Source organism: Pseudomonas sp. 86_A (assembly GCF_017491705.1).
In the GTDB taxonomy this organism is placed as follows: Bacteria; Pseudomonadota; Gammaproteobacteria; order Pseudomonadales; family Pseudomonadaceae; genus Aquipseudomonas; species Aquipseudomonas koreensis.
In genome coordinates this window covers 57672-229338 of sequence record NZ_JAFGYS010000015.1, presented here as the reverse complement: position 1 = coordinate 229338, position 171667 = coordinate 57672, and the positions used below count along the sequence as shown (strand labels likewise).

158 protein-coding genes, 2 tRNA genes and 1 pseudogene (1 of these 161 running past the window's edge) are annotated in these 171667 nt (G+C 60.1%); 70 read left to right on the top strand and 91 right to left on the bottom strand.

What is annotated here, in order from left to right; all coding sequences use genetic code 11:
• Positions 1 to 178: 178 nt before the first annotated feature.
• Together J5M57_RS23130 and J5M57_RS23125 are read left to right on the top strand one after the other, a co-directional pair.
• The gene (locus tag J5M57_RS23130) at positions 179 to 1438 is read left to right on the top strand and encodes an OprD family porin (protein WP_207847038.1); all 1260 of its coding nucleotides are present in this window, start codon (positions 179 to 181) and stop codon (positions 1436 to 1438) included.
• 283 nt (positions 1439 to 1721) lie between these two features.
• The gene (locus J5M57_RS23125; RefSeq protein WP_207847040.1) at positions 1722 to 2528 is read left to right on the top strand and encodes a methyltransferase domain-containing protein; all 807 of its coding nucleotides are present in this window, start codon (positions 1722 to 1724) and stop codon (positions 2526 to 2528) included.
• A gap of 107 nt (positions 2529 to 2635) precedes the next feature.
• Here J5M57_RS23125 and pcaC read toward each other — a convergent pair whose 3' ends face one another.
• The 11 genes from pcaC to pcaR all read right to left on the bottom strand — a co-directional run bounded on the left by pcaC (position 2636) and on the right by pcaR (position 13631).
• Positions 2636 to 3028 (bottom strand): 4-carboxymuconolactone decarboxylase, encoded by a 393-nt coding sequence (gene pcaC / locus J5M57_RS23120; protein WP_003222417.1) that lies wholly within the window; start codon positions 3026 to 3028, stop codon positions 2636 to 2638.
• Between the two features lie 10 nt (positions 3029 to 3038).
• Positions 3039 to 3830, bottom strand: coding sequence for a 3-oxoadipate enol-lactonase (gene pcaD / locus J5M57_RS23115; RefSeq protein ID WP_169841116.1), 792 nt, complete (start codon positions 3828 to 3830; stop codon positions 3039 to 3041).
• A gap of 11 nt (positions 3831 to 3841) precedes the next feature.
• A complete protein-coding gene (locus tag J5M57_RS23110; RefSeq protein ID WP_207847043.1) occupies positions 3842 to 5206 on the bottom strand; it encodes a 3-carboxy-cis,cis-muconate cycloisomerase in 1365 nt (454 codons plus the stop codon).
• Positions 5207 to 5251: 45 nt separating this feature from the next.
• On the bottom strand, positions 5252 to 6547 hold the full coding sequence (locus tag J5M57_RS23105; protein WP_041070509.1) for an MFS family transporter: 1296 nt from the start codon (positions 6545 to 6547) through the stop codon (positions 5252 to 5254).
• A gap of 192 nt (positions 6548 to 6739) precedes the next feature.
• The gene (gene pcaG, locus J5M57_RS23100) at positions 6740 to 7306 is read right to left on the bottom strand and encodes a protocatechuate 3,4-dioxygenase subunit alpha (protein ID WP_207847045.1); all 567 of its coding nucleotides are present in this window, start codon (positions 7304 to 7306) and stop codon (positions 6740 to 6742) included.
• A gap of 1 nt (position 7307) precedes the next feature.
• Positions 7308 to 8012, bottom strand: a complete 705-nt coding sequence (gene pcaH / locus J5M57_RS23095) for a protocatechuate 3,4-dioxygenase subunit beta (RefSeq protein WP_027614394.1) — start codon at positions 8010 to 8012, stop codon at positions 7308 to 7310.
• A 36-nt stretch (positions 8013 to 8048) separates the two neighbouring features.
• Positions 8049 to 9254 carry a 3-oxoadipyl-CoA thiolase gene (pcaF, locus tag J5M57_RS23090; protein ID WP_207847046.1) on the bottom strand — a complete coding sequence of 402 codons (1206 nt, stop codon included), beginning with the start codon at positions 9252 to 9254 and terminating at the stop codon, positions 8049 to 8051.
• Positions 9251 to 10030: a CoA-transferase subunit beta gene (locus tag J5M57_RS23085; RefSeq protein WP_207847047.1), complete on the bottom strand. Its 780-nt coding sequence runs from the start codon at positions 10028 to 10030 to the stop codon at positions 9251 to 9253. The genes pcaF and J5M57_RS23085 overlap by 4 nt, the downstream gene beginning before the upstream one ends.
• Positions 10030 to 10887 carry a CoA transferase subunit A gene (locus tag J5M57_RS23080; protein ID WP_003222404.1) on the bottom strand — a complete coding sequence of 286 codons (858 nt, stop codon included), beginning with the start codon at positions 10885 to 10887 and terminating at the stop codon, positions 10030 to 10032. Before J5M57_RS23080 ends, J5M57_RS23085 begins: the two co-directional genes overlap by 1 nt.
• 262 nt (positions 10888 to 11149) lie before the next feature.
• Entirely contained in the window at positions 11150 to 12496 is a 1347-nt protein-coding gene (locus tag J5M57_RS23075; RefSeq protein WP_096797042.1) for an MFS transporter, read from the bottom strand.
• Between the two features lie 292 nt (positions 12497 to 12788).
• Entirely contained in the window at positions 12789 to 13631 is an 843-nt protein-coding gene (gene pcaR, locus J5M57_RS23070) for a pca regulon transcriptional regulator PcaR (RefSeq protein WP_064586359.1), read from the bottom strand.
• A gap of 649 nt (positions 13632 to 14280) precedes the next feature.
• On the opposite strand from pcaR, the gene J5M57_RS23065 reads away from it, so the two are divergent.
• Complete coding sequence (locus J5M57_RS23065; RefSeq protein ID WP_003222398.1) at positions 14281 to 14481, top strand: hypothetical protein; 201 nt, start codon at positions 14281 to 14283, stop codon at positions 14479 to 14481.
• A gap of 375 nt (positions 14482 to 14856) precedes the next feature.
• Positions 14857 to 16332, top strand: a complete 1476-nt coding sequence (locus J5M57_RS23060; RefSeq protein ID WP_064586358.1) for an inorganic phosphate transporter — start codon at positions 14857 to 14859, stop codon at positions 16330 to 16332.
• 823 nt (positions 16333 to 17155) lie between these two features.
• Here J5M57_RS23060 and ccoM read toward each other — a convergent pair.
• From ccoM to J5M57_RS23050, 3 genes are all read right to left on the bottom strand, one after another.
• Positions 17156 to 17272, bottom strand: coding sequence for a cytochrome c oxidase subunit CcoM (gene ccoM / locus J5M57_RS29095; RefSeq protein ID WP_007959205.1), 117 nt, complete (start codon positions 17270 to 17272; stop codon positions 17156 to 17158).
• A 148-nt stretch (positions 17273 to 17420) separates the two neighbouring features.
• Positions 17421 to 17582 (bottom strand): hypothetical protein, encoded by a 162-nt coding sequence (locus J5M57_RS23055; RefSeq protein ID WP_099093330.1) that lies wholly within the window; start codon positions 17580 to 17582, stop codon positions 17421 to 17423.
• A 110-nt stretch (positions 17583 to 17692) separates the two neighbouring features.
• The gene (locus tag J5M57_RS23050) at positions 17693 to 18034 is read right to left on the bottom strand and encodes a hypothetical protein (protein ID WP_003222394.1); all 342 of its coding nucleotides are present in this window, start codon (positions 18032 to 18034) and stop codon (positions 17693 to 17695) included.
• A 252-nt stretch (positions 18035 to 18286) separates the two neighbouring features.
• On the opposite strand from J5M57_RS23050, the gene rapA reads away from it, so the two are divergent.
• The gene (rapA, locus tag J5M57_RS23045; protein WP_207847048.1) at positions 18287 to 21133 is read left to right on the top strand and encodes an RNA polymerase-associated protein RapA; all 2847 of its coding nucleotides are present in this window, start codon (positions 18287 to 18289) and stop codon (positions 21131 to 21133) included.
• A 163-nt stretch (positions 21134 to 21296) separates the two neighbouring features.
• Here the strand turns inward: rapA and J5M57_RS23040 are convergent, their stop codons facing one another.
• A complete protein-coding gene (locus tag J5M57_RS23040) occupies positions 21297 to 22646 on the bottom strand; it encodes an MFS transporter (protein ID WP_207847050.1) in 1350 nt (449 codons plus the stop codon).
• 300 nt (positions 22647 to 22946) lie between these two features.
• Between J5M57_RS23040 and J5M57_RS23035 the strand changes: the two genes are divergently transcribed.
• Both J5M57_RS23035 and J5M57_RS23030 read left to right on the top strand, forming a co-directional pair.
• A complete protein-coding gene (locus J5M57_RS23035) occupies positions 22947 to 23315 on the top strand; it encodes a YkgJ family cysteine cluster protein (protein ID WP_207847053.1) in 369 nt (122 codons plus the stop codon).
• A 145-nt stretch (positions 23316 to 23460) separates the two neighbouring features.
• Positions 23461 to 25743, top strand: a complete 2283-nt coding sequence (locus J5M57_RS23030; protein WP_207847055.1) for a bifunctional diguanylate cyclase/phosphodiesterase — start codon at positions 23461 to 23463, stop codon at positions 25741 to 25743.
• Here the strand turns inward: J5M57_RS23030 and J5M57_RS23025 are convergent.
• Positions 25634 to 26530: an NAD(P)-dependent oxidoreductase gene (locus tag J5M57_RS23025; RefSeq protein WP_169841124.1), complete on the bottom strand. Its 897-nt coding sequence runs from the start codon at positions 26528 to 26530 to the stop codon at positions 25634 to 25636. The two genes, J5M57_RS23030 and J5M57_RS23025, sit on opposite strands and share 110 nt — an antisense overlap.
• 198 nt (positions 26531 to 26728) lie before the next feature.
• On the opposite strand from J5M57_RS23025, the gene J5M57_RS23020 reads away from it, so the two are divergent.
• A complete protein-coding gene (locus tag J5M57_RS23020; protein WP_064586353.1) occupies positions 26729 to 28927 on the top strand; it encodes a hypothetical protein in 2199 nt (732 codons plus the stop codon).
• A 295-nt stretch (positions 28928 to 29222) separates the two neighbouring features.
• On the opposite strand, the gene J5M57_RS23015 is transcribed toward J5M57_RS23020, so the two are convergent.
• Positions 29223 to 29528, bottom strand: coding sequence for a DUF2288 domain-containing protein (locus tag J5M57_RS23015; RefSeq protein ID WP_064586352.1), 306 nt, complete (start codon positions 29526 to 29528; stop codon positions 29223 to 29225).
• Positions 29529 to 29880: 352 nt separating this feature from the next.
• Here J5M57_RS23015 and J5M57_RS23010 point away from each other — a divergent pair, with 352 nt between their 5' ends.
• The 5 genes from J5M57_RS23010 (at position 29881) to J5M57_RS22990 (ending at position 34881) form a co-directional block, all read left to right on the top strand.
• Complete coding sequence (locus tag J5M57_RS23010; protein ID WP_207847057.1) at positions 29881 to 31008, top strand: branched-chain amino acid ABC transporter substrate-binding protein; 1128 nt, start codon at positions 29881 to 29883, stop codon at positions 31006 to 31008.
• A gap of 230 nt (positions 31009 to 31238) precedes the next feature.
• Complete coding sequence (gene livH, locus J5M57_RS23005; protein ID WP_003222384.1) at positions 31239 to 32162, top strand: high-affinity branched-chain amino acid ABC transporter permease LivH; 924 nt, start codon at positions 31239 to 31241, stop codon at positions 32160 to 32162.
• A complete protein-coding gene (locus J5M57_RS23000) occupies positions 32159 to 33415 on the top strand; it encodes a high-affinity branched-chain amino acid ABC transporter permease LivM (RefSeq protein WP_025110758.1) in 1257 nt (418 codons plus the stop codon). The genes livH and J5M57_RS23000 overlap by 4 nt, the downstream gene beginning before the upstream one ends.
• Positions 33412 to 34179 carry a high-affinity branched-chain amino acid ABC transporter ATP-binding protein LivG gene (gene livG / locus J5M57_RS22995; protein WP_025110759.1) on the top strand — a complete coding sequence of 256 codons (768 nt, stop codon included), beginning with the start codon at positions 33412 to 33414 and terminating at the stop codon, positions 34177 to 34179. Before J5M57_RS23000 ends, livG begins: the two co-directional genes overlap by 4 nt.
• Positions 34180 to 34881, top strand: a complete 702-nt coding sequence (locus J5M57_RS22990; protein ID WP_064586349.1) for an ABC transporter ATP-binding protein — start codon at positions 34180 to 34182, stop codon at positions 34879 to 34881.
• Positions 34882 to 34929: 48 nt separating this feature from the next.
• Here the strand turns inward: J5M57_RS22990 and J5M57_RS22985 are convergent, their stop codons facing one another.
• A complete protein-coding gene (locus tag J5M57_RS22985; protein ID WP_207847059.1) occupies positions 34930 to 35127 on the bottom strand; it encodes a hypothetical protein in 198 nt (65 codons plus the stop codon).
• 21 nt (positions 35128 to 35148) lie between these two features.
• On the opposite strand from J5M57_RS22985, the gene J5M57_RS22980 reads away from it, so the two are divergent.
• The 4 genes from J5M57_RS22980 to J5M57_RS22965 are packed head-to-tail and all read left to right on the top strand — an operon-like array spanning position 35149 to position 37592.
• Entirely contained in the window at positions 35149 to 35454 is a 306-nt protein-coding gene (locus J5M57_RS22980) for a DUF2282 domain-containing protein (RefSeq protein WP_064586348.1), read from the top strand.
• A gap of 25 nt (positions 35455 to 35479) precedes the next feature.
• Positions 35480 to 36367 (top strand): DUF692 domain-containing protein, encoded by an 888-nt coding sequence (locus J5M57_RS22975; protein WP_207847060.1) that lies wholly within the window; start codon positions 35480 to 35482, stop codon positions 36365 to 36367.
• A complete protein-coding gene (locus tag J5M57_RS22970; protein WP_207847062.1) occupies positions 36364 to 37122 on the top strand; it encodes a DNA-binding domain-containing protein in 759 nt (252 codons plus the stop codon). The genes J5M57_RS22975 and J5M57_RS22970 overlap by 4 nt, the downstream gene beginning before the upstream one ends.
• Complete coding sequence (locus J5M57_RS22965; protein ID WP_169841130.1) at positions 37119 to 37592, top strand: DoxX family protein; 474 nt, start codon at positions 37119 to 37121, stop codon at positions 37590 to 37592. Before J5M57_RS22970 ends, J5M57_RS22965 begins: the two co-directional genes overlap by 4 nt.
• Here J5M57_RS22965 and J5M57_RS22960 read toward each other — a convergent pair.
• Positions 37583 to 38497, bottom strand: coding sequence for a LysR family transcriptional regulator (locus J5M57_RS22960; RefSeq protein ID WP_207847072.1), 915 nt, complete (start codon positions 38495 to 38497; stop codon positions 37583 to 37585). The two genes, J5M57_RS22965 and J5M57_RS22960, sit on opposite strands and share 10 nt — an antisense overlap.
• 103 nt (positions 38498 to 38600) lie before the next feature.
• Between J5M57_RS22960 and J5M57_RS22955 the strand changes: the two genes are divergently transcribed.
• A complete protein-coding gene (locus tag J5M57_RS22955) occupies positions 38601 to 39200 on the top strand; it encodes a short chain dehydrogenase (RefSeq protein WP_207847074.1) in 600 nt (199 codons plus the stop codon).
• A 21-nt stretch (positions 39201 to 39221) separates the two neighbouring features.
• Here the strand turns inward: J5M57_RS22955 and J5M57_RS22950 are convergent, their stop codons facing one another.
• Positions 39222 to 40331 carry an acyltransferase gene (locus J5M57_RS22950; protein ID WP_207847076.1) on the bottom strand — a complete coding sequence of 370 codons (1110 nt, stop codon included), beginning with the start codon at positions 40329 to 40331 and terminating at the stop codon, positions 39222 to 39224.
• A 144-nt stretch (positions 40332 to 40475) separates the two neighbouring features.
• On the opposite strand from J5M57_RS22950, the gene J5M57_RS22945 reads away from it, so the two are divergent.
• Entirely contained in the window at positions 40476 to 41129 is a 654-nt protein-coding gene (locus J5M57_RS22945; protein WP_064586342.1) for a hypothetical protein, read from the top strand.
• Positions 41130 to 41226: 97 nt separating this feature from the next.
• Positions 41227 to 42840 (top strand): NAD(P)/FAD-dependent oxidoreductase, encoded by a 1614-nt coding sequence (locus J5M57_RS22940; protein WP_207847077.1) that lies wholly within the window; start codon positions 41227 to 41229, stop codon positions 42838 to 42840.
• Between the two features lie 90 nt (positions 42841 to 42930).
• Here the strand turns inward: J5M57_RS22940 and J5M57_RS22935 are convergent, their stop codons facing one another.
• On the bottom strand, positions 42931 to 44031 hold the full coding sequence (locus J5M57_RS22935) for a PLP-dependent cysteine synthase family protein (protein WP_169841134.1): 1101 nt from the start codon (positions 44029 to 44031) through the stop codon (positions 42931 to 42933).
• Between the two features lie 191 nt (positions 44032 to 44222).
• Between J5M57_RS22935 and nhaA the strand changes: the two genes are divergently transcribed.
• The 3 genes from nhaA (at position 44223) to J5M57_RS22920 (ending at position 47171) form a co-directional block, all read left to right on the top strand.
• Positions 44223 to 45410 carry a Na+/H+ antiporter NhaA gene (gene nhaA / locus J5M57_RS22930; protein ID WP_207847078.1) on the top strand — a complete coding sequence of 396 codons (1188 nt, stop codon included), beginning with the start codon at positions 44223 to 44225 and terminating at the stop codon, positions 45408 to 45410.
• A gap of 304 nt (positions 45411 to 45714) precedes the next feature.
• The gene (locus tag J5M57_RS22925; protein ID WP_207847083.1) at positions 45715 to 46908 is read left to right on the top strand and encodes an S-type pyocin domain-containing protein; all 1194 of its coding nucleotides are present in this window, start codon (positions 45715 to 45717) and stop codon (positions 46906 to 46908) included.
• Between the two features lie 11 nt (positions 46909 to 46919).
• Positions 46920 to 47171: a pyocin S6 family toxin immunity protein gene (locus tag J5M57_RS22920; RefSeq protein WP_064586336.1), complete on the top strand. Its 252-nt coding sequence runs from the start codon at positions 46920 to 46922 to the stop codon at positions 47169 to 47171.
• A 74-nt stretch (positions 47172 to 47245) separates the two neighbouring features.
• On the opposite strand, the gene J5M57_RS22915 is transcribed toward J5M57_RS22920, so the two are convergent.
• On the bottom strand, positions 47246 to 47710 hold the full coding sequence (locus J5M57_RS22915; RefSeq protein WP_007969461.1) for a glycine zipper 2TM domain-containing protein: 465 nt from the start codon (positions 47708 to 47710) through the stop codon (positions 47246 to 47248).
• 167 nt (positions 47711 to 47877) lie between these two features.
• Between J5M57_RS22915 and J5M57_RS22910 the strand changes: the two genes are divergently transcribed.
• Entirely contained in the window at positions 47878 to 48114 is a 237-nt protein-coding gene (locus J5M57_RS22910; protein WP_207847085.1) for a hypothetical protein, read from the top strand.
• 5 nt (positions 48115 to 48119) lie between these two features.
• Here the strand turns inward: J5M57_RS22910 and pdxH are convergent, their stop codons facing one another.
• From pdxH to dinG, 5 genes are all read right to left on the bottom strand, one after another.
• Positions 48120 to 48767: a pyridoxamine 5'-phosphate oxidase gene (gene pdxH / locus J5M57_RS22905; RefSeq protein ID WP_207847095.1), complete on the bottom strand. Its 648-nt coding sequence runs from the start codon at positions 48765 to 48767 to the stop codon at positions 48120 to 48122.
• A gap of 24 nt (positions 48768 to 48791) precedes the next feature.
• A complete protein-coding gene (locus J5M57_RS22900) occupies positions 48792 to 49910 on the bottom strand; it encodes an OmpA family protein (protein WP_207847097.1) in 1119 nt (372 codons plus the stop codon).
• 113 nt (positions 49911 to 50023) lie between these two features.
• A complete protein-coding gene (locus J5M57_RS22895) occupies positions 50024 to 51169 on the bottom strand; it encodes a serine hydrolase domain-containing protein (RefSeq protein WP_207847099.1) in 1146 nt (381 codons plus the stop codon).
• Positions 51170 to 51318: 149 nt separating this feature from the next.
• Complete coding sequence (locus J5M57_RS22890; RefSeq protein ID WP_207847101.1) at positions 51319 to 53673, bottom strand: beta-galactosidase; 2355 nt, start codon at positions 53671 to 53673, stop codon at positions 51319 to 51321.
• 92 nt (positions 53674 to 53765) lie between these two features.
• Positions 53766 to 55910 (bottom strand): ATP-dependent DNA helicase DinG, encoded by a 2145-nt coding sequence (gene dinG / locus J5M57_RS22885; RefSeq protein ID WP_003222341.1) that lies wholly within the window; start codon positions 55908 to 55910, stop codon positions 53766 to 53768.
• A 99-nt stretch (positions 55911 to 56009) separates the two neighbouring features.
• On the opposite strand from dinG, the gene J5M57_RS22880 reads away from it, so the two are divergent.
• Positions 56010 to 56474, top strand: coding sequence for a DUF2269 family protein (locus tag J5M57_RS22880; RefSeq protein ID WP_064586325.1), 465 nt, complete (start codon positions 56010 to 56012; stop codon positions 56472 to 56474).
• 173 nt (positions 56475 to 56647) lie between these two features.
• On the opposite strand, the gene J5M57_RS22875 is transcribed toward J5M57_RS22880, so the two are convergent.
• The 4 genes from J5M57_RS22875 to J5M57_RS22860 form a co-directional block, all read right to left on the bottom strand.
• Entirely contained in the window at positions 56648 to 57406 is a 759-nt protein-coding gene (locus J5M57_RS22875; protein ID WP_207847102.1) for a collagen-like protein, read from the bottom strand.
• On the bottom strand, positions 57399 to 57674 hold the full coding sequence (locus J5M57_RS22870) for a DUF1145 domain-containing protein (RefSeq protein ID WP_207847103.1): 276 nt from the start codon (positions 57672 to 57674) through the stop codon (positions 57399 to 57401). The genes J5M57_RS22875 and J5M57_RS22870 overlap by 8 nt, the downstream gene beginning before the upstream one ends.
• Before the next feature lie 162 nt (positions 57675 to 57836).
• Positions 57837 to 58559, bottom strand: a complete 723-nt coding sequence (locus J5M57_RS22865; protein ID WP_083366814.1) for an OmpA family protein — start codon at positions 58557 to 58559, stop codon at positions 57837 to 57839.
• A gap of 90 nt (positions 58560 to 58649) precedes the next feature.
• Positions 58650 to 59345, bottom strand: coding sequence for an OmpA family protein (locus tag J5M57_RS22860; protein WP_169841143.1), 696 nt, complete (start codon positions 59343 to 59345; stop codon positions 58650 to 58652).
• Between the two features lie 197 nt (positions 59346 to 59542).
• Between J5M57_RS22860 and J5M57_RS22855 the strand changes: the two genes are divergently transcribed.
• From J5M57_RS22855 to J5M57_RS22840, 4 genes are read left to right on the top strand one after another with little or no spacing between them, the layout of a single operon-like run.
• On the top strand, positions 59543 to 60040 hold the full coding sequence (locus tag J5M57_RS22855) for a DUF6231 family protein (protein WP_207847105.1): 498 nt from the start codon (positions 59543 to 59545) through the stop codon (positions 60038 to 60040).
• Between the two features lie 4 nt (positions 60041 to 60044).
• Positions 60045 to 60521 (top strand): YchJ family protein, encoded by a 477-nt coding sequence (locus J5M57_RS22850; RefSeq protein WP_169841145.1) that lies wholly within the window; start codon positions 60045 to 60047, stop codon positions 60519 to 60521.
• A gap of 43 nt (positions 60522 to 60564) precedes the next feature.
• Positions 60565 to 61059, top strand: coding sequence for an LEA type 2 family protein (locus J5M57_RS22845; RefSeq protein ID WP_207847122.1), 495 nt, complete (start codon positions 60565 to 60567; stop codon positions 61057 to 61059).
• Positions 61056 to 61259: an SEC-C metal-binding domain-containing protein gene (locus J5M57_RS22840; RefSeq protein ID WP_003198420.1), complete on the top strand. Its 204-nt coding sequence runs from the start codon at positions 61056 to 61058 to the stop codon at positions 61257 to 61259. The genes J5M57_RS22845 and J5M57_RS22840 overlap by 4 nt, the downstream gene beginning before the upstream one ends.
• Before the next feature lie 179 nt (positions 61260 to 61438).
• On the opposite strand, the gene J5M57_RS22835 is transcribed toward J5M57_RS22840, so the two are convergent.
• Positions 61439 to 61996 (bottom strand): cysteine hydrolase family protein, encoded by a 558-nt coding sequence (locus J5M57_RS22835; RefSeq protein ID WP_169841147.1) that lies wholly within the window; start codon positions 61994 to 61996, stop codon positions 61439 to 61441.
• 430 nt (positions 61997 to 62426) lie between these two features.
• On the opposite strand from J5M57_RS22835, the gene J5M57_RS22830 reads away from it, so the two are divergent.
• The 14 genes from J5M57_RS22830 to J5M57_RS22765 all read left to right on the top strand — a co-directional run bounded on the left by J5M57_RS22830 (position 62427) and on the right by J5M57_RS22765 (position 93306).
• Positions 62427 to 64877 carry a penicillin acylase family protein gene (locus tag J5M57_RS22830; protein ID WP_207847125.1) on the top strand — a complete coding sequence of 817 codons (2451 nt, stop codon included), beginning with the start codon at positions 62427 to 62429 and terminating at the stop codon, positions 64875 to 64877.
• Between the two features lie 190 nt (positions 64878 to 65067).
• Positions 65068 to 66102, top strand: a complete 1035-nt coding sequence (locus J5M57_RS22825) for a ligase-associated DNA damage response exonuclease (protein ID WP_064586302.1) — start codon at positions 65068 to 65070, stop codon at positions 66100 to 66102.
• Entirely contained in the window at positions 66099 to 67787 is a 1689-nt protein-coding gene (locus J5M57_RS22820) for an ATP-dependent DNA ligase (protein WP_207847127.1), read from the top strand. The genes J5M57_RS22825 and J5M57_RS22820 overlap by 4 nt, the downstream gene beginning before the upstream one ends.
• 382 nt (positions 67788 to 68169) lie before the next feature.
• The gene (locus J5M57_RS22815) at positions 68170 to 68952 is read left to right on the top strand and encodes a transporter substrate-binding domain-containing protein (protein WP_003222321.1); all 783 of its coding nucleotides are present in this window, start codon (positions 68170 to 68172) and stop codon (positions 68950 to 68952) included.
• A gap of 57 nt (positions 68953 to 69009) precedes the next feature.
• Complete coding sequence (locus J5M57_RS22810; RefSeq protein WP_003222319.1) at positions 69010 to 69738, top strand: ABC transporter permease; 729 nt, start codon at positions 69010 to 69012, stop codon at positions 69736 to 69738.
• Entirely contained in the window at positions 69735 to 70445 is a 711-nt protein-coding gene (locus J5M57_RS22805) for an ABC transporter permease (RefSeq protein ID WP_083366820.1), read from the top strand. The genes J5M57_RS22810 and J5M57_RS22805 overlap by 4 nt, the downstream gene beginning before the upstream one ends.
• An 11-nt stretch (positions 70446 to 70456) precedes the next feature.
• On the top strand, positions 70457 to 71575 hold the full coding sequence (locus J5M57_RS22800) for a succinylglutamate desuccinylase/aspartoacylase family protein (protein WP_064586295.1): 1119 nt from the start codon (positions 70457 to 70459) through the stop codon (positions 71573 to 71575).
• Between the two features lie 13 nt (positions 71576 to 71588).
• A complete protein-coding gene (locus J5M57_RS22795) occupies positions 71589 to 72353 on the top strand; it encodes an ATP-binding cassette domain-containing protein (protein ID WP_207847136.1) in 765 nt (254 codons plus the stop codon).
• 169 nt (positions 72354 to 72522) lie between these two features.
• On the top strand, positions 72523 to 75009 hold the full coding sequence (locus J5M57_RS22790; RefSeq protein ID WP_207847138.1) for a ligase-associated DNA damage response DEXH box helicase: 2487 nt from the start codon (positions 72523 to 72525) through the stop codon (positions 75007 to 75009).
• Positions 75009 to 75665, top strand: a complete 657-nt coding sequence (gene pdeM, locus J5M57_RS22785; protein WP_207847153.1) for a ligase-associated DNA damage response endonuclease PdeM — start codon at positions 75009 to 75011, stop codon at positions 75663 to 75665. The genes J5M57_RS22790 and pdeM overlap by 1 nt, the downstream gene beginning before the upstream one ends.
• Before the next feature lie 280 nt (positions 75666 to 75945).
• Positions 75946 to 76614 carry a hypothetical protein gene (locus tag J5M57_RS22780; RefSeq protein WP_169841154.1) on the top strand — a complete coding sequence of 223 codons (669 nt, stop codon included), beginning with the start codon at positions 75946 to 75948 and terminating at the stop codon, positions 76612 to 76614.
• A 110-nt stretch (positions 76615 to 76724) separates the two neighbouring features.
• Positions 76725 to 77420, top strand: coding sequence for a hypothetical protein (locus tag J5M57_RS22775; protein ID WP_169841155.1), 696 nt, complete (start codon positions 76725 to 76727; stop codon positions 77418 to 77420).
• 64 nt (positions 77421 to 77484) lie between these two features.
• Positions 77485 to 81033, top strand: a complete 3549-nt coding sequence (locus tag J5M57_RS22770; RefSeq protein ID WP_207847155.1) for a hypothetical protein — start codon at positions 77485 to 77487, stop codon at positions 81031 to 81033.
• 15 nt (positions 81034 to 81048) lie between these two features.
• A complete protein-coding gene (locus J5M57_RS22765; protein WP_207847158.1) occupies positions 81049 to 93306 on the top strand; it encodes a hypothetical protein in 12258 nt (4085 codons plus the stop codon).
• Between the two features lie 62 nt (positions 93307 to 93368).
• Here J5M57_RS22765 and J5M57_RS22760 read toward each other — a convergent pair whose 3' ends face one another.
• Positions 93369 to 93578: a hypothetical protein gene (locus J5M57_RS22760; protein ID WP_064586289.1), complete on the bottom strand. Its 210-nt coding sequence runs from the start codon at positions 93576 to 93578 to the stop codon at positions 93369 to 93371.
• 103 nt (positions 93579 to 93681) lie between these two features.
• Positions 93682 to 94248, bottom strand: coding sequence for a dCTP deaminase (gene dcd, locus J5M57_RS22755; RefSeq protein WP_003222308.1), 567 nt, complete (start codon positions 94246 to 94248; stop codon positions 93682 to 93684).
• Between the two features lie 353 nt (positions 94249 to 94601).
• Between dcd and J5M57_RS22750 the strand changes: the two genes are divergently transcribed.
• Positions 94602 to 94811, top strand: coding sequence for a cold-shock protein (locus tag J5M57_RS22750; protein ID WP_002554837.1), 210 nt, complete (start codon positions 94602 to 94604; stop codon positions 94809 to 94811).
• A gap of 163 nt (positions 94812 to 94974) precedes the next feature.
• Here the strand turns inward: J5M57_RS22750 and J5M57_RS22745 are convergent, their stop codons facing one another.
• Positions 94975 to 95982: a DUF481 domain-containing protein gene (locus J5M57_RS22745; RefSeq protein WP_169841157.1), complete on the bottom strand. Its 1008-nt coding sequence runs from the start codon at positions 95980 to 95982 to the stop codon at positions 94975 to 94977.
• 161 nt (positions 95983 to 96143) lie between these two features.
• Between J5M57_RS22745 and J5M57_RS22740 the strand changes: the two genes are divergently transcribed.
• From J5M57_RS22740 to J5M57_RS22725, 4 genes are all read left to right on the top strand, one after another.
• Positions 96144 to 96497, top strand: coding sequence for an MGMT family protein (locus J5M57_RS22740; RefSeq protein ID WP_169841158.1), 354 nt, complete (start codon positions 96144 to 96146; stop codon positions 96495 to 96497).
• 43 nt (positions 96498 to 96540) lie between these two features.
• Positions 96541 to 98100: an AmpG family muropeptide MFS transporter gene (locus J5M57_RS22735; RefSeq protein WP_169841159.1), complete on the top strand. Its 1560-nt coding sequence runs from the start codon at positions 96541 to 96543 to the stop codon at positions 98098 to 98100.
• A 129-nt stretch (positions 98101 to 98229) separates the two neighbouring features.
• Positions 98230 to 99945, top strand: coding sequence for a proline--tRNA ligase (locus tag J5M57_RS22730; RefSeq protein ID WP_064586282.1), 1716 nt, complete (start codon positions 98230 to 98232; stop codon positions 99943 to 99945).
• Positions 99946 to 99962: 17 nt separating this feature from the next.
• Positions 99963 to 100916, top strand: a complete 954-nt coding sequence (locus J5M57_RS22725; protein ID WP_169841160.1) for a hypothetical protein — start codon at positions 99963 to 99965, stop codon at positions 100914 to 100916.
• A gap of 85 nt (positions 100917 to 101001) precedes the next feature.
• Here the strand turns inward: J5M57_RS22725 and dinB are convergent, their stop codons facing one another.
• Complete coding sequence (dinB, locus tag J5M57_RS22720; RefSeq protein ID WP_083366826.1) at positions 101002 to 102063, bottom strand: DNA polymerase IV; 1062 nt, start codon at positions 102061 to 102063, stop codon at positions 101002 to 101004.
• 280 nt (positions 102064 to 102343) lie between these two features.
• Between dinB and J5M57_RS22715 the strand changes: the two genes are divergently transcribed.
• The 5 genes from J5M57_RS22715 to J5M57_RS22695 all read left to right on the top strand — a co-directional run bounded on the left by J5M57_RS22715 (position 102344) and on the right by J5M57_RS22695 (position 107775).
• Positions 102344 to 102420 (top strand) — tRNA-Met (locus tag J5M57_RS22715).
• Between the two features lie 220 nt (positions 102421 to 102640).
• Positions 102641 to 102717, top strand: a tRNA-Met gene (locus tag J5M57_RS22710).
• A gap of 279 nt (positions 102718 to 102996) precedes the next feature.
• Positions 102997 to 105636 carry a bifunctional lysylphosphatidylglycerol flippase/synthetase MprF gene (gene mprF / locus J5M57_RS22705; protein ID WP_064586277.1) on the top strand — a complete coding sequence of 880 codons (2640 nt, stop codon included), beginning with the start codon at positions 102997 to 102999 and terminating at the stop codon, positions 105634 to 105636.
• The gene (locus tag J5M57_RS22700; protein ID WP_169841161.1) at positions 105636 to 106928 is read left to right on the top strand and encodes a virulence factor family protein; all 1293 of its coding nucleotides are present in this window, start codon (positions 105636 to 105638) and stop codon (positions 106926 to 106928) included. The genes mprF and J5M57_RS22700 overlap by 1 nt, the downstream gene beginning before the upstream one ends.
• 520 nt (positions 106929 to 107448) lie before the next feature.
• Positions 107449 to 107775 carry a DUF3077 domain-containing protein gene (locus J5M57_RS22695; protein ID WP_207847160.1) on the top strand — a complete coding sequence of 109 codons (327 nt, stop codon included), beginning with the start codon at positions 107449 to 107451 and terminating at the stop codon, positions 107773 to 107775.
• A gap of 161 nt (positions 107776 to 107936) precedes the next feature.
• Here J5M57_RS22695 and J5M57_RS22690 read toward each other — a convergent pair whose 3' ends face one another.
• Positions 107937 to 109838 carry a potassium transporter Kup gene (locus J5M57_RS22690; RefSeq protein ID WP_169841163.1) on the bottom strand — a complete coding sequence of 634 codons (1902 nt, stop codon included), beginning with the start codon at positions 109836 to 109838 and terminating at the stop codon, positions 107937 to 107939.
• A 290-nt stretch (positions 109839 to 110128) separates the two neighbouring features.
• Between J5M57_RS22690 and rimO the strand changes: the two genes are divergently transcribed.
• From rimO to tsaA, 5 genes are all read left to right on the top strand, one after another.
• The gene (gene rimO / locus J5M57_RS22685; protein WP_003222282.1) at positions 110129 to 111466 is read left to right on the top strand and encodes a 30S ribosomal protein S12 methylthiotransferase RimO; all 1338 of its coding nucleotides are present in this window, start codon (positions 110129 to 110131) and stop codon (positions 111464 to 111466) included.
• 203 nt (positions 111467 to 111669) lie between these two features.
• Positions 111670 to 112143, top strand: coding sequence for a GNAT family N-acetyltransferase (locus J5M57_RS22680; RefSeq protein WP_207847163.1), 474 nt, complete (start codon positions 111670 to 111672; stop codon positions 112141 to 112143).
• Positions 112144 to 112300: 157 nt separating this feature from the next.
• The gene (locus J5M57_RS22675) at positions 112301 to 113011 is read left to right on the top strand and encodes an rRNA pseudouridine synthase (RefSeq protein ID WP_169841166.1); all 711 of its coding nucleotides are present in this window, start codon (positions 112301 to 112303) and stop codon (positions 113009 to 113011) included.
• A gap of 72 nt (positions 113012 to 113083) precedes the next feature.
• Positions 113084 to 113551: a DUF1456 family protein gene (locus J5M57_RS22670; RefSeq protein WP_064586259.1), complete on the top strand. Its 468-nt coding sequence runs from the start codon at positions 113084 to 113086 to the stop codon at positions 113549 to 113551.
• A gap of 9 nt (positions 113552 to 113560) precedes the next feature.
• The gene (tsaA, locus tag J5M57_RS22665; RefSeq protein WP_207847180.1) at positions 113561 to 114259 is read left to right on the top strand and encodes a tRNA (N6-threonylcarbamoyladenosine(37)-N6)-methyltransferase TrmO; all 699 of its coding nucleotides are present in this window, start codon (positions 113561 to 113563) and stop codon (positions 114257 to 114259) included.
• Positions 114260 to 114428: 169 nt separating this feature from the next.
• On the opposite strand, the gene fpr is transcribed toward tsaA, so the two are convergent.
• Positions 114429 to 115208 (bottom strand): ferredoxin-NADP reductase, encoded by a 780-nt coding sequence (gene fpr, locus J5M57_RS22660; protein WP_003222277.1) that lies wholly within the window; start codon positions 115206 to 115208, stop codon positions 114429 to 114431.
• Between the two features lie 133 nt (positions 115209 to 115341).
• Here fpr and J5M57_RS22655 point away from each other — a divergent pair, with 133 nt between their 5' ends.
• A complete protein-coding gene (locus tag J5M57_RS22655) occupies positions 115342 to 116268 on the top strand; it encodes a LysR family transcriptional regulator (protein WP_207847183.1) in 927 nt (308 codons plus the stop codon).
• Here the strand turns inward: J5M57_RS22655 and J5M57_RS22650 are convergent.
• The 3 genes from J5M57_RS22650 to J5M57_RS22640 form a co-directional block, all read right to left on the bottom strand.
• A complete protein-coding gene (locus J5M57_RS22650) occupies positions 116265 to 116627 on the bottom strand; it encodes a diacylglycerol kinase (protein ID WP_003222276.1) in 363 nt (120 codons plus the stop codon). The genes J5M57_RS22655 and J5M57_RS22650 overlap by 4 nt on opposite strands.
• Positions 116628 to 116701: 74 nt before the next feature.
• The gene (gene erdR, locus J5M57_RS22645; protein WP_207847186.1) at positions 116702 to 117352 is read right to left on the bottom strand and encodes a response regulator transcription factor ErdR; all 651 of its coding nucleotides are present in this window, start codon (positions 117350 to 117352) and stop codon (positions 116702 to 116704) included.
• Positions 117353 to 117575: 223 nt separating this feature from the next.
• On the bottom strand, positions 117576 to 118325 hold the full coding sequence (locus J5M57_RS22640; protein ID WP_207847189.1) for a tRNA-uridine aminocarboxypropyltransferase: 750 nt from the start codon (positions 118323 to 118325) through the stop codon (positions 117576 to 117578).
• A 186-nt stretch (positions 118326 to 118511) separates the two neighbouring features.
• Here J5M57_RS22640 and J5M57_RS22635 point away from each other — a divergent pair, with 186 nt between their 5' ends.
• Positions 118512 to 118937, top strand: coding sequence for a PA3611 family quorum-sensing-regulated virulence factor (locus J5M57_RS22635; RefSeq protein WP_064586249.1), 426 nt, complete (start codon positions 118512 to 118514; stop codon positions 118935 to 118937).
• Here J5M57_RS22635 and J5M57_RS22630 read toward each other — a convergent pair whose 3' ends face one another.
• Complete coding sequence (locus J5M57_RS22630) at positions 118938 to 119132, bottom strand: hypothetical protein (RefSeq protein WP_007964369.1); 195 nt, start codon at positions 119130 to 119132, stop codon at positions 118938 to 118940.
• 360 nt (positions 119133 to 119492) lie between these two features.
• Here J5M57_RS22630 and J5M57_RS22625 point away from each other — a divergent pair, with 360 nt between their 5' ends.
• Complete coding sequence (locus tag J5M57_RS22625; protein ID WP_064586247.1) at positions 119493 to 120611, top strand: TIGR00730 family Rossman fold protein; 1119 nt, start codon at positions 119493 to 119495, stop codon at positions 120609 to 120611.
• Positions 120612 to 120667: 56 nt separating this feature from the next.
• Here J5M57_RS22625 and recX read toward each other — a convergent pair whose 3' ends face one another.
• The 48 genes and pseudogenes from recX to J5M57_RS22385 form a co-directional block, all read right to left on the bottom strand.
• The gene (gene recX, locus J5M57_RS22620; RefSeq protein ID WP_169841168.1) at positions 120668 to 121135 is read right to left on the bottom strand and encodes a recombination regulator RecX; all 468 of its coding nucleotides are present in this window, start codon (positions 121133 to 121135) and stop codon (positions 120668 to 120670) included.
• Between the two features lie 9 nt (positions 121136 to 121144).
• Positions 121145 to 122203 (bottom strand): recombinase RecA, encoded by a 1059-nt coding sequence (gene recA, locus J5M57_RS22615; protein WP_064586244.1) that lies wholly within the window; start codon positions 122201 to 122203, stop codon positions 121145 to 121147.
• An 83-nt stretch (positions 122204 to 122286) separates the two neighbouring features.
• Entirely contained in the window at positions 122287 to 122787 is a 501-nt protein-coding gene (locus J5M57_RS22610) for a CinA family protein (protein WP_169841169.1), read from the bottom strand.
• Positions 122788 to 122854: 67 nt separating this feature from the next.
• Positions 122855 to 123373, bottom strand: coding sequence for a lysis system i-spanin subunit Rz (locus J5M57_RS22605; protein ID WP_083366835.1), 519 nt, complete (start codon positions 123371 to 123373; stop codon positions 122855 to 122857).
• The gene (locus J5M57_RS22600; RefSeq protein ID WP_207847192.1) at positions 123352 to 123918 is read right to left on the bottom strand and encodes a glycoside hydrolase family 19 protein; all 567 of its coding nucleotides are present in this window, start codon (positions 123916 to 123918) and stop codon (positions 123352 to 123354) included. The genes J5M57_RS22605 and J5M57_RS22600 overlap by 22 nt, the downstream gene beginning before the upstream one ends.
• A gap of 33 nt (positions 123919 to 123951) precedes the next feature.
• Positions 123952 to 124206 (bottom strand): hypothetical protein, encoded by a 255-nt coding sequence (locus tag J5M57_RS22595; RefSeq protein ID WP_207847195.1) that lies wholly within the window; start codon positions 124204 to 124206, stop codon positions 123952 to 123954.
• A 135-nt stretch (positions 124207 to 124341) separates the two neighbouring features.
• Positions 124342 to 125409 (bottom strand): hypothetical protein, encoded by a 1068-nt coding sequence (locus J5M57_RS22590; RefSeq protein WP_243435045.1) that lies wholly within the window; start codon positions 125407 to 125409, stop codon positions 124342 to 124344.
• 18 nt (positions 125410 to 125427) lie between these two features.
• A complete protein-coding gene (locus J5M57_RS22585) occupies positions 125428 to 125874 on the bottom strand; it encodes a phage tail assembly chaperone (protein WP_207847197.1) in 447 nt (148 codons plus the stop codon).
• Complete coding sequence (locus J5M57_RS22580; protein ID WP_207847200.1) at positions 125875 to 126771, bottom strand: phage tail protein; 897 nt, start codon at positions 126769 to 126771, stop codon at positions 125875 to 125877.
• A gap of 41 nt (positions 126772 to 126812) precedes the next feature.
• Complete coding sequence (locus J5M57_RS22575; RefSeq protein WP_207847202.1) at positions 126813 to 127280, bottom strand: phage tail assembly chaperone; 468 nt, start codon at positions 127278 to 127280, stop codon at positions 126813 to 126815.
• A complete protein-coding gene (locus J5M57_RS22570) occupies positions 127280 to 128206 on the bottom strand; it encodes a hypothetical protein (RefSeq protein WP_169841176.1) in 927 nt (308 codons plus the stop codon). Before J5M57_RS22570 ends, J5M57_RS22575 begins: the two co-directional genes overlap by 1 nt.
• Before the next feature lie 21 nt (positions 128207 to 128227).
• Positions 128228 to 128794, bottom strand: a complete 567-nt coding sequence (locus J5M57_RS22565) for a tail fiber assembly protein (protein WP_207847213.1) — start codon at positions 128792 to 128794, stop codon at positions 128228 to 128230.
• Positions 128795 to 128801: 7 nt separating this feature from the next.
• A complete protein-coding gene (locus tag J5M57_RS22560) occupies positions 128802 to 129896 on the bottom strand; it encodes a phage tail protein (protein ID WP_207847215.1) in 1095 nt (364 codons plus the stop codon).
• A gap of 194 nt (positions 129897 to 130090) precedes the next feature.
• Positions 130091 to 130552, bottom strand: coding sequence for a phage tail assembly chaperone (locus J5M57_RS22555; protein ID WP_207847217.1), 462 nt, complete (start codon positions 130550 to 130552; stop codon positions 130091 to 130093).
• Positions 130553 to 130982: 430 nt separating this feature from the next.
• Positions 130983 to 131180, bottom strand: a pseudogene (locus J5M57_RS29150) (phage tail protein); the annotation flags it as partial.
• A 14-nt stretch (positions 131181 to 131194) separates the two neighbouring features.
• Complete coding sequence (locus J5M57_RS22545) at positions 131195 to 131794, bottom strand: putative phage tail protein (RefSeq protein ID WP_207847219.1); 600 nt, start codon at positions 131792 to 131794, stop codon at positions 131195 to 131197.
• Positions 131782 to 132828, bottom strand: coding sequence for a baseplate J/gp47 family protein (locus J5M57_RS22540; protein ID WP_083366842.1), 1047 nt, complete (start codon positions 132826 to 132828; stop codon positions 131782 to 131784). The genes J5M57_RS22545 and J5M57_RS22540 overlap by 13 nt, the downstream gene beginning before the upstream one ends.
• On the bottom strand, positions 132818 to 133216 hold the full coding sequence (locus J5M57_RS22535; protein ID WP_102355692.1) for a phage GP46 family protein: 399 nt from the start codon (positions 133214 to 133216) through the stop codon (positions 132818 to 132820). The genes J5M57_RS22540 and J5M57_RS22535 overlap by 11 nt, the downstream gene beginning before the upstream one ends.
• Positions 133216 to 133725, bottom strand: a complete 510-nt coding sequence (locus J5M57_RS22530) for a phage baseplate assembly protein V (protein ID WP_083366843.1) — start codon at positions 133723 to 133725, stop codon at positions 133216 to 133218. Before J5M57_RS22530 ends, J5M57_RS22535 begins: the two co-directional genes overlap by 1 nt.
• 136 nt (positions 133726 to 133861) lie before the next feature.
• Positions 133862 to 134911 (bottom strand): phage baseplate assembly protein, encoded by a 1050-nt coding sequence (locus J5M57_RS22525; RefSeq protein WP_169841182.1) that lies wholly within the window; start codon positions 134909 to 134911, stop codon positions 133862 to 133864.
• Positions 134912 to 134913: 2 nt separating this feature from the next.
• Complete coding sequence (locus J5M57_RS22520; RefSeq protein WP_207847221.1) at positions 134914 to 136152, bottom strand: DNA circularization N-terminal domain-containing protein; 1239 nt, start codon at positions 136150 to 136152, stop codon at positions 134914 to 134916.
• Positions 136139 to 138259: a hypothetical protein gene (locus tag J5M57_RS22515; RefSeq protein ID WP_207847230.1), complete on the bottom strand. Its 2121-nt coding sequence runs from the start codon at positions 138257 to 138259 to the stop codon at positions 136139 to 136141. The genes J5M57_RS22520 and J5M57_RS22515 overlap by 14 nt, the downstream gene beginning before the upstream one ends.
• Positions 138260 to 138389: 130 nt before the next feature.
• Positions 138390 to 138686 carry a phage tail assembly protein gene (locus J5M57_RS22510; RefSeq protein WP_003222226.1) on the bottom strand — a complete coding sequence of 99 codons (297 nt, stop codon included), beginning with the start codon at positions 138684 to 138686 and terminating at the stop codon, positions 138390 to 138392.
• Complete coding sequence (locus J5M57_RS22505; protein WP_007964335.1) at positions 138683 to 139030, bottom strand: phage tail tube protein; 348 nt, start codon at positions 139028 to 139030, stop codon at positions 138683 to 138685. The genes J5M57_RS22510 and J5M57_RS22505 overlap by 4 nt, the downstream gene beginning before the upstream one ends.
• A 67-nt stretch (positions 139031 to 139097) precedes the next feature.
• Positions 139098 to 140594 carry a phage tail sheath subtilisin-like domain-containing protein gene (locus J5M57_RS22500; RefSeq protein WP_207847239.1) on the bottom strand — a complete coding sequence of 499 codons (1497 nt, stop codon included), beginning with the start codon at positions 140592 to 140594 and terminating at the stop codon, positions 139098 to 139100.
• Complete coding sequence (locus tag J5M57_RS22495; protein WP_041072263.1) at positions 140594 to 140776, bottom strand: DUF2635 domain-containing protein; 183 nt, start codon at positions 140774 to 140776, stop codon at positions 140594 to 140596. The genes J5M57_RS22500 and J5M57_RS22495 overlap by 1 nt, the downstream gene beginning before the upstream one ends.
• Complete coding sequence (locus tag J5M57_RS22490) at positions 140773 to 141357, bottom strand: hypothetical protein (protein ID WP_207847241.1); 585 nt, start codon at positions 141355 to 141357, stop codon at positions 140773 to 140775. The genes J5M57_RS22495 and J5M57_RS22490 overlap by 4 nt, the downstream gene beginning before the upstream one ends.
• A gap of 159 nt (positions 141358 to 141516) precedes the next feature.
• A complete protein-coding gene (locus J5M57_RS22485) occupies positions 141517 to 142545 on the bottom strand; it encodes a phage late control D family protein (protein WP_207847243.1) in 1029 nt (342 codons plus the stop codon).
• A gap of 9 nt (positions 142546 to 142554) precedes the next feature.
• The gene (locus J5M57_RS22480) at positions 142555 to 142767 is read right to left on the bottom strand and encodes a tail protein X (protein ID WP_201135671.1); all 213 of its coding nucleotides are present in this window, start codon (positions 142765 to 142767) and stop codon (positions 142555 to 142557) included.
• Positions 142760 to 143143, bottom strand: a complete 384-nt coding sequence (locus J5M57_RS22475) for a phage tail protein (RefSeq protein ID WP_064586214.1) — start codon at positions 143141 to 143143, stop codon at positions 142760 to 142762. Before J5M57_RS22475 ends, J5M57_RS22480 begins: the two co-directional genes overlap by 8 nt.
• On the bottom strand, positions 143143 to 145134 hold the full coding sequence (locus tag J5M57_RS22470) for a phage tail tape measure protein (protein WP_207847245.1): 1992 nt from the start codon (positions 145132 to 145134) through the stop codon (positions 143143 to 143145). The genes J5M57_RS22475 and J5M57_RS22470 overlap by 1 nt, the downstream gene beginning before the upstream one ends.
• Before the next feature lie 269 nt (positions 145135 to 145403).
• A complete protein-coding gene (locus J5M57_RS22465; RefSeq protein WP_169841190.1) occupies positions 145404 to 145985 on the bottom strand; it encodes a phage tail assembly protein in 582 nt (193 codons plus the stop codon).
• A 154-nt stretch (positions 145986 to 146139) separates the two neighbouring features.
• The gene (locus J5M57_RS22460; protein WP_064586211.1) at positions 146140 to 146646 is read right to left on the bottom strand and encodes a phage major tail tube protein; all 507 of its coding nucleotides are present in this window, start codon (positions 146644 to 146646) and stop codon (positions 146140 to 146142) included.
• Positions 146646 to 147812 (bottom strand): phage tail protein, encoded by a 1167-nt coding sequence (locus J5M57_RS22455; protein ID WP_095695851.1) that lies wholly within the window; start codon positions 147810 to 147812, stop codon positions 146646 to 146648. Before J5M57_RS22455 ends, J5M57_RS22460 begins: the two co-directional genes overlap by 1 nt.
• 2 nt (positions 147813 to 147814) lie before the next feature.
• Positions 147815 to 148000 (bottom strand): hypothetical protein, encoded by a 186-nt coding sequence (locus J5M57_RS22450; RefSeq protein WP_047291936.1) that lies wholly within the window; start codon positions 147998 to 148000, stop codon positions 147815 to 147817.
• Positions 148001 to 148101: 101 nt separating this feature from the next.
• On the bottom strand, positions 148102 to 148539 hold the full coding sequence (locus J5M57_RS22445; RefSeq protein ID WP_243435047.1) for a phage tail protein: 438 nt from the start codon (positions 148537 to 148539) through the stop codon (positions 148102 to 148104).
• A 2-nt stretch (positions 148540 to 148541) separates the two neighbouring features.
• Complete coding sequence (locus J5M57_RS22440) at positions 148542 to 151067, bottom strand: phage tail protein (RefSeq protein ID WP_243435048.1); 2526 nt, start codon at positions 151065 to 151067, stop codon at positions 148542 to 148544.
• Entirely contained in the window at positions 151068 to 151703 is a 636-nt protein-coding gene (locus tag J5M57_RS22435) for a phage tail protein I (protein WP_207847247.1), read from the bottom strand.
• Positions 151700 to 152695 (bottom strand): baseplate J/gp47 family protein, encoded by a 996-nt coding sequence (locus tag J5M57_RS22430; protein WP_207847249.1) that lies wholly within the window; start codon positions 152693 to 152695, stop codon positions 151700 to 151702. Before J5M57_RS22430 ends, J5M57_RS22435 begins: the two co-directional genes overlap by 4 nt.
• Positions 152692 to 153024, bottom strand: coding sequence for a phage baseplate protein (locus tag J5M57_RS22425; RefSeq protein ID WP_003222189.1), 333 nt, complete (start codon positions 153022 to 153024; stop codon positions 152692 to 152694). Before J5M57_RS22425 ends, J5M57_RS22430 begins: the two co-directional genes overlap by 4 nt.
• A gap of 14 nt (positions 153025 to 153038) precedes the next feature.
• Entirely contained in the window at positions 153039 to 153647 is a 609-nt protein-coding gene (locus tag J5M57_RS22420) for a phage baseplate assembly protein V (protein ID WP_064586204.1), read from the bottom strand.
• Between the two features lies 1 nt (position 153648).
• Positions 153649 to 154170, bottom strand: a complete 522-nt coding sequence (locus J5M57_RS22415) for a hypothetical protein (RefSeq protein ID WP_207847251.1) — start codon at positions 154168 to 154170, stop codon at positions 153649 to 153651.
• 73 nt (positions 154171 to 154243) lie between these two features.
• Positions 154244 to 154585, bottom strand: coding sequence for a phage holin family protein (locus tag J5M57_RS22410; RefSeq protein WP_003222183.1), 342 nt, complete (start codon positions 154583 to 154585; stop codon positions 154244 to 154246).
• 144 nt (positions 154586 to 154729) lie between these two features.
• Positions 154730 to 155161, bottom strand: coding sequence for a tail fiber assembly protein (locus J5M57_RS22405; protein ID WP_169841199.1), 432 nt, complete (start codon positions 155159 to 155161; stop codon positions 154730 to 154732).
• Positions 155162 to 155332: 171 nt separating this feature from the next.
• Positions 155333 to 155776, bottom strand: a complete 444-nt coding sequence (locus tag J5M57_RS22400) for a tail fiber assembly protein (protein WP_207847260.1) — start codon at positions 155774 to 155776, stop codon at positions 155333 to 155335.
• An 80-nt stretch (positions 155777 to 155856) separates the two neighbouring features.
• Complete coding sequence (locus J5M57_RS22395; protein WP_169841201.1) at positions 155857 to 156261, bottom strand: tail fiber assembly protein; 405 nt, start codon at positions 156259 to 156261, stop codon at positions 155857 to 155859.
• 511 nt (positions 156262 to 156772) lie between these two features.
• Positions 156773 to 157507, bottom strand: coding sequence for an XRE family transcriptional regulator (locus J5M57_RS22390; RefSeq protein WP_207847819.1), 735 nt, complete (start codon positions 157505 to 157507; stop codon positions 156773 to 156775).
• A 269-nt stretch (positions 157508 to 157776) separates the two neighbouring features.
• Positions 157777 to 159774: a tetratricopeptide repeat protein gene (locus J5M57_RS22385; protein WP_207847263.1), complete on the bottom strand. Its 1998-nt coding sequence runs from the start codon at positions 159772 to 159774 to the stop codon at positions 157777 to 157779.
• 421 nt (positions 159775 to 160195) lie between these two features.
• Between J5M57_RS22385 and J5M57_RS22380 the strand changes: the two genes are divergently transcribed.
• From J5M57_RS22380 to fdxA, 9 genes are all read left to right on the top strand, one after another.
• Entirely contained in the window at positions 160196 to 161911 is a 1716-nt protein-coding gene (locus J5M57_RS22380; protein WP_207872002.1) for a sugar phosphate nucleotidyltransferase, read from the top strand.
• Positions 161908 to 162312, top strand: coding sequence for a GtrA family protein (locus J5M57_RS22375; RefSeq protein ID WP_207847267.1), 405 nt, complete (start codon positions 161908 to 161910; stop codon positions 162310 to 162312). The genes J5M57_RS22380 and J5M57_RS22375 overlap by 4 nt, the downstream gene beginning before the upstream one ends.
• Complete coding sequence (locus J5M57_RS22370) at positions 162309 to 163007, top strand: glycosyltransferase family 2 protein (RefSeq protein ID WP_207847269.1); 699 nt, start codon at positions 162309 to 162311, stop codon at positions 163005 to 163007. Before J5M57_RS22375 ends, J5M57_RS22370 begins: the two co-directional genes overlap by 4 nt.
• Entirely contained in the window at positions 163004 to 163609 is a 606-nt protein-coding gene (locus J5M57_RS22365; protein ID WP_207847271.1) for a phosphatidylinositol-specific phospholipase C/glycerophosphodiester phosphodiesterase family protein, read from the top strand. The genes J5M57_RS22370 and J5M57_RS22365 overlap by 4 nt, the downstream gene beginning before the upstream one ends.
• Positions 163582 to 165660, top strand: a complete 2079-nt coding sequence (locus J5M57_RS29145; protein ID WP_207847273.1) for a hypothetical protein — start codon at positions 163582 to 163584, stop codon at positions 165658 to 165660. The genes J5M57_RS22365 and J5M57_RS29145 overlap by 28 nt, the downstream gene beginning before the upstream one ends.
• On the top strand, positions 165660 to 166418 hold the full coding sequence (locus tag J5M57_RS22355; protein ID WP_207847275.1) for an HAD family hydrolase: 759 nt from the start codon (positions 165660 to 165662) through the stop codon (positions 166416 to 166418). Before J5M57_RS29145 ends, J5M57_RS22355 begins: the two co-directional genes overlap by 1 nt.
• On the top strand, positions 166405 to 167415 hold the full coding sequence (locus J5M57_RS22350) for a class II aldolase/adducin family protein (RefSeq protein ID WP_207847277.1): 1011 nt from the start codon (positions 166405 to 166407) through the stop codon (positions 167413 to 167415). Before J5M57_RS22355 ends, J5M57_RS22350 begins: the two co-directional genes overlap by 14 nt.
• Before the next feature lie 248 nt (positions 167416 to 167663).
• On the top strand, positions 167664 to 170234 hold the full coding sequence (mutS, locus tag J5M57_RS22345; protein ID WP_207847820.1) for a DNA mismatch repair protein MutS: 2571 nt from the start codon (positions 167664 to 167666) through the stop codon (positions 170232 to 170234).
• Positions 170235 to 170397: 163 nt separating this feature from the next.
• A complete protein-coding gene (gene fdxA, locus J5M57_RS22340) occupies positions 170398 to 170721 on the top strand; it encodes a ferredoxin FdxA (protein WP_003222178.1) in 324 nt (107 codons plus the stop codon).
• 621 nt (positions 170722 to 171342) lie between these two features.
• On the opposite strand, the gene rpoS is transcribed toward fdxA, so the two are convergent.
• Positions 171343 to 171667: the final stretch of an RNA polymerase sigma factor RpoS gene (rpoS, locus tag J5M57_RS22335; RefSeq protein ID WP_169841205.1), read on the bottom strand. The gene runs 686 nt beyond the window's last position; 325 of the gene's 1011 nt are visible here — the last part of the coding sequence; its start codon lies off the right edge, out of view; its stop codon occupies positions 171343 to 171345.

The window sequence follows — 171667 nt, the reverse complement described above, 5'->3', positions numbered from 1 at the left end:
CCCCCCGCACCATTCGATCCACAAAACCAATAACAACAGGTTCGACACCATGTTCCCGCGCCCTGTCCCGTCCGGCTGATCGCCGCCGCTTCATCACAGATTCTGCAAGCTCTTGCCTGCCCCGAAAATGGCGGCAACGGCCCCGTTCGACCCCAAAAAAATAACAAGAGACCCTGCGATGACTCATCCAATTGCGCCGTACGCATTTCCCGGCCTGATCGCCTTGGCCCTGACCGGCGTCGCCCTGCCCGCCGCCGCCGAAGAAGCCGGTTTCCTCGAAGGGGCGAAGGCCAACCTGAACCTGCGCAACTTCTACATCAACCGCAACTTCACCAACCCGACCAAGGCGCAGGGCAAGGCTGAAGAGTGGACGCAGAGCTTCATCCTCGACGCCAAATCCGGTTTCACTCAAGGCACCGTCGGCTTCGGCATGGACGTGCTCGGTCTGTATTCGGTCAAACTCGATGGCGGCAAAGGCACCGGCGGCACCCAACTGCTGCCGCTGGATCACGACGGGCGCCCGGCGGACACGTTCGGCCGCACCAACGTGGCGTTCAAGGCCAAGTTGTCGCAGACCGAAATCAAGGTCGGCGAATGGATGCCGGTGCTGCCGATCCTGCGTTCGGATGACGGGCGTTCGCTGCCGCAAACCTTCCGTGGCGGCCAGATCACCTCCAGGGAGATCGACGGCCTGACGCTTTACGGCGGGCAGTTCCGCGCCAACAGCCCGCGCGACGACAGCAGCATGAGCGACATGTCGATGTTCGGTAAACCGGCGTTCACCTCCGATCGCTTCAACTTTCAGGGTGCTGAATACCAGTTCAACGAAAAGCGCACGCAGATCGGCCTATGGAACGCCGAGCTCAAGGACATCTACAGCCAGCAATACGTCAACCTGATCCACAGCCAGCCACTGGGCGACTGGACCCTGGGCGCCAACCTCGGCTTCTTCTATGGCAAGGACGACGGCAGCGCCCGCGCCGGCGTACTCGACAACAAAACCTGGTCGGGAATGTTCTCCGCCCGGTACGGCGGCAACACCTTCTACGTCGGCCTGCAAAAACTCACTGGCGACAGCGCCTGGATGCGCGTCAACGGCACCAGCGGCGGCACCCTGGCCAACGACAGCTACAACGCCAGCTATGACAACGCGCAAGAGCGTTCATGGCAGGTGCGCCACGACTACAACTTCGCCGCCATGGGCATCCCCGGCCTGACCCTGATGAACCGCTACATCAGCGGCGACAACGTGCACACCGGGACCATCACCGACGGCAAGGAATGGGGGCGCGAATCGGAACTGGGCTACACCGTGCAGAGCGGCACCTTGCGCGACCTGAACGTGCGCTGGCGCAACTCGACCATGCGGCGTGACTTCAGCAACAACGAGTTCGACGAGAACCGTCTGATCATCAGTTATCCGATCAGCTTGCTCTGATTCGAGAATGGCCCCGGATTATCTGTAGGCGCTGCCGCAGGCTACGGTCTTGTGCTTTTTAAAAGCAAAAGATCGCAGCCTGCGGCAGCACCTACAGGTAAGGGAATATCAGAGAGCCATCCGTCAGGATCTGTGGCACTTCGCCGGGCCTCGGATAGAGTAGAAATTACCTGAAGGACTCAGGCGCCACACCTTCCCCGCTTCCGTTATCTGTAGTTGTTGGTCCTCAAGCTTTGGCCAGATTGTCATCGGAAGACACTGCTGATCATCGGAGGACCACCTCATGATCAATCTACTCAAGGCTGCACCCGACTGGGACGCCAAGGCGTACCAGCAGTTTTCCCGTCAACGCCAGCGCCCGGTCAATGAATTGCTCGACCGCGTCGAACTGGACTTCCCCAAACGCATTTACGACCTGGGTTGCGGCACCGGCATCGCCACGCAACTGCTGGCCGAGCGCTGGCCGCGTGCGCAGTTGCATGGGGTCGACAGCTCCGCACAGATGCTCGACGAGGCTCGTTGCCTGCCGATCAACGCGTTATGGAAAGAATGCGACCTGCTCGACTGGAAACCCGAACAACCCGCCGACCTGCTGCTCGCGGCGGCGGTGCTGCATTTCATTGGCGATCATCAACGACTGCTGCCGCGCCTGCTGGGGCATCTAAACCCCGGCGGCTGTCTGGCGGCGCACATGCCGGACTGGCGCGATGCGCGGTGGTATCGACTGATGCTCGAGACCCTCGACGAGCCCGGCCGTGGACACCCCCCTCTCGGCACACCAGAACTGCGCCAGCGCATGGCGGCGCGGCCGTTGTTGGCATTGGAGGATTACTACCGCTTGCTGGCGCCGCTGACCACGTCGCTGGACATCTGGGAAACCGAGCAATTGCAGGTGGTCGGCGGCAAGTCACCGATCTATGACTGGGTGAAAGTCTCGGCGCTGCGGCCGGTGATGCAGGCGCTGACGTTGCAGGAGCAGGCGCGGTTTATCTACCACTTCCTAATGCGCGTGCATGAGCATTATCCGCCGGAGAAAAACGGGCAGACGCTGTTTCCGTTCAAGCGGATTTTCATTGTCGCCAGCGTTTGAAGATCAAAAGATCGCAGCCTGCGGCAGCTCCTACAGGGAAACGCATTCCAAATGCAGAAGCTGCCACAGGCCCGAGCCGCGATCGGACGATCCGTTGAATCTAATGTTCACTCCCGGGATTCGACACCCAGCTCATCCCACACCGATTCGGCCAGATGAAACGTCGCATTCGCCGCCGGAATCCCGCAATAGATCGCACTCTGCATGATCACTTCCTTGATCTCGCCCCGGCTCACGCCGTTGTTCGCCGCGGCGCGCAAATGCAGTTTCAGCTCGGCCTCGCGGTTCATCCCGATCAGCATGGCGATGGTGATCAGGCTACGGGTGTGTCGCGGCAGGCCCGGGCGGGTCCAGATGTCGCCCCAGGCGTGGCGGGTGATCATCTCCTGGAACTCCGAGTTGAACTCGGTCAGCGCATTCAGGCTGCGATCGACGTGGGCATCGCCCAATACCGCGCGGCGGACTTGCAGGCCTTCGTCGTAACGTTGTTTCTCGTCCACAGACTTTCCCTCACTGAGCGTTCAAAAACGCCAACACACGATCGCTGAAATCGGCACCGGCCTGCACGTTGGACAGGTGCGCGGCGTAGAACTCGGCGTACTCGGCGCCGCGCACATGCTCCTGAATGAAATGCCCGCCGGACGGTGGCGTCACCGCGTCTTCAGTGCCGGCGATCACCAGTAGCGGCAGGTTGATCGAGGCCAGTTGCTCACGGAAATCGGCATCACGCACCGCCGCGCAATTGGCCGCATAACCTTCAGGCGAAGTCGCCGCGAGCATGTCGGTAATCTTCTTCGCAGCGGCCGGATTGGCCGCCGAAAAGTCCGGGGTGAACCAGCGGGCAATCGACGCATCGCGCAGCGCGAGCATCGCCGCCGGGCCGTCGCGCAACACGGTTTCGATGCGCGGATTCCACACCGACGGGTCGCCGATCTTCGCGGCGGTGTTGCACACGATCAGTTTGTGCAGACGGTGACCGGCATTGATCCCCAGCCACTGACCGATCAGGCCGCCCATCGACAATCCGCAGAAATGCGCGCGTTCGATGTGCAACGCATCGAGCAAGCCGAGCACATCCCGGCCCAGTTGCTCGATGCTGTACGGGCCTGGTGTCACCAACGACTGGCCGTGACCGCGGGTGTCGAAACGCAGCACCCGGAATTGTTCGGTGAACGCCGGCATCTGCGCGTCCCACATGTGCAGATCGGTGCCCAGCGAGTTGGACAGCACCAGCACCGGCGCCTCGGCCGGCCCATCCAATTGATAGTGCAGTTCGCCATCGGCGAGTTGAACGAAAGCCACAGCCCTCTCCTTCAGACAGTCAAAGCGTTGTGTTCGGCCACTGCGCGCTCGACCCAGACGTGCGCCTGGCCGAGGTAATGCGCGGGGTCGAGCAGATGATCCAGTTCAGCGCTGCTCAGTTCGGCAGTCACTTGCGGCTCGTCGCCGAGTACCCCGCGCAGATGGCGTTGCTCGGCCACCGCGCGTTTGCAGCATTGTTCGAGCAAGTGATGCGCGGTGTCGCGCCCGACCCGCTGGGCGAGGACGATGCTCACCGCTTCGGCCAGCACCAGCCCTTGGGTCAACTCGAGATTGCGCGCCATGCGTTCGGCATCGACTTCCAGACCATCGGCCAGCAGGCGCGCCTGTTGCAGCGCACCGGACACCAGGCAGCAGATTTCCGGCAGGGTTTCCCATTCGGCATGCCACAAGCCAAGGCTGCGTTCGTGCTCCTGAGGCATGGCGCTGAACAGCGTCGAGACCAGCCCCGGGACCCGGGTCGCCGCGCCGATCAACACCGCCGCGCCCACCGGATTGCGCTTGTGCGGCATGGTCGACGAACCGCCCTTGCCCGGCGCCGACGGCTCGAACACTTCCGCCGCTTCGGTCTGCATCAACAGACTGACGTCGCGCCCCAATTTGCCGAGGCTGCCGGCGATCAACCCGAGGACGGCGCCGAACTCGACGATGCGATCACGCTGGGTGTGCCACGGTTGCTCGGGCAGCGTCAGTTGCAGTTCTTCGGCCAGGGCCTGGGCAATCGGCAAGGCTTGCTCGCCGAGCGCCGCCAGCGTGCCGGACGCACCGCCAAACTGCAGCACCAGCAGCCGTGGCTTGAGTTCACGCAAACGCTGACGGCTGCGGGTCACCGCGCCGAGCCAACCGGCGATTTTCATCCCGAGGGTCACCGGTGTCGCGTGTTGCAGCCAAGTGCGTCCGGCCAGTGGCGTCGCCGCATGACGTTTGGCTTGAGTGGCGAGCGAATCGGCGAGGTCTGCCAGATCGCGCTCGATCAACGCCAGGGCCTGACGCAATTGCAGGACCAGCCCGGAATCCATCACGTCCTGACTGGTGGCGCCCAGGTGCACATAACGCTCGGCCTCGGCGTCGGTCGCAGCAATCTGCTTGCCGAGCGCCTTGACCAGTGGAATCGCCGAATTGCCCGCCGTGGCAATGGCTTCACCGAGCGCCGCGAAGTCATACAGGCTGGCGTCGCATGCGCCGGCTATCGGGGCAACGGCGGACGCCGGAATCACCCCGACCCGCGCCTCGGCCCGGGCCAGCGCCGCTTCGAAGTCGAGCATCGCCTGCACCCGGCCCTGATCGCAGAACACCTGGCGCATATCGCGGGCAGTGAAGTAGGCATCGAACAATTGATTGCCCGGTCGCTGAGTCATAAACAGTCCTTGCCGGCGCGGGCCAACGCGGCCCGCGCACAGGGTTTACAGATCGTGATGCAAGTACGCCGCCTGTTTCGGCAGGCGCAGGCTGAACAGGAACGCCACCGCCATCATCACCGTCACGTACCAGTAGAAAGCGTTTTCCATGCCCCCGGCCTTCAGGCTCAGGGCCACGTATTCGGCCGAACCGCCGAAGATCGCGTTGGCCACCGCGTAAGCCAGACCGACGCCGAGGGCGCGGACTTCCGGCGGGAACATTTCGGCTTTCACCAGGCCGCTGATCGAGGTGTAGAAACTGACAATCGCCAGCGCCACGGTGATCAGCACAAAAGCCAGGATCGGGCTGCTGATGCTTTTCAGGCTCAACAGGATCGGCACCGTGAACAACGTGCCAAGCGCACCGAACCAGAGCATCGAATTACGTCGGCCGATCTTGTCGGCGAGCATGCCGAACAGCGGCTGCATGCACATATACAGGAACAGCGCGCCGGTCATGATGTAGCTGGCGGTCTTGGCGTGCATGCCGGCGGTGTTCACCAGGTATTTCTGCATGTAGGTGGTAAAGGTGTAGAAAATCAGCGAGCCGCCGGCGGTGTAACCGAGCACGGTGATAAACGCCGCCTTGTGATCGCGGAACAGCGCACGGATGCTGCCGGCGTCCTTGTTCTCGCGCATTTCCTTGCTGGTGGTTTCTTTCAACGAACGGCGCAGGAACAGCGAAATCACCGCCGCCACCGCACCGACCACAAACGGAATCCGCCAGCCGTAAGCGCGCAGTTCGTCTTCGCTGAGGAACTGCTGCAGGATCACCACCAGCGACACCGCCAGCAGTTGCCCGCCGATCAGGGTCACGTACTGGAACGAGGCGAAGAACCCGCGCTGCCCCTTGAGCGCGACTTCACTCATGTAGGTCGCTGTGGTGCCGTACTCGCCACCTACCGACAAGCCTTGCAGCAGACGCGCGAACAGCAACAGCAGCGGCGCCCAGACACCGATGCTGGCATACGTCGGCAAACAGGCGATGAGCAGCGAGCCGAAGCACATCATCAGCACCGAAATCATCATCGAAGTCTTGCGGCCCTTCTTGTCCGCCAGCCGCCCGAAAATCCAGCCGCCAATCGGGCGCATCAGGAACCCGGCGGCGAACACCCCGGCCGTGTTGACCAGTTGCACCGTGGGGTTGTCGGAAGGGAAAAACGCCGGGGCGAAATAGATCGCGCAAAAGGCGTAGACATAGAAGTCGAACCATTCGACCAGGTTGCCGGACGAGGCACCGACAATGGCGAAGATGCGCTTGCTGCGCTCCTCGCCGGTGTAATGAGCGGTGGTAGTTGTCATTGTTTTTTACTCTGAAGGGACAGGTGAGAGTCTAGACACACTTCGCAACAGTCCCGTTCCACATTGGATCAGCAACACCGTTCTCTTGTAGGAGTGAGCCTGCTCGCGATGGCGGTGTGTCATTCGGACCATTTAAATCTGACACACCGCGATCGCGAGCAGGCTCACTCCTACAGGGATTGGCGGTGTTCCTCAGTAATCGAAGAACACGGTCTCGGCATCAGTACCCTGCAAAATCACATTCCACTGATAAACACCCGACGCATCCGGCTTCGCCAGCAACGTCCCGCGACGCTCGGCTGGTACGCATTCCAGCAGCGGATCATTCACATTCGCCGGCTCGCCTTCAAAGTAGATGCGCGTCAGCAAGTGCTTGACCAGGCCACGGGCAAACACCAGCACCACCAGGTGCGGCGCCTGGGTCGAGCCCTTCAGGCCTTCGACCGTGCCCGGCTTGATCGTGGTGAAACGGAAACGCCCTTCAGCGTCCACCGGCACCCGGCCGAAACCTTCGAAATGCGGGTCCAGCGGTTTTTCCTGCTCGTCTTCCGGGTGCGCGTACTTGCCGGCGGCGTTGGCCTGCCAGACTTCGAGCATGGCGTCGTTGACCACATCGCCGTTGCCGTCAACGACTTGGCCGGTGATCGCCACGCGCTCGCCGAGGGTTTGTTCGACCGCGAGGTTTTCGCGGTTCAGCCAGGTCAGGCCGATGTGGTAGTACGGCCCGACGGTGTGGGACGTGGTGGCAGTCAGCGTCATCTTATTTCTCCATCGGCGTGGCGTCGCGGCCGCGCAAGACGATGTCCCAGCGATAGCCGAGGGCGTAGGACGGAATGGTTTTTTCCAGATCGAAAGCGGCGATCAGACGTTCCTTGGCGGAGGTGTCCGGCACGCAGTTGTAGATCGGGTCGTAGGCCAGCAGCGGATCGCCGGGGAAGTACATCTGTGTCACCAGACGGGTGAGGATGCTCGGCCCGAACAGCGAAAAATGGATGTGCGCCGGGCGCCACGCGTTGTGGTGGTTGCCCCACGGATAGGCGCCGGGCTTGATGGTCTGGAACTGATACCAGCCGTCGGCGTCGGTCACGGTGCGGCCGGTGCCGGTGAAGTTCGGGTCCAGCGGCGCGTCATGCAGGTCACGCTTGTGGTTATAGCGGCCGGCGGCGTTGGCCTGCCAGATCTCCACCAGAATCCCCGGCACCGGCAGACCGTTTTCGTCGAGCACACGGCCGTGAATGATGATCCGCTCGCCCAACGGTTCGCCGTCGTGCTGGGCGGTCAGGTCATTGTCTTTCTCGGCGACGCGTTCGGCACCGATGGTCGGGCCGGTGATCTCCGACAACGAATGCGGCAGAAACACCAACGGCTTGGACGGCGAGCGCAGGTTGGTGGATTGATACGTCGGGTGCAGGTACTCAGGCTGGGTGCCTTCCTGCGGACGACGGTAGCCAGGCTTGTCAGTCATTTCGCTTTCCTCTGTTCTTAGTCGTCACGGCTTGCGTCAGACGCGTTCGATGGCCAGGGCCAGACCTTGGCCGACACCGACGCACATGGTCGCCAGACCTTTCTTGCCGCCGGTCTTTTCCAGCTGATGCAGCGCGGTCAGCACCAGACGCGCGCCGCTCATGCCCAACGGGTGCCCCAGAGCAATCGCGCCACCGTTCGGATTGACCTGCGCCGCGTCGTCGGCCAGACCCAATTCACGCAGCACCGCCAGGCCTTGGCTGGCGAAGGCTTCGTTGAGTTCGATCACATCGAAATCGCTGACCGCCACGCCGAGGCGTTCGATGAGCTTGCGCACCGCTGGCACCGGGCCGATGCCCATCACGCGTGGCGCAACCCCGGCGCTGGCCATGCCGAGCACTTTGGCGCGGGCGGTCAGGCCGTGTTTTTTCACCGCTTCAGCCGAAGCGAGAATCAGCGCCGCAGCACCGTCGTTGACCCCCGAGGCATTGCCGGCGGTGACGGTCTTGTCCGCGCCGTTGACCGGTTTCAATTTGCTCAGTGCTTCAATCGTGGTGTCGGCACGTGGATGTTCGTCCTGGCTGACCACGGTTTCGCCCTTCTTGTGGGCGATGCGCACTTCGACGATTTCCTCGGCGAAGTAGCCAACGGCCTGCGCGGCGGCAGTGCGTTGCTGGCTGCGCAGGGCAAACGCGTCCTGATCGGCGCGCGACACTTTATAGTCGTCGGCGACGTTGTCGGCGGTCTGCGGCATCGCGTCGACGCCGTACTGGGCTTTCATCAACGGATTGATAAAGCGCCAGCCGATGGTGGTGTCTTCCAGTTTCATGTTGCGCGAAAACGCGGCATCCGCCTTGCCCATCACGAACGGCGCGCGGGACATCGACTCGACGCCGCCGGCAATCGCCAGCTCCATCTCGCCGCTGGCAATCGCACGGAATGCCGTACCGATCGCGTCCATGCCCGAAGCGCAGAGACGGTTGAGGGTCACGCCCGGGACGGTTTCCGGCAGGCCGGCCAGCAGCAGCGCCATGCGTGCCACGTTGCGGTTGTCTTCGCCGGCCTGGTTGGCGCAGCCGAGGAACACTTCGTCAATCGCGTTCCAGTCCACCGAGGGATTGCGTTCCATCAGTGCCTTGATCGGCACAGCGGCCAGGTCGTCGGCGCGCACGGCGGACAAACCACCGCCGAACCGGCCGATGGGGGTACGAATCGCGTCGCAGATATACACGTCACGCATCATGCTTCTCCCGGTGCCTGGCCGTGGGCCGCGGCAGTGCGCGCTTCGAGGTCGCGCAGCGCAGTCAGTTCGACCGCGGTCGGTGCGGCAGTGGTTTCAACAGTGTCGGCAAAACGAATGGCCCAACCGGTGGCCGCGACCACTTGTTCACGGGTCACGCCCGGGTGCAGCGCGGTGACCACGAATTCATGGGTGTCCGCTTCCGGTTCCATGATGCACAGGTCAGTGATGATCCCGACCGGACCGGCGCCCGGCAGGCCCAGACGTTTGCGCGAATCGCCGCCCTCGCCGTGACCGACCGAGGTAATGAAGTCGAGCTTGTCGACGAACGACCGCGCCGACTGTTTGAGGATGATCAGCACGCTTTTCGCCGAACCGGCGATTTCCGGCGCGCCACCGGCACCCGGCAGACGCACTTTCGGCGCGTGATAGTCGCCGACCACGGTGGTGTTGATGTTGCCGAAACGGTCGACCTGCGCGGCGCCGAGAAAACCGACGTCGATGCGTCCGCCCTGCAGCCAATAACGAAAAATCTCACCGGTGGGGACGACCGTGTCAGCGGTTTCCGCCAGTTCGCCGTCACCGATCGACAGCGGCAGCACGCTTGGCTTGGCGCCAATCGGGCCGGATTCGTATATCAGCACCACGTCCGGCGATGAAGTCAGGCGCGCGAGGTTGGCGGCTTTCGACGGCAGGCCGATGCCAACGAAGCACACCGAGCCGTTCTTCAGGCGACGGGCCGCCGCGACGGTCATCATTTCATTGGTGGTGTAAGTCATTACTTGGCCTCCGAAGCAGCGGCCAACTTGGCCTGGAACTCGCTGAAGTCAGCGCAGCCATGGATGTATTCGTTGATCCACGCGGTAAACGTCTCACGGTCGCGAGCGATCGGATCCCACGCCTGATAGAAGCGATTGTCGCGCTCGGTGTAACCGTGGGCGTAGGACGGGTGCGCGCCGCCGGGTACGTGGCAGACCGCGCTCAAGGCCCAGGTCGGCAGCACGCAGGCGTTCATCGGTGCGTTGAGGTTATCGACGATTTCCTCGACGGTGACGATGCAGCGCTTGGCGGCCAGCGCCGCTTCTTTCTGCACCCCGAGAATGCCCCACAGCAGCACGTTGCCCTGACGGTCGGCTTTCTGCGCATGGATCACGGTGACGTCCGGACGCACCGACGGCACCGCCGCCAGCACTTCACCGGTGAACGGGCAGGTGACCGATTTGATCAGCGGATTGACCTTCGGCAGGTCGGAGCCGGCGTAGGCCCGCAGCACAGCGAACGGCAGGCCGGACGCGCCGGCGACGTAGGCATTGGCCAGGTCGGCGTGGCTGTGTTCTTCGATCTCCAGCGCATGCGGCCATTGTTTCTCGACTGCATCGCGCAGACGGTGCAGCGAACCCACACCCGGATTGCCGCCCCAGGAAAAGATCAGCTTGCGTGCACAACCGGCACCGATCAGTTGGTCGTAGATCAGGTCAGGCGTCATCCGCACCAGGGTCAGATCTTTCTTGCCCTGACGAATGATTTCATGACCCGCCGCCGTAGGGATCAGGTGAGTGAAGCCTTCGAGCGCGACGGTGTCGCCGTCGTTGACGAATTGCTTCACCGCGTCGTGCAGCGAAAGGATCTCAGCCATGGAGCAGGCTCCCGTTTTTGTAGTGAATCGCCAGTGATAAAAAGGCGCGAGGTTCAGCGCCGGAGTCACTGCAGATTAAGCCGCTGAAAATCGCCAAACAATCCGATAATCGACTGAGCGTTCGTTTATCGAACAGATTGTTGTCTACCTATCGGTTCGTGTTGCCTGCAAAAGATCGCAGCCTTCGGCAGCTCCTACAGGGTTACGCGTTCACATGTAGGAGCTGCCGAAGGCTGCGATCTTTTCGCTTTACATCGAAATATCAGGTGGCATCCGCATGACTGACCATGCCTTTGATCACCACCGCCGTGGTCGCCAACGCCGCCGGAATCACCAGCGCCGTCAGCACCTGCTCGAAATTCCAGCCCAGGCCCAACAACGTCGCGCCCATCCACGCCCCGAGAATCGCGCCGAAGCGGCCGATCCCGAGCATCCACGAAACACCGGTCGCCCGGCCCTGAGTCGGATAAAAACGCGCCGCCAGCGACGGCATCGCCGATTGCGCGCCGTTGACGCACATACCGGCCACCAGCACCAGGGTCGCGAGCAAGGTGATGTTGCCCAGGCTCTGCCCCACTGCGTAGGCAAACACCCCGGCCAGCAGGTAGAACGTGCCGATGACCTTGTGCGGATTGAAGCGGTCCATCGCCCAGCCCACCGCAACCGCGCTCAACACCCCGCCGAACTGGAACAGCGCACCTATGAACGCCGCCTGCTCCATGCTCGCGCCGCTGTCACGCATCAGGGTCGGCAGCCAACTGGTCAGCAGATACACGATGACCAGGCCCATGAAGTAAGTCAGCCACAGCAACAAGGTGCCGGCGCTGTAGGTGCCGGAGAAGATCACCGCGAACACGTTACGCGCCTTGACGGTTTTCTGCTCCGGCACGCTGAAGCTCGAGGCCTGGGCCACGGCAACCGGATCGATCGGCGACAAGGTCTTGCGGACTTTGTCGGTGCCGCGATTGCGCACCACCAGATAGCGCGCCGATTCCGGCAGCCAGAACAGCAGCACCACCGCGAGGATCAGCGGCAGAATCCCGCCGATCAGCAGCAGACTGTGCCAGCCGAACGCCGGGATCAGCTTCGCCGAAATGAAGCCGCCACCGGCCATGCCGAGGTTGAAGCCGCAGAACATACTGGTCACCAGCAACGACTTCTTGCGCTCCGGGGTGTATTCCGAAAGCAGCGTGGTGGCGTTGGGCATGCCCGCGCCCAGCCCGAGACCGGTGAGGAAACGCAGCACCAGCAGTTGCTCGACGTTGGTGCTGTACGCCGAGGCCAGGCTGAAGGCGCCAAACAACAGGACGGCGCCGACCAGTACGACTTTGCGCCCGAAGCGGTCAGCCAGAGGGCCGGAGCCGAGTGCGCCAAAGACCATGCCGATCAGCGCGGCACTCATCACCGGGCCAAGGCTGGCGCGGTCGATGCCCCAGTCTTGGGACAAGGCCGGGGCGATAAAGCCCATCGCGGCGGTGTCGAGGCCGTCGAGAAACACAATCAGGAAACACAGGATCACCACCCGCCATTGATAGCGCGAGATCGGTTGGGCATTGATGAAGGTCTGCACGTCGAGGCAGTTACCTACAGCGGACTGAGGCTGGTTCATTATTTTTATTCCACGCAAAAAACGCAGTCGAACGGCGGCCGGCCAAAGCGCGGCACGGTCACAAGAATAGAAGATCGGGATCAGGCGTTGCGGTGAATCCGGCAACAGGGGATGGGGCTGAGACAGTCGGGGAGCATGCGCATGGTGAGTTGCCTCTTGTCATTATTATGGGAGTCGACAATCCGGCAGGCTCATTCACATGCGCCGGATGACGCTGCCGCGACATTAAAGAGCGAAGGGTTTTAGCGTCAATTCGATAAACGCAACACTGTGCGTTTATCGAACAGCTTCATCAGGCGAACAACTGCGCGCTGAGGTCGCGGCTGGCGCTCAGCAGGCCCGGCAGGAAGCGCTGCTCCAGCTCGGTGCGGCTGACGCGACCGGCGTGGGTGCTGACGTTGAGCGCCGCGACCACCTGGCCCGACGCATCGTAGACCGGCACCGCAATCGAACGCAGGCCTTGTTCGAGTTCCTGATCGACGATGCACCAGCCCTGCTGCCGCACTTCCTGCAGGCACTCGAGCAACGCTTGCGGGGTGTGCAGGGTGCGGCTGGTCTTGGCCACCAGTTCGGCATGGTCGAGGTATTCGCCCAGCGAAGTGTCGTCCAGCGCCGCCAGCAGGATGCGGCCCATCGATGTGCAATAGGCCGGCAAACGCCCGCCCACCGACAGGTCCACCGAAATCAGCCGCTGCGTGGTCGCCGAACGGGCGATATAAAGAATGTCGTCGCCTTCAAGCGTCGCCATGTTGCAGGCCTCGTGCAACTGCTCGCTCATCCGGTCGAGGTACGGCTGGGCCGAAACCGCCAGAGGCGTCGAAGACAGATACGCGTGGCCGAGGGTCAGCACTTTGGGCAGCAACGAATAGGTGCGGCCATCGGTGGTGGCGTAACCCAGTTTGATCAAGGTGTGCAGGCACCGGCGCACGGCGGCGCGAGGGATTTCCGTGCGGTGACTGATCTGGGCGATGGTCAAATGCCGTTTGCGCTCTTGAAACGCTTGCACCACCGCGAGACCACGGGCCAGCGAGGTCATGAAATCCGGATCGCCCGTCAGCGCCTGAATGCGCTTGGCCGGCGAAGCGACGATCGGCGGCGCCACGGAGGTGAAGGAGTTGCGCATTTGATCGTTCATTTCTTGTCCTTTTTTCCGGCACGGATCAATGGCTATACAAACGGCTCGCCGGCCGATGCACAAGGGCCGGGATGCCAAGATTGGGCGATTATCGAACCGTCGACCGATTATCGCAATCGCCCTCGTCGGCTCTATCCGGCCTGCAGGGAATGTTTTTTCAACTTGTCGAGCCGCTGGATCGATCGCTTAGTTGTTCGACTTAATGACGCCAGAAACTCAACACCGGGCCAATAACGGTTTGAGACGACTGCAACTACCGATAAAAATTGTCAGTCATAAAACAATCACACATCCGGAACCGTTTTTAACTTGGCAAAGATAGTCATTCCCGAATCGACCGCTATAATGCATTTCAGTGGCGCCCGGTTTTATTCGCCGTGACCGCCACCCGCCGAAGCGATGCCAATCGCCCACAGCCCCGGCCAGCGCTGACGCGAATGACTCATGCAACGCCAGCACTCGCTGAAACAGGAAACTGATGCTGCGTCAGTTTTAATCTGGTGCCGTAGCCGCCTGCAACATGGAAGTCTTGATCGCCCTGCCGATAACACCAATGCCCGTCCGGGTATTGCCTGTCGGTGGACCCGCTCAATCGATTCATTGCAGTGCGTTTCACCAGACATTTATCTCAACTCAAACAGGTAGCACTGTGACGAAAGACGAACTGCGCGCGGAACTTGAGCGCCAGGAACAACGTTACAAGGAAGTTTACGGCGGGGAAGTCACCACCTACGCCGCTCAACCCGAACCGGAACGCAAGGCATGGCGTAAACGCCCGACTGTCCAGGATCAGGTTTTCCAGCAAGAACTGAAAAAAATGGAAGAAGAACTCAAAACCGAAGAGCCATGAACGGACAATTCTGAGTTTTTCGAGGGTTTGCGTCGGCACCGGTTACAAGCGCGGTGATGCGACGATGCCTTGCGCGCCCGCTACCCGCGGGCAGCGGCCACCTCCCCCGTCCTGCACGGTAATGGAGCGTGTCGTACAGGTCTCAGAGATATTTCACACAAGCGTTTGAGCCGTCTCCGAACCCGGCAAAACCCTTGCCTGCGCGGTATTTTTTCAGGCTAATCAAGCAGTTGTAAAACCCTGCAAAATACTCGGCCATTGCACCTTGCAACAATTTAATTCGTTGAAGTGGGCAACCGATGAGCAGGTAGGGGATCGATTTCCAGTCTTTTCTGGCATAATCGCGCCCCCTTATGACCGGGTCAGAAAACCTTCATGATCGATTTATTCAGCGGACTGGATGCTTGGGTGCTTGTGAGCCTCTTGCTCGCCCTGACGTTTGTCCTCGCCTTCGAGTTCATCAATGGATTTCATGACACCGCTAACGCGGTAGCCACTGTTATCTACACCAAAGCCATGCCGCCTCACCTGGCGGTGTTCTTCTCCGGTGTGTTCAATTTCCTCGGCGTGTTGCTGGGCGGCGTTGGCGTGGCGTATGCCATTGTTCACCTGCTGCCGGTGGAACTGCTGATCAATGTGAACACCGGCCATGGCCTGGCGATGGTGTTCTCGTTGCTCGCCGCAGCCATCGCCTGGAACCTGGGCACCTGGTACTTCGGTATCCCGGCGTCGAGTTCGCACACCCTGATCGGCTCGATCCTCGGTGTTGGCCTGGCCAACGCCCTGATCAACGACATTCCGTTGGGCGACGGCGTGAACTGGCAGAAAGCGATCGACATCGGCGCCTCGCTGGTGTTCTCGCCAATGGCCGGTTTCCTGGTCGCAGCCCTGGTGCTGATCGGCCTGAAATGGTGGCGCCCGCTGTCGAAGATGCACAAGACGCCGGAACAGCGCCGCAAGATCGACGACAAGAAGCACCCGCCGTTCTGGAATCGCCTGGTGCTGGTGATGTCGGCCATGGCCATGAGCTTCGTGCACGGTTCCAACGATGGTCAGAAAGGCATCGGCCTGATCATGCTGGTGCTGATAGGTATCGTGCCGGCGCAGTTCGTCCTCGACCTGAACAGCACCACCTACCAGATCGAACGCACCCGCGATGCGACCCTGCACCTGAGCCAGTTCTACCAGCGCAACTCCGCGACCCTCGGCGAGTTCCTGGCCCTGGGCAAGAGCGTAGAAGGCGACCTGCCGGAGAAATTCCGCTGCAACCCGCAGCAGACCGAACCGACCATTTCCGCCCTGCTGCACACGCTCAAAGGGGTCTCGGACTACCACTCGCTGCCGGCTGAAAGCCGCATCGAAGTGCGTCGCTACCTGCTATGCCTGGACGACACCGCGAAGAAAGTCGCCAAGCTGCCGGGCGTTGAAGCCCGCGAAAAGGCTGACCTGGACAAACTGCGCAAAGACCTGACCACCACCACCGAATACGCCCCGTTCTGGGTGATTCTGGCAGTGGCACTGGCGCTGGGCCTGGGCACCATGATCGGCTGGAAACGCGTTGTGCTGACCATCGGCGAGAAGATCGGCAAGCAAGGCATGACCTATGCCCAAGGCATGTCGGCCCAGATCACCGCCGCGAGCATGATCGGCCTGGCCAACATCTTCAGCCTGCCAGTGTCCACCACCCACGTCCTGTCCTCGGGCGTGGCCGGTACCATGGTTGCGAACAAGAGCGGCCTGCAAGGTGGCACCGTGCGTACCATTCTGCTGGCCTGGGTCCTGACCCTGCCGGCGACGGTGGCGCTGTCGGCTGGTTTGTTCTGGCTGGCGTCGAAGGCGTTGGGTAGTTGATAGACTGCTTCAAGCTGTGATGAAGAAAGGCGCGATTCGAGAGAATCGCGCTTTTTTTTGCGTTTGGGATTTGGGGGCATATCCGTTGCTGCGGGGGTTGCTGCTGGCGGTTTCGTTCTTACAGCGAGTCACTTTTTCCAAACGCCGGAATGCCGGCCCAGCGAAAAAATAACCCAAAAGGCTTTGCCCCGGCGTACGGCCTGCCGAAGGGGCTGAAGGTCAAAAACCACATCAAAAGCCAAAGCCAAAGCCAAAGCCAAAGCCAAAGCAGATCAAAAGATCGCAGCCTTCGGCAGCTCCTACATGGGATTGGGTGTATTCAGTTAGAGATTGGTCGGCTGTCAGGCCGCCATCGCTGGCAAGTCAGCTCCCACAGAAATCAACAGCAGACCGCAGCCGCTTCTCACCACTCAACAGGATGAGCGTTAGCTCGGCTGCAGCTCTTGATCTGAAAGGCCCCTTCGGCAGGCTGAGTGGAGGGGTTTATCCGGGGGTGGGAGCGCAGCGACCGTTTGGCGAAGCCAAACACATCGAGAGGAGGTGCAGCGAAGCAAACCGGAGGCGATGCGCCCGGATGAACCCCGTAACGAAGGAACCCGAGCCACGGCGAGGGCCGAACGCCGGGGCCCAGCGTTTTGGTTACTTTTTGGCGTTTGAAAAAGTGACCCGCTGTAAGAGCGGAACCGCCAGCGGCAACACCCAAAAAAACGGATATTCACAAAGAACACCCAAAGCATGGTCGGCCCAAAGGCCGCCAAGACACAAAAAAAAGGGCAACCGAAGTTGCCCAAAATGCCTTGCGTGCTCATCAAACCCAGAAGGACTAAGGCTTCTTGCGCTTATTCGCATCCTTCCAGATAAAAAATCCAAACCCTGCAAAAAACAGAACCATGAGCCCAACGGTCAGAACCCCGGCAAACACCACGTTATCGAAAAACATGACTGTGGCCTCCTGGCCCCTGCTTTGCTGCGATGGAGCTAAGTTAACCAATCACGCAGGCGCAGAAATTGACCAGGATCAAGTCCGGTCAACACAGACGGCAAAGGCGGGAAAATAACTGACCTGCATCAAAGGATGCAGCGGGAGATCAACGCTTTTTCGGTTTCTTTTTCGACTTTTTCTGAGCTTTTCCCAACGGCATGGCCTGCTCGAAGGCCTTGCGCACTTCGTTCAGGCGTTTCTCGTTGAGGTCATGCACACGCTTGGCGCGTTCAGTGCTGAGGTCGATCAGTTTGTCGTCTTGGCTCATGGCGTTCGGTGCATCGCTTGAAGAATTCACAACTGCCGAATCACCGACAGGACTGCGCCAATCATGCAGCCTGACGCCCGCGCTCGACAACAATAGATGAATGACCGGATTCAGATCTCGATATCGACCCACAAGCCCTGACGCGGCTGATCTTCCATCAGCGGCACCACCGGCACGGTGTTGTCGGCATTGAGCTCGGTGCCCGGCACGGCGAGGTGTTCCTCCGGGTCTTCGTCGGCTTCGCGGCGGCGGCGATCACGTTCCTGCTGGCGGCGCTGTTCTTCGCGCGCCAGCAGTCGATCCTCTTCCGGGTCGCGTTTCTGCAGATCGATCGTGCTTTCGTTGGAGCTTTCCTGCACCGGCACCACCGGGGGAATGTCCGGCCGCTGGCGAATCGGATCCTGCTGGGAAGTGATCGGCACAGCGCTCAGGGGGAGCATCGGTGGCAGCATATAAAGGTCTCCTGTCAGCAAGCTATCGGCTGCGGCAAAGGCGCCTTGAGCCATCCGTCGCAAATCTGTGACGCACTTGGCACCTGTAGGAGCTGCCGCAGGCTGCGATCTTTTAATCGGACACTACAAATCTCAAGTGTTTCCAAAGATCAAAGGATCGCAGCCTGCGGCAGCTCCTACCCAGTAATCTTTGGCCCTGAAGCCTGCATTCCGTTAAGATAGCCCGCTTTTTCAAGGTGGGAGTCAGGCAGCATGGCGCAGCAGTATCAACCGGGGCAACGCTGGATCAGTGACAGCGAAGCAGAGCTTGGTTTAGGCACCGTTCTGGCACAGGACGGCCGCTTGTTGACCGTGCTTTACCCGGCCACTGGCGAAACCCGCCAGTACGCGCTACGGAATGCGCCCCTCACTCGCGTACGGTTCTCGCCGGGTGACAGCATTACTCACTTCGAAGGCTGGAAGATGACCGTGCAGCAAGTCGACGACGTCGACGGGCTGATGGTCTATCACGGCCTCAACGGGCAGAACGAAGCGGTCACCCTGCCGGAAACCCAGCTGTCGAACTTCATCCAGTTCCGGCTGGCCAGCGACCGCCTGTTCGCCGGGCAGATCGACCCGCTGTCGTGGTTCTCCCTGCGCTACAACACCCTGGAACACACCAGCCGCCAGTTGCAGTCTTCGCTCTGGGGCCTGGGCGGCGTGCGTGCGCAACCGATCGCGCACCAGTTGCACATTGCCCGTGAGGTCGCTGACCGTATCGCGCCGCGCGTATTGCTGGCGGACGAAGTGGGCCTGGGTAAAACCATCGAAGCCGGCTTGGTGATCCATCGCCAACTGCTGTCGGGCCGCGCCAATCGCGTGCTGATCCTGGTGCCGGAAAACCTCCAGCACCAGTGGCTGGTGGAAATGCGCCGCCGCTTCAACCTGCAGGTCGCGCTGTTCGACGAAGAGCGCTTCATCGAGAGCGATGCCACCAACCCGTTCGAAGACACCCAACTGGCGCTGGTGGCGCTGGAGTGGCTGGTCGACGACGAGAAAGCCCAGGACGCACTGTTCGCCGCCGGTTGGGACCTGTTGGTAGTCGACGAAGCGCACCACCTGGTGTGGCACGAAGAGAAAGCCAGCCCCGAGTATTCGCTGGTCGAACAACTGGCTGAAGTGATTCCTGGCGTGTTGCTGCTCACCGCCACCCCGGAACAACTCGGTCAGGACAGCCACTTCGCCCGCCTGCGCCTGCTCGACCCGAACCGTTTCCATGACCTGGCCGCCTTCCGCGCCGAGAGCGACAACTATCGCCCGGTGGCCGAAGCCGTTCAGGAACTGCTCGACAAAGGGCGCCTGTCGCCCGCAGCGCACAAGACCATTCACGGCTTCCTCGGCAACGAGGGCGAAGCCCTGCTGACCGCGGTCAACGATGGCGACACCGAAGCCAGCGCCCGCTTGGTGCGTGAACTGCTCGACCGTCACGGCACCGGCCGCGTGCTGTTCCGTAACACCCGCGCCGCCGTGCAGGGTTTCCCGGAACGCAAGCTGCACCCGTACCCGCTGCCGTGCCCGGATGAATACCTCGAACTGCCGCTGGGCGATCACGCCGAGCTGTACCCGGAAGTCAGCTTCCAGGCTCAGCCGGACGCCAGCGAAGAAGAGCGCTGGTGGAAATTCGACCCACGCGTCGAGTGGCTGATCGATCAGCTGAAAATGCTCAAGCGCACCAAAGTGCTGGTGATCTGCGCCCACGCCGAAACCGCGATGGACCTGGAAGACGCCCTGCGCGTGCGCTCCGGCATCCCGGCCACGGTGTTCCATGAAGGCATGAACATCCTTGAACGTGACCGCGCCGCCGCCTACTTCGCCGACGAAGAGTTTGGCGCCCAGGTACTGATCTGCTCGGAAATCGGCAGTGAAGGTCGCAACTTCCAGTTCGCGCACCATCTGGTGCTGTTCGATCTGCCGTCGCACCCGGACCTGCTCGAGCAGCGTATCGGGCGTCTCGACCGGATCGGCCAGAAGCACATCATCGAACTGCACGTGCCGTACCTGGAAACCAGCCCGCAAGAGCGCCTGTTCCAGTGGTACCACGAAGCGCTGAACGCGTTCCTCAATACCTGCCCGACCGGCAACGCCTTGCAGCACCAGTTCGGCCCACGCCTGCTGCCGCTGCTCGAAGAAGCCGACGACAGCGAGTGGCAAGCGCTGATCGACGAGGCGCGCACCGAACGCGAGCGTCTGGAACAAGAGCTGCACACCGGTCGCGACCGCCTGCTGGAACTCAACTCCGGTGGCGCTGGCGAAGGTGACGCGCTGGTCGAGGCGATCCATGAGCAGGACGACCAGTTCGCCCTGCCGATCTACATGGAAACCCTGTTCGACGCCTTCGGCATCGACAGCGAAGACCACTCGGAAAACGCCCTGATCCTCAAGCCGAGCGAGAAGATGCTCGACGCCAGCTTCCCGCTGGGTGACGACGAAGGTGTGACCATCACCTACGACCGCAATCAGGCGCTGTCGCGCGAAGACATGCAGTTCATCACCTGGGAACACCCGATGGTGCAGGGCGGCATGGACCTGGTGCTGTCCGGTTCGATGGGCAACACCGCCGTCGCGCTGATCAAGAACAAGGCGCTGAAACCGGGCACCGTGCTGCTGGAATTGCTCTACGTCAGCGAAGTGGTTGCCCCGCGTTCGCTGCAACTGGGCCGCTACCTGCCACCGGCTGCCCTGCGCTGCCTGCTCGACGCCAATGGCAACGACCTGTCGCCACGGGTCTCGTTCGAAACCCTGAACGATCAACTGGAAAGCGTGCCACGCGCCAGCGCCAACAAGTTCATCCAGGCCCAGCGCGATCAGCTGACGCCACGGATCAACGCCGGTGAAGACAAGATCGCCCCGCGTCACGCTGAGCGCGTGGCCGACGCCCGTCGCCGTCTGGCGGCCGACACCGACGAAGAACTGGCGCGCCTGACCGCGTTGCAAGCGGTCAACCCGACCGTGCGTGACAGCGAACTGGATGCGCTGCGCAAGCAACGTGAACAGGGTCTGGCGATGCTGGACAAAGCGGCGCTGCGTCTGGAAGCGATCCGGGTGTTGGTAGCGGGTTAAGCCCTCTGCTCCACCGCTATAAATTAAAAGGCCCGCAGTGATGCGGGTCTTTTTGTTTGTCTGTTATTTATCGGGTGATGCTAATGGCCCTATCGCGAGCAGGCTCACTCCTACAATTGGAATGCGTTTCAAACTGTAGGAGTGAGCCTGCTCGCGATAGCTATCATGCAGTCGCTACAGCAACATCAGGCTCAACCACCGCCACCAAACCCTCCTTCATCCGCTGCGCATCCCGGACAAAACACCGCGCCGCCAGAAACAGAAACACCATGGTCAAGAACAGCGCCACCGGGATCAGGTACATCGCGTCATGCAGCCCCACGGCCTTGAACGCCTCGGTCATCTGTTCAGCCCCTGCTGAAAGCATCGCCGATTGGGCGAAGTGATCCGACAGGCCACCGACCACCACCGGCCCCAAACCACCGCCCAGCAGGTACAACCCGGCAAAGAACAGCGCCATCGCCGTTGCCCGCAGGCGCGGTTCGACCACGTCCTGAATCGCCGTGTACACGCAGGTGTAGAAGTTATAGGCAAACAGCCAGCCGACGCTGAACAGCGCGACGAACACGCCGATCTCGACGCGTCCGGCATGCAGCGCCCACGCCGTGCACAACGCCGAGATGATCAGGCTGAACGCGGCAAACAACAGTCGGCCGTTGGCGACCCGCTGATGGATCTTGTCGGCGATCCAGCCGCCGAGGGTCAGGCCGATCAACCCGGTGATACCGACTATCACGCCGGTGGCCACCGCCGCATCGTGCAACGGCATCAAAAAATATCGCTGCAGCATCGGCACCATGAACGAGTTGCAGGCGTAGGTGGCGAAGTTGAAACACAAACCGGCCATCACCAGCCAGAGGAACGTCGGCACCGCGAGCACCCGGCGGATCGGCTTGTCGACTTTCTCCTGGGACACCTGCACGGTTTCCGCCGCGCCGCGCTTGGGCTCCTTGATGAAGAACATGAACACCGCAAGGATCAGCCCCGGCACCGCCGCAATAAAGAACGGCGCGCGCCAGCTGTCGAACGCCTTGACCATCGCGCCAATGGTGAAGAATGCCAGCAGCAGTCCCAGCGGCAGCCCGAGCATGAAAATACCCATCGCCCGGGCCCGCCGGTGCGCCGGAAACAGGTCGCCAATCAGCGAGTTGGCCGCCGGCGCATAACTGGCTTCGCCAATGCCGATGCCCATGCGCACCAGCAGGAAACTCCAGAAACTGCCGACCAGACCGTTGACCGCAGTCAGCGCGCTCCAGGTCGCCAGCCCCCAGCCCATCAGTTTGCTGCGCGAACCGGTGTCGGCCATCCGCCCCAAGGGCAGGCCAGCAATCGCATACACAAGGGTGAACGCCGTGCCGACAATCCCCAGCTGAAAGTCGCTGAGGTGCCATTCCATGCGGATCGGCTCGATGATGATCGCCGGAATGGTGCGGTCGAAGAAATTGAACAGGTTGGCAAGGAACAACAGGAACAGAATGCGCCAGGCATTCGCCGCTTGGGTCGAGTTCTGCATGGGTCCGTCTCTTTATTGTCATAGGGCTTCACTGCCGTCGCATCCGAGCCCGGAACCTGCAATCTAGACAGGCCTGCCGGGGCTGTCTGTGATCATTCGTCAAGCTGATGACGGGCCATGGCACTGTAACGAAACGTAAGCCCTTGATAACACTGCAATCGCCCATAAACCGGGGGTTTCACGGCAAAACCCGGCTACAAAAAAATACTTTCGCGCCCCCCTTCCCAAGTTCATGGCGAAGCCTAGAATAGCCGCCGGATCCGTCCGGATTCGCCGATCAACCCCTTTGATGCCCTCCTAATGTCCGAAGTCAGTCCGTGTCTAAATTGCGGTGCCTGCTGTTCCCATTTTCGCGTGTCATTTTTCTGGGGTGAATGCGCCTCCTCCGGGGGAACGGTGCCCGATGAACTGGTCACGCAGATCAGCCCCAGTCGGGTGGCGATGAATGGCACTGACTGCAAATCGCCGCGCTGCACGGCACTGATCGGTGAGGTGGGCACCAACGTGCAGTGCTCGATTTATGAGCAACGCTCCAGTCCCTGCCGCGAATTCGAGTCTTCCTGGGAGAACGGCGAACAGAATGTCGATTGCGACAAGGCGCGCGCCCGCTTCGGCCTGCCGCCCCTGCAACCGGACTGGGCTGAAATCCCCTTCGACCGGAGTGCCTGACGCTTAGCGCCAATCGCTATGAGGCTCATGCCGAAATCGTTGACTGCAATATGCCACTACCGCTTGCAGGTTAAAAACCGCCTCTATACTGCTTTCATTCGCTTGCGTTGATGGCGCAGGGACGACTTCAGAGACGGGGCATGCTATGGAGTGGCTTGGTTTGCAGTTTGTTACCGAGCTGCCGGACAGCGGGCAGGTCATCCTCGATTGCACCCACAACCCGCTGCTGGTGCTGGTGGCCTATCTGGTCGCCTGCGCCGCGAGTTTTGCCACTCTCGACATGGCCGAGCGGGTCGCCCATGCGGAAGACCTCGGTTCGCAGCGGGTGTGGCGCTGGATCGGCGCCACCTGCCTGGCTGGCGGTATCTGGGCCATGCACTTCATTGCCATGCTGGCGTTCCAGGCGCCGATCGAAATCCACTACGACCTGGCGGTCACCCTGTTCTCCCTGCTGATCGCACTGCTCGCGGCGTGGCTGGCGATGCACACTTTGAGTCATCCGCAAACCAGCCTGGTGCACTACCTGAAAACCGCCATCGTCATTGGTCTGGGCATCGCCGGCATGCATTACGTCGGCATGGCGGCGCTGCACTCGGTGGCCACAGCCTACTATCAGCCGCTGCTGTTCTGCCTGTCGATCATGATTGCCATTGGCGCCAGCTTCACCGCGTTGTGGGTTGCCGGTTATTTGCGTGAAGGCAGTGGGCGTTTTCATCAATTGCTCAAATACAGCGCCGCGATGATCCTCGGCGCCGGCATCATCAGCATGCACTTCACCGCGATGGCCGCGTTGCACCTGGTGTTGCCCGAAGGCACTGCGCCGACCCTGAGCGGCGAAACCAATCACCTGCAACTGGGCCTGACCGTCGCGCTGATCATCCTGCTGATTCTCGGCAGCGCGATCAGCGCGGCGCTGGCCGACAAGAAACTGCAGAGCAAGGAGCACGACCTGCGTCGGGTCAACGCCCTGCTCAGCCAACTCGATCAGGCGCGGATGTCGCTGCAACAAGTGGCCAACTACGACGCCTTGACCAACCTGATCAACCGCCGCGGCTTCAATCAGATCTTCGCCGAGAAACTCAGCCAGAAAACCAGCGAAGGCGGCATGCTTGCGGTCATGTTTCTCGACATCGACCACTTCAAGCGAATCAACGACAGCCTGGGCCACGACGCCGGCGACGCCCTGCTCAAAGTCATCGCCAATCACATCAAAAATTCGGTGCGCAGCCATGACGACGTGGTTGCGCGCTTCGGTGGCGACGAGTTCTGCATCCTGATCGGCCTGCGTGACCGTGAAGAAGCGCGCAGCATGGCGCAACGGATCATGCTGAAAATGAAGGAGCCGATCGAACTCGCCGGACGCCGTATGGTGATGACCACCAGCATCGGCATCAGCCTGTTCCCCGACGACGGCACCACCTGCGAAGAACTGCTCAAGCACGCCGATCTGGCGTTGTATCAGTCCAAGGGTGCCGGGCGTAACGGCCTGCACTTTTTCAGTTCGAACATGAAGACCCGCGCCAGCCTCGAACTGCAATTGGAAGAAGAACTGCGCCAGGCCCTGCGTGAAGAACACGGGCTGACGCTGTATTACCAACCGATCTTCGAACTGAAAACCGGTCGGGTAACCAAACTCGAAGCGTTGATCCGCTGGCAGCACCCGGTGCATGGCCTGCTGGCCCCGGACCGTTTCATTGCGATTGCCGAAACCAACGGCCTGATCGCCGAACTGGATAACTGGGTGCTGCGCAGGGCCTGCGCGGACCTTGGCGAACTGACACGGCACGGCTGCGAAGAATTGAAAATCGCCTGGAACTGCTCGCCACTCAATCTCGCCCGGGAAGAGCTGGCCGACGAGATCGAAAGCGCACTGCGCAGCGCCGGGGTCGCGCCGGAACGGCTGGAACTGGAAGTCACCGAAAACGCACTGATGGGCAACATCGCCAACACCCTGGTGCTGCTGCGGCAGATCCGCGCCCTCGGCGTGTCGCTGTCGATCGACGACTTCGGCACCGGTTATTCGTCGCTGGCCTACCTCAAGCGCCTGCCGCTGAACACGCTGAAGATCGATCGCTCGTTCATTCTCGACATTCCCACGGCAACCGCCGACATGGAGATCGTCCAGGCGATCATCGTCATGGCCCACACCCTGCATCTGCAGGTGGTGACCGAAGGCGTGGAAAGCCTGGAGCAGTACGAGTTCCTGGAGCGCTCGGGCTGCGACTACATTCAGGGTTACCTGCTCAGCCGTCCGGTGCCGCTGGACGAATTACGCCCGGTGCTGGAAGAAATCAATCAGCGCAAACACTCGCACGCGGTCAATCCGCTGAGTCTGGCGCGCGGTACATTTGAACCAGTGTCGCTGGATCCTGCTGCAAAAAGCCTTGCGCCCCATGCAGGCGCATCAGTTGTGCGGCCAATCCGCTGATGGGCGTGGCCGAACCCTGTTCGCGAGAGAACTTCACCGCGGTATCGAGATCCTTGAGCAGCGTGCGCACGTGCCATTTCACCGGTTCGAAACGGCTCTCGGCCATTTGCGGGGCGAGGATCTGCAACGGTTTCGAATCGGCGAAACCACCGGCCAGCGCTTCGGCGATCAGGCCGGCATCGACTCCGGCCTGTTCGGCCAGCGCCACCACTTCGGCAATCACCAGCGCATTGCAGGCGACGATCATCTGATTGCAGGCCTTGGTCACCTGCCCGGCGCCAATGCCGCCCATGTGGGTAACGCGCTGACCGAGGTTGAGCAGCACCGGGCGCACCCGATCCAGATCCGCCGCTGTCCCACCGACCATGATTGCCAGGCTGCCCGCCTCGGCACCGACCACGCCGCCGGACACCGGGGAATCGAGCCAGCGCATGCCGGTCTGGTCTGCCAGTTCGGCCGCCATCTCACGCGTCGCGGTCGGTTCCAGACTGGAAAAATCCACCAGCAACTGGCCTTCTTTTGCACCTTCAGCGACACCGCCGGCGCCAAACACCACCTCGCGCACCACCGCCGTGTCGGCCAGACAGAGCATCACCACGTCCGCGTGTTCACACAGTTCGGCCGGGGTCGCGACCTGCCGGGCACCGGCTTCGACCAGGGGTGCGCACTTGGCCGGGTTGCGGTTCCACACGGTCAGCGGGTAACCCGCGGCCAGCAGACGCCGGCACATCGGCAAGCCCATCAAGCCGATTCCGGCAAAGCCCAACGAAGGTAGCGTTGACATCATTTCGCCTCTTTTCGATTAAAGATCACCGAATAATGGCCGATTCATGAACGATCAGGAAAGGATTCCCCCGCGCGACGATCAGGCCAAGCCCCTGACGCCCGGGCCAAATACGCGCAGTCAAAGACGCGAGATCCTCTTTTCCGTGAGGCTCGATGACACCGGTCGCCGAGCCAATCCTGTCCAGGTATATGGCGCACAATGACTTCTAAAAACAATCCGGCCACTGCGGTATCCGACCTGACCCTGAGCCCTGCGGCGAACAGCCCGGCGCCGATGAAGCCATTGCCTCCTTCGCGCCCGCTGGGCACTCACCAATATCTGTACTACACCGAGACCAACACCGACCGCATCCTCGATAACCTCGACGGCTTGCGTGACCTGGTGTTCCCGCGTCCGCCGCACCTGGAAGGCGACAACGAACAGCACAACGACCAGGAATTTCCGTCGGTGTGCCTGATCGGCCTCGGTCGCTGCGGCTCGAACATCGCCCTCGACGTCGCCGAACTGGTGTACAACGCGCGCAAGTTCTACCTCAACGAATTCAACAATGAAGACCGCGCGGCGGATCGGCGGCTGGCTGACAAGGGCTACAGCCCGGCCCAGTGGATCAAGCACAACCTGCGGATCGGCCCGAACAAATCCACCAAACCGGTGTTCCTGGTGGAACCGCTGGTGATGCTCGGCGACCTCGACAAGGACATCGCCGGGCGCATCCGTTTCTCGCGCAAGGGCGAAAAAAGCGGCTTCCTGCGCGACTACAGCAAAATGAAGATCATGGACTTGTCCGAAGTCCACGCCGGTGGCGCCGGTAACGCGCCGATCCTCGGCCAGTACCTGGCGAAGATCATCCTCAACAAGGACACCCAGCGTTTCTCCAGCCCCGACTGGAAAATGATCCACTCGTATCTGATCGACAGCTGCGGCATCAAGGCCAACCAGTCGCGCCTGTACTTCTCGATCTTCAGTGCCGGCGGCGGTACCGGCTCGGGCATGGCCTCGGAATTCGGCCTGGCCCAGCAGCACTCGTACATGAACAAGACGTTCGACACCAAGCCGATGGACGAGCACGACGGCAAGAGCGGGCATTCGTTCGTGTTCGAGCCGATCTTCACCAGCGGCATCTGCGTGCTGCCGAACATTTCCGACCACCGCAGTGAAATGTCCGAGGCGCTGCACATCAACGCCGGACGCCTGCTGTGCAAATACCTGTCGGAAGAATGGGATTTCTCGTACAACTTCGCCAATGAAGACAGCAGCGAAGCCAGCGTCATGGGGCGTATCCGCCCATGGAACGCGATGATGCTGATCTCCAACGACATCATGCGTTACGCCGAAGAGAGCGATGACGGCAACATCCAGAACATTGATGTCAATGCGATGGAGAAGCACGCCAACCAGTACATATCGCAGCAGATCTTCAACATTCTGACGGCGCAGGCGGTGACCACCGACTACGACCAGAACTACTTCCGTCGCGCCGGCATCGACATCGGCGAAACCATTCGCCTGGACGCCAACGACCTGTTCATGAGCCTGGCCGGTCCGGTGGCAATCGCCTACGCCGAATCGGTGGTGCCGGAAACCCCGCCGCCGAGCAGCGACAAGTTCAAGGTGTTCGACAAAGAACCGCAGCGCCTGAACATCGACGACCTGTTTTTCCGATCGATCGACCTGCCGCACTTCAACAAGGTCACCCAGGCGATCGAAGGCATCAGCCTGCTGCCGATCGAGTCCAAGCGCTATCGTGCGTCCCTGGAGCAGTACAAGAATTCCGGCTACGACGCCGCCGCCCTGCACGACCTGCACTTCTTCAAGAACTGCTCGTCGGTGGTCTCGATCGTTTCGCTGCCCAAAGACTACAAGCTGTCGTACATGGACCTGAACCGGTTGAAGACCCACCTCAACAGCCTGTTCCCCAACACCACGCTCAAGCGTTATGCACTGGTGATCGGTGCGTCGGCCAACCTGTCGCTGACCACCCTGATCGCCAAGAGCCCGTGCCTGTCGGACGACTTCCTGACGTTGATCGTGGCGTTCATCAAGCGCTGCTTCGCGAAGACCCCATACCGTTTTGATGAGACCCTGGACAACTCGATCCTCGACTTCATCATTAATGAAGACTTCGACGAAGACCGCATCGACGACCTGCTCAACGAGTTCGAGAACCCGGCGAAGATCCTCGACACCAACTGGTACGCGATCAAACCGATGTACGAGAAGAAATACCGCGAACTGATCAACGACAAGGACAAGTTCGTCTCGATCAATGACATTCGCCTGTCGCGCGATTGCGTGAAGAAGTCGATCAAGTACCTGCGCGAGATCTACCGTCACCGGATCGGCAAGACCAAGGTTATTTCCCTGAATAACCATACGGGCAAGACTTACTCGGTCTGATCCGAGACCGAGTCGCCGCCATCGCGAGCAGGCTCACTCCTACAGTTGGAACGCATTCCCCTGTAGGAGTGAGCCTGCTCGCGATGAGGCCATCAAATCCCCTGAAAATCTCAGCTTTTCCAATATCCAGAAACAATTAAGCAGCCGTTAGGCTGCTTACTGAACTGTTCCCGTTACGTTTACGTCACCGTGAGGCCACCCCTGCTTGTGGCATTTCTTCACGGCAACGTGCCATCACGCTACTCGGCTACACACTTTCCTGCAGCCGAGGTGCGCACCACCAAGGTGCGACCGCTCAGGCCGACGCCCTTTCCTGGATCAGAATCCACGGACTTACCACCACCGCCCACAGCGCGGGATCCCGCTCGAAAATATCCAGCGCCCGCGTTTCAGACAGCTTCGCGACCTTGTCTTCGGCCAACCAGGCGGCGACTTTCTCGCCATCATCCGATGCCACGGCCTCGGCAGCGGCGATCAAATCCAGGGCCGGGTCGACCCACAATAGGGCACCCTTGGCGAAGAACGGCTCCAGCTCTTTCCAGGTAATAGATGCGGTTTCACCAAGCAGCTTGGCATAGAGGGTGCTAGGTTCTTGATTCATGGGACTGTCCGGAAAAGAAATCGACGCGAATGATAACGTCGGTGGTCCGGTAGAAAAACCCGGTTGCAAATGGCTTCACCGAACGAAAAGAGCAGGAACGCCAAGGAATGCTGCTGTTTGGGGCATAAGCCCCACGAAAGCCCCGCCGCAATTCTGTCTTTTTCATTCAAAAATGCGACACCCACAAGTTTTGCCCCCTGGCGCCAGCTTCCCAGGCCAACAACCGGCGCTCTACACTGTACCGGTACAGTTGCCGGGGGCATTTCCGGAGGGTATCGCAAAGATATCTGACCCGGTTCTGCTGCTACGGCGCCAGAACTCAAAAAAATTACAACAGTAAGAGTGGAGCACTATGACTAAGGCTACTAAGCAGATTTCCAAACTGTTTGCCGCTATGGTTCTGGCCGGGGTTGCCAGCCATTCGTTCGCAGCTGACACCATCAAGATCGGTATTGCCGGCCCTAAAACCGGCCCCGTTGCCCAATACGGCGACATGCAGTTCAGTGGCGCGAAAATGGCCATCGAGCAGATCAACGCCAAGGGCGGCGTCGACGGCAAGAAACTCGAAGCCGTTGAATACGATGACGCGTGCGATCCGAAACAAGCCGTTGCGGTCGCGAACAAGGTCGTCAACGATGGCGTCAAGTTCGTGGTCGGTCACCTGTGCTCCAGCTCCACTCAGCCTGCTTCGGACATCTACGAAGACGAAGGCGTGATCATGATCACCCCGGCTGCCACCAGCCCGGACATCACCGCTCGTGGTTACAAAATGGTCTTCCGCACCATCGGTCTGGACAGCGCCCAGGGCCCTGCCGCCGGTAACTACATTGCCGACCACGTGAAACCGAAAATCGTTGCTGTACTGCACGACAAGCAGCAATACGGTGAAGGCATCGCCACCGCCGTTAAAGCGACCCTGGAGAAGAAAGGCGTGAAAGTCGCCGTGTTCGAAGGCGTCAACGCCGGCGACAAGGACTTCTCCTCGATGATCGCCAAACTCAAGCAAGCCAACGTCGACTTCGTTTACTACGGCGGCTACCACCCGGAGCTGGGTCTGATCCTGCGTCAATCCCAGGAAAAAGGCCTGAAAGCCAAGTTCATGGGTCCGGAAGGCGTGGGTAACGACTCCATTTCGCAGATCGCCAAAGACGCCTCCGAAGGCCTGCTGGTGACCCTGCCGAAATCCTTCGACCAGGATCCGGCCAACGTCGCCCTGGCAGATGCCTTCAAGGCCAAGAAAGAAGACCCGAGCGGCCCGTTCGTGTTCCCTTCCTACTCGGCGGTTGAAGTGATTGCCCAGGGTATCACCGCAGCCAAATCCGAAGACCCTGCCAAAGTGGCCGAAGCCATTCACGCCGGCACCTTCAAGACCCCGACCGGCGATCTGAGCTTCGACGCCAAAGGTGACCTGAAGGACTTCAAATTTGTGGTTTACGAGTGGCACTTCGGCAAACCAAAAACTGAAGCTTCGCCTCAGTAAGGCGCGCCCTGACTGACTGCCAATAAAGCCCACGGCGTGCCGTGGGCTTTGTTTTACGAATGTATGGGCCGCGCTGGCGTGATCCGCCAGTCTCCCCACCTGAAAATCTCAAAACCGTCATCAGCGGTTCGCTGGCAAAACCCGGATTCGAAGTGGATATAGATCCACGGGGCCGGGCGGGAAAATGACTCCACCAGTGAAATGCGTATCAGGTTTTTAGGAGCGTTGTAATGCCTGACATCTATCACTTCTTCCAACAGCTGGTTAATGGCCTGACCATTGGCAGCACGTATGCCCTGATCGCCATCGGCTATACGATGGTCTACGGCATCATTGGAATGATCAACTTCGCCCACGGCGAGGTGTACATGATCGGTTCCTACGTGGCGTTCATCGCCATTGCCGGGCTGGCCATGATGGGAATCGACAACGTCCCGCTGTTGATGACCGCAGCGTTCATCGCGAGCATCGTCGTCACCAGTTCCTACGGTTACAGCATCGAACGGATCGCCTACCGCCCCCTGCGCGGCAGCAACCGTCTGATCCCGCTGATTTCCGCCATCGGTATGTCGATCTTCCTGCAGAACACGGTTCTGCTGGCGCAAGACTCCAAGGACAAATCCATCCCCAACCTGATCCCTGGAAACATTTCCATCGGGCCAGGTGGCGCACATGAAGTGCTGATTTCCTACATGCAAATCGTGGTGTTCGTGGTGACCCTGGTCGCCATGCTCGGCCTCACGCTGTTCATCTCCCGCTCTCGCCTGGGCCGCGCCTGCCGCGCCTGTGCCGAAGACATCAAGATGGCCAACCTGCTGGGCATCAACACCAACAACATCATCGCCCTGACCTTCGTCATCGGTGCTGCGCTGGCGGCCGTCGCGGCTGTGCTGCTGAGCATGCAGTACGGCGTGATCAACCCGAACGCCGGTTTCCTCGTCGGCCTCAAGGCCTTCACCGCCGCGGTACTGGGCGGCATCGGCAGCATCCCCGGAGCGATGCTCGGCGGGCTGGTGCTTGGGGTGGCGGAAGCGTTCGGTGCCGATATCTTCGGCGACCAGTACAAGGACGTCGTGGCTTTCGGCTTGTTGGTTCTGGTGCTGTTGTTCCGTCCGACCGGCATTCTGGGCCGTCCGGAGGTTGAGAAAGTATGACTAGGAATCTTAAACAGGCGCTGTTCAGCGCTTTGCTGGTGTGGGCCGTGGCCTACCCGGTACTCGGTCTGAAACTGACCATCGTCGGCATCAACCTCGAAGTGCACGGCACCAGCCCGGCCATTCTGGCGACCATCGCCGTGTGCTCGGTGCTGATGTTCCTGCGGGTGCTGTTCAACCAGCAGATCAGCAAGGCGTGGAAATCCTCGCCGGGCCTGCCGTTGATCCCGGCCAAGGCCAGCAACTTCCTGACCCTGCCGACCACCCAGCGCTACATCATCATCGCGCTGATCCTGGGTGCGCTGATCTGGCCGTTCTTCGGCTCCCGGGGCGCGGTGGACATCGCAACGCTGATCCTGATCTACGTGATGCTCGGCCTCGGCCTGAACATCGTCGTGGGTCTGGCCGGTCTGCTCGATCTGGGTTACGTCGGCTTCTACGCCGTCGGCGCCTACAGCTACGCGCTGCTGTCGCACTACTACGGCCTGAGCTTCTGGATCTGCCTGCCGATTGCCGGTCTGATGGCGGCGACGTTCGGCTTCCTGCTGGGCTTCCCGGTGTTGCGTCTGCGCGGTGACTACCTGGCGATCGTGACCCTCGGCTTCGGCGAGATCATCCGTCTGTTCCTGCGTAACCTGACCGACATCACCGGCGGTCCGAACGGCATCAGCAACATCGAGAAACCGACGTTCTTCGGCCTGACCTTCGAACGCAAGGCCGCGGAAGGCATGCAAACCTTCCACGAGTATTTCGGCCTCGAATACAACTCGATCAACAAGGTGATCTTCCTCTACCTGGTGGCCCTGTTGCTGGCGCTGGCGGCGCTGTTCATCATCAACCGCCTGCTGCGCATGCCGATCGGCCGTGCGTGGGAAGCGCTGCGTGAAGATGAAATCGCCTGCCGGGCACTGGGTCTGAATCCGACGATCATCAAGCTGTCGGCGTTCACCCTGGGTGCGAGCTTCGCCGGTTTCGCCGGTAGCTTCTTCGCTGCCCGTCAGGGTCTGGTGACACCGGAATCGTTCACCTTCATCGAGTCGGCGATCATCCTCGCCATCGTCGTGCTGGGTGGCATGGGCTCGCAGCTGGGCGTGATTCTCGCGGCCGTGGTGATGATCCTGTTGCCGGAAATGATGCGTGAGTTCAGCGAATACCGGATGTTGATGTTCGGTGCGCTGATGGTGTTGATGATGATCTGGCGTCCACAAGGTCTGCTGCCGATGCAACGCCCACACATGGAGTTGCGAAAATGAGCCGCGAGATTCTTAAAGTCGAAAACCTGAGCATGCGCTTCGGCGGCTTGCTGGCGGTCAATGGCGTGGCCCTGACCGTGAAGGAAAAACAAGTGGTGGCGCTGATCGGGCCGAACGGCGCGGGCAAGACCACCGTGTTCAACTGCCTGACCGGTTTCTACCAGCCTTCGGGCGGCAGCATCCTGCTGGACGGCGAGCCGATCCAGGGCCTGCCGGGGCACAAGATCGCCCTCAAGGGCGTGGTGCGCACCTTTCAGAACGTGCGATTGTTCAAGGACATGACAGCGGTCGAGAACCTGTTGATCGCCCAGCACCGTCACCTGAACACCAACTTCCTGGCCGGCCTGTTCAAGACCCCGGCGTTCCGCAAGAGCGAACGCGAGGCCATGGAATATGCCGAGTACTGGCTGGAAAAGGTCAACCTGAAAGAGTTCGCCAACCGTACCGCCGGCACCCTGGCCTACGGTCAGCAACGGCGCCTGGAAATCGCCCGCTGCATGATGACCCGCCCACGGATCCTCATGCTCGACGAACCGGCCGCCGGTCTGAACCCGAAGGAAACCGAAGACCTCAAGGCGCTGATCAGCGTGCTGCGTGAAGAGCACAACGTCACCGTGCTGCTGATCGAGCACGACATGAAACTGGTCATGAGCATTTCCGACCACATCGTCGTGATCAACCAGGGCACGCCTCTGGCCGACGGCACGCCGGAACAGATCCGCGACAATCCTGAAGTGATCAAAGCCTACCTGGGGGAAGCGTAAATGCTGCAGTTCGAAAACGTTTCCACCTTCTACGGCAAGATCCAGGCCCTGCACAGCGTCAACGTCGAAGTCCGTCAGGGCGAGATCGTGACGCTGATCGGCGCCAACGGTGCCGGCAAGTCCACGTTGCTGATGACGCTCTGCGGTTCGCCGCAGGCGCACAGCGGCAGCATCCGCTACATGGGTGAGGAACTGGTCGGCCAGGACTCTTCGCAGATCATGCGCAAAAGCATCGCGGTGGTGCCGGAAGGTCGTCGGGTGTTCGCTCGTCTGACCGTCGAAGAGAACCTGTCGATGGGCGGTTTCTTCACCGACAAGGGCGACTATCAAGCGCAAATGGACAAGGTCCTCGGCCTGTTCCCGCGCCTGAAAGAACGCTTCAACCAGCGCGGCGGCACCATGTCCGGCGGCGAACAGCAAATGCTCGCCATCGGCCGTGCGCTGATGAGCAAGCCGAAACTGCTGCTGCTCGACGAGCCGTCGCTGGGCCTGGCGCCGATCATCATCCAGCAGATCTTCGACATCATCGAACAGCTGCGCAAGGACGGTGTGACGGTGTTCCTGGTCGAGCAGAACGCCAACCAGGCGCTGAAAATCGCTGACCGTGCGTACGTTCTGGAGAACGGCCGCGTGGTCATGCAAGGCACCGGTGAAGCCCTGCTGACCGACCCGAAAGTGCGCGAGGCGTACCTCGGCGGTTGATGCTTTTCGTTGAACAAGAAAACGGCCTTCGGGCCGTTTTTTTTTACCTCACACATTCCCCTGCAGGAGCTGCCGCAGGCTGCGATCTTTTGCCATTGCCTTTTCAAGCAAGATCAAAAGATCGCAGCCTGCGGCAGCTCCTACACGGTTTTGCATTTTTTCTGAAAAATTTCGGCTGCGCTGTAACGCATCGTCATGAGCGTTCTCTAGTGGGGTAAGCAAGCGCACTTCGCTTGCAAAACCCAAGCTCAAATCTGGAGAAACATCATGACTGCTACCACCCGCACCCTGTCCGCTACCGCCCTGGTTCTGGCCCTTGGCTCTGCCCTGAGCATGGCCGCCGTGTCGACCGTCCACGCCGCTGATGCCGACATGGAGAAATGCTTTGGCGTGGCCATGAAAGGTCACAACGATTGCGCTGCGGGCGCAGGCACCACGTGTGCCGGCACCGCGAAAACGGACTACCAGCCAAACGCCTGGAAACTCGTGCCAAAAGGCACCTGCGCCACCACCGAGAGCAAGACCTCTCCGACCGGTTTCGGTCAGATGGAAGCGTTCAAAGCCAAGTCCTGATCCACGGCCTGCCTGAGTGACGATCATGTTCACCCTCGACGAACCTGTCCCACCCCGCACTCAGGCAGCCCTCCCCGGGCTCCCGCCCCGTGCCGGGCTGGGGCTCAAGACCGGGCACTTTACTGAAGTGCTCGGTTCACTGCCGGACCTCGGTTTCTTCGAAGTCCACGCCGAAAACTACATGGTGGACGGCGGTCCGTTTCATCAGTTTCTCGGTTTGATCCGCGAGCAGTATCCGCTGTCGCTGCACGGCGTCGGGCTGTCCATCGGGGCCGAAGGGCCACTGGACATTCAGCACCTGCAACGCCTGAAGAACCTGATCGAGCGCTATCAACCACACTCCTTTTCCGAACACCTGGCCTGGTCGAGCCACGGCCCGGTGTTCCTCAATGACTTGCTGCCGCTGGCCTATGACACGCCGACCCTGAACCGGGTCTGCGAACACATCGATCAGGTGCAGACCACCCTGAAACGCCCGATGCTGCTGGAAAATCCGGCGACCTATCTGGGGTTCCAGCGCTCCACCCTCGATGAGCCGGACTTCATCGCCGAAGTGGTGCGGCGCAGCGGCTGCGGCCTGTTGCTGGACGTGAATAACGTCTACGTCTCGTGCATCAATCATCAGCGCGATCCACTGACCTATCTCGACGCCCTGCCACTGCACGCCGTGGGCGAGATTCACCTGGCCGGATTTGCCGAAGACAGTGACAGCCTCGGCGACCGCTTGCTGATCGACGATCACGGTGCGCCGGTCGATCAGGCGGTCTGGACCTTGTACCGGCAAGCGCTGCAGCGCACTGGCGCGGTGGCGACCCTGATCGAGCGCGACAATCAGGTGCCGGCCTTCAACGTGTTGCTGGCCGAGGCGCGGCAGGCCGACGACATACTGCTAGGCGCGGGAGCACGGCCATGAGCACTCAAGCGGCTTTTGCTGCGGCCCTGCTCGACCCACAACGGCCCTGCCCCGAAGGTTTGTGCAGCGCCAATGGCGCCGACCCGGCCAGTCGATTTTCGGTGTACCGCAACAATGTGCAGGGGTCGCTGATCAATGCCTTGGCAGACAGTTACCCGGTGGTGCAGCAATTGGTCGGTGAGGCGTTCTTCCGCGCCATGGCCGCTGTGTTCGTACAACAGCAGCCACCCGACAGCCCGTTGATGAGCCGTTACGGCGACGCCCTGCCAGCCTTCATCGACGCCTTCGAACCGGCGGCGAGCGTGCCGTATCTGGCCGACGTGGCACGTCTGGAACGCCTGCGTACCCGCGCCTACCACGCCGCCGATGCGTTGCCGGTGCGCCCTGAACGGATCACCGAAGCGCTGGCCAATCCCGATGGGCTGAGCCACCTGCGCTTCACGCTTCATCCGTCCCTGCATCTACTGGATTCACACCACGCTGTGGTCGCGATCTGGGCCGCACATCAAGGGGACGCAACGCTGGCCGGCATCGACATCCACCACGGGCAGCACGCCCTGGTGCTGCGCAATGGCCTCGACGTCGAGGTGTTTGCCCTCGAACCCGGCGCCAGCGTGTTTCTGCGCCACCTGCTCGATGACCAGCCGCTGCTGGCGGCCGCCCAAAACAGTCCGCCATTCGACCTCAGCCACACCCTCGCGCTGCTGATTGCGCACAACGCCATCGTTGACCTGAACGACAAGGAATCGCCATGAACAACCTCATCGCCCGCGCCATCACGCTGCTGGAGAAAATCCCCCACAGCCTGATCGCCTTCATCGCACGTTTTTCGATTGCCGCGGTGTTCTGGAAGTCCGGGCAGACCAAGGTCGAAGGCCTGGCCATCGACCTGATCGACGGCACCTTTCAACTCGGCTGGCCACGCCTGGCGGACTCGACCATTCCTCTGTTCAAAAGCGAGTACCACGTGCCGTTGCTGTCACCGGAAATCGCCGCGCACATGGCGGCGTTCGCCGAACACTTCTTCCCGGTGCTGATCCTGATCGGCTTCGCCACACGGTTTTCCGCACTGGCGCTGCTGGGCATGACCCTGACCATTCAACTGTTCGTCTACCCGGATGCGTATCCGACCCACGGCACCTGGGCAGCGGTGCTGTTGTACCTGATGGCGACCGGGCCGGGGAAATTGTCGATCGATCACCTGATCGCCCGACGTTATCGCTGAAGTCGATCCAGCGCCTCGCCGCTGCGCTTGAACCAGCCGATCAGATAATCCGCCAGCACCTGCGTGCGTTTGGGCAAGCCGCCCTGATACGGATGCACCAGGTACATCGGCATGCGCCGGGTCTGAAAGTCGCGCAGCAGCCAGCGCAAACGGCCGTCAGCCAGTTCCGCCTGCAACAAATATGACGGCAGGCGGGCGATGCCGGCGCCGGCCAGGGCGGCTTTCTTCAGCAGGTTGTAGTGGTTGCTGGCGAACGGGCCGCAGACCCGCACCCTGAGCAGTTCGTGCTGTTGGTGATACAGCCACTCTTCGCGACCGCTGTAGTGGCTGTTGAGCAGGCACCGGTGTTCGGCCAGCTCCTGCGGGGTCAGCGGCTCGCCAAACTGTTCAAGATAGGCCGGGCTGGCGCAGGTCATTTCCTGCCACGCCAGCAAGGGTTTGGCCACCAGGCGTTCGTCATTGGCCACCTCGGTGCGAATCGCTAGATCGAAGCCATCCCGAGACAGATCCCGATAGTGGTTGTTCAGCTCCAGCTCGATCTGCACCTTGGGGTATTTTTGTGAAAACTCCAGCAGCAATCCGTCGAAGAAGGTTTCCCCCAGCGACACCGGCACCGTCATCCGTACCGGTCCGGCCATATCATCCTTCAGCCGCGCCAGCGCCTGACGCGCGCGCTCCACCTGCAACACCAGCGCCTGGGCTTGGGGCAACAATGCAGCGCCCGCCGCGGTCAGGCTCAAGCGGCGGGTGGTGCGTTGCAGCAATACCACGGAAAACTGCGCTTCCAACTGGCTGATGCGCTTGGACAACTGGCCCTTGCTGCAGCCCAATTGCTGCGCCGCCAAAGTGAAACTGCCCGCCTCGATCAACACCGCAAACGCCGCCAGATCATCCATTTCACTCATGGATTGTTTCCATTTGAAAACCAAAGGTTGCCTATTAGTGCGCTTATCCGCAGAAAAAACCACTCTAGACTGAAACCTCGTTCAACCCATTGAGGAACAGCCCATGAAGATTCTGTTGATCGGTGCCGCCGGCACCATTGGTTCGGCCGTGGACAAAGAACTGAGCCAGCGCCACGAAGTGATTCGCATCGGTCGCAGCAGCGGCGACTTCCGGGTCGACATCAGCGACAGCGATTCGATTCGCCAGCTGTTCGAGCAAACCGGCAAGTTCGACGCGCTGGTCTGTGCAGCCGGCAACGTGACCTTCGCCCCACTGGGTGAGATGAACGCCGACAGCTTCGCCCTGGGCCTGCAAGACAAGCTGATGGGCCAGGTCAACCTGCTGCTGATCGGCCGCGAATACGCCAACGACGGCGCCTCGTTCACCTTCACCACCGGCGTGCTCAGCCACGATCCGATCCGCTCCGGCGCCTCGGCGGCACTGGTCAACGGCGCACTGGACAGCTTCGTGAAAGCCGCCGCCATCGAACTGCCGCGCGGTCTGCGGGTAAACTCGATCAGCCCGACGGTGCTGCTGGAAGCCATGGGCAGCTACGCCCCGTACTTCCGTGGCTACAAACCGGTTCCGGCGGCGGATGTGGCGCTGGCCTACGCGAAAAGTGTCGAAGGTCTGCAAACAGGGCAGACCTTTCACGTAGGCTGAATGCCTCGTAGGCAGGGGGCATCAACGGGCCATCGCGGCAACCTTGTTGTGTCCCCCTGTACGTCGGCGTATCCAACGTTGCACGGGGCGCTCAAACACGTAGTGACACAACAGGCTGCTACCGATCAGCACCGCAAAAAACAACAGCAGGCTCCACGGCTGATAAAAAACGGCGCGTCCAGGCAGAAATTTATCGGCCAACAGCGCCGCGACAATTTGCAAGGGAAAGTGCAGCAAATAGGCGGCGAAACTGATGTCCCCCAGCCAGGACACACGGCGCGCCAGCGGCTGCAACCATGGGTGGCAAGCGGCGACGGCAACAATGGTCAATGGAAACAGCACGGCAAACCTGACCAACGGTGATTGCGCCGCATCGTCGCCACACCACCACCACCAGCCAGCCCCGCAGGCCAGTACCAGGCCGGCAGCGACCCAGCGCACATCAAAGCGCCGCAACAGCCAGTCCGCAGCGATGTAACCCAGGCCGCCACAGAAAAACCCGAACACCCCGAGACTGATTTTGTACTGCGCCGGAAACACCCACAGGCTCACGGCAATCAACAACGCACTGAGTAGCAGCGGCGCCGGCGAGTAACGCCACAGCAGGAAAAACCCTGCGTACAGCAACACCTCCACCGATATCGACCATGCCGGGCCGTTGAACGACCAGCCTTGCTCCAATCCCCACGCGGGTGCCAGAAACACATTGAGCAGCGCGTGCCAGGCATCATTGAACGGATACACGAACGCATTCCCCGTGTGCGCACTATAGATTTTCTGCAACAGGGCGACCGCCAGGAACGTCACCAGATGCAGTGGATAGATCCGGCTGAAACGCTCCATGAAAAACTGTTTGCCGCTGATCTCCCGTTGCGCCAGTCCTTGGGAAAACAGCCAGAAGAAGATAAACCCCGAAAGACTGAAAAACAGCGAGACCGCATCGCCGCCGTGGCGATAGAACAATGAAAACAGGCTATACAGCGGTTGGTCTTCACGCTGCAAAGGGCCGGGCAGTGCGCCCTGGAAAAAGAAGTGCTGCCAATGCCAGAAAACCACCGCCAACGCCGCAATACCGCGCAGTGCGTCCAGCGCATACAGCCGTTCAGGGAACACCGAAGGGTTTTGTTTCATGCTCAATGAATCCACGCCCACACAGGTGCGCCACTATGCTGGCGGACAACGGGCAACTCAATAGCGCCTCCCGACCTGGCACTCAAGTCTTGTGATCAACGGTCAGCCTGCGTAACGTGGCGGCACTTGTCTGGAGAGCCGAAGATGCGTGTTGCCCGTTCATTGATCGTTGTTGCCCTGCTGCCGTTGTTCGCCGCCTGCCAATTGCTCGATGGCCCGCGGCAAAGTGCTTCCCACGTCGGGCAGAGCCGGATGCAGGGGCAGTTGACGGCGGCTGACGGCAGACTGGTGTTCCAGCCGTGTGGCGAACAGCGTCAGTACGTGGTCAACGACATCGGCGGCACCAGCGTGCTGCAAGAGGCCGCGACCCTTGCCGATCAGCAGGGCAAGCTGTTTGCCGACGTGCGCGGGAAGATCGCCGGCGACCGCCTCGACCTCGCCCAGTTGTACCGCGTCGAGCGCTCCGGCACCGCGTGCGATGACCCGAACTTCAAGCTATTGATCCTGCGTGCCGCCGGCCACGGTCCGGAGTGGAACGTCAAAGTCAGCGGCAAGGGCATGGTCATCGACCGTGAAGGCCAGCCGGCGCTGGCCGTGCCTTATGTCGAAGAACAACTGGGCGATGGTCGCTTCAACCTGAGCAGCGAAGCCAACAACCAGCGCATCGAGTTGTGGGTCGCGCCGCAACGCTGCGTCGACAGCAGCACCGGCAGCGTGCAGCACATGAGCGCCGAGCTGCGCATCGACGGCAAGGTCGAGCGTGGTTGCGGGTATTTCGGCGGATCGCGCAACGACTGAGCGTTTTAGCCTCACCGGATCCGGCCTTTGCGGCTTATAATCGCGGCCTTCAAACGCCCTGGCGCAGTTGTGCGCCCCGCGAATCCGGATCCTCGCCATGTTACGAATCACCGAACTCAAGCTGCCAATCGACCATCCCGAAGAAGACCTGCGTGCTGCCATCGTGCAGCGCCTGGGCATCGCCAGCGATAATCTGCTCGATTTCACCTTGTTCAAGCGCAGCTACGACGCGCGCAAAAAGTCCTCCGAACTGTGCTTCATCTACACCATCGACCTCAACGTACGCGACGAGGCCAAGGTGCTGGGCAAGTTCGCCGACGACCGTAACGTCAACGTGGCGCCGGATGTCAGCTACAAATTCGTCGGTCAGGCGCCGAGCGACCTGAGCCAGCGCCCGATCGTGGTCGGTTTCGGCCCGTGCGGGATTTTCGCCGGCCTGCTGCTGGCACAGATGGGCTTCAAGCCGATCATCCTCGAACGCGGCACCGAAGTGCGTCAGCGCACCAAGGACACCTGGGGCCTGTGGCGTAAAAGCGTGCTCAACCCCGAGTCCAACGTGCAGTTCGGCGAAGGCGGCGCGGGCACGTTCTCCGACGGCAAGCTGTACAGCCAGATCAAGGATCCGAAGTTCCTTGGCCGTAAAGTCCTGCACGAATTCGTCAAGGCCGGCGCGCCGGAAGAAATCCTCTACGTCAGCAAACCGCACATCGGTACGTTCCGTCTGACCGGCATGGTCGAGACCATGCGTGAAGAAATCCGCGCTCTGGGCGGTGAAGTGCGTTTCCAGGAGCGCGTCACTGACGTGCTGATCGACGACGGCCAACTGGTCGGCGTGCAACTGGCGAGCGGCGAAACCCTGCATTCGAAACACGTGGTCCTGGCCCTCGGCCACAGTGCCCGTGACACCTTCCGCATGCTCCACAGCCGTGGCGTGTTCATGGAAGCCAAGCCGTTCTCGGTGGGTTTCCGCATCGAACACCCGCAATCGCTGATCGACCGTGCGCGCCTGGGCAAGTACGCCGGCCACCCCAAGCTGGGCGCCGCCGACTACAAACTGGTGCACCACGCCAAGAACGGCCGTTCGGTCTACAGCTTCTGCATGTGCCCGGGCGGCACCGTGGTGGCGGCGACTTCCGAGCCGAACCGCGTGGTCACCAACGGCATGAGCCAATACTCGCGTAACGAGCGTAACGCCAACTCCGGGATCGTCGTCGGCATCACCCCGGAAGTCGACTACCCGGGCGGCCCGCTGGCCGGCATCGAGTTGCAGGAGCGCCTGGAATCCCACGCGTTCATCCTCGGCGGCAGCGACTACAAGGCCCCGGCACAACTGGTGGGCGACTTCATCAACGACATTCCTTCGACCGAACTGGGCGAAGTCGAGCCGTCGTACAAACCGGGCGTGGCCCTGGGCGACTTGGCCCTGGCGCTGCCGGACTTTGCCATCGAAGCGATTCGTGAAGCATTGCCGGCGTTCGAGAAGCAGATTCGCGGTTACTCGCTGCATGACGCGGTGTTGACCGGGATCGAAACCCGCACCTCGTCACCGCTGCGCATCACGCGTAATGAGTCGCTGCAGAGCATGAACGTCAAAGGCTTGTTCCCGGCCGGCGAAGGCGCGGGTTATGCCGGCGGGATTCTGTCGGCGGGTGTGGACGGGATTCGCATCGCGGAAGCTGTGGCACGCGACATTCTGGGGATTGAGGCTTAATTCTCAAGATCAAAAGATCGCAGCCTGCGGCAGCTCCTACAGGAATGTACTCCCCTGTAGGAGCTGCCGCAGGCTGCGATCTTTTTGCTTTTAGATATTGGCGCGCAACACTGAAGTCGGCAGCGCCTCACCGCGCTCGGCACTCGCCGCCACCGCCGCGATCAACCCCTCCAGCTCATAGCCTTGCGCCTTCAGCCAGGCCTGATCGTAATAAGTGTCGGCATAGCGTTCGCCGCCATCGCACAGAATCGCCACGATCGACCCCGACTCCCCCGCCGCTTGCATCTGCTGCGCCGCCATCAGCGCGCCGATCAGATTGGTGCCGCTCGACCCGCCGACATGCCGCCCCAGGCGCTGCGCCAGGTAATGCATGGCCGCCAGCGACAAGGCGTCCGGCACCTTGACCATCGCATCGATCACTTTGGGCAGGAACGACGCTTCCACCCGTGGCCGGCCAATGCCTTCGATCCGCGAACCGCAGTCCAGACGCAGGCTGGCGTCGCCGGTCTGGTAGTAATCGAAAAACACCGAACGCTCGGCATCGGCGCACAGCACCCGCGTGCAATGCTGGCGATAGCGCACGTAACGGCCGAGGGTCGCGGTGGTGCCGCCGGTGCCCGGGCTGGAAATCAGCCAGCTCGGCTCCGGGTGTTTCTCGAAACGCATCTGCTGGAAGATCGACTCGGCGATGTTGTTGTTCGCCCGCCAGTCGGTGGCCCGCTCGGCGTAGGTGAACTGATCGATGAAGTGGCCGCCATGCTCGCGGGCCAGACGCTCGGATTCGGCGTAAATCTGCGTCGGATCCTTTACCAGATGGCTCTGGCCGCCGTAGAAGGCGATCTGCGCGATCTTCTCTTTGGAGGTGGTTGCCGGCATCACCGCAATGAACGGCAGGCCAAGCATGCGCGCGAAATACGCCTCGGAAATCGCCGTCGAACCGCTGGACGCCTCGATCACCGGCGCACCGGGTTTGAGCCAGCCGTTACACAACGCGTACAGGAACAGCGAGCGCGCCAGGCGATGCTTGAGGCTGCCGGTGGGGTGACTGGACTCGTCCTTGAAGTACAACTCGATGCCCGCAAAACCCGGCAGCGGCAAGGGGATCAGGTGGGTGTCGGCGCTGCGCTGGAAGTCCGCTTCGATGATGCGGATGGCTTCGCGGGCCCACTGTCGGTTGTCGCTCATGGTCATGCTCTCGTTGAATCGGGCAGGAATGGCCTCGTCACAGGCTCGGTCACCCAGCATAGGAAAAAACCTACAAGGCTCACAGATACAGCTGAGGCCCAATATATCCGCCAACTGCTAGGCTCTGTGCAAGTGTTACCCGTTACAGGTGTTGTGCGCGGGTGTCAGTCCTTTGCGAATGTTGATGGAGAGCGACCTTGCCGCTGCGTAGAACCTTCACGCGTTTCTTTCAGCTGGAAGCGGCCAGTGGCCTGCTGTTGATCGCCGCAGCCCTCCTCGCCCTGATCATTAACAACTCACCGCTGTCGTGGCTGTACACCGGGCTGCTCGACACCCCCGTTGTCGCGCAGATCGGGGCGTTGAAGATCGCCAAGCCGCTGCTGTTGTGGATCAACGACGGGCTGATGGCGCTGTTCTTCCTGCTGATCGGCCTGGAGGTGAAGCGCGAAGTGCTCGACGGGCAGCTGTCGAAACCGTCGCAGATCGTCTTGCCGGGCGCCGCAGCGATTGGCGGCATGGTCGTGCCGGCATTGCTTTACTGGTGGCTCAATCGGGACAACCCGCCAGCCCTCGACGGCTGGGCGATTCCCACCGCCACTGACATCGCTTTCGCTCTCGGTGTACTCGCGCTGCTGGGTAACCGGGTGCCGGTGTCGCTGAAACTGTTCCTGATGACCCTGGCGATCATCGACGACCTCGGCGCCATCGTGATCATTGCGGTCTTCTATTCCGGCGAGCTCTCGACCCTGTCGCTGGGGCTGGCGGCGGCGTGCATCGCGGCGCTGGTGGCGATGAACCGGCTCGGGGTGGTCAAGCTTGGGCCCTACATGATCATCGGTTTGATCCTGTGGGTGTGCGTGCTCAAGAGCGGCGTCCACGCGACGCTGGCCGGGGTCACGCTGGCGTTCTGCATTCCGCTGCGCACCCGCAATGCCGAGCCTTCGCCGCTACTGACCCTCGAACACGCGCTGCACCCGTGGGTCGCGTACGGCATCTTGCCGCTGTTCGCCTTCGCCAACGCTGGCCTGTCGCTGAGCGGCGTCACCGTCGAAAGCTTCACCCATCACGTCCCCATGGGCATCGCCGTCGGCCTGCTGCTGGGCAAGACCGTCGGCGTGTTCGGCCTGACCTGGCTGGCGGTGAAAATCGGCATCGCCGCCCTGCCCCAGGGCGCCAATTGGGGTCAGGTGCTGGGCGTGGCGATCCTCTGCGGCATCGGTTTCACCATGAGCCTGTTTGTCGGCTCGCTGGCCTTTGAACCGGGCGTGAGCGACTACGCCGGGATGGACCGGATGGGCATCCTGACCGGTTCGATTCTGGCGGCGTTAATCGGGTATGCGGTGACGGCGGCGGCGAGTCGCCATAACGTACATTCACCTGCATAGGACCTGTGAATGGGCTCGTTGTGGCGAGGGAGCTTGCTCCCGCTGGGCTGCGCAGCAGACCCGGGATATCGGGATCGCTTCGCGCTCCTGCGGGAGCAAGCTCCCTCGCCACAAGTCCAGGCTCGTCTGAAAACCAGCGAACAATCCCGGGGATAAATCCCCTCACCACAAGCCGGCTTATCTGACAGATAGCGACTAATCCCCACCTCAATAGCGACGCGTCCTACAGCCACCATCTGCCTGCTTCGTTAACGTCGCACAGCCCTCTCGAAGGGCTGTCGATGGATGAACGAAAGGACGCTTTGTGGCTCGCAACAAGGACATTCCCCGGGTTCCCAACCCACCGGCGGGCGACGGGCATCACGTCACCTACCGCTATATGACGGCCACTGAACTGGCCAAGCGCGAGGCCAGACAGAACGCTTACGAGGCCATGCTGGCGCGGCAGGAGGCTTTCGAGCGCAGTCGAGAGGTTGCGGCGAAAAAGCCTGATCCCGTACGCGCCGGGTGCGTGTTCGCCAAGTCCTGCAAGTTGCCGGACGCGATCATTGATTATTCGAATCCTTCGGGGATGGTGCCGACCGACAGCCTCAAGGATTACGGCGAGCTGATCCTGCTTGGCGCTCGCGAAAGCGATGAAAACGGCGGCGTTGCCCTGAAGAAAATCGGCGCCACGGCGATTCCCGCCGGGCTGGGCAGTTTCGCATTGGTCGGCGCCGCGTTCGAGGCGCTACCCGCGATTGCCGCCGGAACGGCAACCGCTACCTTGGCAGGACTGGTTGCGCTGCTCATGCCTTCCAGCCTCGGCGACAGCGCCCTCTACAGCGATGAGCAACTGCGCAGCCTCAAACAGGCCCGCACCCGCGTTCGCCTGCGCATCGAACAACAGGCCGACGGCAATCTGCGGGGCTACGGCTTTTACACCGGCAGCAACCGTGATTGGGAAATGGTCGATGTCGTGCAGTTCAGCACGCGCGGTAGTCAGTTCATTGCAGACCTGGGTGAAGGCATCGAACTGATCTGGACGCCCGCCGTGGACGGCTCCGACATCCTCGGCATCCCCGCGCTGGAAGCCGCTCCGCAGGCACCGCACATCTGGGTGTATCCACCGACCAAAGCGGCTGACGGAATTCTGGTGAATCCGGTTTATCCGCCGGAGTATCGGGATTTCATTCTGGTGTTTCCGGCGGATTCAGGGGTTAAGCCGGTTTACATCGTGCTCAGTCGAGCTCGCGACCATGCCTACTACGACCACCCAAAGACGCTACCTGCGTTTCCTGATGCGGTCAGAGTGAAGTCCAAGTCATCGGTTCAGGGTGGAGGAAAGCGGCGAGCACGCTGGGTAGACCGCAAAGGTCGGATCTATGAATGGGATTACAAAAGCAATGCTGTAGAAAAATACGACAAACTGGGAACCACTCATCTGGGTGAGTTCAATCATATTACTGGTGAACAAACCGGGCCCGCCGAGCCGGATAGAAGAACCTCTAGAAATTAAGGGACTAAAACATGCGTTACCTATCAATAACCGGGTTTTACCCTGACGAAATCCAAGACAGCTCGCTACAGTTTGAAATGGATATCAACGGTAGCGAAATGAATGAAAAGGTTGCACAGCTCATTGAATCCAAGCCGCTTAACGAACTGGAGCCTGGAGAGTTGTTATTGAGCCGGGATCAAGTAAGCGCATTGGAAGTCCTTCTGAACGTCAGCTTCCCGAAGGGTCTGGAGTATTTCATGGGCACCTGTGCGCAGCACTGATCAGGCGAAGTGAAACAAACAAAAAACCCCGACCAGTCACCTGATCGGGGTTTTTCTTTACCGCTCGTTGCCGCTTAGTGCGAAACGCGGCTGGTGCCACCGACGGTGGAGATGCGCACGCGCTCACCGACACGGAATACTTCGTTTTCCTGAACCTGTTGCACGTAGGCGCGCATGCTGCCGTCGTCTTCGCGTACGGTGATTTCCACGCCTTGGGTGCGGGTCAGGCCTTCTTCAGTCGCGGAACCGATCAGACCACCGGCCACAGCACCGATGACCGCCGCGACGATGCTGCCCTTGCCGCCACCGATGGCGCTGCCGCCGACACCGCCGACCACTGCGCCTGCAGCGCCGCCGATCGGGGTCTTGGTGCCTTCGATTTTCACCGGACGCAGGGATTCGATGGTGCCCATGCGAATCGTCTGCACACGACGCGCTTCGTCACGGGAGTAGGAGTCACCGGTCAGGCTCGACTGGCAGCCGGTCAGCAACATCGCCATCGTGGAAAAGGAAGCAACCAGCAGAACAGACTTACGCATAGCATCAACTCCAAAAGAACATGTATTCATTAAACCCCGCTGCTTGACGCCTGTCACGACACAGCCTGGATAAACTTGATTTTATTCAGGCCCGGTACAGGCACCTGCAGACCCACCCAACAGTAGCGCCAAATCGCCCAACCTGCCCTGCCGAGCCAAGGATTTTCATGGATTACTTGATCATTTTCGTCACCACCGTCGCCGGTCTGTACTTCCACGGGTGGCTGTACGTGCGGATCAGACGCTGGATGGATCGTGACCTCGCGCTGTCCCTGGCGGGCAAGGATGAGGGCAAGCGCGCCTTCATTCTCGAACAACTGGCTCATGCCCGGGCGCAGAAAATCAAGCGTCGGGACTTGCCGAAGTGGCTTGAGGCCACTGCGGCAGGCTATCACGCTCGGTAGACTGCTTAAGGCGCCAGACGTTCAAGAATCCAGCTCGCGCCCTGCAAACGGTAGTTCAGGCGATCGTGCAGGCGGCTCGGACGGCCTTGCCAGAACTCGATGCGCTCCGGCAGCAAACGATAACCGCCCCAGTGTTCCGGGCAGTCGGGCTGGGTGTCGCTGAAGCGCTGTTCAGTCGCCTTGAGCAGATCCTCCAGCTCGCCACGGCCGTTGATCACCCGGCTCTGCGGTGAGGCCCAGGCCCCGAGCCGGCTGCCCAGCGGACGCACCTGATAATACGCGTCGGACTCTTCAGGCGTGACCTTCTGCACACGCCCTTCGATGCGCACCTGACGTTCCAGGCTCGGCCAGAAGAAGGTCATGGCGGCAAACGGGTTGGCCGCCAGCTGCTGGCCCTTGGCGCTGTCGTAGTTGGTGAAGAAGGTGAAGCCCTGCGCGTCCAGGCCCTTGAGCAGCAGAATGCGGCAATGCGGTCGACCGTCCGCATCGACCGTGGCCAGGGTCATGGCGTTGGCCTCCACCGGCGCCTGTTCGGTTTTCACCGCGTCGGCAAACCATTGGTGGAACAGCGCAAACGGTTCGCCCGGGGCTTGCGCCTCGGTCAGACCGTCCCGGGTGTAATCACGACGCATATCTGCCAGAGCCTGGGTCATGGCGCATTCCTTTTCGTTAGCGGATCACTGCTTGGCAGTATCGGTGGCGGCCACTTTCTTGTCAGCCGTTGCTGCTTTGGCCGGAGCGGTTTTCTTGGCAGGAGCTTTCGCCGGAGCCTTGGTTGCCGCCTTCTTCGCAGGTGCCTTGGCCGCCGCTTTCTTCGCTGGCGCCTTTTTGCTCGCAGGCACCGCAGCTTTCGCCGCCGCTGGCGCCGGGGTCACCGGCTTGGCCGCAGGCTTGACGTCCTGGGCGGCAATCATCGTGGTCGGTGCCGGCGCCGGCATGTTGTACTTGCTCAGCAGGGCCACCATGGTGTTCTGCGGGGTCACCAGCAACTCCACGCGACGGTTCAGGGCACGGCCTTCGGCGCTGTCGTTGGCGGCACGCGGGGCATCGCCGCCCATGCCGCGAAGCATCAGGCGATCTCGCTGCAGGCCGCTCAGGCGGAAGATCGCCGCCACGGACTGGGCGCGCTCCTGGCTGAGTTTGACGTTGGCCGGTGCAGCACCGGTGTTGTCGCTGTGACCGAGCACCAATACTGCGGTTTTCGGATCAGCTTCGAGGATTTTCGCAACATTGGTGAACGGGCTGAGGGTCACCGGTAGCAACATGGCCGGACGCTTCGGGTTGAACGAGCCTTCCACCGGCGCAATCACCACCAGCACGTTGTCCCGGCGTTCGAGTTGCAGGTTGCTGTCCTTGATCGCCGCACGCAGGCGCGGTTCGTAGTCATCCAGCCAGGCTTGGGTAACTTTCGGGTCAGGCATCGGCACTGCTTTAGCAGTGGACTGATCCTTGCCGCCGAACGGCCACCACCACTTGCTGCCAGTGTCGGCATCGGCCTTGGCAACCGCGACCGGTTTGGCTTCAGGTTTTACTTCAGGCTTCACCTCAGCCTTGGCCGCCGCATCATCGGAACCGCCAAACGGCCAGTACCAGTGGCTGCTGCTTTCAGTCTTGGCCACGGGTGCCGTGGCGGCAGGTTTGAGCGGGGCTGGAGCCGGTGCCGGCTCTTTGGCCGCCACTTTGTCGGAAGACCCGAACGGCCACCAACTGCTGCCGTCCGCATCGTTTTTAGGAGTCTGTGCACAACCGGTAATCGCAACGCACAGGGCCAGGGCGAGAGTTTTTTTGGATGACATTGAAAATCCACAAAGTGAAGTAATGAAAGATCAGAGCTCTTTTGCCCGGATAAACAGACGCTTTGAATCAAAAATCCGAATCTGGTTCCAACCCTGGAACCGCATGTCGTGCTTTACAGACAAGTGGCAAGTACCCGCGCCAGCTGCTGCGCGCGCGGATCCATCAAGACGTATGGCCCAAGGGTATTTGTCACAAAACCGAACGCGACATCGTGCTCCGGATCAGCAAAACCCACCGAACCACCCGCCCCCGGATGACCGAACGCACGCGGGCCGAGGCCGTAGGTGGCGTTGGCCATGTCCGGCTGATCGAGCATGCAGCCCAGACCAAAACGGGTGCGGGTCAGCAGGGTCTTGTCCTCACCATAGCTGTGTTCGCGGGTCAGTTCTTCGAGCATGTCGCTTTCGAGCAGGCTGCCATCGAGCAAACCGGCGTAGAAACCGGCGAGGCTGCGTGCATTGCCATGACCGTTGGCGGCCGGCTGCTGCATGCGCCGCCATTCCGGTTTGTTGGTGCTGGTGAGCACCGACGGCGGATTGGTGAAGGCCCGGGTGGTCATCGCGGTCGGCTCACGCAGGGTCACTTGCAACAGGCGCTGGGCAGCGGCATCACCGACATTGCCCTTGCCGCGAGCGATATGCGCCACGCGGTAGAACTCTTCGTCAGCCAGACCGACGTGGAAATCCAGCCCCAGCGGCTTGGCGACTCGGGCGACGATGGACTCGCCCGGCCCGCGACCGTCAGCGCGACGAAGCAATTCCCCAACCAGCCAGCCATAGGTGATGGCGGCATAGCCGTGGCCGGTGCCCGGCGTCCACCACGGGGCTTCGGCCGCGAGGGCGTCGACCATGGTTTGCCATTCGTAGAGAGCAGCCGGCGCCAGCAACTCGCGCAGGGCCGGCAAACCGGCCTGATGGCAGAGCAATTGGCGCAGGGTGACGGATTCTTTGCCAGCGGCAGCGAACTCCGGCCAGTAACGGGCAACCGGGACATCGAGTTGCAGTTTGCCTTCGGCCACCAGTTGCAACGCGGTGACCGCGGTGAAGGTCTTGGTGCAGGAGAACAGGTTGGCGATGGTGTCGCTGTGCCAGGCCTCGGTGCCATCCTTGTCGGCGGTACCGGACCAGAGGTCGAGGACCGTTTCTCCGCCGACCTTGATGCACAACGCTGCGCCGCGTTCCTGGGGATCGTCGAACAGTGCCGCGAACGCCTCGCGCACCGCTTCGAATTGAAGTTCGTAATGTCCCTGAATCTGCACCCGCAACTCCCCCGCGAAAACGATCTACAAAGTGGCCCGCATTGTTCCAGCCCTTGAGGGATTTGGGAACAGCTGCGGGCCGGGTGGTCATTTCAAAGAGCAATCAAAAGATCGCAGCCTGCGGCAGCGATCTTTCAAGGCATCAAGCCTTAATGGCCATTGCCCGAATGCCCACCCGCATGCCCGGCCCCCGGGCCTTTGCCGGCTTCACCCTTGCGCCCGCCTTCGGCTTCATGACCAGCGGCGGCGGCAGCTTTCTCAGCCTCCTTGCCCAACTGATCAAGCGCCTGCAGGTTGCTCTTGCGCACCGCTTCGACGAACCCCTGATACGGCAGATCGGTAACCCCCACCAGACCGAAGTGTCCGTTCTCGCCGTCGAGCAGACGCCCGGTCACCGGTTGGTCCAGATACTGGAACCAGTGCACGCCGACAATCGACGGTTCGCTCAACGCCTGCTTGAGGAAGTTGGCGTACGCCGGGCCACGGTCTTCCTCCCGCGCCAGTTGCGTCACGCCGCCCCAGAACGGCCCACGATCACTGGAGCCGAAGTTGAATTCGGTGATCAGCACCGGTTTGTCGAGGGCGCGCAAAGCGGCGAAGTCATACCCGTCCTGCGGTTTCAACGTGTACATGTTGAAGCTCAGCACGTCGCAATACTGCGCGCAGGACGCCACGGCTTCCGGGGTGCTGGTGGCAAACCGGCCGCCCAGCAGCAACTGATTCGGCGCGTGCCATTTCAGCGAATCGGAGATGGTCTTGAAGTAGGTGTCGGCGAACACCTTCTGGAAATATTTGAAATCGTTTTCGATTTCCGGGTGCTCCGGATTCGGCACCGGCGGCACGAAACCCGGGTCTTCCATCAATTCCCAGGCGGGCAACTCAATGCCCCAGGCTTTCGACAGCCCTTCCTGATTGCGGTATTTGTCGCGCAATTGTTTGAGAAACGCGCGTTTGGCCGGCACGTCGGTGGTCAATTTCAGCGTGCCGTAAGCCAGGGCATAGCGCGACTTCGGATCATCGCCCGGACCGGCCCAGGCCAGCTCGTTGTCAGCGTAGTAACCGATCAGCCAGGGGTCGTCGCGGTGATCGCGCGCGGCAATGGCCACGGCGCGCTCGGTGGCCATGGCAAAACGCGGATCGAACGGATCCGGCATGCCGCCCCACCAGTCGTTACCGGTGCTGATGCTGGCGTAATCGCCAATGATCGACAGTGGCAAGGTGTAAGGCACCCGCGCGGCATCGCTCAGCGAATCGGCGCTCCAGTTGCCGACGGTGTTGAAGCCCCAGGCTTGCAGGCGATCAAGGGTGTGTGTGGCCCACTTCTGCTCATCGACCGTGGCCTTGCATGGCGCCGCGCTCGTCGGTTCTGCGGCCGCTGCGGTTTTCGCCTGCGCGGCGCAGGGTTCGCCATACAGGCGTTGCAGGTTGGCCGCGTAGAAATCGTACCAGCGCCCGGCGTTGTAGCCCCGGCCCTGATCGGCGCCGTTGCCGCCACGGTTGTCGCCCTCGCCGAAATGGCTGGCCAGTGGCTCGTCGGCTTTGGGCAGGGATTCGAACATCCATTCGCGCCCGGCCACGTAGGTCTGGTTGACCTCCGGGCTGACGGTGTTGACTCCCAGCGAATAGAACGGATGCCCTTCAGGGGTCACCAGGTACCAGCGACCGTCACGCTTTTCCGTGCGGAAAAAGCCGCTGGCCTTGAACGCCGGGCCTTTGCTCCAGCCACCGAACTTGTCCAGCGAGGACTTTTCGCGCTCGGCCAGCCAGGTTTTCAGCTGTTGCTCTTCCCTGGCGGCGGCGGATTTCAGTTGTTCGTCGCTGCTGATTTTTTCCGGCCATTTGTTGCGGGTCGATTGACCGTAAGCGTCCACCAGATTGCCGTAGACGGCGCGGGTCACCGCCTCACCGTCCTGCACGCCGAAACGCTCGAGCAGCAAGCTCTGCGCGGCTTTTGGCTGATCCATCCACAAACTGACCGACACCACCTGGCTACGATCCAGTTCACCGCTGCTGCTGGCCAGCAGAATCCGCTGACCATCGACGGTCATCGGCATCGGCGGCCCGGCCTTCATGCCCTGGCTCAGCGGCGAGGTTGCCACCAGCGGCACCAGCAGGGTTTGCGCAGGTCCGGCCGGCAGGTCGACGCGACTGGTCAGCGTCTGCCCGTTGTTGCTCTGGATTTGCACGTAGACCGTCACGGCCCAGTTCATCGCGCTTTGCAGGCGCAGGCTCATCATGCCCGACTGCGACCAGTCCCACGCGCCAGTCTGCGGGGTCAGGCGCAGGGTCGGGCGCGCAACCGGGTTGAACGTCACCCGACGCAGCACTTCACCTTCCGCGGTTTGCTCGGCGTTGGCTTGTGGCAAGTCAGTGTTTTCGGTGACGACTTTCACCACATCCGCGGGGCGAACGAAGTTGAACAGGGTCTGCTGACCGGCAGGCGCCGCCAACAAGGGGGCGGCGAAGATCAAGGCAAACACGGCAGGCAACGAGCGGCGAATCATAAGAACGGAGTTCTCCCTAACGACCAAAAGGCCAATGGAAAAGCATGGCAGAGAGATAGACAGCGCGGCGGGCAAAACTGCCCACCGTTGTCTCAGGATATTTCACGACGGAATGGCGGCAACGCATTGAGGATCGCCTTGCCATAGCGCTGGGTGACCAGCCGCCGATCAAGCAAGGTGATGGTGCCGCGGTCTTCTTCGGTCCGCAGCAGGCGGCCGCAGGCCTGGACCAGTTTCAGCGAGGCGTCCGGCACCGAGATTTCCATGAACGGATTGCCGCCGCGGGCTTCGATCCACTCCGACAGCGCGGCCTCGACCGGATCGTCCGGTACCGAAAACGGGATCTTGGCGATCACCACGTGTTCGCAGTACGCGCCCGGCAAGTCCACGCCTTCGGCGAAACTGGCGAGGCCGAACAGCACGCTGGAATCACCGCCATCGACCCGCGCCTTGTGCTTGTTCAGGGTTTCCTGTTTCGACAGGTTGCCTTGAATGAACACTTGCTTGCGCCAGTCGCGGTCCAGACCGTCAAACACGTCCTGCATCTGTTTGCGCGAAGAGAACAGCACCAGCGTGCCGCGCGAGCCTTCGACCAGATCCGGCAACTCGCGGATGATCGCCGCCGTGTGAGCCGCGGCATCCCGCGGGTCGGCCTTCAGGTCCGGGACCCGCAACACGCCGGCGTCGGCGTGGTGGAACGGGCTTGGCACCACGGCGGTGACGGCTTTTTTCGGCAGGCCGGCGCGCATGCGGAAGCGGTCGAAAGTGCCCAGCGCGGTCAGGGTCGCCGACGTCACCAGGCAGCCGTAGGCCACGTTCCACAGGCTGCGGCGCAAGGTCTCGGCGGCAAGGATCGGGCTGGCGTTGACCTCGATATCGAACAGCGAACCGCTTTCGGCCAGCGTCAGCCAACGCGCCATCGGCGGGCTGTCTTCCGGGTCTTCGGCGGTGAACGCGGTCCACAGCTCCCAGTTGCCCGAAGCCCGGGACAACAGGCTGCCGAACAGCGGATACCACTCCTCGGCCTGATTGCTGGCGATGCCGATGTTGACCTCACCGTCCATGCCTTCCTTGAGCAGGTCGGTCAGGCGGGTAAACAGGTCATTGAGCCGCGAGTAGCCCTTTTTCAGCTCGATGCCCATTTCGCGCATGTGCTCGGGAATCACCCCGCCGACGAAACGATGGCGGGGCCGCTCGCGACCTTCGACGTCTTCGCCGGGCTTGAAATCGGCGATCTGCTCGCACGCGGTGAACATGAACTGCTGCTGGGTCTTGATCTCCCGCGCCAACTCCGGCACCTGCTCGATCAACTTGCCGAGATCCCCCGGCAGCGGATGCTGGGCCAGCAACTTGGTGAGGTTCTTGGCGGTGGTTTCCAGCCAGTCGGCGGTGGAGCGCAGGCGCGTGTAGTGAGCGAAGTGGCCGATGGCCTTGTCCGGCAGGTGGTGGCCTTCGTCGAACACGTAAATGGTGTCGCGCGGGTCGGGCAGCACCGCACCGCCGCCGAGCGCGAGGTCAGCCAGGACCATGTCGTGGTTGGTGACGATCACGTCAACCTTGCCCATGCCTTCGCGCGCTTTATAGAACGCGCACTGGCCGAAGTTCGGGCAATGGCGGTTGGTGCACTGACTGTGATCGGTGGTCAGGCGCGCCCAGTCGGCGTCTTCCAGCGCATTGGGCCAGCTGTCGCGGTCGCCGTCCCATTTATTGCCAGCAAGCTTCTCGATCATGCTGGTGAACAGCTTCTGGCTGGCTTCGTCGACCTCGATCTTGAAACCTTCTTCTTCGAACAGCTGCGCGGTGGCGGTTTGCGCGTGGCCTTCCTGCAGCAGCATGTCGAGCTTGGACAGGCACATGTAGCGGCCACGGCCCTTGGCCAGCGCGAAGCTGAAGTTCAGCCCGCTGTTGCGCATCAGGTCGGGCAAATCCTTGTAGACGATCTGCTCTTGCAGGGCCACGGTCGCGGTGGCGATTACCAGGCGCTTGCCGGCCAGCTTCGCCGTCGGAATCGCCGCCAGGCTGTAGGCCACGGTCTTGCCGGTACCGGTGCCGGCTTCCACCGCGACAATCGCGGGGTCGCCACTGCGCCGGCCTTCGTCGTCGGTGTCGATATCCCCGAGGACTTTGGCGATTTCAGCGATCATCAGGCGCTGGCCGTAACGCGGTTTGAGGCTCTTGGCTTCAAGAAAACGCGAATAGGCGCCCTGGATCGTGGTTTTGAGTTCAGTGCTGATCATGGATTGTCGGGCGCAAAAAACGCTGGATAAATTTTCAGTGGTTTCGGATGGCGGCTATCATACCCCGCTAATTAATCCCGCGCAGAACGGAGTGCCCCAATGACACCTTTTAGCCTCGTTTATCCGCTGCATGTCCTGGCCGCCCTGGTCTGGGTCGGCGGCATGTTTTTCGCCTGGATGGTCCTGCGCCCGGCGGCGGTCAAGGCCCTCGACGGCCCCGCCCGCCTGACCCTGTGGGTGGAAGTGTTTCAAGGTTTTTTCCGTTGGGTCTGGGTGGCGGTGATCCTGCTGCCGATCAGCGGTGTGGGCATGCTGCACTTGCAGCACATCGGCTTCGAGACCGCACCGAAGTACGTGCAGGTGATGATGGGGCTGTATGTGGTGATGACTGCGCTGTTTATCCGCATTCAGGGTTTGATGCTGCCTGAGTTGCGCAAGGCAGTGGAAGCCAAGGACTGGCCGGCGGGTGCGGCAGTGCTGGGGCGGATTCGCCGGGTGGTGGGGATCAATCTGATTGTCGGGCTGGTGCTGGTGGCGATTGCGGCGGCGCGGCCGATGTTCTGACCCACTGACGACAAGCACTTTTTGTGGCGAGGGAGCTTGCTCCCGCGGGGCTGCGCAGCAGCCCCACATCAGCTGGCGCGTTCAATCTGATGAAACGCGTTATCTGGAGTGGGGCCGCTACGCGACCCAGCGGGAGCAAGCTCCCTCGCCACAATGGTGAACAGTGCTGTTATTTAGAGGCGCTGCACAGTCACGGCCCCCGCCGCACCCACCGGCCCCGGCTGACCATCAGCCCCGGCCTTGCCGTTTTTGCCGCCATCGGCGCGATACACCAGGCAGCCTTTGGACTTGCCGCCCTTGCCGGCCTTGCCACCAACACCCGCCGGGCCACCGGCGCCGCCAGCGACGTTGACCTTGATCAGCTCAGCCGGAAACTCGCGCGGCACTTCCAGACGCACCAGCGCTCCCGGCGCTCCGGGTTGGCCGTCGCTGCCGTTGCTGCCATCAAAACCGTGACCGGCCTCGCCCCAGGTGCAACCCGGATCTTCACCGTTGCCGCCATCGAGGCCGACGAAACCCGGTGCTCCGGTGCCGCCGCGAGCATCCACAAACAGTTTTGGCGCGCTCAAGGCCTTGAACTGCAAATTCAGATTGCGTCCGGCGCGGGCGGCTTTTTCATAAGTGCCCGGCGCACCGCGAGCAGTGATCAGACTGCCTTCGGCCAACTGCGCTTGGCCGACTTTCATGTCCAGCGCCTGTTCGCTGGGGACGATCGCTATGCGCGCTTCGTGGCCCAGACGCAATTCGCCGATGCTCAGCTCGGTCACGTTCGAAGGAATCAACAGGGTGCCGTAGTCCGCCACTTCCAGCCGTTCCAGCTGCAAGGTGCTGGCGGTATTGGGCAGGCGCATCAGCGAGTTGGGTTCGACGCTGACCACCTGGGCACAGGCCAGGGGACTGATCAATGCAGCGAGCAGGCAAAGTTTACGCATGGGAAGAAGCCTCCGGAGCGGCCGGGGCCGGGATGGTTTGCAGGTGAAAAACGCCGAACAGCAGGATGCGCACACGGTCGCGCCACGGGTTGGGACGCCCCTTGAGGCGCGAGAAAAGCAACTCCAGCACATGCAGCGCCAGCAGCGAGGCACCGGCCAGATTGACCAGCGCATGCAGCGGATGCACAAACGGCAGCAGCAGATTGACCACCACCACGCACCAGAACAGCAGGGTCAGCAAACGCCCCAGCCCCCAGAAAACCTTCATACGCTCCCCCGTGTCGGAATTATTCTTTGGGCGCACAGTAACGGCTTCGACGGGGGATAAGCCAGAGGGGCAAAAGAAAAAACTTTTGTCAGTCGTCGGATGGCTGCCGGTTCGACGATTTTCGTCGCCCGGCAGCTCTAGCTTGCGGACTACAGACACGTCCTAGCGATTGATATGCAACTCCACCCGACGGTTTTTCGCCCGGCCCTCGTCCGTTGCGTTATCCGCTACCGGCTCGCTCTCGCCACGCCCTTCACTGGTCAGTTTGCTCGGTTCCAGGCCCTGGCTCAGCAGATACGCCGCGACACTGCTGGCGCGCCGCTCGGACAGCGCCTGGTTATAGGCATCCGAACCTTTGCTGTCGGTATGGCCGATGACCTTGATGCTGACCACGTCGGCATTGCGCAGCTTGTCCATCAGCGTGTCGAGCTGGGCCTTGGCGGCCGGGGTCAGGTCCGATTTGTCGAAATCGAACAACACATTGCCCGCATCGCTGAGGGTGATGACTTCCGATTGCGGCGCAGGCTCCGGGGCTTTTACCGTGACCGGATATTGCGGTAACGGACAGCCACGATGATCAACCGGGGTATTGGCCGGGGTGTCAGGGCAACGGTCGCGGCGGTCGAACACGCCATCGCCGTCTTCATCGCCATCCTGGGCATAGCAGATCAGCCCGCCAGTCAGAATCCCCAGCGCCGCACCGCCACCGGCCCAGCCGCCACTTTCAATGGCGCCAAGACCGCCACCGACCAGCCCGCCGATCAGGCTGCAGATTGGCCACGTACGTTGATTGAGGGGGGCATCGCCATCGCTGTGAGTGGCGCAACCGGTGAGCAAGCTGCCTAGCAGCAGCACCGGCAAGACGGACCTTGAGAAAACAGTCATTGTGAAAGCTCCTGTGTCACCGGCCCATACCGGTTACACAGGAGTAAAGACCCGCTTCCGCGACTGCACAAGCCGCGGAAGCGAGAGGGGCTAGCGGACGATTTTGATTTCGGTACGGCGGTTCTGTGCGCGACCGTCAGCGGTTTTGTTATCCGCCACTGGCTGGCTCTCACCCATGCCCGAGACCGAGACGAAGCTGGCACGCGGCACACCTTGCTGGATCAGGTATTCCACCACCGAATGCGCACGGCGATCCGACAGTTTCTTGTTGTAGGCATCGCTGCCGACGCTGTCGGTGTGGCCGGTCACGGTCAGTTGCGCCGTGGACGACTCTTGTTTCAGGCGCGTGGCGACTTTGTCCAGAACCTGTTTGTCGGAAGCGGTCAGGGTGGCTTTGTCGAACTGGAAGTGCACATCGCGGATCACGATGGTTTCTTCCTTGACCACAACGGCCTCTTCTACCACTGGCGCCGGGGCGGGTGGAGGGCAGCCGTCAGCATCGACCTGCACGCCTTTAGGCGTGTGCGGGCACTTGTCGCGACTGTCCGGCACACCATCGCCGTCTTCGTCGCCATCACCGTGCACCCAGCAATAGGCCGCTGCCGTACCACCGACCAACAGTGCGCCATAACCGGCCCACGCCGAACTTTCCGTCGCGCCGAGACCGGCACCGACTACACCACCGACCGCCGCACAGGTCGGCCAGTCGGTTTTCTGCAAACCTGCGCAACCAGTCAACACACTGGTTAGCAGAATCAAAGGTAATGCTGTCCGAACTATGCTCATCTGGTTTTCTCCTGAGGGATCGGCTTAGAACCGATTCACGGAGTAAAGACCGGAGTTTTAATCTCCGCCAGCAATAGGCCACTGGCATTTGGGACCGTGTTCACAGTGATTCGGCACTTTTGCCGCCCGCGGCAAATCGGGGTCTAGGCCGGATCCGTCTGGCGCGCTAGTCTTGGCGATCTGATTGAGGAGCTTCGATGAACGTCGCCATTTCTTCGCGCACGCCGCAACAGGCGCTGGCTGCTTTACTGGATCGCTATGCCCCGGCGCGCTTGCTGCTGATCGGCGCCAGCGAATTTCCGGCGCTCGCCGCCTTTAAAGCAGCGCACCCGGACTGTTGCGTCGCCCACGCCGAACCCGGTGCGTTACCCGCCGAACTCGCGGCGCGGCGCTTCGACCTGGCGCTGGTGGTCGATTGCCTGGAGCATCTGCCCAAGCGCGATGGCCTGAACCTGCTGGGCGGGATCCGCAACCTCAACGCCAGCCGCATTGCGGTGCTGGCGGATCTGCCGGCCAGCGGCTGGCAGGAAACCGATTTCTACTCGCTGGCACTGCAAGCCAGTGAACGCTTCCAGCGCGACGATCAAGTGTTGACCCTGTTCACCTACGATCTGCTTGACTACAAACAAGTCCCCGACTGGCTCAACTCGCGATTCTGGGCCAATCCGGAAAACTTCGGGAAATACTGGTGGTAATGCAATGAGTACAGCCATTTGCCCGTGCGGCAGCGGCAACCTGCTGGAGGCCTGCTGCGGCCACTATCACGCCGGCCACCCGGCGCCGTGCGCTGAAGCGCTGATGCGTTCGCGCTACAGCGCCTACGTGCTGGGGCTGATCGATTATCTGGTGGCCACCACCCTGCCCGCCCAACAGGCGGGTCTGGATCGCCAGTCGATCAGCGCCTGGAGTGCGCAGAGCACCTGGCTCGGCCTTGATGTCGAAAGCTCGGAAGTGTTTGGCGGCCAGCCCGAGCACGCCTTCGTCACCTTCACCGCGCGCTGGCACGACAGCCAGGGTGAACACAGCCACCGTGAGCGCTCCTCATTCGTGCAGAACGGCGATCGTTGGTACTTTATCGACCCGACCGTGCAGTTGAAGCCGGGCCGCAACGATGCGTGTATTTGTGCCAGCGGGCAGAAGTTCAAGAAGTGCTGCGCGGGGTATTTCGCCGCATAAAGGGAAGCGCCGACTAGACTGGGGCACAAAGGGAGTTTTTTCGATGCTCGGTCACCGCCGCACACTACATGGCTTGTTGTTGATGCTGATCCTGAACCTCGGCGGTTGCGCCTCGTGGTTCAGCGATGACAGCGTCGACCCCGCCGTCCACCTGGTGAAAGTCGAGGTGGTGCGGGCCAAGCTGCTCGAACAGAAATTCATCCTGCACTTTCGCATCGACAACCCCAACGACAGCGACCTGACCGTGCGCGGCATGGAATACCGCATTCATCTGGCCGACCTGCTGCTGGCCGAAGGCGAGCACGAACACTGGATCACTGTGGCGCCCAAAAGCAGCGCTTTCTACCGGATACCGATCCGCACCAACCTGTGGCCGCGGGTGAAGGACGTGGTGAAAATGCTCAAGAGTCCGCAGCAGCAGGTGCCTTATCGACTGCAAGGCGAGATGGAAACCGGTTTATTCATCGCCCACTACGTGCACCTGGAGCGCAATGGCGTGATAATCCCCGCCGATTTAATTCCGGAGCAAAACCGATGACTCAGCAACCTCATGTCCATGGCCCAGACTGCAACCACGATCATGACCATCATCACGATCATGACCATGGCCATGTCCACGGCCCGAACTGCGGCCACGCCCACCAGGAACCGGTGCGCAACGCCCTGAAAGACGTCGGCCGCAACGACCCTTGCCCCTGCGGAAACGGCAAGAAATTCAAGAAGTGCCACGGCGCTTGATGCCTTGGGCGAAGTCCTTCTTCGCCTGAAACATCGCTATCGCGAGCAGGCTCACTCCCACAGAGGAATGCACCGTGATTCCTGTGGGAGCTGGCTTGCCAGCGATGAAGCCGGCACCTTCGACATTGATCTCGCCTGACACACCGCGATCGCTGGCAAGCCAGCTCCCACCGTTTTTTTCAGCCGGCCGCCAGAATCTGCGCAGCGCTGGTCACCGTCGCATACTCCCCGTGCAAATTACCCAGCGACATACCGTGCACTTCTTCGGCTGAACGCGGCGTGCCGAAATAATCGGCCTTGTCGAAGGTGAAGCACGCATCCTCCACCACCCACGCCTCAAACCCCAGATTGCCTGCCGTGCGCGCCGTGGACTCCACCGAGTTGTGGGTCGCCACACCGACGATGATCAATTGCCCGATTCCCGCCTTACGCAACTGCGCCTCCAGTCCTGTGGCACAGAACGCATCCGGCACGCGCTTCTGAATCAGCCACTCGCCCTTCTGTGGCGCAAACCGCAGCTGAAACTCCACGCCCGGCTGCTCGGGCCAGAACACCGACTGCGGCGAATGCGACAGATGCTGCACATGAATCACCGGTCGCCCACTGCTGCGCCACGCCCCCAGCAAATCGAGCATGCGTTCTTCGGCCTGCGGGTTATTCCGCCGCCCCAGGCGCGGTTCCAGAATGCCTTGTTGCTGGTCGATGATGATCAGTGCGGCGTTGGTCTGAAGCTCCATGGCGATTTGTCTCACGCAGGGTCATTGAATTTTCCGCACTTCAGCATCATCGCCACAGGGTGAGCAAGCGCTGGTTCAACCCAATCAACGATCACCCGGCGACGGTGAACACGTATGCCAACCCGCCGAAATCCTGATATTTGGATGAACCCTTTTTGTGGCGAGGGAGCTTGCTCCCGCTGGAGTGCGAAGCGCTCCCAGACTGTTCGCCGCGATTTATCAGAAAAATGCGCAGCCTGGATAACGACCGCTGCGCAGCCGAGCGGGAGCAAGCTCCCTCGCCACAAAAGCACTGCTCTCTCTGCTGATTGGCTGTTGGTCAGACAAATACAGAAATAACCACTCGCCCCGCTTGCGCGGCCACCGCCTGCTCACTAACGTAGCGGCTTTATTGCGCCCCCAGCCTCTACACCCCCGCAGGAGCTTTGCCATGGCCTCGCCAGCCCTTACACATTTTCTTCCCCGGTTCGGCGTTGCCGCAGCAGTGGCCGGTGTCTTGAGCCTGTCCGGTTGCCAGACCTGGAACGCTCAGGACACCCTCCCGCCGACCTCCGGCGTGCAACCGCTCAAGGGCCTGGCGCAGAACGTTTCGGTCCGCCGCAATGCCATGGGCATGCCGTTGATCGAAAGCAACAGCTTCCACGACGCGCTGTTCACCCTCGGTTACGTGCATGCCAGCGACCGCATCAATCAGATGGTCACCCTGCGCCTGTTGGCTCAGGGCCGTCTGGCGGAAATGTCCGGCGCGTCGATGCTCGACGCCGACCGCTACATGCGCGCAGTCAACCTGAAGAAAAGCGCCGACGAGCTGTACAAGGCCTCGTCGCCACGGCTCAAGCGGTTCTTCGAAGTCTATGCGCGGGGCGTCAACGCCTACCTGTTCCGCTATGCCGACAAACTGCCGGGCGACCTCGCCTCCAGCGGCTACAAGCCTGAATACTGGAAACCGGAAGATTCGGCGCTGATCTTCGCGCTGCTGAACTTCAGCCAGTCGGCCAACCTGCCGGAAGAGATCGCCTCCCTGGTGCTGGCGCAAACCGTGACCACCGACAAACTCGCCTGGCTGACCCCGTCCGCGCCGGACGAAAACCTGCCGCTGGCCGAGGCCGACAAGCTGCAAGGCCTCAAACTCAATGGGCAGATCCCTGGCCTCAGCGAGCTGAGCAACGCCAGTCAACAATTGGCCGCAGAGAATCCGCTGGGCACCAGCACCTCGAACAACTGGGCCATCGCCCCGCAACGCAGCCGCAGTGGCAAGAGCATTCTCGCCAGCGACAGCCATGGCCCACTGACGGCGCCGTCGCTGTGGACCTTCGTGCAGATCCGCGCGCCGAAATATCAGGCCGCCGGCGTCACCATCGCCGGTCTGCCGATGGTCCTCGGCGGCTTCAACGGCAAAGTCGCGTGGAGCGCCACCAGCGTGCTCGGTGACAACCAGGACCTGTTCCTGGAAAAAATCCGCCGTCAGGGCAGCAGCCTGACCTATGAGGTCAACGGTAAATGGCAGCCGCTGGGCGTGCGCAACGAAACCTATTTCGTCAAAGGCCAGCGACCGATTCGCGAAGCTGTGTACGAAACCCGCCACGGTGCGCTGCTCAACAGTGCCCAGGCTGCGGCGCAGGGCAACGGCTTTGGCCTGGCCCTGCAAACACCGAGCTTCACCGACGACAAATCGCTGGACGCGTTTTTTGACCTGACCCGCGCACAGAACGTTGAACGCGCCTCGGACGCCAGTCGCGAGATCCGCGCCATCGCCCTGAACATGGTGTTCGCCGACGCCAGCAACATCGGCTGGCAAGTCACCGGGCGTTTCCCTAACCGCCGCGAAGGCGAAGGCCTGCTGCCATCGCCGGGCTGGGAAGGTCGCTACGACTGGGACGGTTACGCCGACCCGATGCTGCACCCGTACGATCAAGACCCGAGCCAAGGCTGGCTCGGCACCGCCAACCAGCGGGTGATTCCTCACGGCTACGGCATGCAACTGTCCAACTCCTGGGCCGCGCCGGAGCGTGGCGAGCGCCTGGCAGAACTGGCCGGCAGCGGCAAGCAGGACGGGCGCAGCGTGATCGCCATGCAGTACGACCAGACCACGACATTCGCCGCCAAGCTGAAGAAAATGTTTGAAGCCCCGGGCATGAAGCAGCCGCTGAAACAGGCGATCGACGCACTGCCGGAAGCCGATCGCAGCAAGGCCCGTGAGGCGTTCAGCCGGTTGATGGCGTTCGATGGCAAACTCAGCCCGACGTCGGCCGACGCGGCGATCTACGAACTGTTCCTGCAAGAAAGCATGAAACAGATCTTCCTCGACGAGCTCGGCCCCGAGTCGAGCCCGGCGTGGAAAGCCTTTATCGCCAATGGCGACCTGTCCTACGCAGCGCAAGCCGATCACCTGCTCGGTCGCGAAGACAGCCCGTTCTGGGATGACATCCGCACCCCGCAGAAAGAAGACAAAGCGGTGATTCTCGCCCGCAGCCTGGCGGCAGCGATCAGCGCCGGCGACAGCCAGTTGGGTGGCGATCACAAGGCCTGGCAGTGGGGCAAACTGCATGGCTACACGTGGAAAAACGCCAGCGGCCAGACCATTCGCGGCCCACTGGCAGCCGGCGGCGATCACACCACGCTCAATACTGCGGCGTTTGCCTGGGGTAAAGACTTCAACACCACGCGCGCGCCGTCGATGCGTTTCATCGTCGACTTCAGCCAGACCGAGCCGCTGATGGGGCAGAACGGCACCGGCCAGTCCGGCAACCCGGCCAGTCCGAACTACCTTAACGGCATCGATGCCTGGCTCAAGGGCCAGTACATCGGCTTGCCGATGCAGCCGCAGAACTTTGACCGGGTGTATGGCAAGACGCGTTTGACCCTGACGCCGGGCAAATAAGCGCAGCCCCCTTGTAGGAGTGAGCCTGCTCGCGATCGCGGTGTGCCAGTTTCTGAAAAAGTCACTGATGTACCGCGATCGCGAGCAGGCTCACTCCTACATGGGCGCAGTGTCGCCCTGAAAAAAATCGATAGAACTTCCAGACCCGCACCAGCCTCTTAGCTAACAAGTCCTCCATTCTGGTAACGACATGGACCTTGTTATTGCCCGCCCCGAAGGTTTGTACTGCCCCGCCGGGGATTTCTATATTGATCCGTGGCGCCCGGTCGAGCGTTCGGTGATCACCCACGCCCATGGCGATCACGCGCGTACCGGCAACCAGCACTATCTGGCCAGCAGCGCCAGCGAAGGGATCTTGCGCGCACGCCTTGGGCAGGACATCAACCTGCAGACCCTCGCCTACGGCCAGCGCCTGACCCACCACGGGGTGACCCTGAGCTTTCATCCTGCCGGCCACGTGCTCGGTTCGTCACAGGTGCGCCTGGAATACGGCGGCGAAGTCTGGGTCGCGTCCGGTGACTACAAGATCGAGCCCGATGGCACCTGCGCGCCATTTGAACCCGTGCGTTGCCACACCTTCATCACCGAATCGACCTTCGGCCTGCCGATTTATCGCTGGCAGCCGCAGGCGCAGGTGTTCAGCGAAATCAACCAGTGGTGGCAGGCGAACATCGCCGCCGGCAAGGCCAGCGTGTTGTTCTGCTATTCGTTCGGCAAGGCCCAGCGGATTCTGCATGGCATCGACGCCAGCCTCGGGCCGATCCTCAGTCATGGCGCGGTCGAACCGCTGAACCGGGTCTACCGCGAGGCCGGGGTTTATCTGCCGCCGACGATCTACGCCGGCGATGTGAAAAAGTCAGACCCGATCATGCGCCAGGCCTTGGTCATCGCTCCGCCCTCGGCCGGTGGCAGCACTTGGATGCGGCGTTTCGGTGAGTTCAGCGACGCCTTCGCCAGCGGCTGGATGCGTCTGCGTGGCACTCGCCGGCGGCGCGGGGTGGATCGTGGCTTCGTGCTGTCGGATCACGCCGACTGGCCCGGTCTGCTCTGGGCCATCGAACAGACTGGCGCCGAACGGGTGATGGTCACCCACGGCTCGATCGGCGTTCTGGTCCGTCATCTGCGCGAACAAGGCCTGGATGCCCAGGGGTTCACCACCGAATACGGCGACGATGAGGAGGAAAACATCGACGCCGAACCGGTTATTGCCGAGGTGCAAGCATGAAAGCGTTCGCCGAGTTGTACGCCGAACTCGACGCCACCACGTCCAGCAACGCCAAACTGGCGGCCATGCAAAACTACTTCGCCCAGGCTGCACCGCAGGATGCGGCGTGGGCGGTGTACTTTCTGTCCGGCGGTCGCCCGCGACAACTTGTGCCGGTGCGCACCCTGCGCGAATTGGCCGTCGACGTTTCGGGGCTTGAACCTTGGTTGTTCGAAGAGAGCTACCAGGCGGTCGGCGATCTGGCCGAGACCATTTCGTTGGTGCTGCCGGAAAACCCTCACAGCTCCGAGGCCGGCCTGGCCGAATGGATCGAAGACAAACTGCTGCCGCTGCGCGGTGAAACCCCGGAATACCTCGCCCGCCAGTTGCCGGCGCTGTGGGCGCAGCTGGATCGGCCGAGCCTGATGCTGTGCATCAAATTGATCACCGGCAGCTTTCGCGTCGGCGTGTCGAAACTGCTGGTCACCCGCGCCTTGGCGTCGATGGCCGGCCTCGACAGCAAACGCGTGGCGCAGCGCCTGGTGGGTTACACCGACCTGTCGAACCGGCCGAGCGCCGCCAGCTACCTGAAACTGATCGCACCGGAGTCCGCCGACGAACACGCGCAACGCGGCGGCCAGCCCTACCCGTTCTTCCTCGCCCATGGCTTGTCGCAATCGGTCGAGGAATTTGAAGGGCTATTGGGGCCGGCAAGCGATTGGCAGGTGGAATGGAAGTGGGATGGCATCCGGGCGCAGGTGGTCAAGCGTGAGGGGCGATTGTGGGTCTGGTCGCGCGGTGAAGAGCTGGTCACTGAACGATTCCCCGAGTTCGACACACTGGTGCACAGCTTGCCCGATGGAACGGTGATCGACGGCGAAATCGTGGTCTGGAAAAGCACCCACCCAACCACCGAAGACGCCTTCGATCCGCAATCGACAACGCCACCGGCCGTGCAACCGTTCGCCCTGCTGCAGCAACGCATCGGCCGCAAGACCCTCGACAAGAAGATCCTCGAAGATCTGCCCGTGGTAGTGCTCGCCTACGACTTGCTGGAATGGCAAGGCGAAGACTGGCGCAACCGCCCGCAAGCCGAACGGCGCGCGCAACTGGAAGAGGTGATCGCCCACGGTAACAACCCGGTGTTACTGCCCTCACCGGTTCTCACCGGCAGCGACTGGTTCGATCTCGCGCGCCAGCGTGAAGCCTCGCGCCGGCTGGGGGTCGAGGGCATGATGCTCAAGGCCCGCGATGCGCTGTATGGCGTGGGCCGGACCAAGGACATGGGCGTGTGGTGGAAGTGGAAGGTCGACCCGTTCAGCGTCGATGCGGTGTTGATCTACGCTCAGCGCGGGCATGGCCGCCGGGCCAGCCTGTACAGCGATTACACCTTCGCGGTATGGGACGGCCCGCCCGACTCCAGCCAACGGGCGCTGGTGCCGTTCGCCAAGGCTTATTCGGGGCTGACCGATGAGGAAATGCGCCAGGTCGACAGCATCGTGCGCAAGACCACCGTGGAAAAATTCGGCCCGGTCAGCAGCGTCAAGCCGAGTCTGGTGTTCGAGTTGGGTTTCGAAGGCATCGCCCTGTCGCGACGGCACAAGAGCGGCATTGCCGTGCGTTTTCCGAGGATGCTGCGCTGGCGCCAGGACAAGAGCGTGGATGAGGCCGATAGCCTGGCGACACTGCAGGACTTGCTGGCCTGACCCGGTTTCCCAGGACATTTATCACCTTTGACTGAATGAAATCCTGTGGCGAGGGAGCTTGCTCCCGCTGGAGGGCGCAGCACTCCCTGGCATTGCATAGGGCATTGACAGGTTTGCGACTGCTGCGCAGCCGAGCGGGAGCAAGCTCCCTCGCCACAGGAAATTTCACGCCCACAAATCCCGCACACGACCCGAAATGGTGCAGCCCTTTCCCAACGCCCATTTCCGTGCACCAATCCCTCCCGCTGCTCCCTCCCCCAACCTTTTAAAACACTTGTTCGGGACTCTGGTTCGGAAATTGCTACTTTCTATAGGTCGTACGCGTTCCAGTAACAATAATTCTGCGCCACAAGCGCTCATATTGGTTCTTAGGGATTGAATAATGAAAAAAGCATTGCTGACCCTTTCTGCACTGGCGTTGTGCATGGCTGCCGGCTCCGCGCTGGCCAAGGAATACAAAGAGCTGCGTTTTGGCGTTGATCCTTCCTACGCACCGTTCGAGTCGAAAGCGGCCGACGGCAGCCTGGTGGGCTTCGACATCGACCTGGGCAACGCGATCTGCGCCGAGCTGAAGGTCAAGTGCAAATGGGTTGAAAGCGACTTCGACGGCATGATTCCGGGCCTCAACGCCAACAAATTCGACGGTGTGATCTCGTCGATGACCGTGACCCCGGCCCGTGAAAAGGCGATCGACTTCTCCAGCGAGCTGTTCTCCGGCCCGACTTCCTACGTGTTCAAGAAGGGTTCCGGCCTGAGCGATGACGTCGCTTCGCTCAAGGGCAAGTCCGTCGGTTACGAGCAAGGCACCATCCAGGAAGCCTACGCCAAGGCCGTTCTGGAAAAGGCCGGGGTGAAAATCCAGGCTTACGCCAACCAGGACCAAGTGTACGCCGACCTGAAAAACGGCCGCCTCGACGCTTCGATCCAGGACATGCTGCAAGCCGAACTGGGCTTTTTGAAGTCGCCTGATGGGGCCAACTACGAAGTCAGCAAGCCGGTCGACAGCGAATTGCTGCCCGCCAAAACCGCTGTCGGTATTAAGAAAGGTAACAAAGAGCTGAAGGCGCTTTTAGATAAAGGTATCAAAGCGTTACACGATGACGGCAAATACGCCGAGATTCAAAAGAAACACTTTGGCGATCTGAATCTGTACAGCGGTAAATAATGCCCTGGCGCCCATCACGCGATGGGCGCCTTTTCCGTTCGCTCAGGTTGCTGATTTATGTTCGAAAACCTCTTACAAAATCTGGGGCTCTCCGCCTTCAGCCTCAAGGGCTTCGGCCCGTTGCTGTTGGAAGGCACCTGGATGACCATCAAATTGTCGGCGTTGTCGCTGCTGGTGGCCGTGTTGCTCGGTCTCTTGGGCGCCAGTGCCAAACTGTCGAAATCCAAACTGCTGCGCCTGCCTGCCCAGCTCTACACCACGCTGATCCGCGGGGTGCCGGACCTGGTGCTGATGCTGTTGATCTTCTACAGCCTGCAAACCTGGCTGACCGCCCTGACCGATGTCATGGAGTGGGACTACATCGAAATCGACTCCTTCACCGCCGGGGTGATCACCCTGGGCTTCATCTATGGTGCGTATTTCACCGAAACCTTCCGTGGGGCGATCCTTGCCGTGCCGCGCGGTCAGGTGGAAGCTGCGACCGCCTACGGCCTCAAACGCGGCCAGCGCTTTCGCTTCGTGGTGTTCCCGCAAATGATGCGTTTCGCCCTGCCGGGCATCGGCAACAACTGGATGGTGATGCTCAAGGCCACCGCACTGGTGTCGATCATCGGCCTGGCCGACCTGGTCAAAGCCGCGCAGGACGCCGGTAAAAGCACCTATCAACTGTTCTACTTCCTGGTACTCGCCGCCTTGATCTATCTGCTGATCACCAGTGCTTCGAACGTCATCCTGCGCTGGCTCGAGCGCCGTTACGCCGCGGGCGCACGGGAGGCCGTACGATGATCGAACTCCTGCAGGAATACTGGAAACCCTTCCTTTATACCGACGGCACCAACATCACCGGGCTGGCGATGACCCTGTGGCTGCTCAGCGCCTCGATCTTCATCGGTTTCCTGGTGTCGATCCCGCTGTCGATTGCCCGAGTCTCGTCGCACTTCTATGTGCGCTGGCCGGTGCAGTTCTACACCTACCTGTTCCGGGGCACGCCGCTGTATATCCAGTTGCTGATCTGCTACACCGGCATCTACAGCCTCGCCGCCGTGCGTGAGCAGCCGCTGCTCGACAGTTTCTTTCGCGATGCGATGAACTGCACGATCCTGGCGTTCGCCCTGAACACCTGCGCCTACACCACGGAGATTTTCGCCGGGGCGATCCGCAGCATGAACCACGGCGAAGTCGAAGCGGCCAAGGCCTATGGCCTGACCGGCTGGAAGCTGTACGCCTACGTGATCATGCCCTCGGCGCTGCGCCGTTCGTTGCCGTATTACAGCAACGAAGTGATCCTGATGCTGCACTCGACCACCGTGGCCTTCACCGCGACCATTCCCGACATCCTGAAAGTCGCACGGGACGCCAACTCGGCGACCTACCTGACTTTCCAGTCGTTCGGCATCGCCGCGCTGATCTACCTGACCATTACCTTTGCGCTGGTCGGCCTGTTCCGCCTCGCCGAACGCCGATGGCTGGCCTTCCTCGGGCCGTCCCACTAGGAAAACCTGTAATGCGACACCAGATCCATGACCTGTTGGCCCCGGTGCCGGGGACCGCACGACAGATCCACAGCTTCCACTTCGGCCCGGAGCAGGCCCAAGGCAAGGTCTACATCCAGTCCTCGCTGCATGCCGACGAAATGCCCGGCATGCTCGTGGCCTGGCACCTCAAGCAGCGCCTGGCGGAGCTGGAAGCCGCCGGGCGCCTGCGCAGCCAGATCGTGCTGGTGCCGGTGGCCAATCCGGTCGGCCTCGAACAAGTGCTGATGGACGTGCCACTGGGCCGCTACGAGATGGAAAGCGGGCAGAATTTCAATCGCTGGTTCATCGACCTCAGCGAAGAAATCGGCAATGACATCGAAGGCCAACTGAGCGCTGACCCGCAACGCAACCTTGAGCTGATCCGCGCCAGCCTGCGCAACGCCCTCGCTCGCCAGACACCCGCCACGCAACTGCAATCCCAGCGCCTGACCCTGCAACGGCTGGCGTGCGATGCCGACATGGTGCTGGACTTGCACTGCGATTTCGAATCCGTGGTGCACCTCTACACCACCCCCGAGGCGTGGCCGCAGGTCGAGCCACTGGCGCGTTACATCGAGTCTCAGGCCAGCCTGCTGGCCACCGACTCCGGCGGCCAGTCGTTCGACGAATGCTTCACCCTGCTGTGGTGGCAACTGAAGGAGCGCTTTGGCGAACACTTCGAGATTCCGCTGGGCAGTTTCTCGGTGACCGTCGAATTGCGCGGCCAGGGTGACGTCAATCATCCGATGGCCAGCCGTGATTGCCAGGCACTGATCGATTACCTGATCCAGTTCGATGCAATCGTCGGCGAGACCAAGCCGCAGCCGCCCTTGCCCTTCCCCGCCACACCGCTGGCCGGTGTCGAACCGGTGACCACGCCGGTGGGCGGCTTGCTGGTGTACACCGCCACGGCCGGGCAATACCTGCAGGCCGGACAACAGATTGCCGAAATCATCGACCCGATCCACGACCGGGTCACCCCCATTCATTGCTCTGCCGCCGGCCTGCTGTACGCCCGCTCGCTGCGGCGCATGGCCACTGCCGGCATGGTGATCGCCCACGTGGCGGGCGCCGAAGCCTATCGCAGCGGCTACCTACTTTCGCCTTGAGGATGTCTGTCCCATGTACAAATTGACCGTTGAAGGCCTGCACAAAAGCTATGGCGACCATCAGGTGCTCAAAGGCGTTTCGCTCAAGGCCAGGACTGGCGACGTGATCAGCCTGATCGGCGCCAGCGGCTCAGGCAAAAGCACGTTTCTGCGCTGTATCAACTTCCTCGAACAACCCAACGACGGCGCCATGAGCCTGGACGGCCAGGCGATCCGCATGGTCACCGACCGCCACGGCATGCACGTCGCCGACCCGAATGAACTGCAACGCCTGCGCACGCGCCTGGCGATGGTGTTCCAGCACTTCAACCTGTGGAGCCACATGACCGTGCTGGAAAACATCACCATGGCCCCACGACGGGTGCTCGGTTGCAGCAAGCAGGAGGCTGAAGACCGCGCCCGCCGTTACCTGGACAAGGTCGGCCTGCCGGCGCGGGTCGCCGATCAGTACCCGGCGTTTCTCTCCGGCGGCCAGCAACAACGGGTGGCGATCGCCCGGGCGCTGGCGATGGAGCCGGAAGTGATGCTGTTCGACGAACCGACCTCGGCACTCGACCCGGAGCTGGTGAGCGAAGTGTTGCGAGTGATTCAGGGGCTGGCCGAGGAAGGCCGGACGATGATCATGGTGACGCACGAAATGAGTTTTGCACGCAAGGTGTCCAGCCAGGTGCTGTTCCTGCATCAGGGGCTGGTGGAAGAAGAAGGCGCGCCGGAAGACGTGCTGGGCAACCCGAAGAGCGAGCGGCTGAAGCAGTTCCTGAGCGGTAACCTCAAGTAACCGCGAATCCCCCTGTAGGAGCTGCCGCAGGCCGCGATCTTTTGATGTTGCCTTTGAAATCAAAGATCGCAGCCTGCGGCAGCTCCTACATTGAGATTGCGGTGTTTTTAAACCTTTCGTACGTCGGTGTGGTCACTGGAAGAACACTTCCAGAGCGCGCGCAGCCGGCATGGCGAAACTTCCCGACCTCGCAAAAACCTGGTTCAGCGCACGCGGCTGGAAGCCGTTCGCCTTTCAAAAGCAGGTGTGGGCCGCCGTCAAACGCGGTGAGTCGGGGTTGCTCCACGCCAGCACCGGCGCCGGTAAAACCTACGCCGTGTGGTTCGCGGCACTCAACCGCTTCGCCCGCACGAAGCCACCCGCCACAGCCCCCCAAAAACGCAAAGCCCCGGCCGAACCACTGACCGTGTTGTGGATCACGCCGATGCGCGCCCTCGCCGCCGATACCGCCCGAGCCCTGCAAGCGCCGCTCAGCGACTTGCAGATTCCGTGGAGCATCGGCCTGCGCACCGGCGACACCAGTAGCGCCGAACGCGCCCGTCAAGGCCGGCGCCTGCCAACCACACTGATCACCACCCCGGAAAGCCTGACCCTGCTGCTCGCCCGCGCCGATGCCAAAACCGCGCTATCGAGCCTGCGCATGATCGTCGTCGATGAATGGCACGAACTGCTCGGCAACAAGCGCGGCGTGCAACTGCAACTGGCGCTGGCACGCTTGCGCCACTGGCAGCCCGAGCTGATCGTGTGGGGCGTTTCCGCGACACTCGGTAATCAATCCCACGCCGAACAGGTACTGATCCCACAGGGCGGCGGCGTGACGGTGCAAGGCCAAAGCGACAAAACGCTGCAGGTCGACACCTTGATCCCACCCGCCATCGAGCGATTTCCCTGGGCCGGGCACATCGGCCTGAAGATGCTGCCGCAAGTGATCGCTGAACTGGACGCCTGCGCCAGCAGCCTGGTGTTCACCAACACCCGCGCGCAGTCGGAAATCTGGTATCAGGCGTTGCTCGAAGCACGGCCAGACTGGGCCGGGCTGATCGCGCTGCACCACAGCTCACTGTCCCGTGACACCCGCGACTGGGTCGAGCAAGCGTTGAAAAACGGCCAGCTGAAAGCGGTGGTCTGCACCTCGAGTCTGGATCTGGGCGTGGACTTCTTGCCGGTGGAGCGGGTGCTGCAGATCGGCTCGGCCAAAGGCGTGGCGCGGCTGATGCAGCGGGCCGGACGCTCCGGTCACGCGCCGGGCCGCACCTCACGGGTGACGCTGGTGCCGACCCACAGCCTGGAGCTGATCGAAGCCGTCGCCGCACGCGATGCCGTGGAGCAGCGGCGCATCGAACCGCGTCTGTCGCCGCACCAACCACTGGATGTGTTGGTACAACATTTGGTCAGCATGGCCTTGGGCGGTGGGTTTATTCCCGAGGAGCTGTACGAAGAGGTCCGTGGCGCCTGGGCCTATCGCGACCTGACGCCGGCGGATTGGGCCTGGGCACTGGCATTCGTACGCCACGGTGGGCTTTCTCTGACGGCTTATCCGGATTACCGCCGGGTCGAGCCGGACGAACACGGCGTGTGGCGCGTACCCGATGCACGCCTCGCCCGCCGGCATCGCATGAGCATCGGCACCATCGTCAGCGACGCGAGCATCAATCTGAAGTTTTGGAGCAAGGGAGGCGGCGGCAAGCAACTGGGCAGCGTCGAAGAAGGCTTTATTGCGCGGCTGAAACCGGGCGACGGCTTTCTGTTTGCCGGGCGTCTGCTGGAGTTGGTGCGGGTGGAAAACATGACCGCTTACGTCAAACGCAGCACGGCGAAAAAAGCCGCCGTGCCGCGCTGGAATGGCGGACGCATGCCGCTCTCCAACGAGCTGGCTGCCGCGGTGGTCAGCCGCTTCAGTGCTGCTGCGCAGGGGGAATTTGCCGGACCGGAAATGCACGCGCTGCAACCGTTGCTGCAAACCCAGGCGCGCTGGTCGGGGCTGCCCACCACCCATAACCTGCTGGCAGAAGTATTGAAGTCCCGCGAGGGCTGGCACCTGTTCCTCTACCCGTTTGCCGGACGCCAGGTGCATCTGGGTCTCGCCAGCCTGTTGGCATGGCGGGTGAGCCAGCGCCAGCCACTGACGTTCTCGATCGCGGTGAACGATTACGGCCTGGAATTGCTCAGCGCCACGCCGGTCGACTGGTCTGAGCAACTCGATGCCGCGCTGCTCAGCCCGCTGCATCTGCTGGACGATGTACTGGCCAGCCTCAATGCCGGAGAACTGGCGCTGCGGCGCTTCCGTGAAATTGCGCGGATCGCCGGGCTGGTGTTCGCCGGCTACCCTGGCGCGCCGAAAAGCACGCGTCAGGTGCAGGCCTCCAGCGGGTTGTTCTTTGAAGTCTTCAAGCAATACGACGCCGACAACCTGCTGCTGGCCCAGGCCGGGGAAGAAGTCCTGCGCGAAGAGCTGGATATTCGTCGTCTGGAACAGACACTGGAAGGGATCAACGGGATGAAACTGGACCTGCACCTGATCAAACGCCCTACGCCGCTGGGCTTTCCGCTGCTGGTGGAGCGCATGCGTGAAAGCATGAGCTCGGAAAAGCTCGCCGATCGCATCAGACGGATGGTCGGCGACCTGGAGAAATCCGCCGACAAGGGTAACGCCTGATGAGCAGCGGCTATCCAGTGCGTCTGGCGGGCGAAGAACTCTGGTTGCTGCCGGAAAAAGCCCTGTACTGGCCGGCGCAAGAGGCCCTTCTGATTGCCGACGTGCACTTCGGCAAGGCCGCGGCCTATCGCAGCCTCGGTCAGCCAGTGCCGCTGGGCACCACGGCGGCGAACATCGCGGTGCTCGACCGTCTGCTGGCGAAGCTGCCTTGCCGGCAGCTGATTTTCCTCGGCGACTTCCTCCACGGCCCCGGTTCGCACGCGGTGGGCACACTGAATGCCTTGGCTGAATGGCGTGCACGTCACGCGAATCTGCCGATGACGTTGATTCGCGGCAACCACGACAAGCGCGCTGGCGACCCACCGGCATCGCTGAACATCCGCGTGGTCCCCGAGCCGCTGCTGCTCGGGCCATTCGCCTTGCAACACGAACCTGATCCACACCCCGAACGCCACGTGCTGGCGGGGCACGTGCATCCGGTCTATCGGCTCAATGGACGGGGGCGGCAAAGTTTGCGCCTGGCGTGTTTCCGGCTGGGTGGTCGTCTGAGTCTGTTACCTGCCTTCGGCGCATTCACCGGCGGTTATCCGGTGGAAAAAGATGCCGACTGCAGGATTTTTGTCATCGGTGATCAGCAGGTATGGCCGGTGGATTGAGCACGCTTCAGGCCCTCAGGATGAGCCCAACCCCGGGCAACCGGCAGCCGCCCGCCGAACGGTAACACTGTCATCTTGACATCACTTGGCCCTGCACTATGTTGTAGTGACATTCGACAGAGCAGCGTCTGAATCACACCAATAGCGGGCCGTCATTGGTGATCTCCAAAAACCACGTAAAACACCGCCAGCGGTGGTCATAACGTGCGTTTGCATAGCGTAAGCCGGATCTATTTGAGTCTCTCAAAGGTGGCAAGTCGTGAAAGGAGTTCACAGGCTTATGGCCGGTCGTCTGCTGTCTATTTCCCTCGGATCCCCCGTACTGCTGGTGACTCAGCTGAACGTGGTGCATTTCACCTCCGAAACGGTAACGGTGCGCTATGACTCACTCCCGGCGAATCGCCCACTGAGCAACGAAAATTTCGTGGCAATCTGGGCATCCAGCGTCATCCCCTGGCAAGCCGAGCCGCTGGCGCGCATCACCATTCCCCAGAACAGTGAATCCGGCACCGTGGTGCTTTCCGGAGTTTCCATCGGACGCCTGAGTTACGTGCTCGGCTACGGCACCGGTCCCAATGTCTCGAACATTGCCGCCAGTGCCTTGATCAGCGCCAGCGGCCCGGAACCGGCGCCCCATTACATTCAGATTGCTATCAGCAACGTCACCACCAACACCCTGTCGGTGAACTACCAGACGCTCAACGGATATCTACCGCACACCTATGGCAACTGGGTCGGATTATGGCGCGGCTATATGTCGCCCTATAACCCCACCGCGCCGCTGGCAAAACTGGATATTCCCGATGACGCCACCGAAGGCACCGTGGCGTTCAACGGTCTGGACCTGGCCGTGAACGGCACCTACACCCTCGCCTACTTCACCGGCCAGCCCGGTCATCCGGAGCAGCGCACCGCCGCGGCGATGCTGACCTTTACCGTGGCCGAATAGACATCACGGACGTGCTTCTTCCAGAGCGCACGTCCGGTCAAGGAGATCCGGAGAGGGACTTCCCTTTCCGATAACCGGCGTCCGCAAGGCGCCATTGCAGGAGGCAAGTCATGAGTGCAAATCCCAAGGAACTTCAGGCCGCCGCGCCAACGCTTATCCAAACCCAGGTAACCGCGCAAGTGCTTGATGCCCATAACATCAACGTGAACTACGACACACTGCCCGGCAACCAACCAAGCAGCTATGGCAACTACATCGCTATCTGGCAGAACCAGGCACAGATCCCGTTCAATCAGACCCCCCTGGCAACCTACCCGGTCAAGTCCAACACTCAATCCGGGACACTCAACATTCCAGGGCTGCAAATCACCAACAATAGCTACATCGTCGCCTACTGCGTCGGCCCTGCACTGACTTCCGGGCAAGCTCAGGGCAATGCGTGCTCTACCGTTTTCATTCCACAGACAGGCCAGGGACCCAACGTCAATGTGCTCAGTTCGCTGAGCGTTGCCAACATCGGCACCACCTCACTGTCGATAAATTTCATCCTTCCCAACGGCGAAACCCCTCAATCCAACGGTGCCTGGATCGGCGTCTGGGAAGGCAATGTGGCGTCTTATAGCCTCCCGCCGACGTATCTCAATGCCGTTACGGTCAATACCAACAGCGGCGTAGCGTTCATCAACAACCTGAACATCGGTCGAGGCTCGACCTACACAGTCGCCCTCTACACCAGCGGTTACTCCAGCAACCCGGGGAATCTTGGTCTGACTGCAATGGCCGCGACCCTGACTTTCAGCGTCTGACAGCCAATCAGAGAGGGCCGTTTATGGCCCTCTCTTCACTTCGGGTTCTGTGGAGACGAATGCCATGGCGTTCTTCAGCCCTTTGTTCAATCAACAGCTGTTTACGGCGGTCAGCGGCAAGGACTATCTGTTCCTTGTGCTTCCCGCTCCCACTCCACTGACCGGCATCGAATTGGCTGATGCACTGAACAACATTCAACTTTGCGCCACATTCGTTTTCTCTGCCGGCAACCCTGGCCTCACCGCGCAGAACGCTGCGACATTTGTCGAAGATGTGCTGGGTGTGGTGCGCCGTGCCGGCCCGTCTCGAGGGATTGTCTGGCTTCGCGATCCGCTCAGCGTCACGGACACTGGTACCGCACTGCTAGGGCTTGATCCCGGCGGGAAGTTTGTCACCAACGCACTGGATGCGCCGCTGCTGTCGTCCTTCAGCCTGACTGTCGATAACGGCGCGCAAGTGGCATTGTCCGATGATGCGGTCTCTCTGAAACTGAGCGCGGCCCGCATCCGTTTTTCCAATCTTGACCCCGCGCTCGCCGCCCCCGCCGAAGAGGCAACCATCCCCTGCACCGGTACAACCCGCGGTGTCATCGGATTCTGGTATTACATCCAGCGCCAGGCGTTGCACGACATCTTCAGTTGGGGCCTGCAGTTCGCCATCGCGCCACCTGCAGACAGCGACACTGCGGCAACTGCACTGTGGCTGCCACTGGCCAGCGGCAACCTGCCCAGTGCAACCGATCAGATTGGTTTTGACGCAACGATTGACCCCAGTGACCCGCTCAATCAATACGCCGACGACCGCACCGCACTGTACTTCAACGGCGTCACGTTGAACCCGGGACGCAGCGAGACCGTCCTCGTTTCCAACTACAGCACGCCGTCTGGCCAGGCCGTTTTCCTGCACCCGCTGAAGAACGGCGCTGACACGGCGCGACTGGTCTTCATGCTCGGCAGCCAGCCTGACAGCCTCGGCCACAATGCGTTCCAGCTCGCGCCGGTGGGTGACTTCGCACTCAGCGTTCCCGATGCACCGCAGGCGGCGACCCAGTCATTGATGTGCGGTTTCCTCGGTACTGAATATCTGGTGTTCCGTCCCGGATCCCAAGGCAACCCCGCCGATCGTCTGCGCTTCCTGCAAAATCAGTGCGCCTTCGCCGAACGGTTTCCATTTGCCAAAGCTTCCCCCGTGGGCCCGCCTCTGGATCCTGACGCGCCACTGCTGAGCGCGTCGCTTGGAACCTCGTGGGTGAGGCTGCTGACGGAACAGGATCAACCCGGCGGCGACTATGTCTGTCAGCCCAAAGGCGCAACACTCTATGGCCGCGATGCCATAACCCACCATCGCTACCCACAACTGTTCGGAGCGATGGAACCGGGCATCACCCTGGCGCAAAGCACGGCAGCTTTTCCCCTGGCACCTTACGCAGGGGTCAGCAGTGGAGACGGCATCGAGAATTATTCTTCGGCGCAAATCATCGCTTTCGAACAGCAAGTATTGGGGCCGCTGCGCAGCGAACGGCTGGGCGGTGAACCAAAAGTCGCGGTCAATCGTGCAATGACCGCACTCGCCCCCACTGGCCAACAGGTCATGACCACCCCCATGGGGCTGCTCGCCACCATCGAAAGCGATGGCCGCTGGAGCAAAATCCTGCTGGGAAAAAACTTCGCGCAACCGGCGATGGAGATGGCCTTTCTCAATCCGACGCCTCTGCTCCAACAAGCCTTTCAGACACCACAGCAATTCATGGTTATTGCCAACAGCACGCAACTGGGTGGTTCGGCCTTCGGCAACAGCATGAACATCGAGTCCTGGAACCTGCAGGCCGATGTCGGACGCAACGGTTACGACGACTACCGCAATGTCATGATCATCAAGGGTCGCCAGGGTGCACTGTTTGACCCGAGCAGCGACGCGACACGCGCTGCCAGCCTGCTCAGTTCCCCCGACCAATGGACCCAGGGCAATGTATTTGCAGCCCCCAGCGATGTGCCCCCGGGCAGTGTCGGGCAACCTCCGGGACCGCCGGATGTGATGGAGCTGGTCACCCTGTCGTTCTGGCTGCAACGCTACTTCGAACAGGCAGCGGCCGACACCGATGGCGAATACTTCGAGCACTTCAATCGTATTGCCCGAGATCCGAACTGGACCGGCATTCTGATCCTGCGTGTGGACACCCAACTGCCCAAGGATCTGGCGGGCATGGCGGCGGGCATGACCACACCGGAGAACTTTGTCGCCCACCACTTCGGCATTGAGATCAGTCAGGTGCAGAACGATCCGCAGGCCACGCAAATTGCCCTGCAAAGCTCCAGTTCCATGTTCGGCCTGATCCATTACGTTGATCCCGATTTCGTCGCCCCCGCCGCTGGCGAGCCTGTACAGCCACTGCCCCCTCCTGCAGGCGCCGACTACGACTTCCGGGTGCTGACCCTCAAAGTGCTGTTTGCCAACACGGCAATAAAAAACTTCGAGAGTTATTCGCAGATCACCCTCAATCGCCTGTTCGGCACGCCCGTGAGCCGGATGGGCAACGGCGGCAACCCCTACAATGCCATCGTTCTCAGCGGCACCTATCAGAACAACAACGGCCAGCCTGTCTACAGTTTGAGCAGTCAGGACGACAGCACGTTTTATCTGAACAGCAACGTGATCAATAAAATCGAGATCACCAACGCGCAAATGACCACTCGCAATGCCACCGCCGGGCAAATCAGTTCGTGGATCGGCTTGCAAGGCTTCATCGACTTCAAGGCCGTGACTTTCACCCTGCCCGCCGACGGCGAGGCCCCAGCCACGACTAAAGTGTTCGATGTGTTCTCGTTCGGCAGTCCGGCCGGCAACGATAATCTGCGGCAAGGTTTGAGTTTCAATAACCTGGGGCTGCTGCTGGACTTCCCCGGCAATGCCAAGGAAGCCCGCACACTGACTTTCGTCAGTAAGGACATCCGCTTTGACCTGACCAACAGCACGCCGCGAGCAGACAGTCTGTTCAGCAACTTCGCGCTGCAATTGCAGGGTCTGGTCAGCGGCGACGAGCAACACACTCCGGGCCAGGCCGGTTATCTGCCGGTGATTCCCGATGCGCCATTCGGCGGCGTCGACGGCGGCAACTGGTACGGTCTGCAACTGCAGGTAAACATGGGCACACCCGGTGCACTGGCCGGCAATGTCGGCCTGACTTCGACCCTGTTGGTAGCCTGGTCCAGCGACAGCATCGGCGATGACCGTTTCAAGGCCAGCATCGGTATCCAACTGCCCGGCACCGGCGGCGGAGCCCGGCTGATCAGCCTGCAAAGCGTGCTCAAACTGTCCATCGGCCAGATCCGCCTGGGCTTCGATGCAGACCGCCATTCCTTTTTGCTGCAACTGACCGACATCGCCCTGAAGTTCTTTGGCCTGCTGAAGATTCCACCGGGCGGCTCGACTCTGTTCTACCTGTTCGGCAACCCGCAGAGCGACGGCAAGCCGTCCGGGTTGGGGTGGTATGCGATGTACCGCAAGGACGCCGACAAGGCGTTGGTTCATTCGACGACGCTGTTGCCAGGCGATATGCAGGACAGCCCGGAACCCCGCGACCTGACTGGCAAGCAGCCACGTCAATCCAATTGAACAGGGAGAAGCCTCATGAAGTTCAAGGATCTGCTCGACACCCTGATGGCGGGCGATACCGTCAATACGCATTTCACCGAGGAAGGCATCAGGCTCTTCAAGGCTTACCTGCTGACGCTCCTGGAGATCCGCGTTTACGTCGACGGCACGCCGAACTTCGGCCACCAGGCCAGCAGTGTGCACGTGCTCAAGCGCCTGATCGATGTCAGTGGCTATGCCGGCCGCGTCACCGTGGTGTACCGGGCCAGCGATGATGGAGTCAGCACGCCGCGCAAACTGGCGACCATGCTGACGGGCCTGAATCCTGACGATATCAATAACGCCGTGATCGGATACGGCACCTGCAACGACATCCGCTTTGTCCAGTACGCCGACGATCTCGATCTCGCGCCTTTGGCTTTCGGCATCACCGGTGGAGCCGACGATGAAGATGAAATGCCCGAAACCCATAACCTGGCCAACGCGCTCAACACTGATTATTTCCTGCGTCTGCAGCCGTTTGCCTGGCGTTATACCGCAGATATCGAAGACGGTGGCGATGGCGAGGAGCACTACGAAGTCAACCGGATCGAAATCAACGACCGGATCCCTGCCGATGAACATCTGATCGACATCGGTGAGCAGAACGATATCTTCAATCAGCTCGCTTACTACTTCGACCCCCAAAGAGTTCAAACCGTCCCCAATGCCACATGGCTCTGGTATGAAACCACCCAGACCTACGACCAGACGCTGGCGGACCGCACTGCCGCCGCCCACGTCCTGTTCGATGCGCTGGCTCTGCGGCCGACGATCAGGACCCAACCGGTTTACGGCCTGCACCATCCGCAATTCAAATCAGGAGAAATCCTGCTCAACATTCTGACAGCGCAACGCCAGTTACATAGCTGGCCGCAGTTCCCGCAGCCGATCGTGATGCCGGTGTTCCATCGTGACATCAACGGTCTTGTAGCGACGCTGACAGCGTTCCGTGCAGGACGCGACGCCCTGCGCGATTTTTTGCGCGGCGACTACAACACCGAAGGTGACGTTGCGCTGAATACGCGTATCGATCTGCTGGTGACCGCCGTATACGACCGGTGGCCGGACACCTCATACGCCGACGACTTCATATTCATTCCCGACTCGACCCATGCACCCGCTCTGGCACAAACCATTGCTGGCCTGGCCGACAAAAAGATTCTGCTGATACTCATGGGATCCGTCCCCAGTGCCGTGTACAACGCGTTTTTCAGCCAGGCCCAATTGCCCTGTGTGTTCGAAGGTCAGGGAACCTCCAGCCTGGTGATCAGCCAAGGCCGCGCCTACTTGCAAATCCCGCGCGACACCATCACCCCGTTCAACTATCCGTCGCTGGAGTTTGCCGAGCAGAACCATAGCGTCATTTCCCGCCAATGCGCGACGATTGCGAAAAACGTCACGGTAAGCCTTGGCGAAATTATCAATACCGAACAGTTGCCCATCAGCACATTTGCCGACAATGCCGCTGCGTTGGGCACAATGCTCAAGAGTGTCGCCAGCGGGACCACCGCTCTGTGCGATTACTTCAATAGCCTCAGAGACTTCTACCAGCAAGACATCCACGACAAATTCCTGCTCGGCTGCACCTATATTCACGGGGTCATCAGCGCTCGCATCGACCCTTCGCTGCTGTTGCTCAAAGCCAATGCAGCGACGGATCCACTGGCGACGATTTACCAGCAATTGACCACGGCCTGGAGTGCAGACCAACTCGATCTGATCAAGGCGCTGCCCAACTCGAAGCTGGCCAGATATTACGGTTCGATCACCGGTTCGAGCTTCAACCTGAAGATTGCCAAAGCCGATATCGTCAGCGAAACAGGCGGCAACAATCAGGTCACTCGAGTCGTGCTAAGCAACGCCACGACCGACGCCTTCAAGCTGGGATTCGACCTGCAACTGTCATTCTCGATGGCCAACGGTATGGTCGTCTCGGATCTGAGCTGCCGCGCCAACGCTAACTGGGCTCTGGACGGAGCGCAGTGGCTGGGCTTTGAAGAACCCGGTTTCGACATGCGCGTGACTGAAGCAGAAATTCCGGTTCAAGGCGCAATGCGCGCGAAAATCATCGGTACCGGCATGACCATCAGCGTCGGATATCCGGTCTACAACAACCTGTGGCGAATCACTGGAGACTTCTCCAAACCCTATCCAGGCATCGCGACGTTCTTCCAGATGGCCGGCGGGGTCAATCTGGTCCAGGTGTTGCCAGCCCCGCTCAATGCGTTAGCCGGTGTCGGCCTCAAACAAAGCCAGCTTGCGTTCGATGCCGGCGCCAGATCGCTGACCAGCAGCAGCTTCACCATGAGCACCAACGCACCCTGGACGCTTGTCAGTTCGCCGGCGATCAGTGTCACTCCGACGTTGACGGTCACCGTACTGAGCCCCGCCGACTTGAAAAACCGCAGCGTGCTGATGAACGCGGTGGGCGCATTCAGCATCGGAAAGGGTACGGTTGTCATCAACGCCCAATACCCGGACTTCCAGGTCAGCGGCCGGCTGGCGAGCGGCAGGATCGACCTCAGTGACCTGGTCAAACTGTTCGGCGCCGATATCGATCTGGCTGCGCAGGTCAGCGAGTTTTCCCTGCAAGTATTGCCGCCCACCGGTCGTTACAGCGTCACCACCGCGATCACGTCCACCTGGCCGATCTCGATTGCCGGTAGCACGCTGTTCACCATCACCGGTATGGGGTTTCACGTGGCCGGCGGCAAGAACAGCTTTGCCGTCAGCCTGTCCGGCGCGGTGGTGATCCTGCCGGACACCGCCAACTTCGCCCTCGCGTTGAGCGCGGCCTATCAAGGCAAAGGCAAGGGTTGGCTATTCGAAGGCAAGCAGACATCCGAGGTGCTGGCGCTGGGTGATGTGCTCAATCACTACCTGGGCTGGAACACCCAGGCCAATCTGCAGATCAAGGGACTGGCCCTGAGCGTCAACACCACTGGCAGTGCCTGGTCGTTCAGTGCACAAACCGCTGCGCCGTGGACAGTGCCGTTCATTCCCGAGCTGTCGGTTTCAGCCAGCTTCAAGGGCGGCTATCGCGCTGCGCCACCGGCGGTCAAAGGCTCGTTGCGCGTAGTCGGTGGCACGGCGGTGCGGCACTTGAGCGAAGACGCTCCCGGCCACTATGGCCGACTGGAAACCGACTGGAACTGGCAAGGTATCAACATCAAGGTGTGGTTCAACTACGACCCCAAGGTCAACACCTACGGGATTACCTGGGGCATTCTGCAAGGCTCGGTCAGCAGTCCCGACAAGCTCACCGGTGATCGCGTGGCGTTGCTCCAGTTCACCGAGAACGTCACGCTGGGTTCGGTCATCGAAATCATGATTACCTGGATGACCGGCACGGCCTTCACTCTGGACGCGCCATGGAATGTGCTCGACTCGATCAACCTGAGCAACGTTGGCCTCAAGTACATCTTCAACAGCAAAGACAAGTCCCGTAACAAGGTGACGTTCAACGTCAAGATCGGCCCCATCGACCTGGGCTTCGCCCGTATTGACGGGATCGACATCGGCTACCAGTCGACCGGCCCTGACCGTGGTGTGATGGTCACGCTCAACGGCTCGTTTCCCTGGAATGTCGGCGACAAGGCCTTGGGCGACAGCAGCACGCTCGGTCCCTGGGACGCCAGCAAACCCGGCACGGCACCCGCGCCGTCGGGTAACGGCAACAAGTACTTCGACCTGCGCCTGCTGGCGCTGGGGCAGCACGTCACCGCGCCGGGGTTCGCCAGCGCGCAGACCGTACAACAAGCCATCGCCGTCATGAGCAGTCTGCCGGACACCGAAGTCGGGAAAATCCCGCAGATCGCCTTCGATGCCTCCAGCGACTGGTTGGTGGGCATGGAGTTCGGGGTGCTCAAACTGGGCGACGACAGCAAGAAAATCACCCTTGAACGCGGGTTCAACGAGACCGCGCAAGACATCGCCGAAGGCGTGCTGGAACTGCTCGAAGAGCAAACCGGCGGGCGCAGCGTCGCCAAATCCAGTGGCTACGCCGTGACTCTGCAAGTGATCTTCAACGACCCGCGCATCTACGGCTTGCGCATCGCTCTGGAAGGCGAACCGGCGAAAATCTTCAAAGGCCTGGACTTCCAGATCATGTATCGGCAGATCAGTGACACCGTCGGCGTCTACCAGGCAGAAATCACCCTGCCGGACGTGATGCGTTTCATCAGCGTCGGCGCCTACTCGATTACCCTGCCGGTGTTCGCCATCGCCGTCTACACCAACGGCGACTTCCAGGTAGACATCGGATTCCCGTGGAACGCCGATTTCACCCGTTCCTTTTCCATCGAAGCGATCATCTATCCCGGGATTCCCGTGCTGGGTTCGGCGGGTTTCTATTTTGGCAAACTGTCCAGCGCCACTACTAACCGGGTGCCGACGATCACCAACGGCACTTTTAACCCGGTGCTGGTGTTCGGTTTCGGTTTGCAGGTCGGATTCGGCAAGTCGATCCGCTACGGGATTCTGAGCGCTGGCTTCAGTCTGACGGCCGTGGGCATCCTGGAAGGGGTCATCGCCAAGTTCAACCCCTACCAGTTGACTGGCCCGGACAGCAACGACAAGCAGATTCAGGGTGCCTATTATTTCTGGTTGCGCGGCACCGTCGGCATCATCGGCAAACTCTTCGGCACCATCGACTTCGCCATCATCAAGGCCAACGTCAACGTTGAAATTCGCCTGATGCTGGAGCTGACATACGAGTCCTATGTGTCCATCGCCATGACGGTGCTGGCATCGGTTGATGTATCGGTCAGCGTAAAAATCGATCTGGGGCTGTTCTCGATCAAGATCTCGTTCAGCTTCTCGATGCGGATCAAAGAGAGCTTCACCATCGACAATCGTGGCAAAGCCCCATGGACCCTGCCCAACGAGACCACGCGTTACCTGCGCGCGCGCGCCTCGCAGCGCCGTCTGCGGGCCTTGCGGGCCGTGTCCGGAACGCAGGTGAAACCACTGTGGGGAAACCTGCAACCTGCCGCCAGCAAAGGGATGTTGAGCGGTTATGCCTCGGTCGGCCTGACCATGGCCCGAGATGAATGGGGATCCGGGCAACAGTTGCCCTGCTATGTCGCCATGCTGTTCATCGACTCTGTGGCGGCGGCGAATGTCGACCGCAGTTCGGCCGCACTGAAGGCCGCCGGCGTCCAGGCCGACAGTCCGTTTGAAATGTTGGCAAAAATGGTCCTGCGCTGGACCGTTGCATCGGTGTGTGGCCATCCGGTGGACTCTGCTACTCTCGATGCCACCCCGGTAAGTGACGACCTGCTGGCCGACCTCGCCGATCGCGTGCTGGCCAGTGACGCGAGCCAACCGACCCCCATCGATGCCGAGGATTTCGCCCGTTTTCTGGAGGGACAGTTCGAATTTACCGTCGGTTTGCCACCCGCAACACAAGGCGAAACCGATGGCACATTCTTCCCGATGCCAGGTGGCGCACACCTGACCATACCGGCCTACGGCGAACACTACCCCGGCAGCGATTATCGCTTTGCCGATTACAACCAGGTCAGCAGTGCCGCGCTTGCCGGCCTGCGCAGCTACTTCGACGAACTGGCAATCAAGGTACAGCAGGAAGGCCCCTCCGGCGGCTCCTTCAAGGCCAGGGTCAATGGCCAGACACTTTCCATGGCGCAGTGGATCTTTGCCGATTACGCGCTGCTATTGGCCCGGCAAACGGTTCAAGCCGTGCGTGAGGCGCTGCGTGACTTCAAGCTGCCGATCACACCCGGCCAGACCGCTGACGAAATGGTTCGCTGGGTCAACCAGAACATCGGTATCGGTCATGATCTGTATGAACGCCGTGCACTGTTCGCCGACAACGCCGAACATCCGCTGACGCCAGGCAATTCGGTGACGGTCGGACCCTCCGTGGTAGTCGATGCCCAGACAACCGGCAACAGTTTTGCCCAGCTCGCCCAGACGCTGGAGCTGACGCCGTTCGCCCTCGCTGCGGTCAACGCCGATGCCAGCACTCTGCTCAACGCCGGCCAACGGATCAGCTACCCGCAACAAACGGATTACGCCGTATTGGCGGGCGACAGTCTGCTGGACATCGCACGGCACTTTTCCGTGCTGCTGGCCGATTTGCTCAATCAGAGCAACTTGCTGCAGTTGTCTGGACTGCTGCGTGACGGTGCAACGCTGCGCATCAATGCGGTCACCTGCCAGAGCCAGATCGGCGACAGCTTTACCAGCATCGCCAACCGCACTCAGTACCAGGGCCGTTTCGATGCCCGTACGCTTGCGCTGGTCAACAGCGCACAGGCCATTCTGCGACCGGGCGCGAGCATCACTTTCAGCGGTCAGCCGGCACTGGTGGTGCAACCGCGCGACACGCTCGGCGATCTGGCCAACCGTCTGAAAAACGTCAGCATCGGCCAATTCATCGACAGCTCCGATGTGCTTGCCCGCCAGGATCTGTTCCTGCCGGTCGCCATTGTGCAATTGCCTGCCATGCGCGTACCAGTCAACTCGGGCCAGACGCTCGCCGCCCTCGCGCAATTCTACGGCACCACAGTGACGACCCTCGCACAGGCAACGGCGAACGGCAGCATCAGCGATCTGTTCGCGACCGCGGACAGTGGCGGCACCGCCTGCCCGACTCTGGACATCGCCCATCTCCCGGCCTTCACCCTTGGCGAACTGATCAACGAGGCCCAACGCAGTCATGCACTGCAACACCTTTGCGGCATGGCCTCGCGTTATTACCTGCATGGCCTGCGCCTCCAGACTGACAACATCGTGCCGATGAAACCCGGGATGTGGGTACGCAACGGCGCCAACGGTCTGGAGTTGCCGGAAATGGCCGGATTGTTCGCTCTCACCGGCCAGCAATTTGCGCTGCCGACGATCAGCGCAGGCGCGCCATTCACGCTGTCACTGAACACCTCGGCAACCGTGCCGTGGCTCAAGTTTCAGGACGCCAGCAAGGCACCAACCGACAGCCTGACTCTCAGCATTACCGCCGGCAGCGACGACGCCAACCGGATCTCCAGCCTCGCCCTCTACGCCACCACGGGTCTGGACATTGCGCTCGAACATCTGGGCGCAGCCAGCATGGCTGAGAGCAAACCGGCGACATACGCGTGTTCCTCGCCAACCACCTGGCAGGCGGCGACTGCCGTCCAGCTGCCTTACGGCACGCCGTCATCCGGCGTGTCCGCAACGCGCCTGTGGCGCCTGCCTGACGCCTTGTGCGCCCTGCCGGATCCGTTGAGCCGCGCCATTGATCCGCGAATGTCGGTCAATCTGGCGCAGTACGACGAAGCCACAGGAGCAACGCGCACTCAACCGGTCAACGCCTATGGCTGGGCTTCGAATCTGAGCTTCGCGGTGAAAAGGGTTCCAGCGCTCGCCAACAGTCCTGCCAGCGCCAGCACCTACGAGATCGTCGGTGCCGATGGTCTCGACATCCAACTGCTGGAGCGGTTGCTGACAGCGATTGGCGGCAACGACGGTGTCTTTGCCAGCCTGTCGATCGGCTATGTGCCGGACCAGAGCGGCCCCATCGCCAAAGGGGTCGAAACAGCGGATCCTGCGGGTATCACGCTGGGCATCGCGCAGGTCAACCTGTCAACCGAAACACGCCCTCCCGCCAGCGCCTCACGGGCCGTGAATGCCCTGTTGAAGCAGGATAACGGCCTGGGCCTGCTCAATCCGCCCAGCGAGTTTGTGCGTTTGCTCTGGGAGGCGAGCATCACCCGCTCCGGCGGTTTCTTCCTGTATTACTTCGATGCTCGCCAGGGTGGCGGCCTGCCGGATCGCTTGTTCAACGACCGCGGCGAAGCCACCCTCAGCCTGATCCTGATCTACAACAAGCCGACATCGGCTACCTTGCAAAACCGCATCGGCAATTACATGAACAGCCTGGTCACCGGCGACGCGTTCGATGCGAGCAATAGCGCCCTGTTCGTCGAGGCTGACCCCGCCCGTTCACCGACCGACACGTATCTTGCAAATGCGCAGGACACTCTGGCCAGTATCGCGTACCGGTACTTCTCGGATGCCGGGGAACTGGCCAGCGCCAACGCCGATATGACGCTTGCCGACGGCGTGATCCTGACCGTTGGCGAAGGCGTTTGCCGAATCGCCCCGGGCACTCCGCAAACAGTGGCTGACGTCGCCGGCCAGTTCGGTTGCAGCGTCACCGCCCTGCAAGCGGCCAATGGCAATCTGCTCAAGGATCCGCTCAACTACCCGCAAGCGATCCGGCTGCCGACCCTGTCGGTCAGTGTCAGCGCAACCCGCAACGCCACTCTCAATGTCATCGCCAGCACCTTCGGCCAGAGTGTCATTGCCCTGGCGGGTCAGAACCTCAATGTACCAGGATTGTTTCAGGGACAGACGCTGAGCATCCCGGGCGGTCCGACCCTGCGCAATGCCACGGGCGCGCCGGGCGTGGTCACCTTGTCGGCGTTGCGCGCGGTGCCGCCTGTGGTTCCGCTCAAACCCGTCAATGGTAGCGATGCCGACTACGCCAGGGCGTTACTGCTCAATGTCTACAACCTGCTCAATTATCGGGTGGCCGCCAATCAGGGCTTTAACGCCAGCCATCTGGGTTTGCCGGCGGGCCCGACGTCGTCTCAGGACAATCCGCAGAACCGTGACAAGATTGCCTTCGCACGCACCCTGGCTCCCGGTGACAAGGACTGGAACTACCAGCAGGCTGTGCCGTTCGCAGGCTTTGCAAAGAACCGCAGCAGCGATTCACCCTACAACGGCATCGGCGAGATTTTGCAGATCGAATTCAACTGGCAGGACCTTTACGGTAACGTGTTGCTGACCGGGCTATCGGACCCGGACATCGACCATGCCGGACCGCTGAACTATCCGCCACTGCTGGTCGGGTACAGCGACGCACTGATCGGACTCGGCCAGTGGCCTTCAGTGTCGAGCCGCTGGCAGTTGCTGCCGGCAACATCAGACCAGGCATCGCTGCAGGTGAACCTGGGCTTTGATCTGAGCCAGTTCCAAGGCGTGTTGCAGGCTATCGCAACAAGCTCGACCAGCATTGCAGTGCAGTTCACCGACACCTTGCTGCGCGCCACCGCCGAAGACATCGCCAACTATCGTCTCGACGGACAGCCGGTGCTGAGCGCAACGCTGGCCGCCGACCAGTGCACGGTGATGCTCACCGTCGATCCCCTGGATCAGGACTCACCCTACAACCTGTCCATCAATAACCTGCTGACCCAGGACCAGAAGGCAGTGTCCGGACAGGCCGGTTTCAGCTTCCCCGATCAGCCGTCGTCGCGCACCTCCACCGTGCAGCAGAGCGCCGTGCGCGCGTTGCGCGTCTTCAGTCAATTGCAACTGCAGCTCAACGACCCCAATGGTATTCGCTGGGAACTGCAAACCTCATTGCTGCAACCGGACGCCGGCGGCAACAGCGCCCGACTGCCGGTGCCAGCCGATCAGATCAGCGGGTTAAAGGACTGGCTGTTCGGCAGTCGCAGCATTCTGAATCTGCTCGCCGACCGCGCGAAATTCGGTCATACCGCACCAGCGCCTGCAGCCAGTCTGGCGTTGAGCGTGGCCCTGCCGCTGAACAGTCTCAACCCGGCGCAAATATTCAACCTCGAGGCCTGCCTGTGCCTGTCGCGGACAGGAGGCACGGTGCTGGAGGATCTGGCGACAAACGTCGAAATCCGTCACGTCAGTACCCGCCTGGCGCCGGACCAGAGTGCGGTGTCGAGCAACAACACCCTGGTACTCGATACCTTCGCCCGGAATTTGACCGCCGCGCTACAAGTCCCCGGCGTGCAGTTCAGCGTGGCCACTGGCGGCGACCGGTACGCCAACAACCAGAGCACGCGCACGCTTTGGGTGCTGCGAATCGGTCTGGCCCCGACTCAACCCATGGCTTACGCCATCGATACAGCAGGCAGCGGCAAACCGGCGATCTTCGCACCACGCCCGATTGCCAACTCGCTGGAATCGCGCAAAGAGATTCCAATCCACAACTACACCACCGGCACGGGCATCTCGCCGCAAGTCAGTCGTACCCTGGACTTTATCGACATCGACCTGGATGCCTGGGGACGTCTGCTATTTCGCCAGGTCGATGACACCCTGACCCCCTCGTTCACGGCGGCCATGGAGATTCTCGGCCAGTTCAACCAGAGCGATTACCTTGATCGCCTGCTCAAAGTGAAAAAAGCCTTCGCAGCCATTGCCAGGATGTGGATGGTGCCGGTTTTCGAAGACGAAAACGCCGACCCCGGCGCTGCTCAGGAAGCCTTCTATCAACAACTGTTGGGACAGTTGAGCAATGCCTATTCCGTGCGGGCTTCGATCGGCTACAAAGCCCGGGTCAACGCCAGCGTTTCGACACCTGCTCCGCAATTGTTCGGCGCGGTACTCAGCAACCCGCTGTTCACCACCGCCGTCATCAATATGGGCGATCCTGCCAAGGTAACGCTGTACTTCAACCTGCGCATGTCCAGCGAAGCGGGAGACGTAAAGTGGTACAACCTGCCAAACGGGCCGCAGGTTCTGGCGGCGCAGCTGTCAGCGGACGGTACTCAAGTCAGTCTGACCCTGGCGCAAGGGGTCGAGGCCGGGATGCAGGTGCAAGTGAGCAAGGCACTCACCGATGCACAAGGTTTTGCGCTCAAGCCTCCGTACAGCCTGGAACTGACACTCAACCCACCGCTGTTGCAACCGAGCGGGATCAGTCTGTCATCGCCCAAACTGCAACTGGCCAACGGTGACGAGAATCCGCTGGTGTTTCTGGTTAGCGCGCCAGACCTGGTGCGCGGCAGCGAAGGTGAAATCGTCAAATCCGTCGATCTTGACCTGCGCTATCAGGCTTCGGACATCGAACACCAGATCGGCAGCCTGCCCGGAATCGAAGGCTACAACGCCTCCAGCTGGTTACGCCCGGTCTTGCCAGCGCAAGCGGCGCCGCTGAATGCGGATCTGGGGGCGGTCAGCGTACCGCTGATCCTGCGCACGTTTCCGACGACGCCGACCCTGATTCAGCAACAGGGCATCGCCCATAGCGAGGCCACCGATCTGGATCAACTGGTGCGATGGACATACGCCTTCACCTACAGCCTGCCATGCCACTACCCGCAGGATCGGGTCTACGGCAGCGTCACGTTCAATCGCGCCAGGCAAGGCATGCCCAGAGCCTTTACCGACGCCTTCGCACCGCTGGCACAATGCATCACGGTTTATCCGGCGGTTTATCAGGATCTGGAGCTCTATCTGGCCGGCATCGATGCGACCACGAATCGGGTCAAGGATGCTCCGGCGATCAAGAACGCCACCGTGGCGCTGGAATCGGCCATCGCCCTGCTGACAGATGTAGTCACCAACGCCCAAGGCAACGGGGGCCTGCACCTGATGGCTCGCACTGCCTCCCACGACGATCAGGATCAACTGACCTTCTCGTTCCATATAGAAGAGGATCACATCGAATACCTCGGCAACCAGGGCGTTTTGTGCGTCAGTCTGGTGGGTACTGTACCTCCCGGCCTCGGCATCCCTTGGGTGGATGTGGCACCGGATCAATACACCCCGCAACTGCTGCCGGTTACTGACAGCGGTCGCCTGAGTTATGTGTATCGCAACCGCAATTTCCCGGCGCTGTACCTCGCCGCTCAGGTGGGTCAATTGATTGGCGATCGTACGGTGAACTTGCCGGGCGCGCACATTCTTCAACGTCAAAGCGCCACCACCCAGGTGTTCCTCAAACGCAATCAGGAGCTGATTGCGCACCGGCCATCGGCCAGTCCGTTTGTCTATCAGACACCCGAAGTGGCCTTCAGCAATCCACTGTTCCCGCTGGTGGATTCGTCTCAAACACTGGCGATCGAAAAAATGGGCACGGCCCCCCCTGGCACGGTCTACACCCGCTCCTTGACCGAGCATCTGCAAGCCTTGTTCGACACGTTACTGGCGAGCAGCACCCAGCCGAGTATTACGGTGCAAATGGAGGCCACTTACGCCTACGACCTGAACCCGAATGTCAGCGGTATCACTGTGACATTACCGATCGCCATGCAGGCGCCCATGACCTGCACGGTGCAAGCCCTGACGCAGATGGTCGGCGTATGGAGTTCCGCGATTCAGGACTGGTTCACACTGCAGCCACCCAATGGTGACGGAGGCACCCTGTGGTTCGACTTGTCGTTGATGTCGGATGTGACAAACCAACCCATGCCCTTGCTGCGGTTACGCAAGCTGTCTCTGGCACTCGGCGCTATCAATCCGCCCTTGCCGGTGACCTGACAGCCGAAGGCCCGCCCAGCTGCGCCATGGCGGCTGGCCGGGCCTTCAGTATTTAGAGCGGTTCAGGCAACAGGCGCCGGTGGCGGTTCGTCCGGCAGCGTCGGCTCGCCTGGCTCGGTCGGTTGTTCGTTGGGGGTATCGGGATCAGGCTGGCCGGGTATGCCGCCGGCCATGTGAATGGACGGGTGTGCCAGCAGCGACCAGGCCAATACGCCAACCTGGTTGGGCTCAAGCCTTGCCAGCTCGGCAGTGATATGCGGATCGATCTTCATGGAACCCTCCTCGGCGAAGGCCCGCTTTGCCAGAAGCAAAAACGGGCAGTACACCCCATAGAGTGTCTGCCCGCCAAAGAATTCCCGAGAACTGCCGGATGGATCAGGTACGCGGCAGAGTCACGCCACGCTGGCCCTGATATTTACCGCCACGGTCCTTGTAGGAAACTTCGCATTGCTCGTCGGATTCGAGGAACAGCATCTGCGCCACGCCTTCGTTGGCGTAGATTTTCGCCGGCAGGTTGGTGGTGTTGGAGAATTCCAGGGTCACGTGGCCTTCCCACTCTGGCTCGAGCGGGGTGACGTTGACGATGATGCCGCAACGCGCGTAGGTGCTTTTACCCAGGCAGATGGTCAGGACATTGCGCGGAATACGGAAGTATTCGACGGTGCTGGCCAGGGCGAAGGAGTTTGGCGGAATGATGCAGACATCGCTGTGGATATCGACAAAGCTGCCGGCGTCGAAGTTTTTCGGATCGACGATCGCCGAATTGATGTTGGTGAACACCTTGAAGTGGTTGGTGCAACGCACGTCGTAGCCGTAGCTCGACACACCGTAGGAGATCACACGGCTGTCGTCGCTGCCGCGCACCTGGCGCTCGACGAAAGGCTCGATCATGCCGTGTTCCTGCGCCATGCGGCGAATCCACTTGTCCGATTTGATGCTCATGGCGGGTGTCCTGAATAGCGAGGTGGAAAAAATCTGTCCGGCATCTTACCGGGCGCGCCGCCGGGTTCAAAGTGCGCGCTGCAATTCTCGCCGAACACGCCGGAAATACGGGCTGTGGCGACGAACTGTCACACCGCCGATCCCTAAATCAGAGAAACCTTCGCAAGAAACATTGGCACGTTCCGGAAAAAGGGTTAAGGTGGCGCCACTGTGTTGCTTGTGTCACTGAGAATCTCTACACGATATGTTGAATTTCGATCCAACCATCTACAAGAATTTTTCCTGCTCTTTGCACTCAGTCTCGGCCAGGGTTCTTCCTGAGTCGCAGTTATCTTTGTTCAAGGAGTTACACCATGTCTAATCGCCAAACCGGTACCGTTAAGTGGTTCAACGATGAAAAAGGCTTCGGCTTCATCACTCCACAATCCGGTGACGACCTGTTCGTTCACTTCAAAGCTATCCAATCCGACGGCTTCAAAAGCCTGAAAGAAGGCCAACAGGTTTCTTTCATCGCTACCCGCGGTCAGAAAGGCATGCAAGCTGAAGAAGTACAAGTTATCTAACTTGTAGCTTCTTTAGAAAAGAGCCCCGCCCTCAAAAGCGGGGCTTTTTTGTGGGTGCTTGTTTTCCGGGCGCAAAAAAAGATCGCAGCCTTCGGCAGCGCCTGCACAGGATTGATGTACATCCCGCAGGAGCTGCCGAAGGCTGCGATCTTTTGCTGTTGACTTACCAGGCCACGCCAAACCCTGCGGTGTAGCGGGTCTTGTTCAAATCCGCGTCCTTGGTGCCGCTGATGATGTCGCGCTCGGCCTTGAGGTTGAGCGACGCCCAGTCGGTGACCTTGTAGCGCAGGCCCATCTCGGCATCCAGCGCGTAGTTGGCGACGTCAGACAGCGGCTTGCCCAATTCGCCATTGGTGAAGAACTCGACTTTCTTGCCAATCAGGTAGCGGTTGTAATCCCACTTCATGGCGACCGAATAGAAGTTGTCCTTGCCGCCATCGCTGTACTCGTAATCGGTACGGTTGAGCAGCGAACCCAGCGAGAAGGCGCCCAGCTCGTCATCCCAGAACTGGTAACCCGGACCGGTACCGACCACACGCTGACGCGACAGCTCTTCGACGAAATCACGCTTGTAGTTCAGACGACCCTGCCAGAACCACTTGTCGGTGAGGAAGCGGTCAAGGGAATATTCAGCGCGCCAGTTATTGGTGGTGACCTGTTCGTCCTGCACTTCGCGGTTGTATTCGCCTTCGGCGGTATGCCGCCAGCGGCCATGACGTGCCGTGGTCTTGAAGTCGATGTCGTAGTCGTCGGTGTCTTTTTCGGCGCGTTGATAATCCAGGGCCAGGCCGACGTTGCCCTTCCAGACCAGATCCTCGACCACCGGTTTAGGCTTGAGAATCTGTTGGATACTCGCCAGCTCCACGGTTTTCGGCGCTTCGCCATTGGCCAGGGTGACCTTGCCGTCATCGGCTGCGGTCAGTGATTTGGCCTTTTCGCCGTTGTAAGCGTCCTGTTTGACCAACAACTCTTGATCACTTTCCAGGGTCTTGACCTGCTTCCAGTCGATCGCGACCGCACCCGCGTATTGGGTCTGGATCAGCAATTTGCCGCCATCGAACAGGGAAATTTTGCCGCTCAGCTTGTCACCGTTCTTCAACCAGACGGTATCGGCAAGCAGGGGCGTGGACGCGCTGAAGACAGCAAGGCACAGCAGGGTTCTGGACAACATAAGCGGATCGAGGGCTCAGGATTACAAAAAGGTCGGCATTATCCGTAGGAATACGCCCGTGACAAGGACTGACCGGGCGATTTCCATTGAGTTCATTTCTCAATTGGCACATCACGGATTAGGCTGGCCTCATCACCCACCCATGTTCAGGAATTGCGCACGTGACAGACACACCCCGCGAGCCAGACAGCGAAGCGCAAATCCGACGCACGGCGCTCTACTCGACCCTCGCCCAAGTGCCGGAAGGCAAAGTCGTCAGCTATGGTCAGTTGGCCGAACTGGCGGGGTTGGGGCGCGCCGCCCGCTGGGTCGGCCGGACCCTGAGCCAGTTACCTGCCGATACGCGACTGCCATGGCACCGGGTTCTGGGCGCCGGCGGTCGGCTCAGCCTGCCGCTGGGCAGCCCTTCAGGGGACGAGCAACGGGCACGCTTGCGCGCTGAAGGGGTCACCGTCCTGAACAATCGTGTGGATATTCAGCGCCATGGCTGGCGTCCGGTAGAGCACAGCGGTTAGAGTGCGCGCTTTGTTTTCGCAATCTTGAGGCAGACTTCAGCCCATGCCCCGTAAAACCTGGCGCGCCGCGCTCGCCGCCTATGCCAGTCCTTCGACGCTCGTGCTGTTGTTGCTCGGTTTCGCTGCCGGCCTGCCGTACATGCTGGTATTTTCCACGCTTTCCGTCTGGCTGCGTGAAGCCGGCGTGGCCCGTGAAACCATCGGCTACGCGAGCCTGATCGGCCTGGCCTATGCCTTCAAATGGGTCTGGTCGCCTTTGCTCGACCAATGGCGCCTGCCTTTATTGGGCAAGCTGGGCCGCCGCCGTTCGTGGCTGGTGCTCTCGCAAGCGCTGGTGATCCTCGGCCTGATCGGCATGGGCTTCTGTGACCCGCAGAAACACCTGTCCTGGCTGATCGCCATTGCCGTCATCGTCGCCTTCGCCTCCGCGACCCAGGACATTGCGGTCGATGCCTATCGCCTGGAGATCGCCGACGACAGTCGTCAGGCCGCGCTGGCCGCCAGTTACATGTCCGGTTATCGCGTCGCCGCCCTGCTCGCCACAGCGGGCGCGCTGTTCTTCGCCGAGGGCTTCGGTTCTACCGGGTTCAACTATCAGCATTCGGCCTGGACCGGCACCTACGCCCTGTTCGGGGTATTGATGGTCCCTGCCCTGCTAACCTCGCTGCTGATGCGCGAACCGCCAGTGCCGCTGCGCACGCAGTTGCAGGCCGGCCGCTACAGCTTCGCGCATCAACTGGCCTCGGTGTTCGTGCTGATCGTGCTGCTGGTGTCCGTTCCGGCAATGTTCACCCAGCTGTACAACACCGATTTCGCCAGCGTGCTGTTCGGCAGCATGAGCCCGCTCGACCTTCTGCTCGAAGACCGTGCCTTCCTGCGTGCCATCCTCTATACGCTGCTGACCGGCCTGTGCCTGTCGACCATGGGCCGTCGCGGCCTGGCGCCGGTGCTGACCCCGGTCAACGACTTCATCGTGCGCTACCGCTGGCAGGCGCTGCTGTTGCTCGGGTTGATCGCCACCTATCGCATGTCCGACACAGTGATGGGCGTGATGGCCAACGTGTTCTACATCGACCAGGGCTTCACCAAGGACCAGATTGCCAGCGTCAGCAAGATTTTCGGCCTGATCATGACCCTCGTCGGCGCGGGCATGGGCGGCCTGCTGATCGTGCGTTTCGGTATCCTGCCGATCCTGTTCATCGGCGGCGCGGCGTCGGCCGCCACCAACCTGCTGTTTGTGATGTTGGCCGACATGGGCCCGAACCTGCAGATGCTGGTGGTGACCATTTCCCTCGACAACTTCAGTTCCGGGCTCGCGACCTCGGCGTTCGTCGCCTACCTGTCGAGCCTGACCAACCTGAAGTTCTCGGCAACCCAGTACGCCCTGCTCAGCTCGATCATGCTGTTGCTGCCGCGTCTGATCGGCGGTTACTCAGGGGTGATGGTCGAGAAGTTCGGTTATCACAACTTCTTCATGATCACCGCGCTGCTCGGCGTACCGACCCTGTTGCTGATCGCCCTGCACTGGTTCCAGGAAAACCGCCGCGAAGGCCCGACACCAACGCCCGAGCCTTTGCCGACGTCCGTCGTGGAAGAGTCGTAGGACATTTCACATACGGCGGGAGGAATCCCGCCGTTGAGCCTCACCGCCGAGCGCAATCCTGTACGTCGGCAACTCTCGCCGGTACACTGCTCCGTCATTTCCAGTCATAGCAACCGACAACGGCCAACCATGCGCACCAGTCAATTTTTGCTCGCCACACAGAAAGAAACGCCTTCCGATGCGGTCGTCGTCAGCCACCAGCTGATGCTGCGCGCCGGCATGATCCGCAAACTCGCTTCGGGCCTGTACACCTGGCTGCCGATGGGCTTGCGGGTCATGCGCAAGGTTGAAGCCATCGTTCGCGAAGAAATGAACGCTGCCGGTTCTCTTGAAGTGTTGATGCCGAGCACCCAACCGGCCGAGCTGTGGCAGGAATCGGGACGCTGGGAAGAATACGGCCCTGAGCTGCTGCGCATCAAAGACCGCCACGGTCGCGACTTCTGCGCGGGCCCGACCCACGAAGAAGTGATCACCGATCTGATGCGCAACGAGTTGAGCAGCTACAAGCAGCTGCCGATCAACCTGTACCAGATCCAGACCAAATTCCGTGACGAAATCCGCCCACGCTTCGGTTTGATGCGCGGCCGCGAATTCATCATGAAGGACGCCTACTCGTTCCACGCCGATCAGGCTTCGCTGCAGGTCACCTACGACCGCATGCATCAGGCGTACTGCAACGTGTTCACCCGTCTGGGCCTGAAATTCCGTCCGGTTGAAGCCGACAACGGTTCGATCGGTGGTGCCGGTTCCCACGAGTTCCACGTGCTGGCCGAGTCCGGCGAAGACGATATCGTCTTCAGCAACGGCTCCGACTATGCGGCGAACATCGAGAAAGCCGAAGCCGTGCCACGGGAAACCTCGCGCCCAGCGCCGACCGAAGAACTGCGCCTGGTCGATACCCCAGACACCAAGACCATTGCCGCACTGGTGGAAAAATTCAATCTGCCGATTGAAAAGACCATCAAGACCCTGATCGTCCACGCCGAAGAGCCAGGCAAGCTGATTGCGCTGGTCATCCGTGGCGACCACGAGCTCAACGAAATCAAGGCTGCCCAGCAGCCAGGCGTTGCCAGCCCGCTGGTCATGGCTTCCGACGCCGAACTGCGTGACGCCATCGGCGCCGGCGCCGGCTCCCTCGGCCCGCTGAACCTGCCGCTGCCAATCATCATCGACCGTTCGGTCGAGCTGATGAGCGACTTCGGCATCGGTGCGAACATCGACGACAAGCACTACTTCGGCGTGAACTGGGAGCGTGATCTGCCGGTTCCGACCGTTGCCGACCTGCGTAACGTGGTCGCTGGCGACCCAAGCCCGGACGGCAAGGGCACTCTGGAAATCAAGCGCGGCATCGAAGTCGGGCACATCTTCCAGCTGGGCAACAAGTACAGCAAGGCGATGAAGTGCGAAGTGCTGGGCGAGAACGGCAAGCCGGTCACCCTGGAAATGGGTTGCTACGGCATTGGCGTGTCCCGCGTGGTCGCGGCTGCCATCGAGCAGAACAACGACGAAAAAGGCATCATCTGGAGCGACACCCTGGCGCCGTTCCAGATCGCCCTGGTACCGCTGCGTTACGAAACCGAGCAGGTGCGCGAAGCCACTGACAAGCTGTACGCAGAACTGACTGCGGCCGGTTTCGAAGTGCTGCTGGACGATCGCGACAAGAAAACCAGCCCGGGCATCAAGTTCGCGGACATGGAGCTGATCGGCATTCCTCACCGGATCGTGGTCAGCGACCGCGGTCTTGCCGAAGGCAACCTGGAATACAAGAGCCGTACCGAGTCCGAAGCGCAAGCGCTGCCGGTCGCCGATGTGGTGTCCTTCCTTCAGGCCCGTATCCGCCGCTGAATCCAGATAGAGACCTCATGTTCAAGCGAAACACCTTGGGCCTCGGTGGCGCCGCCTTGTGCGGCGCCCTGCTGGTCAGCGGCTGTGCCAATCAAATGTCACAACGCAGCGAGCACGAAGAGCGGGTCGAGCGCAAATTGCTCGATCACAGCCTGCAGATCGATGTCGGTGAGCCCAAGGTGCTTGAGCTGCCGCAGCGACGCGTGAAAATCAACGAGCAGAAGACCTTCGAAGTCACCGAGTTCGAAGTCACCCGCCGTTATGACCGCTACACGCCTTACCAGCCCTGGCGCGAAATCTACGAGATTCCGCTGGGTGCTGTGGCCGTGGTGGCGGGTGTCGGCGCGAATGTGGTCAACGTGTTCGCCCTGGGCAACCTGCCGGACAGCGTGACCAAGGACTGGCTGAGCTACGGCATTGCCGGGATCAACCCGTTCATGAACGTGCCGTCCCATGGTCGTGCGCAACAGAACCTGGCCGGTATCGATGAAGTCCAGCGCGACAAGCGCATGGAGTATTCGAGCCTGCCGTGGAGCGAGCGACCGGTGCAGGTCAAGGCCGGCAAGCAGACCTTCGACATGACCACCGACCGCAACGGCGTGCTGCGCCTGAACCTGCTGGACAGCCCGTTCGCCGAAAATGACCTCAATCATGTCGGCAAGCTGCAGATCAGCGTCGAGGACGGCAAGGATGACGTGCACAGCGACACGTCCCTGACCATTAGCAGCCACCTGCGCAGCAAATTGCTCGAAGCGCACGGGCTGATCTACGACGATCTGGAAGACGACGAAGTAAGCCAGTGGGTGCACCGGGTCAAACGCCTGTCGGAACTGGGTCTGGAAGAAGAAGCCAGCGAGCTGGAACAAAGTCTGATCGAACTGACGCGCAACGATCCTGAGTTGCAGGCGGAGTTTCTCAAGTCGCTGACCAAGGATGCCGGGCGCTTGGTAGCGGATCCGGGACCGAATTAAGCCTTAAAAGATCGCAGCCTGCGGCAGCTCCTACAGGGAACACATTCCAATGCAGGAGCTGCCGCAGGCTGCGATCTTTTGACTTTTAACGCTCAAACAACTCCATCTGCTCAAACCCGCCGCGCAAATCTTCCAGCCTTACCCCCACTCCCAGCAAGCGCACCGGTTTCCCACCGCGATTGAACGCCTGCGTCAGCATCAACTGATAACTGCCCAGATCCCGCCCTGCCCCGGCCTGTTCCAGTGTGGTCTGGGTAAAATCGTGAAACTTCACTTTGACGAATGGCTTGCCCGGTCGATAACTGCTGTCGATCCGCTCCATACGGGTCTTCAGGGTTTCCAGCAGCTCCGGCAACTTGTCCAGGCAACTGCGCAGATCCGGCAGATCAACATCGTAGGTATTTTCCACGCTGATTGACTGACGACGGCTGTCGTTGTGCACCAGCCGGTCATCGATCCCACGGGCCAGACTCCACATTCGCTCACCGAAACTGCCGAATTCACGCACCAGCGCCAGCTTGTCCCACTCGCGCAACTGCAAACAGTCGACGATGCCGAGCTTGCCCAGTTTGTCAGCGGTGACTTTGCCGACACCGTGCAACTTGCTCACCGGCAAGCCGCTGACAAAATCCTCGACCTGATCCGGGGTAATCACGAACAGCCCGTTGGGCTTCTTCCAGTCGCTGGCGATCTTGGCCAGAAACTTGTTCGGCGCGACCCCGGCAGAAACCGTGATGTGCAACTGATTGGACACCCGCCGCCGAATATCTTGCGCGATGCGCGTGGCGCTGCCGCCGAAATGTGCGCTATCGGAGACGTCGAGATACGCTTCATCCAGCGACAGCGGCTCGATCAGGTCGGTGTAATCGCGGAAGATCGTGTGGATCTCTTTAGAGGCTTCGCGATAGGCGTCCATGCGTGGCTTGACGATGGTCAGGTCCGGACACAGCTTCAGCGCATGCCCGGACGACATCGCCGAACGCACGCCATAGGCCCGCGCTTCATAGTTGCAGGTGGCAATCACCCCGCGTCGATCCGCCGAGCCGCCCACCGCCAACGGTTTGCCGGCCAGGTTCGGGTCGTCGCGCATCTCGATGGCGGCGTAGAAACAGTCACAGTCGACGTGGATGATTTTTCGCTGGGTCATGACAGAAAAGGAAACATGGCGAGCCGGATCCGCAGTATCTCACTGACACCTGTATATAGCACCAGTGGTCTGAATGTTCTTTTCCGGCTATAGGAAAATACCGTTGAATTTATTTTTTCAATCGTAAATCGCACACTGATAGAGCTGAAAGCCTTGCCCCACCTGCCCTGTGGCCCCTTACGCAGAACCCAAAAAGCCGCTAACCAATTGAACAGGAACAGATTTATCCAGATTCAAGGTTGACAGCCCGGCGATCCTCTGTAGAATGCCGACACACAGACGCGGGATGGAGCAGTCTGGTAGCTCGTCGGGCTCATAACCCGAAGGTCGTCGGTTCAAATCCGGCTCCCGCAACCAAACATCAAAAAAGGCTACTCGAAAGAGTGGCCTTTTTTGTGCGTGCTCGTTTTTCCAGCCAGCCTCTGCATCACGCATGGAGACGCGCACAGGAATTCTTTGCATTTCCGAAACTTATCGCGTCGCTGCGACCGTTTGACGCAAATTCACACTTATTTGACCCTTTACGGGATTAGCGGTTGACACCTCGCCGTTCGCCTGTAGAATGCCGCCACACAGACGCGGGATGGAGCAGTCTGGTAGCTCGTCGGGCTCATAACCCGAAGGTCGTCGGTTCAAATCCGGCTCCCGCAACCAAACATCAAAAAAGGCTGCTCGAAAGAGTGGCCTTTTTTGTATCTGTGGAAAAAGTCCTTTCGCAACAATGATCTGTCACGCTGCAGTGAAACGCTCAGGATCGTCAGACCCACCGCGTTGCGACTATGCTTGAGTCGCAGGCAAGACGTCTGCAATCCATGACCCGCCCTCGCCGATACCCGATGAGAGGCGTAGTATTTTGTGATTATTTTTTTCTACAGGGATTGGTAACTTGGCTGGATACCTCCATCCTGTCGCGCACAATCCAAGAGGTGATTGATGCGCGCCAACTCGTCTGATTCACAAGACACCGTCACAGCAGATCATCCGATCAAGCCCGAGCGCCTGCGCTTGCTGGATCGGTTGAGCAAATATCGCCAGCCGATCGGTCTGGCCGTCACTTTACTGCTGTTTGCCATTGCGCTGATTGCCTGTCGCCATCTGTTGAGCGAACTCGATCTCTACGCCCTGCACGACTCGATCCTGGCCGTGCCAAAACCGGCGCTGCTCGGTGCCTTGGGTGCGACGGTCGTCGGCTTCATTATCCTGCTCGGCTATGAATGGTCGGCCAGCCGCTATGCCGGCGTGACCCTGCCGCCGCGCACTCTGGCGCTGGGCGGCTTCACCGCGTTTGCAATTGGCAACGCCATCGGCCTGTCGCTGCTGTCCGGCGGCTCGGTGCGCTACCGTTTATATGCACGACATGGTCTGGGGGCGTCGGAAGTCGCGCACATGACCCTGTTCGCCAGCCTCTCGCTGGGTTGCGCCCTGCCCCCGCTGGCCGCCCTCGCGACCCTGAGCAACCTGCCCGCTGCTTCCGCTGCCCTGGGCCTGTCAGAAGGCCTGCTCGGCACGATCGCCATGGTGGTGCTGGGGCTTGGTGCGATTCTGGCGATCGGCATCTATCGCCGACGCCTGCCAGAGCAGCCGTACCGCGACAACCTGCTGGTCCGGGCCGGTCGGCGGACGTTGCGCCTGCCGGGCCGACGCCTGACCTTCCTGCAACTGATCATCACCGCCCTCGACGTCGCCGCTGCGGCCACCGTGCTTTATCTACTGCTGCCGGAAGCCCCACCGTTCGGGGCCTTCCTGCTGGTGTACCTGCTGGCCCTGGCCGCTGGCGTCCTCAGCCACGTACCGGGCGGGGTCGGGGTTTTCGAAGCGATCCTGCTGGCCGCATTCGCCGACACGCTCGGTGCCGCGCCACTGGCGGCTGCTCTGCTGCTCTATCGCCTGATCTACGTGGTGCTGCCGTTGCTGGTGGCCTGCCTGTTTTTGCTGATCAACGAAGGCCAGCGCCTGTTCCAGACCCAGACCATGCGCGCAGCGTCTGGTCTGGCGGCGCCGATTCTGGCGGTGTTGGTGTTCCTGTCTGGCGTGGTCCTGCTGTTTTCCGGCGCGACACCGGAGATCGACACTCGTCTGGAACACATCGGCTTCCTGATCCCGCATCGTCTGGTCGACGCCTCGCACTTCGGTGCCAGCCTGATCGGCGTACTGTGCCTGATGCTCGCTCAGGGTCTGCGCCGTCGTCTGTCGGCCGCGTGGATGCTGACCACCATTCTGTTGCTGGTCGGCGCCCTGCTCTCCCTGCTCAAAGGCTTCGACTGGGAAGAAGCCACGCTGATGACCCTTACCGCGGCGTTGCTGGGTGTGTTCCGGCGCTCGTTCTATCGCCCGAGCCGCCTGACCGAATTGCCGTTCTCGCCGCTGTATCTGGTGGCCAGCCTGTGCGTACTCGGTGCGTCGACCTGGCTGCTGCTGTTCGCCTATCAAGACGTGCCGTACAGCCATCAGTTGTGGTGGCAGTTCACCCTCGACGCTGACGCACCGCGCGGCTTGCGCTCGTTGCTCGGTGCCGCCGTGCTGTTGCTGGTGATCGCCCTGACCTGGCTGCTGCGCACCGCCCGTCCGGTGATCCACCTGCCGACTCCGGACGAACTGGATCGCGCCGCGAAGATTCTGATGGCCTCGTCGCAACCCGACGGCGGCCTCGCCCTGACCGGCGACAAGGCGTTGCTGTTTCACCAGAACGACGAAGCGTTCCTGATGTACGCCCGCCGTGGCCGCAGCCTCGTGGCGCTGTACGACCCGATCGGCCCTGGCCAGCAACGCGCAGAAATGATCTGGCAGTTCCGCGACCTGTGCGACATCCATCACGCCCGCCCGGTGTTCTACCAAGTGCGCGCGGAGAACCTGCCGTACTACATGGACATCGGCCTGACCGCGATCAAGCTTGGCGAGGAGGCACGGGTCGATCTGCATCGCTTTGACCTGGAAGCCAAGGGCAAAGAGATGAAGGACCTGCGCTACACCTGGAACCGTGGCACCCGCGACGGCTTGTCGCTGGAAATCCACGAGCCGGGCCAGGCGCCGATGGACGAACTGAAAGTGATTTCCGATGCATGGCTGACCGGCAAGAACGTGCGTGAGAAAGGCTTCTCCCTCGGCCGCTTCAGCGATGATTACCTGAAGCATTTCCGCATTGCAGTGATTCGCTTCGAAGGCCGCCCGGTGGCGTTCGCCAACCTGCTCGAGACGTACAGCCATGACCTGGCCAGTCTCGACCTGATGCGCGCGCACCCGGACGCCCCCAAGCTGACCATGGAATTCATGATGGTCGGCCTGATTCAACACTATAAGAGTCACGGATACGCGCGCTTCAGCCTGGGCATGGTGCCGTTGTCGGGGTTGCAACCCCGGCGTGGTGCACCGCTGACCCAGCGTCTGGGCTCGATGGTCTTCCGCCGTGGTGAGCAGCTGTACAACTTCCAAGGCTTGCGCCGCTTCAAAGACAAGTTCCAGCCTGACTGGGAACCCCGTTATATGGCCGTGCCCGCCGGACTCGATCCGCTGGTGGCGCTGGCCGATACTGCTGCCCTGATCGCGGGCGGCTTGACTGGATTGGTGAAACGCTGATGATTCAACGCTCCCTGAAGTACATCCTGGCCGCACTGATCGTGCTGGCCTTGATTGCCGGCGGCGGTTACTGGTACCTCAAACGCCCGGCACCGCAACCGACCCTGCAACCGCTGACGGCCGCCGACGGCACGGTCATGACCCGCGTCATTCCGGGCACCCAGCCCAAGGCGCAGGTGCTGGTGGCGGTCAATGACGACCAGAAGCTGACCGACAACCAACTGAGTACCCTGAGCCGCAGCGCCTCGGCGCAGATCGTTCAGGTGATTCTGCCCAAAGACTGCCTGCAACAGAGCCGCGCCCTGCAAACCGGCCTGCGCGAACTGAATGGCCCGGCCACGCTGGTCAGCGGTATCGGCCCTGGCGCCGTGCTGGCCTGGCGCTGGTTGTCCGAGCAAAAGGACGACAAGGCCCAGGCCATCTCGGTTGACCTGGCCCTGGAAAAACCCGGCTGCACCCACCTGCTGCCCAAGTCCGCTGCCCACGGCCACTGGCTGGTGGCGTGGAACGACAACCCGGACGATACCAGCGCCGGTTTCGTGCGCGATCAACCGAACGCCGAAACCAGCATCAGCGACTACGACATCAATCTGCCGCAAGTGCTGAACAACGAACTGCGCAAAATCCTCGTCGGCGGCGACAAGGCCAACGGTGGTCTGGCGATCCCGGTGGTTGAAGTGCCGGCCGGTCAGGCCAAAGACACCGTGACCCTGTTCCTCTCCGGTGACGGCGGCTGGCGCGACCTCGACCGCGATGTGGCGGGCGAGATGGCCAAGATCGGTTACCCGGTGGTCGGCATCGACACCCTGCGCTATTACTGGCAGCACAAGAGCCCGGAGCAAAGCGCACTGGACCTGACCGAACTGATGCAGCACTACCGGCAGAAGTGGGGCACCAAGCGCTTCATCCTCACCGGTTATTCGTTCGGTGCTGACGTGTTGCCGGCGATCTACAACCGCCTGCCGGACACCGAGCAGCAGCGCGTCGACGCCATTATCCTGCTGGCCTTCGCCCGCACCGGCAGCTTCGAAATCGAAGTCGAAGGCTGGCTCGGCAACGCTGGCAAAGAAGCCGCCACCGGCCCGGAAATGGCCAAGCTGCCAGCCGCCAAAGTGGTGTGCATCTACGGCGCCGAGGAAACCGACGAAAGCGGCTGCACCGACAAGACCGCAGTGGGCGAAGCGGTGAAGCTGCCTGGCGGCCACCATTTCGACGAGAACTACCCGGCACTGGCCAAGCGTCTGGTGGACCTCATCGAGAAGCGTCAGAACAAGGATCAGCCGGCAGAGTGATCTGAGCCGGAAAAACCAAAAGCCCCCGCAGCCTTACAGTTGCGGGGGCTTTTTTACATCTCGGACCATGATCCCATTCCCCTGTAGGAGTGAGCCTGCTCGCGATAGCGGAGTGTCAGTCACTGATTTGCAAGCTGACACTCCGCTATCGCGAGCAGGCTCACTCCTACAGGGAATTGCGTGTCCGACGTGTAGTTTTGTTTACTTCCCGTCTCTCAATATCGGATGACGCCCACAGACCTTGTAGGCAAACTCCGAATCTCATATTTGAGCGGCTTGCTGCCCTGTTGCGCTGTTTTTTGACGGGATACTCTCCAGACGTCGCTGACTCATTCAGCGATCGGGTGTGGTAACCCGGAGAAACCAATACGACAGCAAGCTCATCGAGTTTTGGCGGCTGTGCGTGGGACGCTTTCGGGCGTGCCGGTTTCTTTGGTTCCCGGTTTACCACCCTGCGTACAGCTGCCTCCCTTTCGCGTGGTAACGAAAGTCGCGGCACTTCGAACCAAGGAGTAACACGATGACCGAAACTGATCAGCACGGACTCGCACACCTTAAAACCGTCGGCTTCACCCCTTTGCTCTACAACTCGGATCAAGCGTTCTTCAACGTCCGCGCCGGCATCCCGATCATCGATGCCCTGTCCCAATCCTCCGACCTGCTGTCCCTCGCCAAATCCTTCGCCGAGGACGCTGCCTTCATCAAAGACACCGACCGCTATGCCTGGGCTGCGCATTACCTGACGGTGATGGGCAAAGCCTTGATTGATGACGTGATCCAAGCGCTGACCCATCGACCTGCGCGAACGGATACCGAGTCTGAAGTAGATGTGCCTGTGAGGTTTTAGAGGTTTGAAGATCAAAAGATCGCAGCCTTCGGCAGCTCCTACAGGTTTCGCATTCCATGTAGGAGCTGCCGAAGGCTGCGATCTTTTGATCTGAAGTTGCCGACCACAAAAAAGCCCCCGCCAGCCGCAAGGCTGACGAGGGCTTTTCAGTTGAGGCGGGGTTACATCTCCACCTGCGTCCCCAGCTCAATCACCCGGTTCAGCGGCAGATTGAAGAAGCGCAAATTGCCGTTGGCATTCTTCAACATGAACGCAAACAGTGCTTCACGCCAACGCGCCATGCCCTCGAGTTTCGAGGCAATCACCGTTTCGCGGCTGAGGAAGTAGGTGGTGCGCATCGGGCTGAAATCCAGATCATCCAGATGGCACAGCTTCAGCGCCTGCGGCACGTCCGGCTCGTCGGTGAAGCCGAAGTGCAGGATCACCCGGAAGAAGCCCTCCCCGTGCGCCTCGACCTCAAAGCGTCGTGATGGTGGTACACGCGGGATGTCTTCGTAGACCACCGTCAACAACACCACCTGCTCATGCAGCACCTGGTTATGCAGCAGGTTGTGCAACAGCGCGTGCGGTACGGCGTCGGAACGCGCAGTGAGGAACACGGCGGTGCCCTGTACCCGGTGCGGGGGTTGCACGCGGATGCTGCTGATGAAGATCGGCAGCGGCAACGCACCTTCGTCGAGGCGTTCGACCAGCAATTGCTTGCCGCGCTTCCAAGTGGTCATCAGTACGAACAGCGCGATACCGGCAATGACCGGGAAGGCACCGCCCTGGACGATCTTCGGCACGTTGGCGGCGAAGTACAGACCGTCCACCAGCAAGAAGCCGATCAGCACCGGCACCGCGAGGATCGGCGGCCACTTCCACAGCAGCAGCATCACCGCCGATACCAGAATGGTGGTCATCAGCATCGTGCCGGTCACCGCCACGCCGTAGGCCGAAGCCAGTGCGCCAGAGGATTCAAAGCCAAGCACCAGCAGGACCACGCCGACCATCAGCGACCAGTTCACCGCGCCAATGTAGATCTGGCCCTGCTCATCGCTGGAGGTGTGCTGGATGTACATGCGCGGGATATAGCCGAGCTGGATCGCCTGACGGGTCAGGGAGAACGCGCCGGAAATGACCGCCTGCGAGGCAATGACAGTCGCGAGGGTCGACAGCCCCACCAGCGGAATCAGTGCCCAGCTTGGCGCCAGCAGGTAAAACGGGTTGCGCGCCGCTTCCGGATTTTCCAGGAGCAAGGCACCCTGACCGAAGTAGTTCAGCACCAGTGCCGGCAGCACCAGCAGGAACCACGCACGGGCAATCGGTTTGCGGCCGAAGTGGCCCATGTCGGCATACAACGCTTCGGCACCGGTCAGCGCCAGCACCACCGCGCCCAGGATCGCCACACCCATGCCCGCATGCACCATGAAGAAACGCACGGCCCAGACCGGGTTCAGCGCATGCAGCACCTCCGGCGTATGGCTGATGCCATACACGCCGAGGGCGCCGAGGACGAGGAACCAGGTGACCATAATCGGCCCGAACAGAATGCCAATTCGCGCGGTGCCATGGCTCTGGATCAGAAACAACCCGACCAGCACCACCAACGACAGCGGCACCACCCAATGGTCGATGCCATCAAACGCCAGCCCCAGACCTTCAATCGCCGACAACACGGAAATCGCCGGGGTGATCATGCTGTCGCCATAAAACAGCGCCGCGCCGATCAGTCCGCACACCACCAGCAACGACCGCAGCTTCTTGCGATGCCCCGCCGCGCGACGCGCCAGCGCGGTGAGCGCCATGATCCCGCCCTCGCCCTGGTTGTCCGCGCGCAGGACGAACATCATGTATTTGATCGACACGACCCAGATCAGCGACCAGAAGATCAACGACAAAATGCCCAGCACCCCATCGTGATTGACGGGCACGCCATAGCCGCCGGAAAACACTTCTTTGAGGGTGTACAACGGGCTTGTGCCGATGTCGCCGTAAACCACCCCGACTGCCGCGACCAGCATGCTCAACGGTTTTGCAGCCGAATGCTCGGCGCCCGCCGCCTGACTACTTGCCTGACCCATCCAACACTCCTACTTCTCAGAACCGGCTTCTTTGAATGAAGCACTATGCTTTGTGGTGCAGCATGCGCTGTTTTACCCGTTGTTACAGACGTTTTGTTGACTGTAAAAAATTGGTAAAGCTCAACGGCGCGAAGCATAGCGCAGCACTCGTCGTATTTCCCTGCATAAAGCTGGTCAAGTGCGTTGCTCATCGCTAGAATTGCGCACTTTTTGATCAGAGGCGCGCCCTAAGCGCCCGTCCGTCGGCTTTCCCTCACGGTGAGCGACGTCACAAAATACCGAGGTTAGACATGTCCACCACTCCTGCGCCGGCCAATCCAAAGGTTGGCTTCGTATCTCTGGGTTGCCCGAAAGCACTGGTCGACTCCGAGCGCATCCTGACCCAGCTGCGCATGGAAGGCTATGACGTGGTGTCCACCTATCAGGACGCCGATGTCGTGGTGGTCAACACCTGCGGTTTCATCGACTCGGCCAAGGCTGAATCGCTGGAAGTGATCGGTGAAGCGATCAAGGAAAACGGCAAGGTGATCGTCACCGGTTGCATGGGCGTGGAAGAAGGCAACATCCGCGACGTGCACCCGAGCGTGCTGGCCGTGACCGGTCCGCAGCAGTACGAGCAAGTGGTCAACGCCGTGCACGAAGTGGTGCCACCGCGTCAGGATCACAACCCGCTGATCGACCTGGTGCCGCCGCAAGGCATCAAGCTGACCCCGCGTCACTACGCGTACCTGAAGATTTCCGAAGGCTGCAACCACAGCTGCAGCTTCTGCATCATCCCGTCGATGCGCGGCAAACTGGTCAGCCGTCCGGTCGGCGACGTACTCGATGAAGCCCAGCGCTTGGTCAAGTCAGGCGTCAAAGAGCTGTTGGTGATCTCGCAAGACACCAGCGCCTACGGCGTCGACGTCAAATACCGCACCGGTTTCTGGAACGGCGCGCCGGTGAAAACCCGCATGACCGAACTCTGCGAAGCGCTGAGCACCCTTGGCGTCTGGGTGCGTCTGCACTACGTTTACCCGTACCCGCACGTTGACGAGCTGATCCCGCTGATGGCCGCCGGCAAGATCCTGCCGTACCTGGACATCCCGTTCCAGCACGCCAGCCCGAAAGTGCTGAAGGCGATGAAACGCCCGGCGTTCGAAGACAAGACCCTGGCACGGATCAAGAACTGGCGCGAAATCTGCCCGGACCTGATCATCCGTTCGACCTTCATCGTCGGCTTCCCGGGCGAAACCGAAGAAGACTTCCAATACCTGCTGAACTGGCTGACCGAAGCCCAGCTCGACCGCGTCGGCTGCTTCCAGTACTCGCCGGTCGATGGCGCGCCCGCCAATGATCTGGACCTGGAGGTGGTGCCGGACGACGTCAAACAAGACCGTTGGGAGCGCTTCATGGCGCACCAGCAGGCCATCAGCTCGGCACGCCTGCAAATGCGCATCGGCCGTGAAATCGAAGTGCTGGTGGACGAAGTCGACGAGCAAGGCGCGGTCGGCCGCTGCTTCTTCGACGCCCCGGAAATCGACGGCAACGTGTTTATCGACAATGGCAGCAACCTCAAGCCGGGCGACAAGGTCTGGTGCAAAGTGACTGACGCTGACGAATACGACCTGTGGGCTGAACAGATCTGACGCAGAAGCCACTGTAGGAGCTGCCGGAGGCTGCGATCTTTTGATCTTGAAAAGATCGCAGCCTCGTTTCACTCGGCAGCTCCTACAGGGATTGCGCTGATATCAAAAGCCCCGCTCTTTTTACAAGATGCGGGGCTTTTTTACGGCTATCGTTTGCTGAGGGAAGGACTCCCGCTTATCCACTTGAAAAGAGGCAGACGGGCATGCGTCAGCATTCGGTCATCCACACGCCGAAACTCAGCGACTATCAGGAACTGACCCAGGTCTGGGAGACCTCGGTTCGCGCGACCCATGATTTTCTGCCGGACAGCTACATCGAGTTGCTGCGCAATCTGGTGCTCACCCGTTACCTGGACGCGGTGATGTTGATCTGTACCAAAGATCATCACCAGCGCATCACCGGATTCGCCGGGGTCGCGGCGGGCAAGATCGAGATGCTGTTCATCGATCCCGCCCATCGAGGCCAAGGGCTGGGCAAGAAGCTGTTGAATTACGCCATGCAGCACCTGAACGCCGATGAACTGGACGTCAACGAACAGAACCCGCAGGCGCTGGGGTTCTACTTCAAGCAAGGCTTCGAAGTGATCGGCCGCTCGGAGGTGGATGGCATGGGCCAGCCCTACCCGTTGCTGCATATGCGCTTGCGGCAGAATCAGCAGCGCTCCAGCAATGGCTGACATAACCCAAAGCCCTGTGTAGGAGCTGCCGAAGACTGCGATCTTTGCTTTTAAAGATCAAAAGATCGCAGCCTTCGGCAGCTCCTACAAATGGAGCCGGGCTTAACCGGCGCCACACAGGTACAATGCCCACCCCTTTTTTTGTTACGGCCCTGTCATGACTGACCCGATTCGCCTCTCCAAACGCCTCATCGAACTGGTGGGTTGCTCCCGCCGCGAGGCCGAGCTGTTCATCGAGGGCGGCTGGGTCACCGTGGACGGCGAAGTGATCGACGAGCCGCAATTCAAGGTCGGCGACCAGAAAGTCGAGCTCGACAAGGACGCTCAGGCCACCGCGCCGGAGCCGGTGACCATCCTGCTCAACGCCCCGGCCGGCATGGACGTCGACACGGCCATGCAATCGCTCAGCGCCGAAACCCTCAGCGAAGAGCACCGTTTTAGTAAACGGCCACTGCGCGGCCACTTCCTGCGCCTGACCGCCAGCGCCGACCTGCAGCCCAAGGCCAGCGGTCTGCTGGTGTTTACCCAGGACTGGAAAGTGCTGCGCAAGCTCACCGCCGACGCGGCGAAGATCGAGCAGGAATACATCGTTGAAGTCGAAGGTGACATGGTCGCCCACGGCCTCAATCGCCTGCAGCACGGCCTCACCCACAAGGGCAAGGAGCTGCCGCCGGTCAAGGCCAGCTGGCAGAACGAAAACCGTCTGCGCTTCGCCATGAAAAACCCGCAGCCGGGGATCATCGCCCAGTTCTGCGAAGCGGTTGGCCTGAAGGTCATCGGTATTCGCCGCATCCGCATTGGCGGCGTGTCGATCGGCAAGGTTCCGCTCGGCCAATGGCGCTACCTGTCCGGCAAAGAGAAGTTCTAAGACTTCCACTGCCGTCACACATTCCGGCAGTGCGCCTGCGTGCTGCCCACAACGATTATCAGGATTGCCCACATGATTCATAACGACGTACTGCGCAGCGTGCGCTACATGCTCGACATCAGCGACAAGAAGGTTGTCGAGATCATCAAACTCGGCGGCATGGACGTCACCCTCGCCGATGTGATCACCTGGCTCGACAAGAAAGAAGAAGACGAAGAAGGCTTCGTGCGCTGCCCGGACGAAGTCATCGCGCACTTCCTCGATGGCCTGGTGATCTTCAAGCGTGGCAAGGACGAAAGCCGTCCGCCACAGCCGATCGAAGTGCCGGTGACCAACAACATCATCCTGAAAAAGCTGCGCGTGGCCTTCGAACTGAAGGAAGACGACATGCACGCCATCCTCAAGGCCGCCGAGTTTCCGGTGTCCAAGCCTGAGCTGAGCGCACTGTTCCGCAAGGTCGGCCACACCAACTACCGTCCGTGCGGCGACCAGCTGCTGCGTAACTTCCTCAAGGGCCTGACCCTGCGCGTTCGCGGCTGATCGCGGAACATGACTTACAGCGTCTCCCCCATCGGCTTCGTGCGTTCCTGCTTCAAGGAGAAGTTCGCCATCCCGCGCCAGCCGCAACTGGCCCCCGCCGCCCGTGGCGTGCTGGAACTGATGGCGCCGTTCGATCAGGGTGACGCTGTGCAAGGGCTGGAGCAGGTCAGCCATGTCTGGCTGCTGTTCCTGTTTCATCAGGCGCTGGAAGAAAAACCGCGCCTGAAGGTGCGCCCGCCACGGCTGGGCGGCAACAAGTCCATGGGCGTGTTTGCCACCCGCGCCACGCACCGCCCCAATGGCATTGGTCAATCGGTGGTGAAGCTGGACAAGGTCGAGGCCAACCGACTGTTCATCTCGGGTATCGACTTGCTCGACGGCACACCGGTTCTCGACATCAAACCGTATGTGCCTTACGCCGACATCATCCCTGACGCCGCCAACAGCATCGCCAGCGCCGCGCCACAGCTGATCGCCGTGCAGTGGACGGAGACGGCATTGCAACAGGCGCACGCCCATGCGCAGCGCCTTGCCGAGCCTTTGGTCGAGTTGATCGAGCAATGTCTGGCGCAGGATCCGCGCCCGGCGTATCAGACACCGGCGCCGGAGCGCGAGTACGGGGCGCAGTTCTGGGACCTGGACGTGCGCTGGCACTACCCGACAGCGGAGCAGATACGCGTGCTCGAAGTCATTCCTGCCACAGCCTGAGACCTCGCTCCATGCAGGAGCTGCCGAAGGCTGCGATCTTTTGATCTTGATCTTAAAAGATCGCAGCCTTCGGCAGCTCCTACATCGATTGTGGCAGGCATCAAGGAAATATTTCGAGCATAAAAAAGCCCCCATTGCCTGCATAGGCAATGGGGGCTTTTTGTGGTGCTTACTTCTCGACGAACGCACGCTCGATCAAGTAGTCACCCGGCTCACGCATACGCGCCGAGATCTTCAGGCCGAAGCTGTCGAGCACTTCGCTGGTCTCGTCGAGCATGCTCGGGCTGCCGCAGATCATTGCGCGGTCGTCCTGCGGGTTGATCGGTGGCAGACCGATGTCGCTGAACAGCTTGCCGCTGCGCATCAGGTCGGTCAGACGGCCCTGGTTCTCGAACGGCTCGCGGGTCACGGTCGGGTAGTAGATCAGCTTGTCACGCAGTGCTTCGCCGAAGAACTCGTTCTGCGGCAGGTGCTCGGTGATGAATTCGCGGTAGGCGACTTCGTTGACGTAACGCACACCGTGCACCAGGATCACTTTTTCAAAGCGCTCGTAGGTTTCCGGGTCCTGGATCACGCTCATGAACGGCGCCAGACCGGTACCGGTGCTCAGCAGATACAAATGCTTGCCCGGGTTCAGGTCGTCGAGTACCAGGGTACCGGTAGGTTTCTTGGAGATGATGATCTCATCGCCTTCCTTCAGGTGCTGCAACTGCGAAGTCAGCGGACCATCAGGCACTTTGATGCTGAAGAACTCGAGATGCTCTTCCCAGTTCGGGCTGGCAATCGAGTAAGCGCGCATAAGCGGGCGGCCGTTTGGCTGTTGCAGGCCGATCATCACGAACTGACCGTTCTCGAAGCGCAGGCCCGGATCGCGGGTGCACTTGAAGCTGAACAGAGTGTCGTTCCAGTGGTGAACACTGAGGACACGCTCGTGGTTCATGTTGCTCATGTACGTGGGACTCCTGGATATTGGGTCTGCGCTCGCCTTTGCGGCCGACAGTGCGCAATTGCATCGCATTCTAATAGCGACGACAATATCTGTTAACTGGATTATTAAGATAAGGGTTATCGGTTATATCGATATGCGATTTACTCTTCGTCAACTGCAAGTCTTCGTCGCCGTCGCCCAGCAGGAAAGCGTATCCCGTGCTGCGGGTCTGCTCAACCTCTCGCAGTCGGCGGCAAGCACCTCGATCACCGAACTGGAGCGCCAGTCCAGCTGCCAGCTGTTCGATCGCGCCGGCAAACGCCTGAGCCTCAACGCCCTCGGTAAACAGCTGTTGCCGCAAGCGGTGGCCCTGCTCGACCAGTCCAAGGAAATCGAGGATCTGCTCAACGGCAAATCCGGTTTCGGCTCGCTGTCGGTGGGCGCCACGCTGACCATCGGCAATTACCTGGCGACGCTGTTGATCGGCGGCTTCATGCAACGCCATCCGGAAAGCCAGGTGAAACTGCACGTACAGAACACTGCCAATATCGTGCACCAGGTCGCCCACTACGAAATTGATCTGGGTCTAATCGAAGGCGATTGCAGCCATCCGGACATCGAAGTGCAGAGCTGGGTCGAGGATGAGCTGGTGGTGTTCTGTGCGCCGCAACATCCGCTCGCCCAACGCGGCAGCGCGACCATGGAAGAGTTGACCCGTGAGGCGTGGATTCTGCGTGAACAGGGCTCGGGCACGCGGCTGACCTTCGATCAGGCCATGCGGCACCATCGCAGCGCGCTGAATATCCGTCTGGAGCTGGAGCACACCGAAGCGATCAAACGCGCGGTGGAATCAGGACTGGGGATTGGCTGTATTTCGCGGCTGGCGCTGCGCGATGCGTTTCGGCGCGGGAGTCTGGTGGCCGTGGAAACGCCGGATCTGGATCTGTCCCGGCAGTTCTACTTCATCTGGCACAAGCAGAAATACCAGACCTCGGCCATGCGCGAGTTTCTCGACCTGTGCCGCGCCTTCACCGCCGGGGTGCAGCGCAGCGACGAGATCGTGTTGCCGAGCATCGCTTAAAGCAGGATCACCGCCCATACCAGGGCAATCATGCTCAGGGCCACGAATTGCGCGGCGCTGCCCATGTCCTTGGCATTCTTCGACAGTGGGTGCAGCTCGAGGGATATGCGGTCGATGGCCGCTTCCACCGCCGAATTCAGCAGCTCGACGATCAGCGCCAGCAGGCACACGGCGATCAGCAGCGCCTGCTCGACACGGCTGACATTCAGGAAGAACGTCAGCGGAATCAGCACCACATTGAGCAGCACCAGTTGGCGGAACGCCGCTTCGCCGGTGAAGGCTGCGCGCAGGCCGTCCAGCGAGTAACCGGAAGCGTTGAGGATGCGTTTCAGGCCGGTCTGGCCCTTGAAAGGTGACATAAAGTAGAAACCAACCAAAAAGGAGTGGGAAAGCTAGAGCAACAAAAGTCAAAAAAGCGTGAAGACGCCAGCCTTTATTGGCTCGGAATTGACTCAAGTTGTTGCAGAAGTAAAGCCGCCTGGGTCCGGGTGCGCACGTTCAACTTGCGAAAGATCGCCGTGACGTGGGCCTTGATGGTCGCCTCGGACACGCTCAGCTCATAGGCAATCTGCTTGTTCAGCAAGCCTTCACAGACCATGGTCAATACGCGGAACTGTTGCGGGGTCAGGCTGGCGAGGCCATCGCTGGCGGCTTTGGCCTCGTCGGAAACACTCACTGCTTCAAATGCTTGCGGTGGCCAGAACACGTCGCCATCGAGCACCTTGCGCACCGCTTCCTGGATCACTTTCAGATCACTGGACTTGGGAATGAAGCCACTGGCGCCGAACTCCCGGGACTTGACCATGACCGAGGCTTCTTCCTGGGCCGAGACCATCACCACCGGAATCTGCGGGTATTGCCCGCGCAACATGACCAGACCGGAAAACCCGAACGCGCCGGGCATGTTCAGGTCCAGCAGGACCAGATCCCAGTCAGCCTTTTCGGTCAGGCGCGCTTCCAGTTCGGCGATGCTCGCCACCTCTACCAGTCGTACATCCGGGCCAAGGCCCAGGGTCACCGCTTGATGCAGTGCGCTACGAAACAGAGGGTGATCATCGGCAATCAGGATGTCGTATGTGGCCATTTTTCAAATGATCCTGTTTTTGATGGCAGACCCGACGCATTCGGGTCTCGCCAAAGCAACTCAAGATACCGCCGCACAGCGCTATCCACAGGGGCACGTTCAACGCCAATCACTTGCAAACACGGCGTTTCAAACCTTGGCCGCACCCCAATCGGCGCCAAGCATGCCCAGCGTAGCCGGGGTGGTCAAGCAGCACGGCCGGCGCTGGGTGAAGTATGGGCCACTATGGGGCCAACACCGCTTGCGGCTTTCGTATATAGGGCAACAACTCGGCGTGGGCCGGGGTCGACTCATTGACATCCAACTGTTGCTTGGCGCCCAGGTAATGCTGGCTGAACACATCGAAATAAGCGTCCAGCGCCGACGCCGCGTCGCTGTCCCCGGCCAGTTCCAGGCACAACGCCGCGACTTCGGCGGTGCACAGGTGCTCGCTGCGGGTGGAGCGGCGCAGGCGATAGCGCGAGAGCTTGTCGGGCAACAGGCTGAGAATCGGCAAGCGCTCGAAATACGGACTCTTGCGGAAGATCTTGCGCGCTTCGGTCCAGGTCGCATCGAGCAGAATAAACAGTGGACGCTTGCTGCTATCGAGAGCGACGGTGTTGGTCACGCGCGAGGGCTCGACGTATTCGCCGGGAAACACCAGGTAGGGCTGCCATTGCGGGTCGTTGAGCAGCGCCAGCATCTGCGGATCAGGCTCGGTGCGCGACCAGATGAACGCGTGGTTGTCGCGCACCACATCGGCAATCAACCAACCGGTATTGCTCGGCTTGAACACTTCTTTGCCGGTCATGATCAAGCACACACCGGAACGGGCTTCGACCGTCGGTCGCCAGGCACACAGGCAATGGCTGATGATCACCCGGCAGTCGCGGCAACGCTCGGAGCGAAAACCACGGGCCTGAATCGGCTTGATACCCTCGTCCTCGCGCTGGTCGCGCAAGCGGGCTACGGCGTTGGGGGCATGATGGGTCACGGGCAACGCCCCACTGCAGGAAAACTCGACACGCACAGCACTCGGCAAGGCAATAAAGGCCGGCAGTTTACCAGAGCGACGGGCACAAGCCTGTACCGTCCCGACCGGCTCCCCTATAATCCGCCGCCACTGAACGCACAGCCACAGGGCTGGTCGAACCACCAGTCACTGAATCAGGAGAGTTTCATGCTGCGCCTTATCGTTCCTACCGCTGCCATTCTGCTGGCGTCGTCCTTCACCGCTCAGGCAGCGTCCTTGAGTGAGCAGAATCTGAACAGAGAGCTGCGCAACGTCGCCGCCCAAAGTAGCGTCGGCACGCCTCGGGCAATCAATGAAGACATTCTTGACCAAGGTTACACCGTTGAGGGCGTTACCCTGATCAACCACCTGAGCGTGCAAGCCAGCCACGCCGACAAAATGCGTGCTGATCCAAAAGCCGTGTATTTCCAGCTGGGTGCCTCGGTGTGCAATAACCCGTCTTACCGCAAGCTGATGGCCAAGGGCGCGATCATGCGTTATGACTTCAGTGAAGTGAAGACCAACCGCGCAATCGGCTCGGCCAGCTATCAAGAGTCCGATTGCCCGAAAGCGGCCCCGGCGAAGAAGAAGTAATCACCCGGTGTTGGCGCGCCGCTGTTCATCCTCGGCGCGCAATTCGGCCACCAAGGCCTGCAAGTAACGAGAACGTCGTTCTCCACCTGCCAACCGACGGCAGCACTCCTCTTCGAGACTCACTTGATTGGTCTCGGCTGATGCTTTGAGCATCCGATACAGCTGCGTATCGATTTCCAGAACCACTCTGGCCATCTGTCCCGCCTCCTTGCCTGCTACCCGCGAATCCTTGATAAAGCGCGCACCCTGTGTACGGTTACTGACTCCAAGCTGTCGTACAGTGCCTGTAGGTTAGTAAATCAGAGTGATTGCTCTACGGCGGACGTTCGGACGAGCGGTGAACGCTGTTGCCAATCGATAACCAACGGTTGCCAGAAAAGATCTCGCGGCGTAATGATCAACTCAGCGCAATGGCTCGCGAGGGTCTAGATTCAAAGTATTTCCGATCACCTGTTCACGGCAGAAAAAAGGAGCTGCCGAATGTGTGTGTTTTTTGCAGCGCGGCACTGACGCCGCACGTCAGGGCCACAAGCTCTGTGCAGAAGGAGACGTTGAATGCCTTACCAACCGAATGACCTGCTCAGCCGTCATTTTCAGGAAAGCGGCCCCGACCTCATCAGCAAGGTCGAAGAACAGCTCAAGCAGATTTCCCCCAACAGCCCGAACCTGCCGATTTATCGCGACATGATCCTGACCGTGCTGCGCATGGCCCAGGAAGACCACAATCGCTGGAATGCCAAAATCACCCTGCAAGCCCTGCGCGAGCTGGAACAGGCGTTTCGCGTGCTGGAACAATTCAAGGGACGCCGCAAGGTCACGGTGTTCGGCTCGGCCCGCACGCCGGTCGAGCATCCGTTGTATGCAATGGCCCGGGAACTCGGCGCGGCCCTGACGCGTTCGAACATGATGGTCATCACCGGGGCTGGCGGCGGAATCATGGCCGCTGCGCACGAAGGTGCTGGTCGCGATCACAGCCTAGGGTTCAACATCACACTGCCCTTCGAGCAACATGCCAACCCGACCGTGAACGGCACCGGCAACCTGCTGCCGTTCCATTTCTTTTTCACCCGCAAACTGTTCTTCGTCAAGGAAGCCGATGCGCTGGTGCTGTGCCCTGGCGGATTCGGCACACTGGACGAGGCACTGGAAGTGCTGACGCTGATCCAGACCGGTAAAAGTCCATTGGTGCCGGTGGTGTTGCTCGATGCGCCGGGCGGAACGTTCTGGCAAGGCGCGCTGGATTTCATACGCCAGCAACTCGCAGACAATCGCTACATCCTGCCTACCGACCTGAAACTGATGCGGCTGGTCTACAGCGTCGACGAGGCGGTGGAGCAGATCAACCAGTTCTACAGCAACTTCCACTCCAGTCGCTGGCTCAAGCGCCAGTTCGTGATCCGCATGAACCATAAACTCAGCGACCAGGCGTTGGCACATATGCAGGAGGCTTTCGCCGATCTGTGCTTGAGTGACCAGTTCCATCAACACGCCTACAGCGGCGAGGAACACGACGAAGCGCAGTACAGCCATCTGGTGCGGTTGGCCTTCGCGTTCAATGCCCGGAATCATGGCCGGCTCAGGGAGCTGGTGGACTACATCAACCTTCCGGAAAACTGGGCCGACACCCGACCGCCAACCTCACAACGCGCACGTGAGCCCTCGAAGGTCATTTGAAGGCAAAAAAAAACGGCCCGCTATTTTCATAGCGGGCCGTTTCTATTTAATCCGACTTAATCGTCCATCCCTCTGCCGCTGAACAAGCGGTTGATCATCTCCATCGAGAAGCCCCGATACGCAAGGAACCGGCCTTGCTTGGCCCGTTCTTTGGCATCAATGGGCAAGTGCCCGGAGAACTTGCGCTGCCACGTATCCCGTAGCTGCTCCTGCCAGTCGATACCGCTTTCGCGCAGGGCGAGTTCGATATCGGCGCGTTGCAAACCACGCTGGCCCAGTTCCTCGCGAATCCGCAAAGGGCCGTAGCCGGAACGGGCACGGTAGGACACAAAGCTTTCAAGGTAACGGGCTTCGGAAAGCAGGCCCTCTTCCGTCAAACGGTCGAGGGCTGTTTCGATCATTTCCGCCTCAGCGCCGCGCTGACGCAGTTTACGCGTCAGTTCGACTCGACCGTGCTCGCGTCGAGCGAGCAGGTCCATGGCGGTTCGCCGCACCGCGACGAGGGTATCGAGTACAAGTGTCATTCAAAGACTTCAAACGTCGATGTCGGCCTCGGCCATCTCGTCGACCTTGTCACGGGTTGCCGAAGCCTTGACGTCCGCTGCTGGCGCCAGCAGCTTGTCACGCAGTTGCTTCTCGAGCTTGGCGGCGATTTCCGGGTTGTCTGCCAGGAACTTGGCCGAGTTGGCCTTGCCCTGACCGATCTTGGTGCCTTCGTAGGCATACCAGGCGCCGGACTTCTCGACGAAACCGTGCAGTACGCCCAGGTCGATCATCTCGCCATTGAGGTAGATACCCTTGCCGTAAAGAATCTGGAACTCGGCCTGACGGAACGGCGAAGCGACCTTGTTCTTCACAACCTTGACGCGGGTTTCGCTACCGACCACTTCGTCGCCTTCCTTCACCGCGCCGGTACGGCGGATGTCGAGACGGACCGAAGCATAGAACTTCAGCGCGTTACCACCGGTGGTGGTTTCCGGGCTGCCGAACATCACGCCGATCTTCATGCGGATCTGGTTGATGAAGATCACCAGGCAGTTGGCGTTCTTGATGTTACCGGTGATTTTACGCAGCGCCTGGGACATCAGACGGGCTTGCAGGCCCACGTGCATGTCACCCATTTCGCCTTCGATTTCAGCCTTCGGTACCAGCGCGGCCACGGAGTCGACGATGATCACGTCGACGGCGTTGGAGCGCACCAGCATGTCGGTGATTTCCAGGGCCTGTTCGCCGGTGTCCGGCTGGGACACCAGCAGGTCATCGACGTTGACGCCCAGCTTGCCGGCGTACTCAGGGTCGAGGGCGTGTTCGGCGTCGACAAAAGCGCAGGTCGCGCCGGCTTTTTGAGCCTGGGCGATCACGGACAGTGTCAGTGTGGTTTTACCGGAGGATTCAGGACCGTAGATTTCAACGATACGGCCTTTTGGCAGGCCGCCGATGCCGAGTGCAATGTCCAGACCCAGAGAGCCAGTGGAGATGGATGGGATCGCCTGACGATCCTGATCGCCCATACGCATTACGGCACCCTTGCCGAATTGACGTTCGATCTGACCCAGGGCCGCAGCCAAGGCTTTCTTCTTGTTGTCGTCCATTAAAGTCCTCACGTAATCAATAAGGCCTGACGGCCAACACCTGTATAAGTAGCCAGTATTATTCCACAGCGTTCGCGGATCGCCTACCCCTGATTTTCGATTTCTCGTGCCGCTAGTCGCAGGAGCCCCTCTAGCGCGGCCTTCACCGTTTGTCGGCGGACTTCGTCGCGGTTGCCGGGGAAGTGCTGAACCTCGCTGGACACCGCGTCGCCCACACCCCAGGCCAGCCACACCGTGCCCACCGGTTTGTTCGGGGTGCCGCCATCGGGCCCGGCCACGCCGCTGACTGCCACGGCAAACCGCGCCAGACTGTGCTTCTGCGCGCCACGCACCATCGACTCGACCACCTCGCGACTGACCGCGCCCACCGTGTCGAACAATTCGGCGGGGACATTCAGTTGCCGGGTTTTCTGCCGGTTGGAGTAGGTCACGTAACCGGCCTCGAACCACGCCGAACTCCCCGGAATACGTGTGATCGCTTCGGCAATCCCGCCACCGGTACAGGATTCGGCGGTGGTGACGTGGGCATTGAGCAACTGCAGACGTCGGCCAAGATCGGCAGCCAGTTGAGTGATCTCTTTCACGGTACGCTCCGGATCGGGTGGAATGACACCACCGTACACGACCCGGTTGCGCTTTCAATACACAGACTCATTCAAAATGTTCGGGCGCCAACGCTCTGACATACGCCTGACAGGCCTGCAGGGCAATCAGTCCGCGGTCGCCGGTGTCGGTGATGGCGATAATTCGTTGAGCATGCGCCGGGTCAAGTCGGGCGCGTACGGTTGCATGATCCACGTTGCCGGTGCCGGTGGTGGCTGGCACCCCGCAGCCTTGGGCAGCGTCGCCTGCGTCGATGAGGACTGACAGGCGCAGATCAGCAGTGGCAAGACGATCGCGCAGGCGATCCTGATCACGTTGGGCATCACTGAGTGCTCGATAGTGGGTTTGCTCACTGGCCGCGAGACGTTGCTCGAGGGCCAGACGCTTGTCCTGCTCGGCCTGCTGCGCGGTGGCCGCGGCCGAGGTCAGTTGATTGAGGGTGTCGGCGTGCAGCCGCGCTTGCTCGGCCAGTTGCCGCCCGTAGCGCCAGTCCTGAAACTGCCAGGCCAGAGCGGCCGCCACGGCTGCCAGCACCAAAAAGCCGATCACGCGCCAGGAGATGGACATAACACCGCCCTCGCCCGCGCCCAGATGTCGAGACGATCCTGCAGGCCATTCAACCCGCCGTTGATTCGGCGAGTGATGCTGTTGAACTGGTCGCGATCGGCCAGACCGTTCAAGCCGTTCTGTTCCCAGAACCAGGCGGCGGACTCGGCCGCCCATTGCGGTTGCTCCAGCAACTCCGGCAAGGACAGCAAGCGTTCGTCACCGAACAGGCCCAGGCTGCACTGGCGATAGTTGCTGCGACCGGTGATCTGGATCAGCCCGCGACCGCGGTACTTCTGCCCGTCGCCATCGGCCTCGGGCGTGTTGCCCAGGCGCAGCGCCAGCGTGCCGGTGTCGTACTTGCTCAGGTATTGGTTGTTGCCCAGTTCCCGCACGTATTGCAACTGTCCCGACTCGTGACCGATTTGCGCGAGGAACGCAGCGATGCGTTTTGGCGAGTCGATATGGTGGCGAGTCATTGCGTTATTAAGTGCAGAAACAAAAACGCCCGCTTGGCTGCGGGCGTTGGGCATGATGGTTTTAAGGTTGTCTTCAGTTATTTGCATAATGCGTAATCCTCCCTGGATGCTCCGATTGAATCATGGTTGGCGGACAACGCCCCCCAGCCATTTTTTTGCCAGAGTTGTCAGGATGTTGTTCGGTACCGCGACTTCGGGGGCCGCGAACACCCAGCCGAGAGTGCCGAAATTGGCGTTCCAGTCGATTTGCGGTGCCGGTGTCACGTCGGTGATGTCGGCCCACTGCAAATCAGGGTGGAACATCTCGACCATGTTGCCGTCAGTCGAAAACAGCTCGACCACGGTGTTATTGACGATGCGTGCGTAGGTTTTCATCAGGCGTACTCGTAGAGGATGACCACGCCCGGCGCTCCTGCTCCGCCGGGATAACCTGGCTGGCTGGGGCCATTGGCGATACCACCCGCGCCGGAGCCATAGCCGCTGCCCGATGCTGCACCCGAACCAGCACCTCTACCAGCGCCACCACTGCCCAGCGGTGAACTCCCGCCATGACCCGCAAGAATTGAACCATTGACATTGATTCCTGGGCTTCCAGCAGCTCCACTGCTGTTGAGGATTGACATTGATTCCTGGGCTTCCAGCAGCTCCACTGCTGTTGAGGATGTTGCCTCCGGTTGCGTTGATGCCTGGCGTACCTCCCACGAATAGACCGAAACCGGCAACCGCGATCGTTTCAAAACGGGATGATCCGTTCCCCCCAGGAGCGGACACCAGAGAGCCGACAGAACTCGTCCCACCCGGCCCACCGCTCACGCCAATGGCTCCTGGTGTGCCACCAACGCCTACCGTGATGACTTGACTGCTTCCAATGAGCACCGATGAAATCCATGACTCAGCATAACTACCCGAGGCCCCTCCTCCCGCAAGCGTAGTTTCGTTTGCGTTCGTAGCTGCAACTCCCGCACTCCCGCCACCACCCCCCACTACCTTGACCAGCACATTCTTCATCCCCACCGTCGGCACATAAGTGCCAGACGAGGTAAACGTCTTCACTCCCAATAAGCGCCCACTCGCCGCACCGCCACCGCTGGCATACACCAGCACCCAACTGTCCAGCGCCGCGCTATACACCACCGAACACACACTGCCGGCGACAATCTCGGCAGGCCGCAACGCACTCAGCGCCAGACTCACCAGCGGCTTGGGCAGCAAGCCGTTCGGAGCAAACGTACTCGCCCCGGTGTTGGCGTTGCCAGCGGTAAAGCGCAGCGCCAGACCATCCTTCAACGTAGCAATGGCCGGCACGTAGTTGGCCATGTACAGATTGGCCGCACCAATATCGGTCGCATGCTTGTCTTCACCGGCCTGACTGATTTTTTTCAACGCCTGCAACAGTTGCGTTGCATCGGTTTCGCTGGGTTCAAGACCTGCAGATTTGACGACGTTCAACAGTTCATCGGTAACGCTGTTACCCCAGGTGGCCGGGATCAGCGATCCGGGCAGGCCGGCGACGGCGTCTTCATTGACGAACTTGCCGTTCACCAGCCCGACGCTGGGAACGCTTTTTGGATAATCCATTTCAACATCCCTGAAGAATCAAAGCGCTGCAGCCAACCACTTCGGCGCTACCGGCCGATGCTCGCTGAACGGAAAAAAAGAACCCTGCGGCCAGTCCCGCAGCTCACGGCGATAGGTTTGCAATTGGGCGTATTGCTCGGTGGTCAACGTGGTGCCGCCGCCGTCCTCGAGTTCATCGCGGTCACGGGCCACCAGACCGTCAGTGGCGGCCAGTTGCGCCGTACGCCATGAGCGCTCGATGTCCGCAGCTTCATCCGGCGAAGGCGGCGGTGGATCGACCAGAACCGGATAGCCGTTGTCAGCACGCACGCCAATCACTTTCGGGGTGACCGCCATCTGCTGCAGCAGCGAGATCCAGTAGCCCTGGGGAATTTCGATAACGTCGTCGGGAATGTCCGTCGAATTGATACCCGGCACATACGCGCCCCGGGTGCTGGCGCTGAACAATACATTGAACGGATTCATTCAGTAGCCCTTTGCAAGGTAAAAAACACCCCAATTCGCATTGACGTCACCGGTGTAGCTTCGGACCTTCAGCCGGCAACCCTGTTTCGTCGCAGAGTTGGAGTACATGACGACCATCGCGCCGTCGCCCCCCGAATGGATGGCCACGATCGATGAAAACGCGTTGGGAAAAGAGATGGGAAAGCTGATATTAACGTCGCCTTTGGCATCCGTGGCGCCAACCCCCCACTGGTCGATGTTTCCGCTGGGATAGCGCTGATAACCGACGTTACCTACGACACCGGAATGAGCTGTGGCATACCTGTCGCTGATCGATCCCCCATACAACCGCCATTGATTGCTCAGTTTGATCAGGCAAGCGGAATCACCAAGATCCAGCTTCAGCGGTCCGAATGTGCCATTACAGGTTTCGATCAGTTCATTAGCCGCCGGATTGATAGTCAAAATACCGGTGCCCGCATTGATCACTTGAAGGGTACTGGCGTGGGCAACTCCGTTGATCGAAGGCAACGTCGCAGTGATCGGAGAGTTACTCGCAAAGCTGGCGACTCCACCAATATTGGCGGCGCTCAGAATTGTACTAGTGCCGTAGGACACGAAACCTGAAAACTGCAAACCTGCTCGGGTTACGAACTCAGTAGTTGCGACCGATTTGCCACTGTCGAATTGCGGCGCAGTCACGAACAACTTGTTGCTGCGTAAAGCCCCCAGCAGTTGATCATTGGCGGACTCTGTCGGCGTAAGACCTGCACTTTGGATAACCTTCAGCAACTCCTGCGTGACGCCGTTCCCCCAACTCGCCGGAATCAACGATCCCGGTTTGCCCGCTACCGGGTCCTCATCGATAAACTTACCGTCCACCAGACCTGCACTGGGAACACTTTTTGGATAATCCATTGCTCATCTCCTGATCTGAAAACACATACAACTTGATGGCGTTAGCCATCATCAGCGGCGAGCCACGTGGGGACCAAAGGCCGGGAAACTTCCGATGGAAAACGATTTGAATCAGGCCAGTCCCGCAGCGCCTGACGGTATTCCAGCAACTCCAGATACTGCGCGGCCTTGAGCGTCGTCCCGCGTCCCAGTTCCTGCTCGTCTCGATGTCGCGTCACCCACCATTCCGTGGCCGACAGGCTGGACTGGCGCCAAGCGCGCGCCGCCACCAAAGACTCTTGCTCCTCGGGGATGATTTCAGGGGTAACGACCGGACTGACCGTTACAGGCAGCGGCGCAATCTCCTGGCGCAGTTCGCCGATGGGTGCACCGATTTCAATCTGCATGCCCTCCCGCACCGGCACCATTGCCTCGACGAAAGCGGGAGCAAACAGTTGGGTGATCGCGTAGCCACCGGTATCGATCACCTCGACCGCGACACCGTTTTCCACTCGTGCATAACGGGCCATTATTCGTACTCCCAGATTTCACAGAAGGCGTTGCCGCCAGCGCCACTGACGACCGAAGCCGAAGCGTTGACCGAGCATGAACCGCTGCCACCCGAGCCACGGATGCCGGCGATGCCGTTGCCGTTCACGCCCACCAATGGGGCACCACCGTCAAACGGACTAGGGCCGCCGCCGCCACAAAGCACGCCCCAATTGGCGTTGTACATCGCATAAGTACCGGGGATTCCCCGCGCACTGCAGAGGTTGCCCCCCGTCACCACTTGGCCTCCCGCGCCGCCTTGCACAAAGCCGGACGCACCCGCTCCGGTCGGGACAGAAATCATCTGCCCGCCCATACCGCCGGAAACACTCAGGTAAGAACCAAAGGAAGCACCACCGCCCGCCTGGCCAGCCGCGTTGCGGGCAGCACCACCGGCCCCCAGCGAAACAGGCACACCGGCGAGCATTTCCGGCGTGACGTCATACAGGCTCTCGCCATAAGCGCCCGCTCCGCCACCGCCACCGATGCCTTGATACGGTGCAGCAATGGGCCCACACCCACCACCCGAACCACCCGCCCCCACCAACCGCACGCGAATTCGTTTGGCCCTGGGATTGGGCTTGTAAACCGTGATCCCGACCGTCTCGATCTGCCGGACCGCCAGCAACCGTCCCACCGCATCGGTGATGCCGTAACCGGCCAACGTGGTCGGGGTGTTTTTCAATTTGGTGAAGTCGACCAGTGCACCGATGGCCGTTGCCAACTGGTCGGTTCTGGCTTCATCGGGCGTCAGCCCGGCTGCCTTGATCGCATTGAGAATTTCCTGCGTGACGCTGTTGCCCCAGGCGGCGGGGATCAACGAACCGGGCGAACCGGCGATCGGGTTTTCATCGACGAAGCCGCCGTTGACCAGGCCAACGCCGGGAATACTTTTTGGATAATCCATTGCACTGTTCCCTGTGCTGAATCAGTTGGCTACCGCTGTGCCGGGGGCGACCGGCCAGGTGATTTCATCGGGAAATCCTGGCTGTTTTTCGATACGGTTCAGCTCTACGCTGTAGAGCTTCCACTCGATCAGCAGCAGTTGTTCGTCATGATCGGCATCGCCAATGTCTTCGGCGTATTGCAGCGGGGCAATGCGCAGCACCGCGTCGCGAAGGAGTGCATCGCGCTGCTCCAGGACCTGCTGGCTCATGCTGACCTTGCGGATTTGCTCATCCAGTTGCCAGGCGTTGTCGCGCCATACGTGGAACTCCCCTGGCCAGGGCTGCTCTGTCAAGGTGTCGGGCAACTCCCCCAGTTCACTCCAGAGCTGTTGCCCGCCACCGTCCTTGCGATAAACCGGACCACGCCGGTCAATCACTTCGCGAGGGACCCCATTGATCAGCGCCCAGGCACGACCGGTTTCCGGCGCAGGCAATACGAACGACAGCTGGACCGCGTTGCTGGGCAGCTGGATGCCAATCCCTGGCGTCACGAAAAACTCGACAGGCCCGGACAGAGCGCCCGAGCCGTCAAACAGATAATTGAACATAGGCACCTCAGATGAGTTTGATGCGGCCGGGATAGGCGATGTTGCGAGGACGGGATTTGAAAGCGAACAGCAGCGCGTTGGCGGTATCGCGCTGGTAAGACGTGTTGACGGGGAAGATCGGGCCACCATTGACCAGTCCGGACACGTACTGCGGCTCTTCACGGGTATCGGCGCCAAAACCGGTCAGGCTGTCCGACCACCACGCACCCACTGCACCGGCACCATTGGCGCCCATGGCATACGAATGAGTCGATCCAACCTGAAACGACCCCATGGCACGGCCCGTATCCACGCCCCGGCCCTCGTCCAACACTCGCAGAAATTCGCCGCGCCCTTCCGGACCGCGGAAGGTTGCCGCGCCGTCACCCGACGTCCATTTACCTTCGTTGCCAGCGCGCGCGGCTTCAGTGCCCAACATTCCGGAAAGCTGAGCGTGGTCCCACAGCCACGGCCACTCGACACGCTTCATGACCGTGCCGTTGAGCGCTCCGTAACCACCGGGGCTGAGCAATGTGGTCGTCTCGAAAAACGGCCGGCCAAGGGGGGTGTTGTCGAAGCGACCGACTGGCCACCAACTACCGGCAGCATCGCTGCGCAACTGCCACCAGTCGCCTCCTCCCATCAACACCAGAAACGGATAACCGCTGGGTGAAAGGTGAGTGTGAAAACGAATGCGGTCGGAACCCGACGCCTGAACCACCAGACGGTTGCCGCTGTTGTCCATGCGCCGAACAATCACATCGCGGATCCCCAGCGCCGCGTTTGCCGGCGGCAAGGTCACCGTTACGGCACTGGAACCGCCATCGATCAGCACCAGGCCCAGCTCAGGGTCGGTTAGCGACTTGGAAGCCGTCAGCCGCGTCACTACCGAACGCATCGGACTGGCATTGCCGACAATCGATTGAATGGCTTTGAGCAACTGGCCGGTATCGGCTTCAGCGGCGGTTAATCCGGCGCCGGCAATCACGTTCAGAATTTCTTGTGTGACGCTGTTGCCCCACACCGCCGGAATCAACGAACCCGGCGTTCCCGCCACCGGGTTTTCATCGACGAAGCGGCCATTGACCAGGCCGACGCTGGGGACGCTTTTTGGATAGTCCATAGGTCTTTCGTTCCTCTGAAATAACAAATGAACCGCGTCGTCAGGTTCACTATTGAGAACCCGACAGCGGTCTGTTTTCTGAAAATAAAAAAGCCCACGGTGAAGTGGGCTTGGGCGAAGCGGAAGGCAGACTGCGAGCTTCGACAAATAACGCGTCAAAGTGGCCTTAGGGGTATCCGCGCCAGTTCATTGCATCACGGTTTGGCCCGGGACCTGGTCCGGGATTTTTTCACAGTGACGTTGCCTGCAACCGACAGCACAGGGCGTCCTGACATGGCTGGAAACTGCGTCGATGAGGGCCAGTTGCGTAGGTCGCGGCGATATTGCTGCAACGCCGCGTATTGCTCGACTGACAGGGTGGTGTTTTCTGCGTTTTCCAACTCGTCGCGGTGCCGTGCAACCATGGGATCCGTTTCGCTCAATTGCGCATCACGCCATTGGCGTTCAATGATCGTGGACTCTGCCGGCGTAGCGGACGGTGCATCGGCCAGAATGGGAAAGCCATTGGCGCGACACACAATCACCTGATTGCGCCTGGATCCGTCGATCAACTCGTTACGGTGTGATGGCGATATCTCGACAGCGTCCTTGGGAATCGACGAATTGATACGAGAGTCAAAAAAACCCTGAACCGAAGGGCTCCAATAAATTTTCATAAACGGCCTACTTGCCTATGGCGATGTATTGGGCGCCCAGAGACGGGCTAGAACCCCGGGAAACGAAGGAGGACAAGCTTCGAGGCGAGGCGGCGATATAACCGATCGACCCAGAGGATGCGGTGTAGTCGTTGCACACCATCACTCGAAAAAAGTTCGAGTTGAAGCTGACCGGAAGCGGGGTAATCACGTCTGTCGTGGCGCTATTGATCCATCCCCACTGGATGATCAAGCCGCCCATCCAGGACGGAAAACCGAGGTAACCGGTTCCGCCGTTGTTTGCCACGCTGAATCCAAGTTTGAGCTTCTTCGGCGTCACCGCCACCGTGTCATCCACGCCGCCCCCGACCTGATCCTGAGTCGCGACTTTCATGATTCCGGCAACGGTTTCGCTGGCCTGGCCGGGTAATCTGTCACTGATGTTTTTTATGATCGCCTGCTGAAGCTGACCATGATTCTGTTCGTCTGGCACGATGGCAGCTGCCTTGATGACGTTGACGATTTCTTCCGTCACACCATTGCCCCAGGCAGCAGGAATCAACGAGCCCGGTGTGCCGTTGATAGCGTCCTCATCAACAAACTTCCCATTCACCAACCCGGCGCTGGGAACACTCTTCGGATAATCCATCCCCTCATTCCTCCTTAGTCATAATTGATGTGCACCTTGGTATGCGCCGGCGCACTGCGGTGGATCAGGCACTCCAGTGCCGAGCCCGGGTTGACGCCGAAGCGTTCGCCCCAGTAGCTCGCGCCGTAGCGTCGACCGAGCAGCAGGCGGCCGCCGGTGTTGAGCGTCCACATGAATTGCGCTTCCCAGGTGCCCCAGTGCGCCGCGCCGAAACGCGAGCGGCCCATGCGAGGGGCTTCGTGTTCGGTGATGCTGGCGTTGGGGTAGCCCTGGCTTCTGGCGATGTCGAGGTAGTAGCCGACCGCCTGACTGCCCACCGCCAGCAAACGCCGGCGTACCGCGAGGCGGCGGTCGTCGAACAGCGGCGTGGTGCCCAGGCACGGGTCGGGCAGTTCCATCACCCGTTCCCAGTCCGGCACCAGTTCGCTGACGCCGGCCGGGTCCATCTCGTTCAGCAGGTCAGCGGCGCGGGCGTCGAGGCGCGCCAGTTCGACGGCAACGCCTTGCAGCACATCCTCGAGCTCCGGAACGCGCTCCGGATCCCACGCCGGGCCGCTCGGCAGCAACGCGCGCAGCTGCGCCTGGTATTGCGCGGCGGTTCTTATGCCCCCCATACGCAACCTCCGAAGGTGAGCAGTTCGCTTTTCCCGGCAGGCACGTCAGCGGCCGGCGCGGTCAGCGTGTGGTCGTACTCACCGCCGGCGCTGCTGATGGCTTCGCGGATATGGCTGATCAGCAGCGGCACGCCCAGATCGGCCTCGCGGTTGTGCAAGTCGCGCAGTTGCGCTTCGACGGCGGCGCGCACGGCGCTGGTGTCCGGATTGACGCTCTTGAAGCGATACACCACCGGCACCTGAATCGGCCGCTGCACGTGCACTTCCGCGGTCACCGGACGCAGCGGTTCGATGTAGTCCTGAACCTCTGCCAATTGCTCATCGTTGGGCACCGGTTGCGGGTCTTCATCACGCATGATGAACACCGTCACCGTGCCCGGCCCGAGCAGACCGCCACGGCACCACGCGCGGGTCACGCCCGGCACTTCCAGCGCCCAGGTCTCGTAGTCGCTGGCCGAGCCACCGTGGGGAATCACGCGATAGGAACGGATCACCCGCGAGCGCAGCGACTCCAGACTTTCCCGCGCTACGCCGCCGCTGAGGCCCGGCGCCAGCACCACGAAACTGTTACCGACGACGCCGGCAATCGGCTGCACCGGCGTCAATGCCAGACCGGCATCGGCATTGCCCAGGCTGCCGGCATCCAGCGCAGCGATCGTGGTGGTGTTGCTGCCGTTAGTCGTTGTGCGGGCGGAGGTGACTTTGTAGGTCCGGCCATCGCTCGCTTGCAGCAGCGTGTCGACATCCAGCACCGCACCGGCAGTCGCGGTAAAGCTGACGCTGCCGGTGGCGACTTGTGCCGGTTTGCGTGGCTGGTTCAGACGCAGGGCGGCGATGCGTTCAAGGGTCGATTCGTCGGCCTTGTCCGGCAGAATCTGCTCGGCAATCCAGTCGAGATAACCGTACAGGCCATAAGCGGCGCCGCCGAGAGTACGGGCCAGCACTTGCGCATCGGACTGGCGCAGCGAATCGCCGGCCAGGTCGCTTTGGGTGCGCTTGATCAGCACCGGCAGCGAAGGGGTTTCAAACGGCATAGATCACCTGCCAACTGTTATCGGGGTTGATGTCCAGACGTTCGCCGTCGGCCAGGGTCAGGACCGTGCGCAGGTTCAGGCGCTGGGCGTCGAGGCGTTCGCTGATGATGTCGATGGCGCTGCAGTGGCCGTCGTCGATCAGCCATTGCAAGGCTTCGCGGGCATAGAATTCGGCGTCCATCTGGGTCTGTCGGGTCAGCTTGACCCGGCGCAACAGCCACAGCCGCGAGCCGATGCGGTCGTCGGCGACGGTGGGAAAGGTGTCGCCCCACCAGCCGAAGCGCTCTTCGTCGTCGAGGGCGTCGTCATCGGCGGCGCGTCGCCAGGTGAACAGGCTGATGAGCACCGCGCGGGTCAGTGCGGCGTGGAGGTTCTGGCTGATGAACATCACTTGCCTCCTGCCGGCGCACCGGTCTGGCCGCTACCGGCCTGCACGCCGACGTGCACGTGTTTGATCTGGCTGATGCCGCCGGCGAGCTGATCGCCGGTGGAGACGATCTTGCCGGTCTGGTTGATCACCGGCGTGTCGAAGTTCACCGCGCTGCTGGCGCGGATGTTCAGCGTGGCGGTTTCGATGTCGATGATCCGCCCTCGCTTGAAATGAATTTTGTCGCCCTCGTCGGTGTAGATCGCCACTTCGCCAGCGGCCAGCGACTGCAGGCGATAACGGCGGTCGGCGACCACCAGGGCGATGGCGTGGGAGCGATCACCACCGAGAAAGGTGACGATGCCCTCGGCGCCGGCCAACGGGTTGCTGGTGAAACCGTAGGGTTCGAAATGCTCCATGTCGTCGTTCACCTCGCCGGCGGTGAGGCGCATTTGCAGCGATTGCAGCTTGGATGCCGAATTGGCGAGCACGACAGTGCCGCGCGCCAGCAGGCGTGTCAGTAGGCTCATGAATTTGTCCTTCAAAAGATGGGCACGACGCGGTCAACTGTAGGAGTGAGCCTGCTCGCGATGGCGTCAGTGCAGTCGACCTTTCAGTGGCCGGTCTACCGCTTTCGCGAGCAGGCTCACTCCTACAGGGGCGGTGTCAGGCCGAAGATTTTTTCGGGGGCATCGGATCCGGATCGAAGGTATGCGGCGGCGCCACTTGCAGTGTGGTCACCGAGCCTTGCGCCGACAGCGAGTACGTCACTTTGGAGATCAGCATGTCACCGTCGAAGCCGAGCACCGGGTCCTTGACCTTGACCAGCGTGTTGTGTCGCCACAAATCGCCGTTGGATTGGCGCCAGCCCTGCACCTGATAAGTGGTGGTCAGCGCCCGGCCCATACGGGTGGCGCTCTCCCATTGGGCGCGTTGCTGGGCCAGCTCGAAGGTCAGTTGCGTGCCCTCGTTGATCACCGTGGTCCGCCGGCGTTTGAAGGACAGGTCGGCCGCGCTGGATTCAACCTCGCTGACCGCCGCCCCGCTCTTCTTGTCCGAACCTTTTTGCTGGCCGATCACCCGGTACTCGGAGAACACCTGGCTGTAATCCATTGGCGCGTTGGCCGACAGGATGTTTTTGCCCAGTTCCAGCGCATCACTGGCGCGTCCACCGCTGCCGGGTTTGGCCAGCACCAGCCGGCCCTGCTCGTCATCGGTGGAAAACACCCGCAACAACGAGAGCAGACGGTCGATCGACTGAAACACCGTTTCACCCGGCACGATCGTGTGCCGGGTCAGGCGCGTTGTCTCGGGGATCTCATTGACCACCGATTGCGAGTACTCCTGCACCAGCGCCAGGACGATGCTCGACAGCGGTTGGTCATGCCATTGATTCGGCCGGTTGGTGGCCGCGCAATCGACCAGATCCTGAGTCTTGGAACTGCCCTCGATGCTCAGGCTGATCTGCCGTCCGTCGTAGCTGATCGGCGCCTTGAACACGTAGCCGGTGAGCACCAGATCGTTGCCGATTTTCACCTCGCACGGGTCGCCGGGCTTGATCGGTTTGTCCACCGTCTGCCCCGGCCATTGCCAGGTGATGTCGAGTTTGAAGGTGCGGAACTGGCGCTCCAGGTCAGCGGTGATTTCCACGCTTTTCCAGCCGCCGTATTCCATGTTGTCGACGGTCAGCGTGACATGGTTGTCCATTACGTCCATGACTACTCCCGAGAGACTTTCACGTCGTTGGGTGGCAGGAACAACGGGTTGGTCGATCCGTTACGCTGGACCACTTCGGTCACCCGTGTCGCATCACTGAACTGTTTGTAAGCCACTACCAGCGCCGGCAAACTTTCCTGAAACGACTTGGTGACCAGGCGCACCCCCGATGACGCTACGGCTTTGAGGTGCGCCACCAAAGCATCCTGCACGTCGCTGATAGCCTGATAGTGCGCTGGACCGGCTTTGTCTTTGGCCATTTGGAGCGCATCGACCAAATCCTTTTGAAGCGCCTGCAAATCGTCGGTGGCCGGCACTTCCTGTCGAGAAATCGGCTGCTTCGACTGCTGATCCAAGGAAGGGGTCGACAGTAACTTCACCGGTTTCGCCGCCACCGGCATCGAAGCGACCCATTGCGCCACTTTGACAATCAGAGTGTCCTGCACCAGATCGGCCATAGCTTGCGCCGCGGCGTTGGTGTCCTTGCCGGTGGTGATCTTCGGCGCGTCAGCCTTGCGGATGGCTTCGAGTTGTTGGGACACGTCGGCAATCACGCCACGGTAGCCCTCCTTCGCGAACTCCTTGAGTTCCTTGATATCGCCGAGCAAACCCTTGAACTCCGCCGCCACTTCCTTGGGCAATTCCTTGACGGCTTTGACCAGTTCAGTGATTTGCTTGTACTGCGCGATCAGCGGTTTGAGCTGCTCTTTGATCACCTCATAGACCCCGGTCAGGCTGTTGCGCAGATTGGCGATGCCGATCCGCGCGGCCTTGATCAACGTCATCGCCTGTTCGAAGCGCGCCACCGCAGAACCCAACAAAGTGTCAGCTTTGGCCAACAGGACTTTTTGCGTACTGACGGTGGCGGTCGGGAACGGCAAAGGCCGGTCGGGGTAGAACTTCAGACTGAACGTCACCAGCCCGCCGTCCTGGCGGGTGTGGGTCATATCGCATTCACCGACCTTGACTTGCAGGCGTCCCAGCCACGGGTGCACCAGCTCGCCACTGCCCTGCTCCAGCGCCTTGAGCAGCTTGTCGCGCTGCTCCAGGCAGTCGGCACCGATGATAAATGCCGTGATGTCGTGGGTCTTGGCTTGCTGGCCCAGATCCTCGAAATACGGCAGGTCGCGTTGCGGGTATTCGTGCAACTGACCTTTGCGACCGACCGGGGTTTTCGCCTGATCGATCCAGAACCCGACACCGCGAAACGATGCCGGCAACAAACGGTCACGCCAGTTCATTGGAACCTCCTGCCGACAGCGAGCGATAGCCGATGCGCGAAGACAGCGCCAGCCCGGGTTGATTGGTTTGCGGTTGATCGGTACGCAGCCCTGCCGGCGCATTTTCGAAGCGCACGGTCAGGCCGCCTTCGAGTTGCGTACGGTTGTTGGCGGCGGTTTGCTGGATCAGGGCGCTGGAAGATTGCGGCAACGGGCTGCTCAATGTCGTGCCACCCGCGGGTGCCGCTGCGCTGGTGCCCGTGAGTGTCGCGAAGACGCCGGAGAAGTTGCCGCCGAGCAATTCTTTCACCTGCCCGAAGATGCCTTGCAGCTTGGTCCACATCTCACCGAACCAGGTCAGCACCGGCTGCCATTTCTGCTGGATCGACTCCAGAGGCGACTGGCTGAACAGATCGCCAAACACGCCTTTTACCGCTTGTGCATCCGTGGTCAACGATGCCCACAAGCTGGAAAAGTATCCCGTTACGCCGTTCCAGGCCGCCGTTGCCGATTCCACCGGCAATACGTCGAACACGCTGCGCAGGTTGTCCTGCAGCGCGGCCATCGAAGCCCGCAGGACATCCCACAGCGCCGAGAAAACTCCGGCCACGGGTTGCCACGCAGATTCAATCATCGCCACGGGCGACTGCGTGAAGATCGATTTGACTTGTTCCCACTGCGCCGCTGCGTTGCCTGCAACACCAGCAACAAGATCGCCAAACAGATTGTTCAGCGAGCCCCAAGCGCCAGTGATCGTCTGCACCGGCGACCAGCTGAACTTCGCCTTGAGCGCTTCCACACCGGCAGACGCTTTAGCCTGTACGCCAGTGAAGAAATCACTGACGACACTGCTCGCGGTTGCCAGTGCCTTGCTCATCACCTCACTCGGCGAAAAATCGAACTTCGCACTGAGCTTGTCGATCCCCGCTTGCGCATCCGCCATCGCGCTGGCGAAGAAATCACTGATAACACTGCTGGCTTTCGCCAGTGCCTTGTTCCACACCTCACGCGGTGAGAAATCGAACTTCGCACTGAGCTTGTCGATCCCCGCTTGCGCATCCGCCATCGTGCTGGCAAAGAAATCACTGATAACACTGCTGGCTTTCGCCAGTGCCTTGTTCCACACCTCACGCGGTGAGAAATCGAACTTCGCACTGAGCTTGTCGATCCCCGCTTGCGCATCCGCCATCGTGCTGGCGAAGAAATCACTGACGATGCCGCTGGCTTTCGCCAAAGCCTTGTTCCACACCTCACTCGGCGAGAAGTCGAAGGCCGCCGCGAGCTTGTCGATGCCCACTTGCGCCTTCGCAGCCAAGCCGTTGTAGACGTTGACGACACTGTCGACCCCGGCAAAAAAGCCCTCGCGGATTTCTCCCCATGTTTTGCTGATCGATTCGCTCATCGACTCGATTGCCTGTGTGGTCGCCGCAACTCCAGCCTTGAATTTCGTCGAGACGTAGTCCCACATCCCGCCGAAGAATCCGGAAATCGACGCCCAGTTATTGGTGATCAACCGTGCGCCAATCACGATGATGGCCACCGCTGCGGCGATAGCCGCCGCAATCAGCCCGATGGGTGAGGTCAAAATCCCCAGCACACCGATCAGCCCCATCGCTCCGACCGTCACCACCGTGAACGCCACCGCCGCTGCTGCCAGTCCCTCGACGAGGTACGGGTTGTTCGCAACGAACTGACCGATCGAGGTGATCACCGGTGTCAGCGCCGTGACGATGCCGTTGACGGCCGGCAACAACGCCTGACCGATATTCAGCGAAATCTTGTCCAGCGCTTCGTTGAATTTTGCCAGGTTGGCCGAAGTTTCCCCCTGCACCACCTTCGGCACTTTCAGGCCCTTGAGTGCCCTGGCTTTCTTCGCCAGCGCATCCTGCGCTTCAATGGCTTTTTTAATGCCGTCCTGAAACGGCTTGAGCAAACCACCTTCGGCAATGAAACCGGCCACGTCCAGCGGCTCGAGGCCGCTGTCTTCCATGCTTTTCTTGAATGCTGCGACCTTGCCGCGCAGCCCCTTCATCTCGGCCTCCATTTTCTCGGCGCCCTTGAGCACCACGAGCATGTTGACCGTGACGGGAAAGTTCTGCGGGATCAGGCTCAAATTTGTATTCGCCATCACTGCACCTGCTGCATCGCATTGATCCGTTGCGCGTGCTCCAGCGATTCGCGGAGCACATCCAGTGGCCTGGCCATCATCTGTTCGGGGTCAACCTTCCAGAACCAGGCCAGGTCATAGGCGACTGCGATCAGGTCGGTGATGGCTCCGACGCCGCACTCATGAAAAAACTCGCAACGGCCCAGCTCAGCGCGTTGAGGTCAGCCAGATCGAGCTGGTTGACCGACGACGGTGGAATACCGGCGCACACGGCGATGTATTTGGCCGCCACGTCCATGTCGAGGCTGACTTCTTCGCTCTTGTCGATCTTGTACGGCAGCGCCTTGATCGCTCGCACTTCCTGCACCGTCGGACGGCGCAGGACGAGTTCGGTCAGGGGCTCGCCGTGAGCTTCGATCGCAACCTGAAGCTTCACGGCGCCGCTCATTGCCAGGTCCCCTTGATGCCTTCGAATTTCAGTTCGATGGTGGCGTCATCGCCTTTGGACACCGGCTCTTCGACCAGGTAGGCACCGGCCAGCACGTAGACTTTGCCGTTGCTGAATTCGCAGGTGACGGTAATGTCGGTGCCTTCGATCAGCTTCTTTAGCGGGAAGTCGGCGGTGTGCAGCGCGGTCACTTTGAACGACGGCGCGACGTCGGTTTCCTTGTAGAAACCCGGTACGACGGTTTCGCGTTTGACGGCCATCAGCGGGGCTTCGCAGCCGCCGTTGATAGTCAGTTGTGCACCGTCGACTTTGACGTAGCAGGTGCCTGCAATCACTTGACCCATGGTGTTACTCCCTTCAAATAAAAAGCCCACGCGAGGTGGGCTGAATGCTTACGGTCAAACGCGGTTATCAAGCCGCGTCGTCGTACTGCAGACGGAATTGGTTGAGCAGTGCGAACACGCGCAGACCGTTGATGTAATCCGGCGGGAACAGCACGTTCACGCGGCTCGGGTCCTGCACGTCGCGCTCGACGATCAGGTGCTCGGCGAACAGCTCGGCGTTTTCCACGTGGCCTTCCAGTTCCAGCTTGGCGTACTGCGCGATCAGCTCGCCGCGAATGGTCGCCGGGGTGACGATCGGCTGGCCGGCGCCGAAACGGGTGCCGTCGGAGGCCAGTTTGTGGCGACCGTATTTGCTGGTGATCACGCTTTGCAGACGACGCACGATGAACGCCGACTGGTGCATGGTTTCGCTGTCCAGGTAGGAGTTGTCAGCCTGACCGTAAGCGTTCTTCTGGTAGGTGGTGATCGAACGCTGGATGCGCACGTAACCGCCTTCGTAGTAAGCCGTAGCGATGCCGTAGTTGAGCAGCGACTGACGCTCGGTCAGGGTGAAACGCTCGCTGGCCGGCGCCGGATCAACGCCCGGCAGGCTGCCGCTCTGGGTCGGACGGCTGGCATCGGCGGAGATGAACACCGCGGTGCGCGCCGCCAGGGCTGCAGCTTGTACCCAGAAAGGTTGCGGTACGCCCGGCTCCAGCGCCTGAATGGTCATGTGCTGGTCGTTGCGCGCCTGGCCAGCAGCAACCAGCGTGCCGACGGTGCCGCGCTTGGCGCTGTAGACGTGACCGAACAGTTGCTTGGCCCAGGACCAGCGACCGGTGCTGTCATCCATGACCGCCTGCCAGGTGTTGAGGGTCGACAGATCCGACCATGGCAGTGCGATGAACTCGAACGGTTCGTCACCCAGTGCCGCGACGGCAGCGATCTGATCCGGTACGCCGGCGCCGCCAGTCATGGCGGTGATGGCGGTGGTCAGGCCGGCCGGGGTCTCTTCGCCGTTGCTCTTGCCCAGGCGATTGAACTGCAGGCTGATGTCGTTACCGCTGTCGCCGGTCCATTTGGCGCTCAGGGTGACCACACCTTCGGCAGCCGCAGCGCTGACCGGCAGATCGGCCGTGGCGTTGATTTTCTGCGCCAGTGCAGTGGCCGCTTGAGCAGCGGTGGCACCGTTGACCACGGTAGCCTGCACACGCACACCACCGACGTACAGGTTGAGCACGCCAGCCTGGGTCGCGGTGCCGGTCAGGGTCAGCACGCCTTTGGCGATAGCGCCTTCAGTGTTGTGCAGCGGCAGGCACCAGATCTCGCCGATCGGGTCGGCCTTGCGGAAGGTCTCGTACATCGAGGCGAGCATCGAGCCCTGACCACCGATGCTTTTTGCCAGCGCGACGCTGGAGACCAGCACCAGTTTGCCGACTTCGGTCGGGGCAATGTTGTCGTTGACCTGAGCCACGATCAAACGACGCAGGGTCGAGCTCGCGCTATTGGCGGCCGAGTTGTCCATTTCGGCATAGAACAGCGGTACACGAATGTCCGCGGGGATGTTGCTGAATCCGATCGCCATTATTTGGCTCCCTGTGGTTTAGCCGCTTTTGCGGTTTTGAGTGTGATATCGCCGTCGGCCAGACGCCGGCGCCACCAGGCGCTGTCCAGCACTTCACGGCCTTCCTTGGGCAGCAGATCGCCCGCTTCCGGGTCAGGCACGGCACGGCCAGCGGCCGGCAGTACGGTGATGCGATTGCTCATGGGGTTACGTCTCCAGAGAAAGTCAGTTCCACGCGCCCGTCAGGGCCCGGGTGTTTCAGGTTGGGGTCGGCCGGGTCGATTGCATCGACCCGCACGGTGACCCCGGTAAAGGACGACAAACCGTCCAGTTCACGTTCGTGCCAACTCTCCGCAGGCTGACTTGGCAGATTGCGGCCAAGCTGGAACTCGGCAAAAAAGCGCAGCCGATAGAAGGCCCGGCTGCTGTTGATCGAGACCATTTCGCCGCCGTCGTAGACGATGGCGCTGTAGTCGGTGCCCGGCTTGAACCCCACCAGCGCGCGCCACAGTTCGGCGCGCAGGTCGTGCAACAGATCCAGCGCTTTTGTAGCGTCGGTTGCGTCGAGCGCGAGGACGATTTCGAAGCGGTCGCGGATCGGTTGGGTGGTGAGGTTTTGTGCGGTGCTGTTGCTGGCCAGATCGGCCAGCGGCAGCACGTGGGCCGAGGGTGTTGGCAGATCGGCATTGCCTTGCAGCAAAGCCAGATCGACACCCACCGAAATGTGATTGGCAAAGCCTGGGCATTGCCCACGCAGTTGCGTGAGGATCGGGGTGATCTTCATGGTGGTGTTCCAGTATTGAAATGAGTTGCAGAAAACACCGCGAATCCCCTGTAGGAGTGAGCCTGCTCGCGATGGCGGTGCCACATTCAAAATCAATGTGCCTGACACACCGCTATCGCGAGCAGGCTCACTCCTACAGGGGACTCGTGGGCTGTGGGATCAGTCCTTGGCTTCAGCCTTTGGATCGAGGCAAGCGGCATCGATCACGCAGCGATAGCTGTTCTCGCGATTGCCACTGGCGGTGACTTTTTCGATCGACCAGCGCCCGCGCATGAAGTCCGGCCAGGTCTCATCGAGCAACACCAGACCTTCGGCCGCCAGCAGTGGATTGCCTGGACAGGTGATTTTCACCTTGTATTTCTGCCGGAGCATCTTGCGTACTTCGCCCTCGCCGACGGCGATCGCATCGGCTTCGCTGGGTTGTTTCTGGCGGAGGGTCTTGAACGGCGCAAGCCCCGTTTCAACCCAGCGCAACACACCTGCGGCGCCATCCCAGAAACAGGTCTTGCAACCCTTGGTCTGCTCGCGGGCAGACTCCTCCAGCGTGGCGCTGACGAACGCGTGATCGCCGGGACGGTTATTGCTGGTCACCGACAATGTCACGTCCGCCAGCACCTGGCCCGACAACGATTTGATCTGGCCGGGACGGGCCAGCACGTACATGTCGTTGTAGGGTTTGGTCACCGCGTTGTACTTTTTCGCCAGGCGCGTCAGAAAGCTCATATCGGTTTCGTTGGACTGGTCGACGTGCTCGATCCTGATCATCGACACCTCGGGCGCGACGCGCGGTGAAAAGCCATGGCTCAACACCAGTTTTTCAAACAGCGCACCCAAGGTGGTCGGGCCATGACTGGCCGTGCGGCGTTGCTTGAAGCCCGTCTCATCCTCCTTGCTGAACGGCGCCGCCGTGGCCACCAGGGTCAGGCGAAACGGGAACAGCGTCGGCGTCAGGCGCGTCACTTTGAACTGGCCCTTGTCGACCATTCCCGATTCCAGATAACCGACCTCCAGGCCGATTTTCCCGCCCAGATCCGGCAGCCCTTCGAGGCCTTCAAGATCGATCGTCAAGGTCAGCTGATCGGACTCGAAACCGGCAGCATCGATGTGCTCCCAACTGATCAGGCGTTGATTGAGCAGATCCGCGTTTGCGCCGTAAATCTTAACGACCGGCGTAAAACCCAGTGTCATGCAACCTCCTTAATCCCAGGCCGTGAGCGGTTTGATCGTGGCCGGTTTCGAATCGAGTTCCGGCAACGTGACCCAAACGCCCGCAGGCAGGATCGGGCCGTGCTCGGCCAGGGTCGGGTTGAGTTTCCACAGAGCTTCTTCGGCGGCGTCATCACTGCGCCCGGTTTCGCGGTAGAGCAGCAGATTCACCGAATCACCGGCCATGCTCCGTACCTTACGCATTGTTGAACTCCGTCAATCCGACCACCCACTTGATCACCATCGCGGTTCCGTCATCGATGACCTCGCTCTGGTTTTCGTCGATGCTGTTGATCCGCCACAGGCCCCAGTTGCGACCGATACCATCAATCAACGGCAGCGGTACCCGCAGCGCCTGAAGGGCGCGCAACTCATCGAGTCGCTCCATGGCCACGGCATACATCGAGGTGCCGCTGATGGTCAGCGTTTCCGCTTTCTGCCCGGTCTGACTGGACTTGGGTTTGCTGGTCAGGATCTGTATGTCGCTCCAGCCACCGTCGGACTTTCGCGCCAGTGTGCTGTAGGCGAAGTTGCGCGAGAGGCCGAAGATGAAACTGCCCAGCGCCATTTGTTGTTTCATCAGTCGACTCCATCGGTCAGGGCTGCGTCACGGCGGGTGGCGAGGCTGTTGGTGTTCATCAGTGGAATGAATTCGTTGCTGAATTGAGATCTCAGGTGAAAGTCGACCAATTGACCGATCTTTTCCACACTGCCCGGGTCGCTGCAATACACCTGAACGGTGGGCGCGTAGGGGGTTGGCACCGTGGGCACCGTGGGCGCCTGGGCGCTGGCCAGCGCCTGACTAACCTGAGCCGGTGCTGCGAGTTTGTCCGGTGTGGTACTGCCGAGTTTTTCGCCCAAAAGGGAACCGCCCTCACTGCCCAGCCAACCGCCAAGCAATCCACCGAGAAGGCCGCCTATGGCCATGCCGGGTGGGCCACCCACGGCTCCGAGTGACGCGCCGAAAGCAGAGCCTGCAAGAGCGCCGGCCATTCCACCGCCCGCTGCGCCGACGCTTTTGGCTATCTGGGTTTCGTCACCAGTGGCCACCCCCGCCGCCAGGCCTGCGAGGGCAGCGACGGTTTTTACAGGCCAGGGCATTGCGCGTGACAGAGGGCGCATGGCAGCGGTGGTCGACTCCAGGAGCGGAGCCCGCACCCGCGAAGTTTGCTCGAGGATCTTCAAACCGCTGCCAGCAGCGGCGGCCCCCGCTGTGCCGGTGGCGGCACCGGTGAAAACGGACAGGCCCTTATCCACGACTTTCTTGCCAACCCGGCCTTTGATATCGCTGCCAATGGCATCGAGCGCTTGATCGAGCAACGGTTTGAGAAACGCGCTCACCGTCAACACCACGCCAGCAGTTTTCGGATAGGTTTCAGTCAGTTCACTGAGCTTGTCGACCCCGGCAGAGGCCAGCGAATCGCTGGAGGGTGCCAACGCGTTGCCTTTGGCGACGGCCAATCGTTCGCTACGGGCATTCAGAATATTCAGCTGTCCTTGCTGAGTACCGGAAAGCGCCAGGGCAGCCTGTTTTATCGATCCCTTTTCGCCCAGCTCCGACGTCGCGTATCGCTGCTTGTCCTTGACCTGCCAGAACGTCTCATTAACCTCGCCGAGGTTTTGCGAGAGTTTCTGCGCAGCATCACCGCCATCGGAGAACAACGTCCTGGCCAACACTGCGCGTTGTTCTGGCGGTCTGGCGTTCAATGCGGCCAACACTGTCAGCAACGCACCTTGCGCATTGTCCTTGTTCGGATCACGCATCGCCGCAGACACGGCCCTGGGATCGAGCCCCAGTTGTTTCCACGCACCCTGTTCGGCAACAGAGACCTGGTCTCCCTTGCTCAAGGCTGTGGAAATGATCTTCAACGCGACGCTTGCTTCACCTTCTTTCGTTCCGGTGTTCAGCAAGGCTGCCGACAGCGCTGCGGCTTGCTCGGGTTGCAACCCCGCAGCAATCGCCGCGTCGCCGGAACGCTGCAACACCGAGCCGATGTCTGCCGCGTTTACATCTCCGGGCATTTTGCCCAAGTGGTGAGCCGCATCTGCCAGATCAATGGCCTGATCACGGGTCAGTTTCATCGAGGTACGCCAGGCCGCCATCATCTCGGCGACTTGTAGCGCAGGCACCTTGAATGCTGAGGCGGTGAGCGCAGCGTCATCGGCAAACTTCAGCAGTTCGAACTGCTTGTCCGAGGCATTGGGCAAGTCGATGCCAATCCCCGCCTTGGCACCCAACGCCGCGGCATTGAGCAATTCAACCCCGGTGGTTCCTCCGGCAGCCACCAACGGCGCACTGGCCATGATCAGGCTTGCCTGAGCCACTTCCTTGCCCTGAACCGGAGTCAGTCGAGCGACTTCGCTCAGGTTCGCAGCGGCTGTGTCCATCGCGACAGCGGCTTTGAGCAACTCGGGAGGGGCGGCGCCGGCTACCTTGTCTGCAGCCTTCTGCGCGGAAGATCCGTCGCCATTGACCGCGCTCTTCGACAAAGAACGTTGGGTCGCCAAGGTGAGGATCAGCGAATCGATGGCTGCAGTGAGCGAAACGATTCGGTCACTTGCCGTGCTCAACGCTTGCCTCAGGTCGGCGACATTATCCCGATCCAGGCCTACTGTAGTCGTGCTCGTTGCTGCATTGGTCAAGCCGATATTGCGGCTCGCGGAACCCGTGCTCTCACCGGCGTACATGAGCGCGTTTTTACTCTCTGCCATGCCGCTCTACTCCTGTTTCACGCCAAGGCGAGTGATCGCTATGTCGTAGCGGCGCAACGCCTTTTCGGCGTCCCATTCCAGAATCTCCGCCTCACTTACCGGGTAAATGAGCGGGACGATATCGAGGATTACTTCGATGTCGCGTTCCGAAAGTAGGCCGCCGGCTGGTTTAAAAAATCGTCGATGCGCACCTGCAATTGGGTCCAGTCAGGGACAGTCAGCTGGGCCAGATCGGGGATCATCAGCCCGGTGCAATGGGCGGTGATGAACTCGGCGCGTTCCTTGGCCGTTTTCAGTTTCTTCATCACTTTGGTGGCGCGCAGTGCGGGCATTTCCAGCGACAGCGAGGTCACGGTGCGGCCAGTCACGGCGAGCGGTTGCAGCAGTTGCACCTGGTCGGGATCGTCGGACTGTTCCGCGTCTTCGACCTGCTCGAGAAAGTACGCCGCCGGACGGGTCGACATCTCGTGCACGTACTGGGCGATGCTCACATAGTCCGGGCGCTTGAGCTGGTCGAGTTCCTTGACCGACAGGCCGGTGGCGAGCAGCGCCAGTTCGAAGAACTGATCGTCTTCATCATCGCCGGCGCGCTCCAGCGCTTCTTTTTGCGCGGCGTAGAACAGTGGCTTGAGCTGGATCGATTCGATCTGCATGCCGTCGTCGCCGGTGATCGGCGACAGCAGGTCATGCTGGGGTGGCATCCACGACATGAATGAATTCCTTGGTGATTCTTGAGGGGTGTAGCAATTCCCTTGTAGGAGTGAGCCTGCTCGCGATAGCGGTCTTTCAGGCACATTGATGTTGAATGTGCTGGCCTCATCGCGAGCAGGCTCACTCCTACAGGGTTTTGTGGTGATGGGAGGGTTACGGCATCAGCACCGCACGACGCGCATCACCGAGGATGTCGACGCCGTTGAGCACGAACTTCTGGGTGCGTACGTCGATGTCGATCACCGGGATACCGTTTTCCAGGCGGTTGTAGGTGCGGCAGGAAAGCTCCAGTGTGGTGATGGCTTTGCTACCCATTTTCAGCGCATCCTCAGCCAGAGATTTCAGCTTGCCGCCTACTGTGTGATAGGTGAACCAGGTGTTGCCGTCCTGATCCTGACCGGCTTCACGCACGTTCAGCAGGATGTCGTCGCCCAGCTTCACACCCATCGCCAGCAACACTTCAGCACCGGTGCCTTGCAGCTTGAGCGTGGCGTTCAGTGGCTTGGCGCTCTTGGCCATTTCCTCAACGATGAAGCGCCCGCCCGTCATGCTCTCCATGTCGAAGTCGATTTTCGGCGGGGTGAATTCCTCCACGGTCGCCGACAGCGGCAGGCCTTGCAGGGTGGCCGCGATGGCCTGTCTTACGCGGTTGGTAAACATTAGAGAACGTCCTCCAGGAACTGCTCGATGATTTCATCGCGGGCGTTGAGTTGATAAACCATGTGTTCGTTCGGCGCGTAGCGGCCGTAGTCGATGACCACGTACCAGGTGCCGTTCTTGTACTTCTCGACGCTGTTGAGTTCCGGGTGCAGATAGACGCTGCCGCCAGGAATGGTTTCGTCGGCGACCAGGGTCTGCAGCCAGTCGTTGATGCGCTTGACCTCCTGATCCATGAACGATTTGGTCAGGTTCTTGGCCATGGCTTTCTGGCCGGCCTTGACCAGCTTGCGGCTGATCGCATCTTCGAGGCCGACGTAGCTGATGAACTTGCCGGTGATCGAGCGGTTACCCAGCAGCGAGAAGCCGCCGAGCACGGTGCGGGCGTAGTAGCTGACGCCGTAGCGGTTGAGCAGATCGCCTTCGGTGGAGGTGTCGAGGATGTTGTACTCAACGACGCGGGACACGTCTTCGGCGTAGGTCACCTGGTTGCCCGGGCTCTCCCACTGCTTGACCTTGGCCAGCGCGGCAATCGCCAGGCTGGACGGCGCGAGGAAGACATTTTTCTTCGCCGCTTTCGAGTACACGGCCGGCATGTTGTGCACCACCAGGCAGCGATCGAAACCTAGGTCGGCGCCGCCCAGTTCCTGGCTGTAAGTCACTTGGTCAGCGACCGAAGCATCCTTGCCGTCGAGCACCACACGGGCCTTGATGCGCTTGCCGAACGAGGCGAACTCGCTGGCCACCGCTTTGGTGCCGGTGAAGCCCGGCGCGCCGATGATGGTCAGGTCTTCCGGGACGCTGCCCAGTGCAGCCAGACCGAGCTTGCGGCCGGTCGCCGGCTCAACACCGCCGATCACCGCGTTGACGGTGTCAGCCGGGGTCGCGCCCGCTTCGACGATCACCACATAGACCGGCACCTTGACCACTTTGAGGATCTGGTAAACCGCGTGGTACAGCGTACCCTCTTCGGCGCCGGTCGGATCGAGCAGCGCATGGGTGGTGAAGCTGTTGATGCGGAACGGCGCGTTACGCGGAATCAGCGGATCAGCTTTCGGCGCGGTGCCGACCAAGCCGATGACGTTGTCACCCAGGCCACCCATGGCCTCGGGAGATTCGGTGGCATTGACGGTAATGCCGTTGTGCTCGAAGTTCAGAACCTCAGCCATGTTCAGTCAGCCTTCTTGGCAGCGGCCTTTTTGGCCTGGGTGGTAGGTGTTTTCAACTCCAGTCGACCGGCGCTGTGCAGCGCACTGGCCTCGACGTCGAGCAGATCAAGGTCTTGACCGACGCTCGACCAGTGCCCACCGCCGGTGGGGAATGGGACGAGCACGGTGTAGGTTTGGCGGGTTGCCATTTTTCGTTTCTCCATAAACGGGAAAGCCCCTCGTGGGGAGGGGCTTGGCGGGTGTTGGGTGTTTTTTGCGGGAAAGAAAACGCCCCGGAGAGGCGGGGCGTTTATTGACAAGCTTCAGGTATCCACGACGGAATGACCGGCCGATGTTCAGCAAGGGGAAACTTTTGCCCTTCTGGCCAGCTACGGAGCCGGCTGCGAAATAGCTGCAATTCGACATATTGCTCTGAGCTGAGCGTTGTCGTAATGCCTTGTTCTTGCTCATCACGGTGACGCGCTACCAAATTGTCCGTATGCAGTAACTCGCTATCGCGCCAGGCTCGTTCGGATGTAGCCAGCGCCTCTTCAGACAAACTCGGCCCATCTACCATTTGAGGCAATCCCTCTGCGCTTGGCCTTACGACCTTTCCAGCCGGAAGTGGTTGGGCAAAAAGATTTCGATAGATTTCATCGGCAATCGACAGCGCGTCTGGGGGAATCTCGCTATGGAATCCCTTCAGATAGACCCCGCCTGTTGCTGCTGAATAAAGGTACTTTCCCATGATCAATTTCCTATTGCGATGTATGAAAGCACGGGGGTATTACCTGTTACACCGCACGCGTACATCCAGAGAGCGCCCACGTTAGTTCTGTTTTCAAGTGATGTATTAGTAAATGTATTCGCCGTAATTCCGGTTGCGATACCGGTTGTCGTGGCAAATACACCATTTGGAAATGCGATGGGCCATGTAACCGGTGTAGCAAGAAAGTTATTCACGCTGCTGTAAGTAGCCCCTTTCACTTGCCCCCACTGAATGATCAAACCACCGAGCCAATTCGGCAACGCGATATAACCGTTTACAGCCAAGCTGATTGCAAACCCTCGACGCAATTTTTTGGGCGTGACAATTGTAGAGTCGTCAGTCCCTTCTACCGTTTGAGTCTGGGTGGCAACCTTCGCCGTACCCTGATTGGTTTCCGATGCCTGCTGCGCGAGAACGGTCAGCGGTGCAATGTCGATGCTTCCCTGGTTGATCGGCGCGTTCCAGGCTTTGATGCACCACATGACGGCGAGGTTGCGTGGGCGAGTCTCCGTGCCACCTCCTCTCATGGGGCCACTGTACAGACCACCGATACCGTTACCCGCGAACCCATTCACTTGGTCGTTCGACAAATATGATTTCAGGCTGCCACCGGCCGTACCGTAAACCTTGCCCCATACGCTCTGACTTACAGAAGCGTTTGAAACACCAGGGATCCCCGGAACAGCAGTGTTATCTACTAGATACGAATCCGTGTGGACGTGGTTGATTACACTTTCACCCTCAACCGTTCCAATGCCACGGCCCGCGTTAATTCCCCGTCCATGATCCCAGCCACGCAGGAACTCGCCTCGCGTCTCAGGCAACCGAAAGTTGCCTGCACCCTCGTTGCCCTTGTTGTAAGTGGTGCCGAGAAAAGCGGCCAGATCCGGATAGGTCGCAATACTTTGCACACTGCCATCCAGTTCCAGATAACCGGGTGCAACAATTCCCGTTGGGAACGCTAGAACAGCGCCAACCGGGACGGCGGACTTGAGCCGTTCGACTTCCTTGGCAAGCGCGGCGACATCAATGGTTCCCTGATTGACCGAGGCGTTCCAGGCTTTGATGCACCACATGACGGCGATGTTGCGAGGTCGGGTTTCGCTTCCACCTGAGTTAACCGTGTTAGTAGTCGCGACCAACTGCGCGAAATCTCCCCCAGTAGAGGACAAGAAGCCGCCTTCAGCCAGTGGCTGAGCGACTCCATTTACGAGACCGGTTGCTGCACTTCCATAAGGATCGATGTTAGCTCTTACAGCATCAAAATAACGGTGATTGTGGCTTTCGTTCTGGCCTAGCTGGTAGGTACCAATGCTTCGCCCCCCGTCCACACCTCGCCCATGATCCCAACCACGCAAGAACTCCCCTCGCGCCTCAGGCAAACGGAAATTCCCAACGCCTTCATCACCCTTGTTGAACTTGCCCCCCAGATAAGCGCTCAAGTCCGGGTAAGTCGCGCTGCTCTTGACGCTGTTGTCCAGCTCAAGAAAACCCGGCGGCGGTGCATCCACCGGGAACGCGACAATCGAACCCACAGGCAACGCCGATGCCTTGGCAATCAACGCCTCGACTTCAGCCTTGGTGTACGAATCCTTGATCCCGAACCCGGCCAGCGTTTCAGGATTGGCCCCGGCAGTCGCCCGACCATACTCATCAACGGTCAGACTCTTGTAAGTGCCGGCAGCAATCCCGGTACGCCCGGCGAGCATCTTGAACGTCAGCGCAGTTGTGCCGAGAGTGATCGGCGCGTTGGTGGTCAGGTGCCACAGCGAATCTCCGTTCGCCGCGCCCTCCTCCACCATCACCGTCAGGCCAGGCGTGACCTTGGCACTGGTATTGGCATCAGTCGCCCGCACCCAGTCGCCATTGGCGACAATCCACAGACCGTTGTCCTTGACCAAGGTCTGATTAGCCGCCAACACACGGTCGCCGGCAATCACGGCCACGCCGTCGATTTGCTGGGCACCGTTCAACACGATGTTGGTGGATGCAGCGACGCGCACCGATTGCTTGCCATCGAGTTTGCCGAGTTCTTCGGCGAGGTAACTCATGACCCACGCACGAGTGGCTTTCACCACCGTGTCATCAATCAGCAGCGTCACCAGCGACGCATTACTGGTCTCGAAAATCGAGCGAATGTAGAACTCTTTTCCCGAGCCCGACGTCGCCAGCACCGGTTTGAACGATTCCGGGTATTTGACGATGGCGTAAAGAATCCCGGTATCAGTCCACAGCCCGGCTTCACGTACATACCAGCCGCCAACATCTGGCGGAATGGTGACTTCGGCGAGCAGCCAGCTCGGATTCTTCTCGTCCTGGAACAGGGCGTTGAGCGGTCCGCGCCAGACTTCGCGCTTCAGCGCGGTGGCGGTCGCGGCCGGGTTGTAGACCGAGCCGCCGCCGTCGCCAACGGAAATCTGCGTCAACTTGATCGGCGTACCCGCGGCCTTGCACGCCGTTTCGTAGGCAATCCCTGCGTTGGTGAGCAGGGTGTAATAGTCAGCCATTCAGGCCCCCTGAGGATAAATAGTGGATGTTTCGACGGTGTACATGCCGGCAGCCAGGAACGCCTCTCCCGAGGTTTCGAGCCCTTCGATGAACACCGGATAAACCGTGGTCAGCTCACCGCAAAAGGTCGCAGCGGCAATGGAATGACTGCCGAACGCGCTCAAGCCCACCGTCACCGAAAGAATGTCCCGCTCGCTCTTGGCATCGGCCAGACGACGGTCGAGACGGGCATCGATTTCTGCGCTGTAAGGTTGGTCGCTGAACGCACGCACGGTGAAGCTGTAAGGCACACCGGGCGGCGTCTGTTCGTACCAGGCGCGGACTTCGGGGCGCAGCTGCAAACCCTTGGCTGCGTTCTCCAGCGCCTTGCGAGTGCCGGCCTGGCGCGCGGTGGGCCAGGCCAGTTCGACAGTGAGGCGTTTTTCCGCTTCCGGTGCGCTGGTGCTCCATTCGGCGACGCCGCGATCCGCCGCCAGATACGGCAGGAATGCGACCGGTGTCTCGCTCGGGTTCATCAGTTCGGGGAACGGCGGCGGGATGCGATCAAGCAATGCGCCAAAGCCCAGATCCAGTCCACGTTCGAGTGCCGAGCTGTTAGCCGGCAACAAACTCGGACGATGCGTTGACTCACTCATAGCGTCAGCACCTCGACCTCGACCGCCGTGCAATACGGCGCCTGAAACGCAGTGGTCACGATGGGTGCCAGCGGCTCGAGAATCTGCAGTTGCACGGCGCCGGCGCTGTGCAGCGTGTAGTCGATCCAGCTCGGATCGACCCGCCCTTCGAGGCGATGGCAACTGTCGGCGTAGGCCTGCAATTGCTGTTGCGCGGCGACTTGGGTCAGACCCGAATCGGGGCCGGAATTGATCTTCGCCACCACGCGAATCTTGTAGCGCTGAATTTCAGCAGCCTTGACCGTGACCAGGTCGGTTTCCGGTCGTACATCAGGGCGGGCGAAGTGCTGACGCACGCCATCGAGCAATGCGGCGGATGGCATGCCATCACCGTCGCGGGACAATACCGTGACCTGCACTTCACCCGGCGCGGTGCGCCGACCATTGCCGTCCTTGACCTGTGCAGCGAGGCCGTCCGGGTTGAAGGTGTAGGTGACATTCACCACACCGGTGTCGGTGGATTCAACCTTCACTGTTGGCCGTTCGCCGAGGGTGAACACCTCGCGGCGATACTGCATCCGCGAGCCCGCTGCCGGGGCATGCGGCGCCAGGTAATAACGCAGCCGGGCGTCGTCGTCGCTTTCATAAATCGGTGGTACCGGCGGGAAGGCCGCCGGATCGCCCGGGTCGAGCAACTGCCGCTCCAGGCCCATGTCCGCCAGCCGTGCATCGAGATTGCTGCCGGTCGCCCACCACGCCAGCATCTGCTTGATGCGGGCGTTGTATTTGCGTTCGTGGGTTTGCAGGCGTACGCAGAAAGCTTCGAGCGCCAGGGTCAGCAGTTCGCTTTCGTTATCGAGGCTGGTCTTGAGTTTTGCCGCGCTTTCGGGCGCTCGGGCGCCGACGTATTCGACGACAAAGGTCTTGAACTCGGCGAGCAGGTCTTCGAAGGCGTCGACGGTGATCAGCGCCGGTTCGGCCAACTGATTCTGGCCGGGGATCAACATGCTCATGTCACTACCTCGAAGGTCTGTTGACGGTTTTTCCAGGTGCCGGCGAAACGCAGCAGCAAACCGGCACCCTGACGGCTGGCGACGATCACGCTCGGCTGAAAATCGCTGATCCCGTTCTGCGCGTTGTAGAACGCCTGAGCCGCGTGGCTCTGCGCCAGAAGCAGAACGTCGTCACCGAGGTTCTGTCCCAGCAGCGTGGGGATCAACGAGCCATAAAGGGGCCTTTTTTGCCGGGTGCCCAGCGGCGTGGTCAGGGCCCGGGTCGCGCGCTGCACAAACTGCAGCCAGTCGTCGACCGTGGCCCCGGAGTCTCTATCGATTCCGATCATGGGAAGCTCTTGATTCAGGGGCTGATGACGCGGCCCTGGTGATCCACCAACGGGCCGCTGAAGTGCACGCCCGAGGCGTCGATGCTCAGGCCGACGGCACCCAGTTGCAGGTTGATCGCCTGTGGGGTCATCGCCAGTCGCGCCGGGCCGATGCTCAGTTGCAGCGATTCGCGGGAACCGGTGAAAGCGGCCGGCCCGTTCTGCCAGTGCAAGGTGTGGCTGGCGTCGTCGTAACCGCTTTCACTGCCATCGACATGCACCCGGCGCGTCAGCGTCGGCACCGTTGCCGCCGGCGGAAAGCGGTCACTGTTCAGGCCGAACAACGCCACACTCTGCGCCCCGCTTTCGCCACTGCCGTAGTTGAACAGCAGACACTGCTCGCCCACGGTGGGAATCCGCGATTCGCTTTGGGCGCCGGCACTCGGGTTGAAGAATTTGATCGAGGGCGTGAGCAACCCGCCGTGGCTGACCTGGCAGGTGTTGCTCGCAGCGTCGACTGTCTGGCAAATACCGATGCGGCAGAAGCTTTCGGCGCGGCGGTGCAGGTCGTCGATTTCCGCTTCCATTTCCGCCAGGCGCTCGATGATCGGGCCGAGTTGCATGCGCAATAGTCCATCGAACATCTCAGGCCTCCAGCGCGGTGTATTGGTCGGGGTCGTCGATGTTGCTGACCTCCCAAGTACGGGCGAATTTCGGTGTACCGAGCGGGTCGTCGAGCAGGGTCGGGCCGAGGTAGAGGGTCTGGGTGAAGGTCAGCGTCCAGGCTTTGAATTGCTGGTCGCCTCGAATCAACAGTGACGGCAATCCATCAATATTCATCGGCACATCACATTGATCGCCCGGCAGGCTCCAACGGTTGTCGGTGATCAGGTTTTTCAGTACAGCAATCAGATCGCAGGCGGCGAAAGCGCTGGCGGATACGGCCGGAATGACTTGCAGCGATACGGTCATGACGTGGGCGATACGCCCGTCAGCGGAGCGTACTCCCGGTGCATTACGATCAAAGTCGATCAACGCCCAGGCCTGAGCGCCTGGTGTTGTGAAGTCTTCGTGATTGCCGACCTGCAGATTCAGGCCGGCGCTGTTGCGCAAGGTTGTCGCCATCGCCGTGAACAGCTGCGAAGGCTGCTGGATCGGTGCGGGCATGCATGACCTCCTTTTCGATTGTCCACGCGCAGCCCCGCCGCACACTGTGCAGCGAAGCGGGAAAGTGGGAGCGTTACTGTGGATCGCGGGGTGGGGGCACTTCGCAGACGCCAATACGCTTGGCGGCCCAGCGCTCGTAGAGGCCGATGGCCACATCGGCACCCGCCATGGCGGTCAGGCAACCAAAAGCGCCGGCAGCCCAGATCGACAGCCCGGCGGCGTACAACAGCATGATCGCCGAAACGCCGCAGATCATGCAGGCACCGGAGCGCAGGGCCAGACGCCGCAGCAATGACCAGCCACGAGCGCCCTCCTTGTCGGCACGCCACATTTCGCCGGATACCCCGCCCACTACGGCGAGGAGGATGACCAGCCAGATCGGCATGTCCGCCAACGCTTGTTGCTCGTTTGTCATCTCACGCCTCCTGGTATTAGTTGATGAATGTTGTGTGTTGGGTTCAAGCGATGTCTCTTCAGGTAGGCATTCCAAAAAGCCCGGCGCAGGGCCAGGCTTTTCAGTAATGCGCCCCCGGTGACGGGTTTGACGCACGTGCCAGCATCAGAAAGGCGCTACCGGCCAGTTGATGGTGTATGGATAACCGGACTGTTTTTCTACACGGGCGACACCCACGTAGAACTGCTTGTACGCCAGCAATAGCGCTTCCTCTTCAGGCGTGGCAACGCCCAGATCGATGCTGTATTGCAGTGGATTCAACTTCAGCCAGTTGACAGCGGCGCTCAGCAATTCCAGTTTCTTCGCGGTTGCCTCATCAGCATGGTCTTGATAGGTCAATTCACTGAAGACCCAGTCAACAAAGTTTACAGTGCTGGCCTTCCAGCCCACCTGGACGGCGGTATTGTTTGTGATATCAACCCAGTGACCATTCACACCATTTGGGTAATAGGTGGGTTTTTCATCGGCTTCCACGATTTCCAGAACTTTGTGGACGACGTCCGAATAATAGTATTGAACAAAAGCGAAACGGCTCATTTACTTATCCTGATAACAACTGATAGCGAATGTTTTTCTTGCGTCCTGCGCGCCTGCAAAACCGCGTAACTTGTTTGACGGGGTGTAAGCACGGAAGGCATTCCAGAAGCCCGGCACGGAGCAGGTTTTTCCAGCAATGCCGAGGCAGTTTTTTGTTTGCGGGAATACCCGTTAGAAGGGAGCCACCGGCCAGTTGATTGCGGTTGGATAACCCGATTGGCTTTTGACTTCGCTAAGAGCGATGAAGTACTGCTTATAAGAAAGCAAGGCTGCTTCCTCGGCAGGCGTAGCGATCTCAAGATCCTTCTTGTATTGCAACGGGTTGGAAACCAGCCACTGGATGGCTTCTTCCTGTTGCATTCGAATACGAACGGGGGCAATGACCAGATAGTCTTCGTAGGTCAGTTCCACGAAGTTGAACACACTGAAGCCATTATCCCAGGACTCCACCGCCTTCCACCCGACTTGAACGGTGGTATTACCTGTCGCATCGATCCAGGTACCCGACACCCCTTCAACCGGCGTGGTTGGCAGGCCTTGCTCCGTATCCAGAATCTGGATAACCACTGGAAAACTTGTGGTGTAGCGGTAGCCGATATAAACGTAACGATTCATTGTTGATTCACCTGTACATATTGTTTGTGTTTGTCTGCCTTTGGATCAGCGTGAGGATCAGCGTGAGGATCTTCGCGCCATCAGTACGGAACGACTGGCCAGTCAATTGCCACTGGATAGCCGGCCTGCTTGTCGATATCGCTGACAGCGATGCAGTAGTTCTTGTGTGCAACCAACAACGCCTGCTCTTGAGGGGTGGCGACGGCGACATCCACTTTGAATTGCAGCGAGTTAAGCAGCAGCCAGCCAGCAGCCACATTCAGCAACTGCCACTTCTGCTGTTCGGCCGCGTTGCGCAGGTCTTCGTCGGATGGCGGCGTAAACGTCCAGACTTCATTGAACGTTGCCCCCCAGCCAACACGGATTTCAGTATTACCCGTGACATCAACCCAAGAGGAGGATGGCGAAGCAGGTGCATCCGGAGCGACTTCACTTTCCTTGAGTTGAGTAACTCTGTTGTATTCAACCAGTGCATAGAGATTCATTTCGTACTCCTCGCTTTTGTTGGTTCATGGATGTCGTGATGAAATCAGGCAGGCATTCCAAAAAGCCCGGCACTGAGCACCGGGCTTTTCAGTAATGCGCTCCTTCGCCTTCCTTCAAATCCTGTGTTCAAGAAGGAAGCTGACTTTTCGGCGCTACTGGCGCGGTACGAGTCCATTCAAATTGTTTTTCCGACCGCGGTCCCTGCCCGCCGGATAACTGCTCTTGGTGCTTTACGCTGCACACCCGGGTCAGTTGCCAACCCTCTGAACCGTTGAGGCCGGTTCATCGCTGCCTGTTCTTGTGGAACTAAAGAGCTGTCTTGCCAGCCGCTTTGTCGAGCGGCTTGGTGGCAAGAATATGCATGTATGCATATCCAGTCAATGCGTAAATGCATTTATTTATGCACGAGAAATGCGTAGATGCATGAAAACCGCGTTGCATAAGGGTTTGAGGTTTTGCGCAGACGAAAAAAAACCCGCCGATGGCGGGTTTTATCTGACTGGATTGCAGTTAACGGGCGTACATGCCCCACCAGAAGACGTGACCGAGGATGACGATCTGCTCGTCCTGCATATCCTGGAAGCTGTAGTCCTCGTCTGGATGCTCATCGCGATTGAAGCTGCGCAGACGGATGCCGGTCGGCAGGCGGTAAAGCTGCTTCACGCGCAACTGACCGTTGTGATTGATCGCGTACAGGTCGCCATCGATGATGTCGCCGATGCCACACTTGCCCGCATTCACACCGACGGTGGCGCCGTCACGCAACACCGGCAACATGCTGTTGCCGCGCACCGTCACACATTTGGCCTGGTCGAACTGCACACCGTTATGGCGCAGGCTGCGCTTGCCGAAGCGCAGGCTAGAGCGTTCGCTCTCTTCAATGACGAATCTTCCTGATCCAGCAGCCAATTCAACCTCGCGAAGAAAGGGCACCGACACCTCGTCGTCATCGACAGGGGTATCGTCGTCCCACAGGCTTATGTCCTTGAGTTCCGCATGCACGTCATCGCGCGCGCCGCCGGTCGCGTTCGCGACATCTGCGCGGCCGCGCAATTGATCGGTGCTCACATTGAAGTATTCGGCAATCTTCGAAATGTGTTTATCCGAAGGATCGACGATCTTCCCGCTGAGAATCCGCGAGAGCGTGGATTGAGGCACGCCGGTGCGACGGTGGAGCTCCGTGGGGGAGATCCCGTGCTGGTCGAGCAGTGCTCTTAAGACGGAGGATACGTTGCGTTTTTGCATAACGCGCATAGTGCTTGAAGTTTTTTCGGAAGACAAATGCTGATTTGCATATTTCATACAACCCGCATTCTGATACCCACTGCCGCTCGCCTCAGGCATCGAAGCATCGGATACGGTACAACCGCCACAACCCAGGTCAGCCCTATCAGGGAACGCACGGTATGCAAAGTAATCTTTGTATACCGAACGCCCTACTGAAACCACAAAGACTTACATTCGTGCATTTGCTAATTGCTCGGCACGCAAGAAGCTCATCGCCCACAACAAGGCTACTTTGCCTTTAGTTTCAGGCTTTCAAGAACGTTTATCGCATCTTGACTGCCGTTTAGCGCAGCCTTCTGATACCAGACGCTGGCTTCGACCTTGTTTTCAACTACCCCGACCCCGGTATCATAGGCTCGTGCCAGCCAATACTGAGCTTCGGCGCTATTTGCAGCAGCTGCTTTCATATACCAGTTCACGCCTTCGCCAGGATTTTTGGCGACACCTTGCCCTTCACTGTACATTCGCCCCAGAACAAGTTGAGCATCTACATTACCATCGACGGCCCGTTTCAATATATGCTCGACACTTTCAGGCACATACTTGGTGCCCATCAGAACAATCGAGGGCTGAGATTGATTGCTTCTCTGGTATGCGACATCGACAGGTTGCTCAAAGATAATCTGAATTCGCTTGAAGGATTCAATATATTGACCCGATAACTGGGTAAACAAAAGCAGCCCTCCGGTACTTGGCAGAACCCGGCGAGCGCGCAACTCATGCACTTGCCCCTGCATATCCTCAACAAGTGCTCGGCCACGTATGTCACTATCGGAATCGGAGGCAGGCTTAATAAACAAAGCGATCGACACCAGGTTTCGGCTCTGAACAGACGCAGATACCGGCACTTCCAAAAGGTAACCCTCATCGCTCTTTTTAATTTGTTTTAATATGTAATCCTGCTCTGCCAACGGCGTTATCCGTTCACAGTTTCTTCCGTACAGCCATGGAAAAGGATCAATAGGAACACACAAGGGCGTGACACCTTGGTCAATAGCACCCGAAAACTCCTTCCAATAGGAGTTTCCAAGACCCGGAGCAACCCACTGACGACTGATCTTGGTGCCATAGGAAGCCCAGCCAGCGCCAATAAACCAAAGAGAGAAAATCACCACGGCGGCCAGGCGTCCGAAGCGAAGCCTGGCAGTAGCCGACGCCAAAATGGCCGCACATGCAGCGGCAACAAATACAAACCCAATGTAAGCAGTCAGTACATACCTGGAAATTCTGAAATCGGACAAAACTGGCTGAAAGGAATCGGTCCAGACGAGACTAAACGCCAAACAATTCAACAGCGCCGTGAACGCTACCAGGCCGACCCCGATCAACAATAGAGGACGGGCTTTACTTACCTTTGCAAACGCCAATCCGAGGATGGTCAACACCAGGGAACCGACCACTGCAAATGTGCCAAAACCGGCCTGAAAGTCAGGACCCAGTAAAAAACGTCCGAACAAGGTCACCGTATAAACGACTGCTAGGTAGCCTTTGTAGAACAAAGAGACATCACTGTGTTGCAGAGGCGTCCACCCTGTATTCGCGCTTACGACCATCCGTGCTATCTGCAACAGGCAAACCATTACAGAAACGACAGCAATTGCCCTGATACGTCCTGGCCTCAAGAGTGAAGCAAAGACCAACACTGGGAGAATCGTCATTACCGCTGGTTTCGAGACGAATAGAATGGGTACTAACCAAGCCCAAAGTGGCAGGTCATTTTTTCGATCGCTCAATGCAAGAGCGATTACAGCGCCAATGAAGAAAACTGAGAAATAAGTAAAATTTATAAATGTACGGCTTTCAAAGTCAGCAACCATCAAAACAGCTATAACAACCAGAAAACGCAAGCCGTCGCTTTCGATAACAGCTCGAAACCGTTCGAATAAAAAAGAGCAGATCAATAGCGAGATAAGTGCAACCGACATCCAATTATAGTAATACGGCACAGACACTGCCGGAATTGAAAGCAACGCACCTATATAAGCGACAATACGTTGCGGCAAAGGCACGTACCCCGCGTCCACAGCGAAAAAATTCTGATAAAGCGATGGAGCATTTGCATTATCAAAATAGTTAGGCCCCATTTCCGCCCACATTGCACCACCCAACAACCAACCAGGCTGCAGGAGCAGTAAATAAACCACATGAAACAAAACTGCCGCCCAAAAGAATATAGCGCCTCTTCCGAGGGATTTATTTCTATTTGGGGATTCTACGGATTGCATAAAAAATTCCCTGGTTGAAAATCAGACAAAACTTCCGAAAAAATCAGAGCGCCCTATTCGCTAAGGACATCACAGTCCACCTGCCCCCCCTTCTATGGGACAACAGATCAAGGCGTTCATCCCCCCTCCGATGCGCGGGATGATACCTGCCAGCCCTGCTTGTGGCTAACACAAGTCGAAGCAAATTGCTGAAGCAAACCAGGAATAACCGGGCTCTGGCTTTGCATTAATGGATGCCAAAAGCTGATCCACGGTAAATGAATTGCTCCTGTCACCGGATTTTCAAAAACAAGAGTCGAAGCCGGACCTCAGTTCATCGCTAGCTCGTCCCACGCCTGCAACGGGCAGATTTGGCCACTCACAGGCCTTCTAAAGCGCCGTACCAAGACGTATAATCGCGACACTCAAAGCTTGCTGCACCGTGGTAGCTTTCGATATCAACCAAGTACATGGCGAGGACATCTTGCAAATAATCATTCCAATGTCAGGCTTTGGTGAACGGTTCCGCCGTGCCGGTTATACCGTTCCAAAACCGCTAATTGAAATAGACGGCAAGCCTATCATTGCACATGTTCTTGATATGTTTCCTGGTGAGCAGGACGTCATTTTTATTTGCAATCAGGATCATCTTGATAATTCCGACTACCGTATGGAGTCGATCCTAAAGAATCTTTGCCCGACGGGTAAAATCATTGGCATACCTGCGCACAAACTCGGACCTGTCTATGCTGTCCGCCAAATTGAGCACTTGATCAAACTCGACAGCCCGGTCGTGGTTAACTATTGTGATTTTACCTGTTACTGGGATTGGCCACATTTTAAAAACTTTGTAAAGACTACAGGCTGCGCCGGTGCAATACCTGCCTATAAAGGATTCCACCCCCACTCTCTGGGCAGCACTAATTATGCCTATATTCGAGAGACTTCAGGCGCTGTACAGGACATTCAGGAAAAACAGCCTTACACCAATAATCGAATGGATGAGTATGCTTCCAGTGGTACCTATTACTTCGACTCAGGGAAGACGATGGTCGATGCGTTTCGGCAAACCATGGATCAGCAACTAAACGTCAATGGAGAATATTATGTCAGTCTGGCCTACAAGGCGTTACTGGCCGACAGCCGTTCTGTAATGGTTTATCCGCTCCAGCACTTCATGCAATGGGGCACACCCGATGACGTCAGAGAGTATAACGGCTGGTCTACGGCATTCAGAAAGATGAACCAGCCGTCCGCCCCTCTCTCTGCCCCAGCCACCGGCGCGCTGATTATTCCAATGGCCGGTATGGGTCAACGATTTACCAACGAAGGTTATGCGCTGACCAAACCCCTGATACCTGTTTCAGGCAAACCAATGGTCAATCAGGCAACTGACGATTTGCCTAAAGCCAAACATCATGCATTCGTCATTCGCCAAGACATGCCGGGGTATGCCGAAACCGCGGAGCAACTTGAATGCCTGTATCCAGGTACGGTAATCAAGACAATTCCCAACGTTACACAGGGACAGGCCTGCACAGCGTTACTCGGTCTTGATGCACTAGAGAGCGTCATTGGACACATTGACGGTCCGATTACTTTCGGCGCCTGTGATAACGGTGCTCTTTATGATGAACAGGCGTTTCGAACCCTGATCGACAATCCTGAAGTGGACGTGATTGTCTGGGGCGTGCGAGGCCATGCAAATGCGATCCGTCAGCCACAAATGTACGGCTGGATCGACTCGGAGAATGGCCGAATTCTTCGTGTTTCGGTGAAGACACCACTGGCGTCTCCAGAAACAGACCCGATCATCCTGGGAACTTTCACTTTCCGGCGTGCAGAAGACTTCCGTTTGGCAATCTCTAATTTGATTCAGAGAGATGGTCGTATCAACGGTGAGTTCTACATCGACTCGGTTATCAATGACGCAATTGAAACAGGCTTGCGTTGCGAGTTGTTTGAGGTAGACAGCTTTCTATCTTGGGGTACCCCGAACGACCTGCGCACGTTTGAATATTGGCAATCCTGCTTCCACAAATGGCCAAGTCACCCTTATCGATTGCAGAACGACGTACGAATTCCACCGCAAGCCGTTGTAGAGCTGGAATCGCGTTACCAGGCGATACTACCCGAACTCCCTGGCTCAAACGTATGATCCTGCGCGAGCTTAAGGTCTTTTTAATCGTTGGAATCTTGACCGTTCTCATCGATTTCCTGACCTACCGCGCCATTGTCTGGACCGCGTGGCTGGATATCGACATGGCCAAAGCAGCTGGTTTTCTGGCAGGTACCTTATTCGCCTACTTTGCAAACAAGAGATGGACGTTTGATCAAAGGGAACATGCGCCCGGGAGCGCATGGCGCTTTATACCGCTTTACGCGATCACTTTGGGCGCCAATGTCTGGGTAAACTCGATATGCCTGAGTCTGCTCCACTCGTTGCCCGGTTCAATCCAGATGTCGTTTCTGTTCGCCACGGCAGTGTCCGCCGCGCTCAACTTTCTGGGAATGAAGCTGTATGTGTTCAAAGCACACACTACTAAGGAGAGGCCATGAAGTTTTCGCTCGTCATTCCCTGCTACAACGAGTCGGCCAGCTTGCCGTTATTGCTTGAACGCTGCAAAGGCTTGGTTGCACAAAATGGCGTAGAGGTCATTTTGGTCGATAACGGATCTACCGATAGCACACCGCAAGTACTGGAAAGCCTGCTACCTGCTTATCCCGGTTGCAGAAGTGTGCGAGTCGACGTTAACCAGGGATATGGCCACGGCATTCTTTGTGGCTTGCGCGCCGCCGAAGGCGACGTTCTCGGGTGGACGCATGCAGATCTACAAACCGATCCAATGGACGCACTGCGTGGGCTAGCTCTCTTTGAGCAATATGGACCGGAAATTTTCGTCAAGGGTCGTCGCTATGGTCGCCCCTTTGCGGACGTCGCGTTCACGTTTGGCATGAGTGTCTTCGAAACCATTCTGCTGGGTAAGCCCATGTGGGATATCAACGCTCAGCCCACTATGTTTTCGAAAGCCTTCTTTTCGTGCTGGCAGTCAGCTCCCGCGGATTTTGCACTGGATTTATATGCCTACCATCTGGCACAGGCTGAAGGACTGAAAATTCATCGATTTGCGGTTCGCTTTGGTGAGCGCCACCATGGTGTATCCCACTGGAACGTCAACTGGGCTGCCAAAAGAAAGTTTATCCGCAGAACTATCGATTTCAGCTTGCAACTTAAAAAGAGTCTAAGGAAATGAAGCTCATCTCGCATCGGCGTAATACTCGCCAGGAACTCAATGCCACTGATGGAAAATACGGTATTGAAGTCGACATCCGCAGCTTCGGAAATGAGCTGGTCATCCACCACGACCCCTACACAAAGGGTGAGTCGTTCGAGGAGTGGGTTAATGACTATCGTCACGGCACGCTGATTTTGAACGTGAAGGAAGAAGGGCTGGAGGCTCGCCTGATTGCGCTGATGAAAGAAAAGGCAATTGAGGATTATTTCTTTCTGGATCAGTCATTTCCGTTCCTGATCAAGTGGTCCAAAGCGGGTGAACGCCGATGTGCTGTGCGCGTATCAGAGTTCGAGTCCATCGAAACGGCTCTGACACTTGCCGGAAAAATTGAATGGGTATGGGTCGACTGCTTTTCCCGCTTTCCGCTCAGTCATGAAGACGCCACGCGCTTGCAGAATGCTGGCTTTAAGCTGTGCCTGGTATCTCCAGAGTTGCAAGGCCGGGATGCAGAGTCGGAAATACCGTTACTGATAAACATGCTGAGTGAACGCAACATTGTTGCGGAAGCCGTCTGCACCAAAAGACCCGATTTGTGGGAAAAATTGGCGACGAAGGCATGAAATCAAAGCTATTTATCCACCCGCTCTTCCTGATCGGCCTGGCACTGCGCCTTCTGCTCATATTGTGTATCGCTCCCGCGTCCATGACAGATTGGTATGTGCCCTTTCTGGATACTAGCATTAGTACATTAACACTCGACCCGTGGGCTACGTGGCTTGAACAAGGGGGAAATATCGCTGCGTTTCCATATGGTTACGTCATGTGGATAGCCTTCACACCTTTGATAGCGCTGTGCAAGATCCTTTCAATACCGCTTTCTGTGGGTTACGGCCTTACCTTGCTTGGCGCCGACCTGCTGTTATTGATTGTTTTGCAAAAACTGATCCCAAATCGCGATCGCTTGCTGCTGGCAGTCTATTGGTTGTCGCCCATAGTGATCGTGGGCAGCTATGTACTGGGCTTTAATGACTTGATTCCAGTGCTTCTTCTTGCTGGCTCACTTTACTTTATCAAACGTGCCCGATTGGTCATCGCGGGACTGATATTTGTCTGTGCGGTATCTGCGAAACTCAGCATGGTGCTGGCCCTGCCTTTTTTCTTGGTTTACTTGCAGCACAACCGACCGCTACGTCAATTTTTACCGCGTTTTCTGCTCGCCCTTGCGGCGGGTGCCTTAGTCACGATATTGCCATTCCTTCTGTCCAATTTCGGTTTGAGCATGCTTTACAACAACCCGGAAATTCAAAAGGTCTACAGGCTAGCCATCAGCATCAACGACAAAAACCTCCTGTACATTGTACCGCTTGCATACTTATTGATGATTTATGCGACCTGGAGAATTAAACGGCCTAACTTTGAACTCTTTCATTCGACACTAGGCGTCGTTTTTTTACTTGTGGTGCTCATGACACCTGCGTCACCGGGGTGGTTTATTTGGGTCATTCCTTCTCTGGTAGCTTACCAGGCAGCCAGTGACCGGATTGCTATTGTGATTACCGGAGTTTTCTCGCTGCTCTACGTCGCGAGCTCGGCGCTGATCATCTCTGATCTCGGGGTAGCCGCTCAACAAGTGACCTGGTTACCGCAAATCGTCAGCCAGTGGTTGCTAAACGGCAAGTTGTCTTCTCTGATCCATACGGCCATGGTTGCGACGGGCATTATTCTAACCCTTCGGATATGGCGTGAATCTGTCAGTCGAAACGACTATTTCCGACTGAGTCGAAAACCTTTCGTCATTGGTGTGGCTGGAGATTCCGGGGCAGGCAAAGATACCTTTTCAGACGCCATCAAAGGTCTGTTCGGAGGCCACTCGGTAACGACGCTATCTGGCGACGACTACCATCTGTGGGATCGCCAGAAACCAATGTGGCAAGTGATGACTCACTTGAACCCGATGGCCAACGACCTAGAAGGTTTCGCCAATGATCTGGTATCACTGACGGACTCAAAACCCATCCACTCTCGCCACTATGACCACCACACGGGTCGCATGAGCCGCCCCTTCGTCATCAAAAGCAATGACTTCATCATCGCAAGTGGCTTGCACGCTCTGTACTTGCCGATCTTGCGCGAGTGTTACAATTTGAGTGTCTACTTGGATATCGACGAGGATTTGAGGCGCCATTTCAAGCTTCAACGTGATGTTCACCAGCGCGGACATACGGAAGAAAAGGTGCTCTCGTCTTTCGCTCGCAGAGAACCCGATTCCGCACGTTTTATACGCCCTCAGGCGGCACATGCCGATCTCGTGTTGTCCTTGCAACCGATACACCCGCGCATTCTCGATGGGGCAGACAAAGAACGTCTTCTGCACTTCAAGATTGTGGCCCGTTCGTGCAATGGCTTGAACGAAATGTCGCTGGTCCGGGTGCTGGTCGGGGTTTGTGGGCTGCATGTCGATATGTCGACCAATGACGATGCGACTCAAGTAGAGCTGACTATTGAAGGCGAAACCTCTGCTCAAGATATTGAGATGGCCGCGAGGATGATCTGTCCAAGGGTCTTCGAGTTTCTGGATCTGGCGCCCCAATGGCAGGATGGCGTAATGGGGCTGATGCAGCTGATCACTCTCTCTCACATCAATCAAGCACTCACGAAACGGTTTATATAGTGAAAATTCTTGCACCTGAGCGGTTTGACCGGCTTCCCGACGCCATTTTGTTCGACACCGACAATACTCTTTATCCCTATGATCCTGCGCATGCGGCTGCGCAGCAGGCGATCCGGGATAAAGTCGTCAACACCTTCTCTATCAAACCGGAAGTTTTCGACGCCGCTTTCAAGGAGGCTCGTCAACAGGTAAAGACCCGGCTCAAACACACCGCTTCATCTCATAGTCGCCTGTTATACCTTCAACGTATGCTGGAAATCATGGGACTGGGTTCACAAGTCCTTCTGGCGCTCGATTTTGAACAGACGTATTGGCGTACCTTTCTCAGCAATGCGGTTCTATTCGACGAGGTCAAAGACCTTCTTGACGACCTGAGACTAATGGGAATACCCACTGCGATCGTCACCGATCTGACGGCCCAGATTCAGTTTCGCAAGGTAGTCTACTTTGGGCTTGATCATTATTTTGATTACATCGTGACCAGCGAGGAGGCAGGTTACGACAAGCCTCATCCGGCACCATTCGAGATTGCCCTAGAGAAAATGCGTCCAAAAGGCAATTGCATCTGGATGATTGGCGACAACCCAATCAACGATATCCGAGGTGGCCGCGAGCAAATCAACGCGGTCACATTGCAAAAGATTCATACCGGGACCCCAATGGGTACCGGCGAGAACACTCCGGACGCCGCATTCACTGAATTCAAAGAGCTACGTCGCCTGATTTCCAGATTGAGGGACAAACATGAACATGCATGAGTCCGTGCGAAAATTCTGCGCAACAATCGGTGAAAATCCGCTACTGGTTCAAGGCGCTGGAGGAAATGTCTCTTGGAAAGAAGACGCTACTTTATGGATTAAAGCGTCGGGCACTTGGTTGGCTGAGGCGATAACGAACGAAATTTTCGTTCAGGTTGAGCTCAAGAACCTCACCCAGGAACTGCTAAACAAAAACTATAGCATCACGCCTCAAATGATCGAGCCCGGTTCATTGAAGCCTTCGATCGAAACCTTGCTTCACGCACTAATGCCCCACCCAGTAGTCGTTCATCTGCACGCGGTGGAAGTGCTTGCTCATTTAGTGCGTGAAACATTCGAGCTTTCCGACTATCCGGATTTCGACACCACGTTGAATGCACGGGTAGTGAACTATTTAAAACCAGGGGCCGATCTCGCAAAAGGCGTTGCTGATCAACTTGAAAACTCGAATCAAACCCGTGTCATTTTTTTAAAGAGTCACGGCATCATCCTCGGTGGCGAGAGCATCGAGGAAATAGATAACCTATTGAGTTATCTGACAAAATTCTTCAGGACTCAGCCAGTACACTTTGGTCCCATGGAAGTACCCTTGCCAATAAGCCTGGTGTGCGGCGCAACATTCAACCCTGTGTCGGACGTCAGACTTCATGAGCTTTCATTGAACCCGGAGCTCATCACTCGTATCAAAGAGAGCTGGGCTCTCTATCCTGACCATGTGGTGTTCATGGGTGCCCAAGCCCATATATTTGAGAGCCGTGAGGATGCTCAACGCCAGCTATCGGCATGCGAAGAGCTCCCCGACGTTATTTTCATTAAAGGCGCAGGTACCTTTACAATTGAAAAAATAAGTAAAGCAAAGAGTGCTCAACTTACTTGCTATTACGACGTTATAAAAAGACAGCCCGCTGATACGGTGCTCTCAACACTGAGAGAGTCCGAAATTGCCGAACTTCTCAATTGGGATGCCGAGAAGCTCAGAATTCAACTCTCAAAATAGTCATCATCGGGGAATGGCTCGATGGGCAGTCTTCGCGCGTGCGCGTCTGCTCGAGCCTCACCCGCCATGGTAACCTTGCATTCATTGCAAAAACGATGGGCAAGAGTTTCATCTCGCGGACAGTGAATAGCTGACGCGTGCCCGCGGCACCAAGCTGCATCGGTCCCGCGATCTAATCGCCTATCAAGACGCCCTCTTTTCGCCCCACATTTGTGAAAAAAAGCGCTAAGCCATTGATGAATAAAGCCATTTCAGATCTGTCCTCCCACACTCCGATGATGCAGCAATACTGGCGACTGAAGAATCAGCACCCGGATCAGCTGATGTTCTATCGCATGGGCGACTTCTACGAGATCTTCTATGAAGATGCGAAGAAGGCTGCCAAGTTGCTCGACATCACCCTGACCGCGCGCGGGCAGTCGGCGGGACAGGCGATTCCGATGTGCGGGATTCCCTACCACGCGGCGGAAGGTTACCTGGCGAAACTGGTCAAGCTCGGCGAGTCGGTGGTGATCTGCGAGCAGGTCGGCGATCCGGCCACCAGCAAGGGTCCGGTGGAGCGTCAGGTGGTGCGGATCATCACCCCGGGCACGGTCAGCGATGAAGCGCTGCTTGATGAGCGCCGCGACAATCTGATTGCGGCAGTACTGGGTGACGAGCGCCTGTTCGGTCTGGCCGTTCTGGACATCACCAGCGGCAACTTCACAGTGCTGGAGATCAAGGGCTGGGAAAACCTGCTGGCGGAACTGGAGCGGGTCAACCCGGTGGAACTGCTGATCCCGGACGACTGGCCGAAAGACCTGCCGGCGGAGAAACGCCGTGGCGTGCGTCGTCGTGCACCGTGGGATTTCGAGCGTGATTCGGCGCTGAAAAGTCTCTGCCAGCAGTTCTCCACGCAAGACCTGAAAGGCTTCGGTTGCGAAACCCTGACCCTGGCCATCGGCGCCGCTGGTTGCCTGCTGGCCTACGCCAAGGAAACCCAGCGCACCGCCCTGCCCCATCTGCGCAGTCTGCGTCACGAACGCCTGGATGACACCGTGGTGCTCGACGGTGCTAGCCGTCGCAACCTCGAACTCGACACCAATCTGGCCGGTGGCCGCGACAACACCCTGCAATCGGTGGTTGATCGTTGCCAGACCGCCATGGGCAGCCGCCTGCTGACCCGTTGGCTAAATCGTCCGCTGCGCGATCTGACCGTGCTGCTGGCGCGCCAGACCTCGATCACTTGCCTGCTCGACGGTTACCGCTTCGAAAAGCTGCAACCGCAGCTCAAGGAGATCGGCGACATCGAGCGAATTCTGGCGCGGATCGGCCTACGCAATGCGCGGCCTCGTGACCTCGCCCGCCTGCGCGACGCGCTCGGTGCCCTGCCGCAACTGCAAGTGGCGATGACCGACCTGGAAGCGCCGCACCTGCAACGCCTGGCCACCACCACCAGCACCTACCCGGAACTGGCGGCGCTGCTGGAAAAAGCCATCATCGACAACCCGCCTGCAGTGATCCGCGATGGCGGCGTGCTGAAGACCGGTTACGACAGCGAACTCGACGAGTTGCAATCGCTGAGCGAAAACGCCGGGCAGTTCCTGATCGACCTCGAAGCCCGGGAAAAGGCCCGCACCGGCCTGGCTAACCTGAAAGTCGGTTACAACCGCATTCACGGTTACTTCATCGAACTGCCGAGCAAGCAGGCAGAATCCGCGCCGGCCGATTACATCCGTCGCCAGACTCTCAAAGGCGCCGAGCGCTTCATCACGCCGGAACTGAAAGAATTCGAAGACAAGGCGCTGTCGGCCAAGAGCCGTGCCTTGGCCCGCGAGAAAATGCTCTATGAGGCGCTGCTGGAAGATCTGATCAGCCAACTGCCACCGCTACAGGACACTGCCGGCGCACTGGCCGAGCTGGACGTGCTGAGCAACCTTGCCGAGCGTGCGCTGAACCTTGACCTGAACTGCCCGCGGTTCGTCAGCGAGCCGTGCATGCGCATCACCCAGGGTCGTCACCCAGTGGTCGAGCAAGTGCTGACCACGCCGTTCGTGGCCAACGACCTGAGCCTGGATGACAACACCCGGATGCTGGTGATCACCGGTCCGAACATGGGCGGTAAATCCACCTACATGCGCCAGACCGCGTTGATCGTGCTGTTGGCGCACATCGGCAGCTTCGTGCCGGCGGCCAGTTGCGAGTTGTCGCTGGTGGACCGGATCTTCACCCGGATCGGCTCCAGCGATGACCTGGCCGGTGGCCGCTCGACCTTCATGGTCGAGATGAGCGAAACCGCCAACATCCTGCACAACGCCACCGAGCGTAGCTTGGTGCTGATGGACGAAGTCGGTCGCGGCACCAGCACTTTCGATGGTCTGTCGCTGGCGTGGGCAGCGGCTGAGCGTCTGGCTCATTTGCGCGCCTATACTTTGTTCGCGACGCACTACTTCGAACTGACCGTGTTGCCGGAAGCCGAACCGCTGGTGGCCAACGTGCACCTCAACGCCACCGAGCACAACGAGCGCATCGTGTTCCTGCACCATGTATTGCCCGGGCCTGCCAGCCAGAGTTACGGCCTGGCCGTAGCGCAACTGGCCGGCGTGCCGAGCGAAGTGATCGTGCGTGCCCGTGAGCACCTGAGCCGACTGGAAGACACCGCATTGCCGCATGAAGCGCCCAAGCCAGCCGTTAAAGGCAAGCCGGCCGCCCCGCAGCAAAGCGACATGTTTGCCAGCCTGCCGCACCCGGTGCTGGATGAGTTGGCGAAAGTGGATCTCGATGACCTGACCCCGCGTCGAGCGCTCGAATTGTTATATGCACTTAAGAACCGGATCTAAGCACCGAAGAACCGGATATAACGCAAACGGCTTCAAGCTGTTAGAATCTCGCGCGGTTTGGGATGCTGCTGGCTAATAGCCTGGCTGGCAGACATCGCTCCCGAACCTGGCGACCCCAACCGTGAAGGGGCAACGCTGCCGCCGCCTGAGGAGAAAATTAGAAATGACCTTCGTCGTCACCGACAACTGCATCAAGTGCAAGTACACCGACTGCGTAGAAGTGTGTCCGGTGGACTGCTTTTACGAAGGCCCGAACTTCCTGGTAATTCACCCGGACGAGTGCATCGACTGCGCGCTGTGCGAGCCAGAATGCCCGGCCGTGGCCATTTTCTCCGAGGACGAAGTTCCGGAAGATATGCAGGAGTTCATCCAGCTGAACGTTGAGTTGGCCGAAATCTGGCCAAACATCACCGAGAAGAAAGAATCGCTGCCGGATGCCGAAGAGTGGGATGGCGTCAAAGGCAAGATCAAAGACCTCGAACGCTGATCTGTCGCGTGTTCTGAAAAGGCCCCTTGCGGGCCTTTTTGCTTTTTGGCCTTTGGCTTTTCAAGGGCAAAAAAAAGGGGCGGTTTGACCCGCCCACATTTTTTCCCTATTCCCTGTATTCCTTTTCATCGTCCTGATGAATCGCGTCCTGCGATGTCCATTCCCCTCTTCCGTGAAGGGCGTGTCTGTCCGTCGACACAGTGCTGATACTAAAGAGTTCCCCGCCGAGAGCAATCGCCCCTGACGGGCGAAAAACGCTGTAATAAGCACTTCACATTAAAAAATAAGCTTATAAATCAGTTATTTAATAGTCAGCGCCAAACATAATCGACGTCTGCCGTCTTGCAAAAATAGGGAATTCTTACGACAGAGTAAGCCAAGGCTTACACCGCGAGACTACAAACGATGGAAGTGCCGACCGTACGTCCGACAATGAACTTTGTGGCGAGGGAGCTTGCTCCCGCCGGACTGCGCAGCAGGCCCTGTTCGAGATAAAGCGGGGCACTTCGTACCCCGGCGGGAGCGAGCTCCCTCGCCACAAGGAATTCCATTCCGTGCTCAAGCAGGCAACAAAAAGCCCCGAACCAGTCGGGGCTTTTTATGGGCGGTCGTCAGAGGCGCTTACTGAAACAGCGACTCGCTCGACAGGCCATTCTTCTCGAGGATTTCACGAAGGCGCTTGAGGCCCTCCACCTGGATCTGCCGCACCCGTTCCCGGGTCAGGCCGATCTCCAGGCCTACGTCCTCCAGCGTGCTGCTCTCATGGCCGCGCAGGCCGAAGCGGCGTACGACCACCTCGCGCTGCTTGTCGGTCAGTTCCGAGAGCCATTGATCGATGCTCTGCGACAGATCGTCATCCTGCAGCAGTTCGCACGGATCGGTCGGACGGTCATCCGTCAGGGTGTCCAGCAGGGTTTTATCCGAATCCGGGCCCAGCGAGACGTCG

Coding starts and splice junctions, on each gene's coding strand:
- J5M57_RS23130 (WP_207847038.1), top strand. CDS start 179: ATGACTCATCCAATTGCGCCGTACGCATTTCCCGGCCTGATCGCCTTG.
- J5M57_RS23125 (WP_207847040.1), top strand. CDS start 1,722: ATGATCAATCTACTCAAGGCTGCACCCGACTGGGACGCCAAGGCGTAC.
- J5M57_RS23110 (WP_207847043.1), bottom strand. CDS start 5,206: ATGACTCAGCGACCGGGCAATCAATTGTTCGATGCCTACTTCACTGCC.
- J5M57_RS23105 (WP_041070509.1), bottom strand. CDS start 6,547: ATGACAACTACCACCGCTCATTACACCGGCGAGGAGCGCAGCAAGCGC.
- pcaG (WP_207847045.1), bottom strand. CDS start 7,306: ATGACGCTGACTGCCACCACGTCCCACACCGTCGGGCCGTACTACCAC.
- pcaH (WP_027614394.1), bottom strand. CDS start 8,012: ATGACTGACAAGCCTGGCTACCGTCGTCCGCAGGAAGGCACCCAGCCT.
- pcaF (WP_207847046.1), bottom strand. CDS start 9,254: ATGATGCGTGACGTGTATATCTGCGACGCGATTCGTACCCCCATCGGC.
- J5M57_RS23085 (WP_207847047.1), bottom strand. CDS start 10,030: ATGACTTACACCACCAATGAAATGATGACCGTCGCGGCGGCCCGTCGC.
- J5M57_RS23080 (WP_003222404.1), bottom strand. CDS start 10,887: ATGGCTGAGATCCTTTCGCTGCACGACGCGGTGAAGCAATTCGTCAAC.
- J5M57_RS23075 (WP_096797042.1), bottom strand. CDS start 12,496: ATGAACCAGCCTCAGTCCGCTGTAGGTAACTGCCTCGACGTGCAGACC.
- pcaR (WP_064586359.1), bottom strand. CDS start 13,631: ATGAACGATCAAATGCGCAACTCCTTCACCTCCGTGGCGCCGCCGATC.
- J5M57_RS23060 (WP_064586358.1), top strand. CDS start 14,857: ATGATCGATTTATTCAGCGGACTGGATGCTTGGGTGCTTGTGAGCCTC.
- ccoM (WP_007959205.1), bottom strand. CDS start 17,272: ATGTTTTTCGATAACGTGGTGTTTGCCGGGGTTCTGACCGTTGGGCTC.
- J5M57_RS23055 (WP_099093330.1), bottom strand. CDS start 17,582: ATGAGCCAAGACGACAAACTGATCGACCTCAGCACTGAACGCGCCAAG.
- J5M57_RS23050 (WP_003222394.1), bottom strand. CDS start 18,034: ATGCTGCCACCGATGCTCCCCCTGAGCGCTGTGCCGATCACTTCCCAG.
- rapA (WP_207847048.1), top strand. CDS start 18,287: ATGGCGCAGCAGTATCAACCGGGGCAACGCTGGATCAGTGACAGCGAA.
- J5M57_RS23040 (WP_207847050.1), bottom strand. CDS start 22,646: ATGCAGAACTCGACCCAAGCGGCGAATGCCTGGCGCATTCTGTTCCTG.
- J5M57_RS23035 (WP_207847053.1), top strand. CDS start 22,947: ATGTCCGAAGTCAGTCCGTGTCTAAATTGCGGTGCCTGCTGTTCCCAT.
- J5M57_RS23030 (WP_207847055.1), top strand. CDS start 23,461: ATGGAGTGGCTTGGTTTGCAGTTTGTTACCGAGCTGCCGGACAGCGGG.
- J5M57_RS23025 (WP_169841124.1), bottom strand. CDS start 26,530: ATGATGTCAACGCTACCTTCGTTGGGCTTTGCCGGAATCGGCTTGATG.
- J5M57_RS23020 (WP_064586353.1), top strand. CDS start 26,729: ATGACTTCTAAAAACAATCCGGCCACTGCGGTATCCGACCTGACCCTG.
- J5M57_RS23015 (WP_064586352.1), bottom strand. CDS start 29,528: ATGAATCAAGAACCTAGCACCCTCTATGCCAAGCTGCTTGGTGAAACC.
- J5M57_RS23010 (WP_207847057.1), top strand. CDS start 29,881: ATGACTAAGGCTACTAAGCAGATTTCCAAACTGTTTGCCGCTATGGTT.
- livH (WP_003222384.1), top strand. CDS start 31,239: ATGCCTGACATCTATCACTTCTTCCAACAGCTGGTTAATGGCCTGACC.
- J5M57_RS23000 (WP_025110758.1), top strand. CDS start 32,159: ATGACTAGGAATCTTAAACAGGCGCTGTTCAGCGCTTTGCTGGTGTGG.
- livG (WP_025110759.1), top strand. CDS start 33,412: ATGAGCCGCGAGATTCTTAAAGTCGAAAACCTGAGCATGCGCTTCGGC.
- J5M57_RS22990 (WP_064586349.1), top strand. CDS start 34,180: ATGCTGCAGTTCGAAAACGTTTCCACCTTCTACGGCAAGATCCAGGCC.
- J5M57_RS22980 (WP_064586348.1), top strand. CDS start 35,149: ATGACTGCTACCACCCGCACCCTGTCCGCTACCGCCCTGGTTCTGGCC.
- J5M57_RS22975 (WP_207847060.1), top strand. CDS start 35,480: ATGTTCACCCTCGACGAACCTGTCCCACCCCGCACTCAGGCAGCCCTC.
- J5M57_RS22970 (WP_207847062.1), top strand. CDS start 36,364: ATGAGCACTCAAGCGGCTTTTGCTGCGGCCCTGCTCGACCCACAACGG.
- J5M57_RS22965 (WP_169841130.1), top strand. CDS start 37,119: ATGAACAACCTCATCGCCCGCGCCATCACGCTGCTGGAGAAAATCCCC.
- J5M57_RS22960 (WP_207847072.1), bottom strand. CDS start 38,497: ATGAGTGAAATGGATGATCTGGCGGCGTTTGCGGTGTTGATCGAGGCG.
- J5M57_RS22955 (WP_207847074.1), top strand. CDS start 38,601: ATGAAGATTCTGTTGATCGGTGCCGCCGGCACCATTGGTTCGGCCGTG.
- J5M57_RS22950 (WP_207847076.1), bottom strand. CDS start 40,331: ATGAAACAAAACCCTTCGGTGTTCCCTGAACGGCTGTATGCGCTGGAC.
- J5M57_RS22945 (WP_064586342.1), top strand. CDS start 40,476: ATGCGTGTTGCCCGTTCATTGATCGTTGTTGCCCTGCTGCCGTTGTTC.
- J5M57_RS22940 (WP_207847077.1), top strand. CDS start 41,227: ATGTTACGAATCACCGAACTCAAGCTGCCAATCGACCATCCCGAAGAA.
- J5M57_RS22935 (WP_169841134.1), bottom strand. CDS start 44,031: ATGACCATGAGCGACAACCGACAGTGGGCCCGCGAAGCCATCCGCATC.
- J5M57_RS22920 (WP_064586336.1), top strand. CDS start 46,920: ATGCGTTACCTATCAATAACCGGGTTTTACCCTGACGAAATCCAAGAC.
- J5M57_RS22915 (WP_007969461.1), bottom strand. CDS start 47,710: ATGCGTAAGTCTGTTCTGCTGGTTGCTTCCTTTTCCACGATGGCGATG.
- J5M57_RS22910 (WP_207847085.1), top strand. CDS start 47,878: ATGGATTACTTGATCATTTTCGTCACCACCGTCGCCGGTCTGTACTTC.
- pdxH (WP_207847095.1), bottom strand. CDS start 48,767: ATGACCCAGGCTCTGGCAGATATGCGTCGTGATTACACCCGGGACGGT.
- J5M57_RS22900 (WP_207847097.1), bottom strand. CDS start 49,910: ATGTCATCCAAAAAAACTCTCGCCCTGGCCCTGTGCGTTGCGATTACC.
- J5M57_RS22890 (WP_207847101.1), bottom strand. CDS start 53,673: ATGATTCGCCGCTCGTTGCCTGCCGTGTTTGCCTTGATCTTCGCCGCC.
- dinG (WP_003222341.1), bottom strand. CDS start 55,910: ATGATCAGCACTGAACTCAAAACCACGATCCAGGGCGCCTATTCGCGT.
- J5M57_RS22880 (WP_064586325.1), top strand. CDS start 56,010: ATGACACCTTTTAGCCTCGTTTATCCGCTGCATGTCCTGGCCGCCCTG.
- J5M57_RS22875 (WP_207847102.1), bottom strand. CDS start 57,406: ATGCGTAAACTTTGCCTGCTCGCTGCATTGATCAGTCCCCTGGCCTGT.
- J5M57_RS22870 (WP_207847103.1), bottom strand. CDS start 57,674: ATGAAGGTTTTCTGGGGGCTGGGGCGTTTGCTGACCCTGCTGTTCTGG.
- J5M57_RS22865 (WP_083366814.1), bottom strand. CDS start 58,559: ATGACTGTTTTCTCAAGGTCCGTCTTGCCGGTGCTGCTGCTAGGCAGC.
- J5M57_RS22860 (WP_169841143.1), bottom strand. CDS start 59,345: ATGAGCATAGTTCGGACAGCATTACCTTTGATTCTGCTAACCAGTGTG.
- J5M57_RS22855 (WP_207847105.1), top strand. CDS start 59,543: ATGAACGTCGCCATTTCTTCGCGCACGCCGCAACAGGCGCTGGCTGCT.
- J5M57_RS22850 (WP_169841145.1), top strand. CDS start 60,045: ATGAGTACAGCCATTTGCCCGTGCGGCAGCGGCAACCTGCTGGAGGCC.
- J5M57_RS22845 (WP_207847122.1), top strand. CDS start 60,565: ATGCTCGGTCACCGCCGCACACTACATGGCTTGTTGTTGATGCTGATC.
- J5M57_RS22840 (WP_003198420.1), top strand. CDS start 61,056: ATGACTCAGCAACCTCATGTCCATGGCCCAGACTGCAACCACGATCAT.
- J5M57_RS22835 (WP_169841147.1), bottom strand. CDS start 61,996: ATGGAGCTTCAGACCAACGCCGCACTGATCATCATCGACCAGCAACAA.
- J5M57_RS22830 (WP_207847125.1), top strand. CDS start 62,427: ATGGCCTCGCCAGCCCTTACACATTTTCTTCCCCGGTTCGGCGTTGCC.
- J5M57_RS22825 (WP_064586302.1), top strand. CDS start 65,068: ATGGACCTTGTTATTGCCCGCCCCGAAGGTTTGTACTGCCCCGCCGGG.
- J5M57_RS22820 (WP_207847127.1), top strand. CDS start 66,099: ATGAAAGCGTTCGCCGAGTTGTACGCCGAACTCGACGCCACCACGTCC.
- J5M57_RS22815 (WP_003222321.1), top strand. CDS start 68,170: ATGAAAAAAGCATTGCTGACCCTTTCTGCACTGGCGTTGTGCATGGCT.
- J5M57_RS22810 (WP_003222319.1), top strand. CDS start 69,010: ATGTTCGAAAACCTCTTACAAAATCTGGGGCTCTCCGCCTTCAGCCTC.
- J5M57_RS22805 (WP_083366820.1), top strand. CDS start 69,735: ATGATCGAACTCCTGCAGGAATACTGGAAACCCTTCCTTTATACCGAC.
- J5M57_RS22800 (WP_064586295.1), top strand. CDS start 70,457: ATGCGACACCAGATCCATGACCTGTTGGCCCCGGTGCCGGGGACCGCA.
- J5M57_RS22795 (WP_207847136.1), top strand. CDS start 71,589: ATGTACAAATTGACCGTTGAAGGCCTGCACAAAAGCTATGGCGACCAT.
- J5M57_RS22790 (WP_207847138.1), top strand. CDS start 72,523: ATGGCGAAACTTCCCGACCTCGCAAAAACCTGGTTCAGCGCACGCGGC.
- pdeM (WP_207847153.1), top strand. CDS start 75,009: ATGAGCAGCGGCTATCCAGTGCGTCTGGCGGGCGAAGAACTCTGGTTG.
- J5M57_RS22780 (WP_169841154.1), top strand. CDS start 75,946: ATGGCCGGTCGTCTGCTGTCTATTTCCCTCGGATCCCCCGTACTGCTG.
- J5M57_RS22775 (WP_169841155.1), top strand. CDS start 76,725: ATGAGTGCAAATCCCAAGGAACTTCAGGCCGCCGCGCCAACGCTTATC.
- J5M57_RS22770 (WP_207847155.1), top strand. CDS start 77,485: ATGGCGTTCTTCAGCCCTTTGTTCAATCAACAGCTGTTTACGGCGGTC.
- J5M57_RS22765 (WP_207847158.1), top strand. CDS start 81,049: ATGAAGTTCAAGGATCTGCTCGACACCCTGATGGCGGGCGATACCGTC.
- J5M57_RS22760 (WP_064586289.1), bottom strand. CDS start 93,578: ATGAAGATCGATCCGCATATCACTGCCGAGCTGGCAAGGCTTGAGCCC.
- dcd (WP_003222308.1), bottom strand. CDS start 94,248: ATGAGCATCAAATCGGACAAGTGGATTCGCCGCATGGCGCAGGAACAC.
- J5M57_RS22750 (WP_002554837.1), top strand. CDS start 94,602: ATGTCTAATCGCCAAACCGGTACCGTTAAGTGGTTCAACGATGAAAAA.
- J5M57_RS22745 (WP_169841157.1), bottom strand. CDS start 95,982: ATGTTGTCCAGAACCCTGCTGTGCCTTGCTGTCTTCAGCGCGTCCACG.
- J5M57_RS22735 (WP_169841159.1), top strand. CDS start 96,541: ATGCCCCGTAAAACCTGGCGCGCCGCGCTCGCCGCCTATGCCAGTCCT.
- J5M57_RS22730 (WP_064586282.1), top strand. CDS start 98,230: ATGCGCACCAGTCAATTTTTGCTCGCCACACAGAAAGAAACGCCTTCC.
- J5M57_RS22725 (WP_169841160.1), top strand. CDS start 99,963: ATGTTCAAGCGAAACACCTTGGGCCTCGGTGGCGCCGCCTTGTGCGGC.
- dinB (WP_083366826.1), bottom strand. CDS start 102,063: ATGACCCAGCGAAAAATCATCCACGTCGACTGTGACTGTTTCTACGCC.
- mprF (WP_064586277.1), top strand. CDS start 102,997: ATGCGCGCCAACTCGTCTGATTCACAAGACACCGTCACAGCAGATCAT.
- J5M57_RS22700 (WP_169841161.1), top strand. CDS start 105,636: ATGATTCAACGCTCCCTGAAGTACATCCTGGCCGCACTGATCGTGCTG.
- J5M57_RS22695 (WP_207847160.1), top strand. CDS start 107,449: ATGACCGAAACTGATCAGCACGGACTCGCACACCTTAAAACCGTCGGC.
- J5M57_RS22690 (WP_169841163.1), bottom strand. CDS start 109,838: ATGGGTCAGGCAAGTAGTCAGGCGGCGGGCGCCGAGCATTCGGCTGCA.
- rimO (WP_003222282.1), top strand. CDS start 110,129: ATGTCCACCACTCCTGCGCCGGCCAATCCAAAGGTTGGCTTCGTATCT.
- J5M57_RS22680 (WP_207847163.1), top strand. CDS start 111,670: ATGCGTCAGCATTCGGTCATCCACACGCCGAAACTCAGCGACTATCAG.
- J5M57_RS22675 (WP_169841166.1), top strand. CDS start 112,301: ATGACTGACCCGATTCGCCTCTCCAAACGCCTCATCGAACTGGTGGGT.
- J5M57_RS22670 (WP_064586259.1), top strand. CDS start 113,084: ATGATTCATAACGACGTACTGCGCAGCGTGCGCTACATGCTCGACATC.
- tsaA (WP_207847180.1), top strand. CDS start 113,561: ATGACTTACAGCGTCTCCCCCATCGGCTTCGTGCGTTCCTGCTTCAAG.
- fpr (WP_003222277.1), bottom strand. CDS start 115,208: ATGAGCAACATGAACCACGAGCGTGTCCTCAGTGTTCACCACTGGAAC.
- J5M57_RS22655 (WP_207847183.1), top strand. CDS start 115,342: ATGCGATTTACTCTTCGTCAACTGCAAGTCTTCGTCGCCGTCGCCCAG.
- J5M57_RS22650 (WP_003222276.1), bottom strand. CDS start 116,627: ATGTCACCTTTCAAGGGCCAGACCGGCCTGAAACGCATCCTCAACGCT.
- erdR (WP_207847186.1), bottom strand. CDS start 117,352: ATGGCCACATACGACATCCTGATTGCCGATGATCACCCTCTGTTTCGT.
- J5M57_RS22635 (WP_064586249.1), top strand. CDS start 118,512: ATGCTGCGCCTTATCGTTCCTACCGCTGCCATTCTGCTGGCGTCGTCC.
- J5M57_RS22630 (WP_007964369.1), bottom strand. CDS start 119,132: ATGGCCAGAGTGGTTCTGGAAATCGATACGCAGCTGTATCGGATGCTC.
- J5M57_RS22625 (WP_064586247.1), top strand. CDS start 119,493: ATGCCTTACCAACCGAATGACCTGCTCAGCCGTCATTTTCAGGAAAGC.
- recX (WP_169841168.1), bottom strand. CDS start 121,135: ATGACACTTGTACTCGATACCCTCGTCGCGGTGCGGCGAACCGCCATG.
- recA (WP_064586244.1), bottom strand. CDS start 122,203: ATGGACGACAACAAGAAGAAAGCCTTGGCTGCGGCCCTGGGTCAGATC.
- J5M57_RS22605 (WP_083366835.1), bottom strand. CDS start 123,373: ATGTCCATCTCCTGGCGCGTGATCGGCTTTTTGGTGCTGGCAGCCGTG.
- J5M57_RS22600 (WP_207847192.1), bottom strand. CDS start 123,918: ATGCAAATAACTGAAGACAACCTTAAAACCATCATGCCCAACGCCCGC.
- J5M57_RS22595 (WP_207847195.1), bottom strand. CDS start 124,206: ATGAAAACCTACGCACGCATCGTCAATAACACCGTGGTCGAGCTGTTT.
- J5M57_RS22590 (WP_243435045.1), bottom strand. CDS start 125,409: ATGGATTATCCAAAAAGCGTTCCCAGCGTCGGGCTGGTGAACGGCAAG.
- J5M57_RS22585 (WP_207847197.1), bottom strand. CDS start 125,874: ATGAATCCGTTCAATGTATTGTTCAGCGCCAGCACCCGGGGCGCGTAT.
- J5M57_RS22580 (WP_207847200.1), bottom strand. CDS start 126,771: ATGGATTATCCAAAAAGTGTTCCCAGTGCAGGTCTGGTGGACGGTAAG.
- J5M57_RS22575 (WP_207847202.1), bottom strand. CDS start 127,280: ATGGCCCGTTATGCACGAGTGGAAAACGGTGTCGCGGTCGAGGTGATC.
- J5M57_RS22570 (WP_169841176.1), bottom strand. CDS start 128,206: ATGGATTATCCAAAAAGTATTCCCGGCGTTGGCCTGGTCAACGGCGGC.
- J5M57_RS22565 (WP_207847213.1), bottom strand. CDS start 128,794: ATGTTCAATTATCTGTTTGACGGCTCGGGCGCTCTGTCCGGGCCTGTC.
- J5M57_RS22560 (WP_207847215.1), bottom strand. CDS start 129,896: ATGGACTATCCAAAAAGCGTCCCCAGCGTCGGCCTGGTCAATGGCCGC.
- J5M57_RS22555 (WP_207847217.1), bottom strand. CDS start 130,552: ATGAAAATTTATTGGAGCCCTTCGGTTCAGGGTTTTTTTGACTCTCGT.
- J5M57_RS22545 (WP_207847219.1), bottom strand. CDS start 131,794: ATGGGGGGCATAAGAACCGCCGCGCAATACCAGGCGCAGCTGCGCGCG.
- J5M57_RS22540 (WP_083366842.1), bottom strand. CDS start 132,828: ATGCCGTTTGAAACCCCTTCGCTGCCGGTGCTGATCAAGCGCACCCAA.
- J5M57_RS22535 (WP_102355692.1), bottom strand. CDS start 133,216: ATGTTCATCAGCCAGAACCTCCACGCCGCACTGACCCGCGCGGTGCTC.
- J5M57_RS22530 (WP_083366843.1), bottom strand. CDS start 133,725: ATGAGCCTACTGACACGCCTGCTGGCGCGCGGCACTGTCGTGCTCGCC.
- J5M57_RS22525 (WP_169841182.1), bottom strand. CDS start 134,911: ATGGACGTAATGGACAACCATGTCACGCTGACCGTCGACAACATGGAA.
- J5M57_RS22520 (WP_207847221.1), bottom strand. CDS start 136,152: ATGAACTGGCGTGACCGTTTGTTGCCGGCATCGTTTCGCGGTGTCGGG.
- J5M57_RS22515 (WP_207847230.1), bottom strand. CDS start 138,259: ATGGCGAATACAAATTTGAGCCTGATCCCGCAGAACTTTCCCGTCACG.
- J5M57_RS22510 (WP_003222226.1), bottom strand. CDS start 138,686: ATGAGCGGCGCCGTGAAGCTTCAGGTTGCGATCGAAGCTCACGGCGAG.
- J5M57_RS22505 (WP_007964335.1), bottom strand. CDS start 139,030: ATGGGTCAAGTGATTGCAGGCACCTGCTACGTCAAAGTCGACGGTGCA.
- J5M57_RS22500 (WP_207847239.1), bottom strand. CDS start 140,594: ATGGCGATCGGATTCAGCAACATCCCCGCGGACATTCGTGTACCGCTG.
- J5M57_RS22495 (WP_041072263.1), bottom strand. CDS start 140,776: ATGAGCAATCGCATCACCGTACTGCCGGCCGCTGGCCGTGCCGTGCCT.
- J5M57_RS22490 (WP_207847241.1), bottom strand. CDS start 141,357: ATGAAGATCACCCCGATCCTCACGCAACTGCGTGGGCAATGCCCAGGC.
- J5M57_RS22485 (WP_207847243.1), bottom strand. CDS start 142,545: ATGACACTGGGTTTTACGCCGGTCGTTAAGATTTACGGCGCAAACGCG.
- J5M57_RS22480 (WP_201135671.1), bottom strand. CDS start 142,767: ATGCGTAAGGTACGGAGCATGGCCGGTGATTCGGTGAATCTGCTGCTC.
- J5M57_RS22475 (WP_064586214.1), bottom strand. CDS start 143,143: ATGAAACAACAAATGGCGCTGGGCAGTTTCATCTTCGGCCTCTCGCGC.
- J5M57_RS22465 (WP_169841190.1), bottom strand. CDS start 145,985: ATGTCGTGGATGCCACCCCAGCATGACCTGCTGTCGCCGATCACCGGC.
- J5M57_RS22460 (WP_064586211.1), bottom strand. CDS start 146,646: ATGTTTACCAACCGCGTAAGACAGGCCATCGCGGCCACCCTGCAAGGC.
- J5M57_RS22455 (WP_095695851.1), bottom strand. CDS start 147,812: ATGGCTGAGGTTCTGAACTTCGAGCACAACGGCATTACCGTCAATGCC.
- J5M57_RS22450 (WP_047291936.1), bottom strand. CDS start 148,000: ATGGCAACCCGCCAAACCTACACCGTGCTCGTCCCATTCCCCACCGGC.
- J5M57_RS22445 (WP_243435047.1), bottom strand. CDS start 148,539: ATGGGAAAGTACCTTTATTCAGCAGCAACAGGCGGGGTCTATCTGAAG.
- J5M57_RS22440 (WP_243435048.1), bottom strand. CDS start 151,067: ATGGCTGACTATTACACCCTGCTCACCAACGCAGGGATTGCCTACGAA.
- J5M57_RS22435 (WP_207847247.1), bottom strand. CDS start 151,703: ATGAGTGAGTCAACGCATCGTCCGAGTTTGTTGCCGGCTAACAGCTCG.
- J5M57_RS22430 (WP_207847249.1), bottom strand. CDS start 152,695: ATGAGCATGTTGATCCCCGGCCAGAATCAGTTGGCCGAACCGGCGCTG.
- J5M57_RS22425 (WP_003222189.1), bottom strand. CDS start 153,024: ATGATCGGAATCGATAGAGACTCCGGGGCCACGGTCGACGACTGGCTG.
- J5M57_RS22420 (WP_064586204.1), bottom strand. CDS start 153,647: ATGTTCGATGGACTATTGCGCATGCAACTCGGCCCGATCATCGAGCGC.
- J5M57_RS22415 (WP_207847251.1), bottom strand. CDS start 154,170: ATGCCCGCACCGATCCAGCAGCCTTCGCAGCTGTTCACGGCGATGGCG.
- J5M57_RS22410 (WP_003222183.1), bottom strand. CDS start 154,585: ATGACAAACGAGCAACAAGCGTTGGCGGACATGCCGATCTGGCTGGTC.
- J5M57_RS22405 (WP_169841199.1), bottom strand. CDS start 155,161: ATGAGCCGTTTCGCTTTTGTTCAATACTATTATTCGGACGTCGTCCAC.
- J5M57_RS22400 (WP_207847260.1), bottom strand. CDS start 155,776: ATGAATCGTTACGTTTATATCGGCTACCGCTACACCACAAGTTTTCCA.
- J5M57_RS22395 (WP_169841201.1), bottom strand. CDS start 156,261: ATGAATCTCTATGCACTGGTTGAATACAACAGAGTTACTCAACTCAAG.
- J5M57_RS22390 (WP_207847819.1), bottom strand. CDS start 157,507: ATGCAAAAACGCAACGTATCCTCCGTCTTAAGAGCACTGCTCGACCAG.
- J5M57_RS22385 (WP_207847263.1), bottom strand. CDS start 159,774: ATGCAATCCGTAGAATCCCCAAATAGAAATAAATCCCTCGGAAGAGGC.
- J5M57_RS22375 (WP_207847267.1), top strand. CDS start 161,908: ATGATCCTGCGCGAGCTTAAGGTCTTTTTAATCGTTGGAATCTTGACC.
- J5M57_RS22370 (WP_207847269.1), top strand. CDS start 162,309: ATGAAGTTTTCGCTCGTCATTCCCTGCTACAACGAGTCGGCCAGCTTG.
- J5M57_RS22365 (WP_207847271.1), top strand. CDS start 163,004: ATGAAGCTCATCTCGCATCGGCGTAATACTCGCCAGGAACTCAATGCC.
- J5M57_RS22350 (WP_207847277.1), top strand. CDS start 166,405: ATGAACATGCATGAGTCCGTGCGAAAATTCTGCGCAACAATCGGTGAA.
- fdxA (WP_003222178.1), top strand. CDS start 170,398: ATGACCTTCGTCGTCACCGACAACTGCATCAAGTGCAAGTACACCGAC.